215 protein-coding genes, 2 tRNA genes, 2 pseudogenes and 1 riboswitch (1 of these 220 only partly in view) are annotated in these 228,820 nt (G+C 63.9%); of the genes and pseudogenes, 70 read left to right on the forward strand and 149 right to left on the reverse strand.

The features are described from left to right. Nucleotides 1–277 precede the first annotated feature (277 nt). Nucleotides 278–802 carry a hypothetical protein gene (locus KG104_RS10455; protein WP_237685171.1) on the reverse strand — a complete coding sequence of 175 codons (525 nt, stop codon included), beginning with the start codon at nt 800–802 and terminating at the stop codon, nt 278–280. A 235-nt stretch (nt 803–1,037) separates the two neighbouring features. Here KG104_RS10455 and KG104_RS10460 point away from each other — a divergent pair, with 235 nt between their 5' ends. Next, nucleotides 1,038–1,532 carry a hypothetical protein gene (locus KG104_RS10460; RefSeq protein ID WP_207346971.1) on the forward strand — a complete coding sequence of 165 codons (495 nt, stop codon included), beginning with the start codon at nt 1,038–1,040 and terminating at the stop codon, nt 1,530–1,532. 14 nt (nt 1,533–1,546) lie between these two features. Here the strand turns inward: KG104_RS10460 and KG104_RS10465 are convergent, their stop codons facing one another. The 4 genes from KG104_RS10465 to KG104_RS10480 all read right to left on the reverse strand — a co-directional run bounded on the left by KG104_RS10465 (nt 1,547) and on the right by KG104_RS10480 (nt 6,241). Next, complete coding sequence (locus KG104_RS10465; RefSeq protein WP_207346972.1) at nt 1,547–1,927, reverse strand: hypothetical protein; 381 nt, start codon at nt 1,925–1,927, stop codon at nt 1,547–1,549. An 8-nt stretch (nt 1,928–1,935) separates the two neighbouring features. Next, complete coding sequence (locus tag KG104_RS10470) at nt 1,936–2,931, reverse strand: DegV family protein (protein WP_207346973.1); 996 nt, start codon at nt 2,929–2,931, stop codon at nt 1,936–1,938. Nucleotides 2,932–2,977: 46 nt separating this feature from the next. Next, a complete protein-coding gene (gene leuS, locus KG104_RS10475; protein WP_372434131.1) occupies nt 2,978–5,476 on the reverse strand; it encodes a leucine--tRNA ligase in 2,499 nt (832 codons plus the stop codon). A 231-nt stretch (nt 5,477–5,707) separates the two neighbouring features. After that, nucleotides 5,708–6,241: a GNAT family N-acetyltransferase gene (locus KG104_RS10480; RefSeq protein ID WP_207346974.1), complete on the reverse strand. Its 534-nt coding sequence runs from the start codon at nt 6,239–6,241 to the stop codon at nt 5,708–5,710. 144 nt (nt 6,242–6,385) lie between these two features. On the opposite strand from KG104_RS10480, the gene KG104_RS10485 reads away from it, so the two are divergent. Continuing rightward, on the forward strand, nt 6,386–7,444 hold the full coding sequence (locus tag KG104_RS10485) for an RNA polymerase sigma factor (protein WP_207346975.1): 1,059 nt from the start codon (nt 6,386–6,388) through the stop codon (nt 7,442–7,444). Here the strand turns inward: KG104_RS10485 and KG104_RS10490 are convergent. The 5 genes from KG104_RS10490 to KG104_RS10510 all read right to left on the reverse strand — a co-directional run bounded on the left by KG104_RS10490 (nt 7,441) and on the right by KG104_RS10510 (nt 13,238). After that, nucleotides 7,441–8,415 carry an SDR family oxidoreductase gene (locus KG104_RS10490; protein ID WP_207346976.1) on the reverse strand — a complete coding sequence of 325 codons (975 nt, stop codon included), beginning with the start codon at nt 8,413–8,415 and terminating at the stop codon, nt 7,441–7,443. The genes KG104_RS10485 and KG104_RS10490 overlap by 4 nt on opposite strands. Next, nucleotides 8,412–9,344: a bile acid:sodium symporter family protein gene (locus tag KG104_RS10495; protein ID WP_207346977.1), complete on the reverse strand. Its 933-nt coding sequence runs from the start codon at nt 9,342–9,344 to the stop codon at nt 8,412–8,414. The genes KG104_RS10490 and KG104_RS10495 overlap by 4 nt, the downstream gene beginning before the upstream one ends. Next, nucleotides 9,344–10,711 (reverse strand): flavin-containing monooxygenase, encoded by a 1,368-nt coding sequence (locus tag KG104_RS10500; RefSeq protein WP_237686884.1) that lies wholly within the window; start codon nt 10,709–10,711, stop codon nt 9,344–9,346. The genes KG104_RS10495 and KG104_RS10500 overlap by 1 nt, the downstream gene beginning before the upstream one ends. A gap of 203 nt (nt 10,712–10,914) precedes the next feature. Continuing rightward, the gene (gene glpK, locus KG104_RS10505; protein ID WP_207346978.1) at nt 10,915–12,435 is read right to left on the reverse strand and encodes a glycerol kinase GlpK; all 1,521 of its coding nucleotides are present in this window, start codon (nt 12,433–12,435) and stop codon (nt 10,915–10,917) included. Nucleotides 12,436–12,500: 65 nt separating this feature from the next. Further along, on the reverse strand, nt 12,501–13,238 hold the full coding sequence (locus KG104_RS10510) for an MIP/aquaporin family protein (RefSeq protein WP_104054802.1): 738 nt from the start codon (nt 13,236–13,238) through the stop codon (nt 12,501–12,503). 296 nt (nt 13,239–13,534) lie between these two features. On the opposite strand from KG104_RS10510, the gene KG104_RS10515 reads away from it, so the two are divergent. Genes KG104_RS10515 through KG104_RS10525 form a run of 3 tightly spaced genes read left to right on the forward strand, consistent with a single transcriptional unit; the run spans nt 13,535 to nt 16,385 of the window. Then, the gene (locus tag KG104_RS10515) at nt 13,535–14,371 is read left to right on the forward strand and encodes an aldo/keto reductase (protein WP_207346979.1); all 837 of its coding nucleotides are present in this window, start codon (nt 13,535–13,537) and stop codon (nt 14,369–14,371) included. Next, nucleotides 14,371–15,291 (forward strand): alpha/beta fold hydrolase, encoded by a 921-nt coding sequence (locus KG104_RS10520; protein WP_207346980.1) that lies wholly within the window; start codon nt 14,371–14,373, stop codon nt 15,289–15,291. Before KG104_RS10515 ends, KG104_RS10520 begins: the two co-directional genes overlap by 1 nt. Before the next feature lie 2 nt (nt 15,292–15,293). After that, nucleotides 15,294–16,385, forward strand: a complete 1,092-nt coding sequence (locus KG104_RS10525) for a glycosyltransferase family 4 protein (RefSeq protein ID WP_207347189.1) — start codon at nt 15,294–15,296, stop codon at nt 16,383–16,385. A 30-nt stretch (nt 16,386–16,415) separates the two neighbouring features. Here the strand turns inward: KG104_RS10525 and KG104_RS10530 are convergent, their stop codons facing one another. The 3 genes from KG104_RS10530 to KG104_RS10540 all read right to left on the reverse strand — a co-directional run bounded on the left by KG104_RS10530 (nt 16,416) and on the right by KG104_RS10540 (nt 19,409). Then, complete coding sequence (locus KG104_RS10530) at nt 16,416–17,696, reverse strand: GmrSD restriction endonuclease domain-containing protein (RefSeq protein ID WP_237686885.1); 1,281 nt, start codon at nt 17,694–17,696, stop codon at nt 16,416–16,418. A gap of 187 nt (nt 17,697–17,883) precedes the next feature. After that, complete coding sequence (locus KG104_RS10535; protein ID WP_104054065.1) at nt 17,884–18,903, reverse strand: NADP-dependent oxidoreductase; 1,020 nt, start codon at nt 18,901–18,903, stop codon at nt 17,884–17,886. 74 nt (nt 18,904–18,977) lie between these two features. Then, nucleotides 18,978–19,409 (reverse strand): MarR family winged helix-turn-helix transcriptional regulator, encoded by a 432-nt coding sequence (locus KG104_RS10540; RefSeq protein WP_104054064.1) that lies wholly within the window; start codon nt 19,407–19,409, stop codon nt 18,978–18,980. A gap of 265 nt (nt 19,410–19,674) precedes the next feature. On the opposite strand from KG104_RS10540, the gene KG104_RS10545 reads away from it, so the two are divergent. The 3 genes from KG104_RS10545 (at nt 19,675) to KG104_RS10555 (ending at nt 21,548) form a co-directional block, all read left to right on the forward strand. Beyond that, nucleotides 19,675–20,310 carry an ABC transporter ATP-binding protein gene (locus KG104_RS10545; protein WP_307858982.1) on the forward strand — a complete coding sequence of 212 codons (636 nt, stop codon included), beginning with the start codon at nt 19,675–19,677 and terminating at the stop codon, nt 20,308–20,310. Next, nucleotides 20,307–21,041 carry an ABC transporter permease gene (locus tag KG104_RS10550; protein ID WP_207346982.1) on the forward strand — a complete coding sequence of 245 codons (735 nt, stop codon included), beginning with the start codon at nt 20,307–20,309 and terminating at the stop codon, nt 21,039–21,041. The genes KG104_RS10545 and KG104_RS10550 overlap by 4 nt, the downstream gene beginning before the upstream one ends. Before the next feature lie 141 nt (nt 21,042–21,182). Next, nucleotides 21,183–21,548: an Hsp20/alpha crystallin family protein gene (locus tag KG104_RS10555; RefSeq protein WP_207346983.1), complete on the forward strand. Its 366-nt coding sequence runs from the start codon at nt 21,183–21,185 to the stop codon at nt 21,546–21,548. On the opposite strand, the gene KG104_RS10560 is transcribed toward KG104_RS10555, so the two are convergent. The 13 genes from KG104_RS10560 to pyrR form a co-directional block, all read right to left on the reverse strand. Next, the gene (locus KG104_RS10560) at nt 21,545–23,653 is read right to left on the reverse strand and encodes a primosomal protein N' (RefSeq protein WP_207346984.1); all 2,109 of its coding nucleotides are present in this window, start codon (nt 23,651–23,653) and stop codon (nt 21,545–21,547) included. The two genes, KG104_RS10555 and KG104_RS10560, sit on opposite strands and share 4 nt — an antisense overlap. 8 nt (nt 23,654–23,661) lie before the next feature. Next, nucleotides 23,662–24,888, reverse strand: coding sequence for a methionine adenosyltransferase (gene metK / locus KG104_RS10565; protein WP_104054059.1), 1,227 nt, complete (start codon nt 24,886–24,888; stop codon nt 23,662–23,664). Nucleotides 24,889–24,991: 103 nt separating this feature from the next. Next, a complete protein-coding gene (gene coaBC / locus KG104_RS10570) occupies nt 24,992–26,254 on the reverse strand; it encodes a bifunctional phosphopantothenoylcysteine decarboxylase/phosphopantothenate--cysteine ligase CoaBC (RefSeq protein WP_207346985.1) in 1,263 nt (420 codons plus the stop codon). Nucleotides 26,255–26,310: 56 nt separating this feature from the next. After that, the gene (gene rpoZ, locus KG104_RS10575; protein ID WP_104054057.1) at nt 26,311–26,571 is read right to left on the reverse strand and encodes a DNA-directed RNA polymerase subunit omega; all 261 of its coding nucleotides are present in this window, start codon (nt 26,569–26,571) and stop codon (nt 26,311–26,313) included. A 39-nt stretch (nt 26,572–26,610) separates the two neighbouring features. Further along, nucleotides 26,611–27,180, reverse strand: coding sequence for a guanylate kinase (gmk, locus tag KG104_RS10580; protein WP_104054056.1), 570 nt, complete (start codon nt 27,178–27,180; stop codon nt 26,611–26,613). Between the two features lie 62 nt (nt 27,181–27,242). Further along, the gene (mihF, locus tag KG104_RS10585) at nt 27,243–27,560 is read right to left on the reverse strand and encodes an integration host factor, actinobacterial type (protein WP_104054055.1); all 318 of its coding nucleotides are present in this window, start codon (nt 27,558–27,560) and stop codon (nt 27,243–27,245) included. A gap of 141 nt (nt 27,561–27,701) precedes the next feature. Continuing rightward, nucleotides 27,702–28,598, reverse strand: coding sequence for an orotidine-5'-phosphate decarboxylase (gene pyrF / locus KG104_RS10590; protein ID WP_207347191.1), 897 nt, complete (start codon nt 28,596–28,598; stop codon nt 27,702–27,704). Nucleotides 28,599–28,602: 4 nt separating this feature from the next. Then, a complete protein-coding gene (carB, locus tag KG104_RS10595) occupies nt 28,603–31,899 on the reverse strand; it encodes a carbamoyl-phosphate synthase large subunit (protein WP_104161205.1) in 3,297 nt (1,098 codons plus the stop codon). Beyond that, nucleotides 31,899–33,035, reverse strand: coding sequence for a glutamine-hydrolyzing carbamoyl-phosphate synthase small subunit (carA, locus tag KG104_RS10600; protein ID WP_104054798.1), 1,137 nt, complete (start codon nt 33,033–33,035; stop codon nt 31,899–31,901). The genes carB and carA overlap by 1 nt, the downstream gene beginning before the upstream one ends. A 35-nt stretch (nt 33,036–33,070) precedes the next feature. Further along, nucleotides 33,071–33,589 (reverse strand): PH-like domain-containing protein, encoded by a 519-nt coding sequence (locus KG104_RS10605; protein WP_104054053.1) that lies wholly within the window; start codon nt 33,587–33,589, stop codon nt 33,071–33,073. Then, a complete protein-coding gene (locus KG104_RS10610; RefSeq protein WP_207346986.1) occupies nt 33,577–34,926 on the reverse strand; it encodes a dihydroorotase in 1,350 nt (449 codons plus the stop codon). Before KG104_RS10610 ends, KG104_RS10605 begins: the two co-directional genes overlap by 13 nt. Continuing rightward, nucleotides 34,926–35,921, reverse strand: coding sequence for an aspartate carbamoyltransferase catalytic subunit (locus KG104_RS10615; RefSeq protein ID WP_104054051.1), 996 nt, complete (start codon nt 35,919–35,921; stop codon nt 34,926–34,928). The genes KG104_RS10610 and KG104_RS10615 overlap by 1 nt, the downstream gene beginning before the upstream one ends. After that, on the reverse strand, nt 35,918–36,499 hold the full coding sequence (pyrR, locus tag KG104_RS10620) for a bifunctional pyr operon transcriptional regulator/uracil phosphoribosyltransferase PyrR (protein WP_104054050.1): 582 nt from the start codon (nt 36,497–36,499) through the stop codon (nt 35,918–35,920). Before pyrR ends, KG104_RS10615 begins: the two co-directional genes overlap by 4 nt. 237 nt (nt 36,500–36,736) lie before the next feature. Here pyrR and KG104_RS10625 point away from each other — a divergent pair, with 237 nt between their 5' ends. Continuing rightward, entirely contained in the window at nt 36,737–37,993 is a 1,257-nt protein-coding gene (locus tag KG104_RS10625) for a PrsW family intramembrane metalloprotease (protein ID WP_207346987.1), read from the forward strand. A gap of 118 nt (nt 37,994–38,111) precedes the next feature. On the opposite strand, the gene nusB is transcribed toward KG104_RS10625, so the two are convergent. The 13 genes from nusB to KG104_RS10690 form a co-directional block, all read right to left on the reverse strand. Then, nucleotides 38,112–38,522, reverse strand: coding sequence for a transcription antitermination factor NusB (nusB, locus tag KG104_RS10630; RefSeq protein WP_104054048.1), 411 nt, complete (start codon nt 38,520–38,522; stop codon nt 38,112–38,114). Next, entirely contained in the window at nt 38,519–39,082 is a 564-nt protein-coding gene (gene efp / locus KG104_RS10635) for an elongation factor P (protein ID WP_104054047.1), read from the reverse strand. The genes nusB and efp overlap by 4 nt, the downstream gene beginning before the upstream one ends. A gap of 68 nt (nt 39,083–39,150) precedes the next feature. After that, nucleotides 39,151–40,272: a 3-dehydroquinate synthase gene (gene aroB, locus KG104_RS10640; RefSeq protein ID WP_207346988.1), complete on the reverse strand. Its 1,122-nt coding sequence runs from the start codon at nt 40,270–40,272 to the stop codon at nt 39,151–39,153. 4 nt (nt 40,273–40,276) lie between these two features. Next, nucleotides 40,277–40,855, reverse strand: a complete 579-nt coding sequence (locus KG104_RS10645; protein WP_237688580.1) for a shikimate kinase — start codon at nt 40,853–40,855, stop codon at nt 40,277–40,279. Next, the gene (gene aroC, locus KG104_RS10650) at nt 40,839–42,053 is read right to left on the reverse strand and encodes a chorismate synthase (protein WP_104054045.1); all 1,215 of its coding nucleotides are present in this window, start codon (nt 42,051–42,053) and stop codon (nt 40,839–40,841) included. Before aroC ends, KG104_RS10645 begins: the two co-directional genes overlap by 17 nt. 32 nt (nt 42,054–42,085) lie before the next feature. After that, entirely contained in the window at nt 42,086–42,976 is an 891-nt protein-coding gene (locus KG104_RS10655) for a shikimate dehydrogenase family protein (protein ID WP_207346989.1), read from the reverse strand. After that, nucleotides 42,977–44,176, reverse strand: a complete 1,200-nt coding sequence (gene mltG / locus KG104_RS10660) for an endolytic transglycosylase MltG (RefSeq protein WP_181032295.1) — start codon at nt 44,174–44,176, stop codon at nt 42,977–42,979. It lies immediately after the preceding gene. Between the two features lie 26 nt (nt 44,177–44,202). Then, complete coding sequence (gene ruvX, locus KG104_RS10665; RefSeq protein ID WP_104161210.1) at nt 44,203–44,784, reverse strand: Holliday junction resolvase RuvX; 582 nt, start codon at nt 44,782–44,784, stop codon at nt 44,203–44,205. Nucleotides 44,785–44,786: 2 nt separating this feature from the next. Further along, a complete protein-coding gene (alaS, locus tag KG104_RS10670) occupies nt 44,787–47,480 on the reverse strand; it encodes an alanine--tRNA ligase (RefSeq protein WP_207346990.1) in 2,694 nt (897 codons plus the stop codon). 86 nt (nt 47,481–47,566) lie between these two features. After that, entirely contained in the window at nt 47,567–47,821 is a 255-nt protein-coding gene (locus KG104_RS10675) for a hypothetical protein (protein WP_237685176.1), read from the reverse strand. A 27-nt stretch (nt 47,822–47,848) separates the two neighbouring features. Then, a complete protein-coding gene (locus KG104_RS10680) occupies nt 47,849–48,223 on the reverse strand; it encodes a DUF948 domain-containing protein (RefSeq protein ID WP_104054040.1) in 375 nt (124 codons plus the stop codon). Between the two features lie 191 nt (nt 48,224–48,414). Next, nucleotides 48,415–49,041 carry a 30S ribosomal protein S4 gene (gene rpsD / locus KG104_RS10685; protein WP_104054795.1) on the reverse strand — a complete coding sequence of 209 codons (627 nt, stop codon included), beginning with the start codon at nt 49,039–49,041 and terminating at the stop codon, nt 48,415–48,417. 266 nt (nt 49,042–49,307) lie between these two features. Then, on the reverse strand, nt 49,308–50,723 hold the full coding sequence (locus KG104_RS10690; RefSeq protein ID WP_237688581.1) for a replication-associated recombination protein A: 1,416 nt from the start codon (nt 50,721–50,723) through the stop codon (nt 49,308–49,310). Between the two features lie 96 nt (nt 50,724–50,819). Between KG104_RS10690 and KG104_RS10695 the strand changes: the two genes are divergently transcribed. Then, nucleotides 50,820–51,455, forward strand: a complete 636-nt coding sequence (locus KG104_RS10695; RefSeq protein ID WP_207346991.1) for an acVLRF1 family peptidyl-tRNA hydrolase — start codon at nt 50,820–50,822, stop codon at nt 51,453–51,455. A 46-nt stretch (nt 51,456–51,501) separates the two neighbouring features. On the opposite strand, the gene KG104_RS10700 is transcribed toward KG104_RS10695, so the two are convergent. Further along, nucleotides 51,502–52,605, reverse strand: coding sequence for a nitronate monooxygenase (locus tag KG104_RS10700; protein WP_207346992.1), 1,104 nt, complete (start codon nt 52,603–52,605; stop codon nt 51,502–51,504). Nucleotides 52,606–52,615: 10 nt separating this feature from the next. After that, a complete protein-coding gene (locus KG104_RS10705) occupies nt 52,616–53,452 on the reverse strand; it encodes a PhzF family phenazine biosynthesis protein (protein WP_207346993.1) in 837 nt (278 codons plus the stop codon). Nucleotides 53,453–53,556: 104 nt separating this feature from the next. Beyond that, nucleotides 53,557–53,674, forward strand: a riboswitch (SAM riboswitch). Between the two features lie 54 nt (nt 53,675–53,728). Here KG104_RS10705 and KG104_RS10710 point away from each other — a divergent pair. Beyond that, a complete protein-coding gene (locus tag KG104_RS10710; protein WP_207346994.1) occupies nt 53,729–54,235 on the forward strand; it encodes a flavin reductase family protein in 507 nt (168 codons plus the stop codon). A 220-nt stretch (nt 54,236–54,455) separates the two neighbouring features. After that, a complete protein-coding gene (locus tag KG104_RS10715; protein ID WP_207346995.1) occupies nt 54,456–55,109 on the forward strand; it encodes a hypothetical protein in 654 nt (217 codons plus the stop codon). A gap of 137 nt (nt 55,110–55,246) precedes the next feature. Here KG104_RS10715 and aspS read toward each other — a convergent pair whose 3' ends face one another. Further along, nucleotides 55,247–57,043, reverse strand: coding sequence for an aspartate--tRNA ligase (gene aspS, locus KG104_RS10720; RefSeq protein WP_207346996.1), 1,797 nt, complete (start codon nt 57,041–57,043; stop codon nt 55,247–55,249). A gap of 166 nt (nt 57,044–57,209) precedes the next feature. Between aspS and KG104_RS10725 the strand changes: the two genes are divergently transcribed. Beyond that, complete coding sequence (locus KG104_RS10725; RefSeq protein ID WP_104161217.1) at nt 57,210–58,523, forward strand: APC family permease; 1,314 nt, start codon at nt 57,210–57,212, stop codon at nt 58,521–58,523. On the opposite strand, the gene KG104_RS10730 is transcribed toward KG104_RS10725, so the two are convergent. Continuing rightward, nucleotides 58,520–59,533 (reverse strand): adenosine deaminase, encoded by a 1,014-nt coding sequence (locus tag KG104_RS10730; RefSeq protein ID WP_207346997.1) that lies wholly within the window; start codon nt 59,531–59,533, stop codon nt 58,520–58,522. The genes KG104_RS10725 and KG104_RS10730 overlap by 4 nt on opposite strands. 39 nt (nt 59,534–59,572) lie before the next feature. Further along, the gene (locus KG104_RS10735) at nt 59,573–60,148 is read right to left on the reverse strand and encodes a hypothetical protein (protein WP_207346998.1); all 576 of its coding nucleotides are present in this window, start codon (nt 60,146–60,148) and stop codon (nt 59,573–59,575) included. Nucleotides 60,149–60,283: 135 nt separating this feature from the next. Between KG104_RS10735 and KG104_RS10740 the strand changes: the two genes are divergently transcribed. Then, a complete protein-coding gene (locus KG104_RS10740; protein ID WP_207346999.1) occupies nt 60,284–61,612 on the forward strand; it encodes a histidine kinase in 1,329 nt (442 codons plus the stop codon). Then, nucleotides 61,609–62,376, forward strand: coding sequence for a response regulator (locus KG104_RS10745; RefSeq protein ID WP_273545192.1), 768 nt, complete (start codon nt 61,609–61,611; stop codon nt 62,374–62,376). The genes KG104_RS10740 and KG104_RS10745 overlap by 4 nt, the downstream gene beginning before the upstream one ends. Here the strand turns inward: KG104_RS10745 and hisS are convergent. Continuing rightward, on the reverse strand, nt 62,373–63,713 hold the full coding sequence (hisS, locus tag KG104_RS10750; RefSeq protein WP_104054028.1) for a histidine--tRNA ligase: 1,341 nt from the start codon (nt 63,711–63,713) through the stop codon (nt 62,373–62,375). The genes KG104_RS10745 and hisS overlap by 4 nt on opposite strands. A 190-nt stretch (nt 63,714–63,903) precedes the next feature. Here hisS and KG104_RS10755 point away from each other — a divergent pair, with 190 nt between their 5' ends. The 3 genes from KG104_RS10755 (at nt 63,904) to KG104_RS10765 (ending at nt 66,952) form a co-directional block, all read left to right on the forward strand. Beyond that, entirely contained in the window at nt 63,904–64,686 is a 783-nt protein-coding gene (locus tag KG104_RS10755) for a peptidylprolyl isomerase (RefSeq protein WP_237688582.1), read from the forward strand. Beyond that, complete coding sequence (locus KG104_RS10760; protein ID WP_207347002.1) at nt 64,687–66,168, forward strand: DUF349 domain-containing protein; 1,482 nt, start codon at nt 64,687–64,689, stop codon at nt 66,166–66,168. 94 nt (nt 66,169–66,262) lie between these two features. Continuing rightward, entirely contained in the window at nt 66,263–66,952 is a 690-nt protein-coding gene (locus KG104_RS10765) for a hypothetical protein (RefSeq protein WP_207347003.1), read from the forward strand. Here the strand turns inward: KG104_RS10765 and KG104_RS10770 are convergent. The 9 genes from KG104_RS10770 to pdxT form a co-directional block, all read right to left on the reverse strand. Further along, nucleotides 66,919–69,219 (reverse strand): RelA/SpoT family protein, encoded by a 2,301-nt coding sequence (locus tag KG104_RS10770; protein WP_207347192.1) that lies wholly within the window; start codon nt 69,217–69,219, stop codon nt 66,919–66,921. The two genes, KG104_RS10765 and KG104_RS10770, sit on opposite strands and share 34 nt — an antisense overlap. A gap of 450 nt (nt 69,220–69,669) precedes the next feature. Further along, nucleotides 69,670–70,713: a protein translocase subunit SecF gene (secF, locus tag KG104_RS10775; RefSeq protein ID WP_104054024.1), complete on the reverse strand. Its 1,044-nt coding sequence runs from the start codon at nt 70,711–70,713 to the stop codon at nt 69,670–69,672. A gap of 2 nt (nt 70,714–70,715) precedes the next feature. Continuing rightward, entirely contained in the window at nt 70,716–72,431 is a 1,716-nt protein-coding gene (secD, locus tag KG104_RS10780; RefSeq protein ID WP_104054023.1) for a protein translocase subunit SecD, read from the reverse strand. Between the two features lie 93 nt (nt 72,432–72,524). After that, nucleotides 72,525–73,022: a preprotein translocase subunit YajC gene (yajC, locus tag KG104_RS10785; RefSeq protein WP_372434133.1), complete on the reverse strand. Its 498-nt coding sequence runs from the start codon at nt 73,020–73,022 to the stop codon at nt 72,525–72,527. Nucleotides 73,023–73,215: 193 nt separating this feature from the next. Further along, on the reverse strand, nt 73,216–74,298 hold the full coding sequence (gene ruvB / locus KG104_RS10790; RefSeq protein ID WP_104054792.1) for a Holliday junction branch migration DNA helicase RuvB: 1,083 nt from the start codon (nt 74,296–74,298) through the stop codon (nt 73,216–73,218). Between the two features lie 10 nt (nt 74,299–74,308). After that, complete coding sequence (gene ruvA, locus KG104_RS10795; RefSeq protein ID WP_104054021.1) at nt 74,309–74,938, reverse strand: Holliday junction branch migration protein RuvA; 630 nt, start codon at nt 74,936–74,938, stop codon at nt 74,309–74,311. Nucleotides 74,939–75,022: 84 nt separating this feature from the next. Continuing rightward, the gene (gene ruvC, locus KG104_RS10800; RefSeq protein ID WP_104054020.1) at nt 75,023–75,628 is read right to left on the reverse strand and encodes a crossover junction endodeoxyribonuclease RuvC; all 606 of its coding nucleotides are present in this window, start codon (nt 75,626–75,628) and stop codon (nt 75,023–75,025) included. Nucleotides 75,629–75,635: 7 nt separating this feature from the next. Beyond that, entirely contained in the window at nt 75,636–76,391 is a 756-nt protein-coding gene (locus KG104_RS10805) for a YebC/PmpR family DNA-binding transcriptional regulator (protein WP_104054019.1), read from the reverse strand. After that, entirely contained in the window at nt 76,392–77,075 is a 684-nt protein-coding gene (gene pdxT, locus KG104_RS10810) for a pyridoxal 5'-phosphate synthase glutaminase subunit PdxT (RefSeq protein WP_207347004.1), read from the reverse strand. Between the two features lie 83 nt (nt 77,076–77,158). Here pdxT and KG104_RS10815 point away from each other — a divergent pair, with 83 nt between their 5' ends. Continuing rightward, the gene (locus KG104_RS10815) at nt 77,159–78,430 is read left to right on the forward strand and encodes a DUF1727 domain-containing protein (protein WP_207347005.1); all 1,272 of its coding nucleotides are present in this window, start codon (nt 77,159–77,161) and stop codon (nt 78,428–78,430) included. After that, on the forward strand, nt 78,427–79,197 hold the full coding sequence (locus KG104_RS10820) for a type 1 glutamine amidotransferase (protein WP_207347006.1): 771 nt from the start codon (nt 78,427–78,429) through the stop codon (nt 79,195–79,197). The genes KG104_RS10815 and KG104_RS10820 overlap by 4 nt, the downstream gene beginning before the upstream one ends. A 31-nt stretch (nt 79,198–79,228) precedes the next feature. Here the strand turns inward: KG104_RS10820 and KG104_RS10825 are convergent, their stop codons facing one another. Continuing rightward, a complete protein-coding gene (locus tag KG104_RS10825; RefSeq protein ID WP_207347007.1) occupies nt 79,229–79,426 on the reverse strand; it encodes a hypothetical protein in 198 nt (65 codons plus the stop codon). A gap of 334 nt (nt 79,427–79,760) precedes the next feature. Next, the gene (locus KG104_RS10830) at nt 79,761–81,080 is read right to left on the reverse strand and encodes a CapA family protein (RefSeq protein ID WP_207347008.1); all 1,320 of its coding nucleotides are present in this window, start codon (nt 81,078–81,080) and stop codon (nt 79,761–79,763) included. A gap of 120 nt (nt 81,081–81,200) precedes the next feature. Between KG104_RS10830 and KG104_RS10835 the strand changes: the two genes are divergently transcribed. Both KG104_RS10835 and KG104_RS10840 read left to right on the forward strand, forming a co-directional pair. Next, nucleotides 81,201–83,234 carry a M3 family metallopeptidase gene (locus tag KG104_RS10835; protein WP_207347009.1) on the forward strand — a complete coding sequence of 678 codons (2,034 nt, stop codon included), beginning with the start codon at nt 81,201–81,203 and terminating at the stop codon, nt 83,232–83,234. A gap of 6 nt (nt 83,235–83,240) precedes the next feature. Next, a complete protein-coding gene (locus KG104_RS10840) occupies nt 83,241–84,023 on the forward strand; it encodes a GNAT family N-acetyltransferase (protein ID WP_207347010.1) in 783 nt (260 codons plus the stop codon). A 59-nt stretch (nt 84,024–84,082) separates the two neighbouring features. On the opposite strand, the gene KG104_RS10845 is transcribed toward KG104_RS10840, so the two are convergent. The 9 genes from KG104_RS10845 to KG104_RS10885 form a co-directional block, all read right to left on the reverse strand. Then, entirely contained in the window at nt 84,083–87,403 is a 3,321-nt protein-coding gene (locus tag KG104_RS10845) for a hypothetical protein (RefSeq protein ID WP_207347011.1), read from the reverse strand. A 143-nt stretch (nt 87,404–87,546) separates the two neighbouring features. After that, entirely contained in the window at nt 87,547–88,464 is a 918-nt protein-coding gene (gene pdxS, locus KG104_RS10850) for a pyridoxal 5'-phosphate synthase lyase subunit PdxS (protein WP_104161450.1), read from the reverse strand. Between the two features lie 177 nt (nt 88,465–88,641). Continuing rightward, nucleotides 88,642–89,256, reverse strand: coding sequence for a phosphatidylinositol phosphate synthase (gene pgsA, locus KG104_RS10855; RefSeq protein WP_207347012.1), 615 nt, complete (start codon nt 89,254–89,256; stop codon nt 88,642–88,644). 3 nt (nt 89,257–89,259) lie between these two features. After that, nucleotides 89,260–89,871 carry an HIT family protein gene (locus tag KG104_RS10860; RefSeq protein ID WP_104161232.1) on the reverse strand — a complete coding sequence of 204 codons (612 nt, stop codon included), beginning with the start codon at nt 89,869–89,871 and terminating at the stop codon, nt 89,260–89,262. A 22-nt stretch (nt 89,872–89,893) separates the two neighbouring features. Next, on the reverse strand, nt 89,894–91,906 hold the full coding sequence (thrS, locus tag KG104_RS10865; protein WP_207347013.1) for a threonine--tRNA ligase: 2,013 nt from the start codon (nt 91,904–91,906) through the stop codon (nt 89,894–89,896). 79 nt (nt 91,907–91,985) lie between these two features. Beyond that, nucleotides 91,986–95,486: a DNA polymerase III subunit alpha gene (locus tag KG104_RS10870; RefSeq protein ID WP_207347014.1), complete on the reverse strand. Its 3,501-nt coding sequence runs from the start codon at nt 95,484–95,486 to the stop codon at nt 91,986–91,988. 12 nt (nt 95,487–95,498) lie between these two features. Then, on the reverse strand, nt 95,499–95,810 hold the full coding sequence (locus KG104_RS10875; RefSeq protein ID WP_104054007.1) for a DUF6504 family protein: 312 nt from the start codon (nt 95,808–95,810) through the stop codon (nt 95,499–95,501). A 164-nt stretch (nt 95,811–95,974) separates the two neighbouring features. Continuing rightward, nucleotides 95,975–97,624 carry an MDR family MFS transporter gene (locus tag KG104_RS10880; RefSeq protein WP_237686886.1) on the reverse strand — a complete coding sequence of 550 codons (1,650 nt, stop codon included), beginning with the start codon at nt 97,622–97,624 and terminating at the stop codon, nt 95,975–95,977. A gap of 44 nt (nt 97,625–97,668) precedes the next feature. Further along, nucleotides 97,669–99,390: an MDR family MFS transporter gene (locus tag KG104_RS10885; RefSeq protein WP_207347015.1), complete on the reverse strand. Its 1,722-nt coding sequence runs from the start codon at nt 99,388–99,390 to the stop codon at nt 97,669–97,671. Nucleotides 99,391–99,580: 190 nt separating this feature from the next. On the opposite strand from KG104_RS10885, the gene KG104_RS10890 reads away from it, so the two are divergent. Further along, entirely contained in the window at nt 99,581–100,666 is a 1,086-nt protein-coding gene (locus tag KG104_RS10890) for a DUF2776 family protein (protein ID WP_207347016.1), read from the forward strand. A gap of 12 nt (nt 100,667–100,678) precedes the next feature. Here KG104_RS10890 and KG104_RS10895 read toward each other — a convergent pair whose 3' ends face one another. The 3 genes from KG104_RS10895 to KG104_RS10905 all read right to left on the reverse strand — a co-directional run bounded on the left by KG104_RS10895 (nt 100,679) and on the right by KG104_RS10905 (nt 103,992). Further along, a complete protein-coding gene (locus tag KG104_RS10895; RefSeq protein WP_207347017.1) occupies nt 100,679–101,242 on the reverse strand; it encodes a DUF2087 domain-containing protein in 564 nt (187 codons plus the stop codon). A gap of 95 nt (nt 101,243–101,337) precedes the next feature. Then, the gene (locus KG104_RS10900) at nt 101,338–101,679 is read right to left on the reverse strand and encodes a chorismate mutase (RefSeq protein WP_207347018.1); all 342 of its coding nucleotides are present in this window, start codon (nt 101,677–101,679) and stop codon (nt 101,338–101,340) included. A gap of 9 nt (nt 101,680–101,688) precedes the next feature. Continuing rightward, on the reverse strand, nt 101,689–103,992 hold the full coding sequence (locus tag KG104_RS10905; RefSeq protein WP_207347019.1) for an MMPL family transporter: 2,304 nt from the start codon (nt 103,990–103,992) through the stop codon (nt 101,689–101,691). A 135-nt stretch (nt 103,993–104,127) separates the two neighbouring features. Here KG104_RS10905 and KG104_RS10910 point away from each other — a divergent pair, with 135 nt between their 5' ends. Further along, complete coding sequence (locus KG104_RS10910; protein ID WP_207347020.1) at nt 104,128–104,610, forward strand: VOC family protein; 483 nt, start codon at nt 104,128–104,130, stop codon at nt 104,608–104,610. 14 nt (nt 104,611–104,624) lie between these two features. Here the strand turns inward: KG104_RS10910 and KG104_RS10915 are convergent, their stop codons facing one another. Continuing rightward, nucleotides 104,625–105,422, reverse strand: coding sequence for an SOS response-associated peptidase (locus KG104_RS10915; RefSeq protein WP_207347021.1), 798 nt, complete (start codon nt 105,420–105,422; stop codon nt 104,625–104,627). 105 nt (nt 105,423–105,527) lie between these two features. Between KG104_RS10915 and KG104_RS10920 the strand changes: the two genes are divergently transcribed. From KG104_RS10920 to KG104_RS10940, 5 genes are all read left to right on the forward strand, one after another. Beyond that, nucleotides 105,528–105,800 (forward strand): mycoredoxin, encoded by a 273-nt coding sequence (locus KG104_RS10920; RefSeq protein WP_104053998.1) that lies wholly within the window; start codon nt 105,528–105,530, stop codon nt 105,798–105,800. Nucleotides 105,801–106,154: 354 nt separating this feature from the next. Further along, nucleotides 106,155–107,240 carry an S-(hydroxymethyl)mycothiol dehydrogenase gene (locus tag KG104_RS10925; RefSeq protein WP_207347022.1) on the forward strand — a complete coding sequence of 362 codons (1,086 nt, stop codon included), beginning with the start codon at nt 106,155–106,157 and terminating at the stop codon, nt 107,238–107,240. Further along, nucleotides 107,241–107,888, forward strand: a complete 648-nt coding sequence (locus KG104_RS10930; protein ID WP_104161241.1) for an MBL fold metallo-hydrolase — start codon at nt 107,241–107,243, stop codon at nt 107,886–107,888. Between the two features lie 230 nt (nt 107,889–108,118). Continuing rightward, nucleotides 108,119–108,622 (forward strand): hypothetical protein, encoded by a 504-nt coding sequence (locus KG104_RS10935; protein ID WP_207347023.1) that lies wholly within the window; start codon nt 108,119–108,121, stop codon nt 108,620–108,622. A 267-nt stretch (nt 108,623–108,889) separates the two neighbouring features. Then, nucleotides 108,890–110,230, forward strand: a complete 1,341-nt coding sequence (locus tag KG104_RS10940; RefSeq protein WP_207347024.1) for an APC family permease — start codon at nt 108,890–108,892, stop codon at nt 110,228–110,230. Between the two features lie 107 nt (nt 110,231–110,337). Here KG104_RS10940 and KG104_RS10945 read toward each other — a convergent pair whose 3' ends face one another. From KG104_RS10945 to KG104_RS10960, 4 genes are all read right to left on the reverse strand, one after another. Next, the gene (locus KG104_RS10945; RefSeq protein WP_207347025.1) at nt 110,338–111,612 is read right to left on the reverse strand and encodes an MFS transporter; all 1,275 of its coding nucleotides are present in this window, start codon (nt 111,610–111,612) and stop codon (nt 110,338–110,340) included. After that, nucleotides 111,609–112,823 carry an acetylornithine deacetylase gene (argE, locus tag KG104_RS10950; RefSeq protein WP_104053992.1) on the reverse strand — a complete coding sequence of 405 codons (1,215 nt, stop codon included), beginning with the start codon at nt 112,821–112,823 and terminating at the stop codon, nt 111,609–111,611. Before argE ends, KG104_RS10945 begins: the two co-directional genes overlap by 4 nt. Before the next feature lie 622 nt (nt 112,824–113,445). Beyond that, complete coding sequence (locus KG104_RS10955; protein WP_207347026.1) at nt 113,446–114,357, reverse strand: alpha/beta fold hydrolase; 912 nt, start codon at nt 114,355–114,357, stop codon at nt 113,446–113,448. Between the two features lie 113 nt (nt 114,358–114,470). After that, nucleotides 114,471–115,016, reverse strand: a complete 546-nt coding sequence (locus tag KG104_RS10960; protein WP_237686935.1) for a glycosyl-4,4'-diaponeurosporenoate acyltransferase CrtO family protein — start codon at nt 115,014–115,016, stop codon at nt 114,471–114,473. 159 nt (nt 115,017–115,175) lie between these two features. On the opposite strand from KG104_RS10960, the gene KG104_RS10965 reads away from it, so the two are divergent. The 3 genes from KG104_RS10965 (at nt 115,176) to KG104_RS10975 (ending at nt 117,212) form a co-directional block, all read left to right on the forward strand. Continuing rightward, nucleotides 115,176–115,370 (forward strand): hypothetical protein, encoded by a 195-nt coding sequence (locus tag KG104_RS10965; protein WP_207347028.1) that lies wholly within the window; start codon nt 115,176–115,178, stop codon nt 115,368–115,370. Between the two features lie 145 nt (nt 115,371–115,515). Beyond that, complete coding sequence (locus tag KG104_RS10970) at nt 115,516–115,872, forward strand: MmcQ/YjbR family DNA-binding protein (RefSeq protein WP_104053988.1); 357 nt, start codon at nt 115,516–115,518, stop codon at nt 115,870–115,872. Further along, on the forward strand, nt 115,869–117,212 hold the full coding sequence (locus tag KG104_RS10975) for a replication-associated recombination protein A (RefSeq protein WP_237688584.1): 1,344 nt from the start codon (nt 115,869–115,871) through the stop codon (nt 117,210–117,212). Before KG104_RS10970 ends, KG104_RS10975 begins: the two co-directional genes overlap by 4 nt. Before the next feature lie 131 nt (nt 117,213–117,343). Here KG104_RS10975 and KG104_RS10980 read toward each other — a convergent pair whose 3' ends face one another. The 4 genes from KG104_RS10980 to KG104_RS10995 all read right to left on the reverse strand — a co-directional run bounded on the left by KG104_RS10980 (nt 117,344) and on the right by KG104_RS10995 (nt 121,925). After that, nucleotides 117,344–117,856, reverse strand: coding sequence for a hypothetical protein (locus tag KG104_RS10980; protein ID WP_207347029.1), 513 nt, complete (start codon nt 117,854–117,856; stop codon nt 117,344–117,346). Between the two features lie 94 nt (nt 117,857–117,950). Continuing rightward, a complete protein-coding gene (locus tag KG104_RS10985) occupies nt 117,951–120,500 on the reverse strand; it encodes a hypothetical protein (protein WP_216202310.1) in 2,550 nt (849 codons plus the stop codon). A gap of 298 nt (nt 120,501–120,798) precedes the next feature. Further along, nucleotides 120,799–121,572 carry an SAM-dependent methyltransferase gene (locus KG104_RS10990; RefSeq protein ID WP_207347031.1) on the reverse strand — a complete coding sequence of 258 codons (774 nt, stop codon included), beginning with the start codon at nt 121,570–121,572 and terminating at the stop codon, nt 120,799–120,801. A 122-nt stretch (nt 121,573–121,694) separates the two neighbouring features. Next, nucleotides 121,695–121,925, reverse strand: a complete 231-nt coding sequence (locus tag KG104_RS10995; RefSeq protein ID WP_207347032.1) for a hypothetical protein — start codon at nt 121,923–121,925, stop codon at nt 121,695–121,697. A gap of 177 nt (nt 121,926–122,102) precedes the next feature. On the opposite strand from KG104_RS10995, the gene KG104_RS11000 reads away from it, so the two are divergent. After that, complete coding sequence (locus tag KG104_RS11000; RefSeq protein WP_207347033.1) at nt 122,103–122,666, forward strand: GNAT family N-acetyltransferase; 564 nt, start codon at nt 122,103–122,105, stop codon at nt 122,664–122,666. A 9-nt stretch (nt 122,667–122,675) separates the two neighbouring features. On the opposite strand, the gene KG104_RS11005 is transcribed toward KG104_RS11000, so the two are convergent. Continuing rightward, complete coding sequence (locus tag KG104_RS11005) at nt 122,676–123,206, reverse strand: NUDIX hydrolase (protein ID WP_207347034.1); 531 nt, start codon at nt 123,204–123,206, stop codon at nt 122,676–122,678. Between the two features lie 657 nt (nt 123,207–123,863). Here KG104_RS11005 and KG104_RS11010 point away from each other — a divergent pair. Beyond that, nucleotides 123,864–124,325 carry a hypothetical protein gene (locus KG104_RS11010; protein WP_207347035.1) on the forward strand — a complete coding sequence of 154 codons (462 nt, stop codon included), beginning with the start codon at nt 123,864–123,866 and terminating at the stop codon, nt 124,323–124,325. A 17-nt stretch (nt 124,326–124,342) separates the two neighbouring features. On the opposite strand, the gene KG104_RS11015 is transcribed toward KG104_RS11010, so the two are convergent. Beyond that, complete coding sequence (locus KG104_RS11015) at nt 124,343–124,906, reverse strand: chloramphenicol phosphotransferase CPT family protein (protein WP_237686888.1); 564 nt, start codon at nt 124,904–124,906, stop codon at nt 124,343–124,345. 858 nt (nt 124,907–125,764) lie between these two features. Between KG104_RS11015 and KG104_RS11020 the strand changes: the two genes are divergently transcribed. Beyond that, the gene (locus tag KG104_RS11020) at nt 125,765–126,013 is read left to right on the forward strand and encodes a hypothetical protein (protein ID WP_104096790.1); all 249 of its coding nucleotides are present in this window, start codon (nt 125,765–125,767) and stop codon (nt 126,011–126,013) included. Between the two features lie 62 nt (nt 126,014–126,075). Here KG104_RS11020 and KG104_RS11025 read toward each other — a convergent pair whose 3' ends face one another. Further along, complete coding sequence (locus KG104_RS11025) at nt 126,076–126,609, reverse strand: GNAT family N-acetyltransferase (protein ID WP_104161248.1); 534 nt, start codon at nt 126,607–126,609, stop codon at nt 126,076–126,078. 442 nt (nt 126,610–127,051) lie between these two features. Here KG104_RS11025 and KG104_RS11030 point away from each other — a divergent pair, with 442 nt between their 5' ends. Then, nucleotides 127,052–127,282 (forward strand): hypothetical protein, encoded by a 231-nt coding sequence (locus KG104_RS11030; protein WP_146067230.1) that lies wholly within the window; start codon nt 127,052–127,054, stop codon nt 127,280–127,282. Nucleotides 127,283–127,669: 387 nt separating this feature from the next. On the opposite strand, the gene KG104_RS11035 is transcribed toward KG104_RS11030, so the two are convergent. The 9 genes from KG104_RS11035 to KG104_RS11075 form a co-directional block, all read right to left on the reverse strand. Beyond that, nucleotides 127,670–128,314, reverse strand: coding sequence for an MBL fold metallo-hydrolase (locus tag KG104_RS11035; RefSeq protein ID WP_207347036.1), 645 nt, complete (start codon nt 128,312–128,314; stop codon nt 127,670–127,672). A 177-nt stretch (nt 128,315–128,491) separates the two neighbouring features. Further along, on the reverse strand, nt 128,492–129,721 hold the full coding sequence (locus tag KG104_RS11040) for an ABC transporter permease (protein WP_207347037.1): 1,230 nt from the start codon (nt 129,719–129,721) through the stop codon (nt 128,492–128,494). Next, on the reverse strand, nt 129,718–130,419 hold the full coding sequence (locus KG104_RS11045) for an ABC transporter ATP-binding protein (RefSeq protein WP_104053975.1): 702 nt from the start codon (nt 130,417–130,419) through the stop codon (nt 129,718–129,720). The genes KG104_RS11040 and KG104_RS11045 overlap by 4 nt, the downstream gene beginning before the upstream one ends. Further along, nucleotides 130,409–131,683, reverse strand: a complete 1,275-nt coding sequence (locus KG104_RS11050; protein ID WP_207347038.1) for a peptidoglycan-binding domain-containing protein — start codon at nt 131,681–131,683, stop codon at nt 130,409–130,411. The genes KG104_RS11045 and KG104_RS11050 overlap by 11 nt, the downstream gene beginning before the upstream one ends. After that, complete coding sequence (locus KG104_RS11055) at nt 131,673–132,590, reverse strand: hypothetical protein (protein WP_146067232.1); 918 nt, start codon at nt 132,588–132,590, stop codon at nt 131,673–131,675. Before KG104_RS11055 ends, KG104_RS11050 begins: the two co-directional genes overlap by 11 nt. A gap of 169 nt (nt 132,591–132,759) precedes the next feature. Next, nucleotides 132,760–133,788, reverse strand: coding sequence for a hypothetical protein (locus KG104_RS11060; protein ID WP_104161252.1), 1,029 nt, complete (start codon nt 133,786–133,788; stop codon nt 132,760–132,762). Continuing rightward, nucleotides 133,785–134,123: a PadR family transcriptional regulator gene (locus KG104_RS11065; protein ID WP_104053971.1), complete on the reverse strand. Its 339-nt coding sequence runs from the start codon at nt 134,121–134,123 to the stop codon at nt 133,785–133,787. Before KG104_RS11065 ends, KG104_RS11060 begins: the two co-directional genes overlap by 4 nt. Before the next feature lie 127 nt (nt 134,124–134,250). Further along, nucleotides 134,251–134,670 (reverse strand): NUDIX domain-containing protein, encoded by a 420-nt coding sequence (locus KG104_RS11070; protein WP_207347039.1) that lies wholly within the window; start codon nt 134,668–134,670, stop codon nt 134,251–134,253. Nucleotides 134,671–134,844: 174 nt separating this feature from the next. Beyond that, nucleotides 134,845–135,366, reverse strand: coding sequence for a GNAT family N-acetyltransferase (locus KG104_RS11075; RefSeq protein ID WP_216202313.1), 522 nt, complete (start codon nt 135,364–135,366; stop codon nt 134,845–134,847). 436 nt (nt 135,367–135,802) lie between these two features. Here KG104_RS11075 and KG104_RS11080 point away from each other — a divergent pair, with 436 nt between their 5' ends. Beyond that, nucleotides 135,803–137,098: a GNAT family N-acetyltransferase gene (locus KG104_RS11080; RefSeq protein WP_207347041.1), complete on the forward strand. Its 1,296-nt coding sequence runs from the start codon at nt 135,803–135,805 to the stop codon at nt 137,096–137,098. 414 nt (nt 137,099–137,512) lie between these two features. On the opposite strand, the gene KG104_RS11085 is transcribed toward KG104_RS11080, so the two are convergent. From KG104_RS11085 to KG104_RS11095, 3 genes are all read right to left on the reverse strand, one after another. Continuing rightward, nucleotides 137,513–138,037 carry a DUF2812 domain-containing protein gene (locus KG104_RS11085; protein ID WP_207347042.1) on the reverse strand — a complete coding sequence of 175 codons (525 nt, stop codon included), beginning with the start codon at nt 138,035–138,037 and terminating at the stop codon, nt 137,513–137,515. Further along, the gene (locus tag KG104_RS11090) at nt 138,034–138,357 is read right to left on the reverse strand and encodes a PadR family transcriptional regulator (protein ID WP_104161255.1); all 324 of its coding nucleotides are present in this window, start codon (nt 138,355–138,357) and stop codon (nt 138,034–138,036) included. The genes KG104_RS11085 and KG104_RS11090 overlap by 4 nt, the downstream gene beginning before the upstream one ends. 589 nt (nt 138,358–138,946) lie before the next feature. Continuing rightward, entirely contained in the window at nt 138,947–139,297 is a 351-nt protein-coding gene (locus KG104_RS11095) for a VOC family protein (RefSeq protein ID WP_104161256.1), read from the reverse strand. 289 nt (nt 139,298–139,586) lie between these two features. Between KG104_RS11095 and KG104_RS11100 the strand changes: the two genes are divergently transcribed. Both KG104_RS11100 and KG104_RS11105 read left to right on the forward strand, forming a co-directional pair. Further along, nucleotides 139,587–140,018 (forward strand): nucleoside/nucleotide kinase family protein, encoded by a 432-nt coding sequence (locus tag KG104_RS11100; RefSeq protein WP_237686889.1) that lies wholly within the window; start codon nt 139,587–139,589, stop codon nt 140,016–140,018. A 168-nt stretch (nt 140,019–140,186) separates the two neighbouring features. Next, a complete protein-coding gene (locus KG104_RS11105) occupies nt 140,187–140,732 on the forward strand; it encodes a GNAT family N-acetyltransferase (protein WP_207347043.1) in 546 nt (181 codons plus the stop codon). A gap of 72 nt (nt 140,733–140,804) precedes the next feature. Here the strand turns inward: KG104_RS11105 and KG104_RS11110 are convergent, their stop codons facing one another. Then, a complete protein-coding gene (locus KG104_RS11110) occupies nt 140,805–141,146 on the reverse strand; it encodes a hypothetical protein (protein ID WP_146067233.1) in 342 nt (113 codons plus the stop codon). A 431-nt stretch (nt 141,147–141,577) separates the two neighbouring features. Between KG104_RS11110 and KG104_RS11115 the strand changes: the two genes are divergently transcribed. Both KG104_RS11115 and KG104_RS11120 read left to right on the forward strand, forming a co-directional pair. Next, nucleotides 141,578–142,384: a DUF4839 domain-containing protein gene (locus KG104_RS11115; RefSeq protein WP_207347044.1), complete on the forward strand. Its 807-nt coding sequence runs from the start codon at nt 141,578–141,580 to the stop codon at nt 142,382–142,384. Between the two features lie 215 nt (nt 142,385–142,599). Next, nucleotides 142,600–143,643, forward strand: a complete 1,044-nt coding sequence (locus KG104_RS11120) for a GNAT family N-acetyltransferase (protein ID WP_237686890.1) — start codon at nt 142,600–142,602, stop codon at nt 143,641–143,643. A 391-nt stretch (nt 143,644–144,034) separates the two neighbouring features. Here the strand turns inward: KG104_RS11120 and KG104_RS11125 are convergent, their stop codons facing one another. After that, nucleotides 144,035–144,601, reverse strand: a complete 567-nt coding sequence (locus KG104_RS11125; RefSeq protein ID WP_104161260.1) for a TetR/AcrR family transcriptional regulator — start codon at nt 144,599–144,601, stop codon at nt 144,035–144,037. A 53-nt stretch (nt 144,602–144,654) separates the two neighbouring features. Between KG104_RS11125 and KG104_RS11130 the strand changes: the two genes are divergently transcribed. Then, on the forward strand, nt 144,655–145,371 hold the full coding sequence (locus tag KG104_RS11130; protein WP_181032297.1) for a DUF998 domain-containing protein: 717 nt from the start codon (nt 144,655–144,657) through the stop codon (nt 145,369–145,371). 361 nt (nt 145,372–145,732) lie between these two features. On the opposite strand, the gene KG104_RS18105 is transcribed toward KG104_RS11130, so the two are convergent. From KG104_RS18105 to KG104_RS11150, 4 genes and pseudogenes are all read right to left on the reverse strand, one after another. After that, on the reverse strand, nt 145,733–146,206 hold the full coding sequence (locus tag KG104_RS18105) for a UDP-N-acetylglucosamine--N-acetylmuramyl-(pentapeptide) pyrophosphoryl-undecaprenol N-acetylglucosamine transferase (RefSeq protein ID WP_258060081.1): 474 nt from the start codon (nt 146,204–146,206) through the stop codon (nt 145,733–145,735). Between the two features lie 99 nt (nt 146,207–146,305). Further along, nucleotides 146,306–146,764, reverse strand: a pseudogene (locus KG104_RS18110) (UDP-N-acetylglucosamine--N-acetylmuramyl-(pentapeptide) pyrophosphoryl-undecaprenol N-acetylglucosamine transferase); the annotation flags it as partial. Next, a complete protein-coding gene (gene vanX / locus KG104_RS11145) occupies nt 146,757–147,419 on the reverse strand; it encodes a D-Ala-D-Ala dipeptidase VanX (RefSeq protein WP_104161262.1) in 663 nt (220 codons plus the stop codon). The gene vanX and the pseudogene KG104_RS18110, both read right to left, overlap by 8 nt. Beyond that, a pseudogene (locus tag KG104_RS11150) lies at nt 147,416–148,316 on the reverse strand (ATP-grasp domain-containing protein); the annotation flags it as partial. The pseudogene KG104_RS11150 and the gene vanX, both read right to left, overlap by 4 nt. Here KG104_RS11150 and KG104_RS11160 point away from each other — a divergent pair. Next, nucleotides 148,300–148,635 carry a GNAT family N-acetyltransferase gene (locus tag KG104_RS11160; protein ID WP_181032332.1) on the forward strand — a complete coding sequence of 112 codons (336 nt, stop codon included), beginning with the start codon at nt 148,300–148,302 and terminating at the stop codon, nt 148,633–148,635. The pseudogene KG104_RS11150 and the gene KG104_RS11160 sit on opposite strands and share 17 nt — an antisense overlap. A gap of 150 nt (nt 148,636–148,785) precedes the next feature. Here the strand turns inward: KG104_RS11160 and KG104_RS18315 are convergent, their stop codons facing one another. The 3 genes from KG104_RS18315 to KG104_RS11175 all read right to left on the reverse strand — a co-directional run bounded on the left by KG104_RS18315 (nt 148,786) and on the right by KG104_RS11175 (nt 151,161). Further along, nucleotides 148,786–149,349 carry a GNAT family N-acetyltransferase gene (locus tag KG104_RS18315; protein ID WP_207347047.1) on the reverse strand — a complete coding sequence of 188 codons (564 nt, stop codon included), beginning with the start codon at nt 149,347–149,349 and terminating at the stop codon, nt 148,786–148,788. A gap of 466 nt (nt 149,350–149,815) precedes the next feature. Continuing rightward, nucleotides 149,816–149,980: a hypothetical protein gene (locus tag KG104_RS11170; RefSeq protein WP_181034562.1), complete on the reverse strand. Its 165-nt coding sequence runs from the start codon at nt 149,978–149,980 to the stop codon at nt 149,816–149,818. A 290-nt stretch (nt 149,981–150,270) separates the two neighbouring features. Continuing rightward, entirely contained in the window at nt 150,271–151,161 is an 891-nt protein-coding gene (locus KG104_RS11175; RefSeq protein WP_207347048.1) for a LysR family transcriptional regulator, read from the reverse strand. A gap of 89 nt (nt 151,162–151,250) precedes the next feature. Between KG104_RS11175 and KG104_RS11180 the strand changes: the two genes are divergently transcribed. The 3 genes from KG104_RS11180 (at nt 151,251) to KG104_RS11190 (ending at nt 153,739) form a co-directional block, all read left to right on the forward strand. Further along, on the forward strand, nt 151,251–152,093 hold the full coding sequence (locus KG104_RS11180; RefSeq protein ID WP_207347049.1) for an alpha/beta hydrolase: 843 nt from the start codon (nt 151,251–151,253) through the stop codon (nt 152,091–152,093). Then, on the forward strand, nt 152,090–152,464 hold the full coding sequence (locus tag KG104_RS11185; protein ID WP_207347050.1) for an LLM class flavin-dependent oxidoreductase: 375 nt from the start codon (nt 152,090–152,092) through the stop codon (nt 152,462–152,464). The genes KG104_RS11180 and KG104_RS11185 overlap by 4 nt, the downstream gene beginning before the upstream one ends. Before the next feature lie 993 nt (nt 152,465–153,457). Next, the gene (locus KG104_RS11190; RefSeq protein WP_207347051.1) at nt 153,458–153,739 is read left to right on the forward strand and encodes a PLD nuclease N-terminal domain-containing protein; all 282 of its coding nucleotides are present in this window, start codon (nt 153,458–153,460) and stop codon (nt 153,737–153,739) included. A 186-nt stretch (nt 153,740–153,925) separates the two neighbouring features. Here the strand turns inward: KG104_RS11190 and KG104_RS11195 are convergent, their stop codons facing one another. The 3 genes from KG104_RS11195 to KG104_RS11205 all read right to left on the reverse strand — a co-directional run bounded on the left by KG104_RS11195 (nt 153,926) and on the right by KG104_RS11205 (nt 156,527). Beyond that, the gene (locus KG104_RS11195; protein ID WP_207347052.1) at nt 153,926–154,837 is read right to left on the reverse strand and encodes a toll/interleukin-1 receptor domain-containing protein; all 912 of its coding nucleotides are present in this window, start codon (nt 154,835–154,837) and stop codon (nt 153,926–153,928) included. Between the two features lie 289 nt (nt 154,838–155,126). Then, complete coding sequence (locus tag KG104_RS11200) at nt 155,127–155,432, reverse strand: hypothetical protein (RefSeq protein ID WP_207347053.1); 306 nt, start codon at nt 155,430–155,432, stop codon at nt 155,127–155,129. A gap of 534 nt (nt 155,433–155,966) precedes the next feature. Further along, entirely contained in the window at nt 155,967–156,527 is a 561-nt protein-coding gene (locus KG104_RS11205) for a tetratricopeptide repeat protein (RefSeq protein WP_207347054.1), read from the reverse strand. Nucleotides 156,528–156,648: 121 nt separating this feature from the next. Between KG104_RS11205 and KG104_RS11210 the strand changes: the two genes are divergently transcribed. The 3 genes from KG104_RS11210 to nhaA (KG104_RS11220) all read left to right on the forward strand — a co-directional run bounded on the left by KG104_RS11210 (nt 156,649) and on the right by nhaA (KG104_RS11220) (nt 159,150). Then, entirely contained in the window at nt 156,649–156,900 is a 252-nt protein-coding gene (locus KG104_RS11210) for a hypothetical protein (protein WP_207347055.1), read from the forward strand. Between the two features lie 718 nt (nt 156,901–157,618). Beyond that, a complete protein-coding gene (locus tag KG104_RS11215; protein WP_207347056.1) occupies nt 157,619–157,786 on the forward strand; it encodes a hypothetical protein in 168 nt (55 codons plus the stop codon). An 83-nt stretch (nt 157,787–157,869) separates the two neighbouring features. Then, nucleotides 157,870–159,150, forward strand: coding sequence for a Na+/H+ antiporter NhaA (nhaA, locus tag KG104_RS11220; protein ID WP_207347057.1), 1,281 nt, complete (start codon nt 157,870–157,872; stop codon nt 159,148–159,150). 93 nt (nt 159,151–159,243) lie between these two features. On the opposite strand, the gene KG104_RS11225 is transcribed toward nhaA (KG104_RS11220), so the two are convergent. After that, nucleotides 159,244–160,767: a SulP family inorganic anion transporter gene (locus KG104_RS11225; protein ID WP_237686892.1), complete on the reverse strand. Its 1,524-nt coding sequence runs from the start codon at nt 160,765–160,767 to the stop codon at nt 159,244–159,246. A gap of 212 nt (nt 160,768–160,979) precedes the next feature. Between KG104_RS11225 and KG104_RS11230 the strand changes: the two genes are divergently transcribed. The 5 genes from KG104_RS11230 (at nt 160,980) to KG104_RS11250 (ending at nt 166,542) form a co-directional block, all read left to right on the forward strand. Continuing rightward, nucleotides 160,980–161,345: a MerR family transcriptional regulator gene (locus KG104_RS11230; protein ID WP_207347196.1), complete on the forward strand. Its 366-nt coding sequence runs from the start codon at nt 160,980–160,982 to the stop codon at nt 161,343–161,345. A 368-nt stretch (nt 161,346–161,713) separates the two neighbouring features. Then, on the forward strand, nt 161,714–162,661 hold the full coding sequence (locus tag KG104_RS11235) for a 2-dehydropantoate 2-reductase (RefSeq protein WP_207347059.1): 948 nt from the start codon (nt 161,714–161,716) through the stop codon (nt 162,659–162,661). 886 nt (nt 162,662–163,547) lie between these two features. Continuing rightward, nucleotides 163,548–164,138: a recombinase family protein gene (locus KG104_RS11240; protein WP_207347060.1), complete on the forward strand. Its 591-nt coding sequence runs from the start codon at nt 163,548–163,550 to the stop codon at nt 164,136–164,138. A 6-nt stretch (nt 164,139–164,144) separates the two neighbouring features. Continuing rightward, nucleotides 164,145–165,575 carry a lipase maturation factor family protein gene (locus KG104_RS11245; RefSeq protein WP_207347061.1) on the forward strand — a complete coding sequence of 477 codons (1,431 nt, stop codon included), beginning with the start codon at nt 164,145–164,147 and terminating at the stop codon, nt 165,573–165,575. A 91-nt stretch (nt 165,576–165,666) separates the two neighbouring features. Beyond that, complete coding sequence (locus KG104_RS11250; RefSeq protein ID WP_207347062.1) at nt 165,667–166,542, forward strand: alpha/beta hydrolase; 876 nt, start codon at nt 165,667–165,669, stop codon at nt 166,540–166,542. A gap of 23 nt (nt 166,543–166,565) precedes the next feature. Here KG104_RS11250 and KG104_RS11255 read toward each other — a convergent pair whose 3' ends face one another. The 4 genes from KG104_RS11255 to KG104_RS11270 form a co-directional block, all read right to left on the reverse strand. Further along, nucleotides 166,566–167,351: a pullulanase X25 domain-containing protein gene (locus KG104_RS11255; RefSeq protein WP_237686893.1), complete on the reverse strand. Its 786-nt coding sequence runs from the start codon at nt 167,349–167,351 to the stop codon at nt 166,566–166,568. A 48-nt stretch (nt 167,352–167,399) separates the two neighbouring features. Further along, a complete protein-coding gene (locus KG104_RS11260; protein WP_237688586.1) occupies nt 167,400–168,218 on the reverse strand; it encodes a lipoate--protein ligase family protein in 819 nt (272 codons plus the stop codon). A 5-nt stretch (nt 168,219–168,223) separates the two neighbouring features. Next, nucleotides 168,224–169,012, reverse strand: coding sequence for a thioesterase family protein (locus tag KG104_RS11265; RefSeq protein ID WP_207347064.1), 789 nt, complete (start codon nt 169,010–169,012; stop codon nt 168,224–168,226). A gap of 69 nt (nt 169,013–169,081) precedes the next feature. Then, nucleotides 169,082–169,918, reverse strand: coding sequence for an aldo/keto reductase (locus KG104_RS11270; protein WP_104053954.1), 837 nt, complete (start codon nt 169,916–169,918; stop codon nt 169,082–169,084). Nucleotides 169,919–170,076: 158 nt separating this feature from the next. On the opposite strand from KG104_RS11270, the gene KG104_RS11275 reads away from it, so the two are divergent. After that, a complete protein-coding gene (locus tag KG104_RS11275) occupies nt 170,077–171,045 on the forward strand; it encodes an aldo/keto reductase (protein ID WP_104161279.1) in 969 nt (322 codons plus the stop codon). Between the two features lie 43 nt (nt 171,046–171,088). Here the strand turns inward: KG104_RS11275 and KG104_RS11280 are convergent, their stop codons facing one another. Continuing rightward, the gene (locus KG104_RS11280) at nt 171,089–171,823 is read right to left on the reverse strand and encodes an SOS response-associated peptidase (RefSeq protein ID WP_104161280.1); all 735 of its coding nucleotides are present in this window, start codon (nt 171,821–171,823) and stop codon (nt 171,089–171,091) included. Between the two features lie 72 nt (nt 171,824–171,895). Here KG104_RS11280 and KG104_RS11285 point away from each other — a divergent pair, with 72 nt between their 5' ends. Beyond that, a complete protein-coding gene (locus tag KG104_RS11285; RefSeq protein WP_104053951.1) occupies nt 171,896–172,234 on the forward strand; it encodes a hypothetical protein in 339 nt (112 codons plus the stop codon). 41 nt (nt 172,235–172,275) lie between these two features. Continuing rightward, nucleotides 172,276–173,256, forward strand: a complete 981-nt coding sequence (locus tag KG104_RS11290) for an SDR family oxidoreductase (RefSeq protein WP_104161281.1) — start codon at nt 172,276–172,278, stop codon at nt 173,254–173,256. A gap of 29 nt (nt 173,257–173,285) precedes the next feature. Here the strand turns inward: KG104_RS11290 and KG104_RS18115 are convergent, their stop codons facing one another. The 3 genes from KG104_RS18115 to KG104_RS18120 form a co-directional block, all read right to left on the reverse strand. Continuing rightward, nucleotides 173,286–174,590, reverse strand: a complete 1,305-nt coding sequence (locus KG104_RS18115; protein ID WP_237686894.1) for a CAP and S-layer homology domain-containing protein — start codon at nt 174,588–174,590, stop codon at nt 173,286–173,288. 180 nt (nt 174,591–174,770) lie between these two features. Beyond that, nucleotides 174,771–174,917: a hypothetical protein gene (locus tag KG104_RS11300; protein WP_181032299.1), complete on the reverse strand. Its 147-nt coding sequence runs from the start codon at nt 174,915–174,917 to the stop codon at nt 174,771–174,773. A 152-nt stretch (nt 174,918–175,069) separates the two neighbouring features. Continuing rightward, nucleotides 175,070–176,641, reverse strand: coding sequence for a GH25 family lysozyme (locus KG104_RS18120; RefSeq protein WP_237686895.1), 1,572 nt, complete (start codon nt 176,639–176,641; stop codon nt 175,070–175,072). Nucleotides 176,642–177,126: 485 nt separating this feature from the next. Here KG104_RS18120 and KG104_RS11310 point away from each other — a divergent pair, with 485 nt between their 5' ends. Next, nucleotides 177,127–177,960, forward strand: a complete 834-nt coding sequence (locus KG104_RS11310) for an SDR family oxidoreductase (protein WP_207347065.1) — start codon at nt 177,127–177,129, stop codon at nt 177,958–177,960. A 9-nt stretch (nt 177,961–177,969) separates the two neighbouring features. On the opposite strand, the gene KG104_RS11315 is transcribed toward KG104_RS11310, so the two are convergent. Next, nucleotides 177,970–179,352 (reverse strand): CoA transferase, encoded by a 1,383-nt coding sequence (locus KG104_RS11315; RefSeq protein ID WP_207347066.1) that lies wholly within the window; start codon nt 179,350–179,352, stop codon nt 177,970–177,972. Nucleotides 179,353–179,450: 98 nt separating this feature from the next. On the opposite strand from KG104_RS11315, the gene KG104_RS11320 reads away from it, so the two are divergent. Then, on the forward strand, nt 179,451–180,086 hold the full coding sequence (locus tag KG104_RS11320) for an FMN-binding negative transcriptional regulator (protein WP_207347067.1): 636 nt from the start codon (nt 179,451–179,453) through the stop codon (nt 180,084–180,086). A 60-nt stretch (nt 180,087–180,146) separates the two neighbouring features. After that, the gene (locus KG104_RS11325; protein WP_207347068.1) at nt 180,147–181,628 is read left to right on the forward strand and encodes an amidohydrolase; all 1,482 of its coding nucleotides are present in this window, start codon (nt 180,147–180,149) and stop codon (nt 181,626–181,628) included. A gap of 49 nt (nt 181,629–181,677) precedes the next feature. Here the strand turns inward: KG104_RS11325 and KG104_RS11330 are convergent, their stop codons facing one another. After that, a complete protein-coding gene (locus KG104_RS11330; RefSeq protein WP_207347069.1) occupies nt 181,678–182,661 on the reverse strand; it encodes a hypothetical protein in 984 nt (327 codons plus the stop codon). A 248-nt stretch (nt 182,662–182,909) separates the two neighbouring features. On the opposite strand from KG104_RS11330, the gene KG104_RS11335 reads away from it, so the two are divergent. Continuing rightward, the gene (locus KG104_RS11335; protein ID WP_104053944.1) at nt 182,910–183,359 is read left to right on the forward strand and encodes a MarR family winged helix-turn-helix transcriptional regulator; all 450 of its coding nucleotides are present in this window, start codon (nt 182,910–182,912) and stop codon (nt 183,357–183,359) included. Here KG104_RS11335 and KG104_RS11340 read toward each other — a convergent pair. Further along, nucleotides 183,353–184,051 carry a M15 family metallopeptidase gene (locus tag KG104_RS11340; protein WP_207347070.1) on the reverse strand — a complete coding sequence of 233 codons (699 nt, stop codon included), beginning with the start codon at nt 184,049–184,051 and terminating at the stop codon, nt 183,353–183,355. The genes KG104_RS11335 and KG104_RS11340 overlap by 7 nt on opposite strands. 98 nt (nt 184,052–184,149) lie before the next feature. Here KG104_RS11340 and KG104_RS11345 point away from each other — a divergent pair, with 98 nt between their 5' ends. The 3 genes from KG104_RS11345 (at nt 184,150) to KG104_RS11355 (ending at nt 185,709) form a co-directional block, all read left to right on the forward strand. Continuing rightward, on the forward strand, nt 184,150–184,530 hold the full coding sequence (locus tag KG104_RS11345; RefSeq protein WP_104053942.1) for a serine/threonine protein phosphatase: 381 nt from the start codon (nt 184,150–184,152) through the stop codon (nt 184,528–184,530). Between the two features lies 1 nt (nt 184,531). Further along, complete coding sequence (locus KG104_RS11350; protein WP_207347071.1) at nt 184,532–185,080, forward strand: DUF1697 domain-containing protein; 549 nt, start codon at nt 184,532–184,534, stop codon at nt 185,078–185,080. 62 nt (nt 185,081–185,142) lie between these two features. Next, complete coding sequence (locus KG104_RS11355; protein WP_207347072.1) at nt 185,143–185,709, forward strand: MOSC domain-containing protein; 567 nt, start codon at nt 185,143–185,145, stop codon at nt 185,707–185,709. A 9-nt stretch (nt 185,710–185,718) separates the two neighbouring features. Here KG104_RS11355 and KG104_RS11360 read toward each other — a convergent pair whose 3' ends face one another. The 8 genes from KG104_RS11360 to nrdH form a co-directional block, all read right to left on the reverse strand. After that, nucleotides 185,719–186,270, reverse strand: coding sequence for a DinB family protein (locus KG104_RS11360; protein ID WP_207347073.1), 552 nt, complete (start codon nt 186,268–186,270; stop codon nt 185,719–185,721). Further along, nucleotides 186,267–186,872, reverse strand: coding sequence for a DivIVA domain-containing protein (locus tag KG104_RS11365; protein WP_207347074.1), 606 nt, complete (start codon nt 186,870–186,872; stop codon nt 186,267–186,269). Before KG104_RS11365 ends, KG104_RS11360 begins: the two co-directional genes overlap by 4 nt. A 541-nt stretch (nt 186,873–187,413) precedes the next feature. Further along, complete coding sequence (locus KG104_RS18265; RefSeq protein WP_307858980.1) at nt 187,414–190,296, reverse strand: zinc-ribbon domain-containing protein; 2,883 nt, start codon at nt 190,294–190,296, stop codon at nt 187,414–187,416. Between the two features lie 205 nt (nt 190,297–190,501). Then, on the reverse strand, nt 190,502–191,476 hold the full coding sequence (gene nrdF / locus KG104_RS11375) for a class 1b ribonucleoside-diphosphate reductase subunit beta (RefSeq protein ID WP_207347076.1): 975 nt from the start codon (nt 191,474–191,476) through the stop codon (nt 190,502–190,504). Next, nucleotides 191,473–192,267, reverse strand: coding sequence for an NUMOD3 domain-containing DNA-binding protein (locus KG104_RS11380; protein WP_207347077.1), 795 nt, complete (start codon nt 192,265–192,267; stop codon nt 191,473–191,475). The genes nrdF and KG104_RS11380 overlap by 4 nt, the downstream gene beginning before the upstream one ends. A gap of 16 nt (nt 192,268–192,283) precedes the next feature. Next, nucleotides 192,284–194,422 carry a class 1b ribonucleoside-diphosphate reductase subunit alpha gene (gene nrdE / locus KG104_RS11385; protein WP_207347078.1) on the reverse strand — a complete coding sequence of 713 codons (2,139 nt, stop codon included), beginning with the start codon at nt 194,420–194,422 and terminating at the stop codon, nt 192,284–192,286. Then, a complete protein-coding gene (gene nrdI / locus KG104_RS11390) occupies nt 194,419–194,928 on the reverse strand; it encodes a class Ib ribonucleoside-diphosphate reductase assembly flavoprotein NrdI (RefSeq protein ID WP_104053934.1) in 510 nt (169 codons plus the stop codon). Before nrdI ends, nrdE begins: the two co-directional genes overlap by 4 nt. 62 nt (nt 194,929–194,990) lie before the next feature. Then, nucleotides 194,991–195,236 carry a glutaredoxin-like protein NrdH gene (gene nrdH / locus KG104_RS11395; protein WP_104053933.1) on the reverse strand — a complete coding sequence of 82 codons (246 nt, stop codon included), beginning with the start codon at nt 195,234–195,236 and terminating at the stop codon, nt 194,991–194,993. Between the two features lie 356 nt (nt 195,237–195,592). Between nrdH and KG104_RS11400 the strand changes: the two genes are divergently transcribed. Next, nucleotides 195,593–196,525, forward strand: a complete 933-nt coding sequence (locus KG104_RS11400; RefSeq protein WP_104053932.1) for a LysR family transcriptional regulator — start codon at nt 195,593–195,595, stop codon at nt 196,523–196,525. Between the two features lie 78 nt (nt 196,526–196,603). Beyond that, a complete protein-coding gene (locus KG104_RS11405; RefSeq protein ID WP_207347079.1) occupies nt 196,604–197,719 on the forward strand; it encodes an FUSC family protein in 1,116 nt (371 codons plus the stop codon). A gap of 78 nt (nt 197,720–197,797) precedes the next feature. On the opposite strand, the gene KG104_RS11410 is transcribed toward KG104_RS11405, so the two are convergent. Beyond that, complete coding sequence (locus KG104_RS11410) at nt 197,798–198,907, reverse strand: App1 family protein (protein WP_104103882.1); 1,110 nt, start codon at nt 198,905–198,907, stop codon at nt 197,798–197,800. A 143-nt stretch (nt 198,908–199,050) separates the two neighbouring features. Further along, nucleotides 199,051–200,133 carry a fatty acid desaturase family protein gene (locus tag KG104_RS11415; RefSeq protein WP_104053929.1) on the reverse strand — a complete coding sequence of 361 codons (1,083 nt, stop codon included), beginning with the start codon at nt 200,131–200,133 and terminating at the stop codon, nt 199,051–199,053. A gap of 197 nt (nt 200,134–200,330) precedes the next feature. Here KG104_RS11415 and KG104_RS11420 point away from each other — a divergent pair, with 197 nt between their 5' ends. Further along, the gene (locus KG104_RS11420; RefSeq protein ID WP_237686896.1) at nt 200,331–201,068 is read left to right on the forward strand and encodes a lysoplasmalogenase family protein; all 738 of its coding nucleotides are present in this window, start codon (nt 200,331–200,333) and stop codon (nt 201,066–201,068) included. Here the strand turns inward: KG104_RS11420 and KG104_RS11425 are convergent. The 15 genes from KG104_RS11425 to KG104_RS11495 form a co-directional block, all read right to left on the reverse strand. Continuing rightward, entirely contained in the window at nt 201,016–201,963 is a 948-nt protein-coding gene (locus KG104_RS11425) for an NUDIX domain-containing protein (RefSeq protein ID WP_207347080.1), read from the reverse strand. The genes KG104_RS11420 and KG104_RS11425 overlap by 53 nt on opposite strands. 30 nt (nt 201,964–201,993) lie before the next feature. After that, the gene (gene nhaA / locus KG104_RS11430) at nt 201,994–203,766 is read right to left on the reverse strand and encodes a Na+/H+ antiporter NhaA (protein ID WP_237686897.1); all 1,773 of its coding nucleotides are present in this window, start codon (nt 203,764–203,766) and stop codon (nt 201,994–201,996) included. Between the two features lie 140 nt (nt 203,767–203,906). Next, nucleotides 203,907–203,982 (reverse strand) — tRNA-Ala (locus tag KG104_RS11435). Between the two features lie 73 nt (nt 203,983–204,055). Beyond that, nucleotides 204,056–204,131 (reverse strand) — tRNA-Ala (locus tag KG104_RS11440). A 150-nt stretch (nt 204,132–204,281) separates the two neighbouring features. Beyond that, nucleotides 204,282–204,965, reverse strand: coding sequence for a histidine phosphatase family protein (locus tag KG104_RS11445; RefSeq protein ID WP_207347082.1), 684 nt, complete (start codon nt 204,963–204,965; stop codon nt 204,282–204,284). Nucleotides 204,966–204,974: 9 nt separating this feature from the next. Beyond that, a complete protein-coding gene (gene rsfS, locus KG104_RS11450) occupies nt 204,975–205,382 on the reverse strand; it encodes a ribosome silencing factor (RefSeq protein ID WP_207347083.1) in 408 nt (135 codons plus the stop codon). 19 nt (nt 205,383–205,401) lie between these two features. After that, nucleotides 205,402–206,580 (reverse strand): hypothetical protein, encoded by a 1,179-nt coding sequence (locus KG104_RS11455; protein WP_207347084.1) that lies wholly within the window; start codon nt 206,578–206,580, stop codon nt 205,402–205,404. Between the two features lie 24 nt (nt 206,581–206,604). Next, complete coding sequence (nadD, locus tag KG104_RS11460; protein WP_258060083.1) at nt 206,605–207,264, reverse strand: nicotinate-nucleotide adenylyltransferase; 660 nt, start codon at nt 207,262–207,264, stop codon at nt 206,605–206,607. Nucleotides 207,265–207,292: 28 nt separating this feature from the next. Then, entirely contained in the window at nt 207,293–207,532 is a 240-nt protein-coding gene (locus KG104_RS11465; protein ID WP_104053922.1) for a hypothetical protein, read from the reverse strand. 153 nt (nt 207,533–207,685) lie between these two features. Beyond that, nucleotides 207,686–209,050, reverse strand: a complete 1,365-nt coding sequence (locus KG104_RS11470; protein WP_207347085.1) for a glutamate-5-semialdehyde dehydrogenase — start codon at nt 209,048–209,050, stop codon at nt 207,686–207,688. Then, a complete protein-coding gene (proB, locus tag KG104_RS11475) occupies nt 209,047–210,315 on the reverse strand; it encodes a glutamate 5-kinase (RefSeq protein WP_104053920.1) in 1,269 nt (422 codons plus the stop codon). The genes KG104_RS11470 and proB overlap by 4 nt, the downstream gene beginning before the upstream one ends. A gap of 51 nt (nt 210,316–210,366) precedes the next feature. Then, nucleotides 210,367–211,941 carry a GTPase ObgE gene (gene obgE / locus KG104_RS11480; protein ID WP_104053919.1) on the reverse strand — a complete coding sequence of 525 codons (1,575 nt, stop codon included), beginning with the start codon at nt 211,939–211,941 and terminating at the stop codon, nt 210,367–210,369. A 106-nt stretch (nt 211,942–212,047) separates the two neighbouring features. After that, a complete protein-coding gene (rpmA, locus tag KG104_RS11485; protein ID WP_104053918.1) occupies nt 212,048–212,311 on the reverse strand; it encodes a 50S ribosomal protein L27 in 264 nt (87 codons plus the stop codon). A gap of 90 nt (nt 212,312–212,401) precedes the next feature. Beyond that, complete coding sequence (gene rplU, locus KG104_RS11490; protein ID WP_104053917.1) at nt 212,402–212,713, reverse strand: 50S ribosomal protein L21; 312 nt, start codon at nt 212,711–212,713, stop codon at nt 212,402–212,404. A 326-nt stretch (nt 212,714–213,039) separates the two neighbouring features. Further along, nucleotides 213,040–216,531, reverse strand: coding sequence for an Rne/Rng family ribonuclease (locus KG104_RS11495; protein ID WP_207347086.1), 3,492 nt, complete (start codon nt 216,529–216,531; stop codon nt 213,040–213,042). A 504-nt stretch (nt 216,532–217,035) separates the two neighbouring features. Between KG104_RS11495 and KG104_RS11500 the strand changes: the two genes are divergently transcribed. Further along, nucleotides 217,036–217,578, forward strand: a complete 543-nt coding sequence (locus KG104_RS11500; protein WP_104054787.1) for a vitamin K epoxide reductase family protein — start codon at nt 217,036–217,038, stop codon at nt 217,576–217,578. A 64-nt stretch (nt 217,579–217,642) separates the two neighbouring features. Here the strand turns inward: KG104_RS11500 and KG104_RS11505 are convergent, their stop codons facing one another. Next, a complete protein-coding gene (locus KG104_RS11505) occupies nt 217,643–218,278 on the reverse strand; it encodes a CG0192-related protein (RefSeq protein ID WP_207347087.1) in 636 nt (211 codons plus the stop codon). Between the two features lie 99 nt (nt 218,279–218,377). Between KG104_RS11505 and KG104_RS11510 the strand changes: the two genes are divergently transcribed. After that, the gene (locus KG104_RS11510; RefSeq protein WP_207347088.1) at nt 218,378–219,520 is read left to right on the forward strand and encodes an SDR family oxidoreductase; all 1,143 of its coding nucleotides are present in this window, start codon (nt 218,378–218,380) and stop codon (nt 219,518–219,520) included. A 330-nt stretch (nt 219,521–219,850) separates the two neighbouring features. Further along, nucleotides 219,851–221,209: a magnesium transporter gene (mgtE, locus tag KG104_RS11515; protein ID WP_207347089.1), complete on the forward strand. Its 1,359-nt coding sequence runs from the start codon at nt 219,851–219,853 to the stop codon at nt 221,207–221,209. A 115-nt stretch (nt 221,210–221,324) separates the two neighbouring features. Here mgtE and ndk read toward each other — a convergent pair whose 3' ends face one another. From ndk to KG104_RS11550, 7 genes are all read right to left on the reverse strand, one after another. Further along, nucleotides 221,325–221,744, reverse strand: a complete 420-nt coding sequence (gene ndk, locus KG104_RS11520) for a nucleoside-diphosphate kinase (RefSeq protein ID WP_207347090.1) — start codon at nt 221,742–221,744, stop codon at nt 221,325–221,327. A gap of 40 nt (nt 221,745–221,784) precedes the next feature. Beyond that, complete coding sequence (locus tag KG104_RS11525) at nt 221,785–222,258, reverse strand: DUF4233 domain-containing protein (protein ID WP_104053911.1); 474 nt, start codon at nt 222,256–222,258, stop codon at nt 221,785–221,787. A 5-nt stretch (nt 222,259–222,263) separates the two neighbouring features. Beyond that, entirely contained in the window at nt 222,264–223,643 is a 1,380-nt protein-coding gene (locus KG104_RS11530) for a bifunctional folylpolyglutamate synthase/dihydrofolate synthase (RefSeq protein ID WP_237686898.1), read from the reverse strand. Continuing rightward, complete coding sequence (gene ileS, locus KG104_RS11535; RefSeq protein ID WP_207347091.1) at nt 223,643–226,951, reverse strand: isoleucine--tRNA ligase; 3,309 nt, start codon at nt 226,949–226,951, stop codon at nt 223,643–223,645. The genes KG104_RS11530 and ileS overlap by 1 nt, the downstream gene beginning before the upstream one ends. Nucleotides 226,952–227,295: 344 nt before the next feature. Beyond that, nucleotides 227,296–228,054 (reverse strand): SDR family oxidoreductase, encoded by a 759-nt coding sequence (locus tag KG104_RS11540; protein ID WP_207347092.1) that lies wholly within the window; start codon nt 228,052–228,054, stop codon nt 227,296–227,298. Nucleotides 228,055–228,106: 52 nt separating this feature from the next. Then, on the reverse strand, nt 228,107–228,670 hold the full coding sequence (locus KG104_RS11545; RefSeq protein WP_207347093.1) for an NUDIX hydrolase: 564 nt from the start codon (nt 228,668–228,670) through the stop codon (nt 228,107–228,109). Nucleotides 228,671–228,674: 4 nt separating this feature from the next. Continuing rightward, nucleotides 228,675–228,820, reverse strand: the final stretch of a protein-coding gene (locus tag KG104_RS11550; protein ID WP_207347094.1) for a DUF488 domain-containing protein. It continues 274 nt past the right edge of the window; the window shows 146 of its 420 coding nt (coding positions 275–420); its start codon lies beyond the right edge, outside the window — the gene reads right to left on this strand; its stop codon occupies nt 228,675–228,677.

Raw genomic sequence — 228,820 nt, forward strand, 5'->3', positions numbered from 1 at the left:
GCCGACCTCCGCATTTGTTCCACCGCCACGAAGCACGGTGACGCCTGCCGTGAGGCCGATCAGCAGACAGACGGCAAGGACAGCACCGCGCAAGGACATGAGCCAGCGCCGCCGGGGCGTTCGCGTTGCGGTGGAGGATGCCGTGTCCCAGCGGTGTTCTGCCATACCGCCCAAGCTAGAGCGGCGCCGGGACCTGCCGATGAAAGAGTCCGGGATGTGTGTAGAACAAGGGCTGTTCCGTCACATCCGAACTCCCTGTGCAGGGACATCAGGCGGGCTACCGCAGGTCCGTCGCTGAGGGAGATTCCGAAATCGGAGCATCAACAGGGACGGGCCAGCGACCCGTGGCCTGGCGATAATCAATGGCCCGCAACAGGGGCCTCAGATCGTAGGCGCTGATGTTCATGCTGAGCTTCACTCCGTGAACGGACCTCACGTCCAGGAATTGCTGACCTCTCAAAGGAGCCACGCTGTAATGCGCAATCTCCCGGTAGCGAATGACCTGCTCCTTACCGAGCACACTGCGGAAAACCACCTCATAGGGTCCAGTCACGATGTAGAAATTGCGGTACATGGCGATGAAACCGATTCCACCGGCAAGAATCGCCGCCGAAGCGATTCGGGCACCGAGCGGGCCTTCGGGCCAGGTAAAGGCCCATATCCCCATAAGAAGCCCCACTACAACAAACAGCCACCCTATAAAGGCAATGAACTTAGGCATCCTCACCCGCTCCGGATAATCCTTGGCCCGGTTGAGGTACCTCCGCGCCCACCAGGCAAGTGCTGCAATTGCCAGGGTCATGGCTATGTTGAGAGCGGCCTCCAGGGACATCCTTGATCTGCCTATCGTTCGTGTGTTCGGGGAGCGGGAGCAGTTCCACCCCGGATGATGCTTGAAATAATCTACCGCCTATTGCACCAGCGGCCACTGTTCGCTTGCTGTCTGCCCAAGGAGCGGCCCGGTAAGATTGACGGTGCGCATTACCCGATCTCCGGGCCTGCGCACGCCCCCACCCCTATCCAGGAGCCCGAACCCGTTGAATAAAAAGTCCCTCCAGACCGACGGGTTCACCGGATTCCGGTCCGTGAACACCCTGGACATCAATCGGATCCCGCAGCGGCAGGGACTCTTCGCTGTTGTGAGGCCGCAAGGCTTTGAACCACGGTTCCTCCGCACCAGCACGGCCGGCGTCTTCAAAACGAAAAACCCTTCTCTGCCTAAAGACAAGCTCACCGCTGAGTGGGTGCCGAACGCGGACATACTGTTTATTGGAAAAGCCAGCCCCGGCAGCAAGGGCAACCGCGGGCTCCGGCGCCAGATCTCTGAATTTGTGGACTTCGGAAACGGCTTGCCGCCGGGACACTGGGACGGCCGGCTGATCTGGCAGCTGGCGGACTCGGAAGACCTTCTCCTGGCATGGAAGGAGCTGCCGGCTGAACAGCTCAATCCGGCGCTGGCGGCATACCACGCGCAGTTCCTGCAGGCTTACGGCAAACTGCCGTTCGCAAATCTTGTCCAGGCCCGCGTCTGAGGCACAGATACCCTTCAGGCACCAAAATCGTCGGACGGCTGGTGCCGCCCTGATGGAGCGGCATTGACCTTCGCGGCATCAATGTGGCGCATTACCAATGCAGCGGAGATCAAAGCAGCCGAAAAAGTGAGACAAACTTGCGGGGCGTGTAAATATACTTGGGTCAAAACCACGAAGAACCCGTTCTCACCGTTGAAGTTGAGCGCACAGAAGTTCCGAATGAACGGGTCAGTGAGCACCAGTACGAGAAGGCCTACCGCGCCAAGGACAATTCCTGCACGCAATGTTCGGCGATACAGACTTGATGGTTCTGTTCCCGCCACTTTTCCTCCAGGGAATGCATTTGGTCCAACCAGTGCTTCACCTAAACATACGACGGCGGCGGGAGCAACCACGTATAGGCCTAGCTGCTTCCGGGTCCGGCTTCCGGCCCGGAAACCTGCACCTGCGGTGCAGCTCCGGAATCTCCGGAGACCGCCACGGCCAGCACACCCAGTCCGGCATGGGCTGCCAGCACGGCGGGCAGCGAGCAGATCATCAGTTCGACGTCGGGGGCGGCCTCCGCGATGGTTCCGGCCAGACGCTCGGCCTCCACTTCATTGCCGAAGTGATGCACTGCCACCCGCACCCGGCCGGTGCGGGCGGTGATGTTTTGCCGGACCAGTTCGGTGAGCCGGGCCAGCGCACGGGGCGCGGACCGCACCCGTTCCAGCGGAACCACCTTGCCCTCACGCACCACCAGGATGGGTTTGACCGCAAACAGGGTGCCGAACCAGCCGGCGGCGGCGCTGATCCTGCCGCCGCGGCGCAGCTGCTCCAGGCTGGGAACGTAGAAAAGTATGCTGGCGGACTTCGCCGCTGCGCGTGCCGCATCGGCCACGGCCGCCGCTGTTCCGCCGTCGCGCGCCGTTTCCGCAGCGGCGGCGACGGCGAAACCCACGCCCATCGCCACACTGGCCGTGTCGATGACGGTCACGGGAACGGCAGCGGTCCGGGCCGCCAGCCGGGCGGAATCCACGGTTCCGGACAATTCGCCGGAGAGATGCAGCGAGACAATCGACGAACAGCCCGCCGCAGCCAGCTCTGCATAGGCGGCCTCGAACTGCCCCGGCGCGGGACGGGAGGTCCGTACGTCGGACCCCTGCGCCAGAGCCAGCGCGAGGGCGCCGATCATGCGGTCGGTGCCCTCACTGTAAATCTGGTCGCCGATCATGACCGGCATGGACACTACGCGCACCAGGTCGGTGACCTCGGCGGACTGAGCCCAGTTTTCCGGCAGCGCAGCGGCGGAGTCTGTGACCACGCCGACCCGGGGTGCGGGGGCGGTCCCGGTCCCGGTTTCCCGAAGCCGCCCCCGTTTGGCGCGCGCGGACAGCTTGTCCAGCCAGTCCACGTTCATAGGTCCCCCGAATCAGCGTGCACGGTGTTCTGTCGTGAGGGCCAGCCTACGCCGGAACGATGTTCACGAGCTTCGGAGCGCGCACGATCACGGTGCGGATGCCGCGGCCGTCGAGCGTTTTCTGCACGGCGTCCGAGGCCAGCGCCAGTTCGCGCAGATCCTCCTCGCTGATGTCGGCGGGCACCTCCAGGCGGTCGCGGACCTTGCCCTGCACCTGGACGACGGCGGTGACCGTGTCCTGGACCAGCAGGGTTTCGTCCACGGCCGGCCAGCCGGCGTTCGCCACGGAGGCCGGACGGCCCAGCAGAGCCCACAGGTCCTCGGCGGTGTACGGGGCGAACAAGCTCAGGATGATCGCCACGGTCTCGGCGGCTTCGCGGACCGCGGGGTCCGCTCCGCCGACGCCGGAGTCGATCGCCTTGCGGGTGGCGTTGACCAGTTCCATGGTCCGGGCCACCATCACGTTGAACTTGTTGTTCTCCAGCAGTTCGGCGGCATCGGCAACCGTGCGGTGCGTCAGCGCGCGCAGCTTCTTGTCGCCCTTGGCGAAGTCGACGCCGGGTTCGCTGGTGACACCCTGGCCCAGGCGCCAGGCGCGGGCCAGGAACTTCGCGGAGCCCGACGGCGAAACGTCCGCCCAGTCGACGTCGTCCTCCGGCGGGGAAGCGAAAATCATGGTCAAGCGCACGGCGTCCACGCCGTACTTGTCCAGCTGCTGGCCCAGGTCAACGCCGTTGCCCAGCGACTTGGACATGGCCTTGCCGCCGTTGAGGACCTGGCCCTGGTTCAGCAGCGAGCTGAACGGTTCGCTGGCTTCCAGCAGGCCCATGTCATGGACCACCTTGGTGAAGAAGCGCGCGTACAGCAGGTGCAGGATGGCGTGCTCCACGCCGCCCACGTACTGGCCGACCGGCATCCAGTTCTTCGCGGCCTCCGGATCGAACGGTCCGTCGGTGTAGTGCGGGGAAACAAAGCGCATGAAGTACCAGGAGGAGTCCACGAAGGTGTCCATGGTGTCGGTGTCGCGCTTGGCCGGGCCGTCGCAGTTGGGGCAGGAGACGTTGACCCAGTCCTCGGCGGAAGCCAGCGGAGAGGTGCCCTTGGGTGCCAGCGCCTCGCCCTTCAGCCCGGTGGGCAGAGTGACGGGCAGCTGGTCATCGGGAACCGGAACCTCGCCGCACGTCTCGCAGTGGATGATCGGGATGGGCGTGCCCCAGAACCGCTGGCGGGAGAGCAGCCAGTCGCGCAGGCGGAAGTTCACGAACTTCTCGCCTGTGCCCTGTTCCTCGAGCATTTCAATGGCGGCGGGAATGGCTTCGGACTTCGGCAGGCCGTCCAGCTTGCCGGAGTTGATGAGGGTGCCTTCGCCGGTGGTGGCGATGCCGGTCTCTGCCGGATCCTCTTCGCCGGTGTCCAGGACAGCCTTGACCGGCAGGTCAAAGGTCTTGGCGAAGTCCAGGTCGCGCTGGTCATGCGCGGGCACGGCCATGATGGCGCCGGTGCCGTAGTCGGCCAGCACGTAGTCGGCGGCCCAGACGGGCAGCTTCTCGCCGTTGAGCGGGTTAATGGCGTAGCGGCCGGTGAAGATGCCGGTCTTGGTGCGCTCGGTGGACTGGCGCTCGATGTCCGAGAGGGCCTTGACCTGCTCGCGGTAAGCCAGCAGGGCGTCCATGTTCTCGTCGGTGGTCAGCTCAACCGCCAGCGGAGCGTCCGCTGCGACGACAAAGAACGTCGCTCCGGCCAGGGTGTCCGGGCGGGTGGTGAAGACGGTGACCTGCTCGGCCGGCTTGTCGCCGTCGGCCTCGATGGTGAACCGGACGTGCGCGCCTTCGGAACGGCCAATCCAGTTTTTCTGCATGGCGAGCACACGCTCGGGCCAGTGGCCCTTGAGCTGCTCCATGTCATCCAGCAGCCTGTCGGCGTAATCGGTGATCTTGAAGTACCACTGGTTCAGCGACTTCTTGGTGACCTGGGTGCCGCAGCGCTCACAGGCGCCGTTGACAACCTGTTCGTTGGCCAGCACGGTCTGGTCCTTGGGGCACCAGTTGACCGGAGAGTTCTTGCGGTAGGCCAGGCCCCGCTCGTAGAAACGCTTGAACAGCCACTGCGTCCAGCGGTAGTACTCAGGGTCCGAGGTCTGGAGCCGGCGCGACCAGTCCACACTGATGGCGTAGCGCTTGAACGACGCGGCCTGCGTGTCGATGTTGCGGTAGGTCCAGTCGCTGGGGTGCGCGTTGTTCTTGATCGCGGCGTTCTCTGCAGGCAGGCCAAAGGAATCCCAGCCGATCGGATGCAGCACGTCGTAGCCGAGCTGGCGCCAGTAGCGCGCGACGACGTCGCCCATGGCAAACGCTTCGGCGTGGCCCATGTGCAGGTCACCGGAGGGGTACGGGAACATGTCCAGAACATAGCGGCGTTCCTTGGAACCGTCGTCGGCGGGCTGAAAGACACCCAGCTCGTCCCAGACCGCCGGCCACTTCTGCTCAATGTCCGCAAAACTGTATACGGCCTCTTCAGACTCATCCGTCTGTGACTGCGTACTCACTGTTGTCGCCTCTGTCCTCAAAGAAATCCTGTTGATCCGCGGTTGCCGGTCCGTGCCGGTCCCGCCGCTTAAACTCAAGTTTCGTCACGCTCTCCCCCAGACACACAAAAGCCCCTCGGCAGGCAAGGGGCTGGGCCGCGCACGGACGGTGCGCGGCTACCTAAGAAGGAGGAAAGCGTTCATCTTTCCACTTTACAACAGCCGCCTCTTTGCGGCAGCCGCGCCACAGCCTTATGACGGACTGATCGCATACAGCAGCGAATCCTCCCACTTGCCGCGGATTAGCTTGTGCGCGGGCAGGCGGGCTTCCAGCACCATTCCGGTTTTCTCCAGCACCCGGGCTGACGCGGCGTTGCCCGGCCGGCAGGTGGCGCGGATGCAATCCAGCCCCAGCACTGTAAAACCAAAGTGCACGACGGCGGACGCGGCCTCGGTCGCGTAGCCGCAGCCCCAGCGGTCTGCGGCGATGACATACCCAACCTCGCCGGTGCCGGCGTGGTCCAGTGTCAGCCCCACGGAGCCGAAGGGCCCGCTCCCCGGTCCTTCACCGCCGTCGGGTACGGTCACCGCAAAGGTGTAGGCCCGCCGCGGATCCTGCTGTTCCTCCGCCCGACACGCTGCGAGGAAGTCGCGGCTGTCCTGCAGGGTATTGGGGCCCCATTCAACGTATTCGGTCAGCCGCCGGTCGGACGCAAAGCCGTGCACAGCCGACAAATCCGCCTCCCGGTAAGGGCGCAGGAGCAGGCGTGGCGTGTGCAGTTCCATCCGGCGATTCTGCCGCATTCGGAATAGTTTTCACGGGTTCCGTATCTTTTTGGCGTGCCCGTGCGTCTACCGGGCAAGGACATGGCGCAGTGTCATGCTTTTGATCAGGCACCGCCGTCGGCGGGGAAACGAGGGGAAATGTCAATGGCACTTGAGGCGGGAACGGCAGCGGTACGCGCTGTCCGCGCAGCAGCGGAGACGCCGGCTTTCGCGGATAATCGAAATGATTTGCGCCGCGCCCGCCGTGATTTCCTGGTGGCGCTGGAGCCCGTGAGGGGCTCCGTGTACGCATACTGCCGCAGCTTGACCCCCACGGTATGGGATGCGGAGGATTTGCTGCAGGAAACACTGACCAAAGCCCTGGCGGAAGCCTCGCAGCGGCACGAACCCATCCTCAATACTGAGGCGTGGCTGGTTCGGATTGCCACGAACACCTGGATAGATTCACTGCGCCGCAGCAGCCGGGCGGTCTTGGAGTGGTCCGATTCCGCCCCTGAACTCCCGGACGAGACCGCTCCTGATCCGCTGGCAAACCTGGACGTGGAGTCTGCCCTCCGTCAGTTGCTGCACCTCCTGCCCCCGCGGGAGCGGGCGTGCGTGGTCCTCAAAGATGTGTTCTCCTATTCCCTGGCCGAAATCGCCGGCATGCTGGAGACGACTCCGGGCGCCGTGAAGTCGGCCCTGCACCGCGGCCGGGCCACCCTCCAGGCAGCCCGCAGCGGTTCAGGAATGGGTGCGTCTTCTTCCGCACATCCCGGGACTGAAACCGGCGCCGTGCCGCCGGCGGATCACGCGCGGCTGCTGCGCCGGCTGGCGGTTGCCTTCAACGCCTATGACATTGATGCCATGGTGGACCTCTTCCTGGCGGGCGGGCGGTCCGAGGTCATCGGCAATGTCAGCGAAACCGGACACGAACAGATCCGCACCGGGTCCATGTCCCACACGTTCGGTGCGGACGCCGCCGAACTTTACCAGGCAACTGTCCATCACTTCGGCGGTGAGGACATCATCCTGCTGTGGGAGCGGCCGAAGGAAACGCCGGAGGCTCCCGGGGTGGTGGCGGATGTCCTGCGCGTGCGCGCTGCCCACGGTGCGCCGCTCATCGCGGAACTGAAGTGGTACTTCTTCTGCCCGGAGGTTCTGGCCGAGGTGGCCGGCGGGCTGGACCTGCCGTTCAAGACCAACGGGGTGAGCTACTTCTAGCCTGCCGTCGCGTCCGCCGCAGCAGCGTCCCTCGCAGATCGGAACCCCAGAAACGCCTCCCGACTGGTGCGCGAGGGCGTAAAGCCGAACTCATTCTTGAGTGCCGTATTGTCCAAAACCGGCCGGTAGCGCAGGAAACGGAGCTGCTCCGGTCCGTGCACGGTCAGCTTCAGCTTGTGTCCCAGCCACAGCCCGGCGGCCAGCAACGGGGCCGGCACGCTGATGGTCCGCTTTCCCATGAGCGAAGCAATCTCGCGGACCGTCAGTGCGCCGTCGCCTGCCACGTTGTAGATCCCGCTGCGGCCGGTGAGGACGGCCTGCACCATGGCGTCAGCGACGTCCTCGTCCCAGATGAAGACAAACGGCGAGTCGCTGCCGGCCACCCGCAGCAGCCGGGGCGCATCAAACAGGGCGGTGATCTGGTTTTGCACCCGCTCCCCCAGGATGGTGCCGATCCGGAAGATGGTCTGCTTCAGATCGGGATGGTCGCTGCGGAGCCGGGCCAGCTCTTCTTCCACCAGACGTTTGTGCCGGGAATAGGCGAACTCGTCATTGCCGCGCAGCGGATGCGCTTCGCTGAGCCAGGGTGCGTTGTCCGCGTGGTAACCGTAGGCAGCCCCCGAAGAGGAGATGACCACATGCTGAACCCCGGCGGAGATACAGGCCGCCAGGACATTCCGGGATCCCACCACGTCCACCTGGAACTCCTGTTCCCTGCTGGTGTCTTTGCCCGGGTTCACGATGGCCGCCAGATGAACCACGGTGTCGATGCGGTGAGCCTTCAGCAGCCGGCCGACGTCCGGCGAGCAGACATCGGCCAGCGCGTACTCGACGCCGTCGAGCCGCCGGTCTGCGGCGGGTTCGCGGATGTCCAGGCTGAGGACGGAGCTGATCCCGGGGTCCGCTGCGAGCCGGGCGACGACGGCGCTGCCCAGGAATCCGTTGCCGCCGGTTACGCAGACCCGGTTCACAGTGCAGCCTCCCGGGGTTCCCCTGCAGCGGCACGCCGGGCATCCCGCCGCCTCCACCACGCGGCCAGCAGCAGTCCGGCCAGGATGTCCCAGATCCCCCACCACGCCGCAACCATGGCCATGCCGCCCAGGCCGGAGAAAAACGTCAGGGTCAGCCCGAGTCCCAGCCCGGTGTTGCGCGCGCCCACCTCAAAGGTGACGGCCCGCCGGCTGGCTTCATCCAGCCGGACGGCCGCGGCACTGAAGTAGCCCACCGCCAGCGCAATGGCGTCATGCAGCAGCACCACCAGGAAGATGGTGCCCAGATGTTCGCGCAGCGGGCCCAGATTGCTCGCCGTCCCGGCAACGATAAAGGCCAGGAGTGCTACCAGCCCGATCCGCTGCACCCAGGGCCGGAGCCGGTTAATGATTCCCGGAAAGCGGCGGGCCAGAGGCATTCCAACGGCAAAGGGAACTCCGATAATCAGCAGCACCTGAATCAGCATCCCGCCGCGGTCCAGGGAGAAGTCGCGCATCAGCGAGGCCGTGGAGGGGCTCAGCGCCGCCCAGAAGGCCACGTTCAGGGGCATCACGATGATGGCCACGAGGTTGGACACCGCTGTCATGGACGCTGAGAGCGCGACGTCGCCGTGTGCCCGGTGGGTGAGGACGTTGGAAATTCCGCCCGGCGGACAGCAGGCCACCAGGATCATTCCAAGAGCAATGGAGGCCGGGACCTGCAGGGCCAGAGCTATGCCAACCGTTACCGCCGGCAGCAGCAGATACTGTGCCGCGATGCCCAGCACCACCGCTTTCGGGCTGCGCAGCACGGTGCGGAAGTCCGAGGGCCGGACCTCCAGTGCGATCCCGAGGATGATGACGGCCAGGACCACGTTCAGGGTCACCAGCGAGCCGGGAGAAAAGTTCAGCACGACGTCGTCGATGGGCATCAGCGCCGCGCCTCCGCCAGTGCGGGCTCAGAAACGCCGGAAGCGGCGGCCGGGCCGGCAAGCCGGGCCAGATGGGCCGCGAGCTCTGCCCGGTAAGCGTCTTTGTTGACGTAGTGGCTCCCCCGGTCAGTACCGTGGTAGCGGTAGCCGCCGGTGACGTCCGGTGAGGGGCCGTTGATGGTGCTGCGGAAGGCCCCTGCAATCTCGGGCGCTTCCCGCTGCGCAGCGAGATACGCAGCCACCAGCTCGGCCTGGCGGTACCGGCCCTCCCAGCCGAGGCCGGAAGCTTCCACCATGCCCACCACCATCAGGTTTTTCGCCTCTCGGCTGAAGATGTTGAGATAAAGATCCGGGGACGGCCCGTTCCCGCCCAGCAGCTCCGGCCGCAGGAACGGATAATCCAACACGTAGCCGGTGGCCAGCAGAATGAGGTCATAGTCCCCGGCACTTCCGTCACGGAAATGCACGGTGCTGCCCTCGAAGCGGCTGATATCCGCCTTCACCTGCAGGTTGCCGTGGCCCAGATGGTGCAGGATCAGCGAGTTGACCACAGGATGCGACTCATAGATTCGATGGTCCGGCGCCGGAAAGCCAAAGCGGTGCGGGTCGCCGGTAAACATGCGCAGCAGCCGTTTGTCGATGAATTGCTTCAGCGGCCGAGGCAGGGGTTTGCCCTGGTTGAGGGTGTCGGTGGGTCGGCCAAACACGTATTTCGGCACAAAGTAATAGCCTCGGCGCACGCTGATGTCCACCGTGGCTGCGTGGTGCACGGCGTCCACCGCTATGTCGCAGCCGCTGTTTCCGGCGCCCACGATCAGCACGCGTTTTCCGGCAAGGTCGGTGGCCTTCTTGTACTGTGCCGAGTGGCGGATCTCGCCGGAGAAGTTGCCGGGAAACCGGGGAATGGCCGGGGTGTGCAGGGTGCCTGTGGCGACGATGACGGCACTGAACCTGCCGCTGCCGGCACCCTGCCCGTCCTGCCAGGTCAGCTGCCACCCGTCGTCGGCCGTTACCGCGTCCGTTATCCGGGTGGAGAAGCGGATGTGGCGGTACAGGCCGAAGGTTTCCGCGTACCCGCTGAAGTATTTCCGCAAATGGCTGTGGCCGGGATAGTCCGGCGTGCCGGCCGGCATCGGATAATCCGCAAAAGCGGTAGTGGACTTCGAAGAAATGAGGTGTGCCGACTCGTAGACCGTGCTCACCGGGTTATCAATGTTCCACAGCCCGCCCACGTCGGTGAACTGCTCAAAGCCGACAAAATCCAGCCCCCGGCGTGAGAGCGCCCGCATGGCAGCCAGTCCGCTCGGCCCGGATCCGATGACAGCTACCGGCAATGCCCCGTCCCCTGCTGTTGTGGAGAATTCCAATACCCGCGCCTGCTTTCGTGACCTGCATCACCTTTGATGCTGCTGGAACGCTACCGAAGTGTTCACAGTGGGTCAAACCGCCTCACCGGCCGGCTGCAGATCCCTTGAGGCATGAAAAGGGCCCCGGCGTTTGCCCGCCGGGGCCCAATCCTCACTTGTTGTCTTCAGACGTCCAGGTGCCGTCCGAAGACGCCGCGTGCCGGTTACAGCACGTCGTCGTCAACCCAGTCGAAGGTCCGCGTGACGGCCTTGGACCACAGTCGCATCTGACGCTGGCGTTCGCTGTCTTCCATCTGGGGGGTCCAGCGCTTGTCTTCGGCCCACTTGGTCTCGAGCTCGTCGGTGTCGTTCCAGTAGCCCACTGCCAGGCCTGCCGCGTAAGCAGCACCCAGGGCTGTCGTCTCCACGATCTTGGGGCGAACCACGTCCACGCCGAGGATGTCGGCCTGGAACTGCATGAGTGCCTCGTTGGCCACCATGCCGCCGTCCACGCGCAGTTCGGTGAGCGGAACGCCGGAGTCGGCGTTGACGGCGTCGAGCACCTCGCGCGTCTGGAAAGCCGTGGCTTCCAAGGCCGCACGGGCGATGTGGTTCTTGTTCACGAAGCGGGTCAGCCCGACAATCGCGCCGCGCGCGTCGGAGCGCCAGTGCGGAGCGAAGAGTCCGGAGAAGGCCGGAACAATGTAGACGCCGCCGTTGTCGGTGACCTCGTTGGCCAGGCGCTCAATCTCCGGGGCGCTCTGGATCATGCCGAGGTTGTCGCGCAGCCACTGAACCAGCGACCCGGTGACGGCGATGGAGCCTTCCAGTGCGTACACCGGCTTGGAATCGCCGATCTGGTAGGCCACGGTGGTGATCAGGCCGTTCTCGGAATGGACAATCTCCTCACCGGTGTTGAAGATGAGGAAGCAGCCGGTGCCGTAGGTGTTCTTGGCGGCACCCTGGCCAAAGGCGGCCTGGCCGAACGTGGCGGCCTGCTGGTCGCCGAGGATGCCGGCAACCGGGGTTTCGCGCAGCAGCTGCGAGGTGTGCACCGTGCCGTAGACCTCGGAGGAGGACTTGATCTCCGGCATCATCGACAGCGGAACACCGAAGTCCTTGAGGATGTCTTCGTTCCAGGTCAGGCTGTCCAGGTTCATGAACAGCGTGCGCGAGGCGTTGGTGACGTCGGTGATGTGCACGCCGCCGTCGGTTCCGCCGGTAAGGTTCCAGACAATCCAGGAGTCGGTGTTGCCGAAGAGCAGGTCGCCGGCTTCGGCACGTTCCCGTGCACCCTCAACGTTGTCCAGGATCCACTTGATCTTGGTGCCCGAGAAGTACGTGGCCAGCGGCAGGCCAACGCGGTCCTTGTACCGGTCCAGGCCGCCGTCCTTGGCCAGCTCGTTCACCGTTGGCTGCGTGCGGGTGTCCTGCCAGACAATGGCGTTGTAGACCGGCTTGCCTGTGGTCTTGTCCCAGACCACGGCCGTTTCGCGCTGGTTGGTAATGCCGACGGCGGCGATGTCGTGCCGCGTCAGGTTCGCCTTGGACAGTGCGGTACCGACGACTTCGCGGACGTTGGTCCAGATTTCCTCGGGATCGTGCTCCACCCAGCCGGCGCGGGGGAAGATCTGCTCGTGTTCCTTCTGGCCGGTAGAGACAATGTTGCCGTCATGGTCAAAAACGATCGCACGGCTGCTGGTGGTGCCCTGGTCAATCGCAATGATGTAACTCTGGTCAGGCATGTTTCGCTCCTTTTACAGGGGGACGTACAGGGATGCGGCGGGAACAGTCCGCCCGGGGGAAAGCCTTAGACAACAGGCATCGGAATGCCGTTGAAGACAATGCCGGCCAGCGACCCGCCGATGATGGGCCCGACAACCGGCACCCATGCGTAAGCCCAGTCGCTCTTGCCCTTGTTGGGAATGGGCAGCAGCGCGTGGACGATGCGGGGGCCGAGGTCACGCGCAGGGTTGATGGCATAGCCGGTGGGGCCGCCAAGCGAAGCACCGATGGCAACCACCAGGAGACCCACGGCCAGCGGGCCGAGCTCGTTGGGGGTTCCGCCGAAGGCGAGGATGACGAACACCAGCACGAACGTGCCGATAACTTCCGTCACGACGTTCCAGCCGTAAGAGCGGATGGTCGGGCCGGTGGAGAACACGCCCAGGATGTTCTCTGCATCGGGTTCGTCATCGAACTGTTTCTTGTACGCCAGCCAGGCCAGCACGGCACCCAGCATTGCGCCAAGCAGCTGCGCGACCAGGTAGACCATCACGGAGGCAAAGCTGGTCTCCACTCCGGGTGCCAGGTCTGAACCGTTGAAAAGCAGACCCATCGTCACTGCCGGGTTCAGATGCGCGCCTGATTGAACCGCCACGAACACACCCGCAAACACACCGAGGCCCCAGCCGAAGTTGACCATGAGGGTCCCTCCGCCATTGCCCTTCGTCTTGCGCAGGGCCACGTTCGCGACCACACCACAACCAAGCAGGATTAGCATTGCCGTTCCCGCAAACTCACTGAGGAATACCTCACCGAGAGTCACCATTGACTTCTCCATCCTTCGAATTTTCTCGAACCAGCCGATTGCCCGCTGGCCTGTCTCAACTGTGCCATGACTCCCTCCCCGGGTGGACCCACAGCCGGCGGCAGTGCCGCCGTCGCATTTGCGAATTATTGCTGTTCTGCATTAGTGCGTTCCAGCGTTTCCCCCAACACCGCATCCACCAGAGAAGGAGGCAGTGCACGGAGACAGAACGTTTCCGTTTGCTCAGACTTACCGGCCAACCGTACTCGGGCTGAATTCACTCGGCAACCGTCATCCTCGGTAGAGTCTTGTGCATGGAACCGGCACCCAAACTCAACTTCAACAACGGCGTCCGCATGGATCAGGTGGGCTTCGGCACCTACAAGGTACCCGCTCCTGACGCGGCGGATCTTGTCACTCTGGCCCTCGGCACCGGATACCGCCACATCGATACGGCGGCGTTGTACGGCAATGAAGAGGGCGTTGGCGAGGCGGTACGGGACTTTATCGCAGACGAGAATGTCAACCGTAATGAGATATTTCTCACGTCAAAAGTCTGGAACACGGACCAGGGTTACGACTCCACCCTGCGTGCCTTCGACGCCACCATGGCACGCCTTGGTCTGGACACCCTCGACCTGTACCTCATCCACTGGCCCTGCCCCGAGCGGGGGTTGTTCATTGACACGTATCGGGCTTTGGAGGAGCTGTACCGCTCCGGCCGGGTTCGCGCCATCGGGGTGTCCAACTTCCTGCCGGACCACCTGCAGCAGTTGATGGACGCCACCGACGTGGTCCCTGCCGTCAACCAAGTGGAACTGCACCCCTGGCTGCAGCAGCGTCCGCTGACCAAGCTGCACCAGGAGCTGGGCATCCGCACCGTTGCCTGGAGCCCGCTGGGCCGCGGTGCCGTCCTCGCGGATCCGGTCATCTCCTCCATCGCCGCAGATCTGGGAGTCTCGCCCGCCCGCGTGATCCTGCGCTGGCATATGGAACAGGGGAATATCGCCATTCCCAAGGCCAGTTCCGCCGAGCGCATCGCAGAGAATCTGGACGTCTTTTCGTTCGAATTGACGCCCGAGCAGCAGACTGCCATCACCGGTTTGGACCGGAACCAGCGCTCCGGATCCCATCCGGACAAGGTCAACTAATGCGCACAGCACCACGGGACAGGCAGGTGGCAGACATCAGGCTGACGCGCAGCGCGGATGTCCGCACCATTGCTGTGGACGGCACCCTCCAGCGCTGCTGGGACTTTCCAGCAGTCCCCGGCCACCCCTCGGGTTCCCCGATCTTCATGGTCCACGGGTTCCGCGGCGACCATCACGGCCTGCTGCGCGTGGTGGAGGCACTTCCCCAACACCGGATCCTGGTGCCCGATCTGCCGGGCTTCGGATCCGGGCAGCCGCTGCCGGGAACGCACGACGTCGGGGCGTACGCCGGCTTTGTTGCCTCTTTGCTGTCCTCCGAGAGGCTAGGCCTCGGCCCGGATACGGTTTTGCTGGGCCATTCCTTCGGCTCCATCATCGCGTCCCGGGTGGCCGCGGATCACCCGAAGCTGCTGAGTGAACTGGTCCTGGTCAATCCCATCTGCGAACCGGCGCTGGAAGGCCCCAAAGGCATCACCAGCAAAGCCGCCGAACTTTACTATCTGGCCGCTGCCCGCCTGCCCGAGTCTCTGGGCATGGCCCTGCTGCAGCACCCGGCCATTGTCCGGGGCATGAGCATCTTCATGGCCAAAACCCGGGACCCTGCGCTGCGCCGCTGGATCCACGGACAGCACGCCGCCTACTTCAGTGCCTTCGCCAACCGTGATGTGGTCCTGGATGCCTTCCGTGCCTCCATCTCCACGACCGTCCGGGACAGCGCCGAACAGCTGGCCATGCCCGTCCTCCTGATCGCCGCGGAGCGCGATGACCTCGGCTCCGTGGCCGGACAGGAGCGGTTGGCCGCGCTGATTCCCGATGCCGAGCTGCACGTCCTTCCCGGCGTTGGCCACCTGGTCCACTACGAAGCGCCGGCCGAAGCGGCACGGCTGATTTCCGATTTCCTGCTCCGGAGACACGCATGACACTGCGCATAGCCGTGGATGCCCGTTTCACCCGCATCGATCACCATGACGGAATCAGCCGCTACGGCGCTTCCCTGATCGAAGCTGTGTCCCGGCACGCCTCTGTACTGATGCTGATTTCCGACGAACGGCAGCTGGCCCTGCTGCCGGACCTGCCCTGGGTGAAGATCAACAGCCCGCTCTCCCCCGCCGAGCTCCTGGTGGCCCTGCGCGTGAACCGGTACAGCCCCGACGTCGTCGTGTCTCCCATGCAGACCATGGGCAGCTGGGGACGGCAGTATCCGCTGATCCTGACCCTGCATGACCTGATCTACTATTCGAATCCGACGCCGCCCGGTTTCCTGCCGCTGCCGGTGCGGGCACTGTGGCGGCTGTACCACCTCGCGTACTGGCCGCAGCGGCTGCTGCTGAACCGGGCCGACGTCGTCGCCACCATCAGCGAAACCACCCGTGCCCTGATGATGCGCCATCGGCTCACCCGGCGTCCGGTCCGCATTGTCGGCAACGCTCCCCAGCCCGGTGCCCTTGTCCGGGATCCCGATGAAGCCCCGGCGAAGAGCCTGCTCTACATGGGGTCCTTCATGCCCTACAAGAACGTGGAAACCGTGATCCGCGGCATGGAGCACCTGCCCGGCTACACGCTGCACCTGCTGAGCCGGATCACCCCGGAACGGCGCCGTGAGCTCGAAGCACTCGTGCCGCCGGGGACCGACGTCGTGTTCCACAACGGGGTCAGCGACGAGGAATACGAGGACTTGCTGCGCACCTCCACCGCGCTGGTGACGCTGTCCCGGGCCGAAGGGTACGGGCTGCCGATGATCGAGGCGATGGCGCTGGGAACGCCCGTGGTGGCCAGCGACATTCCGATCTTCCGTGAAGTTTCGGGCGGGGCAGCCCTGCTGGCGGATCCGGACAGCCCCAAGGAGTTTGCGGATGCAGTGCTCACGCTGGCGGATCCGCGGCGCTGGCGGCAGGTCTCGGAGGCCGGACTGCGGCGCGCCGCGGAGTATTCGTGGGACACCTCTGCCGTGCAGCTTGTGGAAGCAGCACAGGAGGCCGTCCGGCAGCATCAGGCCGGCCGTTCAGGCAGGTAGTCCGCTCGGCGGCTTACCTGCCTGAACCGGTCAATTCTCGCACCCGACCCCATCGCCGTCGCGGTCAAACTTTGGCTGCCACCCCGGGTCGCCTACCTGGATCGGTGCAGCACCGGCAGCCTTCACGGCATCGCAGTTCTCATAGTGGACATCCTCCGGGGCGGCCGGCACCGGATCAGGTGCAGGGGCTGAATCAGGTGCAGGGGCTTCTGCGGGGACCTGCACTGTCGCGGGAGCAGGTTCCGGTGCGACGATGACACCGCCGTCGGCAGGAACCGGCTGGTCAGGGCACGATGAGGTGAGGATCCCGCGGATCGCATCGGATTCGGCCTGGGTCATCCACAGCCCGTATTTGGCTTTCACTGCAGTCTGAAGGGCCACGTACTCACAACGGAATCCCTTGTTCGGTGGAAGCCACGTTGCAGCGTCACCGTCACCCTTGGCACCGTTGGAGGGGCCGTCCACGGCGAGAAGATTCAGCGGGTCATTGGCGAATGCCTCACGCTGGTTTTGTGCCATCTGCTGAGCCCCCTTCTGCCAGGCGTCGGAGAGAGCCACCACATGGTCGATCTGGACGGCATTGGAAGTACCTTCCCCGCGCACGAAGCTGATCACCGACCCCGTGAACGGATCCAGCAGGGTGCCGGAGGCGACAACACAGTTGTTCGTCCCCGGCTTGAGGCTCACCGATTCCAGGTCGCGCCGGAGAATATCGTTGCGCTGGTCGCAGCCGTTGCGGTCAACGTCCTTCCACGCGGGCCCAAACAGGTCCCGGTCGTAACCGGTCTTCGGTGCCCGGCCCTTGATCGGGATGGTGTCCAGCTGAGCCAGGGCGGTGCCGGCCGCTGCAGGCGCCGCCGCTTCAGGCTCCGGTTCGGATTCTGGCACGGCCTCAGGGGCTGGTTCAGTTTCAGGAGTCGGTTCAGTTTCAGGAGTCGGCGTCGGTTCAGATGTTCGGGCCGGGGTCGGTGTGGCGGAAGCCGACGGCGATGACACAGGTCCCGGTTCAGAAATCGGCGAAGTCTCCTCGAGCTCGGCGGCGGGAGCAAGGGTGGCGGCCACGATCAGGGTGACGACCGATGCGGCCACCGCGATGGCTCCGCCGCGCCGTCCGGCAGGGATCCTGGCCCAGGACCGCCTGCCGGTGATGAGGACGTACAAGCCGGTGAGCAGACCGGAGAAGGCCAGCAGTCCCAGTCCGGTGGTGACGCTGAAGAACATTGCGACTATGACCAGGAGACCCAGGATGGAACCGGTAACGATGGTCACCGTGCCGGGCTTCCGGCCTTGGGCGGGTTTGACGTCGGTCATAGGGCTCCTTTCCATAGCTGAATTCCCGCTTTAAAGATTAATCCGAGCCGGCAACCGCCGGGCACGGCCGCCGTCGGTGCAGGGCCCAGGCACCCGCACGGGTCCGGGGCACAGAAAAAGGGAAGGGGCGGAACCCGAAAGTCCCGCCCCTTCCCGCTGGTACCGGGGGTTTGGCTACGGCAGCAGATTAGGCCTGCAGGGTCACGATCATTTTGCCCTTGTTGGCGCCCTTCATCAGGTCAATAAAGGCCTGAGGAGCGTTCTCCAGTCCGTCCACGAAGGTCTCGTCGTAGCTGACCCTGCCGTCGTTGAGCCAACCCGACATCAGTTCGGCAAACTCGTCGGCGTACTGGTTGTAGCTTCCGACGATGAACCCGCGCAGCGTCAGTTCCTTGCCGATGGCCAGGGCGAGGTTGCGCGGGCCGGTGGGAGCGTCTGTGGTGTTGTACTGGGAAATGGCACCGCACATGGCAATCCGGCCGTACTTATTCATCACCGCAATGGCAGCTTCAAGGTGCTCGCCGCCCACGTTGTCGAAGTAGACATCGATGCCGTCTGCGCCGGCTGCCTTTTTCAGTGATTCCTTGACGGGCCCGTCGTGGTAGTTGAAGGCCTCATCGAAACCCAGGTCCAGCAGGCGCTGCACCTTTTCGGCTGATCCGGCGCTGCCGATGACCTTCTTGGCGCCCATAGCTTTGGCAATCTGGCCCACCAGGGATCCGACGGCGCCGGCGGCGCCGGAGACGAAGACGACGTCGCCTTCCTTGAACTCTGCAACCTTGGTCAGCCCTGCATATGCCGTCAGACCGGTCATGCCCAGCACGCCCAGGTAAGCAGACGCGGGGGCCGCCTCTGCGTCGATGACGCGGGCACGCTTGCCGTCCAGGACGGCGTAGTCCCGCCAGCCGAGGCCGTGCAGAACTTTGTCGCCGGGCCGGTGTCCCTCGGAACGGGACTCCACCACCTCGCCAATGGCACCGCCGTCGAGCGGGGCGTCGATCTGAAAGGGAGGCACGTAGGACTTCACATCGTTCATGCGGCCGCGCATGTAGGGATCCACGGACATGTACAGGTTGCGCACCAGGACCTGGCCGTCTTCCAGCTTGGGCACGGGCACCTCGGCGAGCCGGAAATTCTCGTCCGCGGGCCAGCCCTCGGGGCGGGATGCCAGCTGGATTTCGCGACTGGTCTGGGGGTAGTCGGTCATGAAAATGCCTTCCTGTTCGGGACCCGGAGGTCCGTGGGGTATGGGGAAATCTCAGGCTGCAGTGAACCTGTCCGTCAGTGGGCGGCGTCCCGCAGGGCCCGCGTGACTTTGGCAAGCGTTTCCTGCAGTGCCTGCAGCTCTTCCGGTTCCAGTCCCGCGGCTTCAGCCACCCGCTGCGGCAGGTCCAGTGCTTGGGCCTGCAGGGCACGGCCGTTTTCCGTCAGGTGGATGTCGACCCGGCGTTCGTCGGCGGTCGAGCGTTTCCGCACCACCAGCCCGGCGGCTTCCAGCCGTTTGAGCAGGGGTGAGAGCGTGCCGGAATCCAGTTCCAGGGACCGGCCCAGCTCTCTGACACTGCTGCCGTCCTTTTCCCACAGCACCGTCAGCACCAGGTATTGCGGGTAGGTCAGGCCCAGCTGATCCAACAGCGGCCGGTACACCGCGGTGGCTGCCCGGGATGCCGAGTACAGGGAAAAGCAGACCTGCCGGTGGAGGGAATCACTCATCGGCCCAACCTAGCCCACAACTGAGTTGTGCACAACCGAACGGGCGGCTGTTTTTGGATGCACTGCTGTTTCCGCCCGGATGTCTGCAGGATGCCCCGGCCCGTTGACTGTGTCCGGCAGCGGGGGCAGAGTCGGCCACATGCCGCCTCCACCTCCGACAGACCCGCCGCCTCCGCCAGCGGGTGCACCGATCGAGAGCCCTGCCATCCGGTCGACCGGACTCCTGGTGAAGCGCGGCGGAACCACAGCACTGGATGGCCTGACCGTGGCGGTTCCCCGGGGGCAGGTCGTAGGGCTTTTAGGGCCCAGCGGCAGTGGCAAAACCACCTTTATGCGGGCTGTGGTGGGCACCCAAAGGATCACAGAAGGCACCGTCCAGGTACTCGGTTCCCCCGCCGGCAGCCCGGACCTGCGACGCAGAGTCGGCTACCTGGCCCAAGGAGCCGGCGTCTACGACGATCTGAGCGTCCTGGAAAACCTGCGCTACTTCGCCCGGATCCTGGGAGCCCCGGCCACTGACCCGGAACGGGTGCTTCAGGAAACCGATCTGGGCGGGCAGGCCGGACAGCTGGCCGGCAGCCTCAGCGGCGGCCAGCACCGCCGGGTCTCGCTGGCCGTGGCCCTGCTGGGCACCCCGGAGCTGCTGATCCTCGACGAACCCACGGTGGGACTGGATCCGGTCCTGCGCCGGGACCTGTGGAACCTCTTCGCCACGCTGGCCTCGCGCGGCGTGAGCCTTCTGGTGAGCAGCCATGTGATGGACGAGGCCAATCGGTGCGGCCGGATCCTCCTGCTGCATGAGGGGCGGCTGCTGGCCGACCTGACGCCGGCAGAGCTATTGGAACGCACCGGCGCCCCCGATGCCGACACGGCCTTCCTCACCCTCTTGGGAGCTACATGAAACCGCCTCTGGCACTGGCCACGGCGGCACGGGTGCTGACGCAGATCCGCCACGATCCACGGACGGTGATCCTGTTGCTGCTGGTGCCGAGCCTGTTGATTGGCCTGCTGGCCTGGATTTTCGAAGACACCGACGTATTTGGCGACCTGGGACCGGCACTGCTGGGGCTGTTCCCCTTCATCGTGATGTTCCTGGTCACCAGCATCACGACCCTGCGGGAACGCCGCTCCGGCACCCTGGAACGCCTCATGACGATGCCACTGGGGAAGTTCGATTTCATCGCCGGCTACACGCTCGCCTTCGGGCTGCTGGGCATGGTCCAATCCCTGATTGCCTCCGCCTTCGCCGTCTTGGTCTGCGGGCTCGACGTCGAAGGAAGCCTCTGGTTGCTGGTCACGGTGGCGGTGGCCGATGCGGTACTCGGTGCCACCCTGGGCCTGTTCGTCAGCGCCTTCGCCGGTACCGAGTTTCAAGTCATCCAGTTCATGCCGGCCCTGGTGTTTCCCCAGATCCTGCTGGGCGGGATCTTCATCCCCCGGGACCGGATGCCGGCGGTCCTGGAAGCGGTGTCCGACTGGCTTCCGCTGTCGCACGCCGTGGAGGCACTGAACCTTGTCGCCGACGGCAGCGGCTCCACGGCGGAAGTCATCCGCGAAATCGGTATCCTGGCCGCCTTTGCGGTGGTCTTTGTTGTCCTGGGCGCCGTCACCCTGCGCCGCCGCACAGCCTGAGGTGTCAGCACGGGGGAAGGCGCAAAGGGAAGGCACAGCGCCGATTTTCTTACCCGCCTTCCCCCGCCCTAAACTACTGGTATTCCGGCAGCAGCTGGTGTCAGGCGTGGGCAAAAAGGCACCGTAAGGGAGTTGATAGGCATGGTGGGGCGGGGCGATCCGCTGGGGGAAATGGAAGCGGGAATGGCGGTGGATCTGTACCGCGAAGATGACCACTACATCCTGCACGCCGACCTTCCGGGGCTGGACCCCGGATCGCTGACCCTCGATGTGGATGGACAGCTCCTCACCCTTCGGGGCCACCGCACCCTCGGAGATTTTTCCGGAGCGAAGTGGCTGGTCCGGGACCGCCGCCGCGGTCTGATTGAACGGCACATCCTGCTGGGCGACAACGTCAAGACTGCAGACATCAGCGCGCACTACACCTGCGGCGTCCTCAATGTCCTGCTGCCGGTCGATCCGGACCGCCCGCGGCGGAAGATCCCCGTCCGGTACGGCTCCGGTTAGAGGACGTCCGTTCCATCCACCCGCACGTACACAGGGTCGCCGGTCCTCTTCGCTGAGACGGCGGCCTTGGTGGCCCGCAGGGCTGCAGTCACGGACGGGGCAGCGGCATAGGAGAAGAACAGCAGGGTCCGGTAGCGGCCGCCTGAACCGCCCAGCTGGCCGTCGCGGTGGACCGGAGCCGGTCCCGGCGGGTCCTCCAGCGGCGCCGGCCCCACCACCCGGGTTTCCACCGGCAGGTCCAGGCGGGGAACAAAAGCCGTGAGCGCCTCACGGGACCCGGTGAGCTCGGCGTACCGAACGGCAGGCGGCAGGCCCAGTTCCCGGCGCAGTTCCAGCTCGCGTTCAGCGGCTCCGGCCGGATCCCAGCGCAGCAGGTGGCCCACGGTGGCGGTGTCATCGGCAGTGACCACCACCAGGCCCTTGTCTCCGGCAGGACGGACCAGTGCCGCGGCGCTGAACCAGCGGCGCAGCGTCTCCTCGCCTGCCCGCAGCGATTCCCGGGACATCATTGCGTTGCCGTCCAGCAGAACGGCGGCCGCATAGCCGCCGGCAGCCACGGGCTCGGCACCCGGCGTCGCGACCACCAGCGCCGGAGCATCGGGCACCTCGGCCCGAACATGGTCCCCCGCGGAGGATATGACTGTCACGGAGGGGAAGGCCCGGCCGAGCTCCTCGGCGGTGCGCCCCGCTCCCGCGGCAGAACCGCGCAGCTGCGTCCCTCCGCAGTTGCCGCAGCTCCACACCGGCTCCGGCCGCCCGCACCAGCGGCACGCCGGAATGCCGTTGCGGCTGGCCAGTCCCAACGGACCGGCGCAGGCCCGGCAACGCGCCGGCTCCCTGCACTCCTGACAGGACAGCGCAGGAGAAAAACCGCTGCGGGCCACCTGTACCAGCACCGGACCGCGGGTCAGTCCGTCCTGTGCCGCCTTCCATGCCGCGTGGGGAATCCGGGCGCGGGCCGCCAGCGGGTCGCGCTCCATATTGAAGGAATCGGCTGTGCTGACCACGCGTGGTGCCAGCGATCGGACTGTACTGCGTTCGGCAGTGATGCTGGCGGCCCAGCCGCTGGCCACGAGCCGCTGGGCTTCAGTGCTGCGCGAATGCGAGGCCACCAAAAGTGCAGTGTCTTCCTCGGCGGCACGCAGCAGCAGGACATCACGCACGTGCTGGTACGGCGCACGCTGCTCGGCGTGGAGGTCATCGGCGTCGTCCCAAATCACCGCCAGCCCCAGATTGCGCACCGGCGCATAAGCAGCGGAACGGGTACCGATCACCACCTGCACGTCTCCGTGCAGGACCTTCAAAAAGGAACGGTACCGGGGCGTGGCCCCGTCGTCGGCGGTCAGCCGCACATAGGCGTCCGCACCGATGCGGGCGGCCAGCGCTTTTTCCAGCCGGGCAAGGTCCTTGGCATCGGGAACCACGACGACGGCGCCCCGGCCGGACAACAGGGTTGATGACACGGCGGCCGCAATTTCCTCGGGCCAGGCTCCGGGTCCAAACCCGCCCAGGGAGGAGAGCGCTGCCCGGGGACTGTGTCCGGCCGCCAGATGCGTCAGGAACCGCGGTCCGTGCGGATAACGCGCCCAGGGATTGGGGCCGGAGCCTTCCGGACCGAAGGCTGCATCCTCATCAGACGCGGCCGCTTCCCGGGCCTGCACAGTGAATTCTTTGTCCACCCGCGCCGCACGCGGCGGGATGGCCACGCGGAGCACGTCATGCACGGTACCGGAGTAGCGGGCCGCCACGGCCTCGGCCAGCCTCAGGATCTGCGGGGCCAGGACCGGCTGCGGAGACACGACTTTCCCCAGCGCAACCAGCCGGGACGAGGTGTCGGCCTGTGCCGTGCGTTCGGTAATGAAACCGGCCAGTTCCTGACCGCCGAACCGCACCTTGACCCGGGCGCCGGGCACTGCGTCTTTGTCCAGGTCCGCGGGCACCAAATAATCGAACGGGCGGTCCAGGTGCGGCAGCGGCGAGTCCAGCAGGACCCGTGCCACCGGCAGTGCAGGCGCCGCAGGCTGCGTCCCGAGGCTCCGGGCCGGCGACACGAAGCCGTGCAGCAGGGACAACTGGCCATTGTCGCTGTCCGGTTCCCGGGGCATAGGTCCGCTTAGGCGTTGAAGTAGCTGCGGAGGTCTCCGGCCCGGTCCTTGCGCTCCCAGGTGAATTCGTCGTCTTCACGGCCGAAGTGGCCGTTGGCGGCGGTCTTCTGGTAGATCGGGCGCTTCAGGTCCAAGGCGTTGATGATGCCCAGCGGGCGGAGATCGAACACTTCCTCAATGGCCTGCGCAATGCGCACCGGATCCACAGTTTCGGTGCCGAACGTCTCCACGTAGATGCCCACCGGGTGTGCCATGCCGATGGCGTAGGCAACCTGGATCTCCGCACGGCGGGCCAGTCCTGCGGCAACAACGTTCTTTGCCACCCAGCGCATGGCATAGGCTGCGGAACGGTCAACCTTCGACGGATCCTTGCCGCTGAAGGCACCGCCGCCGTGGCGGGCAAAGCCGCCGTAGGTGTCCACGATGATCTTTCGGCCGGTCAGGCCTGCATCGCCCACCGGGCCGCCGATAACGAAGGTACCGCCCGGGTTGACGATGTGATTGACCCGGGACGTGTCCAGGTCGGTGCCTGCCAGGACAGGCTTGATGACGTGGGTGGCCAGGTCGGCACGCAACTGCTCCAGCTCGACGTCGGCCGCGTGCTGCGAGGAGATCACCACGGAATCCACGGAAACCGGGCGGTCACCGTCGTAACCGATCGTGACCTGGGTTTTGCCGTCCGGACGAAGGTAACCCAGTGTGCCGTCCTTGCGGACGGCTGTCAGACGCTCGGAGAGCCGGTGTGCCAGCCAGATGGGCGTGGGCATGAGGACTGAGGTTTCATCAGAGGCATAGCCGAACATGATGCCCTGGTCGCCGGCGCCCTGAGCATCCAGGGGATCTCCGGTCCCGGCCCGGTTTTCCACGGAGTTGAAAACCCGGGAAGCAATTTCGGGTGACTGCTGGCCGATGGAGACGGACACGCCGCAGCGGGCGCCGTCAAAGCCGTTGGCCGAAGAGTCGTAGCCGATGCCCAGGATGGTATCCCGCACGAGCTGGGGGATCTCGACGTAGCCTTCGGTGGTGACCTCGCCGGCCACATGGACCAGGCCGGTGGTGACCAGCGTCTCCACCGCCACACGGGATTCGGGGTCCACCTTGAGCAGGCCGTCCAGGATCGCGTCACTGATCTGGTCACAGATTTTGTCCGGATGACCCTCAGTGACGGATTCCGAGGTGAAGAGGCGCAGCCCGTCGCGGGCAGCCGAAAGTGCTGAAGTATCTGGGAAAGTCACGACATTTACTCTACTTGGTCCGGGCCGGGTTGCCGGAATTGGGCTTTGATGGATTGGTGTGACTTATGCCGGCCATGGCCGTTCCCGCCGTCGGGGGCTGAAGTCAGCGGACGGGAAGAGCTGCTTCCAGTTCCTGTTCGATGCGGCCGATAATCCGCTGCGCAACGTCGGTTTTAGTGCCCGTGTAGCTGGGCGGCGGGACGGACTCTGAATCCTGCGGTGAAAGCAAGGTCACTTCCGTGCTGTCCTGGCCGAACACCAGGGAGGTGCCAACCCGGTTGAGTACCAGCAGGTCACAGCCCTTGCGCTTGAGTTTCTGCCGGCCGTAGTCCAAAACGTCAGCGGAGCCGTCACCGGTTTCCGCGGCGAAGCCCACAATGAGGGCCGGCCGGGCCGTTCCCGCGGCGGCTTTACTGCGCTGCTGTACGGCTTCGGCGAGAATGTCCGGGTTACGGACCAGGGTGATCACCGGATCAGCGCCGTCGTCGCGCTTTTTGATCTTGGTGTTGGACTGGGTGTCGGGGCGGAAATCCGCCACCGCCGCAGCCATAATCAGTACGTCCGAGTCCACAGCGGCGGCGTGCACCGCCTCCCGGAGCTCCAGTGCTGTCTCCACGCGGGTGAGCTCTACGCCGTCGGGGGCGGGAACGTCCATGTGGGCGGCAATGAAGCGGACACGGGCTCCTGCATCGAGGGCCGCCCGGGCCAGTGCGGCCCCCTGCTTCCCCGAGGATCGGTTGCCCAGGAACCGGACCGGATCCAGGGGCTCGCGGGTGCCGCCGGCGGTGACCGTGACGGTCTTGCCGTGCAGCGGGCCGGGCAGGGCCGCAGGATCCTCCGGCGGGGTTGCCGCAGCAATGGCCGCGGCGAAAATATCTTCGGGGTCAGGTAGCCGGCCGGCACCGGAATCTGTGCCGGTCAGCCGTCCCACGCCGGGTTCCATAACCAGCGCTCCCCTGCTGCGCAGGGTTTGCACGTTGGCGCGGGTCGCCGGGTGGGCCCACATTTCCGTGTGCATGGCAGGAGCAAAAAGAACCGGTCCCCGAGCCATGAGCAACGTGTTGGTGAGCAGGTCATCGGCCTGCCCGGACGCGGCACGGGCCAGCAGGTCCGCCGTGGCGGGAGCCACCACAATGAGATCCGCCTCATGCCCGAGCCGGACGTGGTTGACCTTCTCCACCTCGTCGAACACCGAACTGGAGACAGTGTTGCCGGACAGCGCTTCCCAAGTGGCCACTCCCACGAACCTCTTGGAGGCTTCAGTGGGAATAACCGAGACGTTGTGTCCGGCCTCAGTGAAAAGACGCAGCAGCGACGCGGACTTGTAGGCGGCGATCCCGCCGCCCACACCCATAACTATGCGCACCGCTGCTGCTCCTGACCCTGACCGCGCGGGTCAGCTGTTGTTATTTGCCGGCGAATCTACTCTGCGGATTCCACGGGGCGGCTGACCAGCATGCCCTCATTGATTTCACGCAGGGCGATGGAAAGCGGCTTCTCGTTCAGCTTGGTTTCCACGAGCGGGCCGACATACTCGAACAGGCCTTCGTGCAGCTGCGAGTAGTAGGCATTGATCTGGCGGGCGCGCTTGGCGCCGTAGATGACCAGTGCGTACTTCGAGTCGGCTACGTTCAGCAGGTCGTCGATCGGCGGGTTGATGATGCCTTCAGAAGCAGTAGACACAAATTCTCCAAAATTCTTGATACGGGATGTGGCGGTTAGTCAGCTCTGGCGCGGACTGATTCCCATGAGTGATACAAGCTCAGCTGCTGCCCGCTGTACGTCATCATTTACCACGGTGTGATCGAACTCGGGCTCGGCAGCAAGCTCCAGTTTAGCTGTTTCCAGCCGTTGCTGCTGCTCTTCGGGTGTTTCGGTGCCCCGCCCCACCAGCCGTCGGACCATTTCATCCCACGACGGCGGCGCCAGGAACACGAAATTCGCCTCAGGCATTGACGCTTTAACCTGCCGGGCGCCCTGCAAATCAATCTCCAGGAGCACGGACCGGCCCTCGGCCATGGCCGACTCTACCGTGCTGCGCAGCGTGCCGTAACGGTTCCGGCCGTGGACGACGGCCCACTCCAGCATTTCGCCCTTTTCCACCATCGAATCGAACTCGTCGGCGGAGACGAAGAAGTAGTGGACACCGTTTTCTTCTCCCGGGCGCGGGGCGCGCGTGGTGGCGGAAACAGACAGCCACACCTCCGGGTAGTTGTCCCGGATAAACGTGGAGACTGTGCCTTTGCCAACTGCGGTTGGACCTGCAAGAACTGTCAGCCGCGGTTGCGACACTGAGGACCTTCTTTACTCTCGATGTGATTCGGCCCCGACGGTGCGGCCGCAGCGGGAGCGGCCTAGTCGGTTGCCAAAAGTTCTATCAGCGCCTTGCGCTGGTGGACGCCCAGACCGCGTACTCTCCGGGTCGGGGCAATACCCACGGTAGTCATTATTCCAGCTGCGCGGCGCTCTCCAACGCCAGGCAGTGCCCGGAGCAGATCCACGACCTTCAGCCGGCCCACGGCTTCCTCCGAGGAGCGGGACAAAATGACCTCTTCCACGGACATTTCACCGGTCTTGATCTTGGCTTTGATGTCGGCCCGGACGGACCTGGCGGCTGTCGCCTTCTCCCTGGCCCTGGTGCGTTCATCGTCTGTCAGTGGCTTGAGGTTCAAAAGACCCTCCCGGGCAAGGACTGGCCCGGCACGGCGGCACGTAACGCAGCTGCGGTGCTGGGGCGGTGCTGGTGTATGGGGGTACGGAACGAACCTATCCGTAACCGAACCGTAATTGCAATGCGCCGCGCTACCCGATCCTTAGCCGGCCAGCCCCGCCAGGGTCTGCCGGGCGGCGCCCCTCAGTGCCGCCGGCGAGGGACCGGCCTTCAGAATGTCCCGGCTTGAGGTTGCCAGCACGTTGGGATAGGCAGCGCCGAAGGTGGCCCGAAGGTCCGCCCCGGTGGCCCCCTGGGCGCCCAGACCCGGGGCAAGGACGGGCGTGTGGGCAGCGGCGAGGTGGATGCCCAGCTCGGTCAGGGCCGTCCCCACGGTAGCTCCGATCACCAGGCCGGTGGAGCCCAGCTGCCGGCTTGCACCGGCTGCGGCCGCCCGCCCCAGCTCGCGGCTGTTTTCAGCCGCCGCGGCGTCCACAATCCCTGCTGCCACGGAGTGGTCCCCGCCCACGTGCTGGACCGAGGCCCCTTCGGGGTTGGAGGTCAGTCCCAGGACAAACACACCGCGCCCCGAGGCCTGTGCAAGATCAAGGGCCGGGCGCAGCGACTCGAACCCCAGGTACGGGCTGACGGTGAGCGCGTCCGCCGCCAGGGCTGACCCGTCCCGCAGCCAGGCGTCTGCGTAGGCAGCCATGGTGGAGCCGATGTCCCCGCGCTTGGCGTCGGCAATGCTGAGCACGCCGGCGTCGGAGCAGGCGGCCAGCACCCGTTCCAGGGCGGCCAGGCCGGCGGATCCGTGCCGTTCAAAGAGGGCCACCTGAGGCTTCACGGCCGCGGCCTGCTCCCCCACCGCCTCCAGGACGGTGAGGGAGAAGCGCTCCAGGGCGGCGGCGTCGTCGTTCAAGCCCCAGGCAGCCAGCAGGCCCGGATGCGGGTCAATGCCAACGCACAGCTGCCCGCGGGTGTCCATGGCCTCCTGCAGTCGCGCCCCGAACGACGGGCGCGCCGGGGCAGGCACCGCGTCGGCTGCCGGCTCAGGCATGTGTTCAGACACCCGATGAAGCCTTCAGCTTGGCAGCGTGTTCCTGCAGCGACGTGACGTCCCACTCGTAGGAACGCATGGCCTCGATGGCCTGCACGGCAGCGCCGAATTCGGAGACCGTGGTGACCACCGGGCAGCCGATGGAGGTGGCGGCGGCACGGATTTCGTAGCCGTCACCGCGTGCCTGGCCGCCGGAGGGCGTGTTGACCACCAGGTGGATTTCTCCGGCGGTGATCAGGTCCGCGACTGTGCCCTCACCGTTCGGTCCGGTGCCTTCGCTGACCTTGCGCACCGTGGTGGCGGTGATGCCGTTGCGGCGCAGGACTTCGGCGGTGCCTCCGGTGGACAGGATCTCGAATCCGAGGTCCACCATCAGCTTGACGGGCATGATGATGGACCGCTTATCCCGGTTCGCCACGGAGACGAAAATCTTGCCCTCCGTGGGCAGTGCCGAGTTGGCGGCCGCCTGGGACTTGGCAAAGGCCGTGTCAAAGTACTTGTCGATGCCCATGACCTCGCCGGTGGAGCGCATTTCCGGGCCGAGCAGGGAATCCACCACGGTGCCCTCGGGGGTCCGGAAGCGGCTGAAGGGCAGCACTGCTTCCTTCACGGCCACCGGAGCGTCCAGCGGCAGCACCGATCCGTCGCCGACGGCGGACAGCTTGCCGGCCGCGCGCAGCTCGGCAATGCTCTGGCCGGTGCCGATCAGCGCCGCGGCCTTGGCCAGCTGCACGCCGGTGGCCTTGGAGACAAACGGCACGGTCCGCGAGGCCCGCGGGTTCGCTTCGATGACGTACAGCACGTCCGAGGCGAGGGCGAACTGGATGTTGATCAGCCCGCGCACGCCCACACCGGCGGCAATGATCCGGGTGGCTTCACGGACGCGGTCAACGACGTCGGTGCCCAGGGTGATCGGCGGCAGGACACAGGCGGAGTCGCCGGAATGGATGCCGGCCTCCTCGATGTGTTCCATGATGCCGCCCACGTAGAGGTCGGTGCCGTCGAAGAGGGCGTCGACGTCGATCTCGATGGCGTCTTCCAGGAACCGGTCCACCAGCACCGGGTGGTCCGGGGTGATTTCCGTGGCATTGGTGATGTAACGCGAGAGGTTCGCCTCGTCATAGACGATCTCCATGCCGCGGCCGCCCAGCACGTAGGACGGGCGCACCAGCACGGGGTAGCCAATCTCGTCGGCAATCTTCTTGGCATCGTCGAAGGAGACTGCGGTGCCGTTCTTCGGGGCGATCAGGCCGCCCTCATCCAGCACGCGCTGGAAGGCCCCGCGGTGTTCGGCCAGGTCAATGGCTTCGGGTGAGGTGCCCAGGATCGGCACGCCGGCGTCCGCCAGGGACTGGGCCAGCTTCAGCGGCGTCTGCCCGCCAAGCTGGACGAACACGCCGAGGACTCCCCCGGTGCGCTGCTCCGCGGCGATGACCTCCAGGACGTCCTCGAGGGTCAGCGGCTCAAAGTAGAGGCGGTCGGAGATGTCATAGTCCGTGGACACCGTCTCCGGGTTGCAGTTGATCATGACCGTCTCGTGGCCCGCTTCGCGCAGCGCCATGGTGGCGTGGACGCAGGAGTAGTCAAACTCGATGCCCTGTCCAATCCGGTTGGGTCCGGAGCCCAGGATGATGATGGACGGCTTCTTATGCTGCGCCACCTCATCCTCCTCGTCATAGGAGGAGTAGTGGTACGGCGTGTAGGCAGCGAATTCGGCGGCGCAGGTGTCCACCGTCTTGTAGACCGGGCGGATGTTCAGCGCATGCCGGACACCGCGGATGACGGCTTCGGGCGTGTTGGTCAGGGCGCCGATCTGTTCGTCGGAGAACCCGTGCCGCTTGGCCAGGCGCAGGATTTCCTCGTTGACGGTGCCCGCACCGGAGATTTCCGCGGCCACCTCGTTGATCAGCTGCAGCTGGTCCAGGTACCAGGGATCAATGCCGGTGGCTTCGTAGAGGTCCTCCACGGTGGCGCCGCCCAGCAGTGCCTGCTGGACCTGCTTGAGCCGGTCCGTGGTGGGCCGCTTGGCGGCCTCGATGAGTCCGGGGACGGCGTCGGCGGCAACCGGAGCGAAGGACAGCGAGGCGCCCTTCTGCTCCAGGGAGCGCAGCGCCTTTTGCAGTGCCTCGGTGAAGTTGCGGCCAATGGCCATCGCTTCACCCACGGACTTCATGGTGGTGGTCAGGGTGGGATCGGCGGCCGGGAACTTCTCGAACGCGAAGCGCGGAACCTTCACCACCACGTAGTCCAGGGTGGGCTCGAAGGAGGCCGGGGTCTTCTTCGTGATGTCGTTCGGGATCTCGTCCAAGGTGTAGCCGAGCGAGAGCTTGGTGGCGATCTTCGCGATGGCGAAACCGGTGGCCTTGGAGGCCAGCGCCGAGGAACGGGAGACGCGCGGGTTCATTTCAATGACGACGACGCGGCCGGTGTCCGGTTCGATGGCGAACTGGATGTTGCAGCCGCCGGTGTCCACGCCAACCTCGCGGATCACGGCAATCGCGATGTCGCGCAGCTTCTGGTATTCGCGGTCGGTCAGCGTCATGGCCGGGGCCACCGTAATGGAGTCGCCGGTGTGCACGCCCACCGGATCGAAGTTCTCGATCGAGCAGACAACCACCACGTTGTCATTCTTGTCCCGCATCATCTCCAGCTCGTATTCCTTCCAGCCGAGGATGCTCTCTTCGAGCAATACCTCGGAGGTCGGGCTGTACTGGATGCCGGCACCTGCGATGCGGCGCAGGTCTTCGGCGTTGTAGGCCAGGCCGGAGCCAAGACCGCCCATGGTGAAGGAGGGGCGGACCACCATCGGGTAGCCCAGCTTCTCCGCGGCAGCGAAGGCTTCGTCCATGCTGTGCACAATGATCGACTCGGCCGATTCAGCGCCGCAGCGCTCCACGACGCCCTTGAACTTCTCGCGGTCCTCACCGAGTTCGATGGCGGCAATGTTGGCGCCGATCAGCTCCACGTTGTACTTCTCCAGCACACCGTTCTTGTCCAGGGCAATGGCGGTGTTCAGCGCCGTCTGCCCGCCAAGGGTGGGCAGCACGGCATCGGGGCGTTCCTTGGCGATGATCTTCTCAACGACCTCGGGCGTGATGGGCTCAACGTACGTGGCGTCGGCGAACTCCGGGTCGGTCATGATGGTGGCCGGGTTGGAGTTGACCAGGATGACCCGCAGGCCTTCCTCCTTCAGCACGCGCAGTGCCTGCGTGCCGGAGTAGTCGAATTCGGCGGCCTGCCCAATAACGATCGGGCCGGAGCCGATCACCAGGACGGACTTGAGATCGGTTCTGCGGGGCATTAGCGGGATTCCTTGTTCTTGCTGGAGGCCATGAGGTCGACGAAGCGGTCGAAGAGGTAGGCGGAGTCGTGGGGTCCGGCAGCGGCTTCGGGGTGGTACTGGACCGAGAAGGCGGGGATGTCCAGGCAGGCGAGGCCTTCCACCACGTTGTCATTCAGGGACACGTGGCTGACTTCAACCTTGCCGAACCGGGATTCCGGCGCGGTGACGGGACCGTCCAGCGGCGCGTCAACGGCGAAACCGTGGTTCTGGCTGGTGATTTCCACCTTGCCGGTGCGGCGGTCCAGGACGGGCTGGTTGATGCCGCGGTGTCCGTAAGGCAGCTTGTAGGTGCCAAAGCCCAGGGCGCGGCCCAGGATCTGGTTGCCGAAGCAGATACCGAAGAAGGGCGTCCCGGTGTCCAGGACGTCGCGGAGCAGCTGAACCTGGTCATCTGCCGTCGCCGGGTCGCCGGGGCCGTTGGACATGAACACGCCGTCGGGATTGAGGGCCTGCACATCCGGGAGGGTTGCAGACGCGGGGAGGACATGGACCCGGACGCCGCGCTCGGCGAAGCGGACCGGAGTCATGGACTTGATGCCCAGATCCAGGGCGGCCACGGTAAAGCGGGGCTCCCCCTGCCAGCCGTGGTCCTTCGGCTCAATGACGTAGGCGGCTTCCACGCTGACTTCCTCAGCGAGGCGGGCGCCGGCCATGGACTCCTGTCCTCGAACGTCGGCGAGCAGCTCGGCGTCGGGGCGGGAGGCATCGGCGCCGGAGAAGATACCGGCCTTCATCGCGCCGCGCTCACGCAGGTGGCGGGTGACGGCGCGGGTGTCCACGCCGGAGATGCCGACGACGCCCTGGGCGCTGAGTTCCTCGTCCAGGGTGCGCTCGGAGCGCCAGTTGGACGGGCGGCGGGCCGCGTCACGCACAATGTAGCCGGCCACCCAGATGCGCCGTGATTCGGCGTCGTCGGTGTTTACTCCGGTGTTGCCGATGTGCGGTGCGGTCTGCACCACGAGCTGGCGGGCATAGGAGGGGTCGGTGATGGTTTCCTGGTAGCCGGTCATGCCGGTGGCAAAGACGGCCTCGCCCAGGGCCGTTCCCTCGGCGCCGTAGCTGCGGCCGCGGAAGGTGCGGCCGTCTTCAAGCATCAGGACAGCTGCGGTGGATGAGGTGGTGGGGACGGTCACAGTTGTTCCTCGCTTGTTTCTGACGGCTCAGCCGGCAGGAGTTCGGTGATCGCTGATACCAGCGGTGTCTTCTCTTCGGGGGTGCGGTTGCGGAAGCCCGTGTCCACGGAGGCGGAACCCAGCTTCCAGGTGATGATGACCAGGCCTTCCTTTTCCACGAATTTTCCGGCCATGCCCCGTTCCAGGCGGACCCCTTCGAGGTCCTCTCGCGGAATCCAGACGTCGGGAGCGCCGCTGCGCACCAGCAGCACGCCTTCATCGAAGACGGCGGCGGTGGCGTTGGACTTCACGCCCAGGCCGTAGACGGCGATTCGGTCCAGCCAGTCCCCTGCCGTGGTGGTGCAGACGTACTGGCCCAGTGCCTGGAACCGGGGAACTTCGAGGCCGTCGGGCATCGGCACCGGCCGCTGCACGTTTTGCTGGCGCTGCTGGCGTCCGCGCCAGCTCCAGGCGAAAAGACCCAGGAGCACCAGGATCAGGGCAAGCGTGCCCAGAGCAAATATCACGCGATCCATGCGGACTCCTCTGCGGAAACGGGGTGAGGTGTGTTGAGGTCGGCATTCAGGACCGTAGGGTGGCCGGCGAAGAAGGTTGCCTGCACAACGCCGGGCAGTTCCAGCCCGGCAAACGGTGAGTTGCGTCCCTTTGAAGCCATCTTAGAAGGGTCCACGGTGCGTCGCGCAGACGGGTCCACCAATATGACGTTGGCCGGTTCCCCGGATGCCAGCGGCCGGCCCTGGGTTTGCACGCCGCCGATGGCAGCAGGAGTGAGGGAAGTCACGCGGGCGAAGCCTTCCCAGTCCATCAGTCCGGTCTCGATCATGGCGTGCTGGACCACGGAGAGTGCGGTTTCCAGCCCCGTCATGCCCATGGCGGCCTGCGCCCACTCGCATTCCTTGTGTTCGGAGGGGTGCGGGGCGTGGTCGGTGCCCACGATGTCGATGGTGCCGTCGGCCAGGCCACGGCGCAGTGCCTCGACGTCGGCTGCAGTGCGCAGCGGCGGGTTGACCTTGTACACCGGGTCATAGCTGCGGACCAGGTCGTCGGTGAGCAGCAGGTGGTGCGGGGTTGCTTCGGCGGTGACCTTGATGCCACGCTCCTTGGCCCAGCGGATGATCTCCACGGAACCGGCGGTGGAGACGTGGCAGACGTGCAGCCGGGAGCCGGTGTGACGGGCCAGCAGCACGTCGCGGGCAATGATGGACTCCTCCGCCACGGCGGGCCAGCCGGCCAGCCCCAGGACGGCGCTGACCTCACCCTCGTTCATCTGCGCACCCTCGGTCAGGCGGGGCTCCTGCGCGTGCTGGGCGATGACGCCGTCGAACGCTTTCACGTATTCCAGCGCGCGGCGCATCAGCACCGGATCCGAGACGCACTTGCCGTCATCGGAAAAGACGCGGACCCGTGCGCGGGAGTCGGCCATGGCGCCAAGCTCGGCCAGCCGCTCCCCCTCCAGGCCCACGGTCACGGCGCCCACCGGACGCACATCCACCCAGCCGGACCGGCGGCCCAGGCTCCAGACCTGCTCCACCACGCCGGCGGTGTCCGCCACCGGATTGGAGTTGGCCATCGCGTGGACGGCGGTAAATCCGCCAAGAGCGGCGGCCCGGGTGCCGGTTTCGACGGTTTCGGCGTCTTCGCGGCCGGGCTCACGCAGGTGGGTGTGCAGGTCAACCATGCCGGGCAGTGCAATCAGGCCTTCGGCCTCAATGACGACGGCGCCTTCCGACGCTTCGAGAGCGGGTCCGACGGCGGAGATCAGGCCGTTGGAGATCAGAAGATCGGCGGTTTCCCTGCCGAGCAGGGAAGCGTTGCGGATCAGATATGTTTTCGGTTCGGGGGGCGTTGTCACTATGCGTTCTCCAGGGTGGCGGGAGCGGCGGGGGTGTTCTCCCCGGCCAGCAGAAGGTAGAGGGCGGCCATGCGCACGGACACGCCGTTGCTGACCTGTTCCAGGATGGTGGCCCGCGGCGAATCGGCTGCACGGGAGGAGATCTCCAGGCCGCGGTTCATCGGGCCCGGGTGCAGGAGGATGGTGTCCGTCAGGCCGAGGGTGTCCAGGCGGCCGAGCCGGACGTCGTCAAACCCCCAGCGCCGCGAGTACTCGCGGACGGAGGGGAAAAACGCGGAGTTCATGCGTTCGCCCTGGACACGCAGCATCATGACTGCGTCGGGGCCGGTTTCCAGGGCCTCGTCCAGGTCATAGCTGATCTCGCACGGCCAGGATTCGACGCCGAACGGCAGCAGCGTGGGCGGAGCCACCAGCGTCACCGATGCGCCCAGGGTGCGCAGCAACCACAGATCGGAGCGGGCAACCCGGGAATGCAGCACATCGCCCACAATGACCACGTGCATCCCGGTGAGGTCGGTGCCGGTGGACGCCGTCCCGTGCAGCCGCGCCCAGTGCCGGCGCATGGTGAACGCGTCCAGCAGGGCCTGGGTGGGGTGCTCATGCGTGCCGTCGCCGGCGTTCAGCACGGCGGCGTCAATCCATCCGGAGCCGGCCAGGCGGGCCGGCGCGCCGGAGGAACCGTGGCGGATCACGACGGCGTCGGCACCGATGGCGGCGAGGGTCTGTGCAGTGTCTTTCAGGGATTCACCCTTGGAGACGGAGGATCCCTTCGCGGAGAAGTTGATGACATCGGCGGAAAGGCGCTTTGCCGCGGCTTCAAAGGAGATGCGGGTGCGGGTGGAATCTTCGAAGAACAGATTCACCACGGTGCGTCCGCGCAGCACGGGCAGTTTCTTGACCTCGCGCTGGGAGACAGCCGCCATTTGTTCAGCGGTGTCCAGGATGGCCAGGGCGTCGGTGCGGCTGAGGTCCCGGGTAGAGAGCAGGTGCTTCACAGGGTGCCCTCGATAACCACTTCGTCCACGGCCGGGGAATCGGTTTCGTGCAGGTGCACGCGGACCTTCTCCGTGGAGGCAGTGGGCAGGTTCTTGCCCACGTGGTCCGCGCGGATGGGCAGTTCGCGGTGGCCCCGGTCCACAAGGACGGCGAGCCGGACAATGCGGGGCCTTCCGAGGTCCGTGAGGGCGTCCAGCGCGGCGCGGATGGTGCGGCCGGAATAGAGGACGTCATCAACGAGGACCACCACTTTGTCATCGATTCCGGAGAGCGGAACTTCGGTGGCGTGCGGGGTGCGGGTGGGTTGGCGGGCCAGATCGTCACGGAACATGGTGACGTCAAGCTGCCCTACGATGGCGGCGGGATCCACTGACGGATCCGCGGCGGCGATTCGGGCGGCGAGCCGGCGGGCGAGCGGGTAGCCCCGGCGCGGGATCCCCATTAAGACGAGGTCTGCGGCGCCTTTGTTGGCTTCCAGGATTTCATGTGCAATCCGGGTAAGCGCGCGGTCAATATCAGCTGAAGCCAGAACGGTGCGTGCGGGTGCGGATGCGCCCGGCGGGTTGGACAAGTCCATATTCTGCCTCCTCCTTCCCCGCCTCACAGGACGGAATTTAAAGGGTGAATGCCTGATCAAGCTATCACGGTGGGCGGGGTGGGCACTCAGTGTGTCTCCGTCTGTTACGGCCGCCGCAGCGGACCCGGCAGGGCGCCTGTGCTCCGCGACAGGATCCGGCGACCCCCCTATCCACGCCGAATGTCGCCACTGCGGGAACTTTTCCTTTTATGGTTGGCATATGACAGGCGCAACTTTATGACCAGCCGCGGCCCCGAGGACTTCCCCGCCCGGGACCGGGTTCCGGTGACCCCGCAGGCTGGTTTCCTGCAGCCGGCCAGGGTGAAACCGCCGGGTGCCGGACCGGTGCCCGTGCAGCCGCTGTGGTCCGCGCCGCCGAAGACAGGCAAGGGAACCGCCGTCACCGTCCTGCTGACCGTGGGCGCGTCGGTGGCATTGCTGGCGGTGGCCTGGTTCCTGTGGTGGCAGCTGGGTACTGCCGCCTTTGCGCTCTGCGGCATCCTGGCGCTGGTACCCCTGGGAATTTGTCTGCTGGGGCTGCGCTGGGTGGACCGGTGGGAACCGGAACCGCGCTCGGCACTGCTGTTTGCGTTCCTCTGGGGCGCCGGAGTGTCAGTGGGCATCGCCCTGCTTGCGGGCCCCTACGTAGCCCGGCTGTTCTACGCGCTCCTGCCCGGGTTCGCACCGGAGTTTATCGGCCCTGTCCTCGAGGCTCCGGTGGTGGAGGAAATCGCCAAGGGACTGGGCGTGCTGATTCTGGTGTTTGTGCGGCGCAGCCATTTTGACGGGCCGGTGGACGGCGTGGTGTATGCAGGAACGGTGGCAGCGGGTTTTGCCTTCACCGAAAACATTCTGTACTTCGGGTCGGCGCTGATTACCAGCGGCGAGTTCGGAGCGCAGCTGGGGTTTGTCTTTGTGCTTCGGGGGCTGTTCTCCCCCTTTGCGCACGTATTGTTCACCTCCGCCATCGGACTGGCCCTGGGGTTCGCTGTCCGGCGCGGCGGCACCGCCCGGATCGCTGGCGCTTTTTTCCTGGGCCTTTTGGCCGCCATCGTGGGCCACATGTTCTGGAACGGCGGCACGGCGCTGGTCTCGGGAGACTTCTTCGCCTTCTACTTCCTGCTGCAGGTGCCGCTGTTTGGGCTGGCCGTCACGGGAGTCCTCCTGCTGCGCCGTGCCGAGCAGCGGCTTACCCGGCAGCGGCTGGGCGAGTATGCAGCCGCGGGCTGGTTCACGCCCCAGGAGGTGCTGATGCTCTCCACCCGCGCCGGCAGGCACCAGGCGATGGCTTGGGCGGGCAGGTTTGGAGCCCGCCGCATCATGAAGACGTTCATTGCCGAGGCCACGCGCCTGGCACTGACCCGCCAGCAGATTGCTGCCGGCCGCGATGTGGCCGCCAACCAGGCAACCGAGCGGACCCTGCTGCAGGACATCACCCGCACCCGGTCAATGATGCTGGCCCGTTCCGCCGGTACGGCCCGGGGGCTGGTCTAACAGGCAGGAACCGCGCCGCCGACGGCAGCAAAAAGCCCGCCACGGCTCCCCCCTAGGGGAGGCCGCGGCGGGCTGTTGCTGTCACAGCGCCCTGCAGGAGCTGTCTCCTGCCGGCGGTTTAGGCCAGCAGCGAGGGCTTCAGCTGGTGAAGCCGGCTCAGCAGTCCGTTGACGAAGGACGGTGACTCGTCCGTGGACAGGGTCTTGGCAAGCTCAACGGCTTCGCTGATCGCCACCTTGTCCGGCACGTCGTCGTTGTACAGCAGTTCCCAGGCGCCGATGCGCAGGATGATGCGGTCCACGGACGGCATCCGTTCCAGCGGCCAGCCCTGAGAATAGGTGCTCAGGAACTCGTCGATGGTCTCCTGCATGGAGACCACACCCTCCACCAAATCCATGGTGTAGGGGTTGATCGTCTGATCGGTCTGTTCCCTGCGGGCCTTGATCATGTCAAAAGCCGATGCTGAACGCTGTTCAGCTTCAAACAGAACTTCCAGTGCCCGGGTGCGGGCCTTAGTGCGTGCACTCACTCGTTAACGCGTCCCAAATAATCGCCGGTGCGGGTGTCTACCTTTACCTTGGTGCCCTGTTCCAGGAACAGCGGAACCTGGATCTCGTAACCGGTTTCCACGGTGGCGGGCTTGGTGCCGCCGGTGGAGCGGTCACCCTGCAGGCCCGGTTCCGTGTACGTGATTTCCAGGACCACGGACGGGGGCAGCTCGATGTACAGCGGGGAACCCTCGTGGATGGCGATGGTCACCATCATGGATTCGAGCATGAAGTTGGCATTGTCGCCCACGATGGTGCCCGGCACGGTCAGCTGGTCGTAATCCGAGGTGTCCATGAAGACGTAGTCTTCGCCGTCCTGGTACAGGTACTGGTAATCCCGGCGGTCAACGGTGGCCGTTTCGATCTTGATGCCGGCGTTGAAGGTCTTGTCCACTACCTTGCCTGAACGCACGTTACGCATCTTGGTACGGACAAACGCACCACCCTTGCCCGGCTTCACGTGCTGGAACTCGATGATGCTCCAAAGGTTGCCTTCAAGCTTCAGCACGGTGCCGTTCTTGATGTCGTTGGTCGTCGCCACAGTTTCTCTTTCGTTGATTCGCCAGGTTTCGTTTTAAGTCCGTCGACCATTCTACCCGCTCCGGAGACCTACAGGCTGAGCCGGATCCCGCCCTGCGGCTCGGAAGCGATCTCCTGGTACGCGGCAAACAGCAGCGAGGTGTCCGGAACTTCCAGCATGGAGGGCTTGGCCAGCCCGTCCAGGACCACAAACCGCAGCAGGTCGCCGCGGGACTTCTTGTCCCGCCGCATGCCGTCCAGCAGAGCCGACCAGCGGTCCTTCCGGTACGTGACAGGCAGTCCCAAGGACTCGAGAATCGTTTTGTGCCGGTCCGCGGTGGCGTCGTCGAGCCTGCCGACAGTCCGGCCCAGTTCGGCGGCGAAGACCAGTCCCACGGAGACTGCGGCGCCGTGGCGCCACTGGTAGCGTTCGGCCAGTTCGATGGAGTGGCCCAGGGTGTGGCCGTAGTTCAGGAACTCACGGCGTCCGGCTTCGCGCAGGTCGGCAGAGACAATTTCAGCCTTGACCGCAACGGAACGCTCCACGAGTTCGCGCACCACGTCGGAGGCGCCGTCGCCCACGGCGTCCGGATTTCCCTCCACGAGGTCCAGGATGGCGGGGTCGGCGATGAAACCGCATTTGATGACCTCGGCCATGCCGCTGAGGAGCTCGTTTTTGGGCAGGGTGGCCAGCGCGTCCAGGTCCGCGAGCACACCTGCGGGCGGGTGGAAGGATCCCACGAGGTTCTTGCCCTCGGCAGTGTTGATGGCGGTTTTGCCGCCCACCGCCGCGTCCACCATGCCCAGCAGGGACGTGGGGATATGCACCACCTTGATGCCGCGCAGCCAGGTGGCTGCCACAAAGCCGGCCAGATCGGTGACAGCGCCGCCGCCCACCGCAACAATGGCGTCGGAACGGGTGAAGTCGTTCTGGCCCAGTACCTGCCAGCAGAACGAAGCCACCTGGATGTGCTTGCCCTCTTCGGCATCGGGGATCTCGGCGGTCACGGCAGTCAGGCCGGTGGCGGCAAGCTCGTCCCGCACCGTGTCTCCGGTGGCCCGCAGGGCCCGCGGGTGGATGACCAGTACCCGGCGCACCCGCTCCCCCAGCATGGCCGGGAGGCGGTCCAGCAGACCGTTGCCGATGACGACGTCGTAATTGCTTGCGGGGCTTTCGCCGCTCACCGGGATAACGGTGGGATCGGAGGCCATGTGATTAAGCTCCTTCATTGAGGATGGTTGTCAGCCGGTCGATAACGGCCGGGACGGCAAGTCCCCGGGTGTCGATGGTGAAGTCGGCCAGGGATTCGTAGACCGGACGGCGGGTTTTCGCCAGTTCCTCCCAGCGGCGCACGGGATCTCCGGCGAGCATCGGGCGGTTTCCGGAACGGATAATGCGGGGCAGGACCGTTTCCAGGTCCGTGTCCAAAAACACTACGGTGGCGCGGCGCAGCAGCTGCTGGGTGCCGGTGTCCAGCACCGCGCCTCCGCCCAGCGAAATGACGCCGGGAGTCTTGTCCGCCAGCGCTGCGGCGACGCTGCGGGCTTCAAGCTCGCGGAATCCGCATTCGCCGCGCGCCGCGAAGATTTCCGGAATCGGACCGTGCGAGTCCGCCACCAGCTGGTCCGTATCCGTGAATTTCAGCCGGTGCCGGGCAGCCAGCTCCCGCCCCACCACCGACTTTCCTGCCGCCATGAACCCGATCAGGACAATATGCGCCGCAGGTTTCAGCCGGCCGGCGGTCCTTGAACCGGCAGAGTTGGAAAGGGCAGAGCGGTCAGGACTGCCGGACACTGGTGCCAGCCGATTCCAGGGCGCTCGGAATGTTTTCGAGGTAGGTCCGCAGGTTCCGGGCCGTTTCGGCCACCGAGTCCCCGCCGAACTTCTCCGTCACGGCTTCTGCGAGCACGAGCGCCACCATGGCCTCGGCCACCACGCCTGCTGCCGGAACGGCACATACATCGGAGCGCTGGTGGTGGGCACGTGCCGGTTCGCCGGTGCTGACGTCAACGGTCTGCAGGGCGTGCGGCACGGTGGCAATCGGCTTCATGGCCGCGCGGACGCGCAGGACCTCGCCGATGCTCATGCCGCCTTCGATGCCGCCGGCGCGGTTACCGGAGCGGATGACCCGCCCGTCTTCGTCCTGCAGGATTTCGTCATGGGCAGCTGACCCGCGGCGCGCAGCCGTGAGGAAGCCGTCGCCGATCTCGACGCCCTTGATGGCCTGGATGCCCATCAGGGCTCCGGCGATGCGGGCGTCCAGGCGCCGGTCCCAGTGCACGTAGCTGCCCAGCCCGGGCGGCAGTCCGTACGCCAGAACTTCCACCACGCCGCCGAGGGTTTCGCCGTCCTTGTGGGCGGCATCGACTTCGGCAACCATGGCCGCCGAGGTTTCCGCGTCGAAGCAGCGCAGCGGATCGGCATCCAACGCGGCAACGTCGGCGGGTTCGGGCAGCGCAGAGCCTTCGGGGCTGGCAACACCGGCAATGCTCACGGTGTGGGAGACCAGTTCAATGCCCAGGGATTTCAGGAAGGAGGAAGCGACGGCGCCCAGCGCCACACGCGCGGCCGTTTCCCGGGCGCTGGCCCGCTCCAGCACGGGACGGGCTTCATCGAAACCGTACTTCTGCATGCCGGTGAAGTCTGCGTGGCCGGGGCGCGGGCGGGTCAGCGGGGCGTTGCGGGCCTGCTCGGCCAGCAATGCGGGGTCCACCGGATCCGGGGACATGACCTGCTGCCATTTGGGCCATTCGGTGTTGCCCACTTCAATGGCCACGGGTCCGCCCTGGGTGAGGCCGTGGCGTACTCCGCCGAGAAGGCGCACCTGGTCCTGTTCAAACTTCATCCGGGCGCCGCGGCCGTAACCCAGCCGCCGGCGCGCCAGCGCCTCCTGGATCATGGAGCTATCGACTTCGACGCCCGCGGGGACGCCCTCAACTATTCCTACCAGCGCAGGTCCATGGGACTCACCGGCGGTCAACCATCGCAACATGCCTTCAATACTGCCATGTCCGGTGCGTGCGTTCAGCGCCGCGGTGCTCCCACTGCGTCACACATCACGTTTATGACGGCGGCTTCATCGCGGAACTTGTCACCAGTGAAAAGCCGAACCTGTTCCACCGCCTGGTACAGCAGCATCTCCTGACCCGGAACAATCCGTCCGCCGGCCTCATCCCAGGCCTGCGCGATGCGGCTGGGCCAGGGATCATAGGCCACGTCCAGGAGCACGGATCCGGTCCGGTCCCCCGTTTGTGCGGCAACCGCGTCCGCCAGCGAATCGGCAGCCCGCGGGGGCAGCGTGGAGATGACGACGTCGGCGGCTGCGCAGGCAGCTGCCGCCTCTTCCCAGGGGTGGAGGGCAACGGGCGTACCGGTGCGGCTGCCGGCCGCCTCGACACCGGCCGTACCGTCTGCCGACTTTCGGAAACTCCGTGCATAGACCCTGACCTCGGCGGCGTCGAGCTGCCCGGCGGCGGCTACCGCCGCGCAGGCGGTGCCGCCGGCGCCCAGGACGGCGATCCGGGGCCGGGGCCGGGAACCGGCGTGCTGCAGGGCACGCACGATTCCCGCGACATCGGTGTTGTGCCCGGTCAGCTGAACACCGTCATCCGTGTACTCGAAGGTGACGGTGTTCAGCACCCCCAGGGCCGAGGCCATGGGGGTCAGCCGGTCCATGGCGGGCAGCAGTGCCGCCTTCAGCGGCATCGTTACGGACAGCCCGGCCCACTGCGGATCCGCCGGATTGTCCTCCCGAAGCGCTGCCGCGAACGCGGCGGCGTGTTCTTCGGGAACATCCACGGCGTCATACGTACAGCGGAAGCCCAGATATTCGTAGGCTGCGCGGTGCAGGAGCGGCGATTTTGAATGACCGACCGGATGCCCGAGGACGGCGGCCCGCCGGGCGGTGTGCGTCAACTACCCGCACCTGCCCGGCTTCTGCGTGGCGCACCATTCCTGGTATTCGGCTACGTACTTGGCGTGCTCGGCCAGCGTGGAGGAGAACTCTGTCTGGCCGGTGTCAAGGTTGACAGTGACCCAGTAGTAGAACGGCACATCGGCGGGGTTGGCGGCCGCCTCGACGGCCTCCGTGCTCGGGGACCCGATCGGCCCTACGGGCAGCCCCGGGTTGGCGTACGTGTTGTACGGGTTGGACTTGTCAGCCTTTTCCTCGGGCGTGAGGTCGTAGCTCTTACGGTTCAAACCGTAGGTCACCGTCGCATCGGACTGGATCAGCCCCGAGGTTTCCACATTGTCTTCCCGCAGCCGGTTCTGAATGGCACCGGCAACCTTGGCGTAGTCGGCTTCGCCGGCTTCGGCCTGGATGATGCTGGCCTTGGTCAGGATCCGGTACTGCTCAGCCGGATCGGTGATGCCGGCGTCCTCCAGTGTGGTGAACGTGTTGTTCACCATTTCGGTGACAATCGAAGTTGCATCCTGGTCCAGCGGGAAGCGGTATTCGCCCGGGTGCAGGTAGCCTTCCAGGCTCACGGCCTCGGCGGGGAGGCCGAAAGCCTGCGGGTTTTTCGCCAGCGCTTCGAATTCGGCCAGGGGGATACCGGTCGAAGTGCTGAGGATTTCGAAGACTTCACCCTGACGCAGGTCACGGGCCACTGCGGCGTAGTGCACTGCTGCACCCTGCTCGCCCAGCAGGGCTTCAAGGGCTGCGGAAGAGGACATCTGCTGCTTCATCTCATAGGAACCGGGCTGGATTTCCCGGCCGTCAGACTCCGTCTGGAAGGTACCGACAAACTCCTTGGAGGTGGCAACGATGTCTGCGGCCTCCAGCTTGTTTCCAATGACCATTGGACCGTCACCTTCGGCGACGGTAAAGCTAACACTGCCGGTTCCGGCCCCTTCGTAATCCTTGATCTCGTTCATGCCCAGCAGATCCCGCAGGAACAGGGTGAGGCCGAAGACCACACCGGCAAAGAACACCAGGACGACCAGCATGACAATGGTGCGGCGGCGCCTGCGGCGCTGCTTTTCACGTGACGGGCGGCGGCTCCTGCGGGTCTCGGACTCTTCAGCGAAGAGGACGGCCACAGGGACCTCCGATTCCGGCACGTAGCCCGTCTCGTGGTGTGCGGTGGGTTCATACTCCGGTTCCGTGCCCATGGCTGGATAGTCCGGATACCTGTGGCTCACAGCGCAGACCCGTTTCCGCGCAAGTTGTCCTGGGAAATAGTTGGCTCCTGTGTCGGGGCCGGCAGCGCGCCAAGATGGCGCTCCTGCCGGCAGATTGTGACCGGCTCCCCCACATCGCGTTCAAGGGAACGCTGCATGTCAATGGCGTGCTGCAGAATTGCTACAGCGGCTGCTTGATCAACCACTCTACGGTGTTCCCTGCTGTTCAAGCCAGCTTCATGCAGAGAGCGGTGGGCAGACACCGTGGTGAGCCGCTCATCCACCAGGGACACGGGAACGGCCAGTCCGCTGCGCTCCAGCTCGGTGAGCAGCGCCTGAGCGTAATCCCGTGCCATCACGGTGGACGCGGTGTCGGTGCCCCTCATGCTTCGCGGAAGGCCCACAAACACCTGTACTGCGCCGCGGTCGGCCGCCTCGCGGACAACAACCCGAATATCGCTGTTCTTCTTTGCATCCCGTTTGAGCGTCTTCACCGGCATAGCCAGCGTTCCGTCCGGGTCGCTGACGGCCAGGCCCACCCGGACCTGGCCGACATCCACCCCGAGCTTGACTCCCCGGGGATAATCCTGCGGTGCCATTTTTAGCCCCGGTTGGCTACGGCTGCCTTGACGGCGGTGAGTGCAGCATCCAGCTTGGAGGCGTCGGAACCGCCACCCTGCGCTACATCGTCCTTGCCGCCCCCGCCGCCGCCGAGGATGCCGGCGGCTGTCTTGACCAGGGCGCCGGCCTTCACTCCGGCTGCGCGGGCCTCCTCGTTGGTGGCAACAATCACCACCGGTCGGGAGTTGGAGACTCCGGCAACGGCAACAACCGCAGCCCCGCTGCCGAGCCGGGACCGCAGGTCCAGCGCCAGGGTGCGAAGGTCATCGGCACCTGCCCCGGTGCCGGCGTCGTGAATCAGGACACGGACGCCGTCGACGTCGACCGCAGTGGAGACCAGTGCGGCGGCGGAAGCAGCCAGCTGCTCGCGGCGCAGACGCTCCAGTTCCTTCTCAGTGGACTTCAGCTTGGCCAGGGTGGCGGCCAGCCGGTCCGGCAGCTGGGCGGAGGGGACCTTGAGCATTTCGGAGAGCTCGTTCACCAGGGCACGCTCGGCGGCGAGGTGGCGGAAGGCATCCATGCCCACAAAGGCTTCCACGCGGCGGTTGCCGGATCCCACGGACTGTTCGCCCAGGAGGGTCAGACTGCCGATGCGGGAGGTGGAGGCCACGTGCGTGCCGCCGCAGAGTTCGCGGGACCAGTCGCCGTTCATTTCCACCACGCGCACGGTATCGCCGTAGGCTTCACCGAACAGTGCGGTGGCACCCAGGGCCTTCGCCTCGGCCAGGGACATGATCTTGGTCTCAACCTGATAGTTGCTGCGGATCGCGAGGTTGGACACTTCTTCGATTTCGGACTTGGCGGCGTCGGAGAGTCCTTCACCCCAGGAGAAGTCGAAGCGCAGGTAGCCGGCCTTGTTGAAGGAACCGCGCTGCAGTGCCTCCGGGCCGAGGATCTGGTGCAGGGCGGCGTGCACAATGTGCGTGCCGGAGTGCGCCTGCTCGGCTTCATGGCGGCGCTGGGCGTCGACGGCGGCGAGGACGTTGGCGCCTTCGGCAATTTCGCCTTCGCGGACAATGGCCTTGTGCACGCTCAGTCCCTTGACCGGGCGCTGGACGTCCTGCACCTCGAGGACAAAGCCGTCTCCGGTGATGAGGCCCGTGTCGGCGGCCTGGCCGCCGGCTTCGGCGTAGAACGGGGTCTCGTTGAGGACCAGGAAGATTTCAGTGCCCTGGCCGGCGTACGGTACCCGGGAGCCTGCGGAGATGATGCCGCGGACCGAGGATTCGCTGGTCAGCTCGTCATAGCCGGTGAAAACGGTTTGTCCGGCGGCGAGGAGTTCGTTGAACACCGAGACGTCGTCGTGGCCGTGCTTCTTGCCGCGGGCGTCCGCCTGGGCCCGCTGGCGCTGTTCCTGCATGAGGGAGCGGAATCCGGCCTCGTCCACCTTCAGCCCGGCTTCCTCGGCCATTTCCAGCGTCAGGTCGATCGGGAAACCGTAGGTGTCGTGCAGGGTGAAGGCGTCTTCGCCGGACAGCGGCTTGTTGGCGGCCTGCGACATCTTGACCGCTTCCTCCAGGCGCTCGGTGCCGGAGGCGATGGTGCGCAGGAAGGCCTTTTCCTCGGCGTAGGCAATGCGGCTGATGCGCGCAAAGTCCGTTTCCACCTCGGGGTAGGTGCCCTTCATGGCGTCGCGGGAGACGGGCAGCAGCTCGGGCAGGACGGCGGTTTCCACTCCCAGCAGGCGCATGCTGCGCACGGCACGGCGGATCAGGCGGCGCAGCACGTAGCCGCGGCCTTCATTGGAGGGGCTGACGCCGTCGGAGATGAGCATCAGCGCGGAACGTACGTGGTCCGCCACGACGCGCAGCTTGACGTCGTCGGCGTGGTGCGGGTCCGAGGGGTCTTCGGCGGAGGTGTAGGTCTTGCCGGAGAGTTCGGCTGCCTTGTCCAGGACGGGGCGGACCTGGTCGGTCTCGTACATGTTCTCCACGCCCTGCAGGATCATGGCGAGGCGCTCGAGGCCGAGACCGGTGTCGATGTTCTTCTGCGGCAGTTCGCCGGCAACGTCAAAGTCCGTCTTGGAGCGCACAGCGGAGAGCTGGTACTGCATGAAGACCAGGTTCCAGATCTCGATGTAACGGGTTTCGTCGACGGCGGGGCCGCCCTCGAGGCCGTAAGCCGGGCCGCGGTCGTAGTAGATCTCGGAGCAGGGGCCGCCGGGGCCGGCCTGTCCGGTGTTCCAGTAGTTATCGGCCTTGCCGGTGCCGATGATGCGCTCGTTCGGGATGCCGATCTTGTCGCGCCAGATGGCGCGCGCTTCGTCGTCGCGCTCGTCGCCGTCCTCATAGACGGTGACCCAGAGACGCTCGGGGTCCAGGCCGAAGCCGCCCTTCTCGACGTCGGAGGTCAGCAGCTCCCACGCGAAGGTGATGGCGTCTTCCTTGAAGTAGTCGCCGAAGGAGAAGTTGCCGGCCATCTGGAAAAAGGTGCCGTGGCGTGCGGTCTTGCCCACTTCTTCGATGTCCGCGGTGCGGATGCACTTCTGCACGCTGGTGGCCCGGCTGTACGGGGGCTTTTCGCGTGCAGTCAGGTACGGAATGAAGGGCACCATGCCGGCCACGGTGAACAGCAGCGACGGATCATTGGTGACGAGCGACGCGGAGGGAACCACCGTGTGGCCCTTTTTGCTGAAAAAATCCAGCCAGCGGCGTGCAATCTCGTGGGACTTCATGGTGCTTTTTACCCTTCCGGTAATTCAGGCGTGCGCAGCTTTGAGCTGCGCGCAGGCAGTGCCAGACGGTGCTGGCCAGTAGTGGATCAGCGGCGCACGGCGGCCATGGTGTCGGCAACGGTGTCGCCGGTTTCCATGCCCAGGGCGGTGCGGAGGTCACCTTCGCGTTCAGTCATGCCTTCACGGAACGCATCGGCGAAGTTCTGCAGGGCGTCGGCAGCGGTGCCGACGGCCCGGTTGAGTCCGGCCGGACCCAGGGTGTTCTTGGCGTCCGAGAGGCGGCGGACAGCGATGACCCCGATGGTGACACCGATGGACATCCAAAAGACTCGCTTGATCATTCTCTTTGCTCCTGTGCTGGTGGCTGGTTAGCGGCTGCGGCGGCCGCGGCTCTTGGCGCCGCGTGAGGAAAGGGCCGAACGGACGCCGTAGCTGAAGGCTGACACCTTGATCAGCGGCGATCCCACGGTGGCAGCAACCAGGGAGGACAGCGCAGAGATGTTGGCTGTGGCATCCGAGACGTTGGAGGAAATGCCGTCCACCTTCTGCAACTGCAGGTTGGTGGTGGACACGGTGGTGGTGACTTCTTCGATCAGCGGCGTGGTTTCGTCGCTGATGGTGCGGATTGCACCGCGCAGCTCATCAAACACCTTGCCGAGCTTCCAGATCGGGACGGCCAGCAGCACCACCAGCACCGCAAACACACCGGCCGCAATCAGACCGGCAATATCTCCACCCGACATGGTTCTCCTCTTGGATTGAAAACTAAAAACTTCCGCTATGTACCTTACCCACTTCAAGGCCACAGCACTTACTTGTCCCCGGCGGGACTTACTGATTCCTGAAGGGGGACAGCCGCCGAAAGGGGCCGGTTAACCGAACAGCCCGCGGCACGGGGCCGCGGGCTGTCCAGAAAATTCGAGAAGACTCGAAATTAGCGTGCGTAGTATTCCACGACGAGCTGCTCTTCGCAGGTCACGGGAACTTCCGAGCGCTTCGGGCGACGCACGAGGCGTGCCTGCAGCTTGTCCAGGGAAACATCCAGGTAACCCGGAACGGCGGGCAGGACGTCGCGGTGGGCGCCGGCAGCGGCAACCTGGAACGGCGTCATGGTCTCGCTGCGCTGGTGCACATGGATGAGCTGGCCTTCGGAAACGCGGAACGACGGGCGGTCCACGCGGGCGCCGTCAACCATGATGTGGCGGTGCACAACAAGCTGGCGGGCCTGGGCGATCGTGCGGGCAAAGCCGGCGCGCAGCACGAGGGCGTCAAGACGCATCTCGAGCAGCTCGATCAGGTTTTCACCGGTCAGACCGGCGGTGCGGCGGGCTTCCTCGAAGACACGGGTCATCTGTGCTTCGCGGATGCCGTACTGGGCGCGCAGACGCTGCTTTTCGCGCAGACGTACAGCGTAGTCACTGTCCTGCTTGCGGCGTGCGCGGCCGTGCTCACCCGGGGGGTAAGGACGACGCTCGAAGTACTTGGCTGCCTTGGGGGTCAAAGCAATGCCGAGGGCGCGCGAAGCGCGGGCCTGACGGCGTGCACGTGTGTTGTTAGCCACGTTCACCTTTCACTGTTTTGGCGGTTTGGCCACCGCAGCCCTGGTTTGCACCGGGATACCGAGATGACTGATACGTAAGTACTGGCCTCCATTAGGGAGAGCTCGGGCCAACCGCTGCCTTCTGCTACAGACACGGCGCCGGGCACAACTTTCCGCCGGTAAAAGCGGAAAGGGGGTTCGGCGTCGCACTTGCCAGTCAACCATCAATGCTAGCACGGAGACGCGGACGCACCGTTCCCCGGCCCGGCCAGCCGAAGCCGCCGTTTTTACGTTCCGCGAACGATGCCCCGCAGCCGCTGAAGCCGGGCCGCAATGTCGCGTTCAACTCCGTTGGCCGTCGGCTCGTAGTAGTTCCGGCCCACCAGGTCATCCGGCGGGTACTGCTGCCGGGCTACGCCGTGAGGTTCGTCGTGGGAGTAAATGTAGCCTTTGCCGTGCCCGAGCTGCTTTGCGCCCGGGTAGTGAGCGTCCCGCAGATGCGCCGGGATGCCCTGCCCCCGGCCGGCGCGCACATCGGCTATGGCGGCGTTGATCCCGTTGTACGCGGCATTGGATTTGGGCGCGGTGGCAATGTGCACCACGGCTTCGGCCAGGATGATCCGGCCCTCCGGCATGCCGATCATCTGCACTGCCTGGGCGGCGGCAACGGCGGTCTGCAGCGCGGTGGGATCCGCCATGCCCACGTCTTCGGCCGCGGAAATCATCAGCCGGCGTGAAATAAAGCGCGGGTCCTCCCCCGCTTCCAGCATCTTGGCCAGGTAGTGCAGCGCGGCGTCCACATCGGAGCCGCGCAGGGATTTGATGAAGGCACTGGTGACGTCATAGTGCTGGTCTCCTGCGCGGTCATAGCGCAGGGCCGCCACATCCAGTGCTTTCTCCGCGTCGCTCAGGGTGACCTCGGGGACGTCCTCACCCTCGGTGCGTTCGGAGTAGGCGACGCCGGCGGCAGCTTCCAGCGCGGTCAGGCCGCGGCGGGCGTCCCCGGCAGCCAGGCGCACCAGATGCTCCAGTGCTTCGTCGCTGAGGCGGACCCGTCCGGCCAGGCCCCGCTCATCCGTCACGGCCCGCTGCAGCAGTGCGGCAATGTCCTCTTCGGTGAGCGGTTTCAGGGTTAGGAGCAGGGACCGGGACAGCAGGGGCGAGACCACGGAGAAGGAGGGGTTCTCCGTGGTGGCCGCCACGAGGACCACCCAGCGGTTTTCCACCCCGGGCAGCAGCGCGTCCTGCTGGGCCTTGTTGAACCGGTGAATCTCGTCCAGGAACAATACGGTGGTGATGCGGTGCAGGTCCCGGTTGGTGAGGGCCTCTTCCATGACGCGCCGGACGTCTTTCACGCCTGCGGTGATGGCGGAGAGCTCGACGAACTTTCGGCCGGAGCCGCGTGCCACCACATGGGCCAGGGTGGTTTTCCCGGTTCCGGGAGGACCCCACAGCATGACCGAAGACGGGCCGGCCGGACCGCGGTCATCGGCGGACTCAGCCAAAGTGCGCAGCGGAGATCCCGGCCCGAGCAGATGCTGCTGGCCCACTACTTCATCAAGGGTGCGCGGCCGCATCCGCACCGCCAACGGGCTGCGCGGACGCTTGGGGGCGCCGTCGTCCGTGCCGGCACCGAATCCCGCGCCGTCGCCGTCCGTGTCGGAGGTGTCGCTGTCGCTGTCGCTGCTGAACAAATCACTCACCTCACTAGGCTACTCGTGCCGTAGCGTAGGAGTTTGCCCGGCGGATGCCGGCTGCTGTCCGCCTACGGTGGGCAGTTTCACCAGGAGAATCCGGATATGCCTGCCACACGCAACACCTTCGTTTCCGCGCAGCGGCTGCCGGGCTGGCTGGACCGTCTGGCCGCCGGGGCCGGACCGCTGGACATCACCCCCGAACACGGCGGTCTTCATGTGTCCGCCGCCAACGGCACCGAAGCCGACCTGTTGGCGCCGTGGCCTGATGACGGACGTCCGGGGCGAGGGGGCGACGACGTCGAACGCCTGGTCTCCTTGGCCGGCCAGTCGCGGACGCTCGGGATTGTGCTGCTGCGCCGCGGCGGATACGCCGCGGGTGTTGCCCGGGAGGGCCGGCTGCTCGCGTCCAAAACCGGCAACCGCTATGTGCAGTCGCGCAGTGCCGCGGGCGGCGGATCGCAGCAGCGTTTTGCGCGGCGTCGGGCCAATCAGGCCGACGCGCTGGTGGAGACCGCAGCCGAGCAGGCCGCCCGCATTTTCACCGAACATCCGCCGGAGTATCTGGTGTTCGGCGGAGACCGTCAGCTGACCGAGGTGCTGGCGCGGCAGAAGATTTTCGCGCGGTGGAGCAACCTGACCCGGCTGCGTCCGCTCGATGTTCAGGACCCCAAACTGGCGGTGCTGGCTCAGGCTGCTAAGGATGCCTGCTCCGTTTTCATCCGAATTACGGTGCCCTGACCCGTTCTGATACCAAGCCCTGTGCTGTCCCGCGACGGGCCCGGCCTCAGCCGGCCAGCCCGAACAGGCGACGGAGGATCAGCGGCGCCGGACCTTCAGCGGCGTGCCGGAACCCTGTGCCGGCCCACAGGCTAACTCCTTCCGGATTGCCTGCCGCCGCGGCGGCGGCCCGGAGCGGGCCGGTGATGTGGTTGATGTACGGGTAAGCGTCCGGGGCATCCGGATAGGCACGCATGAAGTCATTGATCAGCCCCCTCGCCGGACGGCCGGAGAAGGCCCGAGTCAGCGAAGTGTCAGGATCCCTGCGGCCCTGCACGGCATCCATCAACCCGCCGCGGTGCACCTTGCTGGTCCCGGCTTCGTCGCTGAGCAGCAGCAGTGTTCCCACTTGGACGGCACCCGCCCCGGCGGCCAGAGCTGCGGACGCGTCCTCCGGGGTGGAAATCCCTCCCGCTGCAACCAACGGGAGCGGGCAGGCTTCTCGAACCTGGTCCAGGAGGTCCGTCAGCGCCACCTCCCCGGGCGCCTTCCCGCTGTCCAGGGTTCCCCGGTGTCCGCCGGCTTCCGGGCCCTGCACGCACAGGATGTTCGCTCCGGCAGCTGCCGCCGCGCGTGCCTCGCCGGCATCAGTGACCGTCACCATGCTGCAGATTCCCTGCGCGGCGAGCTCGGCAAAGACAGCCGGTTCCGGCAATCCGAAGGTGAAGGACACTACCGGGACCCGCTCCCGCAGGACCAGTTCCAGCTTGGCCTGCCAGGCGTCGTCGTCGTTGGGATCCGGCATCCCGGGTTCGGTGACCGCCGTTCCGGCGGGAGCCTGTTCTGCTGCTGCGACCAGGTGCTTACGGAAGGTCCGGGCCGCTTCGATTCTTCGGGCCTGGGCTGCAGCCTTGCCCGCAGCCTGATCCTGTGCGGCAACCGGGTAGGTGTTGGCAGCATCCGGAACGAAGAGGTTCAGGCCAAAGGGCCGGCCGCTCAGCCTGCGCAGCTGGGTGATCTGGTCCGCCACGGAGCCGGCGCTCTTGTAACCGGCGGCCAGGAAGCCGAGCCCGCCGGTCTCCCCCACTGCGGCAGCCAGCTGCGGGGTGGAAGGCCCTCCGGCCATGGGCGCACCGATAACCGGAAGGGCGAGCGAGTTTAGGGTGAACATGGTGCCCGATTTACAGTGTGACGGTGCCGTCAATGCAGGTGACCGTGGAACCGCCCACCCAGATTTTGCGGTCCCGGGTGAAGACGCGGACCCGGCCGGAGCGCTGGACGGCAGTGCCCTGGGTGACGACGTAGCGTTCCGGTGCCAGTGAGGCTCCGATCAGCCACTGGGCGAGTCCGGCATTGAGGCTGCCGGTGACCGGGTCCTCTGCAATACCGAGACCCGGTACGAAGGCGCGCACTTCAAAGTCTGTTTCCGTGTCCGCCGGCTGCGCGCCGATGACGCCCACGCGCAGGTTGCCCATGATCACGGGATTCGGGTTCAACGCCAGGACGGTTGCGGCGTCCGGGAGCAGCAGTCCCAGCCAGCCGGGTCCGTTGTCGATCCAGTTGGAGGCGAGGATTTGCTCCGGTTCCAGGCCAAGTGCCTGCCGGGCCTGGTCCAGGACATCGTCCTCCAGCTCACCGGAGCGCAGCAGGGGCGGAGCGGCAAACGCCGCGATCCCGGCATTGGCGTGCAGCGTCACGAGTCCTATGCCGCATTCCTGTACGACGACGTCGGGGTACCGGCGCTTGGCCCCGGTCTCCAGCCAGGCGTGGCACGTGCCCAGCGTGGGGTGTCCGGCGAAGGGAATCTCCCCGCCGGGGGTGAAGATCCGGACCCGGTAGTCGGCCCCGTCCACGGTGGGCGGCAGGACGAAAGTGGTCTCGGAAAGGTTGGTCCACCGGGCAAAGGAGGCCATCTCGGCATCCGTCAGCCCTTCCGCTTCGAGTACCACCGCCAGCGGGTTGCCCAAATACGGTTCGCTGCCGAAAACGTCCACCTGCTTAAACCACCGCTGTCTCATTCTTCACACTGTATCCCTTCATTCCCATGACTTTTATGAAGCGGAGTTTACGAACTGTGGCGGGGGTTTGTGTCCCGGTACTGCCCGGCCTACGTTGGAGCAGGAATCAAGAGTTCCAGCCACGGGCCCTGGCCGGCTGGACGGCAACCCTCTCGCCGTAGCGGGGTGCTCCAGGTGACGATTCGGCCGCCCGGTTTCCGACCGGCCCGGCAAGTACCGCGCTTCGCTACCGACGTATCGGGTTGCCGGGCGCCTGAGGCAGAGGATCTTTTGAGCATGGCACTTTTGACCGACCTTCAACCCGCTGCATTGCGGCGGGCGTTCTCCCGTTTTCCGTCCGGCATTGCCGCCCTGTGCGCGGTCATTGACGGCGAGCCGCAGGGCCTGGTTGCTTCTTCCTTCACGGTGGGCGTTTCCATGGATCCGCCGCTGGTGATGTTTGCCGTGCAGAACACGTCCCGCACGTGGCCGGTGCTGCGGGGCTCGGCCCGCATCGGCGTGTCGATTCTGGGTTCTGATCACGAGGGCGTCTGCAAACAGATTGCATCCAGGGCCGGAGACCGCTTCGCCGGACTGGATCTGCACACGGATGACTCCGGATCATTGTTCCTGGACCGGGCCGCCCTCTGGCTTGAGTGCTCCGTGGAAAATGAGGTTCCGGCCGGGGACCACCAGGTGGTGCTGCTACGAGTGCACGGCCATGCCTCACACGAGGATGCCCACGAGCCCCTGATATTCCACGGTTCAGCGTTTCGCCGTCTGGGTGTTCCCGAATTCGCCTGACCGGCAAAAATGTGTCGGCACCGGAAATACGGAGCCGCGAATTGTTTCCACGGGTTTATAACAGCAGCCGTCCGTTACCAATCATTTACATACGGATCCGGGTCCACTATCGTTCTTCGGATTACTTCGGAAGGAAGTAGCGGAGATGACCAGAAACAGAAATGCCAATGGCCCATCACGGACTAAGGCAAGGCCGGGCAGAGCGTCGGATTTGCCGTTTATGCAGAAGGCCCTGCTTCCCGCAGCGGCGCTGGGCCTGGTGCTGACAGGATGCAGCGCCCAGGAGGAGCCCGAGGCCGTTTCCTCGAAACCGGCCACATCGTCGTCCACTGCTGAGGAGACCGCCACGGCGTCCCCCTCAGCCCGTTCTTCCAGCCGGAGCAGCATCGGCGTGGAACTGCCCCCCGGAAGCACGGAGCCTCCTCTCCCCAATGACCCGGCCATGACGGCACTGTTCCGGGCGGACAATCCCATCAGTCTTGAGAGCTACTTCCAGCAAAACCCCAAGTGGCGTCCACTCAACGCCAGCGTCGTGCTCGAGGAACGCGGCACCGGGAGGAGCACCTTCGATCTGCCCGGGATGGAACCGGGGACCAGCTTCAGCGTATTCCTCACCTGCAACCAGCCCGGGGACTACAGCATCGAGGTCCTGGATACTGATTCAAACCCAGTGACCACTTCCAGCAGCAGCAACTGCAATTGGCCGGTCCTGACGTCTTTCGAACACATTGTCACACCGGACCAAACCCCGGCATCCATCACAGTGGACGGGCCGGACGGAGATTACTGGCTTGTTGTCTATAATCTGCCGGTCCCCACTATGGCGCCCGAAACTTCCATGGGGCCCGCAACTACGGCACCCGCACCGGGCTAAAAAAAGGCTGTCGGAATAAATCACCGAGAATTACCGGTGCGTCGAAATATGAAGTCGAAATATGAAGTCGAAATATGAAAGTGCCCGGCCGCATCAGCGGCCGGGCACTTTGATCATTCTGGAATCTTGCGAAAGACCTAGTCCTTCTTGGCGTCGTCCTGCTTGGCCTCAGCCTTCCTTTCCGGCTTGAAGTCCACGCCGGCTTCCTTGCGCTGCTGAGCAGTGATCGGAGCCGGTGCCTGGGTCAGCGGGTCATAGCCGCCGCCGGACTTCGGGAAGGCAATGACGTCGCGGATGGATTCGCTGCCCGAAAGCAGGGCGACCACGCGGTCCCAGCCGAAGGCGATGCCGCCGTGGGGCGGTGCACCGTACTTGAAGCCCTCAAGCAGGAACCCGAACTTCTCCTGCGCGTCCTCCTGCGACAGGCCCATGACCTTGAAGACGCGCTCCTGCACATCGCGCTGGTGGATACGGATGGAGCCGCCGCCAATTTCGTTGCCGTTGCAGACAATGTCATAGGCGTAGGCCAGAGCCGATGCGGGATCCGTGTCGAAGGTGTCCATGAACTCGGGCTTCGGCGAGGTAAAGGCGTGGTGGACCGCAGTCCAGGCGCCGCCGCCCACGGCCACGTCGCCCGCGGCAACAGCAGCGGAAGCCGGCTCGAACATGGGGGCGTCAACCACCCAGACAAAAGCCCAGTCATTCGGGTTGATCAGGCCGGTGCGGTGACCGATTTCGACACGCGCTGCCCCGAGAAGTGCGCGGGATTCGGTCTTCTCGCCTGCACCGAAGAAGATGCAGTCGCCGGGCTTGGCACCCACCTTGTCCGCGAGGTTTTCGCGCTCAAAGTCGGTGAGGTTCTTGGCAACGGGACCGGTCAGGGTGCCGTCTTCCTGCACCAGCACGTAGGCCAGGCCCTTGGCACCGCGCTGCTTGGCCCATTCCTGCCAGGCATCGAGTGTGCGGCGTGCCTGCGAGGCTCCGCCGGGCATGACGACGGCGCCCACATAGGGAGCCTGGAACACGCGGAAGGTGGTGTCCTTGAAGAACTCGGTGAGTTCGGTCAGTTCCAGGCCGAAACGCAGGTCCGGCTTGTCGGAGCCGTAGCGGGCCATCGCGTCCGCGTAGGTCATGCGCGGGATCGGCGTGGTGATGTCGACGTCGATCAGCTTCCACAGTGCCTTCACCACGGATTCACCCAGGGCGATGATGTCATCTTCCTCTACGAAGCTTGCCTCGATGTCCAGCTGGGTGAACTCCGGCTGACGGTCCGCACGGAAGTCTTCGTCGCGGTAGCAGCGGGCAATCTGGTAGTACTTTTCGAAACCGCCGACCTGCAGCAGCTGCTTGAACAGCTGGGGCGACTGCGGCAGGGCGTACCAGGAACCCGGAGCCAGACGTGCGGGAACCACGAAGTCACGGGCACCCTCGGGGGTGGAACGCGTCAGCGTGGGGGTCTCAATTTCCACGTAGCCCTCGTCATGCAAGAGGTTGCGGGCCACACGGTTGGCTTCGGAACGCAGGCGCATGTTCCGTGCGGGAGTGGGACGGCGCAGGTCCAGGTAGCGGTGCTTCAGGCGGGCTTCCTCACCAACCTCCACGTGCTCGTCAATCTGGAACGGCAGCGGGTCGGACGTGTTCAGGACCACCACATCATCAGCGATGATTTCCACTTCACCGGTGGCCAGGGAGGGGTTTTCGTTGCCCTCCGGACGCTTCTGCACGGTGCCGGTGATCTGAAGAACGTATTCGTTGCGCAGTCCGTGGAAGACGTCCTCTTCGCGGACCACCACCTGGGCCACTCCGGAGGCATCACGGAGGTCAAGGAAGGCAACGCCGCCGTGGTCCCGGCGTCGGGCCACCCAGCCAGCGAGGGTGACGGTCTGTCCAATATGCTCGGCCCTCAGGGAACCAAGGGCATGAGTGCGCAGCACAGCAGTCCTTTCAAGATTGCTTGCGGAAACCACTGTTCCCGCTCATTGTGAATACAAGGTCTCTTCATGAGTTTACCGGTGTTCACATCCTTTCCCTGCCAAGGGCACCGCTGCGCAGCCCGGTGCGGGCGCAGCACCGCCCGGGCCCGACTGAACGGAGCGGCACGTGTCCGGAAGCTCAGGAGCGAAACTCCCGCTGGGCGGATTTGATGCCACCACCGTGGGCATCGGCTGCATGGTGGGCGGCGGGATTTTTGTGGTCCTGCCCCCGGTCGCGAACGCTGCCGGATTCGCCCTGGCGGCCTCCCTCGCCCTCGCCGCCCTCGTGGCCTACTGCACCGCAGCATCCACCTTCCTGCTCAGTGCCGGACTGCGCATCAGCGGTCACCGCAATGCCGGCGGAACCGCGCGTTCAGCGGCGAGGGTCCTGCTGGGGCCATATATGGGATTCTTTACCGGATGGACCATGGTGTGCGCACTGGTGACTTCGGCCGCGGTGCTGGCCCTGACCTTCGGCTTGTATGTGGTTCCGGATCAGGCCCGCCCCGCAGCCGCGGGAGCGGCGCTGGCGGCGACTGCCCTCAATTTGTTCGGACTGCAGCGCAGCACCTGGGTCATCCGTTTTGTGCTGGCTTTCGTGATCGGCGTGCTGGGTTTCGGCGTGGTGGTCGCCTTCAACGAGGCCGGCGGACCGCCGCCGCAGCCGGGCGTGCTGGAGGAGGCGGAGTCGACCACCGGGTTGCTCCGGGGTGCGGCCTTCGCCTTTTTTGCGTTTGCCGGATACGCCCGCCTCGCTGCCGGAGGCTTTCGGGTCCGCGCACCGGAACGCAACCTGCCCCGGGCCATTCCGGCATCCATCATCGTGGCCCTTCTCCTGTACCTGCTGGTTGCCCTGTCCCTCATCACGTGGTTTCAGGGTCCGGCAGGCCTGGCGGCATCAGTAACTCCGCTGCGCGAGCCGGTGGCTGCTGTGGGGCTGGGCATCGGCACAGGTGCCGTGGCGATTGCGGCCGGCGCCGCGAGCCTGTGCGGGGTCTGGGTCCTCGTGGAAGGAAGCGCCCGCACCGCTGCCGCGATGGCCGGCGACGGAGACCTCCCCCGGGTATTTGCACACGCCGGCCGGAAGCGTTCCGTTCCGTGGCCGGCGGTTGCAGCCGCGGGTGCCGCCGTCGTCGTCCTGGTATTGACCATCAGCCTGGGCACGTTGCTTGGCCTGGCCTGCTTTGCCCTGCTGCTCCACGCGGCCATCACCAATCTGTGCGGTTATTCGCTGGAGCACCGGCGCTGGTACACGCCGCGGGCCGTGAACCTTGCGGGCCTGGCCGGTGCCCTCGTCACAGCACTGAGTCTGCCGCCGCTGGCGATTGTGCTGATGTTGATCGTGCTGGTGTTTGGACTGGTGGTGCGGCTGACCTTCCGCCGATCCGGGGCTGCGCCCCCGACGGACGGAATATCGCCTCCCCGTCCTGACCGGCGCTAGTCCTGCGCCGCACGCCAGATGCTAATCATCTCCAGCAGCTCTGCACGCCGGGCCGGGCGCGCAAACGATGCCTCCACGGAATTGACGGCCAGCTCCGCAAGCTGGTCCGCGGTCAGGTTGAAGGTGTCCCGCAGCAGAGCGAAATTGTCATCCACGTAGCCGCCGAAGTAGGCCGGATCGTCGGAGTTCACTGACACGTTCAGGCCGGCCGCCAGCATCTGCGGCAGCGGATGATCGGCGAGGGTATCCACGGAACGCAGCCGCACGTTGGACAGCGGGCAGATTGTCAGCGGAATCCTGTCCCGCACCAGACGGTCCACCAGGCCGGGATCGTCCAGGCAGCGCAGCCCGTGGTCGATCCGGTCCACCAGCAGCAAGTCCAGTGCCTGTTCAATGTAGTGCGACGGCCCTTCTTCGCCGGCGTGGGCCACGCATTTGAGGCCGGCGTCCCGGGCCATCCGGTACAGGTCCACGAAGCCTTCCGGCGGATTGCCGGTTTCCGCGGAGTCCAGGCCGATGCCCACGATCGGAGCGTTGGAAGCAATCAGCTGCGCCAGGACCTCTTCCGCTTCGGCGGCCGGACGGTCCCGCAGGAACGCGGCAATCAGTTCGGTGGAGATGCCGAACTCCTCCAGGCTGGTGGCCAGGACTGACGCCACTCCGTTGATGCAGTCCGTCAGCGGAACCCCGCGGAGCAGGTGCGCCTGGGGGTCAACCATCATTTCCACGTGCCGCACCCCCGCCGCGGCGGCCCGCCGCAGGTAGGCGCGGGTCATGTCGGCGAAGTCCGCTTCGGTCCGCAGCACCTCCATGTTGGCGTAGTAAAGGTCCAGGAAGGTCTGCAGGTCGGTGAACTCATACCGGCTGCGCAGCTCCTGAAGGTCGGCGTAGGGAAGTGAAATTCCGTTCCGGGCAGCCAATTCGAAAATCAGCTCCGGTTCCAGGGTTCCTTCAATGTGCAGGTGCAGTTCGGCACAGGGCAGCAGGGCTTCGGTTGGTGCAGTGGACATGCTTTAAGCCTAGGCGATACCGGCATCCCGCACGGCTGCCTACGTCCGTGCCGACGCCCCGGGCTGCGCCGGCAGGGCCTTTGCCGGTTGTTCGAACATCCCGTAGACCGGACCGGCCACCAGCCAGATTCCGGCCACCAGTCCCGCCCGCTTCACCCAGGCCCACAGTTCGCCGGTCTCGCCGGGGGCGGCCAGGAACGCGATCATGCCCAGCAGCACGGCAACCGCAATGCCCATCGCAATCAGCACGCGTCCGTATTCAATCCAGAGCCCGCGCCGGTAGGGCGCGGTGCCCTTGGCAGGTTTGACCGGGGGCGGGCCGCCGGCGAACCGGTGCGCGAACCGGACATCGGCCCAGCGGATCAGGGTATGGCCAAACGCCACGCTGAAGCCCAGATAGAACGCAGCCAGCCCGTGGGTGCTCCCGGCAGTGCCGCCCCGGGCCAGGTCTGCTCCGGCCGCGGTCAGAAGCACCACATCCAGGAGCGGGACACTGGCCAGCAGTGCCAGTCCCAGACGCTTTCGGTGCAGCAGATAACGGGTGCAGAGCCCCGCAGCGAGAAGAACCCAGAAGCCAATTTCACAGCCGATGATGAGATATACCAAGAAATCCATGGCTACAGCTAAACCCGCAGGTCACGCCGCCGTCGTCGGCTTTTGGTGCCACCGGGTCCGAGGCCCGTCATCCTTTCGGAGGATTGTCCTCAGCAGGCGGGCGCCGCGGGCCGCCCCGGTGGCTACTCTGGAGTCATGCCCGCACCCAACAACCGCTATTCCCTGGACGGGGTCTGGGAGTCCGGTGTCGCCTCTGCCGTTGGATACCTTGTGGGCGGCTCGGTCCTTATGTTCATTGGCGTCAACGGCGCGGACCTGCTGCCGCCGCTGCCCCGCGTTCCGGGCTGGGCCTGGGCGCCGGTCCTGCTGCTCGGGTGTGCCGGTCTGGTGTTCCGCCGGCGAAGCGTCCCGGCGATGCTGGCAGTTACCGGCACCGCCGTTGTAGCCAGCATCCTGCTGGGCGGCGGCATCATCACCTATCTGCTGTTGTTTGAACTCTTCTACGCCGGCATCCTCTTCGGCTCGCCGCGCGTCAGCCGGGGCGTGCAAACTGCGGCGGTGGCCGGCGTCGTGATCCTGCCGGTGCTGGTGGGGTTGAGCTACGGGGGCTGGCCGGCGGTTCTTTTCGGGCTGCTTCAGGCCGTACTCATCTGCCTCATTCCGCTTTGGTGGGCCGGTTCGGTCCGGCGGCAAAGCGACCGCGCGGAACAGGAACGCCGGCGTGCGGAGACCGAGCGCCTGCGTGCCGAACGCACCGAGGAACTGGCCGAACTGAACCTTCGGGTTGCTGTGGCCGCCGAGCGCAGCGCCATGGCCCGCGAACTCCATGACGCCATCGCCGGCCACCTTTCCGCCGTGGCGCTGCAATCGGCTGCCGCCCTGGCCGCCGGCAACCCTGATGTGGACCGCCGTGTGCTCGCCCAGGTGCGCACGGAAAGCGTGCAGGCGCTGCAGGAAATGCGGTCCCTGATCGACCTGCTTGAGACCGACGGCGGACCGGACTCCCCGGCGGCGGATACGGCGGCCGGCGGACTGGACCAGCTGGCGGCGCTGGCTGCCTCGGCCCGGCTGTCCGGCAACCCGGTGGAACTGGACCTGGAGCCGGACCTCAAAGTACCGGTGCTTGTGGGCAGCACCTGTTACCGGATCGTTCAGGAGGCACTTTCCAACGCCGTCCGGCACGCACCCGCTTGTCCTGTCACCGTCCGGGTACGGGAGGCCGGCGGGTTCCTGGACATTAATATCCGCAACGCCCTGCCCGCTGCGGATGTGTCAGCGGCGGATATGTCACCGGCGGATGCGTCTCAAGAAGACGCGTCGTCGAAGCAGGCAGCCGCTGCCGATCCCTGCCGCGCCGGCAACGGCGCCGGACTGCGGAACATGTCGCTTCGTGCCGGGCAGCTCGAGGGCAGTTTCAGTGCGGGAATGACCGAAACAGAGAAAAACGGCGCCGAATGGCTGGTGCAGGCGCAGCTGCCGGTGGAAAGCCGGGCTGGCCGGCCCCTGACCCAGGAGATCCATTGAGCGCAAACAACCCGGTTACCGTCCTGCTGGCGGATGACCACTCAGCCATCCGCGCCGGTCTGCGCATGATCCTGGAGTCACTGGGCGGCTTTACGGTGGTGGGCGAGGCCGCCGACGGCGCGGCGGCGGTGCGGATGGCACGGGCGCTGCGCCCCGACGTCGTTCTCATGGACCTGCGCATGCCGGGAATGGACGGCATAGCGGCGACTGCTGAGATCACCGGCCAGGCGCTGTCCGCCGTGCTGGTGCTGACCACCTTCGACATTGACGACTACGTGCACGCAGCCCTGCGGGCCGGCGCTGCCGGGTTCCTGCTGAAGTCGGTGGAGCCGGCTGAACTGGTCCGTGCGGTCGCCAGTGTGGCCGACGGCGACAGCGTCCTCTCCCCCGCGGTTACCCGCACGGTGATTGCGGCGTTTGTACAGGGACAGCCCCCGGCAGCTGTTCCCGGCTTACCGGCACCGGCCCCGGGGCAGCTGACCGAGCCGCTGACCGCCCGCGAGGAAGTGGTCCTGGCCTGCCTGGGCGAGGGACTGTCCAACCATCAGATCACCCGACGGCTGGGCATTGCCGAAACCACGGTGAAGACCCACGTCTCCCGGGTACTGGCCAAGCTCGGTGTGGCCTCCCGCGTACAGGCCGCCATCGCGTACCGGGAGACAGCCGCGTACCGCGAGACAGCCAAACACGGGGAGACGGCCAAACACCGGGAGACAGCCGCGAACCCGGAATGGGCCGGCGGACGCGGGCACCAGGGACGCTAGGCGGGGGTTACCTGGACAAACAGGTCCTCGGCCGGCGGTGTCCAGGTCTGCGGATCGGCAGGGACCTGTTCGCCGGAGCGGATGTCCTTGACCTCATGGCTGCCGTCCTCGGACGTGAACCAGACAAACGGGATGCCGCGGCGGTCCGCATACTTGATCTGCTTGCCGAACTTCTCCGCCTTGGCCGCCACTTCCACGGGGATGCCGCGGGCCCGCAGGTTTCCGGCGATGTCCTGCGCGGCGGACCAGGACTCGTCATTGGTCAGGGCCACCAGGACAGCGGTGGGAACACTGCGGTTCGCTGCGGCAAACTCCTGGCTCAGGATGCGCATCACCAGGCGGGTCACGCCAATGGAGAGCCCGACGCCGGGGAACTTCCGGTTGCCCTTGGAGGCCAGGGCATCGTAACGTCCGCCGGAGCAGATTGAGCCCAGGGACTCGTGTCCCACCAGGACGGTTTCGTAGACGGTGCCTGTGTAATAGTCCAGGCCCCGGGCAATGCTCAGGTCCGCCACCACGCGTCCCGGAGCACGCTTGACGGCTTCGGCGATGACCTGGGACAGCTCGTCCAAACCTTCTTCGAGCAGCTCATTGGTTACGCCGAGGGCGCGGACCTGGTCCACGAAGGACATGTCCCCGGTGCGGATGGATGCCAGCTTCAGAGCGGCGTCGGCCTGCTCAGCGGTGGCACCGAGTTCTTCCTGCAGCAGCTCCGCAACCCGTGCGGCACCGATCTTTTCCAGCTTGTCGATGCTGCGCAGCACCCCGGCGGTGTCCTCCAGCCCGATTCCCCGGTAGAAGCCCTCGGCCAGCTTGCGGTTGTTCACCCGGATCAGGAAGTCCGGGATGGGCAGCGCGCCCAGCGCCTCGGCGATGACCAGCGCCAGCTCGACGTCGTACCGGAAGGGCAGGTCGCCGTCGCCCACCACGTCAATGTCCGCCTGCGTGAATTCGCGGGCGCGGCCCTCCTGCGGGCGCTCTCCGCGCCAAACCTTCTGAATCTGGTACCGCCGGAACGGGAATGCCAGGTGCCCGGCGTTTTCCACCACGTAGCGGGCGAAGGGGACGGTCAGGTCAAAATGAAGCGCCAGCTGGTTGGGGTCCTCCTTGCCGGAGGATTCACCTTCATCGGCCTGCAGCCGGCTCAGCGCGTAGACTTCCTTGTCGATTTCGCCCTTGCGCAGCAGCTGTCCCACGGTTTCCACCGCCCGCGTCTCAATATTGGTGAAACCGTGCAGTTCAAAGGTGCGCCGCAGGACGTCCAGCACATGGAGTTCAACCAGACGCTCCTGCGGCAGCCATTCGGGGAAACCTGACAGTGAGGCCTTGCGTGCCATGCGGGGCGAGCTCCTTCTGGGGATATGGGCGGTCTGCTGCAGGGAAATCGCCTGACGGCATGCCTAAACTATGTGCGGCACTCATTTTAGGTTGTCCGCGCGCGCCAAGGCGAACCGGAGGGACCTGCACCGCCCCGGCAGGACGCCGTCGTCCTGCCGTCCATGCCAGTCCAAGACCCCAGGAGACACAGTGGCCGCTCCCCGACAGGACCGTGAAACCCGCCGGCGCATTGCCCGGATGCAGGCTAAACGGGATCTGGCGCAGCGTCAGGCCAAGCGCCGGAAGCGTGACAACCTTTTTGCCGGCACGGCCGGTGTCCTGGCGCTGGCGCTGGCCCTGGCCCTGCAGGTGGCCTGGTTTTCTTCGAATCCGACGCCGGAGGAGACCCGGCTCATTGAGCAGCAGGCTGCGGCCGCTGAAACAAACGGTGCCGTCCCCGGCCCTGTCCCGGACAAGTCCGCTGCGGAGGGAAAGATTTTCTCCGGAACGCTGTCCACCAGTGCCGGGGACCTGGGCGTGGAGCTGGACGGCAATGTCGCACCGCAGGCCGTCGCAGTGTTTTCTTCGCTGGCGGAGTCCGGTTTCTTTGCCGGTAAAACGTGTCACCGCCTCACCACGGGTGAGACCATGGGCGTGCTGCAGTGCGGCTCCGTGAACGGTGACGGAGCCGGAGATCCGGCGTACCAGTGGGGTCCGGTGGAGAATACGCCGGCGGACGGAGTGTATCCGGCCGGTTCCATTGCGGTGGCCCGGGGCGCCTCCACGGACAGCAACGGCACGCAGTTCTTCATCGTTTACAAAGACTCGCTTATCCCGCAAGATACGGGCGGCTACACGATCATGGGTAAGCTAACCTCAGGCCTGGATGTTTTGGAAGCGGTTGCCGCGCAGGGAGCTGTGAAGGAAGGCGCTGAAGTCCAGGACGGAACGCCGAAAACCCCGGTGACGATAGACTCGTTTACCCTGAAGTAAATGGCAGCGCGGGCTCCGCACTGCCAAACCTCGAGTGAAAGACTTTTAGCGGTGACAGACAGTCAGAAATCCGACGAAACAGTTTCCGGGACTACTCCGGAGGCTCCCGAAACCCCACGGCCCGCAACGCCCAGCCCGGCAGCCTTTGCAGCACGGCACCCGGCGCCTGCAGCGGGCCCCTCGGTAACCCCCAAGCCGGTCATCGCCGCACCTCCGGTTCACTCCACGTCGCTGGAGGAGGCTGCCCGCTTCGCCCGTGTCGAGGAGGACGGCCACGTCTTCCTGATTGTCGAAGGGGAAGAATTCCCGGTGGGCCAGTATCCGGATGCCAGCCGCGATGAAGCGCTGGCCTACTTCGTGCGCAAGTACGACGACGTCGCCAGCCAGCTTGCGCTGCTGGAGGCACGGGTGCAGGCCAAGGCTCCGGCCACGGACATGCTGAAGACCCTGAAGCACCTTGGCGAGCAGGTCGCTGAACGCAAGATGGTGGGTGACGTCCTGGCTCTCGATGCCCGGATCGAAACCCTGCGCAACAGCATCAAGGAAGCCGAAGCCGCTGAACGGGCCGAAGCCGAGGCCGTTCGGGCGCGCGAGCTCGCCGCCCGCGAGGCCATTGTGGCTGAGGCTGAGGAGATTGCTGCCAAGGATCCGGCCACTATCCAGTGGAAGACCAGCAGCAACCGGATGAATGAGCTCTTCGAAGCGTGGAAGGCGGCCCAGAAGAACGGTCCCCGGCTCGGCCGCAGCAACGAAGACAGCCTGTGGAAGCGTTTCCGGTCCGCCCGCACCGTTTTTGACCGTCACCGCCGGGCATACTTCTCCCAGCTGGACAGTGAGAACACCGCGGCCAAGCGTGCCAAGGAAGCGCTGATTGCCCGTGCCGAGGAGCTTGCAACGTCCACCGACTGGGGCAACACGGCCGCTGAATACCGGCAGCTGATGGATGAGTGGAAAGCATCCAAGCGTGCCAGCCGCAAGGATGACGATGCCCTGTGGGCCCGTTTCCGCGCCGCGCAGGACACCTTCTTTGCCGCCCGTCAGGCAGCCAACGAGGTCATCGACGAAGAGTTCGCCGCCAACCTCGCGGTGAAGGAAGAACTGCTGAAGGAAGCCCAGGGCATCCTTCCGGTGCGCGACCTCACCGCGGCCCGGAAGGCACTGAACTCCATCCGCGACCGCTGGGAAGAGGCCGGAAAGGTTCCCCGGGCCGACATGGGACGGATGGAAGCCGGTATCCGCCGCATCGAGGAAGCCGTCAAGGCCGCCGAGGACGAGCACTGGCAGCGGAGCAATCCGGAAACCAAGGCCCGCACCAACAGCGCCCTGAGCCAGCTCGAGGCCACCATCGCTTCCCTCCAGGAAGACCTGGCCACGGCGGAGAAGAACGGCAACGCGAAGAAGATCGCCGACGCCCGTGAAGCCCTGGAAGCCCGCCAGCAGTGGCTGGCCATGCTGCAGAAGTCAGCGCAGGACTTCTCCTAGTAGCTTCAACACCTTCGAAGGCCCGGCGGCAGCGTTGTCCACAACGCAGACGCCGGGCCTTCTGTTTTGTCCGCGGGTCGGCGAAGGTGGGCGCATGCCCGCAACCCTGTTTCCCTGTCCCGGGGTACTGCCGGCCTTCACATCCACCGGTGGTGCCCTGTTCTTTGCGGGCGGTTCTTTTTCCAGTGTCGAGCTGCAGGCCATGGAGCGCGACGGATTGCTGCGCTGGCTTTATGCGGACAGCTACGTGCGCTGGGACATTGAACCGGACCCGGTGTGCCGGGCGCTGGCTGCCGCCCATGCCCTGCCCGCCCGGCTCCGCGGGAAAATCATGCTGGGACGGTTCACTGCAGCCTGGATTTACGGTTGTGCGCCTGCTCCCCGGCGGCTCCAGCTGCTGGTTGACCACCGCAGCCGCACCACGGCCCTGCCGCCGTTCAGCGCCGCCGTGCTGCACGAGGTGCATCTGGACAGTGAAGACGGCATGGAGATTGCCGGCATCACCGTCACCACTCCCCTGCGCACTGCCTCGGATCTGGCCAGGCACGGCCCGGAAGAGGAGGCCGTTCAGGCACTGCTGGCGATCGCCGCGAATCCGGTGCTTCGCTGTCCCCTGGCAGCGGTCCGCGGCGCGGTGGAAGCCGGCCCCCGGCAGCCGGGAAAATCAGCAGCCCTGCGCCTCGTGGACCTCGCGATCGACCAGGCGCAGCGGGACCAGGCTCCCCCGGCAGGACCGGCAGGACCGGAGGATCAGACGCGCCGCCGGGAGCCCGTGGTGCGGTAGACGTCGAACACGCCGTCGATCTTCCGCACCGCGCTGAGAATGTGGTCGAGGTATTTCGGATCGCCCATCTCAAAGACAAATTTTGACATGGCAACGCGGTCACTCGAGGTGTTCACGCTGGCCGAGAGGATGTTCACGTGGTTTTCCGACAGCACCCGGGTGACGTCGGACAGCAGGCTTTTGCGGTCCAGCGCCTCCACCTGGATCTCCACCAGGAAGACCGAAGACTGGGTGGGCGCCCATTCCACCGGCACAATGCGGTCCGGCTGGTCCCGGAGTTCCGACACGTTGCGGCAGTCGCTGCGGTGCACCGACACGCCCGAACCGCGGGTGACGAAGCCGATGATGGGATCCGGCGGCACCGGGGTACAGCACCGGGCCAGCTTGACCCACACGTCTCCGACTCCGCGCACGGTCACGCCCGAGTCGGTGAATTTGGGCCGGCGGGCCGCGGTTGAAACCGGTGTTTCCGCCAAGTCCTCTTCGGCCCCCTGGTGCCCGCCCATCAAGGCAACCAGGTGCTCGATCACGTTCTGCGCGGAGGTGTGTCCGTCCCCGACGGCGGCGTACAGTGCCGAGATGTCCTGGTGGTGCAGTTCCTGCGCCACGGTCACCAGCGCGTCGTGGGTCATCAGGCGCTGCAGCGGGAGGTTCTGCTTGCGCATCCCCCGGGTCAGCAGGTCCTTGCCCTTGTCGATCGCCTCTTCACGGCGTTCCTTGGTGAACCACTGCCGGATCTTGTTCCGGGCACGCGGACTCTTGACGAACCCCTGCCAGTCCTGGCTTGGACCGGCACCTTCGGCCTTGGAGGTGAAGATTTCCACCCAGTCGCCGTGTTCGAGCTCGCTGTTCAGCGGCACCAGTTTGCCGTTGACGCGGGCGCCAATGGTCCGGTGACCCACTTCGGTATGCACGGCATAGGCGAAGTCCACCGGGGTGGATCCCGCCGGCAGGGCCATGACCTCGCCCTTGGGCGTGAAGACGAAAACCTCACGGGCGTTGATTTCGAAGCGCAGCGAATCCAGGAATTCATCCGGATCGGAGGTTTCCTGCTGCCAGTCAACCAGGGAACGCAGCCAGCCCATGTCATTGTTGTCGGCGCCGACGGGTGTCTTGGAGCCGTCCTTGTACTTCCAGTGCGCAGCCACGCCGTATTCTGCGCGCCGGTGCATGTCATGGGTGCGGATCTGGATTTCCACGGGCTTGCCGCCGGGACCGATCACCGTGGTGTGCAGTGACTGGTACATGTTGAACTTCGGCATGGCGATGTAATCTTTGAACCGCCCGGGCAGCGGGTTCCATCGGGCATGCAGGGCGCCCAGGGTGGCGTAGCAGTCCCGCACGGAGTCCACGAGGACCCGCACGCCCATCAGGTCATGGATGTCGTCGAAGTCTTTGCCGCGAACGATCATCTTCTGGTAGATCGAGTAGTAGTGCTTGGGCCGGCCGGTGATGGTGGCCTTGATCTTCACCGCGTGCAGGTCATCGGCGATCTGCGTCCGCACGGTGGACAAGTACTTTTCCCGCTCGGGGGTGCGGTCCCCGACCATACGCACAATTTCGTCATACACCTTCGGGTGCAGGGCCGCGAAGGACAGGTCTTCCAGCTCCCACTTGATGGTGTTCATGCCCAGCCGGTGGGCCAGCGGAGCGAAGATTTCCAGTGTCTCGCGGGCCTTCCGGGCGGAGGACTCCTGCGACACGAAACGCCAGGTGCGGGCGTTATGCAGCCTGTCGGCCAGTTTGATGACCAGGACGCGGATGTCCTTGGCCATGGCGACCACCATTTTGCGCACGGTTTCGGACTGGGCCGCATCACCGAAAGTGACCTTGTCCAGCTTGGTGACGCCGTCCACCAGCATGGCCACTTCCGGGCCGAACTCGCGGCGCAGCTCATCCAGGGTGTAGCTGGTGTCTTCGACGGTGTCATGCAGAAGGGCCGCAGCCAGCGTGGTGCCGGTCATGCCCAGCTCCGCGAGGATGGTGGCCACTGCCACCGGGTGCGTGATGTAGGGATCGCCGCTCTTGCGCTTCTGTCCCTCATGGCTGCGCTCGGCGACCAGGTACGCCCGCTGGATCAGGTCCAGGTCCTCTTTGGGGTTATTAACCCGAACGGTGCGAAGCAGCGGCTCCAGCATGGGTGAGTAGCCGGAGCTGCCCCGGCCTGCCAGCCGGGCCAGCCGGGCTCTCGTAGACGTTCTGCGGCCGGGCGAGGGACGCGCGGGAACAGGCTTGGGGCCGCCTGCTCCGGCGGCTCCGGCAGGCACTGCGTCGGTTGCCTTTCCGTCTGCACGGGGAGCGGGATTGGGCGTCAATGCGGGCTTGGGCGGCTGTCCGGTGCGGGATGACTGGGCCAGCTGCGGTGCAGCAGCAGGAACCCGGGCAGCGGGATTAGCCTTTACAGGTGTTCCCGTGGCTCCGTCTGCACCCGCCTTGTCGGCCGGTTTCTCGCTCTCGCCCACTGCTGCCCTCTCTGAGACGTTTATCGACCTTTTCCACTTTATGCGCTGCCGTTCCCCCAAGTCACGGCGCAAGCTAAGCGAAATAGTCTTCGGTTCAAGTCTATGCCTGTGCATACAGCTCGCCGTACCACCGGGGATGCCCCGACGTGCCCCTGTATACAGAAGACCTCCGGGGCGGTGCACCAATCAAGGAATGCACTGTTCCGGAGGTCTTTTGCCGATTGCGGCTGCTTTCCCCGCAGCGCCCCGGCAGCGTTAGCGCCCGGTGGAGACCTCCGTGGCGCCGGCCGGAACTGCTGTCGCAGCAGCTTCCTTGGCTTCCTGCGCACGGCGTTCCTTGACGCGTTTGGCCTGCCGGACAATCTCCGGCTCGTTCCGGCGCAGCCAGGCGTACATCGGGGCCGCAATGAACACGGTGGCCACGGTGCCCAGGATGATGCCGATGAACAGCGCGAGGGACAGATCCTTGAGCGTTCCGGCTCCCAGCAGGAACGCACCGATGAACAGCACGGACGCCACCGGAAGGACTGCCACCACCGAAGTGTTGATAGACCGGACCAGGGTTTGGTTCACGGCCAGGTTCACCTGTTCCATGAAGGTGCGCTTGGTGCTCTTGTCCAGGTTCTTGGTGTTTTCCCGGACCTTGTCGAAAACCACCACCGTGTCATACAGGGAGTAGCTGAGCACCGTCAGGAAGCCGATGATGGCCGACGGCGTGACTTCGAAGCCGCTGAGCGAGTACAGTCCGGCTGTGGTCACCATGACCACCAGCAGCGCAGTGATAGCAGCCAGGGACATCTTCCAGGTGCGGAAGTACAGGGCCATCAGCACTGCAGCCAGGGCCACGAAGACGATAAGCCCGATCAATGCCTGCCGGCTCACGTCCTGACCCCAGGTGGGGCCGATGAACGTGGACGTCACCTGGTCTTCTTCAACGTCATAGGCCTGTGCCAGGTTGTCCTTGATTTCAAGGGTCTGGTCATCGCTGAGCTGCTCGGTCTGCACCCGCACGGTGCCGGGTGCGATGTTGGTGATGCGCGCCTCGCTGGCCACCTCGCCAACGGCTTCTTCTCCTGTGGAGATGTCAGTGTTGGCCGCACCCGACACGGTGAATTCGGAGCCGCCGCGGAAATCGATGCCGAGGTTGAAGCCGCCCTTGGCAACCGGGATGAGGATGGAAATGATGACGGCCACTGCCGCAATCAGGAACCAGAGCTTGGCCTTGGGCACAAACGGGTAGGAGCGCTTGCCGGTGTAAAGCTCATTACCGAACGTGGCAAAGCGGGGGAGCTTGCTCATTCCTAGCCCTCCTTCTCTGTGCTGGGGCCGGATCCGGCCATTGATTCCTGTTTTTCGGCTGCCCGTCGCTCGGCAATTGTCATCCGGCGTTCCGCTTCCTTGGAAGCAGCCTTGTTCTTGGTGCGGACCGGAACTGTCCCGGGTTCGCGGATGCGGCCGGCACCGCGGTACAGCGGCACGGCACCCAGGCGGGTGGTGTCCAAGCCGGACCACTTGTGGCCTTCGCCGAAGAACTTCGTGCGGGCCAGCAGCACCATGGTGGGATGCGTGAACATGAACACCACAATGAGGTCGGCAATCGCGGTCAGGCCCAGGGTGAACGCGAATCCACGGACATTGCCCACGGCTACGAAATAGAGCACGACGGCGGCGAGCACGTTCACTGCCTTGGACGCCAGCACGGTGCGCTTGGCACGCTTCCAGCCGTTGTCGACGGCGGAGACGAGCCCGCGCCCGTCGCGCAGTTCATCACGTATTCGCTCGAAGTAGACGATGAAGGAGTCGGCCGTCTGGCCAATGGCCACGATCAGGCCGGCCACGCCGGCCAGGGAGAGCCGGTAGTTCTGCGACCAGCCGAGCAGGCAGATGGCGAGGTAGGTCAGGAGACCGGCAACCACCAGGGAGATGATGGTGACGAAGCCCAGGGCACGGTACTGGAACAGCGAGTACACCGCCACCAGGGCCAGGCCGATGATGCCCGCGATGAGCCCCATCTTGAGCTGGTCGGCGCCCAGGGTGGCCGAGACCTGCTGCTCGCTCTGGATGTCGAAGCTGATCGGCAGCGCACCGTACTTCAGCTGCTCGGACAGCGCCTTTGCTGACTCCTGCGTGAAGTTGCCGGTGATGCGGGGCTTTCCGTCGGTGATGACGCCCTGCACCGTAGGTGCGGAGATGACCTGGCCGTCCAGCACAATGGCGAACTGGTTGTGCGGGTCACCCTGCTGGAAGGCAAAGAGACGCTCAGTTACGCCCTTGAAAACTTCGGTGCCCTCACCGTTGAACTCGATGTTCACGCCCCACTCGTTGATCGAGGCGCCCTGGCTGCTGGTGGACAGGCCGAAGGTGGCATTGGCGATGTTGGAGCCGGGAACTTCCACCGGGCCGAGGATGTACTTGGCTCCGGTGCCCGGTTCGCAGGTGATCAGCGGCTGGTCGGCCGGGGCCGCTTCCGTGGACGCTTCCAGCGTGGCCGGATCCGTGCAGTCCGTGCTTTCGAATTCACGGTACAGCTCGGGGGTGATCCAGTTGTCGTCAGACGCGTTGGCCGGCTCGCCGGCGGGCTTGGGCAGCTGCTCATCCGGAAGCGGTGTTTCAACGGGGGTGCCGGCTGCAATTGCGAGCACCGGGCGGAACTCCATCTGCGCCGATGCCTGGATCAGCTGGCGTGTCTCAGCCGAGGGAACGCCGGGAAGTGAGACCACAACGTTGCGTCCGGACTGTGTGGTGATCTCTGCCTCGGACACACCGCTGCCGTCCACGCGCTGGCGGATGATTTCCACGGCCTGGTCCAGCTGTTCCTGGGTGATGTCGGCACCGCCCTGAACCTGGGGTGCCAGGATCATTTCGGTGCCGCCCTCGAGGTCAAGGGCAAGTTTGGGGGTCCAGCTGGCGTTGCTCCACATGGAACCGCCGCCGAGTAAAAGGGCCAGAGCAGCAAAAATGACGCCCAACCAGAGGAGCGTCTTTTTAGCGGCCGAGCCGGGGCCGGTACGAGGCATAGAGGATAGTCCTTCTAGGGTGAGACACACCGGAGGCAAGGTTGACTCCGGAGGGGCCCGCGGAGAGTCTTCATCCGCAGGCCCGTGGAGAGTCTAGTTCTCTTTTTTGTTTTCGCGGTTCAGGCGTTCGAGTGTTTCCTCGGGCGTCTCATCGGGATGCGCAGCCGAGTCGTCGCGGCGAACCGGGTCAGCGGTGCGGGGGGCGTCGTCGGCCTGGTCCGCAGCCGTGAGCGATGAAGCGTCGTCGGGAACTACGGGAGCTTCCTCCTCAACGGCGGGCTCCGTGGTGACAACCTTGGTCAGTGCCTGCAGGTGAACGGTGGCGGTGTTGCCCGGGGAAAGCTCCAGGACCGCTTTGTTCTCCTCGGAGTTGATCGACAGGATGGTGCCGAACAGTCCGAACTGGGTCATCACTTCGGTTCCGGGAACCATCTGGGTCCGCTGCTGCTGAACCGTCTGCTGCGTCTTCTTCTGCTTGCGGAACATCATGAAGATGAACAGGGCCAGCAAGATGGGCAGCAGGAGGCTGCTGAAGCTGAAACCTCCGGCGTTCTGATCGGCGGTGGTTTGGGCCATGACGTTTAAGAACACAGAGTGGTTCCGTTTCTGTTGTGGAGATGGTGTGCAGATATCGCAGGGCGGGAAGCCCGGGTCAACGAATGACCAGTCTAGAGGTAAAACGTCCGCAGCGGCGGAAAAGTTTCTCCCTGTACTGCATTTTCGCTCCCCCGGCCGGTATCCTCAACCGGTCCTGGCACAGAGCGCATCCGCTGCGGCCTGCCCGCTAGGACTCTTCGGCCCCGGCTTCCGCGGACGTATTGGTCCCGGGTCCGGAGAACATGTTCTCCGGCAGGTTCGCTGCAACATTTTCAGGCATCTCCAGGCCGAGGTGCTCCCAGGCGGCACGGGTTGCCACCCGGCCACGCGGTGTCCGCCCGAGCAGACCTTCGCGCACCAGATACGGCTCGGCGACGGTTTCCACCGTTTCCGGTTCTTCGCCGACGGCGATGGCCAGGGTGGACAGGCCCACCGGGCCGCCGTTGAACTTGGTGACGAGCGCGCGCAGCACTGACCGGTCCAGCCGGTCCAGTCCGCGGGCGTCCACCTCATACATGTCCAGGGCGGCTCCGGCCGTCCGGGCGTCGATCTGGTCCACACCGTGCACCAGCGCCCAGTCCCGCACCCGGCGCAGCAGCCGGTTGGCAATTCGGGGAGTGCCGCGGGAACGCCCGGCCACTTCGGCAAACCCGGCGGAGTTGACCTTCATGTCCATCAGCATGGCGGAGCGGCGCAGGACCAGTTCCAGTTCGTCAGTGGAATAGAACTCCAGGTGTCCGGTGAAGCCGAAGCGGTCCCGCAGCGGGCCCGGCAGCAGTCCGGCTCGGGTGGTGGCTCCCACGAGGGTGAACGGCGGCAGGTCCAGCGGAATGGCGGTGGCTCCGGCACCCTTGCCCACGATGATGTCCACGCGGAAATCTTCCATGGCCATGTAGAGCATTTCTTCGGCGGGCCGGGACATCCGGTGGATTTCGTCGAGGAACAACACCTCCCCCTCAGTGAGGGAGGACAGGATGGCGGCAAGGTCTCCGGCGTGCTGGATGGCCGGACCGGAGGAAATGCGCAGCGGCGCGTTCATTTCGGCGGCGATGATCATGGACAGGGTGGTCTTGCCCAGTCCGGGCGGTCCGGACAGCAGCACATGGTCGGCACTGCGGCCGCGCAGCCGGGATGCCTCCAGTACCAGGGAGAGCTGCTCGCGCACGCGCTTCTGGCCCACGAAGTCATCCAGGTTCTTGGGCCGCAGGGCGGCCTCGATGGCCTTGTCATCCGGGTCGCCGGTGGGGGCAACCAGTCCGTCGCCGGGCAGGATGGACACGTCAGCTCACCTGCTGGCGGGGAGCACGCGCCCGGGCGCCGTCGGTGCCCAGCCGGCGGAGCGTCAGTTTCAGGATTTCGCCCACGTTCCCGCCGGCGGCAACGTCCGGAGCTTCAGCGACGGCGGCGTCGATGGCAGCGTTGGCATCCTTCTCCGACCAGCCCAACCCGGTCATGGCGGCCAGGACCTGATCCTGCCAGCGTGCTGCCGCCGGACTGTCGGCCGTTCCCAGCGGCACAAGCTTGTCGGCGAGCTCCAGCACAATCCGGCGGGCACCCTTGGGCCCGATGCCGGAGACCTTGCTGAAGGCCTTGTCATCGCCGGTGGATGCGGCCACGCGGATGGCTTCGGGGGTGTGGACCGCCAGGACGGCGAGGGCGATGCGCGGGCCAACGCCGCTGACGCTGAGCAGCGTTTCGAAGACTTCGCGCTGGTCCGCGTCGGTGAAACCGTAGAGGGTCATGGAGTCCTCGCGGACAATCATGGCGGTCTGCACCAGGGCTTCGCGCCCCACATGCAGTGAGCTCAGCGTTTGCGGCGTGGCCTGGACCAGCATGCCCATGCCGTTGACGTCGATCACCGCCGAATGCAGGCCAACGTGCGTTACTGTCCCGCGCAGGGATGCGATCATGGCAAAACTCCAGGGGCTGTGTAGAACATATCTACGAATAGCCTACTGTGTGCCGGCGCGGATCCCGGTTCCGGCGCGCTGTGCTCAGCGCCGGGCACGTGCCTCCGCCTCGGCCCAGAGCCGCTGGGCCGGTGTCAGCCCGCTGGTCGGCGGCCTCACAACGGCCCGCGCCCCGGACGCCGATCCCGCCGTCGTCTGCCCCGGACCGGCCACCGAGCGCCGCCAGGCGTGGGTGATGGCCAGCGCCAGGGCATCGGCGGCGTCGGCGGGCTTGGGCGGGGCGTCCAGCCGCAGGATCTTGGTGACCATCTTCCCCACCGCGTCCTTGTTGGCCGAACCGGACCCCGTGACCGCTGCCTTAACCTCGGTGGGCGTGTGCAGGGCGACAGGAATTCCGCGCCGGGCCGCCGCCGCAATAACGACGCCGGAGGCCTGGGCGGTGCCCATGACCGTGCTGACATTGAGCTGGCTAAAGACGCGTTCCACGGCCAGAACATCCGGTTTATGGGTGTCCAGCCACAGGTCAATGGCGTCGGAGATGACCAGCAGCCTGCCGTCCAGGGCGGTTCCCGCCTCCGTGCCGACCACTCCGACGGCCACCAGGGTGGCGCGGCGGTTGCGTTCGACGTCGACCACGCCCAGCCCGCACCGGGTCAGGCCCGGGTCAACACCCAGGACGCGCAGGCTCACCTACGGCTCAGTCGTCTTCGAGCTGGGCAAAGACCTCGGCGGAGATATCCGCGTTGGAGTAGACATTCTGTACGTCGTCAAGATCCTCCACGGCGTCCACGAGCTTGAGGAACTTCCGCGCGTTGTCTGCGTCGAGCTCCACATGCATGGAGGGCAGGAACTCCGCCTCGTCCGTGTCGTACTCGATGCCGGCTTCTTCGAGCGCGGCAACAACGGCACGCAGGTCCGCGGCTTCGGAGATAATCTCGAAGTTCTCGCCGGATTCCTTGACCTCGTCAGCGCCGGCGTCCAGCACGGCCATCAGCAGATCGTCCTCGGTGAGGTCCTTCTTGGGCAGCGTGACAACGCCCTTGCGGGTGAACATGTAGGCCACCGATCCGGGGTCTCCCATGTTGCCGCCGTTGCGGGTCACGGCCAGGCGCACCTCGGAGGCCGCACGGTTCTTGTTGTCCGTGAGGCACTCGATCAGCAGGGCCGTGCCCTGCGGGCCGTAGCCCTCGTACATGATGGTCTGGTAATCGACGGCTTCACCGAGCAGGCCGGCACCGCGCTTGACGGCGCGGTTGATGTTGTCGATGGGCACAGAGGTCTTCTTGGCCTTGGACACCGCGAGTTCCAGGCCGGGGTTGCCGGCCATGTCGGCGCCGCCCGCGCGGGCCGCAACTTCGATGTTCTTGATCAGCTTGGCAAACGACTTTGCACGCTTGGCGTCAATGACGGCCTTCTTGTGCTTGGTGGTTGCCCATTTAGAGTGGCCCGACATCTACGCTTCTCCTCTGATGATCTGGATAAAAAGTTCATGGATCCGGCTCTCCCCCGTTACCTCCGGATGGAACGAGGTGGCCAGCAGGTTTCCAGAACGCACTGCCACAATTCTAGCGACGAATTCCTCAGCGGACGCATGACCATGCCTCTGCGGCGGAACCTGGGCCAGGACCTCGACGGAATTGCCGGTCTTTTCCACCCAGGGCGCACGGATAAAAACAGCGTGCACCGGAGGCACGGCAAGGGCTCCATTTGCAGACGGCAGGCGTTCCAGGCCCTTGAAATCCAGCAGGGTTTCGAAGGACTCCCGCTGGCGGCCAAACGCGTTGCGGCGCACGTCCATGTCCAGCCCGCCCAGAGTCTGCTGCGGTTCGCCGGTTCCGCTGCGGGCCGGATCCGATATGCGGTCTGCGAGCAGGATCATTCCCGCGCAGGAGCCGTAGACCGGAAACCCGTTACGGATCCGTTCCTGCAGCGGGCCGTAAACACCGAAGGTCCGCATCAGTTTGTCGATGGTGGTGGACTCGCCGCCGGGCAGCACCAACCCGTGGAGCCCGTCCAGTTCCCCGGGACGACGAACCGGAACCGCAGTGGCTCCCGCAGCTGCCAGTGCAGCCGCATGCTCGCGGACCCCGCCCTGCAGCGCCAGCACACCCACCCGCAGGGAACCTTCGCTTGTCATCGGGCCAGTCTACGGTTCAAATGCCCCGGCGGAGGGCAACGGGAAGAAGGTCCGCGGAGCTCCTTGCGATATATTCATAAACCATGAGTTCTTTCTCCGTCCTGACAGGCAAGCTGGTCCGCAGTGCCTCCAAACTGCGCGGCGGCGGCTCCGCACTGCCCGGCCTGGTGGTGGAGAAAATCGACCCCGATTTCATCCGCCGCACGCTGGCTGACCTTCCGCTCGGTGTTGCGGTGGTGTCCGGCACCAACGGCAAAACCACCACCACCAAAATGGTGGTGGAGCTGCTCGAAAGCCAGGGCCTGAAGGTCTTTACCAACCGCACGGGCAGCAACTTCACCCGCGGTGTCGCCGCGGCCCTGCTCGGCGAGGTGGACTGGCGCGGACGCCTGGATGCCGACGTCGCCGTCCTGGAACTTGATGAAGCGCATGCCGTGCACTTCGTGAAGCTGATCCAGCCGCGTTATTCACTGCTGTTGAACGTCCTGCGGGACCAGCTGGACCGTTTCGGTGAGATCGACAAGACCACCCGTCTGCTGGAGGCCATTGCCAAGGCCACCACCGGCACCGTGGTCCTGAACCGCGAAGACCCGCGCGTGGCCGGCATCGCTGGCTCCCTGGACAAGCAGGAGGTCCGCTACTTCGGCCTCCACGAGTCCCTGCGCAGCACCTTCCCGAACGACGACGAGATGCGCGGCTCCTCGGCCGAAGCCGCGGCCGCTGTGCTGCCCGCCGACGTCGTGCTGGAGCGCGTGGCCGAAACCGACGCGGACTTCCGCGTGGACAACACGGTGGTGACCACCGGACTGAAGCTGCGCGGGGTCTACAACATCTTCAACGCCGCCGCCGCGCTGGCGCTGGCCCGCGTGATCGCCGGCCCGCAGGCCAATTCGGAGGCGCTGTTCACCGCCCTGTCCAACGTGGAACCTGCGTTTGGCCGCGGCGAGTCGCTGGTGGTCAACGGCCAGCCGCTGGAACTGGTGCTCGTGAAGAATCCCAGCGGTTTCCGGCTGGGCTTGAAGTCCTTTGCCGCCCACGGCTACTCGACCATGATCGCCATCAACGACAATTACGCTGACGGCCGGGACATGTCCTGGCTGTGGGACGTGGATTTCGAGACCCTTGCCGAGAACGGCGTGGACATGGTCACCGGCGTGCGCGCCTATGACATGGCGCTGCGGCTGAAGTACGACGACGTGCCGGTGGCCGCCATTGATCCGGACATCACCGATGCACTGAAGAAGTTCATCGCGTCCTCCGGGTCCTCGCCCATGCGCATCTTCTGCACGTATACGGCCATGTTGGCCGTGCGGCGGGAACTTTCCAAGATCACGACAGTAGAGGTGGTCTCATGAGCGAGGCGCACAATCCCACGGCCGGCGAAGACCGGACCATCAACATCCTGCAGCTGTACCCGCGGGAAATGAACATCTACGGGGACTGGGGCAACGTCCTGGTCCTCAAGCAGCGCCTGAAGTGGCACGGCTACACCGCCAACGTCCTGGAGTACAACGTGGGCGACGACTTCCCGGCGGACGTGGACCTGCTGGTGGGCGGCGGCGGACAGGACAGCGGGCAGGTGGTCATCCAGGACGACCTGCAGGCAATTGCTCCGACCCTGCGCGCCATGGCCGAAGACGACCTGCCGATGCTCGCCATCTGCGGGCTCTACCAGCTCTTCGGCAACTTCTTCAAGACCCACACCGGGACCGTGATTCCGGGCATCGGGCTGCTGGACCTGGAGACCCACGGCGGCACCGAACGGCTGATCGGCAATGTGCTGTCGGTGAGCGAGGAATTCGGCGAAATCCACGGCTACGAGAACCACTCCGGCCAGACGTTCCTGGGTTCGGGCGTACGTCCGCTGGCCGAGGTCCGCAAGGGCGAGGGGAATAACTCCAAGGACAATTGGGAGGGTGCCCGCTACCGCAACGTGGTGGCCAGCTACCTGCACGGCTCCCTGCTGCCCAAGAACCCTGCCATTGCCGACTTCCTGCTTCAGCAGGCCGTGATCCGCAAGTTCGGTTCCTTTGAGCCGCGGCCGTCGTCAGCCAAGGATCTGGCGGAGCTGGCGAAGCTCTCGGAGCTGGCCCGGCAGCACGCCTCGCAGCGCCCCCGGTAGAACCGAGTCTGGAACCAGCGCCGCACTTCCTCTACTCCGTGCCGGCGCGCCGGAGCCGCACGGCTGCGACCGCCAGACACACTGCACCTGCAGTCAGTGCCAGGACGGCCACGAGCCTAGCGGTCCCGAAATCCTCGAACAGTCCCGGCGTCAGGATTACGGCCAGCACGCCGAGCAACGCTGCACCAATAATGAAGAAGGCCGGGCGGTACTCACGGGTTGTGTTCATGCCACGGAGCCTACCTGCCGTCGGAGTGCCCGGCGAATCTGCCTCCGGCAGGTGCGTACCTGCCGGCAGCCCTCCCCAATCTTGCCAACCCTAGCCCGATCTGCTGCTCGCATTCTTCGTGCAGATAACGGGGCTTGCCTCAATCCTCCGTGCAGATAACGGGCTCAAACCAGCGGATTCCGCCCCTTTGGGCCCGTCAACTGCACGAAGGAGTCTGGAGGCGCGCTCTTGGGCGCATTATCTGCACGAAGAAATCCAGAGATAGGGTTTTGGGCCCGTCAACTGCACGAAGAATTCGGAAAGGGATCTTCGGGTTGCTGCCCTCCAGGAGGAGTCAGCGCACCGGATCCGTGGATACCAGCCATTCATGGGCGCCGGCGTCGGCAGCACCCATGGACTCAACCACGCCAATGGTCCGTGCCCTCACCGCGGCCTGGTGTTCGGGTGTTGCGCAGGCCCCCTGGGGCAGGTCGGCGGCGACGGAGCACCAGCGGTAGGGGTCCCGGACGATCACGGACGGAGCCCACGCCAGGTCAGTGACGGACCAGGCGCCGTCGTCGTCCTGTCCGAACTGGGCGCGCAGGATCAAACCCTCATTGTTGACGTCATACCAGGGCGACAGCTCGGTGACGGAGTTGCCCAGGCCGTAGGCGATCCAGGTTCCGTTGTAGTTTTCGATCGGCAGCACGGAGTGGCTGTGATGGCCGTAAATGAAATCGAACTCTCCGCTGTCAGCCAGGGCATGGGCCACCTCCACCTGCTGCGCATTGGGAACGGAGGCGTATTCGTCCCCGGCGTGCACCGCTCCCACCACGACGTCGGCACCGGCGGCCCGGGCGGCCTTGGCTTTGGCGATCATCACCGCAGGATCCAGCAGGTCCACCTGCCAGTCAAAGTCCGCGGTCATCCCGTTCAATCCGTAGGTGGCCTCCACAACGGAAACCTTGGCGGCGGGAGTTTGCAGGATGAAGGGCTTCGCAGCGTCCGCCTCCGAGGCATACGAGCCGGTGTGCGGCAGGCCCAGCGAGTCCAGTACGCCGAGGGTCCGGTTGAGTCCGGCGGTTCCGGCGTCCACGGTGTGGTTGCTGGCGGTGGTGCAGGCGTCATAGCCCACGTCCCTGGCCGCAGTCAGGATCTGCGGCGGAACATTGAACAGCGGATACCCGGTGTAGGGACCGTCCGCTTCCGCGACGGGTGTTTCCATGTGGCAGATACCCAGATCCGCCGAGTCCAGGTAGGCCCGCTTGCCTTCGAGCAGCGGTGTAAAGTCAAGCGGCACCTTCCCGGAGGCCGCGGCGTCGGCGCCGGCCTGGGTCCAGAGCTGCGGATGCACCAGCAAATCTCCGGCCACCATCATCGAGAAGCACCGCACCGCCGCGCACTCCTCCCCCAGTCCGGGGGTGGGAGTAGGAACGGCGCCGGCAGCTGTTCCGGATGAACCGGGATCGGAGGCAGTTGCCGAGGCCGAGGCGGCAGACGGGTCCGGTGCGGAACTCGACGCGGAATTGGATGCCGGTGCGTCAGTGTCCGGAGACGGTGCCGCCGGTGCACAGCCGGCTGCAGCGGCAAGCAGGAGCAGTGCAGCAGCGGCTTTGCCCCTGGCAGCTGCTCGGCCCTTTGCCCCGGCGGCCAGCCCAAATCCAATGCTGCGCATACCCATAAAGTGCTCCCCGTGTGACACATTCAGCCCAAAGACCGCCCCGCGCAGTCCCGCCAAGCGTACGACGGCGTTTCTGTTGTTCGCGTCACTGAGCGTGTGCGAGTCTTGACGCTTATGAGTAACCCTTTCCTGCACACCAGCACCCTGCCCTACCAGCTCCCGCCGTTTGAGCAGATCACTCCCGATGATTTCCTCCCCGCCTTCAAGGCAGGCTTCGACGAAAACCTCATGGAAATCGACGCCATAGCGGCAAACAGCGACACCCCGGATTTTGAGAACACCATCGCGGCAATGGAGCGCGCCGGTCAGACGCTGGCCCGCACTGCCTACGTCTTCTTCACGTTCGCGGCGGCGGATGCAACCGAGCAAATCCAGGCGATCCAGCAGGAGGTCGGGCCGCAGCTGGCTGAGCACGAGGACAGCATCTATCTCAACAAGGCCCTCTTCGAACGGATCAGCGCCGTCTCCACCGACGGATTGGACGAGGAATCCGCCCGTTTGGTGTCCGAGTACCGCCGCAGCTTCATCCGCGCCGGAGCCCAGCTCGACGACGAAGGACAGGCGCGCATGCGAAAGCTGAATGCCCGGCTGTCAGTGCTGGGCACCGAATATGCGCAGAAACTGCTGAAGGACACCAACGAATCGGCGCTGCTGGTGACTGACGCTGCTGAACTGGACGGCTTGTCCGACGACGATATCGCCTCAGCGGCAGCGGCCGCCGCTGAGGCAGGCTGGGCCGGGGCAAGCAAGGAAAAGTACCTGCTATCCCTGGTTCTGCCGACCTCGCAACCGGCGCTGGCTTCCCTCACCAACCGGGACACCCGCCGGCGCCTCCTCGAGGCTTCCCTGAACCGCGGTTTCCGGAACAACAGCGAGAATACGCTGGGGATTGCCGCCGAAATGGCGGCGCTGCGTGCCGAGCGGGCTGAGCTCCTGGGATTCGCAAACCACGCCGAGTTCGCCACCGACAACCAGACGGCTCCGTCCCTGGAGGCCATCCACGCAATGCTCGGGAAGCTGGCCCCGCCCGCGGTCCGCAATGCACAGGCCGAGGCGGAACTGCTGCGCGAGGCTGCGGCCCGGGACGGCGTCGAGGACCTGCAGGCCTGGGACTGGTCCTACTACTCCGAGCAGGTGCGGCGCGAAAAGTTCAGTGTGGACCGCGCGGCGCTGCGCCCCTACTTCGAGCTGGAACGGGTCCTGAAGGACGGCGTTTTCTACGCTGCCAACCGTCTGTACGGCGTGACCTTCACCGAACGCCCGGACCTGGCCGGCTACCACCCGGACGTCCGGGTCTGGGAAGTCAAAAACGAGGACGGTTCAGGGCTGGGATTGTTCCTGGGTGACTATTACACCCGTGACACCAAGGCCGGCGGTGCGTGGATGAACTCGCTCGTGCACCAGTCCTCGCTGCTGGGAACCGCCTCCGTGGTCATCAACAACCTCAACATCGCCAAGCCGGCCGCCGGAGAGCCAACCCTGCTCTCCTTCGACGAAGTGGTGACAGCTTTCCACGAATTTGGCCACGCCCTGCACGGCCTCTTCTCGGATGTCACCTACCCGCAGTTCTCCGGCACCGCCGTTCCCCGTGACTTCGTGGAGTATCCCTCCCAGGTAAACGAGATGTGGATGCTGTGGCCCGAGGTCGTGGCGAACTTTGCCAAGCATTACGCCACCGGTGAGCCGCTCCCCCAGGACGCCATCGACCGGATCGAGGCAGCCTCCACCTGGGGTGAAGGCTTCGGCACCACGGAGTACCTGGGCGCCACGCTGCTTGATCTTGCCTGGCACGAGCTGGCGCCGGGAGAAACAGTGCAGGACCCCGAAGCGTTCGAGGCTGAGGCCTTGGAACGTGCCGGCGTCGCCCTGGATTTGGTGCCCCCGCGTTACCGGTCCGGCTACTTCAAACACATTTTCGCCGGCGGCTACGCGGCCTCCTACTACGCGTACATCTGGAGCGAAGTGCTGGACGCTGACACCGTGGAGTGGTTCAAGGAAAACGGCGGACTGACACGGGAGAACGGGGACCGGTTCCGCCGCGAACTGCTCGCCCGGGGCAACAGCATTGATCCGCTGCAGTCCTTCCGGAACTTCAGGGGCCGGGAAGCAGCCATTGAGCCGCTGCTGCACCGCCGCGGCCTGGCCTGATCCGCCATGGTCACCATTGCCGCCTGCCAGGAGCTGCATCAGGACTGGCTGAGGAACCTCGCCGGCGTCACCCGCGGCCGTACCTTCTCCACCCATGAGTCGGACTGGGCGTGGCTGCCGGCGAGGCGGCAGCTGGTGCTGCTGTACCCGCAGCGGATTTCACCGGCCGGCATTCGTCCCGGCCTGGCCGAGGGCATGCGGCTCGGTGCCCAAAGCGTTTCCGTATGGATGAACAACGCGGCAAGCTACGCTCCTTTGGAGGCGTTCGGTTTCCGCAGGGGTCCGCAGCCGCTGTGGATGAGCGCCCCGGTGTCTGCGCCGCAGCAGTACAGCGCGGCCGCGGCGGCCCTGGACCCGGATCCTCCTGAGGTCACCGGGCCCGACGCCGACGAGCTTGCTGCCGGCCGTACCCACCCGCGCACCGCCTGGCACCTGACCACACGGGGTGACGGGAAGCTGACGGGCCGTGCCTGGGTGTACGATCCAACCGCCGCCGACCAGCCGTCCAACACACCGGATCCAATCACCGGCAGGCCCGGCATTCCCGCGGCACCGGCACGGAAACCCCGTAAAGGATCCCTGGCCGGAATTTTCGGTTTGTCCGTTGGACCTTCCAGCCGGCGCAGCGGCTACGGTACGGCCCTGCTGAGCCGCGCGGCTGCAGTGGCGGCCGCTGCCGGCGCCGACCGGCTGGCCATTAACGCTGCACCGGGAGGCGCCGAACTGTGCGCGGCCCGGGGATTCGAACTGATCGGCCGCGGACAATACCTGTTCCTGGACCTGCGCTAAGCGGGCTACCAGCCGGGAGCACCCGGCCGGAGCCCGCTTCCACCTTCAGATGGTCTTCCTCAGCCAAAGATTGCGATCTCGATTATGGGTCCGTCCGGGTCGATGATGTGTTGATCTGATCCCTCGTATGCGGAACCCACTAGCACGTTCCTTCGGTCAGCTGCGAACCCTGGCGAGACGATCACCTCCCGAAGACGCACTGTTGCAGGAACGCTGTTGGCGTCCTCCCACTCCATCCACCAGGTTTCCCTCATTGGTGACCAGGCAAGCACCGGGGATTCCCCGCCAATGAGGAGCCCCGCTCCATTCTCATCACACACCCACCGACCTGCTAAGCCAGAGGGGGGCATGTGTTCGACATGGGAGCTGTCCATCGCTGCAAAGACTCTTCGCTGCGGCCCTTGGGCAGTCCAAACACCACCAAGACCCCACGCACGGAGCGGAACAATGGGAGCTCCGGAGGCTGACTGCCGGAGACGAACGATCCGCTGGCACGCGGCGATAGCCAAAAGCGAACCTTCGGGATGAGGAGCCAGGTGGGTGGGCGCTATCGCCTGCCCAGCCAGGGCTTCAACCCGGGCAGAACTCTCTTCGAGGTCATGATCCAGCACACGGGTCACAACCCCGCACAACTCCAGCGTCACGGAATCGTCCGTCTGGTGGGGCCGCAAAGCATCAACGAGCGAATCCATCTGTCGGCAGAACTCAAGCGCTTCCATATCGAACATCTCTAGAACCCGGAAGGCGGCCGTCCGCCATGCGTTGAGAACCTCAACCCACCCAGCACTCAATCCGATGGCACGTGCATCCGCCTGTACGAGCGCCTCACGGAACGCGTCGATTGATTCTTCGTAACGCTCCAGCGAGGCGAGGGCATCACCACGGAGGAAGAGCAGTTGGAGATGGACCGCGGGGCTGGTCTCCACCCGCAACCGTTCCTCGATGCCACCCAGCGTTGCCGAGTCGTTGTTGCCGAGGGACCTCAATTGATCGTGAAACTCCCGGAAAGCCGAGCCGGCCTTGACATCGGGGAACGAGTCAACCAGGAACGAGATCCACCGGTCCGTGACCTCGACACTGAGCCAGCTATCGGAACCTGCGAGTAACTGGACGTTCTCGTAGACCTGAGTGGCGGCTTGTGCCACCGAATGGTGGGTGCCCAGGTCGATGGCGCACCTGCCCAGATAGTAAATGGCGGAATCAATGGTTTGGCGGATTTCACCGATGGGAGCGTTGTTTTGGATCTGGATTGACGAGATGTTGGAATGAATGATGGCCCGGAGCACGGGGGCATCTAGGTCCAATCGATCCATGGTCCCTAGCTCCTGACGATAGAGGGACTGCGCCGATTCCGGGTCACCTCGGTGTGCGAACATGTTTGCCATGTTCCCAATCAAGGTAATGCCCTCGGGCGTGTATGCCCTGAAGAGTTCGGAGAAATCGATTGTCGTCAATGCCGAGGTGGCAAGCCGCTCAGCATTGTTGAATTTATAGGTGTCGACTGCGGACCTGATTTGATCGCTCAGGACCAGCTGGAGCAGTCCGAGGACCCGTAATCGCGCTGTGTTGCTGTGGTGTCCCCGAACGACATCGAGGACGATGTCATTGGTACGTACCAGGTCGCCCCCTGCGGTTTCGGGGGCTTGGACGCGATGGACCAACGACGCCATCGACAACTGTCGGACCGCGATCTCCACGTGTTGCTCAGTTTCAGATCCCGGTTCTGCGTCCTCTTCGTCAGCGAGCTGATATCTACCAGCCATTGATTCTGCCGCAACGGTTACTCCGCCAGCGAGCTGAAGCGGGGCCGAGCGAGGCGGGAGGTAAGCGAGGGTCTCTATAAGGGCCATGGCGCGCAAAGGGAGGCGGTCATCCCGCGATGTGACCGTGTCCAGCGCTATAGAGATTGCCTGAAGCAGCGAAGGGTGCGAGCGATAATCTGGCGGGACGAGAGTTTCGTCGTCGATGATGTGTTCCTTGAGCCGGTCCAGGTAGGCGTCAGTCATTTCAAGGCCGCGCCCGCTGTCTGCAAGGAACCCGCACGCAAGCTCGATGGCCAGCGGCCAATTCCCCAAAGCGCCGCAGAGCCTCAGCGCGTCCCTCTCAGCGTCGGCATCGAGGCTGGCAAGTTCGAGGCGTTCGCACAAGAGGGCGATCGCCTGCGGGTCTGTCATGGGGTGGAGCCGGTTACGGTGCCACTGCCCCCAGCCTGCCGAGTTGGTCGAGGTCGCGAGCAGGTCGATCGCTCCGACAACGGGGAGCCACGGAGCAACCGTCCGGTCGTCAGGTGCGTTGTCGAAAACGAGCAGCCACGTCGCAGGTACTCTCGAGATCGTGAACTTGAATTGTTCAGCAACGATATCCGTCGAGGCATCCCTGGCGTCGATTCCGACGCAAGCCGAGACCGCCTCACGGATCGCCTCCGTACTATGTGCATCAATCCACAGGATCCGGTCGTAGTAGTGGCGCGCAGTATCCAAATACAGCCTCGCTACTGTCGATTTGCCGATGCCTGACAGCCCCGTAAGGGCGACCCTTCGCACGGCTCCAACGGGCGGGCCACTGAACGTCTTGGTGATGCCCGCAAGTGCCTCGGTTCTGCCAATTGTCCGCGTTACGGGGACCGGGCCAAGGGGAACTCCCCAATCGATCTCTCCTGCGGCACCCGCTAGGACGAGGTTCGGCACGCCCAACAACCGCTCTAACCCGGCGCGGTCGAGACGGCGACCCTTCCGGCGGCTGGACAGGTGCAGGATTTGCGAAGTCAGGTATCCCACCAACACCTCCGCTGTGTGGCGACCCGTGCCATCACCGCGAAGTCTGCGCTGGTGTTGTGCCTTTCCCTCGATCTGGGAACGGAGAACGTCGAGATCAACGGGTTCACACAGAACAACGCACCGTGCAAGGCGGGAAACGTTTATGCCCGCGTCGATGGCTTCTGTGAGCCACCCCGGGGAGAGATGCGGACCGATGATCTCGATTACGCCGGGTGACGTCGCTGTCGACGGATCGAGCGACACAAGAGCGGAACGTAATGCCTCGCCTGCTGTCGTGAGACGCCTGTTCGTTCGGATGAGATAACGCTGTGAATCGTGTTCGATCAGTTGCAGAAGGATTCCGGCAATCTCGGGTACACCCATACGTTTTCCTTGTGGGCCGTCCACAGAAGACTTTGCTTGGACGGAGAGCAGCCTGATGCCGTCTGGATCAGTGATTGAGTAGTCAACAACGTCGGAAACGTGGTCTTCACTCTCCAAAACGAAATCCTCGGCAGGATGTTTCGCCATGTGGTCAAGGACATCCTCGACGGCGACCAGGTACTGATAGCCCAGTCCCGCAGCCGTGCCAACTCCACCTGAGGCATTTGAGATCTGAGACATTTAGACATTTAACCGACACTGCCAGGGGACGGCAATAGACCGGCTTCCTGGAATGCCGTCCCAGTTTTGCCGGAGAAGATCAGGCTGGGTCAAGGGCCGCCCCGTTCCCAGCCTGATCTCTGCGGAAGAACCAGTCCCTGAAGCTACCAGCCGCGTTCAGCCAGGCGGTGCGGCTGCGGGATCTCGTCCACGTTGATGCCCACCATGGCCTCACCGAGTCCGCGCGAGGCCTTGGCGACCTCATCGGCGTCGTCGAAGAAGGTGGTGGCCTTGACGATGGCTGCCGCACGCTGTGCGGGGTTGCCGGACTTGAAGATGCCCGAACCCACAAACACGCCGTCCGCGCCCAGCTGCATCATCATGGCGGCATCAGCGGGAGTGGCTATGCCGCCGGCAGTAAACAGCACCACCGGAAGCTTCCCGGCCGCGGCCACCTCTTTGACGAGCTCATAGGGGGCCTGCAGTTCCTTGGCCGCGACGTACAGTTCGTCCTCGGGCAGCGAGGACAGCCGGGCAATCTCGGAACGGATGGTGCGCATGTGCATGGTGGCGTTGGAAACGTCCCCCGTGCCGGCCTCGCCCTTGGAGCGGATCATGGCCGCGCCCTCGTTGATCCGCCGCAGGGCTTCGCCCAGGTTCGTGGCGCCGCAAACAAAGGGAACCGTGAATTTCCATTTGTCGATGTGGTTGGCGTAATCGGCCGGGGTCAGGACCTCGGATTCGTCGATGTAGTCGACACCGAGGGACTGCAGGACCTGGGCTTCCACAAAGTGCCCGATGCGGGCCTTGGCCATGACGGGAATGGAGACGGTGTCGATGATGCTGTCGATCATGTCCGGATCGCTCATCCGGGAGACACCGCCCTGCGCGCGGATATCGGCAGGCACGCGCTCCAGCGCCATGACGGCCACGGCGCCCGCGTCTTCGGCAATGCGTGCCTGTTCGGCGGTGACCACATCCATGATCACACCGCCTTTGAGCATTTCGGCGATGCCGCGCTTGACCCGGCTGCTGCCGGTGACCGGAGACAGGGAACCGGACGCGGAAACAGGCACGGGCATGCCCTGGGGCTCTGGAATGTTCATGGAACTTCTCACCTTCGCGAAAAACCAATGCAGCGATCGCTGCTGCCCCAAGCCTAGGCTTTCAACGTCCCGTTAAGCAGGCGGCCCGCCGCCGGATTGCTTCCGGTGACGGGCCGCTGGGAATTGCCTGTATTGCTGAGGACGATGCTGTGGCTATCCGGCCTTGGGCAGCGCCTGCCGCCGGACCGCCAGCATCCGCTGGGCAATGGTGACGCAGCTGGCTGCGCAGAGGAGCACCAGGACCACCAGCAGCAGGATTTCTGGAACGCCCAGACCCACCAGGCCGGTGGCCACCAGCAGGGAGACTAGTCGTTCCGCGCGCTCGGCAATGCCCACGTTGGCGTTGAATCCCAGTGACTCCGCTTTGGCCCGGATGTAGGAAACCAGCATGCCCAGCACCAGGGCAATGATGGCGGCGATGCCGATGGCGTCGTTGCTGCCGCCGGTGAAGAACCAGATGCTTACCCCGGCAAACAGGGCGCCGTCGGCGAAGCGGTCCAGGGTTGAGTCCAGGAATCCGCCCCATTTTCCGGTCCGTGCCTGCTGGCGGGCCATGATGCCGTCAATGACGTCGGAAAAGATGAACGCGGTAATGAACAGGGTTCCCCAGAACAACTGTCCCAGCGGGTAGAACACCAGCCCGCCGATCATCACACCCAACGTTCCGGCGATGGTGACCATGTCCGGTGTGATCCCGCGGCGCAGCAGCCAGCTGGCCAGCGGGGTGAAAACGGCAGTGAAGAATCCCCGCGCGTATTTATTGAGCACGGGTCAGTCCTCGCTGTCCTGGCCGGAGCCGCTGGCCGGCCAGGCGTCGGCCACCTGCTGCCGGACGTCGCCCAGCGTCTGGGTGATGGCCTTAGTCTGCGCGATGATCGGCAGGAAGTTTCCGTCCCCGCCCCAGCGCGGCACAATGTGCTGGTGCAGGTGGGCGGCGATACCCGCTCCCCCGGTGACGCCCTGGTTCATGCCCAGGTTGAAGCCGCTGGGGTTGGAGACTTTCCGCAGCACGCGCATGGCGGTCTGGGTCAGCGACGCAATCTCGGCCGTTTCCCGCTCATCAATGTCCGTGTAATCCGGCACGTGCCGGTACGGGCAGACGAGCAGGTGCCCGGCGTTGTACGGAAACAGGTTGAGGATCACAAAGGCGTACTTGCCGCGGTGGACAATCAGTGATTCCTCGTCGGAGCGGCCAGGCGCGGCACAGAACGGGCAGTTGTGCTCCGAGGAGACCTGTTCCTGCCCGCCCTTGATGTACGCCAGGCGGTGCGGCGTCCACAGGCGTGCAAATGAATCCGGCACGCCCGCAAGCTCGAATGAGTCGGTGACTGCGGCATCCCCGGGATAGGGACTGCCGCCGTCGTCCTGGCTGCTGTTTTCCATCTGCACTCCTGCCGCCGCCGTCCTACTTGTCCCGGTTCCGTACGGCTTCGACAATCCGCTTGACGGCCTCTTCCACGGGCACGCCGTTGTCCTGGCTGCCGTCGCGGAAGCGGAAGGACACTGCTCCGGCATCGGCATCGTCGCCGCCGGCAATCAGGACAAACGGAATCTTGTCCTTGGAGGCGGTGCGGATCTTCTTCGGGAAGCGGTCGGTTCCGGTGTCCACCTGGGCGCGGATGCCGGCGGCCTTGAGCTTGTCGACGACGTCGAACATGTAGTCGTTGAACGCCTCGGCCACGGGGATGCCAACCACCTGAACCGGTGCCAGCCAGGCCGGGAACGCGCCGGCGTAGTGCTCGGTCAGCACTGCCATGAAGCGTTCCACGGAACCGAACAGGGCGCGGTGGATCATGACCGGACGCTGGCGGGTGCCGTCGGCGGCCTGGTACTCGAGCTCGAAGCGTTCGGGCAGGTTGAAGTCCAGCTGGATGGTGGACATCTGCCAGGTGCGGCCAATGGCGTCGCGGGCCTGGACGGAGATCTTGGGGCCGTAGAACGCGGCTCCGCCCGGATCCGGGACCAGGTCCAGGCCGGATTCTTCGGCCACCTCGGCCAGGGTGCGGGTGGCTTCCTCCCACACGTCGTCGGAGCCGACGTACTTCTCCGGATCCTTGGTGGACAGTTCCAGGTAGAAGTCATCCAGGCCGTAGTCCTTGAGCAGGTCCAGGACGAAGTTCAGCGTAGTGGTCAGCTCGTCCTTCATCTGCTCGCGGGTGCAGTAGATGTGGGCGTCGTCCTGGGTCATGCCGCGCACGCGCGTCAGGCCGTGGATCACGCCGGACTTTTCGTAGCGGTACACGGAACCGAATTCGAACAGCCGCAGCGGCAGCTCGCGGTAGGACCGTCCGCGGGAGCGGAAGATCAGGTTGTGCATGGGGCAGTTCATCGGCTTTAGGTAGTAGTCCTGGCCGGGCTTGGTGACCTCGCCGGTTTCCGGGTCGGTGACCTCGTCCACGTGCATGGGAGGGAACATGCCGTCGCGGTACCAGTCCAGGTGGCCGGAGACCTCGTACAGGTGGCCCTTGGTGATGTGCGGGGTGTAGACGAACTCGTAGCCGGCTTCGGTGTGCCGCTGGCGGGAGTAGTCCTCCATGGCCTTGCGGATGATGCCGCCCTTGGGGTGGAACACCGGCAGGCCGGAGCCCAGTTCATCCGGGAAGGAGAACAGGTCCAGTTCGGTGCCCAGCTTGCGGTGGTCGCGGCGCTCGGCCTCGGCCAGGCGTTCCTGGTACGCCTTCAGGGCGTCCTTGGTGGGCCAGGCGGTGCCGTAGATGCGCTGCAGCTGCTGGTTCTTCTGGTCGCCGAGCCAGTAGGCGGCGGAGGAACGGGTCAGCGCAAAGGCGTTGGAGATCAGCTTGGTGTTCGGCAGGTGCGGGCCGCGGCACAGGTCGCACCAGATGACGTCGCCGGACTTGCGGTCCACGTTGTCGTAGATGGTGATTTCACCGGCGCCGACCTCGATGTTCGCGCCCTCGCCGGCTTCGTCTGCGCCGTCCTTTTTGCCCAGCAGTTCCAGCTTGTACGGCTCGTTGGCCATGGCTTCGCGGGCTTCTTCTTCACTCACCACGCGGCGGACAATTTTTTGGTTCGAGTTGATGATCTTCTGCATCATCTTCTCGAGGGTCTTCAGGTCCTCGGGGGTGAACGGCTCGGCAACGTCGAAGTCGAAGTAGAAACCGTCCTTGATGTACGGGCCAATGCCGAGCTTGGCGTCCGGACGCAGCTGCTGCACGGCCTGGGCCATGACATGGGCGGTGGAGTGGCGCAGCACGTTCAGTCCGTCTTCGGAGTCGATGGTCACGGCTTCAACGGCGGAGCCCGGGACAAGCTCCGTGTCCAGATCCTTCAGGACACCGTCCACGCGCATGACGACGACGTCGCGGCGGTCGAAGAACAGCTGTGCACCTGTGGTGCCAGTATCCACCGTGGTCTCCTCGTCGTTGACGATGAGGGTGAACTTCTCTGGCACTGACACGGTTGTCTCCTAGATTTCGTTGTATGGCGTCTGCGGCACGGCCTGGACACGGCCGGCTCTTTTCTGCGCCCCTTTGATGTTATCCGCTGGAGTTGGGCCCTACCAACCTGCCGCGCTGGGGACGGGGCAGCGGAAGCGAGGCAGTGTCCGCCAGGTTCCATGCTTCCAGGGCCTGCAGGCTCATGCCGCGCTCCCCTGTGCGGCGGGTCAGCCCCCGGATCAGCATCAGCTCGGTGCCGAAAAGGAGCGGACCGGTTTTCTCCTGTGCCTCGGTGAAGAACGTGCAGTCAACGCACCCGGTGCCGTCGTCGAGGCTGATGAACACCACCCGGCGGCCGCCGCGCATGGGCGGCGTTTGGGTGGCCACCCGGATGCCGGCCACGAGCACCTCGGAGCCGTTCCGCAGACCGATCAGGTCGCGGGCCTTGGTGACGCCCAGTTCGGCCAGCAGCGGACCGTAACTGTCGATGAGGTGGGCGCTGACGTCCACGGACAGCAGATCAAGTTCCGTGCGCACCTTCTCGCGCAGCGTCGGTTCGGGCAGTTCCGGCCGCAGGTTCTCTAGTTCGGTGTCGCCCAGCGGCAGCGCCAGCTGTCCGGGAATGGGATCGTATTTCCGCGGGGCCGGCCGCGGCGGCGCGGTGTCCAGATGGTGCAGCAGATCAGCGCGGGAGGCGCCGGTTCCGGTCTCCCGGGCCAGCGAATCGAAAGCTCCCAGGGAGGCCAGGCGCATCAGCGTAGCCCGCCCCACTCTGGCGCGTGCGCGCAGGTCGGCCAGGGAATCGTAGGGCTGGCCGGCGGTGATGCGCCGCAGCTCTGCCGCCGACAATCCGTAGATCCCGGCCAGGCTCAGCCGGATGCCCAGCTTCGAAGGCCGGGCCGGATGCCCGGGTGTTGCCGGAACCGCCGGCACCCGTTCCACCCGGTACTGCGCGCCGCTGCGGTTGATGTCCAGCGGCAGGATGGGGATCCCCATCCGCCGGGCCTCCGCCACCAGCAGGCGGCGCGGATACATGCCCGGATCGTGTTCGAAGATCCCCGCCAGGAAGGCTTCGGGGTGGTGGGTCTTCAGCCACGCGGACTGGTAGGTGGGCACCGCGAAGGCTGCCCCGTGCGCCTTGCAGAAGCCGAAGCTGCCGAAGGCCTTCAGCGTGCCCCAGACCTTGTCGATGACTTCGGCGCCGTAGCCCCGCTTGGCTGCTTCGGTGCGGAAGAAGTCTTCCACTGACTTTTCGGCATCCTCGTTGCCCAGCAGCCGGCGCAGTTCGTCGGCCTTGGCCAATCCGCAGCCGGTGAACACGTCAAAGGTGCGCAGCACCTGTTCATGGAACACCGTCACCCCGTGTGTTTCCGCCAGGACCGGCCGCAGGGCTTCGTGCGGATACACCTCCGGGGACCAGCCGTGCCGGTGTTCCAGGAACGGGCGCACCATGTCGGATTTCATGGGTCCGGGCCGGAACAGAGAAATGTCGATGATCAGGTCGTTGAACTCCCGCGGGGCGAGCTTGCCGATCAATTCCCGCTGTCCCGGGGATTCGATCTGGAAGCATCCCAGCGTGTAGGTGCTGCAGATCAGGTCATACGTGGCCGGGTCGTCCAGGGGGACGGCGTCGAGGTCAATGGAGCCGTCCGCCAGCACATAGTCGGGGCCGTTCCCCGCAGGCCCGGCGGGGTGCACCCCGGCGCGGACGGTGTCTTCCTTGGTGGGATGCAGCCTGCGCACTTCCTGCAGTGCATAGGCCATGGCGCTTTGCATCCGCACCCCCAGCACGTCGAGTTTGAGCATGCCCATGGGATCCATGTCGTGTTTGTCGAACTGGGACATGGGCAGGCCCAGGCCGGAGGGCTGCACCGGCGTGCGGTCCAGCAGGGAGGTGTCCCCCAGGATCACGCCGCACGGGTGCATGGAAATGTGCCGCGGCAGCCGGTCCAGGCGTTCGGTCAGGTCCACCAGCAAATCCAGCTGCCGGTTGCCCTGGACCCTTTCGGCGATATCCCGCAGCTCCGGCTTTTCCGCGAGCGCTTCCCGGAACTTTCGTGCCGAGAAGCGCCACAGCTGTTTGGCCACGGCGCCAATGTCCTCTTCGGCCAGGCCCAGGGCCATGCCGGCGTCGCGCACCGCTCCGCGCGCCCGGTAACCGTTCTGCATGCTCATCAGGGTGACCCGTTCGGCGCCGAAGCGTTCAAAGATGCGGTGATAGACGTTGTGCCGCTGGGCACTTTCAACGTCTATGTCGATGTCCGGAAGGGTGGAACGGTCCCGGGAGAGGAACCGTTCAAAAATCAGGTCATGGGCCAGCGGGTTCACGTGGCTGATGCCCAGCAGATAGTTCACCAGTGAGGAGGCTCCCGAGCCCCGGGCTGCGGCACGCACGCCCATGCCGGTGATCATGGCGGAAACCTCGGCGACAGTCAGGAAGTAGGAGGCGAACCCGAGCCGTTCAATGATGCCCAGTTCATGGGCCAGCCGGTTGCGCAGCCGGGCTTCGGAGGCCGGATCCTGGGCGGGGAACCGGCGGCCGATGCCGGCTTCGCAGCGGCTTACCAGCTCGGCCATGGGTTCGTTGTTGATGCCGATCACCGAGGCCTCCGGAACCACCGGCTGCTTCCACCCCATGTCCAGCACCGGATCCATCCGGCAGGCATCGGCGAGCGCCTCGGTGTCCCGGAGCATCCGGGCGGCCCCGGCGGTTCCGTAGCCCGCCTCGTTGCTGATCTCGCGGGCAAGGGACTTCATCTGCGCGGCGCTCTTCAGCCAGCCCTGTCCGTTGGGCTGCAAATCCGGAAGCCGCCCCATGGAGGTCAGCGCCCGGGCTGCGTCCAGGACGTCGGCGGTGGCGGCGCCGTCGGCATCCACGTAGCGCACAGCGTTGGTGAGGATGGCCGGCAGCTGCATTTCATCCGCCAGGCGGAGCATGCGCACGGCGTGGGCCAGGCTGAGGTTGGTCCCCGGGGCGCTGAGGTGGGCCACCACCTCCACGGCCAGTGATGCGCGCGGCAGCGTCTCCTGCCAGCGGCGAAAGAGTGTGCGGGCGACGGCGTAGCTGCGGCTGCGCATGGCGGTGCCGACGTCGGAATGCGGTCCCACCAGGACGGTCAGGAGCGGCTCGTGATTAGTGTCACCGCCGGCTCCGGGGCCGCGGGCACCGGAGCCCCCACCGCCGTCGTCGCCCGCTGCCCGTGACGCCAGCTGCGCCATGGTCACCCCCACCGGTTTGCTGCCCTTGCGTGCCGCGGACGCTGAGGTGCCGGCGTGTGCATCGGAAATCAGCCGGCACAGCGCGCGGTAGCCGGCTCCCTGCCGACGGCCGCGGGCCAGGACCACAACTCTTCCGGTGACCGGCCGGGCACCGGAAGCATCCGGCTCCCCCAGCACCGCCAGATCCACCCCCACGATCGGATCAATGCCGGCGTCCATGCAGGCGCGCAGGTGCTTGACCGTTCCGTACAGTCCGTCACGGTCGGTGCAGGCGAGCGCGTCTGCACCGTCGGCCGCAGCGGCCTGCGCCATTTCCTCCGGCCAGGACACTCCGTAGTGGGCGCTGAAGGCGGTGGCGGCATGCAGATGGGTGAAGCTCATATCCGGCAGTTCCTAGGCGCTTTCCCGCAGGGCGTCATGGATACGGATCAGGCGCCAGCGGCCGGAGCTGATGTCATGCGAGAGATCCAGGGTGCGCAGCGGCGAACGCGGGGTCAGCCGGGCCTGTACCCGCCAGATCTCCGAATCCACCAGCCCCGGACCGCGTCCGCGTTCCGCCCGGGCTTCCTCATCCCACCAGTTCCGGCGCTCATACCAGCGCACGGGATCCGCTGCCACCTTGTAGGTGCGGCCGCTCCAGACAAGCCGAAGCGGCTGGCCGGCGGGTGAGCACACCACCTCTACCGCCTCACTGAAGACACCCATTCCAGCTTCCTCCCAGCCGCAGGCGTGCCCGCACCCAAGCCGTCGCGGCGGCCAAAATTGGTTTGTGGACAGCAACTAATTCGAACATATGTTCTAACAGTTTCCAGTGTACGGCCATCATCTGACAATCGGCACTCCCGCCGCCGGATTCCTCCGCGGACGCCCTAAACTTCCTCCCCCGCTTCCGTCCGGACCGCGGTGGACAGCGGGGTCTCCCGGATAAACAGGCACAGCACCAGGGCTACTGCGACAATGGGCACACTGAGCAGGAAGATCGGCGGCAGCGCGTGCCCAAAGGCCGCGCCGATGAAATCCTGCACCGGCGCCGGCAGACCCCGCAGCGTCGTCGGGCTCAGGGAATTGATGTCCCCGCCCACCGCTGCCCCCGCCCCCTGCGGCGCCGCGGCAATCTCATTGCCCAGGCGGTGGATGAAGATGGAGCCGAACAGCGCAATACCAAAAGAGGCACCGATCTGCCGGAAATAGTTCGCCGCGGAAATTGCAGCCCCCATGTCCCTGCCGGGGACGCTGTTCTGCACAATCAGCACCAGGTTCTGCATCAGCATTCCAATGCCCAGGCCCATCACCAGCATCCCGAGCGCCGTGAAGCTGTACGGCGTGGTGTCGGAAATCCGGGACAGCAGCACCAGGCCCGCAATGATCACCGCGCAGCCCAGGATCGGATAGATCTTGTACTTTCCCGTGCGGGAAATCAGCTGGCCGGTGCCGATGGAGGTGAGCAGCAGCCCGCCCATCATCGGCAGCATCATCAGTCCGGATTCGGTGGCAGTGGCCCGGTTGACCATCTGCAGGAAGGTGGGCAGGTAGGAAATGGTGGAGAACATGGCGATGCCCACGGAGATGCCCACCAGCACGGGCAGCAGGAAGTTACGGTTGCGGAACAGGCCCAGCGGCATGATCGGCTCCCGGGACTTCAGCTCCACCCGCACAAATGCCGCACCCGCAGCCAGGGTCAATGCGGCCAGAGCCAGGATCTGCGGACTTGACCAGGCATAGGTGGTGCCCGCCCACGTGGTGAGCATGATCAGGGCGGCGCTCGCAACGGCCAGCAAGGCAGCGCCGGCGTAGTCCAGCCGCGGGCGGGCTCCCTGGGGTTTGGCCAGCTGCAGGGAGGTGATGACGACGGCGAGCGCCACCGCTCCGATGGGCAGGTTGATGTAGAAGACCCACCGCCAGGACCAGGCATCGGTGATCCAGCCGCCCAGCAGCGGTCCGCACACGGAGGCAAGTCCGAAGGCTGCTCCGATCAGTCCCATGTACTTGCCGCGCTCGCGCGGAGAGACGAGGTCTCCCAGGATGGCCTGCGCGCCGATCATCAGTCCGCCGCCGCCGAGGCCCTGCAGTGCACGGAAGCCGATCAGCTGACCCATGTCCTGCGCCAGCCCGGACAGCATGGAGCCGACCAGGAACACCACAATGGCGAAAATGAAGATGCTCTTGCGGCCAAACAGATCGCCGAGTTTTCCGTAGATCGGCAGGCCGATGGTTGCTGCCAGGATGTAGGCAGTGACCACCCAGGACAGGTGCTCGAGCCCGTTGAGGTCCCCCACGATGGTGGGCAGCGCGGTCGCCACGATGGTCTGGTCCAGGGCTGCCAGCAGCACGGACAGCACCAGCCCGGTGAAGACCAGGGGCAGGTTCCGTTTGGGCATCGCCGCCGGCGCGGCCTCCTCCCGGTGCCGCCCGTGCTTTCGCGTACCCTGCAGCTGCCTACCCGGCGCAGGCCCCGGATTGCCGGGAACCAATGCTGCCGGGCTCGCGGCGATCCGTGGTGAAAGTGCTTTGTGGGACATGTGGTGCGGTCTCCTAGCCGGTGGTGCCTGATGCCGGTTAACGCTTACCTGGCGGTTGGTTCCTGCTCCGCATCTCCGAGGTGCACCCGCGCGGTCTCGGACAGCGGAATCTGTTTGATGAACAGGGTCATGATCAGGCCGGCGCCCAACGCCGGAATGCCGAGCAGGAAAATTGGCGGCAGGGCATCCCCGAAGGCCTGGGCAATAAAGTCCCGCACCGGCGCGGGCAGCATTTTCAGTTCGGACGGACTGATCGAATTCACTCCGTTGCGGAGCACACCCGCAGCCTGGGCGGGGGCGTCCCCCACCTGGTCATTCAGCCGCTTGATAAAGAAGGAGCCGAACACCGCGATCCCCAGCGAACCTCCCATCTGCCGGAAATAGTTGGCGGAGGATACGCCGGTGCCCATGTTCTGCGCGGGGACGCTGTTCTGCACGATCAGCACCAGGTTCTGCATCAGTGCTCCGATGCCCAGGCCCAGCACAAACATGCCCAGCGCCGTGAACCAGTAGGGCGTGGTGTTGGAAATCCGGGAGAGCAGCAGCAGCCCTATGATCATCACGGCCGCGCCGAGGATGGGATAGATCTTGTACTTTCCGGTACGGGAAATCAGCTGCCCGGTGCCGATCGAGGTAATCAGCACGCCGGCGGTCATGGGCAGCATCATCAGTCCGGACATGGTGGCTGAGGCGCCGTTGACCATCTGCAGGAAGGTGGGCAGGTAGGAAATGCTGCCGAACATGGCCAGCCCCACGGACAGGCCCACCAGGGTGCAGACGAGGAAATTCCGGTTCCGGAAGAGCTGCAGCGGCAGAATCGGCTCAGCGGTACGCAGTTCCACGGGGATGAAGACTGCAATGCCGGCGACGGCGGCTGCTCCCAGCCAGAGGATGGTCGGGGACGTCCAGGCATAGGTGGTTCCGCCCCAGCTGGTCAGCATCACCAGCGCGGCGCTGATGACGGCCAGAAGGACGGCGCCCACGTAGTCCAGTGGAGGGCGGGGTCCGGACCTGGTCGGCAGGTGCAGGGAGGTGATGATCACGGCCAGTGCGATCAGGCCCAGCGGAAGGTTGATGTAGAAAATCCACCGCCAGGACCAGTACTCGGTTAAATAGCCTCCCAGCAGCGGGCCGCTCACCGATGCCAGCCCGAAGGCGGCGCCGATCAGCCCCATGTACCGGCCGCGGTCGCGGGCGGAGACAATGTCACCGATGATGGCCTGTGCGCCGATGATCAGCCCGCCGCCGCCCACCCCCTGGATGGCCCGGTAGGTGATCAGCTCGGTCATGCTGTGCGCCTGCCCGGACAGGGCGGAGCCGGCCAGGAACACCGCAATGGCAAAGACGAAGATGTTCTTGCGTCCCAGCAGGTCGCCGAGTTTGCCGTAGATCGGCAGTCCGATGGTGGAGGTGAGCAGATAGGCCGTAATCACCCAGGACAGGTGGTCCAGGCCCTGGAGGTCTCCCACAATGGTGGGCAGCGCCGTGGACACAATGGTCTGGTCCAGGGCCGAAATCAGCACGGCCAGGATCAACCCGGCGAAGACCAGCCCTGTTTGCCGCCGCGCGTGCGGTGCCGGAGCACCGTCGCCGGGGCCGGCGGGCGGTCCGCCGCGCCGGCCCCGGGGAGTTGCGCTGGCGGGTGCGTTTGGCGCAGCGGGTGGGGAGGCCAGCAGATGGGACGATGCCGGTGAACCCAGATCGGTGGCCGCGCGCGATACGGGGTGGGTGGCTTCTGCGCCGTGGGCGGTAAATTTGGCGGCCATTGACGCTCCTTGGGAGTTCGTCCTGAATAGTGCCGGACCAGACAGCACTTTCCATTCGACGCCCGGCATCCTGCCAAGTCAACGGTCCGTGCGGCGGGCGGCACGTTGCACGGCCAGTGGCGCTCCTTGGGCCTTCCGGCGTTGTTCCGCCCGTGCCGCAGGCGCAAACTGGCACTACCGCCGACCGGCTATGAACGAAACCGCACGGGATCCGCCAATTCTCTCGGGGCAGGCCATGAACCACACCATCAGCATCATTTTTCGCGCCATACCGCTTCTGATGGGCGCTGTTTGCCTGTCCTACGGCCTCTACATCCTGGCCGGGCGGGACGATGCCGATCACTTTGTCGCAGGACACGTCAACGTGGGGCTGACCGCCATCTGTTATGCACTGTTCACGACGGCGGCCACTATCATCAGACAGCTCATCGACCGCTACGGACGCGTCTGGGGAATCGTCCTGCCGCTCTCCGGCTATGTGGTTGCCGCCGCCGCCGTCATTTGGGGCATCGTTCTGGCCACCCGGGACAACACCGCGCAGAACCTCACGGCGGGCTTCGTTGTGATTGGCGTTGGCCTGGTCGCCGCGTGCGTCAGCACCGTTGCCGCCGCATCCACAAAGTTCACGCTGATTCAGTCAGCACAGTTGCTCAATCCTCTGGACGGCCCGCCGGAGGGCGCCCACTCCCGCACCGTCGGCGCCGTCATGATCACGGTTCCGGCGGCGGCCGCCGTCGTCGGCTTCTGTCTTGCGACCGGACTGTTGGTACGCGGAGACACTCCCGGGTTCGTTGCCGGCCACGTTCTGATCGGTCTTTCAGCGATCTGCACGGCGCTGATCGCCCTTGTCGCGAGCATCGTGCGCCAGGTGCGCAACGCCTTCAGCGACGGCGAGCGTTTCGCCTGGGCCTGGCTGGTCGGGGCCGCGGGCACGGTCAACGCAGTGCTCGGACTATTCGTGCTGTTCAGCTCCAGCGAGCCCTATCGGCTGGCTCCGGGGTGTGTGCTGATCGGCCTCGGACTGATCTGCTTCAGCATCCTGTCGAAAGTGCTGCTGCTGGCCCTCGTTTGGCGCCGCACGTTTGCCCTGGCCAACCGCATCCCGCTCATGCCCATCGGAACAGCCCTGACCTGTCTGTTCTTCGCCGCGTTCCTCTTTGAAGCCGCAGACACCCAGCCGGCGTTCTTTGTCGGCGCGCACGTGCTGGTTGGACTCGGAGCCATCTGCTTTACGCTCTTCTCCATCGTGTCGATCCTTGAAGAGGGAACCTCGTAGCAGCAAGTTGCACTAAGCAAATTCCATGCCGTCCGCCGGGCGCGGACTTGCCAGCCAGTAACGCGATCCCTCCGGATTGCGCAGGACGATCCCCTCATCCACCAGGTAGCGGCGAACGGCGGCGGGATCGGTGGAATAACCGCCCAGACGGCCGGTGATTTCCCGTTCAGTCAGGACGGGAACCTCTCCCGGGGGTGCCGGAACGGTTTCGAAGACGTGGCCGGCAACGTAGTGGAGCAACTCCAGCCGGTCGGCCTGCCGCCGGGGATACGAAGAGATTTTTCCGTTCACGAGGAACCTGCGCACCGAGGTATCCGGTGCTTCCTTGCCGCTGGCCAGCAACCGGGCAAACACACCGCCTGCGGGATGGACATCGCACGCGCCGGAGGTAACCAGGCCGGCCTTTTGCAGTACGGCCAGCGATTTGCGTTCCTTGGGGTCCAGGTCCTGGCCGTCAAGGGGTGCACCCCGCTCGGCAGCCGTGACTATTCGTGCATAGAGCCGCAGCCGGCGCTCATCCGCGAGCGCAGCAGCGATGGTCCGCCATTGTTCCGGTGCGGTCTGTTCCTGGTCCATATCTGCTTCTCCCCCTGGCTGCTGTCCCGGTGCGGGGCACCTATGACGTGTGAGTACCGTACCCCACACCTGCAATCCGGCATCCCGCCCGTCAGCTAGCTGCGGGAGAAGGCATCCAGTTTGGCCCGGGTCTGCGCTTCATGCCGCACTTTGAGCTCGTAGTCGATGAAGGCATCAATCATGGCCCGGTACGTGGCCTCCACCACTGTGGGGTCACCGTCCTGGGCTTGTGCTGTGGTTCGGACATGCTCGAGGACCTCCTCGACGCGCGCGGGAGCTTTGACTTCGGCGTCGTTGTCCTTGAGGGAACCGGCGAGGCGCACCAGCCGCTCCCGGCGCCAGATCAGCGCCACGATTTCCTCGTCGATTTCATCGATGGCGGTGCGGACATCGTCCAGCTGGGAGGTCATGGATCGTTGGTGATCAAGGCTTTCCATGACAATAGATTAGCTGGCTGGGGCTCCCGGGTTCTCCGGAGGCCACTGTCCGGCGGACCCGGCATGACCGGGAACTGCCTTCCTGTGATGTCCCGGTGCCACCCGGGAGAGTTTGGAAGGCCACCAGATTCTGCGCCCGATGTCGTAGGACAGGGCGGGTACCAGCAGCGAACGCACCACCAGGGTGTCCAGCAGGACCCCGAAGGCGACAATAAAGGCCAGCTGTGCCAGGAAGAGCACCGGGATCACGCCCAGGGCGGCGAAGGTCGCCGCCAGGACAATGCCGGCACTGGTAATGACGCTGCCGGTAATCAGCAGCCCGCGGACCACTCCTTCCCTGGTGCCGTGAATGATGCTCTCTTCCCGAACGCGGGTCATCAGGAAGATGTTGTAGTCCACGCCCAGAGCCACGAGGAAGATAAAGCCGAACAGCGGAACGGCCGGATCTGCCCCCGGGAAGCGGAAGACGTGGTTGAACACCAGGGCGGAGACGCCCATGGTCGCTCCGAAGGACAGCAGGACCGTCAGGATCAGCAGGAACGGGGCCAGCAGCGCCCGCAGCAGGAGCATCAGCAGGAACAGGATCACCACCAGGACCACCGGAATGATCAGGTTCCGGTCATGGGCGGCCGCCGCGTTGGTGTCGATGGTCGTGGCCGTCACCCCGCCCACCAGGACATCGCCGATCCCGGCCACTTTGTCCCTCATGGCGGTTACTGCCTGTTCGGCGGCATCGGACTCCGCGGCATCCTTCAGCGTGGCCTCCAGCAGAACTTTCCCGTCCACCACCTTGGGCGCACCTGAGGTTCCCGGGACGGGCGAGGCCTGTACGCCGTCGGCCGTCACCGGAAGCGTTCCGGCCGGGGTGCCCGTAGCATCCACGGCCAGGGCATCCACGCCCTGAACCTCCAGGACTGCACGGGCCACGGTGTCCAGTTCCCCTTCCGGAGCCACAATCAGTGCCGGACTGCCCGAGCCGGAGGGAAAGTGCTCGCCCAGGACCTGCTGGCCTTCCTTGGTGGCGGTTTGCCCCAGCACAAAATCGCTCTGCGGCACCCCGGAAGCCCGCAGCTGCAGCAGGCCTGACGCCGCAATCAGGAGCACCAGCGTGGGAATCACCCACGTACGGCGCGGATGAGCCTTGACGGTCCGGGCCACGCGTGGCCAGAACCCTTTGGGAGAGTTCCCGTCCCGGTCCGGATGCTCGGACCCGAAGGCGGGCCGGCGGGGCCAGAAGGCCGCCCTCCCGGTCAGCATCAGCAGTGCCGGCAGCAGCGTCATGGCTGCCAGGAACGCAAAGCCGATGCCGATGGCAGCCACCGGGCCCAACGCCTTATTGGAGTTCAGGTCGCTTAGCAGCAGACAGAGCAGGCCGGCCGTTACCGTAGCCGCAGACGCCAGCACCGGCTCGAAGGTTCCCTTCAGTGCCGCCTTGGTAGCGTCCCACCGGCCCTCATGGTCCCGCAGGGATTCCCGGTACCGGGAGACATAGAGCAGGGAATAATCCGTGGCGGCGCCGATGCCCAGGATGAACAGGATTCCCTGCACCTGGCCGTTCAGGGTGAGCGTTCCGGCTTTGGCCAGATAGAAGACCACCAGGATGGCAGCTGACAGGGCAAGGATGGAGGTGAGCAGGACCAGGAACGGCAGCAGCGGTGAACGGTAGACCACTACGAGGATCACCAGCACCGCCAGCGCCGCCACCAGCACCAGCGACGTGTCAATGCCGCCGAAGGCCTCGGTGATGTCCGCCAGCTGTCCGGCCGGTCCGGTGACGTAGCTGTCCAGGCCCGGCGGGATGCCCTCGTGCACCACGCTGCTCAGGTCCTCAACGGTGGCCGAGGCGCTGTCATTGTCCTGCACCGGAACAAAGATTTCCGCTGCCTTGCCGTCGGTGGAGAACTGCGGCGGGGAGACTCCGCCGGCCACGCCGCTCACCTTTGAAAGCTCCGACGCCCGATCGGTAATGAAAGTCCGGTCCGCGTCGGTCAGGCCGCCGTCGTTCACATAGACGACGACGGCGGGAATCGCATCGCTGTCCGTGAACTTCTTCTGCAGCTCAGCCACCTGGGTGGATGCCGAACTGGCGGGCAGATACGACGTTTGGTTGTTGTCGGCCACTTCGCTGATCTTGCCGAAGTAGGGGCCGCCAATGCCTCCGACCCCGAACCAGACCACAATCAGCACCACCGGAATCAGGAAGCGGGCCCACCCGGTGCGTTTCCGCGTCCGGTTCGCCGATGCCTTATCGTCTGCGCCATCCGGCTCGTGACTTCCGGCCGGGCGACGTGGTGGTGGAGAATTCCGTGCCATAAACCCATGACAGCCCCGCACCCCGGACGGGTCAACGCTTCCAGGTGCCCTGAGCCCTTCCGGCCGGCAGATCGCCCGGAAAGTCACACACGTAAGACACAAACTTTTCGGGCAGGCAGTGGCAAGATCAGGAGGGTGAAACCTTCTTTGTCCGTGATCACCGCAGGCGTGCGGGATCTCGAGGTAACCTACGCGTTTTATTCTTCCCGGCTTGGCTGGGAGGCGGTCCAGCACGTCCCTGAAGAGGTCATCTTTTATCAGGTGGGCCCGGGGCTGCTGCTGGCGTTCTTCCGGCGGGACCATCTGGCAGCCGAAGCCGGTCCCATGGGTGAGGCGGCCGCCGCTCCCGTCACCTTGGGCCACAACGTGGGTTCAGCGGCGGAAGTGGACGCAGTCCTGGCCGAAGCTGCTGCAGCCGGAGGGTCGGTCACGGCACCGGGAACGCAGATGAGCTGGGGCGGCTACTCCGGTTACTTCACCGATCCAGACGGCTACCGCTGGGAAGTGTGCCACAACCCGGGCCTGCGCATCGAGGCGGACGGCCACGTCACTCTCGAGGTCATCGACCCCATTGACACCGATCCGGCGCAGGTTGCCCTCTCCGATCTGACCGGCTAGAACAATCTGACCGGCTAGAACAGGGCCGGCTCAGTCGCTTCAGGGGCGGGGGCAGCGAGCAGCTCCGGTCCGTCGTTGCGGATGCTTCCCACCGCCGGCCCCACTTCCCGCAGTGTCCAGCGTGCGGCCTCACCGTGCGCCTGTGCAACAACCCGGTGAACCAGTGCCGCCGCGTCCGGCGCAGCCGGATCCAGCCATGCGGGCATGGACTGCCGGGAAAGCGGAACCGGCATACGGTCGTGCAGCTCCCCCAGTTCCGCGAGCACGTCCGGTTGCCCGGCGCTGCGGATCTCTGCCGGATGCGGAGCGGCAGCAGTGAGGATGGACGTCGAGAGCAGCCAGCTGCCCGGCTCGCCGGGTGCTTTCGCCGGGTCGCGCCACCATTCGTAGAGTCCGGCAAAAAAGGTCAGCGCCCCGTCCGCACGCTGCACATAATAGGGTCGCTTGGTTTTTCCGGGCCCGGTTTTCCACTCGTAATAGCCCTGCACCGGCACCGCGCAGCGGCGCGAGACAACGGCATCGCGGAAGGTCGGCTTCTCCAGCACCGTTTCGCTGCGCGCGTTGAAGGCGCGCACCCCGGCCGAAGCGTCCTTCGCCCAGCCCGGCACCAGTCCCCACCGCGCCACATGCACCTGGCGCACCCGGCGGCGCTCCTGCTGCCGCTCGCCGACAAACCGTTCCAGCACCACCGGCACGTCCGACGTCGGCGCGACGTTCCAGGACGAGCGCAGCTCCAGGAACGCATCGGCCTCGGCCTCGGCCTCAGCGACCAGGTCCGCCGTCGTCTTTGCCATTACGTAACGTCCGCACATGTTTCCAGTCTGCCAGTCCGTCCGGCCGCCCGCGGGAATTGAACAAGCGCCCCCGAGGTTGTACGGTGCAGTCCCCTGTTCCCGCGCACACAAAAGGAGCCTTTCATGGCCGCCACAGCAGAAGCATTCACCCCCGACGCCGGTTCCATCACTATGTTCTCCACCTCCTGGTGCGGTTACTGCCGCCGCCTGAAGTCCCAGCTGGACGCAGCGGGCATCGGCTACAACGAGGTGAACATTGAGAACGTGGACGGCACCGCCGAACTCGTGGCAGAAATCAACGGCGGCAACCAGACCGTGCCCACCGTGATCTTCCCGGACGGCTCATCGGCCACCAACCCGTCCGCCGCAGAGGTCAAGGCCCGCCTGGGCGTCTAGTCCTCCCGGGGCCAAAACGTCGCCCAGCCGGCCCGTAGTACAGGTAATGGGGCCAAAAGCGGCATTTATGCCCGTTACCTGTACAACGGAGTGCGGCAAACCCCGTTACCTGTACAACGAATTCCGGCAAACCCCGCGGCGCCACTAGTTCTCAATACGCAGGCCCGGCGGCCGCTTTCGCGGTAAGGTCACCGGTTATGTGAATCAAGTGCCGGGACCCGCCCGCAAGGTCTGCCCTTCTTCACTGATTCATTCACTCACGTCAACTTCGCGCACATCCGTCCCGCTTCATAGGATGGATGCGGAGCGCCGGACATCGGCGTCCCGCCCGGACACCCCCGAGAGGCAGCACTCATGGTTCATAAGGTTCAGGCCGTAGTCGTCAAGGAAAAGAACGCCCCCGTTTCACTGGAGACCATTCTGGTTCCGGATCCCGGCCCCGGAGAAGCCCTGGTGGACATCCTCACCTGCGGCGTCTGCCATACCGACCTGCACTACAAGCAGGGCGCCATCAACGACGATTACCCGTTCCTGCTCGGCCACGAAGCCACCGGCGTGGTTTCCGCCGTCGGCCCCGACGTCACCGAGGTTGCCCCCGGTGACCGCGTGGTCCTGAACTGGCGTGCCGTCTGCGGTGAGTGCCGGGCCTGCCGCAAGGGCGAGCCGCAGTACTGCTTCAACACCCATAACGCCACCCAGAAGATGACCCTGGAGGACGGCACCGAGCTCACCGCTGCCCTGGGCATCGGCGCCTTCGCGGAGAAGACCCTCGTGGCCGCCGGCCAGTGCACCAAGGTGGACGACGACGTCGACGCCGCCGCGGTGGGCCTGCTCGGCTGCGGCATCATGGCCGGCATTGGCGCCGCCATCAACACCGGAGAGGTCAAGCGCGGCGAGTCCGTAGCCGTGATCGGCTGCGGCGGCGTGGGCATTGCCGCTGTTGCCGGGGCACAGCTGGCCGGAGCCACCACCATCATCGCGGTGGACATTGACTCCAAGAAGCTGGAACTGGCCAAGGCACAGGGCGCCACACACGTCATCAACTCCAAGGAAGAAGACCCGGTCGAGGCCATCCGCGCCCTCACCGGAGGCAACGGCGCAGACGTGGTGATTGACGCCGTCGGCCGCCCCGAAACCTACAAGCAGGCGTTCTACGCACGCGACCTCGCCGGACGCGTTGTCCTGGTGGGCGTGCCCAACCCGGAAATGAAAATCGAACTGCCGCTGGCAGACGTCTTTGGCCGCGGCGGATCACTGAAGTCCTCCTGGTACGGCGACTGCCTGCCCTCGCGCGACTTCCCGATGCTGGTGGAGCAGTACAAGCTGGGCCGCCTGGACCTGGACGCCTTTGTGTCCGAGCGCATCGGCCTGAAAGACATCGAGGAAGCCTTCACCAAGATGCACGACGGTAAGGTCCTGCGTTCGGTGGTGGTCCTCTAGATGGGCGCGAACATCGACAAGGTTGTCACCTCCGGCACCTTCTCGCTGGACGGCGGCACCTGGGACGTGGACAACAACGTGTGGATCGTCGGTGACGACGCGCAGGTGATCATCATTGACCCGGCCCACGACGTCGACGCCGTGGCTGCCGCCGTCGGCGACCGCGAGGTCCAGGGGATCCTGCTCACGCACGGACACGATGACCACATCCGCGCCGTGGGCGAGGCACGGGACCGCTTCAGCGCTCCCGTGTTCCTGCACGCTGCGGACCGGATGCTCTGGGACGCCGTGTTCCCGGATGAGGGACCCGACGACGACATCGAGGACGGCGACATCTTCGAGGTGGCCGGCATTACCCTGCAGGCCATCCACACGCCGGGGCACTCCCCCGGCTCCGTGTGCTTCCTGCTGGCTGCCGATGCACCCGGCGACGGTTCACCGGTGGTGTTCAGCGGTGACACGCTGTTCAGCGGCGGCCCCGGAGCCACGGGGCGCTCCTACAGCGACTTCCCCACCATCATCAAGTCCATCCGCGAACGCCTCCTGACCCTGCCGTCGGAGACCCGGGTGCTGACCGGTCACGGCGACTCCACCACCATCGGTGCGGAGGCACCGCACCTGGAGGAATGGATCGCCCGCGGGCACTAACCTGCTGTTCGGCGGGGCTGGTGTTTCCTTCCGAGGAGCATCAGCCCCGGCGCGCGGAAGCAGCGGTCCCGCGCCTGGCCCGTATCGCCCGCTGCACCGTTTAGGCTCATCAAGTGAACAGCTCCAAAGGTGCCGCGAGTCCGGGCGGATCCGGCCCCGGCACCAGAAACCCCGCGACAGTACAGCACACGGAAGGCTTCCTGATCAGGAAGTTACGCCGGCTGCCAAGCTTGGGCCTCTTCCTCCTCATCGCAGTTCTCTACACGGTTGTCCTGCTCGGCATGGACTACTTCACAGGGGAGATCCTGGGGCCGGGGCGCATCGCCTTCACCGCTATCACGGGCATAGCCCTCAGCTCCTTCATCCTCTGGTTTGTGAAATGGCAGCGGGCACGAGAGCGCCGGAAGCCTGCGGGCTGGCCCACCGCCACCAACTTCCGGACAGCCCTGTCCTCCGGCGAACTTCCGGAAGGTGCAAGGGCGGAGCAATGGCTTCCGGAACTGACAAAGGCAATTCGGCACGAGCGACTTATGGCCTGGCTCGGAATGCTCGTGTTCATTGGTTTCGCCGGGTTAGGTGTTTTTCTCATTATCGACAACCCTGACCATCCGTGGTTCTGGGTGGCTGCCACGGTGTTCTTCACCGTGGCGGCAGCCTGGTACCCGATATGGACTCCCCGCCGCCGGAAGAAAATGCAGAACCTCATCGCGCAGCTCCCTGATCAGGAGGCGTAGTGTCAGGACGCAGAACTATCCACTCGTGCGGATGACACGGGCAGGGTTGCCGACGGCGACGACGTTGGATCGGAGGGGATACTGCGCGCCTCCGGGTCGCCTGCAACGTCCGCTCGGTAGTAGGCATCAGCAAGCTCCGGCGCGGACGAACAACACAAGGGTGAGAACGGCTTGAATTAGTCCGCCCCCCTACCAGCGCTAACTACCCACATTCTGAATTTCGGCCAAGTAGTTGCCTTCGGGCGGCAAGCGGACTCCAATAGTCCAATGACGAAAGATACCGGCACAGCCACCTCCAAAGCACCAACCGGGCTGAAGCGGGCAATTGGTGCGCCGCTGCTGTTCGCGTTTATTGTGGGCGACACCCTCGGCGCCGGCATTTACACCCTGGTGGGTACCATGGCCGCCGATGTCGGCGGCGCAATCTGGATACCCCTGCTGATTGCGCTGGTCGTTGCTCTGCTCACCGCCGCGACGTACGCGGAGCTGATCACCAAATATCCCCACGCCGGCGGTGCCGCGCGTTACGCCGACCGGGCTTTCGGCATCCCCTATGTGTCATTCCTCGTCGGCTTCCTGATGATGGCCTCAGGAATCACCACAGCCGCTGCCCTTGCTAACGCTTTCGCGGGCGATTATTTGACAGCGATCATCGATGTTCCGGCCGCCCCTGCAGCAATCGTGTTCATCATCCTGCTGACCCTGATCAATCTTCGCGGCGTCCGGGAGTCCCTCGGGGCGAACCTCGTGGCCTCAATCATCGAGGTAACCGGTCTCGTCATTGTCATCGTTGTCGCCGCCATCGTCTTCACCTCCGGCAACGGAGACCCCTCCCGCCTCCTTGAGTTCGCACCGGACGTACCGCCCCTCCAAGGCGCCTTCGCCGCATCGATTGTCGCCTTCTTCTCTTTCCTCGGTTTCGAGGCCGCAGCCAACATGGCCGAGGAAGTACGCAACCCGTCCAAGGCCTACCCCCGCGCCTTGTTCGGCGCCATCAGCACCGCCGGGGTCGTCTATCTCCTCATCGCCATCGGGGCGGTCATCGTCCTGCCGCCGGCTGATCTGGCCGAATCCACCGGACCTCTGCTAGATGTTGTCGCCGCGAGCGGCGTCGGAATCCCGCCGGGAGTCTTCAGCATCATCGCCCTGATCGCCATTTCCAACGGTGCACTGCTGTTCATGGTGATGGCCAGCCGTGTCGGCTACGGATTAGCCGAAGCCGAGCTGCTCCCCCGTGCCTTCAGCCGCGTGCTGCCCGGCCGCCGCACTCCCTGGGTCTCCATCGTGGTCATTGCCGGTTTGACGATCGTCCTTACCCTCACCGGAAATGTCGCCACATTGGCGGAAACCACGGTGCTGCTCCTGCTCCTGGTGTTCCTTTCTGCCAACGTCAGCGTCCTCGTCCTCAAAAAGGACAAAGTCGACCACGACCACTTCACCGCCCCCCGCATCCTGCCGGTCCTCGCGATCATCGCGAGCATCGCACTCCTCACCCAGCAGTCCGCGACCATCTGGCTCAGCGCCGCCGTGTATGTAGTGATCGGTTCCCTGTTGTTCCTCGCGGCCCGGGCCGGACGTAAACACCAGGAGCGAGTGGACGCCCGCTAAGCTGCGGCGTCATAGCCTTGTAACCCCACGGCAAAGGCCCCGTCTCTCTGCTAATTGGCAGAGAGACGGGGCCTTCCGGGGATTGGAAGTGAACCAATCGTTGAGGCTTAGGGCCGGCCGTAACGAGTTCTCACGAAGTACAAGCCAACGAGGGAAATCACCGCGATGGCCATGTAGTACAACCCCGGTGCGCTCAACGACCCGGTGACACTCAACAGCCAGGTCAGCACCAGCGGTGCAATACCCCCCAGCAACGTCACACCAACGTTATACGTGACTGCCAGCCCGGTTCCCCGAATCGCTGCCGGGAACATCGAGGAGAGCAAGGCAGGAAGCGGTCCAAAGTAGAACGCCATGATCACGCCGAGTATGCCGATAACCATGACAAGTGTTGGCACCGTTGGATTGGTGACCAAGAGCTGGAAAAGCGGCCAAGCCAGGAGCAGCGCACCGATTGCCGCATAAGTCATCACCTTTGCGGGTCCCACCCGGTCCGCGAGGTGACCAACAAACGGCACGCCCACGAGGGTAACAATGCCGGCAACCACGCCGCCGAGGTATGCCGCAGTTGCCGGGATTTCCAGGTTTGTCACGGCAAATGTGGGCATGTAGAGAATCATGTAAACGGAGATTGTCGCCACACCAATGACAGCTGAACCGGCAAGCAGGCGCCCATAATGGTTCACGATCAAGGTCTTGACCGGAGAAGATTCCTTTTCACTGTGAATGAAATCCTCGGTCTCCGAAAGCCTGGCGCGGATGTAGAGTCCCACCGGACCAATAAGCAGGCCGACGAAAAACGGCACACGCCAGCCCCAGCTGTTCAGCGCCTCTTCGGAGAGTCCTTCAGTCAGCGCGAAGCCAAAGGCTGAGGCCAGCAGCATTGAGGCGCCCTGGCTTGCCACCTGCCAAGACGAATAAAACGCTTTCTTGTGCGGTGCCGTCTCGATCAGAAATGCAGTTGCAGTGCCAAATTCGCCGCCTGCGGAGAAACCCTGGATGAGGCGTGAGAGCAGGATAATTACCCCGCCCCACATGCCAACCTGGGCGTAGGTGGGCGCCACTGCCATGATCAACGTGCCGACCATCATCAGCAGCAGGGTCAGTGAGAGTGCACTCTTGCGCCCCTTGCGGTCCGCGTAACTACCGAGCACCAGGCCGCCCAGCGGGCGGATCAGGTAGGAAATCGCAAAAGTGGCAAAGGTGAGAATCAGTGCGAACACCGGGTCCGAATCCGGGAAGAAGTTCTTGGCAATGACGGTTGCAAAGGTTGCGTAGACGATGATGTCGAACCATTCAAGGGCGGCACCAATCGAGCTGCTGATCACCGCCTTCTTAGCATCTTTGAATTGCTTCGGAGTTATCGTTGACGCTGCGCTCATGAGAGGCTCCCGGTGGGCGTGGGCTGAGGATTGGCAGACTGTGCGGTGAGTGCTTCCACAAGGTTGTCGATGAATGATTCGCACGCGGCAATCTGCTCCAGTGCGATGAATTCGTCAGGTGCATGAGCCTGGGCAATGTCGCCGGGTCCGCAAACTACCGTGGGAATGCCCGCATTCGAGAACAGTCCCGCCTCGGTACCGTAGGTCACCTTATCCGGGCTTGGCGTTCCACCCAGTTCGGATGCCAGGGAGACTATGGAGTCCTCCTCGGGAGTATCAAGCCCCGGTGTCTGGGCCAGCACCGTGAAATCAACGCGGGCTTTTGGGTTCCGCTCCTTCATGAGCGCCTCAATGCGCAGCGCTTCAGCACGGAATTCTTCAATGAGTTCCACCGGGTCATCATCCGCAATGGAACGGAATTCAAAGTGAAGCGTGCATGCTGCCGGTATGGTGTTTACCGCGATGCCGCCCTGAATTTGGTTCACCGTAGCAGTGGTGTAGGGGACAATGAAGGCTTCATCAGACGCACCGGCACCGGCGAACTTCTCAGCCTTGGCATCAACAAAGGCCGCAAAGTCGGCGGCGGCAGCAATCGCATTGACTCCCTGCGGGGTCAGTGAGGAATGTGCTGCAATACCGTGAAAATCCACCTTGATGACATTGACCGATTTGTGCCCCCGCACCACGCGCATCGAGGTTGGCTCCCCCACAATGGCACCGCGCGGCTTCAGACCCTCGGCCGTGATGGCCTCTACCAGGCCAACCGCACCGATGCAGCCAACTTCCTCATCGTAGGAGAAGGCCAGATGGATGGGTTCGCTGAGTTCGGCAGCAACGATGGAGTCGAGTTTGGCCATCACCACGCCAACAAAGGATTTCATGTCACAGGCGCCGCGGGCATAAAGCTTGCCATCACGTATTTCAGGGGTGAAAGGGTCAGAGCCCCAGTCCTGTCCGTCGACGGGCACAACATCGGTGTGTCCGGAAAGCACAATGCCACCGGTCCGTGTGCCGTCGCCCGCAGGAATGGTGGCGAGCAAATTTGCCTTCTGACCGGTTGCATCGTGAACCAGCTTGGATTCGATGCCCAGGGCTTTGAGGCGCTCACCCACATACTCGATCAGCGGAAGGTTGCTGTCCCGGCTGACTGTCTCAAAATTGATCAGCCTGGTAATTTCCTCAAGCGTTGCATCGCTCGGTGTTGGTGACATGTTTTACTCCCGGTCTTCATCGAGACAACTGCTGAGGTCCCGCATTATCAGCGGACTGACAGTCGAGAGTCTGTCACTGTGAGCCATCCTTGTCACACTAATTCGGGCTCGGCCGTCATATTCTCATTGCGCGGCACGCGACTTCACTTATTCTGTCTAACAGTTCATGTGAGGAAGGTTGGTGACCAGGCACGTAGTTTTGGTCGGTCTGCCTTGGATTCCTATCTTTCTCGGGGTTGTCACCTTGGTTATCGGAATCACTGGACTCGTGGTCACCACGATGCAGCCGGCGTCCGAGGTAAGGATCGTTAGCAGAATCAGCCGGCGTTTGAAGAAGCGTGATAGGTCCGAATCTTAGTAACCATCGCAGTAGTCAACGCAACAGCCTAAAGAATCGCAGGTAGACCTCGGCATGCCGTTCTTCCGAGAACGTCCCACTCCGCGTCGGGAGAGAGCAACGATTGGAGATCTGTTGCGTCGATGCTTGTGAGGGCAACAGCGAAGCGGCGGGTGATCTCGTGGCGAGGTGCGTTGCCGCAGTTGGGTTCGCTGTGTACTCGGATTGTCATGGGACGAATCTTGGTTTTCCGGGTGGGCGGGTGTCAACCAGCTGCCCACCCCTTCAAAGGCCCTGTTCGCCGGCCTGTTCCAGGAGCCACGTCTCGACATCTGGCCATGCAACCTGCAACTCACCGTTGAGGCCCTCGTGGTCGTACCCTGGATACTGCTTCCACGGGACACCCCGCCGACTCAAACCGTCGGCCAACTCTTCATGAGGCAGGACCATCCCAACAGCATCATGATCCTGGTCGCCCCAGAAGCAATAGAGCGGACTGGGAGCACTATCAACCAGGGAATTCGGGGCTAGGCTGGCGAGCTCACGGTAGAAAATGGCACCCGCCACAGGATCGAACCTGTGATCAATCTGCGCCCAGAGGGACTCGTCCTGCTCCATTTCCGCCATCTGCACATCAACGTCGCGGGAAGTGATCCCGTAGTCTCCAAGCAGGGGGAAACCACCCGCGGCAACGGCCACTACAGACCCATGCTCGGCTAACCGCTGTGCCAGCCAAGGGCCGAATGCACCAGTGAACGAATAACCGAAAAACAGGAAGCGTGGAAACCCCAGGTTTAGAGCCACTTGGCGCAAGTCGCTGGCCCAGCGGTCAGGATTGTATGGTCCACGAGTTCGCGTGCTGGCTCCGAAATCGCGGGGCGAGGCAATGATGACGGTGAATCGACGCGCCATCAGTTCCACCAACTCGGGAAACCACGTGTAGTTACATTCCGGTGCAAGCAAGGCAGGACCGGAACCCGTGACCCTGAACGCTATCTTTGCCCCGTCAATATCCATGAAATCCATGTGAGTGACTGTAGACAACCAGGAGGCAGAAATCTTCGGGGCACGCATGTTGAGCTTGGCATCGCGATTGATCAAGGCAGAAGAATAATCCTGCATTCCCCGGCCGGAGTCATAGATGACCCCGGGACCACCAGCACGTTCCACCACCTCCCTGAATTGGAGAAGTGCCACGGAACTCTGGACGACCTCATAACAATGATCCTCGGCCGAGAAGTGACCGTAGCCGCTGATTAACCCAATTCATCCGACGTAAATCCACTGTGCATGCGGCCCGGATTAATCCTTCAGCGTCCGCTTTCCTTGATGTTGGTTCGATGGCTGGTGATTCTGAAGCGGGTGATGCGCTGGATCATGACGGGATACAAGTGCAGGATCACCCCGATCAACAGAATCTGTGCAGCACCTCGAGGGTGTGATGCCGCCACGGCCATGATGGCCAGTACTGCGGTAGCGGAGAAGCCGAGAAGGTGACCGGTTTCGGACTGCTCGGTCCCTCGAAGGAAGCGGGCTTTTCCTGACGCTCCTTGCTCTGTCCGACGCATCTGCATAATGATCCTGTTCCAGCCGACGACGCCGAGCAAGCGCCGGAATGCCTCCGTTCCCAGCAGGGTGTAAATCCGTGGCTCGAATGGTTTGACCCGGTAGCGCTGGCGTGCAACGTCCACCAGTACCGGACCAATCAGGAGCGCCATGAAGAGAAAGGCGCCCTGGACAACAAACGCGTAGACGAGGTGATCGGGTCCGATGGCGAACCAGCCGGCGACTGCAAGTCCGAGACCCGCCACCAGACCCATCGTGGACGAGCCCAGTTGTCCATGAGGCAGTGCCATCACGTCACCCGGATTCCGTGTGTGGCACCGGCTAGCGGCTGCAGTAGAACGGAAGCTGTCATGGCCCCGAGTCTAGCCAGAGCGGAGACTTTCTCCTGGTTGTCCCCCGATCGCCGGAGAATGGCAAGACCAGAAGAATGCTGCGGTTAGGCTGTGCATATGACTGCTTGGAGCCGCCGCCTGTTCGGTGCCTCGATCGTTTTCGGTGTGGGCGCGGTGCTGCTGGCTGAACAGCTGCCGGAATGGTGGGGGCCGGCGTCGCTCCTTTGCATGGTCCTGGCTGCAGCTGGGTTCCTAACCTGCTCCGTTCTTGAGTACCGCCGCGGCCGCTCGGCAGCAGGCAGTTTGGGGTAGCGGCTTCACTCCAGGGTGCGGCGCCATCACTGGGTCCCTGCTCGACGACCGGGCGTGCGTACACTCGTTACGTATCAGCTTCAATCCGCCTCTGGACGCATCCGTTCAGGCCTGACAAGGAGGTCTTCAACGTGCGGGACAAGCGATGACGCTCTCCGGAGCGCGGCTGCAGCAGATTGCCCGCGACACAGCGGCATCGCTTAACGATGTGAGCCGCGGGCGTCCGTTCACCCCGCATCTGGACGTGTGGAAAGTGCGCGGCAAAGTCTTTCTCATCGTCACCGAGGACGACCCTGATCTGCAGATCATCACTGTGAAGATCGACCCGCCTTACGGTGACGCACTCCGCCGCGACCACGCGACGATCGTCCCCGGGCATTACCTCGACAAGCAGCACTGGATCTCTATTGGCCCCGGGGCCGGGATCACGCCGGAGCTGATCGAGGACCTCATCTACACCTCCTACGACCTCGCAGGTGGCCTGAAACCGGAGCGCTCGTGAACGACACACCATCCCTGTTCGAGGCCGACGACGCCTCCCGGCCTCTGGCCGACCGGCTCCGCCCCCGCACCCTGCGCGACGTCGTCGGGCAGGACCACCTGCTCGCACCTGATGCTCCGATCGGCCGGATGGTGGATGCGCACCGGCTCGTGTCCATGGTGTTGTGGGGTCCGCCGGGGTGCGGGAAGACCACGATCGCCAGGCTCCTCGCCGAGCAGACGGATCTGGCGTTCGAACCGCTCTCCGCCACCTTCTCCGGCGTCGCTGACCTCCGAAAGGTGTTCTCGGCGGCGCAGCGCCGGCGTGAGGTCGGCCAGGGCACGATGCTGTTCGTCGATGAGATTCACCGGTTCAACCGTGCCCAGCAGGACTCGTTCCTGCCTTATGTCGAAGACGGCACCATCGTCCTCGTCGGTGCGACGACGGAAAACCCGAGCTTTGAGCTCAACGGGGCGCTCCTTTCCCGAACCCAGGTCTTCGTGTTGAAACGCCTCGACGACGCCGCGCTGGAGACCCTCATCGCCCGGGCAGAGGATCTCCTCGGCGCGCCCCTGCCGCTGACAGATGATGCCCGGCAGGCGCTGGTTGCGATGGCGGACGGTGACGGCCGCTATCTGCTGAACATGATCGAACAGATCCATGACCTTCCTGCACCCGTGGACACGGCGGCGCTTGCTGCGGCGGTGCAGAAACGGGCACCGCTATATGACAAGGCGCAGGAAGGTCATTACAACCTGATCTCCGCCCTGCACAAGGCCATGCGGGGTTCGGACCCGGACGCAGCACTGTACTGGGTGGCGCGGATGCTCGACGGCGGTGAGGACCCCCTGTTCATTGCCCGCCGCATCACCCGGTTCGCGAACGAAGATGTGGGCATGGCTGACCCGCAGGCCGTGCAACAGGCCCTCGCAGCCTGGGACGTGTATGAACGCCTCGGCTCGCCCGAAGGCGAACTCGCCATCGCGCAGGCCGTCGTCTACCTCGCCACCGCACCGAAGTCCATCGGCGTGTACCGCGGGTTCCGCAAGGCGCGTGCTGCGGCGAAACGAACCGGGTCATTGACGCCGCCGGCGCACATCCTGAATGCCCCGACCCGGCTGATGAAAGACCTCGGCTACGGCGACGGCTACCAGTACGACCCCGACACCGAGACCGGATTCTCCGGTGCGAACTATTTCCCCGACGGCATGCCAAGGGAAACCTTCTACCAACCCACCGCGCGCGGGTACGAGCGGGCCATTGCCGAACGGCTGGCCCACTGGGCGAAGCTCCGAGCAGCGGCACCCGGATCCTCTGAAGCAGATCCACCCGGGACCGCGTCGAACGGGCCAGTCACCTGACTACCTATGGCCATGACCCCAGCCTGGATTCTTGATCGACTCAGGAAGTCGTCATCCGAGTCCTCAGTTGATCGCTGAACTAAGCCCTGTGCGGTTCAGCCTCGCCCGGTCAGGGACACCATCCGGCGGGTCTACTGGCGGGCGCCCCCGGAATCCTTAGAATCCGCCACCTGGTCCAGGACCAGGGAGCTCGCGGCAGTGACGACCGCCATCACCAGGCGCGGCCGTGCCACCCCGCGCCGGACCAACCACGTTTCGATTCGCTTGTCCAGCACCAGGCTCAATGCCAGGAACCCGCTCACGGCGACGCCCACCGTCGCCGCCAGTGAGGTCAAGGTCCACGCCGGAACCCGCGCCGCGCCTACATCTGCGCGCACATAGGAAGGGACAGGTGCGGTGCTGCCGGCGTCGTCGTCGTTGGAGCCGGCAACGGCCGGGGTGACGAGGTCGACTTTCCCGGCGGCAGCCAGCTTCCGCCCTTTCTTGACGCCCCTCCGCAGGGCAGTGGCTGCGATGATGCCAAGGGCGGCGCCGGGGGCGAGGACGTAGGCGCGGCGCATCCCCGGGGAGAAGTCAGCCGGGCTTTTCAGGGTGAGCGCACCCGAGAAAGCGGCAAGTGCGAGCGACAGCGGTAGATTCTTCATGGCCTACACGCTACAGGCCGCCCGCAAACCTTGGTTTCGGGCCGGGATATCAACTGTGCTCGTCCGGACGCAGAGGATCGGGCTTAGTTCCGTTCTAGGCCTCGCGTTCGGCGTCGAGCAGGGCTTGGGCGCGCCAGGCAACATCGGTATCGCGCACCGAGAGCACCGAGACCAGGTATTCGAACCTGCGGATCTGATCCGTGTAATCCGGGCCGAGGCGCTGGGCCAACGGGCGGGACGCGAGTTCCTCGGCCATCCGCCAAGCCACGGCCAACGCACTTTCGAAAAGCCGTTGGTCACTATCGGCCGCCAGCGGTGCCGAACCGCGATCGAACATTAACACCGCGTTGAGCCGCGAATCGTCCAGCCCCATGGTCAATGCCTCCAGATCCTTACGGACGGTGCGCAACCTGGCAGCGTCCTTGCCGAAGCGGCCCAGACGCATGGACATGCTGCCGCCGTAGCGCAGCACCTGGTAACCGATGAACAGGACAATCCCCATGATCGGGAACAGGAGCAGCAACAGGGGGTCCGAGTCACGAATCTGCCACGTGTAGCCGTTCCACTGTTGGGCTTTGGAGATCTGCTCCAGAGATTCGGACACCGCTTCCTCGGGCTTACTAATGAAGAATTCGCTGGTATCCCAGTTGAATCGGCCCATCCGGCGGGCATCTGCGTAATAGACCTCCGAAGTCAACCACGCTGGCACCGTCGTGTACCCGTTATCGAAGAAATATACGGGCAGCACCGCTTGCCCGGGGAGCAGTTCTCCGGTGCTCTCGTCAACCAAGTGGGGGTATTGGGCCTTGAGCTTCCACATGGTTTCCAGCAGATGGTTGGCGTCGACGCGCGAGCTCGCCATGGGATCATCCGGGTCGTACTTCCGGGCATTCACCGCATAATCCATACTGAGCAGCAGGTCGTCCTCCGCGTCTCCGGCAACCACCATCACTTCCAGGTCTTCCATGAAATTGTCTTCTACGTCGCGGCGGATCTTTTCCACATCAAACCCGCCGGCGTCCGGCTCAAAGCGCAACGCCTCCAAAGGCCTGGATCCGGTCGGCAAGGTTCCGGAAGCATCATCGATACTGAACATGGCCGTCAAACTCAGGAGGAGCGCAACGAACCCCGCAACGAGCCCGGCCAGCACCTTGACACCCAGGCCGATGCCCTTGCGGAGCTTGGGATTCGCCGGGAGCCTGCGCCGTGTCTGTGCCTCTTCCTGAGCATCATCGAATTCAGGTAGCCTGCCGAAAACTTCGCGGGCCATGGCGTTTGCTGCATCCAGCGCATCCAGGGAACGGCGGGACCCCTGGGGGGCCAGGCCGAGGCTCGTGCGCAACACGCTCAGGTCTTCGGTGGGCCGCGGGACCACGACGGGACGCGCCGGCATGCGGCGCAGCCTGCGCCGGGGCAGCATATGGCGCAACATTCGGGAGAGGGTCTGCGCTTGGCGTTTGAGTCCGCGCTCCGCCCGTTCCCAGGTATGCACAGCCGGCTCGGTGCCGCCCGCCGTGCCGGCACCGGCCTCAAGCAGTGAATCCAGCGCAGATTCGAGGCTGGTGATCATTTGGGGCTCGACGGCGCCGGCCGGGGCGGCGCGCAGGCGCGTCAACAGTTCCCTGGCGGCGAATGCCAGCGGTGCGCCCAGCCGCTGAAAAGTAGTTTCACCACTGCCGAAATCTCCAATGACGGTGCCGGCCTCCATCACAGCGTCGGCTGCTGCCACCAAGTCCGAGACCTGGGTTTCGAACTTTTCCACCTTTTTGGCGGTCCGCGCTGTCATGCCGCTGCTGCGCCCGCGCACAGCCGCAACAACTTCTTTCTCGGTGCGGGCCAAGTCTAAAGACGCATCGCGCACCTTGGTCCACGCTTCGGTGAACCCCGGCGGGCGTTGTTCCGGATCGACGGCACGGTAGGTGACTTCCAGAGCTTCAAGATCCAGGACCACCCCGGCTAGACGACGTTGAGCGGCGGTAAGCCGACGGAAGCGGGCTTCCCACAGGGAGCGGCGCTTCAGAGCCTTTGACATGGCGAACGCCGTCAGCAGCAGACCCAGAACGGTACCCAGGAGCCATGGCCAGAATGATTGGTCAGACCGGTCGGAGAGTTCCAGGGAGGCTTCCTGCGCCGCGGCCACCACGGCCAGCGGCCCGTGGCCCAGCCCTACGTTGGTCTGGTAGGCATCGTGGATGTCCTGGCCTGCGACAAGGTTTTGGTCCGGGTCATCGAAGACCGGACGGATTCCCACCTTGCCGACGGCCTGTATCTGCCTGACCGTGTCGTAGGGGGCACGTTCCTTGTTGGGTTCCGGGAGCCGGGTGCTCAGCAGGATATCGGTGCCCGGTTCAAGGTTCCCCTGCTGTTCCTCAAGGCTCAATGTCCGGTCGGTGACCACGAGGGTGAGCGGCCGCCAGGAAGCAACCGGTTCATCAAGCGCCGCTTCGACCGTTTCCTGAGAGATATTCCAGGGTTGCTGGCCTTCAACAATGATCTTGACCTCGGAGGCCGGTTGCAGCGTGGTCACCACGAGTCCGGTGATTCCAATAAGGAGGGAGGTAATTCCGAGAAAAACAGGGATCCAAGGCAAGCCGAAGTCCGGCCTGTTACGGGGTCGGACCAGCTGATTGCTTTTGCGGCTCATTGACTCAATCCGGGTACTTGGGAGCGAACCTGCCAATCCTAACGACAATTCTGTATTTGCCCGGACCGGGATTACCATGCCAGCTCTTTTTGGAAATCTCAGTACCGGTGCCACATCTTCTTTTCAATGCTCGACCGCTCCGGTGAGGGGAAGCTGCAGAAACACAATTGTGTTCAGTGCCGGTTTTGAAGGGCAGCTGAAGAATTGCATTTCAACGGATTGAATGCCCGGGTGCCGCTCGGAAGCTACGATGCTACAACTGCCGTCGGGAACTATCTGAGGCGGACGACCCGGACTCCTACCCCCTTAGGCAGAAATACGCCATCCCGAGTACGCCTCGGTAGCCCTCTTCATATGCAGCGCGTTGTTCCTCATATTGCCGCCGGACCTGCCCAGCGGCGGGATGGTGGGCATCATGTGCTTCCAGCCAACGGGTGAACCTGTCGCGATATCCGGCCTCGAAGACGTCCCACTCCTGAACGCTGGCATGGTCGGCATCCACCACCTCGAAACCAGCGCCGCTGATCTGCTCGCATAACGCATCAGATGTCAGGTACTCGTCATCACGTCCAGCCAGAGGGGCCGTAGCAGCCGGATGAGGTGGGGCTGACCAGATCGCCTCGCCGTAGACGAGTCGGCCGCCGGGGAGCACCAGAGCTCGAAGGGCGCGCAGGGCTGCGGCGTAGTCGAGCGGCTGCGCGTCCTCTACCGGCGGCCCCCAGATCTGGCTCGCGCCGACGCAGATGACAGCGTCTGCGGGGCGATCCTGAGCTTCTACCCCGGGCATCAAATCAAACGTCACCCTGTTGAGCAGCCCACGAGTCAATGCCTGTTGCCTCGCCCGTTCGATGGATGCCGAAGCACTGTCCACTCCTCGTCCCCGTGCCTGCGGGGCGGACGTCAAAACCCGAAGCAGCAGTTCACCCCATCCGCACCCCATGTCCAGAACCTCAGCCGGCGCCGGGTCGGACAAGAACGCTACAAGGTGTGCGGCACGTTCCTCGGAAAGCGGGGTGAGCCAGGTCAGGGACTCATACAGGGGCGGCAGTTGGAGCGTAGTGTCGTCGATCACTCAGTGATGTTCTCACGATTCATAGAAGCGACCGCTTGGGATATCCGATTGTCCGGCATGGATCCCTTACCGGACGCGTCACCGGCTCGTCCCGGCACTCCCCCACTTTCTGTGGCCCGCCTTCACGCTCGCCGATCTTCGCTCCACCATACGCAGAGAAGCCCCACCGCCAGGCCCCAAAGGACTACCGCCACGATGATGGTGGACAGCGACGGCCCAAGGCTGCATTCACCCGCCACGGCAACAAAGTCCGTACAGGTTCCCGACTGCCAGAACATCGCCACACCGCCTGCAATCGACGCCGCAATGGCAGCAAGTAGCCAGTTGAAACGACGTTTCTCCCGCTTGATCACGCTTTCCTCCCGACGAGGCCTGCCGCTCTGACCTTGCTGTCCGCACATTACGTTGTGTCCGCCGCAGGGTCCACGCAGCCGACCTTGCATGCTTCCGCGATCACTCGAAAGTAGTCGTTCTAGATAAACACCGAGGGATCGGCTAACGGGCCAACTTTCCTCTGGAAGACTCTGAGGATGACTGAACTGCTTCAAATGTCGTGGCTGACGACTCCGGCGATGGTCGGGCCCAGCATCCGGAATCAGCTTCTAAAATGCTGGCGGGACGTGTCCAACACCGGGGGTGCGGTGGGCTTTCCCTTCCCGCCAGTTGCGGATGAGCAAGTCTTACAGTCGATTGACGCTCTGGTTCGGTCGTTGGACGTGGCAGCAAACCGCATCCTGATCGCTACGCTGGATGGCGAGCTGGCGGGTTGGCTGCTCCTGGCTGGCAATTCGAGTGAACTCACCGCCCATTGGGCACGGGTTCTTCGGGTCCAGACAGCCCTGGATTTCCGAAACTGCGGCGTCGGGCGCGCGCTCATGACGGAGGTGGCTCGGTCAGCGGCCGAGGATCTCGCTTTGGAACACCTGCGCCTCGAAGTGCGGGCGGGTATGGGCCTTGAGGGCTTCTACCAGTCGTGCGGGTGGCGCGAAATCGGACGGTGGCCAGAAGCGCTTCGGTTACCCGGAGGAGATAGAGACGAAGTGCTTATGGCGCTGGCCTTGAAGCGCAACGCTGGACCTGCCGGTGCCTGGTAGGGGGTCCCCTCACCAGGACCTTGGAACGCTCAGCGCGCGCTTGATCGAAGGCCAAAGCGTGTCCAGCCTGGCAATCCACGGATCTGCCATTAGGCCGGCAGCCAGCCGTCGTTCGACCACCTCCGGTATCACCCACTCGGCGGCTGTGACTTCGCTACGCTGCAGAGCCAGTCGTGCATTCGACCTTACACGCGCGACGTAAAAGTCGAGGAGAGCTGATGTCTCGGCGAACCGGCCAATTGGTGTCAGCGCGGATGGCTCCACATTTAGACCCGATTCCTCCCGCAGTTCCCGGCTCGCTGCATCCGCACTCGATTCACCAGCCAGAGCACTCCCGCCCGGGAACTCCCAACTAAATGGAAACTCCTTATTAGCTGCACGCTGGGTTAGCAGAACTGCCCCATCCTCACGCTGCACACCGACCGCGACAACCAGATGAAAGGACCCGGACGGCAACGCCTCAGCACCCCTGCGAAACATCTCTCCGGTTCGCGTTCCCCCGGAGTCCAAGATGTCCCACCACTCGTCGTCGCCGCTCATCGCGTCATTGTGCCATTCTCGGCTAACCCTCACCAAGTGACTGCGCTCCAGGGAACCGGTCACGGAGAAGAATGTGGACATGAATAGTGAAATCCGTAAAGCCGCCCTGCTACGTGGACGACGAGCACCTCCTAGTATTCACTCACGAGGGCGTTCCGATATCCGGGGTTCGAGTGCAGGCTGGCTCAATCAGGACCAGTGAATCTCCTGAAGAAGCCGCAATCCGCGAGCTCTTTTGAAGAGACCGGCCGACACGGCTACCTAGTACGCGGTGTCGGTATTCAGCACTGCGACTTGAGGCCGGCCCGAACGAGATAGCCATGCGGCACGACGTCCAACTGATTATGCCGCCGCGGATGTGGCGGAGCGATGGCCAGCAGGAAAACAAACTCATCACATGGCGAGGAGAGCATCAGTTGGATCTGCTGATGGATACAGCTCACAAATGCACAGGTTCTAGCAGCTGGATTCGGGGGCTCACTTGGCGTCATGCTCTCGCAAGAAACGGTTTACCAGCCGGTCTCTGATTGCAGCGACTATGGCCCGCTGCCCGCCTCCCGTCTGGAAGGATACTGAACATGAACCCAACAGAATCCCCTGCAGGCACACATCCCGAGAGCGAACTCCGCGCTTCGGAACACCAACCGGGAAAATGAATTGAACAATTCACCGTCAGCCGGGCACGCGGGTCGGCATCATCCAACGGGCAAGCCTCCGGTGCTGGGACGGGGGAAGGTCTGGTTTCTCCGGACGGTGATCCTCGGTGTCGTTTTTCTGGGCCTGCTGCTCGTTGCTGGTCCCCTCACGATCGCCGCCTGGGACAGCAGTGACAGTCATCGGGCATTGATTGCATGCACCGTCACCGAGGCGGATGGAAGATATGAACATGGAAGTTCAAAGACGCCGTCATTTTGGGGAGTGAACATCAAAACCTCAGACTGTAGCCAGCTGCTGTTGATCAGAGGCGTTGATGAGTCCAACAACGAAGCCTTGGAATCAGAGCTGACACCGGGTTCACGGTTTAATTTCGAAATCGGAGAGGGCGCCCAAAGCCTGCGCTGGCTCACGGTTCGCATTGGCATGACCACTGAAGTCTTCTCTTTCGAGGAAATAGACTGACCTCAGTCTCTGCGGGCCTATTCAAGGCCCGCTGATAGCGCGAGCCAGCCTGCGACGTCGCGCGCGCAGTCTTCAGTCGAGCGATTTGTGGTGCTGACCTCAAAGTCGTAGATCACTCCGTTGTGCACGCTCAGAGCCTGTGCCCGTCCCATTCCTTCCGCCCGATCGGGCCGTTGTGCTTCTCGGGACGCGGCAACCTCAGGAGCACAGCGCACTCCCACCCACACCATGCTCACGCCGGCAAACGTCGACTGTATACGCTCCTGTCCGGTTCCGCCGGAGAGCATTACCTCATCAAGAATCAAGTGCGCCCCCGCCCTGGCCATACTGCTCAGCCCCGTGTACCAACTGAGCTCCAGAGCACGGTGCGCAGCACTAAAGGTGATCGTGCCGTCCTGTACGTAAGTAATTCCCGCCCGTGGACTATCACCACGGTTGGGAAGTGCCTCAATAAACGTGTCAACACCGAATGTCAGCCACAGGCCTGGAAGCATTTCCTGAAGAGCTCGACTGATTGACGACTTTCCAGAGCTCGAGCCTCCGTTCAGCACGATTACCTGCGGATTCAGTTCGGAGTACATTCCTTGAGCGTAACCGAGAATAAGAGGCACGGTTTTTATCCGTAAGCGGATCCGTCGAGGGAACTCCGTCTCGGGACTTACTGCGGGTCCACCCTTGTTACATCATCAGACTTGCCGGGCGGAGGTGGTGGATTGCGGACCATGTTCGCACCAAGATTCGCCATGTAACTGACAAAAATAGCTCCAGGAATGCCAAGAACCAGTAGTGAGTACTCGGTTGGTACGAGGAAGCGCAGCACGAAAAATACAGCGAGGCAGATTCCGAATAAGAGAAGGATCCTGGTCGGCGCTTTCCAGTTCTTCATACGCGGAGTTCCGTTCGTAAAGTAACTAGCTTTTGCTTTCAGTGTGCCTGCCTACCGTCGGCAAGCCCAAGCTGGCGTACCCGGGATGATGGGATCGGCCATGCGCATTGAGGGTCCCCCACCGCCACATCGTGTTCGGTTGGACAGCCAAAGACGGAGCTGCACTGACCTCATCGATGGCGCAACAAAGTACTAGCGGGGACGTGTGTTTGGACTCTCGTCAGGTTTATCTCGAATTATTCGAATCCAGGGCTCGCCCGCCTTCCGCTCTGTTCTTCTGTTCCGGTTGCTCCAAAGTACGAACGCAATTATCAGAAGAACTAAGACAAGCGGAATCAAGATGGCGAGGAAATCAACTGCATCATTATTCATGTCGGCGCCTTCGCAGGACAACGCAAGCATTCATACCTGAGATCGTACTCCGCCCGCTGAGGATTCCTGGTAAAGGATCCTTCATCGCTCGATGCTGAAAGCAATTGAGTCTGCGTTTACTAAGACTAAGCTCGAGATCGAAAGCCTCAACTGTGAGGCTTCACCATAAGTTGGAGATGACATGAATGAACGAGCCCATCCGACGGTACGTCGTGGCACTATTTGGTGGACGCTGCAAGCCATGGCTTACAGCGGGCTCACTGTCGCCTTGGTGTTTCTCGCCTTCTGGAAACCCTCGAATCAAGCAACTGTCGTAGCCGTTGTAGCAATTATTCTCGGGCCCCTTCTGGCCTTTATGGCGATCCGACAGATCAGAAGCCTTCGCTATGAGTATCGCTACTCCAACGACGATGCGGAGCAAGTTGAGTAAGCAACGCTTTCCCTAGAGCGATACGACTGCTGACACCCGTCGTCGTCCCAGTCAGGCAGCGTTCAGCGGGCAGTCGGGATGGGTTCCGTTTCTGGCCGTGGGTCGGTCTGGAGTCGGGCGTGGGTCTCGACGTCGAATCGCTCAGTTCCGTACTGCAGCTTCTGTCGCTCAAGTCCTTCGATGATGAACCCGGCCCGGGTAGCTACTGTGCAAGATGCCCGATTATTGACGCGATGTCCTAGCTCAAGACGGAAGAGACCGTCCTCAAAGGCTTTGTCTGCGACGGTCGCAAGTGCGCGGGAGGCATACCCGTTTCCTCGAGCTGCGGAGGCAAGCCAGTAGAACACCCAGGCAGTCCTATGGCATCGGTCGATCGCTGAGAGGCCGACGTTGCCTACCGCAACGCCGTCAACGCTGATCGCCCAATTGCAGAATGATTCACTGAAGGGAAGCTGCTCACTGATGTGATGACGCGCGAGTTCGAGCGTGGAGAGGTTTGCACCCCCGAACTGCACGTGGAGATCTGTATCTTCCTGGTACACGGTGCAAAGGGTGGGAGCATCTCCGAGTATCCAGGGCCGTAATTCAATAGTCACTTTATAAATACCAATACGTCTGATATTTTGCCGCGAAATAGAAAAGTAAAAAAATCCTTAATCGGGTTGGCCTTCCTGCCGATCCTCCCCTAGGTTGGAATAATTCCGAAATAAACGGAAGGTTCTACTAGTAGGAATTCAGATGGAGTTGATGTGCCGAAACGGCCGGTCGGGAAAAAGTTAGTCGCAGAAGCGGACAGTACCTCACTGTTGATGGGCTTGCGCCAACATCGACGAGGCTGACGATGCACCAACTCCCGCTATCGCTCAGTCAGCAGCAGACTCTGAATCCAACCCTTCTGAGTCAAACATTCTTATTACTGACCCCGTTGAATATTACGAGGAATACCCCGACAGAACACCGGCCGTCGTTCGGGCCTCTGAACTTGTCGGTCAGTATTCAGGAATAGGTACACAAGATTTCGCTGAGTTAGCTACATCCGTGTACAGCAACATAACCATATTTGTGACGTGCGCAAATGACGCACCTTACGAAGTTCGAGCAGGAACAGAAACCGATGCTGAGCAGTACTCGTACGGTAGCGATACCTGCGGCCCGGGCTTTTTCAATCATGGAACCATTCCGTTCAACAACGGCCCAATCGTGAGCTTACGCGTTGAAGTCCCTGAAGATACCGAATACACCCTCACTGTTTACGGCGAGCTTGCCTAGACTCCACGCCACTTCCAGGCCATACGAGGGCTCTGAAATGTCGCAAGTATTCCGTACAGTCCTCACCTCGTCGCTAGCTGCCGGCGCACTGCTCATCGCACCCGGGGCGCCGGCTTTGGCCGCCCCCACCAAGCCGTGAGATGCCGCCAACGCTTCGCGTCAGACCACCGCCAGCGTGGATGCAGGTGTCGTCTTCGCAAAGGTGGGAGGATCAGTCGCTGCGACGGTTGGTGCTTCCACCTCAGTTTCTACCGCCCCGGGTGGGTCGTGGACAGTTCCAGCCGGGAGCAGCGGGGTTGGCTGGAGATTGGTAGCTCTGCCTTCCCCGGTTGGGCTCATGGGACCACGACCACGAGCGATGTCTCGGTCGGGAGTTCTAATTCGAGGTCAGAGATGAACGGTTTCGCCGACGAGGAGGCGTCTGATATCAAGTCCGGCACGTCGGGCTTCGATATCGAGGACGGAGTCCAATACTTGCAGCCCCCAATGGTTGAGCAACCCGTCATGAATTGCATACACATGATCCCGTTGCCGTGTACGGATGTACTCGACCAGGGCAGGAACTGTCAGCCAGGGAGCTTGCCCGGGAGCCAGAAGGACGGGTGCGGGAACATCCGTCAGCGCGTCACCGGGGTGCAGAACTGTGTCATTGATGAGGAACCCGATGTTGTTCACAGGGCTAGCGTCAGGGTGGCTGTAAGCATGCAATGATCCAACGGCTGCTATCTCAAAGTCACCAATGGAGACCGTTTGGCCGTCCTCCATCACTTCCACATGCTCTCGAACGCGCTTGGATGCCTCTAGCTTCTGGGCAACGCCTGCACATGTAACAATCCGCAAATCTGGCCTGGCCGCTACAGCGGCTTCAAGGATGCCTTGATCGAGGTGGTCGAAATGCTCATGAGTAATTAGTACTGCCTCGGCGCCATGGCAGGCTTCGGGCTCCGGGGTCAAAGCACCAGGATCGATCACGATCGTAGTTGCGCCCTCTGTGAGCTGAACACAAGCATGACCGTACTTCGTTAGATCCATACCAGAACCCCTTCCAGTTGCGGTGTCTTCGAGTAATTCACCCATTCGCTCTGACAATAGATCACCCCTGGGCCTGGGCTCCCTGCACCCTGCACCCTGGTGGATCCTTCACCGCGATACCTCCCGCAGGGAGGAGTGCAGTGCCGACCAACGTCCCAGGTCTTGGACGTTCCGGCGTTACCGGTTCAGAGCCTGGGCGGGCGGAATGCGTGTTGCAGTGAGAGCAGGCCAGAACCCTGCCAAGGCCCCCGCTAAAGCCCCGGCTGCTACGGCAGCCACAGCCAGTCGCAGATCCAGGATCGGCTGCCACCGGTTGGACAAACTCACAGCAACGGTGACGAGGATGCCGACCCCAGCCCCGGCAGCCCCGCCCAGCAGGCCAAGAGCGGTTGTCTCACCAAGGAGTTGAGCGAATATGTCCCTGCGCCGTGCGCCGAGTGCCTGCCGGAGCCCAATCTCCCCAGTCCGCTGGGCAATGCCAGCCATTGCCGCATTTCCAATGGACACCGCTCCGACCACCAAAGCAATGACGCTCACCAGCAGGCTCAGCTGGGTGACCCCGCCCTCAACCTCCTGGCGCAGGGTTTTTGGATCCGGCGGTGCTACAACCGCCAATGTTTCCGGTGCATTTGGCTGTAGAGCCAAAGCAATCTGCGCCCCCACCTGGGCGGCCGCTCCCGGAAGGGTCGCGACCACTGCCTGAGGCAGCTGCGCTCCCTCAACCGCGAGTTCAGGGGCCAAAGACAGAGGGACCAGAGCTGCCGCCAAAGCGTCGGGGCCGCGAGCCACGTCATCATAAATCCCCGTCACGGTGTACGCTCGTCCGCCCACGTATACAGCAACGCCGGTGCGGGCTACCCGAAGCCTCTCGGCTGTGCCGGCCGCCAGCATAATGACGTGGTCACCGCGCTGCTGATGGCCTGCATCGAAACTGCGTCCCAGGACGACGCGCGGATCCATGGCCGCCAGTGCGCCGTCATCCAGGGCGATAAGCGGAACGGGCTCAGCAGTGTCGAAAGTGTTGGGTCCCCGGGCAATGGTGTGTCCGTCAATGCCAAGGCGCACACCGGCCGCGGTAACGCCGCTGAGCATTCTGGCATGGTCCAGCCGTTGTGGTTCGGCCCATTCCGGCAGGAAGGAGTCAGTCTCGACGCCAGCGCGCTGGCCGTTGCCGGCTTCCACCGTCACGGTGGTGGCTCGGCGGAGGTCAAAAGTGGCCGACACCTGCTGGTTGATAGTTCCGGAGATGCCCAGCGTCGCGACGAACGCCGCCGCGCTGAGCAGGGTTCCCACTGCGGTGAGCATGGACCGCCAAGGCGTTCGTGCAATGGACCGCCAGGCTTCAGTGAGCAGGTCGGCGGTGCGAAGCCGGGTTGCCGGCAAGGCCTTGTTTCTGGATCCGGTCATTGGTCCAGCTCGCTGACAACACCGTCATGCACGTCCAGCCTCCGTGGGGCCTGCCTAGCCAGAAAATCGTCATGGGTGACCGTCAGGATGGTCAGACCGGAGGCGTTAAGTTCCTCAAGCAGATCGCAGATCACCCCGGTGTTACGACTGTCCAGGTTGCCGGTCGGTTCGTCACAAAACAGCACGCTGGGCTGCTTGGCGACGGCACGGGCGATGGCCACCCGTTGGCGTTCCCCGCCGGAGAGTTCCCGGGGATCTGCATGCATGCGCCGGTCAAGTCCGAAGCGGTGCAGTGCCTGCGCCGCGAGGTCCCGCCGCTCGGCCCGGCTGTGCCCGGTGAAGAACATGCCCAGCTCCACATTCTCCAAGGCGCTACGGCCGTCGAGCAGATGGAAGGATTGGAAGACGAAACCGAACTTGTGCCCGCGCAGGGAAAGAATGTCGGGGTTGGCCGCCGTCGTGGTTTCGATCCCTTCCACCCGGTAGGAACCGGTACTGGGGGAATCCAGCAACCCCAGCAGATTCAGCAACGTGGACTTTCCCGAGCCGGACGGTCCCACGAGGGCCAGATAGTCGCCGCGGTAGACAGTGAAGCTGGCGGCACGGAGGGCGGTGACCGCGGCGGGGCCGTTCCCAAAGGTCTTTGAGGCGTCCCGGACTTCCAGCACCGGTTGCTCAGCAACCAGGTCACTGCTCATGGGTCATACCCACCACGACGATGCTGCCCACAGGCAGGGATTCAGCGTTTTCGGCAGCAATTGCGACCCAGCCCCCGATATCGCGGCCGGGAGTCACTGTCACATCCAGGGAATCCGTACCGGCCTGCGGGTCTGCAGCGACGGTGACAAATGAGGTTCCGTCGCTGCGGGCATAAAGAGCGGTCACTGGTACTGCCACGACCGGTTCTGGATCCCCTGCCAGGGTCACGCGGATCAGCAGGGTGCTTCCCTCGGGAGTTGGGGCCGGGGCGGTGCCGCTGAAGCTGAAGACCACCTTGATCCCGTTGCCAACGCCTGGCACTTCCATCGGTTCAGTGCCGACCGAGGAAACTTCAAGGGGATGCTCGGTGTCGTCCCGTGAGTCTGTCAACACTGCCTCGTCGCCGGCGGCATAGGTCGCCGCAGTTCCGGCGTCCAAGACGGCGACGGCGATGTTCGCGCCGGCGTTCAGGCGCAACAGCGGCTGTGCGGGTTCGGCGAGATATGACCCGACGCCGGGCAGTACCTGTGTCACGGTGTGCAGTCCGGACGGAATCAGGACAACGCTGGCAGCCGGAAGGGAAGCCCCTCCAGAGGATGGCGCCGAGGTCTCCGGATCCGCGACGACATCCGGCACTACGGTGCCCGATATCTTCGCTCCGGACCCGGACGCCGCGAGGGCGTTGTCGGTTCCGGCAACGGGCGCGGTGTAGCCGCGGTCGGTATAGAACATGCTCAGACCGCTCTGGGTGAGGGGATCCAGAACCCCGCTCAACGAGGTGGCGTAACCGAGATCGGCCAAGGTGTTCTGCAGCTGAACGACGTCCGGACCCCGGCTGCCGCCGGTAATGTTCCGGTAGGGAGCGAAATTCCAGTCCATGGCAAACACCGGTTCGCCGTTGGCCTCCAACACCGTTGTCCCCGGGCTGATGCTGCTGCCGGCGGTAACCGGGACAGCTGTGATTACCGGAGAAGTTGCCGCCAGCGCGGCGGAGGGCACGACAGGGGTGCTGTCGCCGGAGCTGATGATGCCTCGCAGCACCGTCTCCTCGGTCAGTACCCGCTGTTCCACTGACGCAGTGACCGGCCGTGCCGGCGGGGGCAGGGCATCGGCGGCCGCCTGTTCGGCCGTTTTGAGCTGTGGTGCGACCAGGAAGGTTCCGCCTGCCGCTCCCAGGATCAGTGTGGCCACACACAACGCGAGGGCTACGGTGCCTCGACGGTACTTTCGGTGGGGCCGGGCCGTTCCGGGTTCAGCGGCCACTGAGATCAGCTGCCTTCCGCGCCAACTCCTGGATTTTCGGATTGAGCTCGCCCAACTCAGCTTCGTGTTCGGCAACAATTTCTGTCTTTGCTTCGCTCAGCAGAGTCTCGAATTCCTCGCGGGCACCTGTCTGCCGGGAGCACTCGTAGTACTTCACGGCCAGATCCGACTCAGCCGGTGTCGGAACGTAGGCCACCTCGACGTCGCCCGGAATGATCTCCACGCCCCGGGTCTGTTTGGGGCCGCTTCGTTCCGGGGACACCACCGGCTGTCCAAGTTCGATGTCCGGCCGAATACCGAAGAGCTGGTCCTGCGCGACGGTTACCGGTTCGCCGGCATCGACGAGGCACTGGGCCACGGTGTTCTGCAACCGGACCAAGTCTTCCGAAAGGGCCGTGCCAAGTGCCCCGAATGCGTTGCCGAGCTGCCTGTACTCCAGATGGATTTGATGGGCATCCGGGCCGAGCGCATCCCACGCGGTGGCATCGCACGCCTCACTGATGGCGCCTAAGGAACTGTCATGACCGATGACCTTGGCGGGAGCCGGGCCGGCCGATTCCTCCCGCAGCCCCCGGGTCATGGCGTCCTGTTCGCTGGCGAAAAAGGCATTGTCCGTGGTGATCTGATCTGCGTCCTGACGGGCGCGCTCCGTCGGGCTTTTCGGAACGAATGCTTCGAACTCCCTGTACCCGTTGTCCACAAGGCAATGAAAACGCAGGACATCCTGCCCAAATTCGATGGTGTCCACCTCCTCCGCGAGGTAAATGTCATAGGCATCAGCACCAGCTTCGGCAGGGCCCACAGCCGTTTCCGCCGCGCAGCCGCCGAGCGCTGCCGCTGCAGTGAACAACGCAGCCGCGTAGAGTCCGCGGTGCCGTCGGTTGCCGGCACCGGGAACAGTTGCCATGGACCGTCCGGCATCTCGGATCACGGCTTGCAAAGATGTGGGGAGCATAGAGTTCCGGTGCATGAGGGTCCTTTGTGAGACTGGTTTTTGGGTGTCGTTCAGTGCCGGAGATGCCTGTCAGGCATGGCCGTGAAGTACTACAGGAGAAAAGAGAGCTGCTGCTGCAGGATTAGGCTGGGCGGAGCGTCTTCTTCTTGAAGGGTCGCAGGATCAAAGCGGTAATCGCTCCCGCGCTCAAAGCGGAGATAAGCAGCGGCGTGTTCCACTGCCAGAGGCCGCTCTGGCCAGGGGGCAGCACCGGAGCATACCCAGCCAAGGGTCCGCTCCACAGGAACGCTATCGCTGGAGCGAACATGACAACCACTATGGTGGTCCACGGCAGCTGTCTGGTGGTGCTCAGCAGCAGCACGACTACGACCAGCATTGATGCGGCGGCGGCCAGTGTCAGAGTGTGGGCATCCACCGGAGCGACGCTCAACGGGTTGTAGAAGAAGAGGGCTTGCTCTCCGGAGAGTCGAAAAACGGCCAAAGCTGTCCCTGCGGAGGTGAAACACACCGCGGCGGCAGCAAGCAGTACCCGGCCTGGGCGTGTGGCCGGCGGAGTACCGACCAACGCGACAATGGCCAGAAAGCTAAGGGTCAGCATCGTATGCAGCGGCGGCGCCAGAGTACCTGTCAGTTGACCTGCCAGACTGACCAGTGGAGCGCCAGCAGCCGCGCTTAAGAACAAGGACCGGCGCAGCGCTGTCCGCTGCAGCAAAGTGCATAAAAATGCCGCTATGAGTAGCAGATAAATCAGGGAAGCGCCGGTGGTGAACGGGCCGAGGGAAAGAGCCTGTTCCGTGAATCCCTGCCCGGTGGGCCGCCAGCGCAGCGTACCGGGACGAACCCAGGGGCCCCACTCTCCCAGCAGCATCATGGTGACAGCGAGATAGAAGGTCAGAACGGTGGCGGTGAAGGCCAGAACGCTCCGGCGCGTTCGGCTGACCCGGCCGAGCAGGTGCATGGCGCGGGCTATTAGACCGCTGCCAACAATATTCAGCAGCTCGGAGGCGGTCGGAGCGCTTCGATGTTCGCTCCGAGCCACGTCAAGCAGCACCCCGATGAACTCGTCGCCCTGTTCCTCCCGCCAACGCCGGGGATAAGCGGACAGGGCCCGCTGATAGGTGGTCTCCAATTCGGAAGCGGAAGTGTTCATGCGCCGGCAACTGCCGCGCGGAGCCTGAGCTTTGACATGGCCTGTCGTGCGTTGGCTGCCAGCCGGTCTGCTTCGCGTCCTAATGTCGTGGCCCCTTCGTCCGTGATCCGGTAGTAACGGCGGGCACGCCCGTCAACAATCTCCTCTCCGGAGACTTCCACCAGGGCTTCATCGCGTAACCGGTCCAGAACACCGTAGAGCGTTCCGGGCTGAAGTTTTACCCTGCCGCCGGAGAGCTCCTTAGTTTCGGCGATGAGCGCGTAACCGTGCTTGGGGCCATCGGCCAGCGCTGAGAGGACCAGGAAGGTGGGCTCGCGCATTTCGTGCTTACTCATGGAAGGAACGATACTCAGACAATCTATATATTCGTCACAAAGAGATATAACGGTTCGATTACTCCTCTTGGGCACTGCCACCTTCTGGCCGTGCAGATATGGAAGACCGTCGTCATTTGGGTATCCGTCACCGGACGATACGCAGTGCCTGCCTCGCAAGCGGCCAGAGCGCGTCGAGGCGGGCGGACCAGGGGTCAGCCATGAGGCCCGCACACAGCCGGCGGCCGACTTCCTCAAGCGACACCCACTCGGCGGCCATGACTTCGCTCTGCTGCAATCTCAATTCGGTGTTCGCCGGCGCGTGGGCAGTATAGAAATCAAGAAGAGCTGCTGCTTCAGCAAATCGATCAATCGGCGTCAGCGCGGACGGCGGAATCTCTACCCCCGTCTCCTCCCCCAGTTCTCGAATCCCCGCCTGACGACTTGTCTCACCGCTGAGAGCGCTTCCACCGGGGAACTCCCATCCGAAGGGAGATTCCTTAGTTGCTGCACGTTGGGTAAGGAGGACAGCTCCATCCTCACGCTGGATACAAACTGCGACGATCAAATGAAAAAACCCGGACGGCCAGTTCGCTGCGCCCCTGCGATAGGTTCTACCCGTCGGAGACCCTTCGGCATCCACGACGTCCCACCACTCATCCCGGACACCAATAGGCTCACGGAGACTGGTCGGCCACAAACCGCTGCAAAAACCAGGCCACAAACCGCTGCAGCTCACAGATCAGTGTTGAGGTGCAGGGCGAATCGTGAATGAACCCATAATTTCGCTTCCATCGACGGGGGTTGTGATGTTGAAGGAGAGGCTACGTAACACTCTCTGGGCTGCTGTATTACGCGCGGTGGTCTTTGCTTGCACTTCATGTGCTCCCAATAAGCGAGCTTTGCGCAGCACTTCGGCGATTGCCATCCTCCCGATGCCTTGACCGCGCGTCTTGCGGATGAGCCAAATTCCTGTTTCCAGCGCCCCTTCTACACCCGTTTTTTTCAGACGGACTGAACCAACGATGTTCTGGTTGACGACTACAGCCCATGTGGCCTCGCCGGCAGCTCCAGTCAATCCGTCACGACAGCGTTGGTGGTAGGCCCGCAGCCAATCCACTCGTGCCACAGTCCACGACGGGCCAGGTGTCAGCGGAGGCGTCACTTCATCAGCCGTTGCATCAGTAACTGCCGCGCGGACCAACTGTCGGAGCACGACGTCGTCGACAGGAACCAAGCTAACTGAGGCTGTCTCGTCATTCACCACAGCAGTTATCGTACCTGCGTGTATTGACCCAACAACCAGCATCGATGCTGCGCCGTTACACGGTCCCTCAGCGAACACCGAGCGCATCGACGCCGGGTTGCACTGCCTCGTCCGAAGAGAGAAGTTAGGGGCAAAGCTGCTGCTCCAAAGTGCCGCCTGCTGCGCTCCGACGTCGATACTCCAGAACGGAGCACGTTAGGAAAGCAGAAACAGCAAGGACCATGGCGAGGATCGACACCGGCCCGCACTACTCCGGCAGCTTCTCAGCGAGCATCATCGTGCCCACCCCGAACACAATCGAGACCCAAAACAGTGGCGGCTCCATGCAGTCATGTCCGCAGCCTAACCGCTGTAGGGATCCTCGAGCGGGACGCTTACTCAGCGTTGAACGAGGTTACCGTCGGCGTGGGAGACAGTCTGGTTAGCTGACTAAATGCAGATCAACGTTCGCCCTCCCTCTCGTGCCGAAATGTCCAACTACTACAAAGCACTTCCAAGCGGGAATGGGCTTCCTAGCTGGGAAGCAGCGCCAGCGGCATGGCACGGTGGCAGCGAACCCTGGCCTCAGCCTCGTCAGCCCGCCACTGCTGAACAATTGGAAGCGTGGGCCGACAGTAGCGAGAAGAACCAGAACTTTCATCCGGTAGCTGCGTTTGCTGACGGGCGACTGGTCGGCGCCTCCGCGATGCTCTCGTTTGAGGTCACGGTACCTGGTTCACTTCAGCTACCCATGGCAGGAGTAACTGGTACAGGAGTCCTCGCTACACACCGCAGGCGGGGCCTGCTTCGAAAGATGATGCAGACCATGTTCGACGCTGCAATCGAACGGGGCGAACCAATCTCGATGCTCAGCGCCAGTGAAGGCAGCATCTATGGAAGATTCGGATTCTCCCCCGCGACGTACCGCACCCGGTGGGAGATTGAACGCTCACAAGCAGAACTTTTCCCTTTAGAGGACACCATCGGTTCACTCGAACTCATCGGCGCATCAGAAGCGCGCGCGATATGGCCCGTGCTACATGAGCGTGTACGTCACTCTCGGGTGGGCGAGCTATCAGCTCAGCCAGGCAGATGGAACGGACTCTCTGACACGGCATCCGGAACCGATAGCCCTCTTCGCTATCTCGTGCACCGGGATAGCACCGGAACGGTGGACGGTATTGCCAACTTCAAGTTGCCTTGGTCCCGCACGGTTGATGATGTTGGCACGCTAGTCGTTGAAGCCCTCGAAGCCACCAATCCCAGTGCTTATAGGGCGCTGTGGCATCTCCTTCTTGACTTCGACCTGACACGCAAAGTCGTTGCGCATTCACGTCCGCGCGATGAACCCCTTCGCCAGATGTTGAGAAACCCTCGTGCAATGCGTATCACTCGACAGTCAGACAACCTTTGGATGCGCATACTGGACGTTCCCGCCGCATTAGCAGCCCGCACTTATTCCACGCCCGATACCATAGCTTTTTCCGTCCAAACCGACGAGATGGTTCCTAATAATGTCGGCACTTGGCGTCTAGAAGCTGACGTTACCGGTGCCTTCTGCGTGCGTACCAACGATGCACCGGATCTCACGCTCGACATTCAAGCCCTCGGTGCCCTCTACTTAGGTGGAATGTCGGCTCAGCTGCTCGCCGCTGCGGGGCGGATTCGCTCCGATCAAACCTCGTCCATTGAGAAACTTTCCCGGATGTTCAGAACTGACCCAGAACCTCACAACTCATTCGGGTTTTGAGCTGATCTAGTTCAACCGGCCTTCTGATGTCTCAGCTAAGCTCCGGTACAGCGTGGCGCGTCAGACGTTGAACGTCTGCGCAATCTGCTTGTTCGTGTGAGTGCTGGCCTCGATCATGTCGTGCCTGGATGATCCGTGTGCGGCTCATCCCCGGCTTCCTCCCGCTGGACCTGCCACGGCTGCGAGCAGTGTCCAATCCTTCCTTGGTGCGCTCAACGATCAATAAGCGGGACGGGGCCCTGCGGTGTAGGTCGCCGCGCTGTCCGCGGAAAGGCTCAGCAGCACAGCATGAACCAGACACTACCGAGCCCCGGTCGAAACTGACAATTGTCGGTCAGAGCCGTGTCAGTCGGTCAGAGCCGTCACAACAGCCCGTTCCTCAGTCGAGCGGAATGATCAATCGAACCTGGGTGATCAGCTCGAGTGATTCAGCTTGTTGAGATTATGCCAGTACCCGACCAGAGGAATGACGGTGTAGACGACGGGCAATATAAACACCGCCAACAGAACCAGTTCTGCCCATTCATTCCACGATGCCGCACGGATTCCCAGACCGAAGAGCAGGAAGGCAATCAGGGTGATCGCACTGTAGCGAAGGTAGCGATCTCGATTTCGGGTAAGTTCGTCTCGCCGTGACTCGAAGCCCGTGTGAACCGGCGCCGTTCCCGGCACTGCCTTGAAAATGTGCGCGTCTCCCAGCGAGAGGACGGGTGCCCAGCCAGCCGCTTGGAAGATGTCGAAGTAGTCCGGCGACGGACTGCTTTCATAGGCTAGGTCGAAGACAGCCTCTTCGGGAGCTCCGTCGACGAAGCTCCATCCGTGACCCAGCTTCGCTACACCGTTCAGGTGTTTTCCCTGCAGTGCCATTTCCGCGAACATAGCCAGGTCCTTTTCGGGACTGAAGGCCAGGCCACTGCCCATCCTGCTGGTGGTGGTCAAGCTTCCTCCATGATGTGGTCGGCCATGGCCAGCAACTGGCGACGGCGTTGGATGTTGCGGACCAGGACCTCGTGGCCCTTCGCATTAAGGTGATAGACGCGCCGAGAATCATCGCCATCGAGTTCCTCGATGAGGCCAGCCCCGACGAGCTTTTTGAGCGTCGTGTAAAGCGAGGCGGGCCCGAGCGTGATGGCCCCCCTACTCTCCTGCTCAAGGAACTGCATCACGGCATAGCCATGACGCGGCTTGACCAGGGCGAGCAGGACGTGCAGCGCAGCGTCAGCGAGATCTCCGCTCTCAAAACCCGAGCTACGAGCCATGCCCGCACAATGGCAGAGTATCAATCAACGATGTATCCATGATTGATATATAAGCACAGAAGTTCGGCGGAGGCCAAAACGAAGACCACATCGTTTCCGTCCGCACATCATCGTGCGCCCGTAACGGTCGTCTTCCTGGCGATGTGAATGGGCCGACCGGCTTGAGGCGCGCGGTCACGTCACATACGACTGCGGTATTCCACTCAATGGCCGCAGGGCAGAACAGACAGCGGCGGTTGACTCCCATAGATTCGCTGCACGCAGCCGGGTCCCGCTACCGTCCTGACTGTTCAGCGACTTGGCCCAGATCCCTGGCATCCACGTCCGGCCGTCGCATCACAGACGAGGTATAGGACGAGTCATCACTGAACGACTAATCACCGATGACGAGCCGAAGCTGAAAGCGTTCTAGGAATCGCTCGGCTAAACCCAGACCGAGGAGTTCCAAGGAGGACCGGCCCGAGCCTTCATCAGGTTCGACTGAATACATACATCCGCTAAAGATTCACCTTGTGCCGTTACCAGCCGAGGCACGAAGTGGGGTTGCGGTGTCTGATGCGATGACCGACGCGGACCGGGCCTATAGCACTCAGACGTGCTCGGCTACGTCGAACTCGTTGCCCTGAGGGTCAGCGAGCGTGACCCACCGAAAGCTTTCGTCGCCCCGGCGCTCAATGAGGGTGGCCCCGGCAGTGAGCAAGCGATCGACCTCGGCGTCGAGGTCGGGAGCAGCCAGATCGAGATGGATGCTGTTTTTTGCGACGGACTGGTCGTCAACCTTCTGGAAAGCCAGCATCACTGGCAGCCCACCGCCCTCGAGGACCACGAACCAACCCCCGTTGGTTTGGGTGATCTCCGCATTGGTCTGCTCGGCCCACCAGCGAGCGAGCGGTTCGGCGTCTGTGGTGTTGATGGTGACCATGTCTAATTTGAGTGTCATGATGTCACCCTATTGGCGCCAAGGTTCAAAGGGAATGAGACCGTGTGAGAGCAAGAGCACGTCCATGCGTTCCGATAGAGGAAGCCATCTCACCGAGCAGCCTTTGAGACGTCTATCCCCCGCCGTGAGGCGGAGCCGTAACGCGACAGTATGCATGGGGATTGAATAGCAGGCACGAGGGCGCAAGACTCGGCAGCACACTTGACATGCCTAAACGTTGCGCCCGTAGGCCGATCCTAGATCGGACGGTCCTTGCATTTGCGAGGCATCGGATAGAACAGTTAGGCGAATGCGCTCCCACGTCCGTTTCATCAGCGGCCGTTCCGGCGTCGGCAAGTCCACCGCTGCATTGGCCCTGCACGAACAACTCATTGGACACGACATCCAGCACGCCGTCATCGAGGGCGATTACCTCGACCTAGCCCATCCCGCACCACACGTGGCATTTCCCGCTGACAGCCTCGCCGAGCAGAACCTGGCCGCGATGTGGACCGCCTACCGATCACTGGGTTACCACCGACTCATCTACACCAATACGGCGGCCGTCCTCACACTGTCCAGCTTGGTGGCAGCTCTGGGTGATGATGATCCACTCGTCACGGCGGTTCTGCTGCGCAGCAGCGACGAATACGCTTGTCCACGGTTGGAGCGCCGAAATCACGGAGCAATCGACCCCGCTCTGCTCGGTCATAGTACCTTTATGGCGAACCTGCTCGATTAGGAAGCTCCGGCCTCCGTGCACCGGATCGGTACCGGCCAGCTCCAACCGTCAGAGGTGGCGGCCCAGCTGATTGCTCTCACTAATTGGGCGTAACTCCGTCTCTCGCCACGACGCCCTGGGGATCCGTGTGCGGACAGGTTGTCGGATTGGTACTGGCACACTACGAGGATGATCAGAACCTTGAACTTGCCAGTCACCCTGAGTGCTAAGGGCCGGGATTTCACTCTGCGGAGAGCTTCCGAAGATGATCTCGAAGCACTCATGCTTCTACTCGCCGATGATCCGATTAGCGCGGGTAGAGGTGACAAGGCTTTGAACTCTGATGCTCCCGCATACCTTTCTGCTCTGACGGCGATCATCGAAGATCTATCCAACGAGATCATCGTTGTCGTCGACGATGAGGACGAGCTTCTGGCGACCATGCAGCTGACCCGTATTCCTGGAATGGCAAGACGCGGTGCAACTCGGCTTCTTGTCGAGGCAGTTCGAGTGCGAAGTGACAGCAGATCAACCGGGGTGGGATCCGCGATGATGTACTGGGTTACCGGCACAGCAGCACCCATGATCGAGGCTGATCTCGTGCAGCTCACCTCTGATGAGGCACGGCACGACGCGCACCGCTTTTATGAACGCCTGGGATTTGTTGGGTCGCATCGCGGATTCAAGTACAAAGTGGGGGGAGGTCGCGTCCACACTAACGGGGCGCATCTATAAACTCGCCCGCCCCTTGATCCAGTAAAAGCGGGCGGATGTCGCTGAGGACTTGAACACGACACCCTTGCTCCTTCAAATTTCGGAGCGTTCCAAGTGCATCGGGATACATTGGCCGGTTTCCGGCCACTCGTCAGCGTGCCGTAAGACCTCTGCAAGTTCCTGATCCAGCCCTGCCCGTTGGAAATACAGTGACTCTGCTTCGTAGTACCTACTGGCGCTTGTATCGGAACCAACTTGCGCGGCGACTACCTCAGGATCCTTCTCCCAACGTCGCACAGATTCACACACACCATCTATCCCGTGAACATTTATACGACCGAGCTTTTCAAAGGATAAGGTCAAACGCTCTTCATGACTGGGGTCGTGCACCAATGTGCCGCTCCAATCGAAAATCACAACGTCAAAGTTTGGCATATTTGAAGCCTACTTGCTGGGGGATTTTTCCCATTCCTTAAATCCAGAAGGAGTCAGGGCAGTGTCGGATAGCCGGGTCCCCACTGTGGAACCTCCTGCGGACAGGGTTCGCCGGCTGAGAAGCCGGGTCTGTGCATGGGCGGCGGCAGCACATGTTCCGTCGTAATTTTCCGTATTTTAAGTTCAGTTGGTTCACGAGCGTTTGAAAACCCAAGCCAAGCCCACGATCTCAGGGTCTACGACACTCCGCATAACGTGGCCAGAGGAAAACACGCCCATCGGATCGAGTTATTGTTAGCTAATGTCGCTGGGCCACAAGTCTCGGATAAGGTGTTCGGCGTAGTCATGGGATATATATTGAGCAAGCGCCACGACGGCGGGCGTCGCTCGGCGCGCCGAGCAAGAATCGAATTCTCGAGGGGTCTTCTGAAATGGTCAAACGCTTTCTTACCGGCACGCTCACGGTGGCACTGCTGGTACTGACATCAGCCTGCGGGAATTCGACTGACCCGGCCAATATGCTTAACATGCCTTCGTCGTCAAAAGAATTCGAAGGCAACGGCTACGAAGAGGTAGTCGATGATCTAACAAAGGCCGGCTTCACCAACGTCGAGCCGAAAGCACTGGACGACTTGATCACTGGTTGGATAACCAAAGAGGGTTCGGTGGAAACGATTTCCGTTAACGGGGACTCTATTTTCACTACAGACGACAATTTCCCCAAGGATGCGGAAATAGTCATTTCGTATCACTCGTTCAAGGCAGATCCTGACAAGCCTTCAGAGTCCGCGACTGCGACTGCCTCCGAGACGAGTTCCGTTTCTGTCGAACCGCCCTCCAGCCAAGACGCAGAAATGGAATCTCTGACAGTAGCAAATAACAGCGATCTTGCAGCACTTCTATCTACTGGTGATCCCTTCGACCTGGGCAAAGAGTTTGTCGAAAAATATGAGGGCAGAACCATTGAGTTCGATGGAAACATAGCCAAAATGGGGAATCATGGCACGTACAAGACAAGATATGATATCTTGATTTATGCCGGTGATTTCAACGATTCTCGTGGTCCCTCTTTTCAGTTCAACGACGTCAACATAGTCTCTGACCTAAATCTCACCGGCTCAAGGATCCCTGACACTATCCGTGAAGGCGACAACCTCCATATCATTGCAAAAGTCGCCGACTACAACACTGGCGGAGACCTGCTACTCCTTGACCCGATTTCCACGGAAATACGCTGACCGTCTTTTTAGCGAGTATCGAGAACACTACAAGACGCCGGCTGCGAGCTGAGGCCCGCTTCCGCCAGAATTTGGACCTAGTGTTTTGTTGCCTGGGCATAACCGCCCCGAAATCGTCGTTCTGTGTGGACTTCTGTGACTGTCCCGTAAGCCGGTCCCTCACTGGACGTGCTCGCCCGCAAACACCTAAGTATAGGTGGGTTCCACCTTTCCATATGATTGGTGCACGGATTGATCAAAGGCATTCCAGTTGTGCTCCTGTTTCACCTTTCCACGTTAGGTTGGCACGTGTGATTATTCACCGTTTAGATCTTGCCGATAACCAAGCACTGGCAGACGCGTATGAGGTTGAGCGTGCAGCGAACCTCAAGTCGCGGCCTGATTGGGTAGGTCGGGGTTTAGATGCCCGCATCCTCGGGTGGCGTGCTGAGGACGGTTGGGGCAAGCGCCTCCTTGGGGCATGGGACGGCTCGACGTTGCAGGGGTTTGTTGCGGGCATGACCTCCGAAGACGAACCGGAGACGACGTGGATTTTCATCTGGGTGCACCCGGAGTACCAGGACAACGGCATCGGTAGTGCCCTGATAGTTGCCGCTGAAGCTGACTCCCCGTCAACAACCACACGGTTCGTCACCAGTGCTTACCGGCCGACAGTGGAGAATATCGCTGCCCTTGCGAAGCGGTTCCTCAACCCGCTCGGCTACACGGTCGCGACGACCGAGACGGTCGTCGAGTTGGACCTTCAAGCCGCGGATCTGCCTCCGATTCCAGCAGTAGAGGGCTACACCATCTCCACACACCTCAATGGGGTGCCCGTCCGATACCGCGAGCAGGTAGGTCAGATCAAAGGTCTGGTGGACGCGGAAGCTCCCAGTGGTCAACTCGGATGGAGCGAGACTGCCGTGTCGCCAGCAGAATACGCGAGTGAGATCGACAGGTGGGTCGCACAGGGATCAGCGGCAGTGGAGTCAATTGCGGTGACCGAGAACGACGACGTGGCGGCCTGGACTTGCCTCGTAAACGCTGCGACCGATGAGCGGCCGGCGGACATCGAGGGGACCCTCGTCCTTCGGGAACATCGCGGCCACGGATTGGGAGCTGCGGTGAAACTGGCATCGCTGTACGAGGCGAAGAAGCTCGGAGCAGTAAGCCGCGTGAGGACAAGCAGCGACGACCAGAACACATGGATGCGATCTATCAATACCGATCTTGGGTTCAAGCCCGTGGAATCAGAAGCCATCTTTCATAAGACCCGATAACCCGACCCGGTCAGCTGGTGTCCCGCAGAATGATGGGCTTTCGCTACGCCAAGGTGCTGCGTCTCGGAGTACGGTCGGTAGATGCGAGCAGAACTCATTGATCCACGGGATCAGACCACGCAGGTCGATGATCCGACCTACAGGGTGTACTTCTGGGCGAACGACGGCGGGAACAAGGAAGAGTGGGAACTGTCAGGAGCAGACCTTCACGAGGTGCTCACTTGGATACCCACCCGCGCCAGAGGCCGATCGCACAGCCTCTGGGCAAGCACACGATCTCCGGGCGAAGTTTGCCTTATCCGCTTGCAAGGAATCGATTTAGACACGGACGCCGATTCTTGGCCCTCCTGGGCTCACCAAACATATAGCTAGGCGCACGCTGACCCATCCTTTAGCGGGACCGAGGTTCGAGCCTGTTGAGGTATTGGTCGATGAGTCGCTGAGCCCGCTCGGATGTCATTCGGTCGGTCTCGGTTACCCTGGCAATGGCTAGGCCATCGAGCAGTGCCATGAGCATGGCGGTGTCATCCCGGGTGAGGTCTGGGTTCCATTGCCGGAGCAGAGTTGTCAGGCCTTCTTCCATAAGGCGCCAGGATTCCTGATGGGCGCTGGCAACTGCGCTGCTGGTTGTCGCCTTCGAGGCGTAGGACAACCAAATGACCGAAGCGGTCCGGGATTCGTCGTCCACTCCCCCGAGAATCCTGCACACTGCGTCCAGATTCTGCCGCGCTGATGCCTCCGGGTGCACTGCGGAGCCCACCCGCTCGATGAAGTTCCTGGAGACCTCGTTCATGGCCGCCATGATCAAATCGTCTTTCGTCTTATGGTGATGCTGTACGGCACCTATCGAGAGGCCGGCGGCTGCAGCGACGTTGCGGATCGTCACCTCTTCAAGGCCCCGCTCAACCAGAATGTCCTGCACAGCCGTAAGAATGCGCTGCGCGCCCGCCGAAGTCATGGTTTGAGATTACTCCGAACCAAACCATACGTTCGTATTGTATGCTCGGGGGCATGACACGACTTCGTTGGGGCGCCGCGCTGTGGACTCTGTGCCTGCTGACCTTTCCGGCTCAGGTAATTGCGGCGGCGCAGTGGCCGAACCCGTACTCCTGGTCCTCAAATTTCATCAGCGATCTCGGCGTGACCGCTTGCAGGACGTTCGACGCCGGCACGCGCGTTGAGCGTTACATCTGCTCCCCCGGCCATCTGCTGGCCAACGGTTCCACGGTTGCCAACGGAGCATTAATGGCTGTCGGAGCCGTCCTTCTGTGGTCGGCCTGGCCTCGGCAGCGGACGGGGAAAACCGCGATGTCATTCGTCGCAGCGGGAGGTGTGCTTGTGATGCTGGTCGGTTTCCTAGCCTGGGATGTTTACCCGGAGGCTCATGACGCCGTGGCCCTTGCCCAGGCCCTGATGCAGTGGATCGGAATGGCCTTCCTCGTCTTCGCGCTTAAAGGCAGCACGGCAGCACGATGGGCGTCAGCCCTGACCTTGGCGAGTGTCACACTCTCGATAGCCGGCTTTGTCCTCTTCATCGATGCGATCAGCGGTGGGCCATCGATTTCACTGGGCCTTGGCATTACCGAGCGCCTCGCCTTCGATACCCTCACCGTATGGGGCGCCGTGCTGGGTGTGATCCTACTGATGACGACACTCGGACACCGGAGCACCAGCTCAAACCAAGAAGCGATTCTTGGTTCCGCGCCGACAACGTCCCCGGGTGCATAAGCCGACGATAAATCGGGTCTCCACCGGCTCCTCGAGCGGTGGAAAGACGGTTACGACGGCGCGAACACGAAGAGCGCATCCTCTCTCCTATCAGCCTCTTCGGGGTTGGACTGCCATCAATGAGGTCAAGGCCATGGGGGTGACTGTACGACTTCTGCGGCACACCGCCGTCGGACCGGCTGAAGGACACCTCCCATCCCCACTATGGCCTGGGGCTGTTCAAGACCAGCTTCAACAAGACGGTGACGGATTATGTTGGCTGCTGGGACCTGCCGGTCGGCCCGGTGCGATACAAGGTATGGGTGCTGGCGGGAGAGCGGATCTTTCGGCAGCTCTATACCCGGTGGACCGGTAAGCAGTTCTACTCAGAGTCCAGCTTCACGTCCGGCACCGGCCGGCGGTTACGGGCGACCGCCAGCCAGTGCCGGGCGATGACGACGTCGGCGTCCGGCCTGGCCATCCTCAGCGCGGCAGCTGACATTCCCGCTCGCCGTGCCGGATCGAGCAGACACGGCAGCAGGGTCCTGGAGATCCATTCCACGCTGAGCTGCTCGTCGCTGACGAGCAGGCCGCCGCCGGCCCGCACAATAGCCTCCGCGTTGAGGTGTTGCTCGCCCCCGCGCAGCGGCAACGGAACGTATAGTGCCGGCAGCCCCACTGCCGACAATTCGGCACACGTCATCGCTCCGGATCGGCAGAGAACAAAGTCCGCCGCAGCGTAGGCCAGTTCCATATGTTCAACGAAAGGCAGCTGCCGGTACGCCGCCCCGGTGCCACCGCTGTCCGGGTCACTAATGCCCGCGAGGGATTCATCGGCACAGGCTCGGTGGCGCATCCGGGTGCGGTCGAGGTGGGCAATTTCCGGTCGGAGCGGAATGCCGACCGGCACGCCGTGTGCGAGGCCGACTCCGGCCGATGCGGTAAGCACGTTGGCCGTGAGCCGCGCACCGACCCTGTTCGTGATTCCCGGACGGGCATTGGCTTCGTGCACCACAATCCTCACCTTCTGTTTCCGGGCGGCCAGGTAGGCAGGCAGCGCAACGTAGCCGCCAAAACCGACGACAACGTCGGCCTGCACTTCGGCGAGCACTTTCTCCGCCGCACGGACCGCTGTTCACAGCCGGACCGGCACCCTGAGCAGCTCACTGTTGATCTGCCGCGGCAGGGGCACGGGCGGAATCAACTCAAGCGGGTATCCACGTCCCGGGATCAGCCGGGTGTCCAGGCCTCGGACTGTGCCCAGGGCGGTGATCACTGCATCCGGCTCGAGCCGGCGCAGCGCGTCGGCGACGGACAGCGCGGGCTCAATGTGGCCGGCGGAATGGCCGCCGGCCACTACTATCGAAACACTCATCGACAATCCCTTTTCTTTGGCGGAACGTTCCCTATGCATTCTGGAAGACAAGGTCCCTGGCCGTTGCGGCGTCTGATGGAAGCGGATCCGTAACGGGAAAATCGAAATAAGTGTCCGGATAGGGTTCGTTCTTCAGGGTGTAATGCCACCACTCAGAATCGTAGGAACTGAAACCGCAGGCCTCCATGAGCGAACGCAGCGTGTGGCGGTTGCCGGTCTCGGCCCGGGTGATGCCGGGCGCTCCGTGATGCGAAATTTCATCCATCAAGTCGTGGCCGCCGCCCATGGGAACGAGGTCACCGGTAACCAGGTCATACAGGGTCAAATCGACGGTGCTGCCCCGGCTGTGGCCGGACTTGGAGGCTACGTATCCTCTTTCGAACATTTCCGCTCGGGAAATATTTGGATAGTGGCGGCGTTTAGTTGCGCCGTCCTCTGGTTGTTTCGCCCAGTGCAGGAACGAATCCACGGCGCGCTGCGGGCGGTAGCCGTCCCACAGCAGCAACCCGAAACCGCGGGATGCAGCCCGTTGCCGCACGCTTTCCAGCGCTGAGCACAAAGCCCTGGTCCCGACAATCCGGTTGGCCAGATATCCCTCCACCGGTTTGCCGGTGAAGTTGTCCGATGTGGCGTATTTGGCATCCCAGCGGACTCCTGGAACACACTCATCAACGAAAACGAAGTCACCCTTCATCGTTTTTCCCCTGCCAAGGCCGACGAAATGACCCGGTCAATGACTTCGGTCAGCGGCGGTCCTGCCGCCGCCATCATTCGCGGATAGCGACTGAATGAGGTCATCCCCGGCAAGGTGTTGACCTCGTTGAGAACCACGCTTCCGTCCTCCTTAAGGAACAGGTCCACGCGTGCCAGCCCGGTGCATCCCAGCGCTCGGTATACGGCCTTTGCGGTCGCCTGGACCAGTGCACGGGATTCCGGCGTGATGTCTGCGGGAACAATAGCCTTTGAATTGTCCGAACCGCGTTCAGGCTCAGTTTCTTGGTGGATCCTGAAGAACCCGTGGGACAGGGCAATCCGATCCACCTCGCCGGCCGTCAAGTCCATTTTGCCACCCAGGATGGCACATCCCACTTCGCTGCCGACGACGGACTCTTCGATGAGGACCTTCGAGTCATACTGCCGCGCTGTTTCCACAGCGCTGAGCAGTTCTTCCTTATCCGACACCTTGCTGACTCCGAAGGAGGAGCCCGAACGGGCCGGCTTCACAAAGACGGGGTAGGTAAACCGGTCCGGATCAATGCTGCTTTGCGGTAGGACAACCCAGAAACCGGGCGTGGCAATCCCTGCACTTCCGGCCACGGCGTAGGACGTCACATCCCACATAAGGGATGCCGGTGAGTTCCAGCAAACCCTGCATCGCGCCGTCCTCACCCTGCCTGCCGTGCAGGACGGGAAACACCACGTCCACATCAATGGACTCGTACTTCCCCTGGTCCAAAACAAGCAGTCCCCGGTGACTTCGATCCGGGGACAATACAACAGCCTTGCCATTGCCTTTCTCCCAGTCGGTATCCGGGCCGTCGCAAGACTTCCACTCGCCGCTCCGGGTAATTCCGATGAAGAACGGTTCGAAGTATCCACCGTTTACCGAGCAGTGCATACCAGAGGTCTCCGATCTCAACGTGCTCCAGCGGTACCGCAGGTTAGGGGTCGCGACGAACTTACTGGATTATCTCGAGCGCATAGCGGCGCGACGCTCGCCCACGGTCGGCCTCGGCGTCGGGCTGTATGCGGACTACGGAGCGGCCCAGCGAATCTATGTACGCCGCGGCTACCTGCCGGACGGGCGCGGCGTGATGTATGCAAACCAGCCGGTCTCAGCCGGTCGAACCGTGGCTCTGGACGACAACACGACCCTGATGTTCACCAAACAGCTCGATCTTGATCGGTAATGAAGAGCTGCCCCTCGGCGTCTTGGGTCGAATGAGGATCCCTCCGTGCGGACCGGTGTTGCGCAGGGCGTACTTAGCGCAGCACCCATGGCAGCAGGCTGACGGTGGCACAAGGTCCCTTGTGCGCTCATTCCCTTCGCGCAGGGAAGGCTAAGCCATCCAGGGAAGTCTTTGGTGCAAGGCATGCAGGGTCACGGTCCCGCCATAGATGGGAGAGGCTCCAAGCTCCAAAAAACCCCATCGTCTATACATCTCTCGCAGTTGGGGGGCTTGCCCAAAAACGCCTAAGACGGCAGCGTGTTCGGTTCGACTCGAGAGAAGTTCGCGGATGCACTGTTTGGCTATCCCGCAACCTCGAAAGCTTTCGTTGACAGCTAGTTCCTGGACGATGACGGTCCTCGATGGCATGATTGCCGCGTCTCGCGCTGGAAGCATTGCGTCTAGTCGTCGCTGCCAGGAGATGTCTTGGTCAAGCCTTTGAGATAGCGCAAAGCCGACCACTTGCTTGTCGTGGCTCGCCACGACGAGTCGCCCACCAGGACTAGCAAGTTGGTCGGGCCCCCATTGAGTGATGCTTTGCAGGTCGCTTGGTGATTCGTTGTAAGGAGGCGCCGCGAAGCTCGAGACGAAGAGATCCGCGATCTCACCCCAGATTTCGTCCGGGGCAACATTCTCGAACCGGACGTAAGTAACTTTGCGATCGACCCCTGTCATAGTGGCTCAGACTACCTCCTGCAACCCCCGGAGCGGGCAGGCAAATAGACGGTACGTTAGCCGATCCATAAGCGGTCATCCGGAGTCTAGGCGTTTAGGAGCACAGTCGTTTGGGTTCCAGCATGCGTGAATCCCGCGCGGAGGGCCGTGCGGATGGAAGCGGTATTGTCCGTCCTGGCACGCCACTGCGGGACGAGGCCCAATTCCATGGCATGAACCAGGGCAATCGAAACGGCCGTGGCAGCATGTCCCTGCCGCCGCTGACCACGTGCGGTGAGAACACCCATATGCGCCAAGCTGGCTCCCCAGGTGTCATATCCACATCCCTCAGGGCGAAACCCAAAGCGTGCGTCGCGAACCTGGAACACCAGTCGCAGCTTCGTCAGCTTGTATTGAATCCCTCGCGCGATGAAGGGTGCATCGAGAGGCGCAACCGTGGGGGTGCACGGCTTTGTATTCGAAATACCTACGTGGCAGGAGGCGTGCTCTGGTTCTTGTCGGAATCGTAAGACCGCAGCCCGTGCTTCACCCCGAGGCGGACGATCAGGTACAGGATAAAACCAACGACCGCCGGCACCACGACCCACATGATGAAGAGGACGATGAAGAAACCGAATCCATCTACACGCATAGCTACCCCACGATTCATAAGCGATTAGTCCCTCGAGCGTAATGCTACGGACCGCACGCCCGTGTGAAGCCGCAGACAACGACCGGATCCTCGGGGTCTCGTTCAGCACAACGGTGATTTGAAGGCGCCTGACGCATGAGGCGATCCTCATCTGGACACTCGCCTGGCCGTCGACGGGGGCGCGGCCCATAAACGATGGTGGTCTCAACCGATCAACGCACCATGCGGTTAGAGCGTAGGGCCGGGGATGAGGCGCGCTGGAGTCCACTGGTGCACGTAGCGGCGAGACTTCACCTGGTTGCCACGCGGTCTGCAGCCTCGGCGAGGAGCCTCGTGCGGGCGGCAGTTGCGTGGCTCAATGCGCGTTCGGCCAGTGGCGAGAACGAGCCGCTCCACTGTGCCCAGATCTGACGGTCGGGGATCGAGGGTTGTAGGCGGTGGATGGTGATCCCAGCGGATGGGGAGATTGATAGTGCTGGGAGGATCGCACACCCCGCTCCTGCCTCGACCATGGCGGTGAGTGCGTGGTTGTCGGCAGTTCTGAACACGATCTCGGTTGCGATGTCCGCGTCGGCCAGGGCGCGCTCCACTCGAGCCTGGTCGCAGATGGGGGGCAGGGCGACCATGCGTCGTCCCCTGAGCCGGTCGAGCTCGATCGTGCCGGCGGGGAAGGTTCCCAGGGGAGCGAGCAGCAGGTGCTCGTCAGCGACGATACGCCGCCCGTGGTCAGGCCGTTGGGGTGGAGAGTCGAAGAAGCACAGGTCGGTGGAGGTGAGATCGGGGCGGGGCCCTTCCGACTCGACGATGGTGATGGTCGCATGGGGGCTCTCCTCGGTGAGGGAGCGGACGAGTGCGGGCAGGAGCATGGTCGTGACTGCTTGGAACGTTCCGATCGTCAATCGCCCTGTGCCCTCGCGGTGATCGATCACTGCCTGTTCTGCCGTATCGAGCTCGTGGAGGACGCGACGGGCGTGGTGCTCCATTACTCGTCCGAGCGAGGTCAGTCGTGATCGCGAGGGCCCGGCGTTGCGGTCGAAGAGCAGTCCTCCCGCGTCGCGCTCGAGCGTGCGAATCTGTTGGCTGATCGTCGACTGCGCGTAACCCAGTACGTCTGCTGCCCCGCCGAAGGTGCCGTGATCGACGAACGCCGCCAACGCTCGGAGCCCCGAGGTGCTCAGCATGTGCCCCTCCTTTACAATCGGTTCCAGCGATGATCATGGTCATAGAACATCGCTTTTGCGAAGCGTCGCTGACTCGTACTGTAGCCTCTGTGACGACCTCAAGCAGTGCCCTCCTGTCCGTCGGCGACATCGATCTGTGCGTCGAGACGTCTGGCGATCCGCGAGATCCGCCCGTGCTGCTGATCGCCGGGATGTCGGCGTCGATGCTGTGGTGGCCTGTCGCCGTCTGCGAGGCGATCGCCGCGGCCGGCTTCTTCGTGATCCGCTTCGATCAGCGCGACACTGGCGTATCGACGAGCTTTCCGGTTGGGCGCCCTGGTTACTCGACCGCGAATCTTGCCGCCGATGCGCTCGGCATCTGCGACTCGCTCAGGTTGGATTCCGTGCACGTGGTCGGGCACTCATTGGGCTCGGGGATCGCGACGATCCTGGCTCTCGACCATCCCGAGCGTGTGCGATCGCTGACCCTCATGGGAGCGTCCACCGGTGCGGCCGACCTTCCGCCGGCGATCGGTCGTGGTCCGGAGCTGCCGGATGGAGTGGCTTCACGGTCTGCCGCCATCGAGTACCTTCTCGAGGACACTCGCGCCTGCGACGGCCTCTCTCCTCGATTCGACGAGGATCGAATCCGCAAGTTCCTCGTCAGTGACGTCGACCGAGCCGTCGACATCGCTGCGACGATCTCCAATCCCCCTGGGATGCGGTTTGTCAGCCCTGAAGGCGGTGACATGACCGCGATCGCGCACCCAACTCTCGTGGTGCATGGCGAGCTGGACTCCCTCTTCCCCCTCGCTCATGGCGAGGCAGTCGCGCACGCTATCCCGGGTGCTTCGCTCGTGGTGCTGCCCGGAGCTGGGCACACCTTGCTCACCGCGGACACCTGGGACTTCACGCCGCCCGTGATCGGTCACCTGCGCGCCGCCGAACGATGAGCGAGGCGATCTGGATGCCGCTTTTCGACGATCTCGCTGACCCTGGAATCGTGGCGGACTTGGCTGCTCGTGCCGAGGCTGCGTCGTGGGACGGGTTCTTCGTCTGGGACCACATTCGCTGGCAGGACGCCGGCCGGAGGGTCGGTGACGCTTGGGTGACGCTCGCGGCAATCGCTCGGTCGACCGACAGCATCCGCATCGGTCCTATGGTCGTGCCGCTGCCCAGATACAGACCAGCTGCACTTGTGCGCCAGACAATCAGCCTCGATCACTTGAGCAAGGGACGCCTGATCGTCGGCGCCGGACTCGGCGACGACCGCTTCGGCGGCGAGTACAGCAGGTTCGGTGAGGATGCGCTACCGGGACGGTAGATGCAGCTGGCTGCGATAGTTCTCGAGCGCCTCGATTATGGGGCCTATGATGTCTGGGAACTTGTCGGCTTCCCCACTCTCTGTGGCACCGCGACTAAGCGCGGCAAGTTGCTCGACCAGAGCCGACTTCACGTCGGGGCGCTCCACATTATCGGGAAGACCAAACGCGAGGACGTCAAAGTCTCGCTCTTGATAGTGAGGGACCGACGCCCGCACTCGTCCGTGATCAGGGTTGTCGCTCATCAGGTGTAGGTGTGCCCGGAGCTCAGGGTCGAAACCGGTGGCCCCAACGTATGCAACCGTTCCATCAGCGGCATCAACCCAAACATAGAGCCAGGAGCCGCCTGGGCGGACACTTCCTTGGCGCACTGCTATAACTCGGTATTCAACGGGCTGCATCGGTCGAGGTTAAAGCCTCGACGTTATCTCGAGCAAGTTCTCCGTTAGCCGATCCTTACCCGCGACATTTACTGACTTCCGCTCAGAAAGTGTCCTGGGTGGGATAACTAAGGTGGATCTCCATGAAGATGCGCCCGTGTCTCCCGTTCTAAGGTGGCTGCGCGCCCGATCAAAGCCCAGAAGCTCCCAACAAGGACGATCGCAGGCAGACTTAGAACTAGCGATAAGGAATAGAGAATTTCTAGATTCGCGGACTCCGCGCTCGAAGGCGCGTCAAGCCTACCCTGAGCTGTCACCAGGACGACCCACGCGATGACGGCAAGACCCACCATCCACATGTATCGCACCCAAGCTCGCATATCGGGTTCCCTCCAGAGAACGAGGAGCCCGACGACTAGAACGCCGACTGGCAAAGCGGCGAATCCTACGATGAACCAGATGAGTTCCATTGAATTCATAGTTCACCATAACTACACCGGGTCTACAGGCGACGGTTCTGCTAGTGTCCGCAAGCCGTCCCCTGGGAAACTCGAGATCAGCGCTAGGTTGGAGATGGCGTCCGTATCTCGCGGGCCCAAACAAAGGGGGACTGTAGTGCTGGTATGGACAGCAGCCGAAGGTGCAAATCCGATCGTGCCCACTCAGTGGGAGTTCACCGTTCTCGGGCTTGGCGTGCTTGCATTGCTCCTCTTCGTAGCGGCTGTCATCGGTATTGCGCGCTCCCACCATCTCACCGGCCCTGCACAGGCGCTCTGGGTACTCGTGGTGCTTGCCTTCCCCGTGATCGGTTCGCTTCTCTGGTTCCTCATTGGTCGCCGGGCTAACACCGCCTCAAGCCGCGACACCGGTCGCAACCCGGCGAAAAGTGCCATGTAAAGCCTTGCTGCCCCACCTTGCTAAGGGATCCTTTACAGCGCCACTCAGCGAGGACTGGAATGATAGATGTCCCGCTCACGGATTGGCGGCTACTCGAGGAAGTACCCCTGCTCTGGGTGAGGAGGTAGGTGCATGCGTCGCCGTCTCCAGCTAATCCAGTGTTCGGCTAAGCATCAGCCCGTCGGATCAGCTCGCGAGCAGGATCTCGTACCGGAACTTGACCGAAGGACGCCGGTACTGATCGCCGTCCTCGGTTGGGGTCACATCGAGAAGGTCAATCCAACACAATGCGCCGTGCTCACTCAGAAGAAGCACGGCGTCTCCCGGTCTAGCGTCGACTACCCGGCCAGGGATCAAGTAGTCCTCGGCGGCGCCACTGAAGGGTCGTCCACCACGACTTATCCCGACTGCTTTCACCGGGTCCGAATAGACGGCGACAACGTCCCCACTCCGCTCGGACGCCATGAACCCGAAGCAGTACTCTCCATGACCGAGCACGTAGGTTTCCCCGGGTGCCCATTCGTAGTCGAAGAGGATCTCCCCGGTCGGTGCAGGACTATACCAGTTGCCCGGATTGCGCAGCGTATCGATCTTTTCAAGTCTGCGCGCGCGAGCCCGGAGCATGGCGACGGTGGTCTCGCTATCGCGGCGGCCAGGAAGTCCCTCAATCCACCGCCAGAGCTCCTCCACTTGCGCGCTGCCGGGGAACCAACCCTGAGCGGGATCGGCGTTGAAATCGAAACCGCGGGGTTTCTCCTCGGCGAGCCATTTGGGAAGCGTCGTCTTCGGATTCCCCTTGAAGAGAATGCCAAGCCATCCCTGCGGCTTCGCGGCGAAGACAGACGACAGCCAGCGTGTCTCGACTCCTACCCCAGACGTAGGACTATTATCGGCACGCTCCACGTAGTTCTCGTCAACAACCAGAAGGACGCGGTCTGAGTCTGTGGCAAGTCGCATGAAGCCGTTGAGGCTATCCGAGTAGTTAACGTCCGCGTCGATAAGGACTTCGTAGCCCACGGCCTTGAGATGCACAGCGAGAAGATTCACCCACTCCCGATGGGCGTTGGACGTCCAAGCATATGAGATAAACAGCTTCACAAATTGCTCCACAGATAATAGGCGACACGGTCCTCACCTGGACTATATGACACTAGATCCGGCGGCACTGTCGCGCAGTCGCGGCGCTTGAACGTGCGTGTACCAAAGCGGGATGCGATCGCTCCAGAATCTCGGCACTCGGGCATCGGCACACGCGGTCAGCCTGCTGTGTAGCGCCCTGGTGCGTGGACTCGATAGCGGATCTTGCGACTAATCAACGTGCTCATGATGGGCCAGCAGCGTCGTAGCGAAGAGGATCGTTCTACGGGAACATCTGGTGTCGGGGCCGCTACTCGTCGTATTCCACGTCAGCGAAGGCTTTGACCTCTGATCGAAGTTGCTCGGCGATACTGGCACCCTCAGCCTTCCAAGCCCGTTCCTTGGCGCGTGAACTCCAACCGTTTTCATAAATGCTCTCGGCATCCCAAACGTCATACCAGGCGCGAAGTCGGTCAGTTAGGGTTTCTGACAGCCCGAAGTCTGCCGGCTCCATTCTGTATTTGCTCGGGTGGCCGGGAACGTTGTTCTCCCAAAGTGGCCACCGGTGCCCGTAGTCAGGAAACAGGCGGATGACTCGACGGGCGGGGTCTGACATGACCAAATACTAGCCCCAAGCGGGCATCCTAATGCCGGCCTTTCCGGTCTTGATCGGACTACCTTTAAGCCGATCCCTCTGCGGACCGACGCAGCATCCGATGATCCACCAGATTGTGGGCGAGTGAGCCTTCACACGGAACGGCTGACATGATGAGCTGCATCTGCATCTACATCGACTCTGGGGGCAAGCATGATCAGGAAACCGGTAGCGGTCTCATTTCTCTTTCTACCGGTGAGTATCACGCTCATGATCAGTGGTGGGATTGCCCTTTGGAACGCGGGTGTTGTTGCAGATGAGAATGATCTGGTCGACAACTTCCATCCTTCCCTGTGGTCCATATTCGGAGTTGGACTCATCGGCTTGCTGATCAGCCTCCCCTGGTTCCTGGGGACAGTTGCCAACGCACAGAGGCCGAGTAGGACGCGGTGAGGGACCGTTTGTAGCGATGCATGGGAAGGCTGCTGCTAGTCAACTACCGCTGCTACAGCTGGGGCGCCTCTGCAAAACGGCCGTCTATTGAGATGAGCTCGATCAGGACATGAGCGCTTTGGTAGTTTCAAGTGCTTGAAGAGTGGACTCAATCTGGTCCATTGGGCTCTTAAGTTCCTGTCTGATCGCCAGTGCTTTGTGGAAACAAGCTAGGGCATCAATAAAACGGCCCTGATCGAAGTACATCTTGCCAATGTGCTGCTGTGCGAAAGCGACCATGGTCAGAGCCGCATTCGATGCCTTGTTCTTGTTTGCCTCTGTCTCTGCAGAGGTAAGGGCTGCTAGAAATAAGACTTCTGCCTCGCTGTAGCGCTCCATCCAGTGCAGGACGTGTGCGAGGCGCAGGGAAGCGGCTACAGCTCCGAAAGGAAGTGGTTGCATCACCTGATGTGCTCCAGTTGCGCCTTCACGCGTGATTAGCGTCGACCATCCCAGTGCTTCGGCCTCTACCAATCGGCCCGCAATCCTTAACCAGCTAATACGCTCGGCGTCGCCGGATTCACCTACTGATTCGAGCTGCGCAATTTTCCTTTCCGCTGCCTCGTCATCGTTACATATCTCCCGAAGGGTGGCCGGGTGTATCGAATAATGTGCCTGGTTCACAGAGTCCTTCGCTGGTCCGGTACGCATGAATTCTTTTCGGGTGCAGCCTACTCCTGATCCTCCGTCCCACGTATGCGGATCCCTCCCTGCGGTACAAACTGAGTCAGAGGTGGTCAGGCACTTGCAAGCCGCCGATCATATCGACGAGATCTTCGAGAGGTCCGTAGCACTTCTCCAATTCAGGCAGGTGCTAGAACGTGCTGGTGGTCTCGAGGTTGTTCATGTCGTCATTCGACGCATGCAGGATCGTCCTCTTACCTTGAACGATCGCTATACCAAGCTCAACATGCGTACTCTTCCCGCCTGGAAGCAGGATGACGACCACGTCGGCGCTCAGTACTGCATCTTTTTCCTGCTGCCCGATGGAGCGTAGGTCAGCGAGAGTGACTGGATTCCCATCGTCTGTGCTCCATGGTCACAGTGCCATATGTCGCTGCAACAATCGAGCCATTTATCGTTGTGACTGACATGGTCGAGATTCTCATGACAGGGAGTGGCTGAGGAGTCCCGCGCAGGAGGATCCGTTGCTGTGCGTAAGTGGATGACAACTACATAGGATTTGTGAATGGGCCGTAGACAGCAGCACAGCGTGGAAGTCATCCGAGACGAAATAATCGCCGCAGCAGCGGAGCTACGTGCTGTGGCCCGGGCAGAGCAGGACAAGCAACGAATAGAAGTTGCCGACTGGCTCGACGAGCAATTTATCGATATCGCGGACCCAGGCGTTCTGCTTGAGGCAACGCGATATGCTCTCACCTTGTACCAAGGCGGGATGGGGTCGTTCCAAGATGTCGGCACCGCGGCATCGGCGCACGCGGTCAGTCGGCTGCGTAACGCTCTGGTGCGTGGGCTCGATAGCGAAGTTAGCAACTCGTCAACGTGCTCATGATGGGTCGGTAGCGTTGTGGTGAAGGATCGGCTTGTGCGACCAGAAGCCGGCCATAGGGCTCCACCAACCAAGCCATCCTCCCCTGCAACTGACGACGCGCACCGGATCGTTGCACTCACACAGCTCTATGAATGGGGCCCTCACAATTACATGCGACCACGCCGGGTGGTTGTGCGCCGTGTCCGCTGGGTAGTGTGAGTCTATGACTACCTTCCGCCTCCTGATGCCGCGTGCCCTTGCACGTGTGCTGGCGGCGTACCCGAATCGGTTGCTTCTGACCAAGCGGGCCAGCGGGACCAACGGATGGATGAGTTCCTGGGGCACCAACGCGCACGGGGAAACTGCCGGCTGCCCGCCGCCACGTCCCTGACCTGCGTTCGCTCTTCTCTCAATGGAAGGTGTGGATGCCTCCTGCCCGGCCCGGTCCCTTTCAGCGGAAGAACCTGATTTCTCATGCCACATTCCACTCCTGCCCTGACTCCAAACCAGCAACCACACTCCATCTGGCGGGGTGTGCATCAGACCCTGAGCAAAGACACCACCGGCGGTGCGCTCCTGCTGGCTGCAACGATCATCGCCCTGATCCTCGCTAACTCCCCTCTGGCGGACATCTATAACTCAGTCCGGGAGTTCTCCTTCGGCCCGGAATCCCTGCACCTGAACCTGAGCATTGGCGCCTGGGCCGCGGACGGCCTGCTGGCAGTGTTCTTCTTCGTTGTGGGACTTGAACTCAAGGAAGAGTTTGTAGCCGGCAAACTCAGGGATCCCCGCAGCGCTGTCGTGCCGATCGCCGCAGCCCTGGGCGGTGTCATCGTCCCGGCTCTTATCTTTGCTCTGATTAATCTGCGCGCAGGACCTGGTGCCCTGGACGGGTGGGCCATCCCGGCGGCAACGGACATCGCCTTTGCAGTGGCGGTTATAGCTGTCGTGGGCCGGAGTCTTCCTCCTGCCCTGCGGACGTTCCTGCTGACACTGGCCGTCGTCGATGACCTGCTTGCGATCACAATTATCGCCGTCTTCTACACCGCAGGCATCCAGATTCTGCCCCTGCTCCTGGCGCTCCTTCCCCTGGCCCTGTTCGCCGTCCTTGTTCAGCGAGGTGTGCGCCGCTGGTGGATACTCATTCCCCTGGGGATAGCCGTCTGGGCCCTGGTCCATGCCTCAGGGATACACGCAACGGTCGCCGGCGTGCTGCTCGGTTTCATGGTCCCGGTGATCGCAAAAGGCCCGGCCCAGGTACAGGTTGGAACGGATGCCAAGGGTGAACCACTTGTAGAGGGCCTGGCCGCCCACTTCGCTGACCGGTGGGCAGTGTTTTCAACCGCGGTTGCGGTACCGGTATTTGCCTTCTTCTCAGCCGGGGTTACGGTCGGAGGTTTCAGTGGACTGGCGGAGTCCCTGCAGAACAGCATCGCGCTTGGAATTATCGGTGGCCTTGTTCTTGGAAAAGCTATCGGTATTGCCGGCGCCACCTTCCTTCTTACTCGGCTGCCGGGTATCAGCATTGATGCCTCGCTGAAGTGGATCGATATTATCGGGCTGGCCTTTGTTGCCGGAATCGGGTTCACGGTGTCTCTTCTGGTTGGAGAGCTCTCCTACGATCCTGCCAGCAGTGCCTCCAACCATATGAAGGTGGGGGTCATCGTCGGCTCACTGATCTCCGCAGCCGTTGGAGCGGTCATCCTGTTCGTGCGGAACCGGCATTACAGCACTCTGGCAGGAACCGTGTCTTAACCGGGCGAGCAGGCCCCGGCCGCGCACCCGAGCGTGATGAGCTCCGTGCTGCTTCAGGATTGTGGCATCCACTGTCCTGCAGCGCCCCCGGTTCTAGTGACCGCCGCCGAGCTTTCCGGCCATGCGGGTGCGCATAAGCACGCTGGCATCGTTCAGCCCGGTGATCTCCACGTGCTTGCCCTGTCGACGGTATTTCTCCGTGATGGCGTCCAGCGCTGCGATGGTCGAGGCGTCCCAGAGATGTGAGGCGTGCATGTCGACGACGATTCTTTCCGGGTCGTGGGCGTACTCGAACTGCGTGTACAGGTCGTTGGAGGACGCGAAGAACAGTTCGCCGGTCACCGTGTAGGTAGCGATTTCCTTCCCGTCCCGGTTCTCGATCGTGCGGTCAACGCTCACGAAGTGAGCCACCCGGTTGGCGAAGAGCACCATTGCAGTGAGCACGCCGACCCCCACACCAATAGCAAGGTTGTGGGTGGCGACAGTAACCACGACTGTGGCCAGCATGACGATGGTTTCGCTCTTGGGCATCATCTTCAGGGTGGACGGGCGGATGCTGTGCCAGTCGAACGTGGCGATGGATACGAAGATCATCACGGCCACCAGGGCGGCCATCGGGATCAGGGCCACGACGTCGCCGAGCGCGACGACGAGAATCAGCAGGAACAGGCCGGCGAGGAAAGTGGAGATCCGGGTACGGGCGCCGGATGCCTTCACGTTGATCATCGTCTGGCCGATCATGGCGCAGCCGCCCATGCCGCCGAAGAACCCGGTGATGATGTTCGCTGTTCCCTGGCCCCAGGATTCGCGGGTTTTGTTGGAACGGGTGTCGGTGACGTCATCAACCAGTTTGGCGGTCATCAGCGATTCGAGCAGCCCGACGAAGGCCATGGCCAGCGCGAAGGGGAAGATGATGCCCAGCGTCTCCAGGGTCAGGGGTACATCGGGGAAGAACAAGGAGGGAAGCGATTCGGGGAGTTCCCCCTTGTCCCCCACCGTGGGGACGGCCACCGAGGCGAACACGGTAATGAGGGTCAGTACAACGATGGCCACCAGCGGTGCCGGCACTGCGTTGGTGAGTTTTGGCAGTCCGAAGACGATCAGCAGGCCAAGTGCGGTCAGTGGGTAGACGAGCCAGGGAACACCGAGCAGTTCGGGAACCTGGGACGTGAAAATCAGGATCCCCAGGGCGTTGACGAAGCCCACCATGACCGACCGCGGGATGAATCGCATCAGCTTCGCCACTCCGAGCACGCCCAGAATGATCTGGAAGATCCCGGCGAGGATGACGGCGGCGATGAAGTAATCGATGCCGTGGCTTTTCACCAGGGGTGCGATGACCAGGGCGATGGCTCCGGTAGCAGCGGAGATCATTGCGGGGCGTCCGCCTAGGAAAGCGATGGACACGGCCATGGTGAAGGAGGCGAACAGGCCGATCCGCGGGTCCACGCCGGCGATGATGGAGAAGGCAATGGCTTCGGGGATCAGGGCCAGCGCCACGACCAGGCCGGCCAGGACCTCGGTCTTGAGCAGGCGAGGGTTTTTCAGGGTGAGCAGCACGGACTGCCGTTCTTCGGGGGTCCGGGTCGGCGCGTGGCCGGCTGTTGCAGTAGCCAAGAGGCTCCGTTCACAGGTCAGGAAGGCAAGCATGGGCCTTCGGTTGTCATAAAAATCCGGGGAAGCGCGGCGCCGCGCTGAGGCCTTGGAGCGATCGCTTCGTCAAGACGAGGCAACTCTAACCTAACGTAAGGGTAGAGTCTAAATCCGCCGGGCAGTGGAAGGATTGGAACGTGACTGAACTTGAGACGCATTCCGGGAAAGCAAGGACCATGCACATTGGCGAATTGGCTGAAGCAACCGGTCTGTCGCTGCGGACGATCCGCCATTACGACGAGGTGGGGCTGCTGCCGGCGACGACGCGCACGGAAGGAGGGTTCCGTTTGTACACTCAGTCCGACCTGGAACGCCTTCTGGTAATCCGGTCTATGAAGCCGCTGGGCTTTACTTTGGAGGAGATGGCGGAACTGCTGCGCATTGTCGATAATCTGGCCACGTCGGGAGAGCACCCTGACGAGCGGGACAAGCTCGATGCGTTCATAGCGGAGGCCAAACGCAAGCGGGACAAGCTCGCCCTCAATCTGGCTCGTGCTGAAGAGTTCATAGCCGAGCTGGGCCTGCGACGAGCAGCAGGCTGATCATTGCGTCTGCTGGTCTCCGTACGTGGGCCGCGACGGGTCAAACCTGCATGTCACAAGTGCCGAGCCGGAGGCCCGTGGGCTCCGGTATGGCATTGAGGGATCGGCCTACGGGCTATGTCATGGGATCAGGGCACGATCCCGGAACTAGGGCGCAGAGTTCTTGTGCGCTGAGAGAACGGTAGACGACTGATAAGCCACTGACATTTGATTGCTGAGGAACCGCGCCATTCCCCTGCCGGAGCTCAGGGAATCGCCGAACTGAGCAAATGAATTGAAAGCATCCGAGACGGTACTTGTGAATGATCCCCCTGCTCTTGTGGAACTATATGGTGACTCCAGCTGTCGCCAACCGGAAGGACGCAGCCATGAAAATTGGGATTATCGGAGCAGGAGGCGTCGGCGCATACTTCGCCGCCGCCCTGTCCCAGGCCGGTCATGACGTCCATCTCCTCGTCACACCCCGGCACTTGGAACCAATAAGGGACAACGGAATCCGTCTCACCACCGGTGATGGGCGGGACGAGCGCATTCCAGTTGCGGGTGTGAACACGGACGCCGCCGTCATTGGGCAGTGCGATGCCGTCATCATCGCCTGTAAAGCAGGTTCCGTGGCAGAAGTCATGTCGACGGCCTTTCCCCTTCTGGGCTCAGACACGCCGGTTCTGCCCTTACAGAACGGGGTCACGGCAGCCAGCCAAATCACTGCCGCTGCCGGTCCCGGGCATGCCATCGGCGGTCTATGCATGATCATCTCGTACTTGGCTGAGCCAGGGCATGTGCACCATGTCGGAGGGCAACCAGCCGTCACCCTTGGCGAACTTGACGGCTCACCTTCCGCCCGCACCCGGGAGCTCGCTGATGCATTAACGTCCGCCGGTATCGCGGCTCGGATTTCGAGAGATATCACCACGGATCTGTGGCGGAAGTTCATGCTCATCACCGCCTATGGAGGCATCGGCGCGCTCTGCCGCCGGAACGTCGGTGAAACCCGCTCCCATCCACACACGCGCGCGCTGGTCGAAGATGCCATGCGGGAAGTCGCCGACGTCGGGACCGCTGCCGGCGCGAACCTCACCAGTGATGACGTGGACATCACCATGGGCCACTACGACGCATTCACACCCGACAGCACGGCGTCGATGCAACGCGATCTCATCGCGGGGCGTCCCTCAGAACTTGAGGAACAGAACGGCGCAGTCGTCCGGATCGCGGCGGTGCACGGCGTTGCAGTGCCAATTAACAGCACGATATACCGTGCCCTGAGCATCCTCGACACCACATCCTCCACAGCAGGAGCCGGCCCGAGCTCGTAAGAACACTGTTCCGAAAAGCGATCCCTCAGCGGGTCGCCGCCGCTACCACCTGAGCCACCAACAGTTTGTTGCCTTCCTCCCAGCGCATACACCCCCTAATATGACCGGGCGGCTTCCTGCTAACGTTCGCGTCGTGGACACCTCATGGCACGTGCCAGCCCCAACCAGCGGAGACACGACTTGGACTCAGCTTGCGCAACTAGTCGCAACGAATGACGTTCTGCTGCATGGATCACAGACACCAAACCTTTCACTTCTCGAGCCTCGGGCGCCCCTCGACTACAGCCTCGACGAGTTCTCAAAAACGACAGCCGTCTATGCGACCGAAGACCCAACCTGGGCTATCGCATACGCCGTCCGCTCAAGGTCCTGCCGAGGCTTCTTGAATGCCTGCTTCTACCCGGGCGCAGGTGCCGGGGACCCATCCGAGCGGCGTATTTTTGTCTCATTCGCGGCCAATGAGAACGGCCAGGCTCCTCTGAAAGCTGGAGTGGTGTACATACTCCCCAGCAGGAGTTTCACCAGGATGCCCAGCTATACGGACCCCATTCTCGGACTAATTACCGAGTGCCAGTTTGTCAGCACCGAGCCCGTCCCTGTCATGGCAAAAATCTCAGTGCAACCCGCGAACATGCCGCTCACGCCGTTACTCCACGATTTCGAAACTGTTTCCAAGCGCGCATCTCTGAACCCGCTAGGTTTTCCATGGCTCCATTGAAGGATTGACCTTCCTCAGCGTCTGCCCGTAAGCCGGTCCCCCACCAGGGCGCATCCACCTAACTTACCTGTCCCGGAAGGTCCATATACCTGTTTGACCTGCTAATTCGCGTATACCCCGCCCACTCGTATGCCCGGTGAAGGTAGCGCAACCGCTACATTCGGATCCATGAGCGCCCACACTGTCGGTTATGCCCGCGTCTCCACCAGCGAGCAGGACCTCACTGTTCAGCAGAACCAGCTCGCAGCTCTCGGTGTCCCCGAGGACCTGATCTATACCGACCACGGGCTGACCGGCACCAACCGTGACCGGCCAGGACTGCGTCAGGCCCTGGCTGCGGTCCGTGACGGGGACACCTTTGTCATCACCAAGCTGGACCGCCTCGCCCGTTCCCTGCCCGATGCCCGGGACATCCTCGAAGAACTCACGAAAAAGAATGTGAAGCTGAGTATCGGCGGATCCATCCATGATCCGTCGGACCCTGTCGGCCGGCTGCTGTTCAACGTCCTGGCCATGGTTGCCGAGTTCGAATCCGACCTTATACGGGCCCGAACCCGGGAAGGCATGCAGATCGCCAAGGCAAAGGGCCGGCTTCGCGGCAAGCAGCCCAAACTCTCCAAAGCGCAGGAAGCACACGTGGTCTCCCTGTATAACACGGGACAACACACCACCACCGAGATTGCCGAACTCTTCAAGGTCGCCCGCAGCACGGTGTACCGCATCGTCCAACGAACGCCGCCCTCTGAGCGCAACGACTGACGTGCCATGGATCTTCTCAACGCCGAAGGATACGAGTTTGCACGCCAGGTGCTCCAGCGCGGCATCGCCGCCGTTTACCTGATCGCCTTCATCTCCGCCGCCAACCAGTTCCCGGCGCTGCTGGGTGAACACGGACTGCTGCCGGCACCGCGGTATCTGGCCCGGACCGCCGGACGCGGCATTCCCACCCTGTTCCGCTGGCATTATTCGGACCGGTTCCTGCGGGCGGTGGCCTGGACCGGCGCCGCGGTTGCAGCCCTGCTGGTGGCCGGGCTGCCGCAGAGCGGACCGCCGTGGCTGCCGATGCTGGCCTTCCTGCTGCTGTTCGGGCTGTACCTGTCCATCGTGAGCATCGGCCAGACGTTTTACGGCTTCGGCTGGGAATCGCTGCTGCTTGAGGCCGGCTTCCTGGCCGCCTTCCTGGGTTCCAATGAGGCGGCTCCCCCTGTCACGATCCTTTTCCTCTTCCGCTGGCTGGTGTTCCGGCTGGAATTCGGCGCCGGACTGATCAAGATGCGCGGGGACCGGGTGTGGCGGGATCTGACCGCACTGTATTACCACCACGAGACCCAGCCGATGCCCAATCCGGCCAGCTGGTGGTTCCACCACCTGCCCAAACCGCTGCACAAGGCCGAAGTGCTCGGCAACCACTTCGCGCAGCTGGTGGTGCCCCTTTTCCTGTTCTTTCCGCAGCCGGTGGCCGGAGTTGCGGCGCTCATCGTCATCATCACCCAGCTGTGGCTCATCCTTTCCGGCAACTTCGCCTGGCTGCACGTGCTCACCGTCCTGCTCGCCTTCAGCGCAGTCGCAGATTCGAACCTCCAGGCGCTGCTGACCGGAGCCGCCTTCAGCACCCCGCCCGCTGAGGCCACCCCTGTCTGGTTCGCCGTCGTCGTACTGGCTGTGACGTTGCTGATGCTCAATTGGGCGTGGGAGCCGCTGCGAAATTTGTTCAGCAAAAACCAGCTGATGAACGCCAGTTTCAACCGCTGGCACCTGTCCAACGCGTACGGCGCGTTCGGCAGCATCACCCGGTCCCGCAACGAGGTGGTCATCGAGGGGACACTGGACGAGCCGGGTCCCGATGCCCAGTGGCGGGAGTACGAATTCAAGGGGAAGCCCGGTGATCCGGGCAGGATGCCCCACCAGTTCGCTCCGTACCATCTGCGGCTGGACTGGCTGATGTGGTTTTTGGCGCTGGGCGCTTCCGGCGGTTCCTGGTTTCCCGTGCTGCTGCAGAAACTGCTCGACGGCGACCGCCGCACCCTCGCCCTGCTGCGCACCGATCCCTTTGCCGGCACACCTCCCCGGTGGGTGCGCGCGCGGGTGTACCGCTACCGTTTTTCCACGGCTGCGGAACGCCGGGCCGACGGGGTGTGGTGGGTCCGCGAGCCAGCGGGCTTTCTCATCGATCCGGTCCGGAGAATCGTTCCCTGACACCTACCGCCGGGAAACCCGGCAATGGCAGACTTACCAGTTACCACCCAGCCTGCGGACCGGATTACCGCCGATGCGAGGAGCCCTGACCATGACCCCAGTGGGGAGCCCGCCCATTCCCTTCGCTGCCCTGGATTCGGACGCCCCGGAGTTCGAGGACCGCACTCCCGTGGTGTTCATCCACGGATTGTGGCTCCACTCCACCAGCTGGGACCCCTGGCTGGAGCTCTTTCAGGAGCACGGTTATGCGCCATGGGCTCCGGGCTGGCCGGGCGAACCCGATAGCCTTCCTGCCGCCAATGCCTTTCCGGAACCGATGGCCGGAACCGGAGTGGCCGAAGCCCTGAGCCATTATGAGGGACTCATCAGGAGGCTGCCCCGCCCTCCGGTACTGGTGGGCCACTCCTTTGGCGGGCTGCTGGCCCAGCAGCTTTTGGCCCGCGGGCTGGCAGCAGGGGCAGTTGCGGTTGCTCCCGTTCAGTTCCGGGGTGTCCTGCGGTTGCCGCCTGTCCAGCTGGCGTCACTGTTGCCTGTGCTGCGGAACCCGCGGAACGTCCACACAATCGTCCGCCAAACCCCGCAGCGTTTCCGCCGGAACTTCGCCAATGCCGTTTCCGAACGCGAATCCTATGACCTGCACGCCACCTGTGTGATGCCGGCACCGGGACGGCCGCTGTTCCAGGCCGCGGCGGCGAACCTTAATCCGCGCACGGCGGTCCGGGTGGACACCGCCGCGGCCAGGGGTCCGCTGCTGCTGGTGGGTGCAGGCCGTGACCGCGTGGTTCCGGCCTCTGTGGTCCGGGCAGCTGCGCGCCGCTACCGTTCCTCGGCGTCAGTCACCGAGTACGCGGAACTGGAAGGCAGCGGCCATTCCCTGGTGATCGACCACGGGTGGCAGATTCTGGCCGAAGCCGTGCTGGGGTTCCTGAACCGGCACGGGCTCTCGCCGGAACCGGCGGACGGTTAGTACCCGATCAGGCTGGTACCTGATTAGGCGCTGACATCCGGTTTGGTGACCACCGTGTGCGTTGCATGGTCGTACAGGAACGTCAGCGGGCCGCCGTCGTGCACCATGTTCATGTTGGCGCCGTCCCGGTGTCCGTGCTGTCCGTAGTTTTCGTCCCAGGATCCGTCCAGCGCCACTTTGTATTCGTAGTGGCCTGCGGGCAGGTCCGCAGTGAGCTTCCAGAGCTCGTCACTGCGGTCAAAAGTGAGCTGCAGACCGGCGGGGTCCCAGTCCGCCCGGCCCAGGGCGCTGCCCATGTTGCCGGCAATAACGACGGCGTCCGGCTGCGGAAAGGAGGGTTCGGGCAATTCGGCGCCCTCGTGGGCACCGTGGTGTTCCGGTGGAATTCCGGGAACTGCCGCAGCTTCCTGCAGCGCTCCTTCAATGACTTCCTCCACGTCAGCGGACGCTGCGGGCGGTGCGGCGGCCGGAGCCTTGCCGTTCATGGCAGCCAGCAGATCGGCGGTGTCCGGGAAATCCTGAAGTGCCTGGCGGCCGGAGGCGGTGATGCTCCAGCCGGCCCGGCCTTCCTTGGTGATCCAGCCTGCTTTGACCAGTTTGCTGCTGGCGTTGGACAGGGCACGTTCTCCGCGTGCCGCCCCGCTGGCCAGCAGTTCCGCCTCGCTTCCGGTCAAGGGCACCCGGGTCACGGCGGCAGAGAGGACTTCTCCCCTGCTGATCCGGCGCTCGGCGGAGGGATCTTCCGCTGCCAGGACCTCCAAAACTGCCCTAAGCCTCAGTGCCGTATTTTCAATGCTGTTCTTTGCCAACGTCTCTCCTTCGTTTCTCACGTGCAGATCCATCACCCAGCTTACTGATCACAGCAGGGATCGCTGGCTTGCAGTGGCGCCGGACACCGCGGCGGCGGGGTGCAGGGACCGTGCCAACGTGTCGAAATCGCCAAAGCCCAGCGAAGTGCGGGCAGCATATGCCTCGATCAGGGCCGCTTCGACACCTTCCAGGTCAACGGTGCCGGTGTCCTCCGCGGCGCCGGCCGTGTCCGGGTTCCAGTCCAGGCCCAGTGCCGCGTAACACTCGTCCAGTACCCGCCGCAGGGGCGCGGCATCCTGCACCACAAACACCGAGGAAAAGAGCCAGGCACCGGAGACCACACGCTGCGCCGTGCCGACGAGCTTGATTTTCCGACCGCCGGCGGTGGTGCCGTGGACAGTGAACTCGCCCGGGCAGTATTCTCCGGGAATCTCACCCACTGCGGCATCGGCACCTGCCCGCTGCAGCACCGAGGCATACATGTCACCGAAGGCGGCAAACCGTGCCCGGGAGCCTGCCACTGCATTGGTCCCGGGCTCCACGTGGTCCACTACCAGGCAGCCCTGATGGTAGGCCGCTGCACGCCCTCCGGCCTTGCGCACCAGCGGCTCAAATCCCTGCGCACGGCAGGCCCGCACAGCGTCGTCAAACCCCGGAAGGCGGGCGTCGCGCTGGCCCAGCGCCACGGTGGGGCGGGGACGGTAGAGGCGGAGCGTCGGCCCCAGTTCCCCCCGCTTGGCTGCGTCCAGCATCCCGAGTGCGAAGTCCAGATCCTCCGCCGCACCCAGGCTCTGTTCCTGTCGCACCACGGTGAGCGGCTCTGCAGCAGCGGCTCCGCCGGCGGGGAGGAAGGCGTCAGCGGACACGGTTCCTAGGCCTGCCCGCCGAGCCGGCGCACGGTCAGGATCTGCTCACTGCGGCCGAACGGCCCCTGCTCATCGTGCAGCACGGAGGAGGTCAGCCCGATGCCATCGGTTCCAAACGTGACCCGGGTGTCCAGCCCCAGCCACTCCCCCCGGGGCGTCCGGTGAAGGTGGATCTGCAGGTCGACGTTGGGGAACATGTAGCTGTCCCCGCCCGGCGGTACCCGGGCCGCGATGCCGTTGGCGGTGTCCACCAGGCCCACCATGCGCGCCAGGTCCGACGTCGTTTCCCCCTCCAGCATGGAGTGGGGCGTGCGGATCCACACCTGGCCCCGGCCCGGGCGCAGGCCCGGCACGGCGCGGAAGTCCAGTGATCCGATGAATTCCCCCGGCCACTCGGTCATTCCGCGGGCTTCTTCAAGGCCGTCCGGCCCGGGCATGGAAGCGTCCTCCAGGGCTGCCACTTCGCCGGTGGATCCCAGGGCCAGACGCCAGGCGGTGGCCCGCACCGCCGCCCGACCGCCGGCAATCAGTTCCGCTTCCAGCAGTTCAATGGTGCGCCCCGGGCGCAGGACCTTGGTCCGCACGTCGAAGGTGCCGCGTGGGATGACGCCGAGTATGTCGTAGCTGATCCGTGCCACGCGCATGTCCGGACGCGGACTGCACGTTTCCAGCGCATGGGCGAGCAGGCCCGCCACGGGTGCCATGTGCTGCTCGTGCTCATTCCAGGCGCCCTGCGTATGGATGGTGGATTCAAAGGTTTCCTCGCCCAGGGCGCGGTAATACGACTCGGCCACAGATGTGCCCTCCTTGAGGTTCAGGTTTGTGTCTCAGGCTACATCAGCGGCGGCTCCGGGGTGCCTGAGTCAGTACTGGCTGAAGGCGGCCGTGGCGGGGTCCGCGCCGATCCTTGAGCCGGCGTCGAGCTCGTTGATCTGTTCCATGTCGCGGGGAGCGAGCTCCAGGCTCACGGCGGCGAGGTTTTCCCGCATCCGCTCCGGAGTGGCCGTTTTGGGGATGGCGATGTTCCCGGAGGCCAGATGCCAGGCCAGCACCACCTGGGCCGGTGTTGCATCGTGGCGCCGCGCAATATCAATTACAGTGCTGGTCGTCAGATCCTGGCTCTGCCCCAGCGGGCTGTACGCCTCAACCGCCATGCCGTGGCGGCGGGACGCATCCGCGAGCGCCCGCTGCTGGAAGGTGGGGTGCAGCTCGATCTGGTTGACGGCGGGCGGGACGTCTGCGGCCTGGGTGAGTTCATCCAGGTGCTCCGGCAGGAAGTTGGACACGCCGATGGCGCGCGCCAGCCCGTCGGCGTAGATCTGCTCCAGGTCCTGCCAGGCCTGCAGGTACAGTCCCTGCGAGGGAACCGGCCAGTGGATCAGGTACAGATCCACGTGCTCCAGGCCCAGCGCTTCCCTGCTGTCCTCGAATGCGGCACGTGCCCGGCCCTGGTCCCCGTTGCGGAGCTTGGTGGTGATGAAGAGATCCTCGCGGGCAATCCCGGACGCTGCGACGGCGGCTCCCACCGCTGCTTCGTTTTTGTAACCGGCTGCCGTGTCGATGTGGCGGTAGCCGGCTTCGAGGGCACTTTCCACGGCTTCCTGGGTGCTCTCCGGGGGAATCTGGAAGACTCCGTAGCCCAGCTGCGGAATGCGGACTCCGTTGTTCAGATCCAGTCCCGGGACATGTTCATGCGTCATTGAGTGCCTTTCATTGCGTTTGGCCTCCACCCTATTTCCCGCGGGAACTGTTGGATACCCCTAGCCCGGGAGTGTCCGGACGAGCAGAATGGGTCCTGCATCCGCGGTCCCGCTGCCCGGGGCCGGTGCTCAGCCGTCCACTACGTGAGGATTCCTCCATGCAGTACACCCACCTGGGCCGTTCCGGCCTCAGTGTCTCCCGCCTGTGCCTGGGCACCATGAACTTCGGCCCCAAGACCGAGGAAGCGGACGCCCATGCCATCATGGACTCCGCACGGGAGGCAGGCATCAACTTTTTTGATACCGCCAACGTCTACGGCTGGGACAAGAAGGGCTGGACCGAAGAAATTGTGGGCCGCTGGTTCGCCAAGGGCGGCGGCAGGCGCGAGGATACGGTCATTGCCACCAAGCTGTACGGATCCATGAGTGAACGCCCCAATGACACGTTCCTGTCGGCACTGAATATCCGCAGGGCCCTGGATGCCAGCCTGAAACGGCTGCAAACCGACTACATTGACCTCTACCAGTTCCACCACATTGACCGGAACACTCCCTGGGACGAGATCTGGCAGGCCATGGACGTGGCGGTGCAGCAGGGCAAGATCATCTACAACGGCAGTTCAAACTTTGCCGGCTGGCACATCGCCCGCGCCCAGGAGGCTGCCCAGCGCCGGAATTTCACCGGGCTGGTCAGTGAACAGAGCATCTACAACCTCATCACCCGTGCCGTGGAGCTGGAAGTGATCCCGGCGGCACAGCAGTACGGTCTGGGACTGCTGCCGTGGTCGCCGCTGGAAGGCGGCCTGCTCGGCGGCGTGATCAAGAAGACCGGGGAGGGTGGCCGGCGCACGGAGGGACGGGCGAAGGAAGCGCTGGAAACCCACCGGGAAGCGCTGGTCCAGTACGAGGACTTCGCCGACGAGCTCGGTGTTGCCCCCGGCGTCCTGGCCCTGGCCTGGCTGCTGCACCAGCCCGCCGTCACAGCCCCAATTGTCGGTCCGCGGATTCAGGCACAGCTCGACGACGCACTCAAGGCGCTGGACACGGAGCTCGACGCCGAGGCGCTCGCCAAGCTCGACACCATTTTCCCCGGCCACCGCACCGCGCCGGAGGACTACGCCTGGTGAAGGGCAAGCGGGCGGAAGATTCAATGGACTCGTCTTTCGCCCGCTATGCCTCCTGCGCCGGGAGGATCAGCTCCGGCCCGTTGTTGCGCACCGAGTTGACCTGGCTGGACACCACCCGCGGGGTCAGCACCGGTTCCGGGATGGCATCCAGCAGCTGCTGCACACCCGTGGTTTCCGTCAGTTCCGGGTCCAGCCAGTCCGAGTAGAGGTCCGGGGGCACGATCAGCGGTGTGCGGTCATGAATATGGCCCAGTGCATCGCTGGCTTCGGTGGTGATGATGGTGAAGCTCAGCAGCCATTTGTGTTCATGGTCTTCGGGCAGGGAAGGATCAGGCCAAAACTCATACAGACCGGCAAAGGCCAGCGGATCCTCGGACGGCGAATACAGGTACGTGGGGATTTTGGTCTTGCCGGACTTTTCCCATTCGTAGTAGCCGTCGGCCGGCACCAGCGCCCGGCGCTTCACGGCGGCTTTGCGGAACGCCGGCTTTTCCAGCACCGTTTCCCGGCGGGCATTGATCATCCGGGATCCGATTTTCGGATCCTTCGCCCATACCGGCACCAGACCCCACTTGGCCGTGGCCAGCCGGCGGACCACGGCAGGCCGGCCGTCGTCGTCGTGCTCTCCCCTGCGGTGGAAACGCTCGGTGACGATGCGCACATTGTCGGTGGGGGCCACATTCCAGGACGGAGCGATGTCCTCCCCCACAGCCTGCTCCGCGGCGAAGGCTGCCACCAGGTCAGATGTTGCCTTGGCCATCACATATCGTCCGCACATGCTCCCATTGTGCCCGCCGCAGCGGAGAACTCCAGAGCAGGCCTTATTCGAATATGTGTTCTACTTTTAAGTATGGATCAGGATGCGGCAGCCCGGATCGCCGCCCGCTACGCCCGGCGAGCGGAGCCGATTGAACTCACCCCCGAAGAGCTGGACTTCGAACACCACCCCGCCGCCACGTCGGTGCCGGGGATTCCTGTCTGGGCCTGGATCCGGTTTCCCAGCTCCGCCGAGCGGGTCAAGGGCGAAGCCTGCACCTGGAATGCCAAGGCGGTCCAGGTGCTGTGGACTGACGCAGGCATCCGGCGCGCCACGTGGGTGTGGGCATCAGCCGTCACCCGGCGCACCAGCGGCGGCCGAAAGACGGGCCTTGGCGAGCGCACCGGTGGCGCAGAAACCGAGACTCCGTAGACTGGGCTCCGGCAGCCGTTGGATCCGAGCAGGGAGCACACATGGACATTCTTCTCATCGGCGGAACCGGGGTCATCAGCTCCGCCGTGGCCGGGCATGCGGCTGAACTGGGCCACCGGGTCACCCTCCTCAACCGCGGAGCCTCAACCTCGCGGCCGGCTCCCGCCGGAACCGAGGTTCTGCACGCGGACATCCGTGATCCGAGGGCGGCTGCCGAAGTCCTGTCCGGCCGCGAGTTCGACGCCGTTGCGGACTTCATCTCGTTTGTTCCGGAGCAGCTGGCGGCGAGCATGGAGCTCTTCCGCGGCCGCACCGGCCAGTATGTGTTCATCAGCTCAGCCTCGGCCTATCAGAAACCACCGGCCCGGCTGCCCATCCTGGAGTCCACTCCCTTGCGCAATCCCTTCTGGCAGTACTCGCGGGACAAGATTGCCTGCGAGGAACTGCTCACTGCCGCTTACCGGGACGAGGGTTTTCCCGGAACCGTGGTCCGCCCCTCCCACACCTACGACCAAACCATGATTCCGCTCACGGGAGGATGGACGGACCTGCACCGGATGCGGGCGGGGCTGCCCGTCCTCGTCCACGGGGACGGCACCTCCTTGTGGACCCTGACACACAGCCGCGACTTTGCGCGTGCGTTCACCGGCCTGCTCGGCCGGCCCGCGGCCGTGGGCGACAGCTACACCATCACCTCGGATGAGTTCCTGCCGTGGAATGAGATTTACCGGATTCTGGCGGCGGCGGCGGGTGTGCCCGAACCGCGGCTGGTGCATGTCTCGTCGGACACCATTGCCGCCCACGATCCCGGACGCGGGCCGGGCCTGCTGGGCGACAAGTCCCACTCGGTCATCTTCGACAACACCAAGATCAAGTCGCTGGTACCGGGGTTCGCCGCCCAAATCCCCTTCGTCCAGGGTGCGGCGGAAATCCTCGCCTGGTACGACGCCCACCCCGCGGAACAGAAGATTGACCCGGGATTCATGGCCCTTTCGGACCAGCTGGCCGCCGCGGCGGGCTGATCCGAAAGGTTCCTGCACCGCAGAACGTGCTAGGAAGCCCAGCGTTTCATGAATGCGGCCATGGCGTCCCGGGCGATGGTTTGTCCTGGCCGGTACTCCGAAGCGCCGCCTGCGGCGGGCCAGCCGGTGGATACCCCGTTGGCCGCGAGCCAGGAGATTTCCTTGTAGAACTGGTGGGATTTCGTAACGTCGGTGAAAGGCGATGTTTTGGGCGCCGTGTATTTTGGAGACCCCTTCAGCCGGTACAGGAAGGCGGCCATGGCGTCCCTGGACACCGGAATACCGGGACGGAATATTTGTGTGCCGTTTTTCTGCTTCCAGCCCGTCGATATTTTCTTGGCCGACAACCACGCTATTTCTTTGTAATAAGGATGCGAAGTTTTAACATCCGCGAAGGGGGATTTCTTCGGCGGCGTGTATGCGGGTGAACCGGAAAGCCGATACATAAAAGCCGCCATTGCTTCCCGGGACACCGCTTCAAAAGGACGGTATGTCTTGGTCCCGTTCTTTTCCGTCCACCCGGTGGAGACGCGCTTGGCGTGCATCCAGTTCATCTCGGACAGGAATTGTTGTCCGCTCTGCAGATCGCTGAAGGGAGACACCGGAGCCGGCGGAGCGGCCTTGGGGTAACCGGCCAGGTTGGAGACCACCAGATGCCATCCCTTGTACGGTCCGCTGGTGGGCACTACGTAGCCCACCCCGGCATGCGTCTCCCGCGGATCCAGCATCGCAGCCCGGTGGGCTGGAGAATTCATCCACCAATCCACCACGGACGCCGCTGAAAAGTTGAACGCGATGATTTCCCCGTACCAGTTGGCGCCGGAAGGAATGACGGACAGGCCGGCATCGGGGCGGTGAATGCCGTTCCAGTCAAAGTTCGGATCTGCTGTGGCAACCCGCAAATGGTTCGCCCAGCCCTGGGAACCGTCAGCGATCTGCTGGTTCCAGATCAGTGCGGGAACCCCCGCCGCCCGGCGCTTGGCGTTCATCAGGTCAAACACCGCTGAAGCGAAGGCGTCGCTCCGGACCGCTTCCGCTGAGGCATCCGGAACGGCTGCACCCGCGCCGGATACTCCGGCCGCAGCGGCCGCCGCATCGACGGATGCCTGAGCCGCTTCGGGAGACAGAAGACCGGGGTCAGGTTTCGGGGTATCCGGAGCCACGGGAGGAATGTCGGGAACCTCCGGCTGCTGCACCTCAACCGCCGGTACGGCAACAGTTCCGCGCGCCGGATGCGCAGCGGCTGCAGCACTTCCCGGAACGGCAACGGACGCAAGGGCTAAGGCACAGATGACACGGACGGCAGCAGTCCGGAAGGAGGTATTCTTTTTCATGATTGGGTTTATCGTAGCGGCACGCTGCGATATTAGTCCATCGTCCGGACGATAAATGGATTTGCCGGATTTATCGTCCGACACTTCAGCGTTTGATGCCGCAAGAATCCGCTGGAATCTATTGTCCCAGCCGGAAGGCAGGAATGCCGGAAACCCTGTCCGCTGGTTATTGGAATGCGGTTAGGCGAGGTGATTCCGGCGGTTGCGGTGCTCCAGGAGCAGCCGGGCTCCGTTAATCATGAGGGTTTCCACGGGAACCCCCTGTTCTTCAGCCAGCTCCTCCAGCTCCCGTCCCAGTTTCGGCGGGATCCGCAGTTCAATGTTCATGCGTTAAATCGTATCGGCGCCGCAGACCCCGGGTGACCGATCCGGAGTTCATTACGTCACCCTTCGGCGGCTCCCAGCACCCGGCACCCAGCACCCAGCACCCAGCGAACGGTGCATGAAGCGGCCCTCCGCCGGGTGCCGTGCGGAGCGGTCTAGAACTTGGTGTCGTAGCGATGCAGGAAAGCCGCCATTGCATCACGCTTAATCGGTTCGTAGGGACGGAAAGTTCCGTCGCTCCAGCCGGTGGAGATCCCGGTGGCGGCCAGCCAGCTGATCTCCTTGTAATACATGTTGCTGACCGCAACATCCTTGAACGGCGAGACCCGCGGAGCGCTGTAGGCGGGGCTTCCCGCCAACCGGTAGAGGAAGGCGGCCATGGCGTCCCGGTTGATGGCCAGTTTCGGTCCGAACTGGGTGCCGTTCCAGCCGGTGGCCACACCCTTTGCACGAAGCCAGTTGATCTCCTTGTAGAACTCGCTTCCCGCGATGTCCTTGAACTTGGACTGGGCCGGCGGGGTGTAGGCGGGTCTGCCCTCAACCCGGTACAGGAAGGCTGCCATGGCTTCGCGGCTGACCGGTTCCAGGGGACGGTAGGTCCCGTCCGCGTATCCCGTGGTAATCCGGGCATCCCTAAGCCAGGTAATGTCCTTGGCGAATTGTGAATTGGCCGGTACATCCTTGAACGGTCCCGCCGCCGCAGGCGCGTTCCGAGCGAAAGCGGTCAATGCGGCTTGAGTCCCGTTCCAAACGTTTGAATCCCCCACAAACGGTCCGGTGCTGCTGTACTGCCACACACTGTAGTAACTCCAGCTTGCCGGGAGCGGACCGGCGCCCACCTCGTTGTAGCTGGCAATATGCAGGGGGTTGTCCCCGAAGGCCGCACTGTTGCCGGTGCACCGTGACCACCAGTCGGTGGTCGTATAAATCATCGGGGTGCGGCCGGTGCGGGCCTTCACCTGGTTGGAGAACGCCTTGATCCAGTTGACCATCTGGGTTGCGCTCATGTTGTAACAGGTATTCCCCAGGGAAGCATAGGGGTTGTACTCGATGTCCAGGAGGGGCGGAAGTGTCTTTCCGTCCGCTGACCAGCCTCCGCCGTTGTTGACGAAGTAGTTGGCCTGATCAACAGCTGAAGACACACTGGGCAGCGCAAAGTGGTAGGCGCCGCGGACCATACCCACGTTGTACGACCCGCCGTACTGCTGGTTGAAGTTCGGGTTCTTGTAGCTCGTTCCCTCGGTGGCCTTTGCGTAGGCAAACCGGGCTCCCTGAGCCCAGGCACGGTTCCAATCGACGTTGCCCTGGTGGCTGGAGACATCCATGCCCTGGATTCCTGGGGGACGCCAGTTTCCGCCCAGGGGTTCGGCTGCGTCAGGAGCAGCAGTGTCAGGCCCAGCAGTCTGCGGTTCGGATTCGGTAGGCGACGATGTCCCCGCCTCGGGATCCGACGCCGAAGGGTCGCCGGCTCCGGGCGTTTCGAGCATCTCATCGGGGGCCGGCAGCTGGGCATCGCCGGACACGGTGAGGCGGTGGATACCCTGGCCCATCCGTGCACCGTTCTCACCAATGATTTTGGCTTGCTCGGCCTCACTGAGGCTGGAGGCAGGCATGTCAGTGCCCATGGCGGGGACGGCAGCCGCGGCCGGACCCGCCAAGCAGGTGACGGCCAGCAAGGCTGCCAGCGCTGCCGATGTGAGGCCTGTGGAAAGCGTCGTCGTTTTCATTTATTTCCTGGATGGTGTTGTTGGTGTTCCCGCGCATTACGCAGATGTGAAAAACCACAAAGGTTTTCGATTACCGTTTTGCCGCACTGCACAGCCCCCCAGCCTTGCCGTTCGGCTGTTCCGGTCCCCGATGCAGCCGCCTCTCCCGGGAAATGATGGGAATGGAGAACTGATTCACCGTTTGTCGCGGCGAGGGGATTGATTCCCGGAGCCTGCTATTACGGTAGGCCAAGATAATTCCGGACGTCAGGTTGCACGGGCCGACTAGAGTACTTTGCAGGTAAATCGTTACATACTCATATTTTTGAAGTTCATTGCCTTGGCAACCGGATCCGCCATCCGAATAACCTCTGCCGCAGAATGTTCCCCGGTCAGCACTGAGGCGTTGGCCTTTGGGGAAACCAGCCACCTGCTGCACATCAGCGGGTACTGTCAGAATTATCCGGCAGGCTCCCCTGCCGGAATCCGATGGGCATTGGAGCATCATGGCAACGGACGTACTGGTAATTGTTGGAATGGGCGGCATGGGACAGGCCGTCCTGCGCCGTTCGGGCGCCGGCCGCAAGGTCCTGTTGGCCGATTTTGACGAATCCCTCTTGGAGACTGTCGTTTCCACCGCGCTGGGGGACGGGTACGACGTCGTTTCCCAGCGGGTGGACGTTTCCTCCCGCGATTCCGTGGCTGCGCTGGCGGCAACGGCCGCGGAACTGGGAACGGTCACCGGCGTCGTGCATACCGCGGGGCTTTCTCCCGTCCAAGCGCCGGTGGAGGCCATCTGGAAGGTTGACCTGTTTGGTACCGCGGTGGTCCTGGACGAATTCCAGAAGGTCATTGCCCCGGGAGGCTCCGGCGTCTTCATCTCCAGCATGTCGGCGTACATGGTGGGCGGCCAGATTCCTGCTGACGTTCTGGCCAGCCTTGCCGCAGTGCCGACGGATGATCTGCTTCTGGTCCCGTTCCTCGCCGGCATCGACAACCCCGGATACGCCTACGGCATCGCCAAACGCGCCAACCAGGTGCGGGTGCAGGCGGCCAGCCTTGCCTGGGGCGCCCGCGGGGCACGGGTTAACAGCATCAGCCCCGGCGTCATTTCCACGCCCATGGGTCAGCAGGAACTCGCCGGTGAATCGGGTGCCCAGATGCGGGCCATGATCGAAGGCTCGGGCACCAAGCGCGTGGGCACACCGGCAGACATCGCCAACGCGGCGGCTTTCCTGCTGGGACACGATGCCAGTTTCATCACCGGCATGGACCTGCTGGTCGACGGCGGTGTGGTAGCCGCCCTCGACACCGCGCAGCGCGCACGCGTGGCGGGCTAGCGCCAGCCCTCAATCCACGCGGTCCGATCCACTCCAAACCAATGCGGCGCTGCCATAACGCGGCGGAGGCCAACGGTACTCAAGCTGTAATCCGTTGATCAGCAGCGGCGGGGGCACGAAGATCAGGTCACCGTAGTCGCTCCGGCAGCCGCGCAGCACCGGCTCGAGCACCACCGGCTCGGTGCCGGGCGGCGGGCCGGGGAACCGCATCAGTTCCAGAGCCGTCCGCGCCAACGACAAATGAGCGGATCCGCTCAGTCCACGTGCACGGGCAGCCACCAGGGCGACGGCGGCAGCAGACATCCCCAGCCCCGTGGCGTAGTCCAAAACCTGCACAGGGAGCGCACCCGGCCGCCACTGACCATCCTCCCCGGTGCCCCCGTAGAGGTGGGAGATACCCGCGGCAGCCTGCACAATGCTGTCAAAACCGCGCCGGCCGGCCCACCCTCCGCGGTCCCCCCAGGCGTCCAGCGAGACCACCGCCACCCCGGGATGATCAGCACGCAGCGTCGCTGCCTCGAGCCCGAAGCGGGACAGCGCCTTTGAACGGTAGGCGGTGAGGACGACGTCGGCCCTCTCCAGCAGCGCGCGCAGCCTCCGGTAGGCGTCCGGGTCGCCAAAGTCCGCGACGGCGCTGCGTTTGGAGAACCCGGTGTCCACATACTGGTCCTCCAGTTCCGGGAAGGCCGGCGGATCCACGCGCAACACGTCAGCACCCAGTGAGCCGAGGATCCGGCTGCCCGACGGGCCGGCAATGACCCGGGTCAGGTCCAGAACGCGCAGTCCCGCCAGGATGCCGCCGCGGCCGCTCGGCAGGGATGCCGCCTCCACTGCTTCGAGGTTCAACCGGAGCCAGGGTTCGTGGAGTACGGCGCGCCCCGGCTCGGAGGCTGCCCACTGTTCAGGGGTGCGCACCGCCGCGGCCAGACCTCCGTGTTCCGTGACCGCTTCCTCCACATCCGCCGAGGTGCGCCGGCGCACCTCGGCGTCCACCTCCTCAGGCCTGCTGATATTCAGAGCCGCCAGCAGGGCACGTTCATGGTGCGGATAATTGGCGTGCAGCCGAACCCAGCCGTCGGCGCTGCGCCGGAACCCGGAAAGTGGAGCGAATCCCCTGACCGGGTCGCCGTTGACGCGCAGGTGGGAAACTGAAGCAAATGACGCCGCTGCGCCGTCGGACGCAAAACCAACCTGCTCCCGGCGGCCGGCGGAAGACGCGTAAGCGGAGACCGCCGTAGCGAGCGCCTGCAGCGCCCCTAACCCGAGGCCTTCGACGTCGAGCGGTCCCGCCCACCACCACCGCGCTCCGGTCCGGACAGCTGGTTCGAAACCATCCGGAAGCAACGGTGCCAGGCTGCGCCACAGTTCCGGTACGGGGGTCTGAGCCGTCATAAACGAAGTATGCACGTGTTCAATGCCAGCGCGCAGCCACGGCCTGTTCAGCCTCCTGTTAGGGTGGCCCGAACGCGGCACGCGCTAAGGAAGGACCGATGAGAGACAACCCCAGCTATGCACTTGATGATGCAGAGGCCATCAAGGACCTGGTCCGCAGCAATCCCTGGTGCACTTTCATCAGCCAGGTGGACGGCCGCGGACTGGTCGCCTCCCACTATCCGGTCCTGTTGGACGAGGACGCCGAGGGGATAGTCCTGCTCAGCCATGTTGGCCGGCCCGACGAGGAGATACACGAGCTGGGGCGGCACGAAATGCTGGCGATCATCCAGGGTCCCCACGGCTACATCTCCCCCGGCTGGTACGACGGCGGTCCCGGCGTCCCCACCTGGAACTTCGCCGTCGCCCATCTCTGGGGCACGCCGGAAATCCTGTCGGACGCCGAAAACCTGGCAGTTCTGGACCGCTTGGTGGAACACTTCGAAGCGCCGCTGCCCGAGCCGCATCTGCTGCACGCAACCAGCGAGAACAGCGAGTATGCCCGCCGCATTGTCCACGGCACCGTCGGTTTCCGGCTGCGGGTCACCCGGATGGAGGGCAAAGACAAGATGAGTCAGGGCAAGAGCCCCGAAACAGTCCGGAGCGTCATCGACCACCTGGAGCGGCCGGGACCCTACGCCAATCCGCCGCTGGCCGTACGAATGCGGCAGATCAACGCCGAAACCCTTGGCTGACAAGCTGCCGGGAACCCGCCCGTCCAGCCAATGAACGCCCTGCATCCACAAAGGACACTCATGGACCCGCGCAGCATCCTGCTGAGGAACGCTTCGTTTCCCTCCCTCCAGGGACTGCACGATGTCGCGCTGCACGCCGGACGCATCGCGGCCATTCGTCCGGCGCGGGGAACTGCACCGGGGCGGGGCACTGATGAGGTCCACGACCTCGACGGACGCTTTGTTCTCCCCGGCCTGTGGGACAACCACGTTCACTTCACCCAGTGGGTGATCCGGCAGCAGCGGCTGGACCTGACGGGCACCGGCAGCGCCGCGGATGTCCTCGCACTGGTGGCAGCAGCCATTCCGACCGGAACCGCAGGGGAACCCCTGGTGGGGTTCGGTTTCCGCGATGCCCTCTGGCCGGACAGCCCAACATGCGCCGGCCTGGACGCCGCCTCAGGCACGACGCCGGTGGTCCTGATCAGCGCTGACCTGCACTGCCTCTGGGTCAACACGGCGGCAGTCCGCACTCTGGGCATCACAGGGGCCGACGGCGGCCTGGTCCGGGAAGCGGAGTGCTTCCGGACACTGGAGAAACTTGAGGATCCGGACACCATCTCGTTCGAGGCCTACCGGCGGGCCGCTGAAGCGGCAGCCCGCCGCGGCGTCGTCGGCATTGTGGACTTTGAAAACGCCGACAACCTGCAGCTCTGGCCTGAGCGCGTCCGTCACGGTGTTGATGCGTTGCGGGTTGAGGTCTCGGTGTGGCCGGACCGGCTGGCCGGCGCCATCGAACTCGGAGCGAAAACCGGCGACGTGCTGGACGAGTGCGGGCTCATCACCATGGGTCCGCTCAAAGTCATCGTGGACGGGTCATTGAACACCCGCACAGCCTGGTGCTGGGACCCGTATCCGGGGCTCCCCGCGGGCCGGAAGCACTCCTGCGGCCAAAACACAGTCCCGATGCACGAGCTGCGGATGCTCATGGCTGCCGCGCGCGACGCCGGTATCGGTGCCGCAATTCACGCCATCGGCGACCGGGCCAACACGGAGGTCCTGGATATCTTCGAAGAGCTGGGCATGACCGGAGTGATCGAGCACGCACAGCTGGTGCGGGAGACGGACTTTGCCCGTTTCGAGGAGCTGGGCCTGGCCGCCAGCGTCCAGCCCGAGCACGCCATGGATGACCGGGATGTGGCCGATATGTTCTGGCCCGGACGCACCGAGCGGGCGTTCGCGCTGGCCTCCCTGCACCGTGCCGGGGCAAACCTGCGGCTGGGTTCCGATGCCCCGGTGGCTCCCCTGGATCCCTGGTTTGCGCTGGCCTCAGCGGTCAGCCGGAGCCGGGACGGCCGGGAGCCGTGGCATCCTGAGCAGTGCGTGCCGGCGGAGGTTGCCCTGGCCGCGAGCGCCCGCGGCCGGTCGGGGGTGCGCGTGGGCGAGGCGGCCGACCTTGCCGTCACCGAGATGAATCCCCTGACCACGCCCGGTGAGCAGCTGCGCACCATGCCGGTCTCGGCAACGCTGCTCGGCGGCAGGTTCACCTGGTCCGGCCTCTGAGCGGCAGCACCCGCGACGGCGTTCCGGGAGAGGGCTGTCCGGACAAGAACTAGGCAGCTACGATGCCTTCCTCTTCCCGCACCCGTGCGCGTTCATCGGACAAGCGGATCCTCCGCACGCTCCACCGATGAGTCAGGGCCAGCAGGACTCCGGCAGCAACCAGCCACAGTGCCAGCTTTAGCCCGTCAATGCCGAACGGCTGGCCCGGGAAATACACCATGCTTTGCGCGGCGTGCAGCCAGGCCGCACCGTTCCAGAACGTCCCCAGCGCGGCGAAGAACGGCGGCAGTGTTTCCGACGTAAAAATGCCGCCGCTGCTGGTGAAGTTGAGCATGACAAACAGCATCGTGAGGGTGGGCGTAGTCCATTTCCGCAGCACCGGATGCAGGGCGACGCCCAGCAGTGCAATCGTGGTGACATAGAGCCAGGACAACAGCCACATGCTCCAGAGCCCGTTTTCCAGGATCCCGTAAATGGGGCCGGCGATGATCACGCCCATCCCCGCAATCACCGCAGAGCTGCCGACGACGGCGGCGGCCCGCCATGGAACGGAGACCTGTCCGGCAACGGCGGAGATTGCCACCGCACTCGAGTATGCTCCGACGCTCAGCCCGACGAGCAGGAAAAACAGCCCCTGGGAGGTCGGATCATGTTCGTTGGTGGGTACCACATCAACGATGTCCAGCGGCAGATGCTGGTCAAAAGCGACGGGCTGGAAGATCTTCTTGGCCACCTCCGCCGTCGTCGCGGAGGCCGCTGACGCAACGTACAGCGTGGCCTCAGCGTCGCCGGGCTCGTAGGCCGCGGAGATTTCGCGGTCGACCATCAGCTGGCGGGCCGTTTCGGCGTCGGCCACCACCCGGGTATCAAGACGCCCGGGCTCCGCGTCATTGAGCTGCTGGGCGAAAACCTCCGCCGAAGTCCCGGTACCGATGATTCCGAGGGACAGATGGTTGGGTTCGGGCTCATGGAACGCGCCCAGGTAGGCCAGCCCCATTCCCGCGGCAAGGAAGAACGGAATCAGAAGGTGCATTCCCAGGGACTTCCAGAAGGAAACCCCAGGAACGGAACCCCCGCGCCCGGGCCGGTTTGGTTGCACGATGGGCTCCGGACGGACCGATTCAGGTGACGGTGCGGTAAGGGACGGGTCAGGCATGGGACCTTTCAGGAAACAGGACGGAGACTTCCGTAAGTTGCACTATGCAACGTTCCATTGTTGCATAGTGCAACATCACTTGGATACCGCGGCGTGTCATCGCTCCCAGAAGGTAAGTTGGAGGAGTGGCACAACAGGACAGATCCAGGGACATTGCAGTGGGAAGCGTCTACGACCAGATCGATGCGATCTACCGGCGGGCCGTGGCCCGATCACGGCGGATCAACGCCCCGCTGACGCAGGTCGAACAGTCCCTCCTGGCCTTCATCGGCGGCAACCCCGGGTGCCGCGCCACGGATATTGCTTCCGCCTTCTCACTGAACCGCTCCACCGTCTCGCGCCAGATCCACGCCCTGGCGGAACTTGGCCTGGTGGTTGAGGGCGACAGTGACAGCCAGCCGCGCCGCGGCCGGGCCTTGTCCGTGACGGAGGAGGGAGCAGACCGGCTTAAGCGGTCCCTGGCCATTCACCGTGAGGCCGTGCGGAACCGTCTGGACGGGTGGAGCGAAGCCGAGCTTCGGGATTTCGCCGCCGCTTTGGAGCGGTTCAATGGCGCCAAGGACGAAGGTCAGTAACCCGGCGCGGCAGGAAGTCCCAGATATTCTTCCAAGGTGGTGCCGGCGTCGTGCATTGTCCGGGCATGTTCCGTCCCCACGTACCGCAGATGCCACGGTTCATGGGCGTACCCGGTGATGTGCTCGGCTCCTGCCGGATAACGGATGATGAAGCCGTAGTGCTGGGCATTGGCGGCCGCCCACGAACCCGCCAAGGTTTCGGCGAAGCAGGATTCCAGGGCGCAGGTTCCGTCCGGGTTGGCGATGTCGATGGCCAGCCCCGTCTGATGCTCGCTGTACCCGGGACGGGCCGAAATGGCGTCGGCTGCCTCCGGCCCAAAGTTCTCCGTGTAGGAGACGTACAGCTGGTCCTGCTCTGCTCCGGTCCGAAAGCCGCTCACCGCGGACATGGGAACTCCGGCGGCGCCCGCTTCCGCGGCCATTTGCCGGTAGGCCCCTGCAGCCTCGGCCCGCAGCGGCACGCCGCCGGCGTCGGCAAGGTCCTGCGGAGCGTGGTCCGCAGGCACCGGGCGCTTCTTATTTACTACAACCAGCGTGCTGTCCGGGGAATCGAAGTCCAGCACGGCGGCCGCAGCGGGCTGCGCTGACTGGGCCGGGAGCTCTTTGGAACCGGGCCAGAATAGATAGATCAGCAGACCGAGGAAGACGCAGACGATCACAGTCCTCAATAACCTGGCGCGCTGTCGTGGCATCTCTACCTCCACTCCCGACTGTTCCATAACGGTCGTGCCGTGTGTGGCAGCGACTCGGACCGATGTTCCCCGGCCGGCAGCGGTGTTAGTGTCCTTGCATGCTGCAGCAACTCCCGCCGGACAATACCTTTGATCACCGCCGCTCCGGTGACGGCGAGCATGTGGGGTACATCCATATGACAGATGCTGGTGGCTTCATACCGTTTGATCTGTTGCACCGGCAGCGGGCGGAGGCGTTGGAACTGGAGGAGGCCGAGAATCTCCTGGATGACCTCGGCCTGGCGATGTTCGTGGAGGATTGGTGGCTCGATCTCGACGGCGAACAGGTACCGGTCCTCATCCGGGAAGTCCGGCGTGACGGGGTGTCCGTGGCTTTCACTGCTTCCGGTGCCATCGCCAAGGCCGCCGATATGACCACGTCCATCGACATTCTGTTGCCGACGGACCGGCTGCACCAAGCGAAGGGGACGGGGACGTGAAATGAATTCCTATCTGGCCCTGCTGCGCGGCATCAACGTGGGCGGCAGGAACAAGATCCCCATGAAACCGTTGCGGGAGCATCTTGAGGATATGGGATACCAGCAGGTGTCCACGTATATTGCGAGCGGCAACGTCCTGCTTGCCTCACCCGATTCCCCGGAACAAGTGGGAAGGGAAGTTGAGGCGGCTCTGGTGGAGAACTTCGACCTGGATGATGACCTCATCAAGGTGCTGGTGCTCAGTCCCGACCAGCTGCACAGCGTGATCGGCTCCAAACCGGAGGGGTTCGGTGAGCAGCCGGAGAAGTACCACTCCGACGCCATTTTCCTGATGGGCATCGATGCGGAAACGGCCATGACGGCGTTTCGACCACGGGAAGGCGTGGACCGGGTCTGGCCGGGCGACGGCGTCATCTATTCACAACGCCTCAGTGCTGAACTAACCAAAAGCCGGTTGAGCGCGGTCATTGCATCGCCGCTGTACAAGTCCATGACCATCCGCAGCTGGAACACCACCATGAACCTGCGGGACCGCCTCACTCCCCTGTGACCACGGGCCGGCGGCCTACCTGAGCGCATCTGCGGTTGATGCGTGCGGTTAGCGTAGAAGGTATGAGCTACGAATACGACGTCGAGATCCTCCACCTGCTCGTCTCCGGCGCCCACGCTTATTTCGGCCGCGCCCGGGACGGTGCAGCCGACGTCGCCACCACCGATGCCGAGCGGGTGGAGGTAGTAGCGGGGAAGGGAATTGTGGGTGACCGGTTCTTCGGCAAGGCGGCCCACATGGATGCTGCCGTCACCCTGTTCGCCGTCGAGTCCCTGGAGGCCATCGCCGCGGACCTCGGCGCTGATCAGTTCGATCCGTTGCTCCCCCGCCGCAATGTGGTGCTCCGCGGCGCTGAACTCGCACCTCTTATCGGGCAGGACTTCACGCTCAGATCAGCCGCCGGCAGCGTTGACCTCCATGGAGGCCGGCATGCACACCCCTGTGCCTGGATGGATGCGGTCCTGGCTCCCGGCGCGCACAACGCGATGCGTGGCCGCGGCGGCCTGCGCTGCCGGCCACTGACCAGCGGAATCCTCCAGCGGGGTCCGGCGCTGCTGATCAGTCCTGTTCCGCTGGATCCCGCCCGGGCGCACGTGCCCTCGATGCTCCGCCCCGGCCGGTTGCCCTAGCGCCGGACTTTACGTTTCGGCCGGAGGATCCTCCCCCACCAGCCCGTCAATCGACTCTCTGATCAGATCTGCGTGCCCCACATGGCGGGCATACTCCTCGATCAGGTCAATCAGCATCCGGCGGAGGCTCCCCACCTCCCCGCCGGCCGCCGGCAGCAACTGGTCCAGCCCTCCGTTGTCCAGCGCCTCGGCAAGGCTTATTCGGGAACGCGCTGCGGCATCGTTCCACAGGCGGTAGAGATCCTCGGGACTGTCGTTGGCGGCAGTGCGCCAGTCCCAGTCTCGATCGTTCTCCCAGTCCACGGTGTTCCACGGAGTACCAGGGTCCCGGACCCACAGCCGCCAGGAGAAGTAGATATCCTCCACCCCGGCCAGATGCTTGAGCAGCCCACCGAGTGTGATGGCGGAGGAGCCCAGTTTCACGGCCAGTGCTTCGGCATCCAGACCCGCTGTTTTCCAGGCGAAAGTTGCCCGCTGCCGGTCCAGGGAACCGGCAAGGGTTTCCGCTTCGGTCTCGGCCAGCGGCGGTTCAATGCGGCCGGTCGAGTTGTTGTCGGTCATGCCGGGCTTATGTTTCCGGCCAGCTCGGCCCGGAGCTCCTCATTCTCAGAGGTCCACTGCCTGAGCCCAATAACAACCTGGTCGAGAAAGTCGTCAACCTCGTCCGGCGAATAACCTCCGCGGAGTTTGTTGGGAGGGAAGTCGTGTAAGACCACCTGTTTAGCTGTGAGAATGGGTTCGGTAATAGTGACAGGTTCGCTCAGGGGGTTCGCCTTCTTCAGGTGCAGGCGTTCGTTTTCGTCCTGGAGCCGCTGGAATTCCCGAACTATTCTGTCAAGGAAGGAATTAACCTCCAGCCCGTCGTATCCCTCCCCGAGTTTCACCGGCTGGAACCGCTTGGAGGCAACTTCCTCAGCAGTCATGGTCTGTTTCATCCTTGACGTCGGTCTGGGCTTCTCCTGAGGCGCTGCCATACCATCCGGCGTCCTCTTCGGTTTGAAAGACTTCCAGATAAAGACAACCAGCAGCACCACTGCAATAAGTGCCGCGAAAAGAATCACGTTGCCGCCACCACCGTTGTCGCCCTGAGCAAACAGCGACATTCTTTCCACCGACATGGGTGTCCATTTCTCGTTGGGATCCGTGCACATCGAAGTCTTCATTCCCCGTGACCGAGCCCGAGGCTAGCAGTTTTGGGAATCCCAGGCCAGCATAAAAGACCAGTAGTTCCTCCATCCGGGGTGCGCGCTTCGCAAGTTGGCCGTTTGCGGCTCGGCGTTAAAGACAGCAGCACCGGACCTGTGGGTCCGATGCTGCTGTAATGGTGCAAATTGTGAGATGACACGCTATCTGGCCATTTGCCAAGTGCCTTGTCCCTTGCATCCTCAGGGATCGCTGAGCGTGCCCGGTTCAGCACTGTGCCAAATTAGCTGTCATTTTCCCTGCGGCCCACTGCACAAAGGTTCTGGAAGCGAGCGGTCCCAGGGCGGCGTTCGCCGGCGCTTGACTGGCTGCCATGGCATCGGGAAGGGCCGCCCACGAACACAAGCATGCTGCCTCTAGCCGTGTGTCCGTCACCTTTTCCTGGACCGTTCAAGCCAGCAGGGTGACGATGGTGGTCGGTGGTCTCCGGCTGGAGACCGCATTCGCCTCACGCGCTAATGAAGGGGGCAGCTTGTGTAAATGGATCGGTAATCGGCGGAACTAGAAATCCAAGTCGAACATTGGCGTCATGTTGGAATCCGGGTTTTTTCTGCAGCTTGGACACCAGGTTGGCCTACTCCTGGTGCGGCAGTCTATGCTCGTCCGCCATTCGTGGTCTTCCTTGCAAAGCCACCAGATGTGTTTGTTTGATCGAGGCTTCACGTCGCCCGGGCGAAGTGAACCGTTTTTCGTCGGGTGCCACTGCTCGGCAACCTCGGGGAACAGATCCGCCAGAGCCTGGCCGGGCTTGGGTCTGGCATGGCCGACGCCGCGCCGGGCCCAACCACAGGTGGGGCAGCCGACATTCTTATGTTTCATGCGCGTGCTAATTGCTGTCTCCCACTCGTTATCGCAAAGCGAGCATCGCCACCAGACACGCTGATTGGACCCGGGCTTCACATCCCCGGGGAGCAGCGTGTAGTTCCTGGCAGGGTGCCACTCTGCTGCGATCTCAGGATGTAGGTCAGCCAGTGATTGACCCTGTCTGGGGAGCGAACTTCGCTTGCGCGCGCAATCGGGACACCCCACGGAGTGGACCCTAGTTCTGCCGTTGACGTTCGCTTCCCAAGCCCCATCGCACAGCGAGCAGAGCCACCACGCTTTGGAATTGCGCCCATTAGCCACGTCAAGGGCGGTGAGGGGTCCGTTTAGCTCCGGGTGCCATTCGGCAGCGGTCATGGGACTCTTCTCAGCCAGCGACTGGCCTGGCTTCGGCGGTCGCGGTAATCGGACAGAAATTGGACGGGGCCGATTTATGCGACCATCTGCTAGGGCGACCTTGGCCGCGTCGAGGGCTTGAGCAGCGCCACCCTTTTCATAGGCGCGGGCGCTCATGCGCAGGACGTCCAGACCTTTTTTGGCGGGGTGCCCGTCGGTTGCAGCTTCAGCGGCTTCGAGGATCCGGCCCAGCACTTGAACGGTCATAGTGAAGACGTCAGGATCCTTTTTCTCGCAGAGGACGTCCCAACGGCCGACCATCTGAAGAGGTGCTTGTCGGACACGAATGACGATCCACCCTGCTGACATAAGGTCCTGAGTCTTCCTCAAATCCCGTTGAAGTCCGTCGCGGTGCCAATAGCTTCCGTCGTACTCGACGATGATCCGCAGTCCCGTACAGAGCACATCGACATGCCAGGCCTCAGTGGGTGTTCGCACCTCGCTGTCACCAAACACAGGAAACGGCAGCAAGCGCTCCAACTCGTATTGCAGGGCGATCTCGGGTAGTGAGCGGCGCCAGCCCGACCAGCATTGAGGGCACCCGGTAGCCAGGCGAACCCGGGACGTCGCTGTTGTCTCCCACGAGTGGCCCTGCACGCAGAGCCACCAATACTTGGCTGTCCCGCCCGCAGTCACCTCGTCGGGCTTAATCGGATGGTTCTTTTTGACGTCCCACTGACTAGCGACCTCAGGCGCCATGGACACTAAATCGTTTCCGTAGCCGACCTGAAGCCCGGCGCAGTACGCGCACCCATTCCCGTTCTTAGTGCGGTTACCCGGCAGGCTTTCGTAATCATGCCCGGCCGAACACCGCCACCAGATTTTCTTCCCGGTCGAGGGCATGACCATCTCCGGCGTCAGGGCCCCATTAAGGGTGGGATGCCATTCTTTAGCGATTTCTGGATATCTGACGGCAAGCGATGACTCGGTTGAAACCCTTCGCCCTGTGCAAAAGGGGCAGCCGGAGCGTCGCTTACTAGATCTGTGAGCAGGCGCAGTCTCCCATTCGTGGCCATAATCGCACAGCCACCATCGTGACGTGTTTGACATGGCTGCCACGTCCTCCGGACCTAAAGGTGCATTCTTCGTTGGATGCCATGAGGCAGCCACAGAGGGGGCGACTTCAACCAGCGAACGGCCTGGACGTGGCTGTGCGGCTTTGGACGCGCGCCCTCTGCGGGAGCACTGGGGGCAGGATCCCCGCTCTAGCGCGCGGTGCCTAACCGTTGTTTCCCAGGAATGACTGCACGATGCACATCGCCACCACACGGCTTGAGCGGACGTAGCGACTAAGCTTGGCGGCCCGCCGTTGCGAGCAGTATCCCACTCGGCAGCGAGCTCTGGATGAAGCCTCGTGAGGCTGTTGGTTACTGACAGTTCTCGACGTGCACAGAACGGACAGCCGCTGCTAGCTATGTTGAACACGGTGGCCGGGCGTGTCTCGTAGACGTGATCAGCCCCCTCAGGGCACTGCCATTTGCGAACGGTGGTGGAGCGAGCTGCTACCTGATCGGCCGGCAGTTCGTTCTCCGGCGAGTAACGTACGGCCATATGGGGAACGTCAGCGATGGTGGTCATGGGTTTCCGCCCCCAAGAGGTGCCGGACATCCTGGCTGCGTTCTTGATACCTGCGCATTTGGGGCATCCAGTCCCTTCGCGGGTGCGCCGTGAGATCCTCGTCGACCACCGGTGATCACATGTTGCGCAACGCCACCAGGCACTCTTTGAGGACGTTGAGACTACGGCGGGTGGCCCGTCATTTAGGTCGACGTCCCATTCAGAAGCAATCTCAGGGTAGAGCACATCCAGCCGGTTGGTGATAGAGAGCTTCCGTCCGGAGCAGAAGGGACAGGCGCTGAGTGGTGATTTGAACACCGACTCGGCCTTGGCTACGTAGGAGTGGTCTGCGCCGGCAGGACACCGCCAGTCGCATACTTTTGCCGACTGCACTCCTATTTCAGAGGGGGCGAACTCGTTAGAGGTTTCGTAGCGCGCAAGCATTCTTGGAACATCCACCACCGAAACCTCTAACGGCCGGCCTATCCGGGCCTGCTTGACAGCAGGTGCGATACCACGGGAGTGTCGTGGCTTCGACTTGTCACTCGTTGCGATTAGACGCTCACTGGTCGTTGCGGCCATTTGCTCTCCAATTCTGCCCATGGACATGATGACACGCGGATCCGGCGCCGGAGTTCAAGAGAGCGCCTCGCTGGGGCTTACGTGGCCTACAGCTGACATCAATCTTGCACCACCAAGATCCCCGATTTCACGTCGCACGGAGGCAGGATAGGGCGCCCCCATCCTGGAGACGCCCTCGATCGACTGCTTGGTGCCGGCCGGCTCCCTGAGGAGCCGGAAATTTACATAAAGACTAGAAGTCCCAGTCGTCGTCTTCCGTGTTCACGGCCTTGCCGATCACGTAGGAGGAACCGGACCCGGAGAAGAAGTCGTGGTTCTCATCCGCGTTCGGGGAGAGTGCGGACAGGATGGCCGGGTTCACGTCCGTCACGGTGGACGGGAACATGGCTTCGTAGCCCAGGTTCATCAGCGCCTTGTTGGCGTTGTAGTGCAGGAACTTCTTCACGTCTTCGGCCAGGCCGACGCCGTCGTACAGGTCATGCGTGTACTGGACTTCGTTTTCGTACAGCTCGAAAAGCAGCTCGAACGTGTAGTCCTTGATCTCGGCCTTGCGCTCCTCGGAGGCGCCTTCCAGGCCCTTCTGGAACTTGTAGCCGATGTAGTAGCCGTGTACGGCTTCATCGCGGATGATCAGGCGGATCAGGTCTGCCGTGTTTGTCAGCTTGGCCCGCGAGGACCAGTACATCGGCAGGTAGAAGCCGGAGTAGAAGAGGAAGGACTCCAGCAGGGTGGAGGCCACCTTGCGCTTCAGGGGGTCATCGCCGCGGTAGTAATCCGTGACGATGTGTGCCTTCTTCTGCAGGTTCTCGTTCTCGGTGGACCAGCGGAAGGCCTCGTCGATCTCCTTGGTCGAGCACAGGGTGGAGAAGATCGAGGAGTAGCTCTTGGCGTGTACGGATTCCATGAACGCGATGTTCGTGTAGACGGCTTCCTCGTGCGGGGTGAGCGCGTCGGGGATCAGGGAGACGGCGCCAACAGTGGCCTGCATGGTGTCCAGCAGGGTCAGGCCGGTGAACACACGCATGGTCAGCTGCTGCTCTTCCGGGGTAAGCGTGTTCCAGGACTGCACGTCGTTGGACAGCGGCACCTTTTCCGGCAGCCAAAAGTTGTTGACCAGGCGGTTCCAGACTTCCACGTCTTTATCGTCCTGGATCTTGTTCCAGTTGATCGCCTGGACGCTGTCGATCAGCTTGATTTTCTCTGTCATGACTCCGATTCGCTTTCTGAAGAGAGACTTTGTGTGGCTGAGTTCTCGACGCAATACCTGCAGTCGGCCTTCTCAATACCTTTATTGGTGTGATGTCTGGTATGGGCGCTGCGGTGACTTGAGGGCATGGGACGGCCCAATCGAGCCGCAGACATTTTTGCCCTGGTTTCCGTGCTGGCCTGCTTACCAAAGTTTGGGTTGCCTGCACCTGCCCTAGCTTCCGACAGTTCCTGACGGGCTACCGCCGTCATGGAATGTCCGAATCCGGGATGCTCGGCGCCGAACTTGCCGAAGTTTGGATTCTCCTGACCAGCGTACTGGCCCTTCCGCTCCTCCGCCCATTTGAGGCGTTGCTCCGGAGTGTGCGACCGCCCATAGAACGGGTTTGCTTCGCCGAAGCGGCTGAGCCCTTTTCGTCCTGTGGACCTAAGCCGAGCAGCTTCACGCTGCTCGGCCGTCCATAGGACTCCTGTGGGGCCAAGACCGCCCTCCGAAAGATTCAGAAGGCGGTGCCCATCCCTTTTCAAGTAGGCAATCCAATCGATTTCTGACTGGCCAAGGTCGGTCAGGTCCCATACTTCCTGCAGTTCATCCGCCCGAACCCCCTGTTGGTCCTGCTTGCGAAGCCAGTCATAGAAGGGGGTCTTGCGGCCGTCCCGAGCACACTTCAGATGCTGAGCGAAACGACGAGCGACGGTCTTGGTGGTCATTCCCACATAGCGGTATTCCCGCTCTCCGTGGAGCCGGATGCCATAAACAAACCCCACCGGCGCCGTCGTCGTCGTTTCCATGCCGGCTACCTAACCGCTACAACATACAGGAGACGCAATTTTCCACCTCAGTGCCTTCCAGCGCGAGCTGGCGCAGGCGGATGTAGTAAATGGTCTTGATGCCCTTGCGCCATGCGTAGATCTGCGCCTTGTTGATGTCACGCGTGGTGGCGGTGTCCTTGAAGAACAGCGTCAGGGACAGGCCCTGGTCCACGTGCTGCGTGGCAGCAGCGTAGGTGTCGATGATCTTCTCGTAGCCGATTTCGTACGCATCCTGGTAGTACTCCAGGTTGTCGTTCGTCAGGTACGGAGCCGGGTAGTAAACGCGCCCCAGCTTGCCTTCCTTGCGGATCTCGATCTTCGCGGCCACCGGGTGGATGGAGGAGGTCGAGTTGTTGATGTAGGAGATGGAACCTGTGGGCGGCACAGCCTGCAGGTTCTGGTTGTAGATGCCGTGCTCCATGACCGAAGCCCGCAGCGCAGCCCAGTCTTCCTGGGTGGGAATGTGAATGCCCTGGAACAGTTCGCGCACGCGCTCCGTCTTCGGGACCCACTCCTGGTTCACGTACTTGTCGAAGAACTCTCCGGTGGCGTACTTGGAGCGCTCGAAGCCGGCAAACTTGCGGCCGGTCTCGATCGAGAGCAGGTTCGAGGCCCGCACCGCGTGGTAGACCACGGAGTAGAAGTAGATGTTCGTGAAGTCGATGCCTTCTTCGGAGCCGTAGTACACCCGCTCCCGTGCCAGGTAGCCGTGCAGGTTCATCTGGCCCAGGCCGATGGCGTGCGAGGCGTCGTTGCCCTTGGCGATGGACGGTACGGAACCGATGTGGCTCATGTCCGATACAGCGGTCAGGGCGCGGATGGACGTCTCGATGGTCTGGCCGAAGTCCGGGGAATCCATCGTCTTGGCGATGTTCAGCGAACCGAGGTTGCAGGAAATGTCCTTGCCGGTCTCGGCGTAGGACAGGTCATCGTTGTACGTGGTGGGCTCGGAAACCTGGAGGATCTCGGAGCACAGGTTGGACATGATGATCTTGCCGTCGATCGGGTTTTCCCGGTTCACCGTGTCCTCGAACATGATGTACGGGTAGCCGGACTCGAACTGGATTTCCGCCAGGGTCTGGAAGAACTCGCGGGCCTTGATCTTGGTCTTCTTGATCCGGGCGTCGTCCACCATCTCGTAGTACTTCTCGGTGACCGAGATGTCGGAGAACGGGACTCCGTAGACCTTTTCGACGTCGTACGGGGAGAACAGGTACATGTCCTCGTCGCGCTTGGCCAGCTCAAAGGTGATGTCGGGAACGACGACGCCGAGGGAGAGGGTCTTGATGCGGATCTTCTCGTCGGCGTTTTCCCGCTTGGTGTCCAGGAACCGGTTGATGTCCGGGTGGTGGGCGTGCAGGTACACGGCACCGGCACCCTGGCGGGCGCCGAGCTGGTTGGCGTAGGAGAAGCTGTCTTCGAGGAGCTTCATCACGGGGATGACGCCGGAGGACTGGTTCTCGATCTGCTTGATCGGCGCGCCGACTTCGCGGATGTTCGTCAGGGCGAAGGCCACGCCGCCGCCGCGCTTGGACAGCTGCAGGGCGGAGTTGATGGAACGGCCGATCGACTCCATGTTGTCTTCGATGCGCAGCAGGAAGCAGGAAACGAGCTCGCCGCGCTGGGCCTTGCCGGCGTTCAGGAAGGTGGGGGTGGCCGGCTGGAAGCGGCCGCCGATGATTTCGTCCACCATCTGGGTGGCAAGCTTCTCGTCGCCTCGGGCCAGGTGCAGGGCAACCATGCACACACGGTCTTCGTAGCGCTCTAGGTAACGCTTACCGTCAAAGGTCTTCAGCGTGTACGAGGTGTAGAACTTGAAGGCACCGAGGAAGGTTTCGAAGCGGAACTTCTTCTTGTAGGCGCGCTGGTACAGGTCCTTGATGAAGTTCATGGAGTACTGGTCGAGAGTTTCCTTCTCGTAGTACTCGTTCTTGACCAGGTATTCCAGCTTCTCTTCCAGGTCATGGAAGAACACGGTGTTGTTGTTCACGTGCTCAAGGAAGTACTGGCGCGCAGCAGCGCGGTCGGCGTCGAACTGGATCTCGCCGTTCTTGCCGTACAGGTTCAACATGGCGTTGAGCTCGTGGTAACCGAGGTCCTTATAGGCCGCGGGGAGCTCCTTGGAGTCCGTCATGCCGGCTTCTGCGACTGATGCGTCCAAAACTCTTCCAATCCTTCGTTAACTTTGGCGACGTCGTCGGACGTGCCCATGAGTTCAAATCTATAGAGAACGGGGACCTTGCACTTCACGGAGACGATGTCCGCCGCAAGGCAATAGGATTCCCCGAAGTTTGTGTTTCCGGCGCCAATGACTCCCCGAATCAGGGAGCGGTTGCGTTCGTTGTTAAGGAACTTGATGACCTGCTTGGGAACGGCGCCGCGTGCTGCTGCACCGGGCTGCGCCGCGGTGCCCCCGTAGGTGGGCAGCAGCAGGACAAAAGGCCGCTGGGCCAGCAGGGTGGGTTCGGAGGTGTGCAGCGGGATTCTTCCCGCCTGCGTGTCCAGTTTTTCGACGAAGCGCCCGGTGTAACCGGATGCCGATGAAAAGAAAATCAGGGGCGCATCGGTCATCGGATGCTCATCTGCTGCGGATCCCGCTTCCGGGCCAAGCCCGGTGCGGTCTGCTATCCCCAGTGACATGGTTCCTGCGCTCCTGACGGTGCGGGTATTGCGGTTGTGGTGCGGGTGCTGCGGAAGCCGTTTTAGGCGACCGAGGTTACCGATGCCTGAGCCAGCGCGTCGATCTTGTCCGGCCGGAAACCTGACCAGGAATCCTGCTCGGTAACGACGACGGGAGCCTGCATGTAGCCCAGTGCGCGGACCCGTTCCAGGGCCTCGGCGTCCTGGGACATATCCACGATCTGGTACGTGATGCCCTTCTTGTCCAGCGCCCGGTAGGTAGCGTTGCACTGAACGCAGGAAGGTTTGGTGTAAACCGTAACGGTCATGGTTGGTCTCCCCTATGTGAAGCCTTGAAGTCTGTCCATTGATACTACATCCAGACACTACATCTAGTGCGCAGCTCCAGCGGGAACCCCAAGATGATGTATTACAAGTATGTCATTCCCCCGGCCCGTCGTCCACAGCTAATGCACAGGGCCGGCAGGAAAATTCCGTGAATTCCCGCCGGAGGGCCGAGGGTTCTCCACAGCCTGTGCAGAGCGAACGCACAGCTTCGGCGGCGTAGCGAAGGCCACAATTTCATCGCGTGTCGCGGTACGACGGCGTGTCGCGTCCGGCGCGGATAAAGTGGTCGACGGCGGCATCCCCCGTAACCTCGCCCTGGCCCTGAAAGGCGGCACCAGTGGTAAACCCGATCCACCTCAAGACCCTCCTGGAAGTCATCCGGGTAGGGTCCTTCGCCGCCGCCGCCCTCCGGCTCGGATACACCGCTTCCGCCGTTTCCCAGCAGATGTCGGCGCTGGAGCGCGCCACCGGCACCCGCCTGTTCGAACGCTCGGCCCGAACGGCAGTGCCCACGGAGGCCGCCGTCGTCATGGCCCGCCACGCAGCCAAGGTTCTCACCGATATGGAAGCGCTAATGGCAGCCTCGGCCCGGGCTGAGGCTGGAACCAGCCACGAGCTGCGCCTGGGCATCTTTCCCAGCCTCGCCACCTTTGCCCTGCCCCGCCTGATCCGTTCCCCCGGCTGGCAGGATTTGGGCATCAACCTCAAAATCCACGTCGCTGAACCGGGCCAGACCATTCAGGGACTGCGCACCGGAGGCGAGCTCGACGTCGCACTCATCTACCAGGTGGGGCAGGGCGGGTTGGCCTGGCCCTCCACGATGAGCCGCCAGTGGCTCGGCGACGACGACTTCCGGGTGGTCCTCCCCCGTGCCTGGGGCATCCGGGAGGGATCACAGGTCTCCGCCGAGCAGCTCTCGGACATGCCATGGATCATGCACCACCCGGGGACGCCCGATGCCCTGGTCATTGAACGGCTTTTCGCCAGCTGCAATCTGCATCCCCGCGTCGCTGCGTACTGCGATGACTTCAACGCAAGCCTGGAGATGGCCGCCGCAGGACTCGGAGCGGCACTGGTCCCGGAGCTGGCGATGCTCAACCGGCACGACGACGTAGTGGTTCTGGATGTGCCCGAAATCCGTCTTGCCCGCAGCATCTTCGCGCTGCTCATCAATGAACGGGAAAATCCGCAGGTCCGGCTGTTCCTGCATCAGCTGGCCGAAGTACTGAGGACCCAGAGCATCGCACCGCGAACGGCGGCGGGACTCTGAACCGAACCGGCACCGGCGCCTGTGTGATCTGCGTTGCTGAAATCGGCTCGCGGGCGGGGCTCGGTCCATACTGAGCTGATGCCCTCTACCGGAAACCTCTTTCGCCGAACCGGCCAGTTGCTGCGGGGAACCTCGCTCACTGCCCTCCCGACGCGTTTCGCCGGCGTACTGCGGTACACCCGTGTCCAGCTGGCCATCAAAGCTGCCCTGGCCGTGGCAATCGCCTGGACCGTTGCACCCTTCGTGCCCGGTGTCGCCGCGCAGTACCCGTACTACGCTCCGTTGGGCGCCCTGGTCAGCATGTACCCCACCATCTCAGGTTCGGTAAAGGCAGGCCTTCAAACCCTGGCAGGCCTCGTTGCGGGCATTGGGCTGGCCCTGGCGGGCCTGCTCTTGGGCAGCCCCACCACTTGGACCATCGCCCTGGTTGTCGGTTTCGGAGTCCTGCTCGCAGGCATCCCCAAGCTGGGTGCGGGCCGGGACTATCTGCCCATGGCTGCCCTGTTTGTGCTGGTGGTTGGGATTGACGATCCGGACGGCTACTCCCTGGGCTACACCGTGCAGATGCTGGTGGGGGTCGTGGTGGGCCTGACCATCAACGCCGTCGTCTTCCCTCCGCTGCATCTCAGCGGCGCCGTGGACGGTCTTGCCTCGCTGCGCCTGTCGCTGGCGCGCCAGCTCAAGGACATGGGCCAGGCCATCTCCGAGTCCTGGCCGCCGAAACATGAGGACTGGTCCAACAGGCGCACAGAACTCATCTCCTTCAGCAGGGAGGTGCGGGAGTCCGTCCAGCTGGCGGACAGCAGCCGCCACGGCAACCTGCGCAGCCGCCGCCACAACCACGACCTGGATGCTGATTACCGGGCACTGCGTGCCATGGAGCGCGTCACCCTGTACGTGGAGGACATGACGGAAGTCCTTGCCACCGCCATCTGGACCAGTCCGAAGGACATGCCGGTGCCCGATCAGCTCTCCGAACAGCTTTCCGAGGCCATGCTGGCCTGCGGAGACGCCGTGGAAAACTGGGACGCGGACAGCGAGGAATACTCAGCAGCACGGGATGCGGTGCTCAAGCTCCAGACCGATATGAACACCGCGGCGTCCCCGGACAGTCCCGTGGACGTCACGGCATCCCTGGCGATGAGTATGCGCCGGGTTCTGCGCACGATTAGAACCGAAGAAGACCAGCCCTAGCTGCTGGAGCGGCAGCCTGGCCTTGACGGTCTCCGGCAGCGACCGGATGAAGACAGCGCCGCCGGTTCCCACCAGCGGCTAACCGGCCTCGGGCAGCAGGCCCAGCTCCGCCAGCTGCCGGGTCATGCCGGCACCGTCCGGAGCGTAGATCCAGGGAATCTCGGCCGGCCGCTCGCCCGACCGCGACGGCGAGCGGCCGCCGGCCAGGACGGCCTCCCCGGCTGAAAGCTGGCGGATGGCAATGGCCCGGACATTCTCCGGATGCCGTTTGGCGAATTCAGCGTAGATCGCTTCGTCGTGTTGGCCGTTATCCCCGATCAGCAGCCATTTGATCTGCGGGAACTCCTTCGCCAACCGCTCCAGCTGTGTCTTCTTATGCTCCGGTCCGCTGCGGAACCAGCGGTCCCGGGTGGGACCCCAGTCGGTCAGCAGCAGCGGACCGGCCGGATAGAGGTTGCGGGTAATGAATCGGGTCAGCGTCGCTGCCACGTTCCACGCGCCGGTGGACAGGTACAGCACCGGGCTGCCGGGGTTTTCCCGGGACAGCCGGTCCATCATCACAGCCATTCCCGGAGTGGGCGTGCGCGCATGCTCATCCAGCACGAAAGTGTTCCATGCCGCCAGGAACGGCCGCGGCAGGGCGGTCACCATGACGGTGTCGTCAATATCGGACACCACACCCACCCGGGCGGATGGATCCACAATGTAGACGGGCGCGGCGGCGGCTTCGGAGTCTTCCGAGCGCAGCGTCACGGTGGTCCAGCCCGGCGTCAGCTGCACGGGAATTACGACGTCGATGACACCCCCGCGGTCAGCGGTCACGGGATAGCACTCATCGCCGATTTCCACCGTGACTGAGGCCTTGTTGATGGGCGGGCTCATGAAGTTGCGCCAGCCGCGGATGCCGTCACGGATCGCTTTGGCACCGGCCGAATTCTCATCGGGCGAGGCATAACCCGGCTTGGCGAGGATGACCCGTCCCAGGACACGGACCCACTCGGTGGTTCCATATCCGGTGAACGGCAGGACGGTTTGGATTTCACCGCGTTTGCGGGCCCGGCCTTCGCGGTAACTGTGAAGGGCATCTTCCAGACGCATGCCAATGTGGCTGGCCTGCTCTTTGACGGAAGGAGCAGCACCGGCGGACGCGGAGGGGCTGGCTGACGGGTCTGAGGGTGTAGACGACATGGCTCCAGTCTGTCAGACACGGCCACCGGCTGCTGTCGCCCGCCGAAGCACCCGGCCGTGCGGCTGATCGGGGCGGGAACAGACAAAAAGAAAACCGGCAGCACCGTCCGAAGACAGCACTGCCGGTTTCTGCCGGCTGCGGATCAGCGCCGGAACTGTGAAGTCATGGGGCAGTCAAAGGGATCCCTCGCCGAAAGGCCCACCGTGTTGAGGTACCGCACAACAATCCCGTAGGACTGCGTCAGGGACGTTTCGGTGTACGGAATCTTGTGCTCGGCGCAGTAGGCCTTGACGATCTCCGAAGCGCGCGCCAGGTGCGGGCGGGGCATGTTCGGGAACAGGTGGTGCTCAATCTGGTAGTTGAGCCCGCCCATCAGCGTGTTCATGCCCTTGCCCTTGATGTTGCGGGACGTGAGGACCTGGCGGGAGAGGAAGTCCACCTTGGAATCCTTGGGGAGGATCGGCATGCCCTTGTGGTTGGGAGCGAAGGAAGCACCCATGTAGACGCCGAACACTGCCAGCTGGACACCGAGGAAGGCAAAGGCCATGCCCACGGGCAGGAAGAAGAACACTGCACCGACGTAGAGACCCAGGCGCAGGAATACCATGGTCAATTCCGTGAAGCGGCCCTTAATCTGCTTGTTGGCAAACAGGTGCTTGATGGACGTGGCATGCAGGTTGATTCCCTCGAGCATCAGCAGCGGGAAGAACAGCCAGCCCTGGCGGCGGGCGAACCAGGCCATGAAGCCCTTTTGGCGCGCAGCCTGCTCCGGAAGGAAGGAAATGGTGTCCATGTCGATGTCCGGATCCTTGCCCACCGTGTTGGGGTTGGCGTGGTGCCGGCTGTGCTTGTTCATCCACCACTGGTAACTGATCCCGACGACGGCGTTGGCAACAAAGCGGCCTGCACGGTCATTCGCGGGACCGGACTCAAACACCTGCCGATGGGCTGCCTCATGGGCAATAAATGCCAGCTGAGTAAACAGCACACCCAGCGCTGCAGCAATCAGCAGCTGGAACCAGCTTTCACCGATGAGGAAGAAACCCGTGCCTGCGGCCACTAGCCCGGCGCAGAGAAAAACAAACGTCGTGATGTAAAAGGAACGGCGCCGCTTTAGCAGGCCTTCATCACGGACGGCCTTCAGCAAGCCTGAATAGGCGCTGACGACGGAATTAGTGCGAGTCTTCGATGCTGCTCGTTTGGCTGGTTGTGCAGTTGTGCTCATGCGGCCCTCTGGGTCTTTCGGCTTCCCAGCCGTCGGTATACGAGCAAGTTCTGCTCTATAGATATCTCCCACCCTAACCCGAATCCGGCCGAGAACCTTGTGATCGGACGCACAGATAGTTCTTCCTTGGTGCAATCCGGCGGATCCCCGCGTCCGTCACGCCGTACTATGGGCCTCAGCCGATCGAAGGAAACTCCTTGACAAACGCCCCCGCGCTTAGTGGAACCAGTGCCCCACCCCGCCCCCGGTGGTGGTGGGGCTTCGCACCGTTTGCGGCATTCTCCGTCATCCATGTCGGTGCCCGCCTCGCCGGTGCAGCCGATATCGCGGAACCGACCAAGCTGACACTGATGCCGCTGCTCGCCGTCGCCGCCGTGTGGGCAGTCCGCGGTGCCGTCCGTGCCGGCTTCCGCCGATCCGGCCGCGTGTCCAACGCCGCTCTGCCCTCAGCTCTCCTGCTGGCGGCGCTTTTCTTCTCCTGGCTTGGCGACGGCGCCGGTACCTTCTTCCCGTTCGCCCCGGAGCTGCCGGTGATGCTCGGTTCCTTTGGCATCGCGCACATCTGTTACATCTGGCTCATGGCCCGGTTTGTGGCACATCGGCCGTTCCCCCGGTGGGCGCTCGTGTTTGCGTTGTGGTGGGTACTCATGCTGCTGGTGCTGTGGCCGACCCTGGGAAACCTGACGTTGGCCGTGGCGGCTTACGGGATCGTGCTTGCCGGCACAGCGGCCACGGCCGCACGGTGCAGTCCAATGGTTTCAGCCGGCGGCGTGCTGTTTCTGTCTTCCGACACGATTCTGGCACTGCGCATCTTCATGCCCGAGGTGATGCCAAACTGGACCAGCGCTTTGGTCATGCTGACCTACTGTGCGGGACAGGGCCTCATTGTTGCCGGCCTGCTGCGAAGTACAGCCGCAGCCCGCCGGCCCCAATAACCCGCGCGCCCGCCGATCGGCAGCGGTCAGCAAGCCCGCGGTCGCTGGTGACCGCCGTGACGCTGCGACCGCCGGACAGCAACTGCTCCACCTCAGCCACCACCGCGTCATCCCCGGAGCCATCCGCCCTGGCCAGCCTCACCAGCGGGTCCGGATCTTCCGGGCCGGCGACCTTTCGCGCTTGTCCCTCTACAACCACCACGTATTCAGGGAACCAGACAGCGTCCGGAAGCCCCAGGGGCTCTCCGGGAAGCCCCCGTGCAGCCAGGGCAGAAACTGCATGGAGCAGGCGTGCTGCCGCCCCGGCGCGGTCTTTCCACCAACCGTCCGGGACCACCCCAACAACGTTCGCGGCGTCGACAACCACCACCGGGCGGACGTCCAGCAACGGCCGCAGCCACCGCCAGGACCGGGCAAAAGCGGGGTGCAGCGGAAGAGCCTGAACCTCATCCGGGGGGACCCAGGCCAGCGCATGGCCCTCGGCGTCGCTAATTACGGGCTCGAACGGTACCGTCACGTCACCGATGAGGGTCGCGTACGTCCACACGCCCAGGTCCAGCACGCTCATCATGCGGACCCGGATGGACCCGGCCGGCACACCGGCTTCTTCTGCGGCTTCCCGCAACGCCGCCGCCGCTGCGGACTCGCCCTCATGCCGGGCACCGCCGGGCAGGGCCCAGGTATCCCCGTAATGGCTCCAGGAAGCACGGTGCTGAAGCAGGATTCCCCGCTCCGGATCCACGGCGAGAAGCCCGGCAGCACCGTATTTCCCCCAATAGCGCTGACCGTCCGGCCCAGCCACCCAGGCATCACCGGCGTTCCGCGCGCCCGTGGCACGTCCCGGGAGCGCTGCGGGGCGGTGCGGCTCATTGGCGGCAGACGGTTCACTGATCATGCGGCCACCCTATGGAATCGCAGCGTGCCTTCACTGCTGACGCTCCGAGGAAGCGTTCAGTTCCCGGATCAGGGTTGATGCGTCGATGTGCCCGGCATGCCGCACCATGCCGATAAAGAAGGTGGGGGTGGACGACAGGTCCATGAACTCAGCATCCAGCGCGTCATCCTTGACCCGATTGGCCACCGGTGCGGACTGCAGGTCGTCGCGGAACTGTTCCATGTCCAGCCCCAGATCTCCGGCGTAACCAATCAGGTCCGCGGAATCCAGATGGTCCTGCCGCCGGAACAGCAGCTGGGCGTATTCCCGGAATGCACCCTGCCGGTCCGCGGCCTCACTGGCGCGCGCGGCCTCCTCCGCATGCGGGTGGACACGGCTCAATGGCAGGTGCCTCCACACATAGACCAGCCGCGGCCCAAAGTGCTCCCGGACTTCATCAATGGAACCGGTGGCCCGCGAACAAAACGGACACTCAAAATCGCCGTATTCAATAAGCTGCAGCGGGGCAGCAGGATCCCCGCGGAAATGGTCCCGCTCCGGATCAAACGGCCGTGCCAGGATGCGCCCGGTAGAGGACGGAGGCTGCACCCGGTCCAGAATGCGAAACCAGGCCCAGCCCAGGAAGAAGGCGGTGCCGGACGCAGCGAGGATTCCCACCCGGGCCTGCGCCTGCAGGGCGGGATCTTCCACTGCAAGTTCCACAATGAACAGGGAGATGGTGAAACCAATTCCGCACAGTGCTGCTCCCCCGCCCACCCGGGCAAGCGTCAGCCCGGGCGCCAGCCGGCCAAGGCCTAGGGCGCGCATCATGGCGGCGGCTCCGGTGATGCCCACTATCTTTCCGACCACCAGCGCTGCAATGATGCCCCACGTCAGACGGGAAGTCGCTGCGGACGCCAAAGTTTCACCGTCCAGTCGAACACCGGCATTGGCGAGGGCGAACAGCGGCAGTATCAGGAAGGACACATACGGCCCGTAGGAACGCTGGAGACGTTCATTGATGGAAATGGATTCCTTCAGGCTGCGCGCCGTGGCAGCTGCGTATTCCGGGCTTGGCGACTGCCGGAAGGCCCGGGCCAGTTCCGCGGTCCGCTCCACCTGCCCGCGGCGCGGAGGGAAAACCGGAATGAGCAGTGCAATGGCCACCCCCGCGAGCGTAGGGTGCACTCCGGAGGCATACAGCGCGGACCAAGTCGCCAGGCTAAGCACTGCGTATGCAGGCCCGCGTCCAGCGGGCAGGAACCGGACCAGCCCCACCAGAGCCAGCAGGGCCACCGAGACGAGCAGCGGAACCGGGTCCAGGTCCGTCGTGTAAAAAACGACAATTGCCGCCAGTGCTCCGATGTCGTCCACCACCGCCAAGGTGAGAAGAAATACCCGCAGCCGGCCGGAGGACTTTGGTCCTGCCACCGCCAGGGCTCCCACCAGAAAGGCCGTGTCCGTGGAGATCACTGCGCCCCACACAGCGGCATTCTCGCCGGTGGGGTTAAGGAGCAAAAAGATGCCGGCCGGAACCACCAGCCCTGCCAGGGCACCCGCCACGGGGACCACCGCCCGCCCCGGCTCGGTGAGCTCACCGATGGTGAACTCCCGCTTGACCTCCAGCCCCACGGTAAAAAAGAAGAGAGCCATCAGTCCGTCATTCACAAGGTCGTGAAAGGTCATTTCCACCGCGGTGCCGCCTATGCGGAGGTCGACGGCGGTGCCCCAGAACTGCGCGTAGGTTGCCCCGAAAGGCAGGTTGGCCCACAGCAGCGCAATAAAGGTGAAGGCAAGGAGCAGCGCGGCCGAAATCTTCTCCATTATCGCGCGGCTGCCAGAGCGCGGGGGCAGCATCCGGGCAGTTCACCCATCCCTGCATCCTGCCACGGAGGCGGTGCGGGCGGACAGTCCGTCAACAAAAAATGTCCCGCTGTTAGGCGGGACATTTTTTATTAAAGTTTTGGTGGAGCTGAGGGGATTCGAACCCCTGACCCCCTGCATGCCATGCAGGTGCGCTACCAGCTGCGCCACAGCCCCAAAACAAGTGATTATCCGGTGACTTCTTCTCTACCGGGTTTCCACCGCAAATCCTTCGATTTCCCGAAGAGTTTGGTGGAGCTGAGGGGATTCGAACCCCTGACCCCCTGCATGCCATGCAGGTGCGCTACCAGCTGCGCCACAGCCCCAATAATCTATTTCAACTATGCCCGAACCCTTGGAATTTGTATCCCCCGGGCCGAAGCAACTCCTCTACTTTAGTACAGAAATAACAGAGTGCAAAATCGAACTACACCAGTGAAATTCGTGTCCTGCTGCGGACGTGTCCGTCCGGCGGACTAGCCTTCCAGCGGGCCGCTGGGGAGGGAATCGAGTCCCACATTGTGCTGGGCCAGATTCCAGCGCACACCGCCCCCGGAGACATCGCGTTCCTCCAGCACCGACCAGTGGCAGTTGGATACTCCGCTGATGACCGTCCATGAGTTCGTGGGCAGACCCAGCAACGCGCAGATACCGGCGCGAATGGCGCCTCCGTGGCTGACCGCCACCAGGGTTCCGCCCGGTGCCAGCGCATCGGCGGCCTCTGTGACGGCTTCGGCTACCCGCCGCCCCACATCGACCCGGCTTTCGCCGCCGCCGGCCCGCACGTCACCGCTGCCGGCAGACCAGCCGGCCTGTTCCTCGGGAAACTTGGCGGAAATGTCTGCGAAGAGCATGCCCTCCCATGCTCCTGCGAAGGTTTCCCGCAGCCGGGGGTCTGTGTCCACAGGTTTGCTGGTGACTGTCCCCAGAGCCTGCGCGGTTACCAGTGCACGGCGCAGGTCCGAGGAAATAACGACGTCGGGATGCAGGTGCGCCAGCACAGCGGCTGCTTCCACGGCCTGATGGGCGCCGGAGGGATCCAAGGCGATGTCCTGCTGGCCCTGGAACCTGCCCGCACGGTTCCATTCCGTCCGTCCGTGCCGCCAAAAGACAACTCGCCTTCCGGTACGGGCCGGATCCCAGGCCGCGGAAGAAGTCACGGCCGGGTGTTATTCGGCATCCGGCACGGCGGGTGCGGAAGCAGCCGGAGCAGTCTGGTTTTCGATCTGCAGGTCAACTGCCGGGCAGTCTTTCCAGAGGCGTTCCAGCGCGTAGAAGACACGGTCTTCCTCGTGCTGGACGTGCACCACAACGTTGGCATAGTCCAGCAGGACCCAGCGGCCTTCGCTGCGCCCCTCGCGGCGCACCGGCTTCAGGTTCTTCTTCGCCAGCTCCTCTTCAATGCCGTCCACGATGGCGTTAACCTGGCGCTCATTGGAGGCAGAGGCAATCAGGAACACGTCCGTGATGGCCAGGCGTTCGCTGACGTCGATGGCAACGATGTCGTTAGCCAGCTTTTCGGAGGCTGCCTGGGCTGCCACCCGTGCGATGTCGATGGATGATTCGGTGGCGCTCAAAGTGTCTCCTTGTATAACGTCAGCTGCCAAAGCCGCCAACGATCATTGCTACTGAAATGATCAGGGCAAGAATGCCCAGACCACCAACTCCCAGCGATACAAAACGCAGTCGCCGGGTGCGGCCGAGTCCGGCCGTCTTTACGTCCAACGGGTCAAGCCCGAAAGCGCTTCGTGCACCGACGGGCTTGGCGCCGTCAGCAGGATCAAGTGGCGCGTTGACCAGGGCATCGGCCCGGGCCAGAATGCGCGAATGCCGTACATCGGCGGAAGCCGGAGTCCGGCGAACCTCGAAGCGTTTGTCTCCGCCGCGGGGAGAGGCCTGAGGCGGTGCGGGGACCGTCTTGCCGGCCTGCTTCGGCGTGGTGGAAGTGACAACAGGCACGTGCGAGGTGGGCGGGCGCCGCATGACCGGCCGGTCCACGCCCGGAACCTTGACGAATTCCAGCGGGGTGACCATTGCCAGGTTGTGGGCGGTGGAGGGATCATTGGCGGACGGCTTGCGCTGCTCGTTCTCCTGCGAGATGCGCTGCATGTTCTGCGTGCGCCGGTTCAGGACCGCCGCGCGCTCCGCCAGCGCCTTCTGCTGGGCCAGCAGCTCAAGATCGACGGCGCTGGGATCCTTCTCCTGAATGGCCTCCATGGCTGCCACTTGGTTCCGGGCCTGCGCCTGCAGCGCTTCCCGCGCCACCAGCGCCTGTTCCACCGTCATACCGGCAATATCCGCATTGGGATCGGCACTCTTGGGACCGCTGCCGCCAGCCGAAGCGGCTGCGGCAGGTTTCCCTTCCGATCCCGAATCCTGCGCCGGTGTGCCTTGCGGCGGAGTGTCCTGCTGGGCGCGGCGGCGCCGGTCACGGCGTCCGCCTTCCCGGACCGGAGGCAGCGCTGCGGGCGGTGCGTCCACAACAGCGGCGGCGTCGGCGTCGGCGGAAGGCTTGGAGGGAACCGGTTTGGGGGCGGGGTCGGCTCCGGCCCGCTGCTGCTGCATCAACCTCAGCTGGCGGCGGGTCGGCGGATTCGCCGAGTCATCCGGGCGCGGCTGCTTGTCGGCCAGGGCTTTGTACGCACGCAGGGCCTCACGGTCCCTGGCCCGCTGCTGGGACTCCCTTTCGCGGGGCCCTACAGGGGCGTCCACCGGTACGTCAGCCGCGCGGCGGCTGCGCCGCGGTGCGTCTGCGGACTCTGGACCGTTAGTCATTTCCTACCCATCCGGTTTCTTTGATTAAGCTACTGGCTCTGAGGTTGCGGGCTCTTTGGCATGCTGGGATTCAGCGGCGTAGAGCCCGTGCTTGGCGATGTACTGCACCACTCCGTCCGGCACCAGGTACCAGACGGGTTCTCCATCAGCCACCCGCTCCCGGCAATCTGTCGAGGAGATGGCCATGGCCGGCACCTCAAGCAGGCTGACATCATCCCGGCCCATGTTTTCCAGCACATGTCCCGGACGGGTCACACCCACGAAGTGGGCCAGGGACCACAGCTCCTGGATGTCTTTCCAGGAGAGGATCTGTGCCATGGCATCCGCACCGGTGATGAAGAACAGTTCCGCATCAGGACGCGACTCCCGCAGGTCTCGCAGCGTGTCGATGGTGTAGGTCGGTCCGGGACGGTCAATGTCCACGCGGCTGACCGTAAAACGGGGATTGGATGCCGTTGCAATGACGGTCATCAGGTACCGGTGCTCCGGCGGACTGACTTCCCGTGCCGACTTGTGCCACGGTTCCCCGGTGGGCACAAAGACAACTTCGTCCAGACCAAAAACTGAGGCCACTTCGCTGGCCGCCACAAGGTGACCATGGTGGATGGGATCAAACGTCCCGCCCATAACGCCCAGCCGGACCCGCCGGCCTGCGTGTTCCTGCTCCGGCTGTGCCGTCGGCAGATACGTTTCCTGTGATCCCACTGGGGAATCAGCCCTCGATACCCTGGCCGTGGTCGTGCTTGTTCGGGAACTGACGCTGGGGATCAACGTGCTCGGGGGTTGCGTCGTGACGCTGTCCCACGCTCTGGAAAGAGATGGTTGCGAACATCAGCACCAGGAAGACACCCATAATAATGGCGCCGTACATGATCGGGTCCATCGGAATGGAGACGTGGTGTTCGGCCGTCTCGCTGGCAGCAAGTACGGCGCTGGAAAGCTGGGTCAGCATGAATCTCCCCTAGAGAGCTATGAGTAGTTGAGCCCGCCGGCCGCAGCAGACGGAGTAGTGGTTTCCAACAAGTCTACGCGTAAGCGCGGGTGACCCGCACCCGGCGGGGTCCGGGGCGCAATGCGCGCACTCCGGACCCGCTGCGGCTGCGCATCAGATCCGGATTTGGCCGTCGCCCTGGACGATCCATTTGGTGGTGGTCAGTTCCCGCAGCCCCATCGGACCGCGGGCGTGCATCTTCTGCGTGGAGATGCCCACTTCGGCGCCCAGCCCAAGTTCCCCGCCGTCGGTGAAGCGGGTGGAGGCATTGACGATCACCGCCGCGGAGTCGATCTCCGCGATGAAGCGTTCGGCGTTGGCAAGGTCATTGGTGATAATCGCCTCCGTGTGGCCGGTGGTCCAGCGGCGGATGTGCGCCAGCGCTTCATCCATGTCATCAACCATGGCCACTGCGAGGTCCAGGTCCATGTACTCACGGCCCCAGTCGTCATCGACAGCCGGCTGTGCATCGACACCGGTCGGCAGCATCGCCCGAACCCTTTCATCGGCATGGAGCCGTACGCCAGCCGCAGCCAGTGCCGCCAGGACGTCCCCGGCGGCAGCCGCATCGCGGTGCACGAGGAGGGTTTCCACCGTGTTGCAGACGCTGGGCCGCTGGGTCTTGGCATTGAGCAGGATGTCCACGGCCATCTCCACCGGGGCGCTGTGGTCCAAATAGATGTGGACGTTGCCCTCCCCTGTTTCGATCACCGGCACGGCTGCGTTGGCGACCACGGTCTGGATGAGGTCGCGTCCCCCGCGCGGAATCAGCACATCAACTTTTCCGCGCGCCTTCATCAGGACATTGGCGCCGGCCCGCCCGTACGCGTCGACGCTCTGCACGGCGTCCGCCGGGAGCCCGACGGCGTCCAGGGAGTCGCGGATAATATCCACGAGCACGGCGTTGGTGTTTTCCGCCGCGCTGCCGCCGCGGAGCAGGACGGCGTTGCCGCTCTTCAGTGCCAGCCCGGCAATATCCACGGTCACGTTGGGGCGGGCTTCGTAGATGGCTGCCACCACCCCCATGGGAACGTGCACTTGGCGCAGCCGCAGCCCGTTGGGCAGGGTCTGCCCGCGCGCCACCGAGCCCACCGGGTCCGGCAGGCCGGCCAGCATCTGCAGGGCGGCCGCCAGGCCGTCAATCCGTTCCGGCGTCAGGGTCAGCCGGTCCAGGAGTGCCTCGGAGGTTCCCTTTTCCTTCCCGGCGGCAACGTCTTTCGCGTTGGCAGCCAGCACCAGGTCCCGTTTGGCAACAATGTTCCTGCTGATCTCCTGCAGGCCAAGGTCCTTCCAGGCACGGTTCGCCCGGGCCAGGCGCCGGGCCGCAATTCGGGCCCGGTCGGCCGCTGCATGGACGCCTGCCTCGACGTCTTCGGCTGCAGTTCGGAAACCGGATTGCTCCGGTGTTCCGGATCCGGCCTGTTCGCTTTCGGCTGTTACATCTTCGACGGTGTCGGAATGTGCATTCACGGTGCTCATCCTCCCAGTGTATTGGCGGACTCGGGGCTGGCAACGGCGGATCCGGGCGCCGCGGACGCACCGGACGGCGGTCCGGAAGGCGCTCCCCCGGATTTGTGGTCCTGCAGGATGACCAGGTCATTCACGTGCACCACGGCGCGTTCGAAGCTGCGCCCCAGTTCCTTGGACAGTTCACGGGTGGACCGTCCAAGCATCTGCGGCAGCTCATCGGACGCGTAGTTGGTCAGGCCGTGGGCAATAACGTTTCCGGCCGGGTCGGAAATGGCCACCGGATCGCCCGGCTCGAAGTGTCCCGTCACGGCGGTGATGCCCGCCGCCAGCAGCGACCGGCGGCGGTCCGCAACAGCCTTGGCGGCGCCGTCGTCCACCACCAGCGTGCCCTGGATCCGGGCTACGTGCGCCAGCCAGAGCAGCCGGACCGGCTGGCGGCGGCCGCGGCCCACAAACCAGGTGCCCACGTCCTCGCCTGCCAGGGCAGCTGCGGCATTGGCCGTGGACGTCACCAGCGCGGGAATCCCGGACTGGGCCGAGATGGTGGCGGCTTCCACTTTGGTGGCCATCCCGCCGGTGCCCACACCGGCTTTGCCGACCTTGCCGATCCGGACGTCTTCCAGGTCCTGCATGCCGGTGACCTGCGGTATGCGCACGGCGCCTTCGGAGGGCGGCCCGTCATAGAGCGCATCGACGTCGGAGAGCAGGATCAGCGCGTCGGCTTTCACGAGGTGGGCAACAAGGGCGGCCAGCCGGTCATTGTCGCCAAAACGGATTTCGTGGCTGGCGACGGTGTCATTTTCATTCACGATGGGCACGACGCCGAAGTTCAGCAGCCGTTCCATGGCCCGGTTGGCGTTGGCGTGGGTGGTGCGTCGCATCAGGTCCTCAACGGTGAGGAGGACCTGGCTGACGGTGACGCCGTGGCGTCCGAAGGCTTCCGTGTAACGGGCCATCAGCAGTCCCTGTCCCACGGAGGCAGCAGCCTGCTGGGAGGACAGCTGCGTGGGGCGCTTGGCCAGTCCCAGCGGCGCCAGTCCGGCGGAGATGGCGCCGGAGGACACCAGGATGATTTCGGTGCCCGCTGCCCGCCGGACCGCCAGGACATCCGCCAAAGCGGTGAGGGCTTCATCGGAAATGCCGCCGGCAACGGTGGTGAGGGAAGATGAGCCCACCTTGACGACGATGCGCTGAGCCCGGGCGAGCCCGGAGCGGGAGCGAAGCGCCCGTTTGGGCGCAGGAACAGAGGTCGGGGATGCTGTGTGTTCAGTCATGTCCCCACCACTTTATGCATATCCTGCGCCCAACCGGGCAGTGTGAAGCCGCTATTCGCCGTCTTTGGGAGCTGCCGGCGGATTGTGCTTATAGTTCACCGATTCGGTCCAGATGCCGGCTTTACGCTCGGCTTCCAGCTCGGCCCGTGCTGCGGCGCGGGCGTCCCGGCGTGCCTGGTGGTCTTCCTTCTTTTCCTCGCGGGTGGGACGGGAGAACTCCTCGATGCGGATGTCAGATCCGCGCGGGGAGGCTGCCAGCAGCTCGGCGCCGCCGATCATGGTCGGTTCCCAGTCGAAGACGACGCCGTCGCCCTCGCCGATCACCACGGCATCGCCGGGCTTGGCACCGGCCTTGAAGAGCTTGTCTTCCACGCCGAGCTTGGCCAGGCGGTCGGCCAGGTAGCCCACTGCCTCGTCGTTGGTGAAGTCGGTCTGCTGCACCCAGCGAACCGGCTTGTCACCCAGGACACGGAAGAGCGGTTGCAGATTGCGCTCTTCCTTGCGGATGGTGAAGCCGCCCTTGGCGTCGGCGTTCCGGACCCGCAGCGTGGGGGTCTTGACCCGGGGCGGCGCGCTTTCAACGGAGGCACGGGCGTCACGGACAATTTCTGCCATGGCGTAGCCCAGGGCCTTGAGGCCCTCGTGGCTGGAGGCCGAGACTTCGAAGACGCGGTAGCCGCGCTTCTCCAGTTCCGGGCGCACGAATTCGGCCATGTCGCGGCCGTCGGGGACGTCCACCTTGTTCAGGGCGACAAGCCGAGGGCGCTGGTTCAGCGGAACGACGTCGCCGTCGGCGCCGGCGAAGCTCATGTCCACGGCGTACTTCTCGAGCTCTTTTTCGATGATGTCCAGATCGCCCAGCGGATCGCGGTCCGTTTCCAGCGCGGCACAGTCCAGGACGTGCACCAGCGCGGCGCAGCGTTCAACATGGCGCAGGAAGTTGTGGCCCAGGCCCTTGCCTTCGGAGGCGCCCTCGATGAGGCCCGGAACGTCGGCCACGGTGAAGCGGACGTCGCCGGCCTGCACCACGCCCAGGTTCGGCACCAGGGTGGTGAAGGGGTAGTCGGCAATCTTCGGCCGGGCCGCGGACATGGCGGCGATCAGCGAGGACTTGCCGGCCGATGGGAAGCCCACCAGTGCGATGTCGGCAATGGACTTCAGTTCAAGGACGATGTCCCGCTCGTCACCGGGCACACCCAGCAGTGCGAAACCCGGAGCCTTGCGCTTCTGGGAGGACAAAGAGGAGTTGCCCAGCCCGCCCTGGCCGCCGGCGGCGGCAATGTACTCGGCGCCTTCACCCACGAGGTCGGCGAGGACTTCGCCGTCCTTGTTCTTGACGACGGTGCCGTCCGGAACGGGCAGGATGAGGGTCTCGCCGGTCTTGCCGTTGCGCCAGTCGCCCATGCCGTTGCCACCGTTGGTGGCGTGGCGGTGCGGGAGGTGGTGGTAGTCGAGCAGGGTGGTGGAGCTGGAGTCAACGCGCAGGATGACGTCGCCGCCGTCGCCGCCGTTGCCGCCGTCGGGTCCGCCCAGGGGCTTGAACTTTTCACGCTTGACGGACACGCAACCATGGCCGCCTGTACCGCCCGAAACATGCAGCACTACGCGGTCTACAAAGCTGGCCATGGTTCTCCTTCAAAGGAACTACTTGATCATGCCAATTCTACTTGGCTTAAAAGACGACGGGGCGGGCCATCAGGCCCGCCCCGTCGGAAAAGCTAATTGCCGGTGATTACTCGGCGGCTGCAGCAGCCACGATGTTCACGACGCGGCGGCCGCGACGGCTGCCGAATTCAACTGCGCCTGCTTCGAGGGCGAACAGTGTGTCGTCGCCTCCGCGGCCAACGCCCTCGCCCGGGTGGAAGTGGGTGCCACGCTGGCGGACGATGATTTCGCCTGCCTTAACAACCTGGCCGCCGAAACGCTTTACGCCGAGGTACTGGGCGTTGGAGTCGCGACCGTTGCGAGTGGAACTCGCACCTTTCTTATGTGCCATTTTCTACTGCCTGCCTTTGCTAACTGATTATGAAACTCAGGGGCGGGATGCTTCCCGCGTTCCCGGCTCCTGGTGGAGCCGGCACGAGAATCAGGAGTTGATGGACGTAACCTTGACCTTGGTCAGCGAGGAGCGGTAGCCCTGACGCTTCTTGTAGCCGGTCTTGTTCTTGAACTTCTGGATGACAATCTTCGGACCCCGAAAATTCTCAACGATCTCTGCCGTCACGGTGACCTTGGCCAGGTCCTGTGCGGAAGAGGTGACCTGGTCGCCATCAACCAATAGCAGGGCGGGCAGCTCAAATGTGCTGCCGGCTCCACCGGGGACGCGGTCCAGGGTTACGAGGTCTCCAACGGAAACCTTTTCTTGGCGGCCGCCAGCGCGGACAATCGCGTACACCACTTGGGAACTCACTTCTCTCGACGTTAATACTTGGATGCGCATTTGGCTGGGCTCAAATTGCCCGCCTTGCGCCATGCAGTCACGCCCTGTACCGAAAACGGTTTCGAAGGCGTTCGCACCGAAGTTCAAGGTTACGCTACGCAACCGATAACCCGCAAATGCTGGGCTTCCAGGCGCGCCGCCTCTTCGGACGTCACTGCTCTCGTTCTACTTTATAGCATTTCGCGCTGCACCGTGTCCCCCGGGCAAAGAAGGAGGCGGCCACCCCCTTTGATGGGGATGGCCGCCTCCGTTGCGCTGTTCAGTTCAGAGCGCCGCTCAGCTTCTTAGAGTTCCGAAGCAGGGACACCAACGCCCAGGATCACCGGCGCGCTGCCACCGCTCTCGCGGCGCTTTTCCTGCTTCTGGACCGCGGCGGGAGCAACGGCGCGGCGCACAGCCACCGGAGCGGCAGGCACAGCGGAGGCTGTGTCGCCGGTCTGGATGGCGTCCGCCCCTGAGGCACCCTGGGGGCTGCCGGCAGCACGACGACGGCGCGGAGTCCGCACGGGCGCAGAAACTGCAACCGGTGCAGCAGATGACTCCGGTGCCTCTGTCCGGGCCGGAGTGGCAGCTGCCGCCCGGGCGGGCATTTCAGCGGCGGCGGGAGCCTGAACGTTCCGCGCGGCAGCACTGCTTCGGCGGGACCGGCGCGGCGGCCGTGCCGGCGTATCCTGTGCAGGCTTCTCCTCCGCCTCGCGGTTTTCCTCCGGTGCCGCCGCCGCAGCTACCTCATTGAAGGCCTCAGTGAGGCTTTCAAGGGTGAACCGGGACTCTTCCCGGGCCGGCTGGCGCCGGTCCCGGCGCGGAACCACCACGGTCTCGCCCTGAATGTTCAGGACGGCGCCGGCAACAGACTCGGGGACCCCGGCGTCGGCGGACGCGGCCGCCGGCTCCGACCCGGGCTGTTCCGGGCGGTTCCGGTCTGCGGCCTTCTCCCCCGATTCGACGGTGTCATGGGCTGCGGCGGTGGCGGCAGCGATCGTAGCCAGGGCGGCGCGGGCGGCCTCGGCCTTGGCCTTGGCCTGGCGCTCGGCTTCGCTCTGACCGGATTCCACCGTCTTGGCCGGCTCCTCGGCCGGCGCTGCAGCGTTGTGCTGCTGCGGAGCGCCGGAGCCGCGGCTGCGGTTGCGCTTGCGGTCCCCGCGGGACTGCTTCTCCTGCTTCAGGTGCTGCTGGTGGTTGTCCTCGGACACCGCATGAGCCACCACGCTGTTTGCGGGGTTGCCGTTGTAGCTGGTGCTGCGGCGGTGCTCCACGGGAATGTCGTGCGTGATGACACCGCGGCCGGCACATGCCTCGCACTCTTCACCGAAGACTTCGAGCAGGCCGGTGCCCATGCGCTTGCGGGTCATCTGGACCAGCCCAAGGGAGGTTACCTCAGCAACCTGATGCTTGGTCCGGTCCCGGCCCAGGCACTCCACGAGCCGGCGCAGGACCAGGTCCCGGTTGGCTTCAAGGACCATGTCAATGAAGTCGATGACAATGATGCCGCCAATATCGCGCAGGCGCAGCTGCCGGACAACTTCCTCGGCCGCTTCCAGGTTGTTCTTGGTGACGGTTTCTTCGAGGTTGCCGCCGGTGCCGGTGAACTTGCCGGTGTTGACGTCCACCACGGTCATGGCTTCGGTGCGGTCGATCACCAGGGAGCCGCCCGAAGGAAGGAACACCTTGCGGTCCAGCGCCTTGGCGATCTGCTCGTCAATGCGGCTGGCGGCGAAGATGTCTTCGTCCTTGGTCCATTTCTCCAGCCGGCCCACCAGGTCCGGTGCCACGTAGGTGACGTAGGCCTCGATGGTGTCCCAGGCTTCCTCGCCCGAAACGATCAGCTTGGAGAAGTCTTCGTTGAAGACGTCGCGGACCACCTTGATGGTCAGGTCCGGCTCACCGTACAGGAGCTCAGGTGCCAGGGTCTTGGTGGACTTGGCCTTGGCTTCGATGTTCTCCCACTGCGCGCGGAGCCGGTTGATGTCATTCATCAGCTCCTCTTCGGACGCGCCTTCAGCGGCCGTGCGCACAATGACGCCGGCATCCTGGGGGAGGTGGTCCTTGAGGATCTTCTTCAGCCGGTTGCGTTCAACGTCGGGCAGCTTGCGGGAAATGCCCGTCATCGAACCGCCCGGCACGTACACGAGGTAGCGGCCCGGCAGGGAGATCTGGCTGGTCAGGCGGGCGCCCTTGTGGCCCACCGGGTCCTTGGTGACCTGGACCAGGACGGAGTCGCCGGACTTCAGCGCGAGCTCAATGCGGCGCGGCTGGCCATCCAAGCCGGCGGCGTCCCAGTTGACTTCACCGGCGTACAGCACGGCGTTGCGGCCGCGTCCGATGTCCACGAAGGCGGCTTCCATGCTGGGCAGCACGTTCTGGACCTTGCCGACGTAGACGTTGCCGATCAGGGAGTCCTGCTGGGTGTTGGAGACAAAGTGCTCGGCCAGGACGCCGTCTTCGAGGACGCCGATCTGGATCCGCTCGTCACGCTGGCGGACAATCATCTGCCGGTCCACGGACTCGCGGCGGGCGAGGAACTCGGCCTCGGTGATGACGTGGCGGCGGCGTCCCGATTCGCGGGACTCGCGGCGGCGCTGCTTCTTGGCTTCCAGGCGGGTGGAACCCTTGACGCTGGTTACCCGGTCGGAAACAGGAGCATCGGCGTGGGCGCGCGGGGCCCGGACCCGGGTTACCGTGTTGGGCGGATCATCGTCGGTCCCGCCGGTGAGCTCAAGATCAGCATCCCCGCGGCGGCGCCGGCGGCGACGGCGGGAGGTGACACCTTCAGCGGCGTCCGGGGCGGCGGCTGCCTCTTCCGGGGAAGCCCCGGTTTCGGATTCACCCTCAGTTGCAGCGGCTTGGGAAGATTCGCTGCGGGTACGGCTGCGTCCGCGCCGGCTGCGGCGGCGGCTGCGGTTGTCCTCGGAATCCTCATCGGCTTCGGCACTCTCCTCGGCGGCGTGCGCCGGGACCGGACGGACAACGCTCAGGTCCGGTGCGTGGAACAGGGGCAGCGCCGGAATCGCGAACGGATTCAGGCTGGAGGGAGCATCCTCTTCTTCGGCTTTCGCTTCCTGCTGCTCCACCGTTCCGGCCGGGGCTGCTTCAGCGGCCGCGGTCCCCTCGGGCGACGGGGTCTGCGCGGCGGCAGCGGAGGCAACCGTGTCATCCGCTGCGGCGTCGGCGACAGGCACGTCGGCAGGCGCACCCCCGGCGGACTCCACCGGCGTTTCGGCAGCCTTTGCGGGGCGGCGGCGGGCACGGGTCTTGGGTGCTGCCTTGGCCTCGGGAGCGCCGGCCGGGGTTTCCTCGGACGGAGCAAATTCAGCGGCCGGAGATGATTCAGCGGTCGGAACATCCGCCGCTGCGGTCTCAGTCACCGGCTTCTTGGCGGGGGCACGACGACGACGCACGGCTTTAGCGGGCGCTTCGACAGCAGGCTCAGTTCCCGCAGCGGTCTCAACGGTGCCGGTCTTTTCGGCTGCCGGCTCTGCAGTGACTTCAGCAGCAGCGGCGGGGGCTTCCCCTGCCGGAACCGTCTTGCGGCGCGGGGCCCGCACGCGCTTGGGCTTCTCGGCGGCAGGTTCGGCCGCCGCAGTATCCGCAGAATCGGCGGCTACCGGGCTTTCCTTGGCTGCCTCATCGGCAGCGGGTGCAGAAGCAGCCACCGACTTGCGGCGGCTGCGGGTGGCACGTTTTGCCGGTTCCTTAACCTGGGACGCATCTGCCGCAGGTGCGGATTCGATGCTGCTTTCATTTGCTGCTAGGTCATTATTCAGTGCATCACTCATAAAAAACTTCGCTCCGGCCCCTGCGGCACTGGCCACATTCCAATGCCCAGCGGGCAATGTGTCGGCTGTGCGGCGCATCAGTTGCTGCCGCCAGCCGGAAGTCGTCTGGATGTCATCCGAGGTCGCGCCATCTGTAGGGCGCGGTATCACTCGAAGACCAGCGGCGCTTTTCCTGCTACTCGCGGCACGTTCACGACGTTGCCGCTGCGGGTAGGTCTTATCGGCGGATTCCCTGGTTCCCATCCGGATTGATGGGCGAACTGCTTGGGAAGCGTCACCGACAGAACCGGAAGCCTGTCGCTGGACCGGTGCCGGAATGTGGTTCCGCCATCAGCCAAAGCCATTATCTCACACGGCCGTCTTTTTGGCCCGCAACAACGCATAGACTCATTCCGTATCGCCACCAGCCAAAAGGAGTTCTTCGTGCCTTCCAGCGCAGCCCATCAGCAAGCCATCCGCCGGGCCCCGGAGCAGCAGGGTGCGGAGCGCGGTTTTGCGTGGATCATGCTCGTGACCGGAGTCGTCGGCTGGCTGGCCTCGGGCGTCCTCGTCCTGGAACGGCTGCGTGTCTTTGCCGACGCCAATTACATCACCAGCTGCGACATCAATCCCTGGGTTTCCTGCGGCACCGTCTTCAAAACCTGGCAGGCGGCCATCTTCGGATTCCCCAATCCGCTGATCGGCATCGTGGCCTTCGCCGTGATCATCACGTCCGCCATGGGAATGCTGGCCGGAGCCAGGTACGCCCGCTGGTACTGGCTCGGTATGCAGGCCGGGGTGACACTGGGCATGGTGTTTGTCGTGTGGCTGTGGAGCCAGGCACTGTTCGACATTTACGTACTCTGCATTTACTGCATTGTTGTGTGGGCCGCCATGATTCCGCTCTTTGTCTTCACGACCGTGCGCAATCTTGCCCACGGCGTTATTCCTGCCCCGGCAGGCCTGGTGAAGTTCCTTTCAGAATGGGCCTGGGTCATTGTGGCTCTCCTGTGGGTGGCCACTGCCGCCTCAATCTTCTTCCGCTTCATGAACTCCTTCATCGGCTAAGCACGGCGGATACCCGCTGGACGGGGGCCCGACCCGCCGTGAGGCTGGTCGGGCCCCCGCTTCGTTACTGAGCCGGCATAGCCCAAGCCAGCAGGACAGGAACGTCCTGCCCTGGCCAGGTGGCGGTCAGGGACGGATCGGCCACAGCCTCTCCCCCAAGCTCCAGCACCCGCACCACGGACAGGTCCCAGTCCCCGGCCCGGATCCGCGCCACAGTCAGGTCGGCCGGACCCGGCTGTGGGCCTTCGGCGAGCTCTTCGCCGCCCGGCAGCCCACTGGCAACCACGCTGACGGACTCCGGAATGTCTTCCCGGACGCCGCCGTTCTCAAAATACTGCGGCGCCTGGCCCTGTCCGGAAAGGATCGACGCCGTCAGTGCCTGAGCGTAAGCGGGATCCCCGCAGGCGTCGTAGACCCACCGTGTGCCCAGCACCGAATGTTCCATGGTGGTAATCAGGTGTTTCTCAGCACCTTCCAGCGGAGCTCCGCGGTAGGTGAGCGGAACCTGCACCACATCGGCCCCGACGGCGACAAGGTGGGTCTCAATACCCACCTCGCCGTCCGGGTCATCGAAGCGGAACGAGCCGACGCGCTCTATGGGCAGCTGCCCCACGCGGGGAAACCACGGCCGCGTGGGCAGCCAGGAGGCAAGAAGTTCCATTTTGTCCGGGTGCAATTCTGCGTGATAGATGAGTGCCATGGGCCCAGCCTAGGGGCATTGGGCTCCGGCGTCAGGAATTTCCCCGGGCGGTGCCCGGTTGTCGCCTCTAAGCACTACCCCCAAGTCTTCAGGAGAACCATGCTTCGAGAAACCCCCGCGCCCCGGCCCAACGGCGCTGCCCCTACTGCACTGGTGGCCGGAGCGACCGGAATTGCCGGCGCCGCCATCGTTGACCTGCTTGTCAACCAGGGCTGGACCGTCCTGGCACTGTCACGCAAGGGAGGCGCCCCCGATCCGGCGCGTCCCGGCGTCGTACCCGTTGCCGCGGACCTGACCAGCGCCGAAAGCCTCACTGCCGTCCTGGCAGACAAGAGTCCGACGCATGTCTTCTTCACCTCCTGGTCCCGCCAGGAAACCGAAGTGGAGAACATTGCGGTCAACTCCGCAATGGTCCGCAATCTCCTCACTGCACTGGAGCACGCACCGCTGGAACACGTGGCCCTGATGACCGGACTCAAGCACTACATGGGCCCCTTCGAGGCCTACGGCGAAGGTCCCATGCCGGACACTCCGTTCTCCGAGGATGAACCTCGGCTTCCGGTGGACAACTTCTACTACGCCCAGGAAGACGAGCTGATGGCGGCCGCGCAGCGGCAGGGTTTCGCCTGGTCCGTGCACCGGGCACACACCGTCATTGGCTTCGCCGTCGGCAACGCCATGAACATGGGCCAGACGCTGGCTGCGCAGGCGACGCTGTGCCGCGAACTTGGGCTGCCGTTTGTTTTCCCGGGCTCGGAAACCCAGTGGAATTCGGTAACCGACATGACCGATGCCGGTCTGCTGGCCGAGCACATGCTGTGGGCCGCAACCGCCCCGAACACCGCCAACGAAGCGTTCAACGTGGTCAACGGCGATGTGTTCCGCTGGCGTTCCCTGTGGCCGCGCCTGGCGGAGTATTTCGGCGTGGAACCGGTCGGATTCGACACCAAGCCGCGCCCCCTCGAGGAGCAGATGGCGGACATGGACGAGGCGTGGGAAAAGCTGGCCGCCCGCCACGGCCTGGCTGAACCGAACCTCTCCCGGCTGGCAACCTGGTGGCACACCGACGCCGATCTGGGCCGCAACATCGAGGTCCTCACCGACATGAGCAAGAGCCGGGTGGCGGGGTTCACCGGCTACCGCCGCACCGAAGATGCCTTCAAGGACCTCTTCGCCAGGCTGCAGTCCGAACGTTTGATCCCTCGGGTCCGGCAGGAAGGTCCCGGAGAAATCCAGGGCTAAGGTGTCCTCCCGCACCATCGCGGCAGGTCAACGCCTCATCTGGAGTAGGATCGGAGCACAACCCGGGTTTGATGTGCTGCTTTGGCGCGTCCACCCGGTTATGAAGGGTTAGAAGGACAGGAGGTGAACCGCACGCATGGACGACGGACATAGTCGATCCACCGCGCCGCGCGAGCCTCGCCTTCCAATCCGGGTCCCCTAAGCACCTCGACCTGCTCTTTGGGGCGTGAGCTTGTGCGGCAGCGGTATTTCGCATCCCCGCTCATTTTCCCGCACCCGCCGCGGTAATGCCGCTGCCTTTAGGTGTGCCCCACCGGAGGAACCCGGACCATGATTAAGTCCCCCACCCTGACTTTTGATGCACGCGCCGAACTGCTGGCCGACGCCCTGGACAAAAACAGCCTGCCCGATGTTGCCCGCGCCTTGGACCGGCTGAGCGTGGCAGAGACCATGGAGCAGCTCGAACGGCTGAACAGCATTGACCGGGCGCTGGCCTTCCGCACACTGTCCAAGGGGCGGGCCCTGGAGGTCTTCGAGAGACTCGATGCCCTGCTCCAGGCGGACCTCGTGGCGGGGCTGCAGGACGCGCAGGTGGCCGAGGTCTTTGCCGGGCTGAGCCCCGATGACCGGGTGGCGCTGCTCGATGAGCTGCCCGCGTCAGTGGCGAAGCGCCTGCTGCTGGGACTCAGCGACAAGGACCGTGCACTCACGAACACCGTGCTCGGCTACCCGCAGGGTGCAGTGGGCCGCTATATGAGCCCGCAGTTTGTCACGGCCCGCCCCTGGTTCACCGCCGCCCAGACAATGGCCCGCGTCCGGGCTCAACTGGATGATGCTGAAAGCATCTACACGATTCCGGTTGTCGACGAGGGCCGTCGCCTGGTGGGTGTGGTCTCCCTGCGGGATTTGTTGCGCGCCGCGGAATCAGACCCTGTGGCGAGCCTGATGAAGGACCCGCTGTCCGCCCCCGCCACCCTGGATGCAGAGGAAGCGGCCAGGTACTGCGCCGACGCGAAAGTCCTGGTGCTCCCGATTGTCGACGCCGAAACCCGGCTTGTGGGAATTCTGACCGTGGACGACGCCCTGGGCATTCTGGAGGACGCTGAAAGCGAGGATGCGGCCCGGGCCGGCGGCGCCGAACCGCTGCGCCGGCCCTACCTCGCCACCCCCGTGCGCAGTATCGTTCGTGCGCGCGTGGTCTGGCTGCTGGTGCTGGCATTGGGTGCAACATTGACGGTCCAGGTCATGGGCGCCTTCGAAGCAACTCTGGCCGAGCAGGTGGTGCTGTCGCTCTTCATCCCCCTGCTGATAGGCACGGGCGGAAACACCGGAAACCAGGCAGCGACCACCATTACCCGCGCCCTGGCGCTGGGTGACGTCCGGCCGAGGGACGTCTTCAAGGTCCTGGCCCGGGAGCTGCGGGTGGGTGCCTGGCTGGGTATCTTGCTGGGCGGGCTGGGCTTCGTGCTTGCCTCCATCCTGTTCACCGTGCCGCTGGGCCTGGTGATTGGCCTGACGCTGCTGGGGGTCTGCACCATGGCTGCCGGCGTTGGAGGGCTGATGCCGCTGCTGGGCAAAGCGCTCAAGGTGGATCCGGCAGTGTTTTCGAATCCTTTTATTTCGACCTTTGTAGATGCAACGGGCTTGATCATCTACTTCCTGATCGCATCCTCGGTTCTGGGGCTCTAGCCGGCCGGCCGTCCCTGTCCTCCGCTGGAGTGCCCGTCCCCTGTAAAGCCGCGAGGGCCTGGCCACGGATCCGTTCCGTGGTCAGGCCCTCGCGGCTTTACGCTTCTTGAGCGGGTTATTTGCCGAACCAGATGCCGATTTCGCGTTCTGCGGACTCGGGAGAATCCGAACCGTGGACCAGGTTCTGCTGAACTGCTGTGCCCCAGTCGCGGCCAAAGTCGCCGCGGATGGTGCCCGGAGCCGCCGTCGTCGGGTCGGTGGTTCCCGCCAGGGAGCGGAAGCCCTCGATGACGCGTTCGCCTTCGAAGATGGCCGCCACAATGGGGCCACTGAGCATGAACTCGACCAGCGGTTCGTAGAACGGCTTGCCTTCGTGCTCGGCGTAGTGCTCTTCGAGCACCTCGCGGGTGGCGTTCACCTTCTTCAGTTCAGCCAGGGTGTAGCCCTTGGCTTCCACGCGGGCCAGGATTGCGCCGGAGATATTCCGCTTCACGCCGTCGGGTTTGATCAGTACAAGTGTGCGTTCGGTGCTCACGGTAAATCTCCTTGCGAAGTAGCGGTTTTCGAATCTAAGCCTAGTCGGTGACGGCTGTGCCGGCAGTGCCCGTGTCCTCCAGGCCTTCGGGATGGGCCTTTTCCCATTCCTCCTGCTCGCGGTCCCGCTGCCGGTTCTCCCGGTCCAGGCGCATGCCGGTCTTCAGTCCGTACCACCAGGTCGCCGCAAAGATTGCTCCAATCAGGAACATCATCGGTTCCAGGAAACCGGTGGCGATGATGACCAGCTGCAGGATCCAGCCAATGACCGGACCAGCCGGCTTGGACAGAATTGCGCAGGTACCAATCAATGCCGCGAAGAGCACCAATCCGCCGGTGAGGATGATGGCGGGAGACAGGACGTCGCGCTGCAGGCCGAACACGGCGAGCGTCGCAAAGAGCACCAGGAACGCTTCCAGAACCAGGACCGTCGAGGCGAACATGATGCGGATGGAACGCCGTTTCTTGGGCATTCCCGGGCGCCACTCGCGCTGCGCCTTGGTGAGTTTTGCCATGGTGATTACTTTCCGAGAAGGGTGCGCGCTTCGGCCACCAGGGTAATGGAGCCGATGATGAGCACGCCGCCCGCCAGGTCATTGTTTTCCTCGGCCTTGGCCACCGCCCATTCAATGGCATTGTCCAGGCCGGGTTCCACCTGCAGGTCTTCGTCGGCAAAGCCGGCGTCGACGGCGTCCTGGACCAGGTCTTCGGCCGGGAGGGCGCGCGGCGAGCTGGACTGCGTGAGGCAGACGCCGGCGATCTGGTCGCCGAGGGTCTCCCTCAGTTCCGTAAGGATTCCCACCGAGTCCTTCTCCGCCAGGATGCCGACCACCAGCACCAGTGACGTGAAGCTGAAAGCTTCCAGTACCGCTTCGGCTGATGCCTTGGCACCGGCGGGGTTGTGCGCGGCGTCCACCACGATGGTGGGCGCAGTGCGCACCACTTCGAGGCGGCCGGGAGAGGAGACGGTGGAGAACCCGGTGCGGAGCAGTTCCACATCCAGTTCCTTGGTTCCGCCGCCGATGAAGGCCTCCAGCGCAGCCACGGCGACGGCGGCGTTTTCCGCCTGGTGCTTACCGTGCAGCGGCAGGAGCAGCTCCTCGTAGCGCCCGGCAAGTCCGGCGATGGTGAGCATCTGCCCGCCGACCGCCATCACACGGGACTCGACACCGAATTCGACGCCCTCGAAGCGGTACGGGACGCCCACTTCGCGGGCCTTCTCCAGCAGGACCTGCGCAGCTTCCATCGGCTGGGCGGCACTGATCAGGAAGCCGCCCTCCTTGATGATGCCGGCCTTTTCCATCGCAATGTCAGCGACGTCGTCGCCCAGCAGTTCGGTGTGGTCTAGGGAGATGGGCGTGACGACGGCAACGGAGCCGTCGCCCACGTTGGTGGCGTCGGTGATGCCGCCCAGGCCCACTTCAATGACCGCCACGTCCACGGGTTCGTCGGCGAAGACCGCGAACGCGAGGATGGTGACAGCTTCAAAGTAGGTCAGGCGCGGTTCCCCGGCGGCCTCGAGTTCGCCGTCGACAATGTCCAGGTAGGGGTGGATTTCGTCCCAGATCCGGACAAACGTCTCGTCGGAGACAGGTTCGCCGTCAATGCTGATCCGCTCGGTGACCTTGCTCAGGTGCGGGCTGGTGTACCGGCCGGTGCGCAGCCCGTAGGCCCGCAGCCCGGCCTCGATCATCCGCGCTGTGGAGGTCTTGCCGTTGGTTCCGGTGATGTGGATGATCGGGAACGCCTTGTTCGGCTCCCCCAGCACCTCCATCGCACGGAACAGCGGAGCCATGCGCGGCTCCATCTTGTTCTCGGGGGCGCGGCTCAGCAGCTCGGCGTAAACGCTTTCGACGGAAAAACCGTCGATTGCCCCGGAGGGTCCGTCGGACATGCTCATTAGATCTTCTCCACTGTGACGGTGAATTCTTCGGCGTCGTCGGCAAGCTCGACGGCGGTGACCACCAGCTGGTCGGTCAGGGTTTCTGACTTGATCAACTCCGCGTTGGCCTCAAGGGCCGCAGCGGCGGTCGGTGAGGTTTTCACCTCGGTGCGAATGTGGTCGCTGATGTGCAGGTCCGCGTCACGGCGGGCCTGCTGGATGGCACGGATGCCGTCGCGGGCGGTGCCCTCGGCGGCCAGCTCCGGCGTGACCTCGGTGTTCAGCACCAGGAAGCCGCCGCCGGGCAGCACGGAGACAGCCTTGGAGGATTCGCCGTCGGCGGTTTCCACCACTGTTTCCAGCGTGTATTCCTGCGGCTGCAGTTCCAGGCCGCCCGCGGTGACCGTGCCGGCGTCGTCCACCGACCAGTCCCCTGACTTGGAGGCCTTGATCGCGGTCTGGACGTTCTTGCCCAGGCGGGGGCCTGCGGCACGGGCGTTGACCACGAGCTTCTGCGTGATGCCGAACTCGGCCGGATCAGCGGCAGCGGCTTCCATCAGCCGGACGGACTTCAGGTTCAGTTCATCGGCGATGATTGCGGCGAACTGGCCCTGCAGCGACTCGGCGTCGGGCGCAACGACGGTCAGTTCGGACAGCGGCAGCCGCACCCGGAGGTTCGCGGCCTTGCGCAGGGATGAGCCCACCGAGGCGATCCGGCGGGTACGGTCCATCCGGTCCACCAGGGCGGGATCCTGCGGGAACAGCTCAGCATCGGGCCAGTCGGTCAGGTGCACGGAGCGCCCGCCGGTGAGTCCGCGCCAGATCTCCTCGGAGACCAGCGGCAGCAGCGGAGCGGCGACCCGGCAGACCGTTTCCAGGCAGGTGTACAGCACGTCAAACGCCTGGGTGTCTTCATCGAAGAACCGGGTGCGGCTGCGGCGGATGTACCAGTTGGTCAGCGTGTCCATGTACTGGCGCAGCGTTTCGCAGGCCTCGGACACGTCGTAGCTGTCCAGCTCGGAGGTCATGGTCTGCACCAGGTCACCGGTGGCGGCCAGCATGTAGTTGTCCAGCGGTTCGGTGGACTCGTAGCGCGCCTTCGCCTCGTAGCCGTTGCCGTTGTTCGCGGCGTTGGTATAGAGCGTGAAGAAGTGCCACACGTTCCACAGCGGCAGGATGACCTGGCGGACGCCTTCGCGGATGCCCTGTTCGGTGACGATCAGGTTGCCGCCGCGCAGGATGGGCGAGGCCATGAGGAACCAGCGCATGGCGTCGGAGCCGTCGCGGTCCAGGACCTCGGAGACGTCCGGGTAGTTGCGCAGCGACTTGGACATCTTCTGCCCGTCGGAACCCAGCACAATGCCGTGGCTGATGACGTTGCGGAAGGCCGGGCGGTCAAAGAGGGCGGTAGCCAGGACGTGCAGCGTGTAGAACCAGCCGCGGGTCTGGCCGATGTACTCCACGATGAAGTCGCCCGGGTTGTGATGCTCAAACCAGTCGGCGTTCTCGTGCGGGTAGTGCACCTGGGCGTACGGCATGGAGCCGGAGTCGAACCAGACGTCCAGGACGTCTTCGACACGGCGCATGGTGGACTGGCCCTCTTCGGGGGTCCGCGGATCGTCCGGGTTCGGGCGCGTCAGTTCGTCGATGAAGGGGCGGTGCAGGTCCGGCTCGCCGGCATGGTTCAGCGGCAGCCGGCCAAAGTCGGCCTTGAGCTCTTCCAGCGAACCGTAGACGTCGGTGCGCGGGTAGTTGGGATCATCGGAAACCCAGACCGGGATGGGGCTGCCCCAGTAGCGGTTGCGGCTGATGGACCAGTCGCGGGCGTTTTCCAGCCACTTGCCGAACTGGCCGTCCTTGACGTTTTCCGGGATCCAGTTGATCTGCTGGTTCAGTTCGACCATGCGGTCCTTGATCTTGGTGACCTCCACGAACCAGGAGGAAACAGCCTTGTAGATCAGCGGGTTCCGGCAGCGCCAGCAGTGTGGGTAGCTGTGCTCGTAGCTGGCCTGGCGCAGCAGGCGTCCGTCGGCGCGCAGCACGCGGGTGATGAGCTTGTTGGCGTCGAAGACCTGCAGTCCGGCGATGTCGGACAGCGGGCCGTCGGCGAACATGGGCAGGAACTTGCCGCCCTCGTCCACGGACAGGATCACGGGGATGCCGTTGGCTTCGCAGATCTTCTGGTCATCTTCACCGTAGGCCGGAGCCTGGTGGACAATGCCGGTGCCGTCGGTGGTGGTGACGTAGTCGGCCACGACAATCCGCCAGGCGTTCTGCGTGCCCCACTTCTCGGTGTCCGTGTAGTAGTTCCACAGCGGTTCGTAGGCCAGTCCGGCCAGCTCGCTGCCCAGGTGCACGGAGGTGACGGCCGCGCGGGCGGCGTCGGCGTCGTCGTACCCCAGGTCCTTGGCGTACGCACCCACGAGGTCTTCGGCCAGCAGGTAGCGGGCCTCCGGGTTGTCCTGGGGCGTGCCGTTGGGTCCGGCGGGCACAACGGCGTAACGGACCGAGGGCCCGACGGCGAGGGCCATGTTGGTGGGCAGCGTCCAGGGCGTGGTGGTCCAGGCGATGGCGAGGACGCCGTCGAGCTCCGCGGAGAGTGCGTTGTCTCCGGCAGTGATGGGGAAGGTGACCGTGACGGTCTGGTCCTGCCGGTCCTTGTAGACGTCGTCATCCATGCGCAGCTCATGGTTGGACAGCGGGGTTTCGTCCTTCCAGCAGTACGGGAGCACCCGGAAGCCGCTGTAGGTCAGACCCTTCTCGTGGAGGGTCTTGAAGGCCCAGATGACCGACTCCATGTACTCAACGTTGAGCGTCTTGTAGTCGTTCTCGAAGTCCACCCAACGGGCCTGGCGGGTGACGTAGTCCTTCCACTCACCGGCGTACTCCATCACGGAGGCACGGCAGGCGTCGTTGAACTTGTCGATGCCCATCTTCTCGATCTGGACCTTATCGGACATGCCCAGCTGCTTCATGGCTTCAAGCTCGGCGGGCAGGCCGTGGGTGTCCCAGCCGAAACGGCGTTCCACGCGGCGGCCGCGCTGGGTCTGGTAACGGGCCACCAGGTCCTTGACGTAACCGGTGAGCAGGTGGCCGTAGTGCGGCAGGCCGTTGGCGAAGGGCGGGCCGTCATAGAAGACAAACTCGTTGGAGCCGTCCTTGCCGGCGGACCGGGCGTCAATGGAGGCCTGGAAGGTGCCGTCCTCGTCCCAGTACTTCAGAACCAGTTCTTCAAGTTCCGGAAACTTGGGGGAAGACGGGGCGGCGTTCTCTGCCGGGGCGGCGGCCGTAGTGGCCTTGGGATAGATAGAGGGCATATTCGTCATCCTGATAGCGGCAAGTAAATCTGGCTGTAAAAAACAGGATGCGAGGGCGGAGTTTTTGCCGGCTCAAAGCCGGCGGAACCCGCGGTACCACCTCGCTTGCCGCCGTCGTCGTCCGCGCTGTGCTGTAAGACTTCAGTGCACCGCGCCGCCGAGTCAGGCTGCCGCTCGTTGACTGCTGTGACGGGCTTACCCGTCCGGTTCTACTGGGCACACGATCATTCCAAAATATCTGGAAAGGGGTACGGCGCCGTTCTTCCGGAAGCTCACCGGTGATGGCCGGGTCAAAGCTGCTTCCGCCAGTTTAGGCCACACCCCCGGGGTTGTCGAAGTTGGGGCTGTGGACGTTAGGCCTGGGCCGTCTGACGGCGGATGACCTTGTGGTTGGCGGCCTGGGCGACGGGGCGCAGCACCACCTTGTCCAAATTGATGTGGTGCGGCAGGTTCAGGGAGTATGCCATGACGTTAGCGACGTCCTCTGCGGTGAGGGGCTTCTCCACTCCGGCGTAGACCTTTTCCGCCGCGTCTTTGTCGCCGAGCCGGTTCAGGGAGAACTCCTCGGTCTTGACCATGCCGGGCAGGATTTCGATGACGCGGACGTTGTTCTCCGCTTCTTCCAGCCGCAGTGTTTCGGCAAGCGCCTGCTCAGCGGACTTGGCGGCGCAATATCCGCCGCCGCCCTCGTAGGAAGCGAGCGCCGCAGTGGAGGTCAGCATCAGGACAGAGCCTTGGCCGGAAGCACGCAGCGCGGGCAGGAAGGCCTGGGTGACGCGAAGCGCCCCGAGCACGTTGACGTTGTACATGGCTTCCCAGTCGCCAAGCTTTCCGGTTGCCACGGAGTCCACTCCCCAGGCTCCGCCGGCATTGTTGATCACGGCGTCCACTCCCCCGGTCGCCAGCACCTCTTCGGCCATCCGGGCCACGGATTGACCGTCGGTCACGTCGGCCGTGATTGCCTGTGCGCCGGTCTCGGCGGCGAGCGCCTGAAGCCTGTCTCCGCGGCGGGCCACGGCCACCACGTCCCAGCCCGAGTTTCGCAGGGCCCTTACAGCCGCCGCTCCAATGCCTGAACTTGCTCCGGTCACTACTGCGCGCTTAGGTGTCATGGCACCACCCTAGCGACTTCCCCTCCCGGGCACGCTTCCGTGTTGCGGTGTTTCAGTGTTGCGGTGTTGAGGTGTCCAGGTGGGGCAGTGACATGGCCGTGCGCCGGACAAGATCCAAACGGGCACCGAAACCTGCCGGCACCTGCGCCGGCAATGCGGAAACCGGGAACCAGCGGACTGCCTCGCTTTCATCGCTGACCGAAATGACGACGTCGGAGCTAACCACCGCTGCGTATCCCACGTCCCAGTGAGCTGAGCAGGAGAAGCCCCCGTGCAGATCATGCCGGTCAAGGTCCATGATGGCGGAGCTCAGCAGGTTCAGGTCACTGATTCCGGATTCCTCCCGGGCCTCCCGTTGGGCAGCTTCGGCCACTGTTGCATCCTGCGGCTCAAGGTGCCCGCCGAACTGCACCCAGAACTGCCCCTTGCGGTGGAAACACAGCAGAACCCGATCGAAGTTCGGCGAAAACACAAAACACGAGCCCGTCACATGCTCCGGACCCCCGTCCCGGCGCAGGGCAGCATCCCCCGCCGTGGTCACAAACCGCAGATATTCCTCCCGCGGCTCCGATTCCGGAAGTGCCCTGAGGCTGGTCAGCAGATCATCAAGACGCATGCTGCTATCTTGCCGCACCAGGCGGCGAAGACTTGAATGTCATGGCCCGGCCGGGCCATGACAGGCCGAGCAGGTAATCCCGGAGCACCACGGCCTCGTTCTCCGTCTCCGAGCGCGCCCCGTAGAGCAGCACGGTGTCCGGCCGGGAAG

The organism is Arthrobacter sunyaminii, assembly GCF_018866305.1.
GTDB classification, from domain to species: Bacteria; Actinomycetota; Actinomycetes; order Actinomycetales; family Micrococcaceae; genus Arthrobacter_B; species Arthrobacter_B sunyaminii.

Excerpts from the sequence above, each read along its gene's own strand:
- nrdE (WP_207347078.1), bottom strand. The coding sequence starts at position 194,422 with ATGACGGACTCCAAGGAGCTCCCCGCGGCCTATAAGGACCTCGGTTAC.
- KG104_RS11080 (WP_207347041.1), top strand. The coding sequence starts at position 135,803 with ATGCAGATCAACGTTCGCCCTCCCTCTCGTGCCGAAATGTCCAACTAC.
- pdxS (WP_104161450.1), bottom strand. The coding sequence starts at position 88,464 with ATGCCCGTGCCTGTTTCCGCGTCCGGTTCCCTGTCTCCGGTCACCGGC.
- KG104_RS10820 (WP_207347006.1), top strand. The coding sequence starts at position 78,427 with ATGAGCGAGGCGCACAATCCCACGGCCGGCGAAGACCGGACCATCAAC.
- KG104_RS11040 (WP_207347037.1), bottom strand. The coding sequence starts at position 129,721 with ATGACCGGATCCAGAAACAAGGCCTTGCCGGCAACCCGGCTTCGCACC.
- KG104_RS18105 (WP_258060081.1), bottom strand. The coding sequence starts at position 146,206 with ATGCGCCACCGAGCCTGTGCCGATGAATCCCTCGCGGGCATTAGTGAC.
- KG104_RS11110 (WP_146067233.1), bottom strand. The coding sequence starts at position 141,146 with ATGCCAAACTTTGACGTTGTGATTTTCGATTGGAGCGGCACATTGGTG.
- KG104_RS11500 (WP_104054787.1), top strand. The coding sequence starts at position 217,036 with ATGCTCGTGACCGGAGTCGTCGGCTGGCTGGCCTCGGGCGTCCTCGTC.
- argE (WP_104053992.1), bottom strand. The coding sequence starts at position 112,823 with ATGTCACCAACACCGAGCGATGCAACGCTTGAGGAAATTACCAGGCTG.
- KG104_RS10495 (WP_207346977.1), bottom strand. The coding sequence starts at position 9,344 with ATGCCCATCGACGACGTCGTGCTGAACTTTTCTCCCGGCTCGCTGGTG.
- KG104_RS10845 (WP_207347011.1), bottom strand. The coding sequence starts at position 87,403 with ATGTCTCAGATCTCAAATGCCTCAGGTGGAGTTGGCACGGCTGCGGGA.
- KG104_RS11125 (WP_104161260.1), bottom strand. The coding sequence starts at position 144,601 with ATGACTTCGGCGGGCGCGCAGCGCATTCTTACGGCTGTGCAGGACATT.
- KG104_RS10980 (WP_207347029.1), bottom strand. The coding sequence starts at position 117,856 with ATGAAGAATCTACCGCTGTCGCTCGCACTTGCCGCTTTCTCGGGTGCG.
- KG104_RS10925 (WP_207347022.1), top strand. The coding sequence starts at position 106,155 with ATGGTTCATAAGGTTCAGGCCGTAGTCGTCAAGGAAAAGAACGCCCCC.
- KG104_RS10455 (WP_237685171.1), bottom strand. The coding sequence starts at position 802 with ATGACCCTGGCAATTGCAGCACTTGCCTGGTGGGCGCGGAGGTACCTC.
- KG104_RS11415 (WP_104053929.1), bottom strand. The coding sequence starts at position 200,133 with ATGAGCACAACTGCACAACCAGCCAAACGAGCAGCATCGAAGACTCGC.
- KG104_RS11200 (WP_207347053.1), bottom strand. The coding sequence starts at position 155,432 with ATGTCAGACCCCGCCCGTCGAGTCATCCGCCTGTTTCCTGACTACGGG.
- KG104_RS10870 (WP_207347014.1), bottom strand. The coding sequence starts at position 95,486 with ATGAGCTTCACCCATCTGCATGCCGCCACCGCCTTCAGCGCCCACTAC.
- KG104_RS11330 (WP_207347069.1), bottom strand. The coding sequence starts at position 182,661 with ATGCACCTTCTGATTCCGTTCTTCCTTGCCGCGGGAATGGGGCTGGCC.
- KG104_RS11540 (WP_207347092.1), bottom strand. The coding sequence starts at position 228,054 with ATGACACCTAAGCGCGCAGTAGTGACCGGAGCAAGTTCAGGCATTGGA.
- KG104_RS11360 (WP_207347073.1), bottom strand. The coding sequence starts at position 186,270 with ATGACCGACAACAACTCGACCGGCCGCATTGAACCGCCGCTGGCCGAG.
- KG104_RS10715 (WP_207346995.1), top strand. The coding sequence starts at position 54,456 with ATGCAGAAGGCCCTGCTTCCCGCAGCGGCGCTGGGCCTGGTGCTGACA.
- KG104_RS11355 (WP_207347072.1), top strand. The coding sequence starts at position 185,143 with ATGAGCTACGAATACGACGTCGAGATCCTCCACCTGCTCGTCTCCGGC.
- KG104_RS11325 (WP_207347068.1), top strand. The coding sequence starts at position 180,147 with ATGGACCCGCGCAGCATCCTGCTGAGGAACGCTTCGTTTCCCTCCCTC.
- KG104_RS10960 (WP_237686935.1), bottom strand. The coding sequence starts at position 115,016 with ATGGCACTGCCTCATGGACAACTGGGCTCGTCCACGATGGGTCTGGTG.
- KG104_RS10940 (WP_207347024.1), top strand. The coding sequence starts at position 108,890 with ATGACGAAAGATACCGGCACAGCCACCTCCAAAGCACCAACCGGGCTG.
- secD (WP_104054023.1), bottom strand. The coding sequence starts at position 72,431 with ATGCCTCGTACCGGCCCCGGCTCGGCCGCTAAAAAGACGCTCCTCTGG.
- KG104_RS10875 (WP_104054007.1), bottom strand. The coding sequence starts at position 95,810 with ATGGGTGTCTTCAGTGAGGCGGTAGAGGTGGTGTGCTCACCCGCCGGC.
- KG104_RS11470 (WP_207347085.1), bottom strand. The coding sequence starts at position 209,050 with ATGAGCACCGTGAATGCACATTCCGACACCGTCGAAGATGTAACAGCC.
- proB (WP_104053920.1), bottom strand. The coding sequence starts at position 210,315 with ATGACTGAACACACAGCATCCCCGACCTCTGTTCCTGCGCCCAAACGG.
- KG104_RS11250 (WP_207347062.1), top strand. The coding sequence starts at position 165,667 with ATGACCCCAGTGGGGAGCCCGCCCATTCCCTTCGCTGCCCTGGATTCG.
- aroB (WP_207346988.1), bottom strand. The coding sequence starts at position 40,272 with ATGGCCTCCGATCCCACCGTTATCCCGGTGAGCGGCGAAAGCCCCGCA.
- KG104_RS11525 (WP_104053911.1), bottom strand. The coding sequence starts at position 222,258 with ATGGCAAAACTCACCAAGGCGCAGCGCGAGTGGCGCCCGGGAATGCCC.
- KG104_RS11230 (WP_207347196.1), top strand. The coding sequence starts at position 160,980 with ATGCACATTGGCGAATTGGCTGAAGCAACCGGTCTGTCGCTGCGGACG.
- KG104_RS11405 (WP_207347079.1), top strand. The coding sequence starts at position 196,604 with ATGCCCTCTACCGGAAACCTCTTTCGCCGAACCGGCCAGTTGCTGCGG.
- KG104_RS11035 (WP_207347036.1), bottom strand. The coding sequence starts at position 128,314 with ATGGATCTAACGAAGTACGGTCATGCTTGTGTTCAGCTCACAGAGGGC.
- KG104_RS11465 (WP_104053922.1), bottom strand. The coding sequence starts at position 207,532 with ATGCTGACCCAGCTTTCCAGCGCCGTACTTGCTGCCAGCGAGACGGCC.
- KG104_RS18315 (WP_207347047.1), bottom strand. The coding sequence starts at position 149,349 with ATGACAGGGGTCGATCGCAAAGTTACTTACGTCCGGTTCGAGAATGTT.
- KG104_RS11215 (WP_207347056.1), top strand. The coding sequence starts at position 157,619 with ATGACTACCTTCCGCCTCCTGATGCCGCGTGCCCTTGCACGTGTGCTG.
- KG104_RS11005 (WP_207347034.1), bottom strand. The coding sequence starts at position 123,206 with ATGAGCGGCGACGACGAGTGGTGGGACATCTTGGACTCCGGGGGAACG.
- KG104_RS10625 (WP_207346987.1), top strand. The coding sequence starts at position 36,737 with ATGACCAGCCGCGGCCCCGAGGACTTCCCCGCCCGGGACCGGGTTCCG.
- KG104_RS11160 (WP_181032332.1), top strand. The coding sequence starts at position 148,300 with ATGAAGAACGGTTCGAAGTATCCACCGTTTACCGAGCAGTGCATACCA.
- KG104_RS10915 (WP_207347021.1), bottom strand. The coding sequence starts at position 105,422 with ATGTGCGGACGTTACGTAATGGCAAAGACGACGGCGGACCTGGTCGCT.
- KG104_RS11300 (WP_181032299.1), bottom strand. The coding sequence starts at position 174,917 with ATGAACATTGAACTGCGGATCCCGCCGAAACTGGGACGGGAGCTGGAG.
- KG104_RS10535 (WP_104054065.1), bottom strand. The coding sequence starts at position 18,903 with ATGACCGACTACCCCCAGACCAGTCGCGAAATCCAGCTGGCATCCCGC.
- ruvA (WP_104054021.1), bottom strand. The coding sequence starts at position 74,938 with ATGATCGCATCCCTGCGCGGGACAGTAACGCACGTTGGCCTGCATTCG.
- KG104_RS10930 (WP_104161241.1), top strand. The coding sequence starts at position 107,241 with ATGGGCGCGAACATCGACAAGGTTGTCACCTCCGGCACCTTCTCGCTG.
- KG104_RS10890 (WP_207347016.1), top strand. The coding sequence starts at position 99,581 with ATGAACGAAACCGCACGGGATCCGCCAATTCTCTCGGGGCAGGCCATG.
- nhaA (WP_207347057.1), top strand. The coding sequence starts at position 157,870 with ATGCCACATTCCACTCCTGCCCTGACTCCAAACCAGCAACCACACTCC.
- KG104_RS10840 (WP_207347010.1), top strand. The coding sequence starts at position 83,241 with ATGGTCACCATTGCCGCCTGCCAGGAGCTGCATCAGGACTGGCTGAGG.
- KG104_RS10700 (WP_207346992.1), bottom strand. The coding sequence starts at position 52,605 with ATGTTCACCCTAAACTCGCTCGCCCTTCCGGTTATCGGTGCGCCCATG.
- KG104_RS11340 (WP_207347070.1), bottom strand. The coding sequence starts at position 184,051 with ATGCCACGACAGCGCGCCAGGTTATTGAGGACTGTGATCGTCTGCGTC.
- KG104_RS10485 (WP_207346975.1), top strand. The coding sequence starts at position 6,386 with ATGGCACTTGAGGCGGGAACGGCAGCGGTACGCGCTGTCCGCGCAGCA.
- KG104_RS11045 (WP_104053975.1), bottom strand. The coding sequence starts at position 130,419 with ATGAGCAGTGACCTGGTTGCTGAGCAACCGGTGCTGGAAGTCCGGGAC.
- KG104_RS10830 (WP_207347008.1), bottom strand. The coding sequence starts at position 81,080 with ATGCGCAGCATTGGATTTGGGCTGGCCGCCGGGGCAAAGGGCCGAGCA.
- KG104_RS10760 (WP_207347002.1), top strand. The coding sequence starts at position 64,687 with ATGGCAGCGCGGGCTCCGCACTGCCAAACCTCGAGTGAAAGACTTTTA.
- KG104_RS11380 (WP_207347077.1), bottom strand. The coding sequence starts at position 192,267 with ATGGAAACGACGACGACGGCGCCGGTGGGGTTTGTTTATGGCATCCGG.
- KG104_RS11510 (WP_207347088.1), top strand. The coding sequence starts at position 218,378 with ATGCTTCGAGAAACCCCCGCGCCCCGGCCCAACGGCGCTGCCCCTACT.
- KG104_RS11320 (WP_207347067.1), top strand. The coding sequence starts at position 179,451 with ATGAGAGACAACCCCAGCTATGCACTTGATGATGCAGAGGCCATCAAG.
- KG104_RS10705 (WP_207346993.1), bottom strand. The coding sequence starts at position 53,452 with ATGAGACAGCGGTGGTTTAAGCAGGTGGACGTTTTCGGCAGCGAACCG.
- KG104_RS11185 (WP_207347050.1), top strand. The coding sequence starts at position 152,090 with ATGAGCGAGGCGATCTGGATGCCGCTTTTCGACGATCTCGCTGACCCT.
- KG104_RS11425 (WP_207347080.1), bottom strand. The coding sequence starts at position 201,963 with ATGATCAGTGAACCGTCTGCCGCCAATGAGCCGCACCGCCCCGCAGCG.
- KG104_RS10765 (WP_207347003.1), top strand. The coding sequence starts at position 66,263 with ATGCCCGCAACCCTGTTTCCCTGTCCCGGGGTACTGCCGGCCTTCACA.
- KG104_RS11000 (WP_207347033.1), top strand. The coding sequence starts at position 122,103 with ATGACTGAACTGCTTCAAATGTCGTGGCTGACGACTCCGGCGATGGTC.
- KG104_RS10710 (WP_207346994.1), top strand. The coding sequence starts at position 53,729 with ATGGCACTTTTGACCGACCTTCAACCCGCTGCATTGCGGCGGGCGTTC.
- secF (WP_104054024.1), bottom strand. The coding sequence starts at position 70,713 with ATGAGCAAGCTCCCCCGCTTTGCCACGTTCGGTAATGAGCTTTACACC.
- KG104_RS10920 (WP_104053998.1), top strand. The coding sequence starts at position 105,528 with ATGGCCGCCACAGCAGAAGCATTCACCCCCGACGCCGGTTCCATCACT.
- KG104_RS11505 (WP_207347087.1), bottom strand. The coding sequence starts at position 218,278 with ATGGCACTCATCTATCACGCAGAATTGCACCCGGACAAAATGGAACTT.
- KG104_RS11365 (WP_207347074.1), bottom strand. The coding sequence starts at position 186,872 with ATGAAGACTTCGATGTGCACGGATCCCAACGAGAAATGGACACCCATG.
- KG104_RS10825 (WP_207347007.1), bottom strand. The coding sequence starts at position 79,426 with ATGAACACAACCCGTGAGTACCGCCCGGCCTTCTTCATTATTGGTGCA.
- KG104_RS11055 (WP_146067232.1), bottom strand. The coding sequence starts at position 132,590 with ATGGCAACTGTTCCCGGTGCCGGCAACCGACGGCACCGCGGACTCTAC.
- KG104_RS10860 (WP_104161232.1), bottom strand. The coding sequence starts at position 89,871 with ATGGAAAACAGCAGCCAGGACGACGGCGGCAGTCCCTATCCCGGGGAT.
- KG104_RS11100 (WP_237686889.1), top strand. The coding sequence starts at position 139,587 with ATGCGCTCCCACGTCCGTTTCATCAGCGGCCGTTCCGGCGTCGGCAAG.
- KG104_RS11105 (WP_207347043.1), top strand. The coding sequence starts at position 140,187 with ATGATCAGAACCTTGAACTTGCCAGTCACCCTGAGTGCTAAGGGCCGG.
- KG104_RS11170 (WP_181034562.1), bottom strand. The coding sequence starts at position 149,980 with ATGCGTGTAGATGGATTCGGTTTCTTCATCGTCCTCTTCATCATGTGG.
- KG104_RS11115 (WP_207347044.1), top strand. The coding sequence starts at position 141,578 with ATGGTCAAACGCTTTCTTACCGGCACGCTCACGGTGGCACTGCTGGTA.
- obgE (WP_104053919.1), bottom strand. The coding sequence starts at position 211,941 with ATGGCCAGCTTTGTAGACCGCGTAGTGCTGCATGTTTCGGGCGGTACA.
- pdxT (WP_207347004.1), bottom strand. The coding sequence starts at position 77,075 with ATGACAAGCGAAGGTTCCCTGCGGGTGGGTGTGCTGGCGCTGCAGGGC.
- KG104_RS18265 (WP_307858980.1), bottom strand. The coding sequence starts at position 190,296 with ATGTCCATGGGCAGAATTGGAGAGCAAATGGCCGCAACGACCAGTGAG.
- pyrR (WP_104054050.1), bottom strand. The coding sequence starts at position 36,499 with ATGGACTTGTCCAACCCGCCGGGCGCATCCGCACCCGCACGCACCGTT.
- KG104_RS18115 (WP_237686894.1), bottom strand. The coding sequence starts at position 174,590 with ATGAAAAAGAATACCTCCTTCCGGACTGCTGCCGTCCGTGTCATCTGT.
- KG104_RS10695 (WP_207346991.1), top strand. The coding sequence starts at position 50,820 with ATGCCTGCCACACGCAACACCTTCGTTTCCGCGCAGCGGCTGCCGGGC.
- KG104_RS11280 (WP_104161280.1), bottom strand. The coding sequence starts at position 171,823 with ATGTGCGGACGATATGTGATGGCCAAGGCAACATCTGACCTGGTGGCA.
- KG104_RS10515 (WP_207346979.1), top strand. The coding sequence starts at position 13,535 with ATGGAACCGGCACCCAAACTCAACTTCAACAACGGCGTCCGCATGGAT.
- KG104_RS11410 (WP_104103882.1), bottom strand. The coding sequence starts at position 198,907 with ATGTCGTCTACACCCTCAGACCCGTCAGCCAGCCCCTCCGCGTCCGCC.
- KG104_RS11275 (WP_104161279.1), top strand. The coding sequence starts at position 170,077 with ATGCAGTACACCCACCTGGGCCGTTCCGGCCTCAGTGTCTCCCGCCTG.
- KG104_RS11095 (WP_104161256.1), bottom strand. The coding sequence starts at position 139,297 with ATGACACTCAAATTAGACATGGTCACCATCAACACCACAGACGCCGAA.
- hisS (WP_104054028.1), bottom strand. The coding sequence starts at position 63,713 with ATGGCACGCAAGGCCTCACTGTCAGGTTTCCCCGAATGGCTGCCGCAG.
- KG104_RS11345 (WP_104053942.1), top strand. The coding sequence starts at position 184,150 with ATGCTGCAGCAACTCCCGCCGGACAATACCTTTGATCACCGCCGCTCC.
- KG104_RS11015 (WP_237686888.1), bottom strand. The coding sequence starts at position 124,906 with ATGTACTCCGAACTGAATCCGCAGGTAATCGTGCTGAACGGAGGCTCG.
- KG104_RS11120 (WP_237686890.1), top strand. The coding sequence starts at position 142,600 with ATGATTGGTGCACGGATTGATCAAAGGCATTCCAGTTGTGCTCCTGTT.
- ileS (WP_207347091.1), bottom strand. The coding sequence starts at position 226,951 with ATGACGAATATGCCCTCTATCTATCCCAAGGCCACTACGGCCGCCGCC.
- KG104_RS11530 (WP_237686898.1), bottom strand. The coding sequence starts at position 223,643 with ATGAGCATGTCCGACGGACCCTCCGGGGCAATCGACGGTTTTTCCGTC.
- carB (WP_104161205.1), bottom strand. The coding sequence starts at position 31,899 with ATGCCCCGCAGAACCGATCTCAAGTCCGTCCTGGTGATCGGCTCCGGC.
- KG104_RS11350 (WP_207347071.1), top strand. The coding sequence starts at position 184,532 with ATGAATTCCTATCTGGCCCTGCTGCGCGGCATCAACGTGGGCGGCAGG.
- KG104_RS10965 (WP_207347028.1), top strand. The coding sequence starts at position 115,176 with ATGACTGCTTGGAGCCGCCGCCTGTTCGGTGCCTCGATCGTTTTCGGT.
- KG104_RS11245 (WP_207347061.1), top strand. The coding sequence starts at position 164,145 with ATGGATCTTCTCAACGCCGAAGGATACGAGTTTGCACGCCAGGTGCTC.
- KG104_RS11455 (WP_207347084.1), bottom strand. The coding sequence starts at position 206,580 with ATGACTAACGGTCCAGAGTCCGCAGACGCACCGCGGCGCAGCCGCCGC.
- KG104_RS11240 (WP_207347060.1), top strand. The coding sequence starts at position 163,548 with ATGAGCGCCCACACTGTCGGTTATGCCCGCGTCTCCACCAGCGAGCAG.
- KG104_RS10480 (WP_207346974.1), bottom strand. The coding sequence starts at position 6,241 with ATGGAACTGCACACGCCACGCCTGCTCCTGCGCCCTTACCGGGAGGCG.
- KG104_RS11020 (WP_104096790.1), top strand. The coding sequence starts at position 125,765 with ATGAATGAACGAGCCCATCCGACGGTACGTCGTGGCACTATTTGGTGG.
- KG104_RS10555 (WP_207346983.1), top strand. The coding sequence starts at position 21,183 with ATGGTGGGGCGGGGCGATCCGCTGGGGGAAATGGAAGCGGGAATGGCG.
- KG104_RS10985 (WP_216202310.1), bottom strand. The coding sequence starts at position 120,500 with ATGAGCCGCAAAAGCAATCAGCTGGTCCGACCCCGTAACAGGCCGGAC.
- rpmA (WP_104053918.1), bottom strand. The coding sequence starts at position 212,311 with ATGGCACATAAGAAAGGTGCGAGTTCCACTCGCAACGGTCGCGACTCC.
- KG104_RS11310 (WP_207347065.1), top strand. The coding sequence starts at position 177,127 with ATGGCAACGGACGTACTGGTAATTGTTGGAATGGGCGGCATGGGACAG.
- KG104_RS10740 (WP_207346999.1), top strand. The coding sequence starts at position 60,284 with ATGCCCGCACCCAACAACCGCTATTCCCTGGACGGGGTCTGGGAGTCC.
- KG104_RS11090 (WP_104161255.1), bottom strand. The coding sequence starts at position 138,357 with ATGGCTCGTAGCTCGGGTTTTGAGAGCGGAGATCTCGCTGACGCTGCG.
- KG104_RS11130 (WP_181032297.1), top strand. The coding sequence starts at position 144,655 with ATGACACGACTTCGTTGGGGCGCCGCGCTGTGGACTCTGTGCCTGCTG.
- glpK (WP_207346978.1), bottom strand. The coding sequence starts at position 12,435 with ATGCCTGACCAGAGTTACATCATTGCGATTGACCAGGGCACCACCAGC.
- aroC (WP_104054045.1), bottom strand. The coding sequence starts at position 42,053 with ATGTTGCGATGGTTGACCGCCGGTGAGTCCCATGGACCTGCGCTGGTA.
- KG104_RS11495 (WP_207347086.1), bottom strand. The coding sequence starts at position 216,531 with ATGAGTGATGCACTGAATAATGACCTAGCAGCAAATGAAAGCAGCATC.
- KG104_RS18120 (WP_237686895.1), bottom strand. The coding sequence starts at position 176,641 with ATGAAAACGACGACGCTTTCCACAGGCCTCACATCGGCAGCGCTGGCA.
- KG104_RS10815 (WP_207347005.1), top strand. The coding sequence starts at position 77,159 with ATGAGTTCTTTCTCCGTCCTGACAGGCAAGCTGGTCCGCAGTGCCTCC.
- KG104_RS10530 (WP_237686885.1), bottom strand. The coding sequence starts at position 17,696 with ATGACCGACGTCAAACCCGCCCAAGGCCGGAAGCCCGGCACGGTGACC.
- KG104_RS11270 (WP_104053954.1), bottom strand. The coding sequence starts at position 169,918 with ATGACGCATGAACATGTCCCGGGACTGGATCTGAACAACGGAGTCCGC.
- KG104_RS11285 (WP_104053951.1), top strand. The coding sequence starts at position 171,896 with ATGGATCAGGATGCGGCAGCCCGGATCGCCGCCCGCTACGCCCGGCGA.
- KG104_RS10550 (WP_207346982.1), top strand. The coding sequence starts at position 20,307 with ATGAAACCGCCTCTGGCACTGGCCACGGCGGCACGGGTGCTGACGCAG.
- KG104_RS10945 (WP_207347025.1), bottom strand. The coding sequence starts at position 111,612 with ATGAGCGCAGCGTCAACGATAACTCCGAAGCAATTCAAAGATGCTAAG.
- KG104_RS11235 (WP_207347059.1), top strand. The coding sequence starts at position 161,714 with ATGAAAATTGGGATTATCGGAGCAGGAGGCGTCGGCGCATACTTCGCC.
- KG104_RS10900 (WP_207347018.1), bottom strand. The coding sequence starts at position 101,679 with ATGGAAAGCCTTGATCACCAACGATCCATGACCTCCCAGCTGGACGAT.
- KG104_RS10885 (WP_207347015.1), bottom strand. The coding sequence starts at position 99,390 with ATGGCCGCCAAATTTACCGCCCACGGCGCAGAAGCCACCCACCCCGTA.
- KG104_RS10540 (WP_104054064.1), bottom strand. The coding sequence starts at position 19,409 with ATGAGTGATTCCCTCCACCGGCAGGTCTGCTTTTCCCTGTACTCGGCA.
- KG104_RS10835 (WP_207347009.1), top strand. The coding sequence starts at position 81,201 with ATGAGTAACCCTTTCCTGCACACCAGCACCCTGCCCTACCAGCTCCCG.
- KG104_RS11545 (WP_207347093.1), bottom strand. The coding sequence starts at position 228,670 with ATGCGTCTTGATGATCTGCTGACCAGCCTCAGGGCACTTCCGGAATCG.
- pyrF (WP_207347191.1), bottom strand. The coding sequence starts at position 28,598 with ATGCCTGAGCCGGCAGCCGACGCGGTGCCTGCCCCGGCGCGCCCGTCG.
- KG104_RS10735 (WP_207346998.1), bottom strand. The coding sequence starts at position 60,148 with ATGGATTTCTTGGTATATCTCATCATCGGCTGTGAAATTGGCTTCTGG.
- KG104_RS10970 (WP_104053988.1), top strand. The coding sequence starts at position 115,516 with ATGACGCTCTCCGGAGCGCGGCTGCAGCAGATTGCCCGCGACACAGCG.
- carA (WP_104054798.1), bottom strand. The coding sequence starts at position 33,035 with ATGCTTGAAGACGGCCGCACCTTCCGCGGCCGCAGCTACGGCGCCGAG.
- vanX (WP_104161262.1), bottom strand. The coding sequence starts at position 147,419 with ATGAAGGGTGACTTCGTTTTCGTTGATGAGTGTGTTCCAGGAGTCCGC.
- nrdH (WP_104053933.1), bottom strand. The coding sequence starts at position 195,236 with ATGACCGTTACGGTTTACACCAAACCTTCCTGCGTTCAGTGCAACGCT.
- nhaA (WP_237686897.1), bottom strand. The coding sequence starts at position 203,766 with ATGGAGAAGATTTCGGCCGCGCTGCTCCTTGCCTTCACCTTTATTGCG.
- KG104_RS10680 (WP_104054040.1), bottom strand. The coding sequence starts at position 48,223 with ATGTCGGGTGGAGATATTGCCGGTCTGATTGCGGCCGGTGTGTTTGCG.
- mgtE (WP_207347089.1), top strand. The coding sequence starts at position 219,851 with ATGATTAAGTCCCCCACCCTGACTTTTGATGCACGCGCCGAACTGCTG.
- alaS (WP_207346990.1), bottom strand. The coding sequence starts at position 47,480 with ATGAAGTCCCACGAGATTGCACGCCGCTGGCTGGATTTTTTCAGCAAA.
- KG104_RS10905 (WP_207347019.1), bottom strand. The coding sequence starts at position 103,992 with ATGGCACGGAATTCTCCACCACCACGTCGCCCGGCCGGAAGTCACGAG.
- nrdI (WP_104053934.1), bottom strand. The coding sequence starts at position 194,928 with ATGTCACTGGGGATAGCAGACCGCACCGGGCTTGGCCCGGAAGCGGGA.
- KG104_RS11175 (WP_207347048.1), bottom strand. The coding sequence starts at position 151,161 with ATGCTGAGCACCTCGGGGCTCCGAGCGTTGGCGGCGTTCGTCGATCAC.
- KG104_RS10675 (WP_237685176.1), bottom strand. The coding sequence starts at position 47,821 with ATGATCAAGCGAGTCTTTTGGATGTCCATCGGTGTCACCATCGGGGTC.
- KG104_RS11060 (WP_104161252.1), bottom strand. The coding sequence starts at position 133,788 with ATGAACACTTCCGCTTCCGAATTGGAGACCACCTATCAGCGGGCCCTG.
- KG104_RS10895 (WP_207347017.1), bottom strand. The coding sequence starts at position 101,242 with ATGGACCAGGAACAGACCGCACCGGAACAATGGCGGACCATCGCTGCT.
- KG104_RS10605 (WP_104054053.1), bottom strand. The coding sequence starts at position 33,589 with ATGGATCGCGTGATATTTGCTCTGGGCACGCTTGCCCTGATCCTGGTG.
- KG104_RS10470 (WP_207346973.1), bottom strand. The coding sequence starts at position 2,931 with ATGAACGTGGACTGGCTGGACAAGCTGTCCGCGCGCGCCAAACGGGGG.
- KG104_RS10730 (WP_207346997.1), bottom strand. The coding sequence starts at position 59,533 with ATGTCCACTGCACCAACCGAAGCCCTGCTGCCCTGTGCCGAACTGCAC.
- KG104_RS11315 (WP_207347066.1), bottom strand. The coding sequence starts at position 179,352 with ATGACGGCTCAGACCCCCGTACCGGAACTGTGGCGCAGCCTGGCACCG.
- mltG (WP_181032295.1), bottom strand. The coding sequence starts at position 44,176 with ATGGGCACGGAACCGGAGTATGAACCCACCGCACACCACGAGACGGGC.
- KG104_RS10805 (WP_104054019.1), bottom strand. The coding sequence starts at position 76,391 with ATGTCGGGCCACTCTAAATGGGCAACCACCAAGCACAAGAAGGCCGTC.
- KG104_RS10520 (WP_207346980.1), top strand. The coding sequence starts at position 14,371 with ATGCGCACAGCACCACGGGACAGGCAGGTGGCAGACATCAGGCTGACG.
- KG104_RS11065 (WP_104053971.1), bottom strand. The coding sequence starts at position 134,123 with ATGAGTAAGCACGAAATGCGCGAGCCCACCTTCCTGGTCCTCTCAGCG.
- KG104_RS10560 (WP_207346984.1), bottom strand. The coding sequence starts at position 23,653 with ATGCCCCGGGAACCGGACAGCGACAATGGCCAGTTGTCCCTGCTGCAC.
- ruvX (WP_104161210.1), bottom strand. The coding sequence starts at position 44,784 with ATGGCACCGCAGGATTATCCCCGGGGAGTCAAGCTCGGGGTGGATGTC.
- nrdF (WP_207347076.1), bottom strand. The coding sequence starts at position 191,476 with ATGACAGAGAAAATCAAGCTGATCGACAGCGTCCAGGCGATCAACTGG.
- KG104_RS11290 (WP_104161281.1), top strand. The coding sequence starts at position 172,276 with ATGGACATTCTTCTCATCGGCGGAACCGGGGTCATCAGCTCCGCCGTG.
- KG104_RS10880 (WP_237686886.1), bottom strand. The coding sequence starts at position 97,624 with ATGTCCCACAAAGCACTTTCACCACGGATCGCCGCGAGCCCGGCAGCA.